Raw genomic sequence first — 230,686 nt, 5'->3', positions numbered from 1 at the left:
TGATTTTTATACCCTGTTGATTGGAGCGGAAGGCACGAAGACTCCTGTGGGAGTGCGGGTCAGGGGAGCCCCGCAGGCGCAAGCGACGAGGAGGCTCGCCGAAACGCCCACGAACCGCTCGTGCCTAGAGCACAAATCAACAGACAAGTTTAACAAAGCCTAATTTATAAAAATGGGAGTGGACTATGGAAAATAACGTGTTTGAAGAGTTGGCAAAAAGATATGATACGGAAGAAAGAATGGAATTAGCGAAAGTGATCGTGAAGGAAGTAAGACCTGAATTACAAAATAGCAAATCAAAATCTTTAATTGACTATGGGAGTGGAACGGGTCTAGTTAGCTTAGAATTAACCGATTTAGTGGATTCCGTTTTGTTGGTGGATTCATCCAAACAAATGTTGGAGGTTGCGGAAGCTAAAATTTCTCATGGAGAATTAACCAACGCAAAAGTGCTTTATTCTGATTTTACCCAAGGAACGCCTGAACTGAAGACAGACATTGTGTTAATGTCGCTTGTCCTTCTTCACATTCCGGATACCGGGAAAATTTTACAAGAGTTGTTCAATATTCTAAATCATGGTGGCAAGCTACTTATTATTGATTTTGACAAAAATGAAAGTATTAACCACCCAAAAGTGCATAACGGTTTTTCACATGAAGAACTGAAAGAGAGATTATCCGAAGTAGGATTTCAATCCATTGAAATGAAGACATTCTATCATGGCCATAGTATCTTCATGAAACAAGACGCCTCCATGTTTATATCCAGTAGTATAAAGTGATAACAAGGGGTAACTTCTGCTACCCCTTGTTTCTCTTCACCAGGAAACTAACTCCCCACCTTCTCGCCTATGGAACAAGACCCAAATAGCGTTTTGACATGGCGAATTAGTTACCCATCCTTATTAATGTTTATGGCCCCCTGGTTTATGTTTTCCACCATTATGCTTAGGTTTGGGGCCTCCTGGTTTAGGCTTCGCACCACCACCAGGTTTAGGTTTCATTTTCTCATGACCTCCAGGAGGGTTACCTTTATTGTCGTTTTTTGGTAGCGGTGGTGGAATATCGCTAGATCCTTTAATATAAAGCTCATTATTAACTTGATAAACGTTACTTGGTTGCTGGAATTTGGATGGGTCTGTGGCGAATGTTTGCATCATCGCTTTAAACATAAGTTGGGAAATTTTCGTATCATTGCCCAGCATATAGTTCCCAGAACCATTTTTCGAATAACCAGTCCAAACAGCCATTGAATATTGTGGGGTATACCCAACCATCCAACTATCATTCGTAGCCTTGGACGGGTATCCGAACTGTGCAATCGTCTTATCGTCAAAATTTGTTGTGCCCGTTTTTCCTGCAACATCAATCCCAGGGACATTTGCTGTCGTTCCTGTTCCAGAGTTTACAACAGTCCGCAGCATATCTGTCACCATGTATGCTGTGTAATCATGCATAACTTGTTTTGGTTTCGGGGTAAAATTAACGACTTTTCCATCCGGAAAGACTACTTTTTGAACAAAATGCGGTTTATTATATACTCCATTATTTCCAAAGGCACTGTAGGCTCCTGCCATCTCTAACGGATTAACTGTATTACTTCCGATTGCATAGGATTCATATACTTGTTCATGGTCAAATGTAAGACCAAGTCCTTCAGCAAAGGTCTTCGCATCTCCCATTCCGACTTCCCTTAGTGTGAGAAGGGCGGGAATATTGTAGGACCATTGGAGAGCCGTTCTGATGGTCAGCTTTCCATGATATTGATGATCCCAGTTTGAAATGGGCTGCCCATTTGAATAGGTGGTTTCCTTATCGTCAATTTGATGCGCAGTAGACCATTTTAACTTTTCAATAGCCGGGCCATAATCAAGAATCGGCTTAAACGAGGACCCGGGCTGGCGCTTTAAATTAATCGCAAAGTTGTTCCCTAGAAATGACGCTTTATAGTCGTTTCTTCCACTTCCAATGGCACGAACTTCCCCCGTTTTTGTATCTAAAAAAACGAAAGCCCCCTGAAAATTTTCATTGGGATAAGAAATAATCGTATTGGTGTTCATGATTTTATCCGCATATTCCTGTGCTTTCGGATCTAGGGTGGTATAAATAGACACACCATCCGTGTGGATGTCTACGTTCTTAAGCTTTCCTTTCACTTCTTTTACAGCAGCATCCAAGAACGCTTCATATGGCATACCTTGTTGATTACTTTTCGCCACAAGTCCTTCTGTAACTGGAACTTTCATGGCATCCTTCATTTCTTTCTTAGAAATGTACCCTTGTTTGTACATAGCGCCTAGAACAATATTACGGCGTTTCGTCGCAGCTTCTTTGTGCTCAGGTTTAGTTGGATCATAATTACTTGGGCTTTGTGGGAGACCGGCCAGCATTGCCATTTCCGGAAGTGTCAATTCCTTTAAGTGATTGGCATCGATTCCATAGTAGGTTTTCGCGGCTGTTGCCACTCCATATGCCCCGGCTCCAAGGTAAATCTTATTTAAATACATCATGAAAATATCTTGCTTTGAATATTTTTGTTCCAGCTGATAGGCCAAGTCCCATTCCTGCACTTTTCGCTTTATTGTTTTCTGAGGGGTCAAAAATGAGTTTTTGATTACCTGCTGTGTAATTGTACTTCCACCCTGTGAACCAAAATTCCCGGTAACATTTTCAAAAATGGCTCTAAGTGTTCCTTTAATATCGACACCGCTGTGTTGATAAAAACGTGCGTCTTCCGTCGCAATGAATGCGTGCTCTAACATTTTGGGAACTTGAGCATACGTGATTTTTGTCCTCTTCTCTTTCCCGTATTCATAGAGAAATTGGCCATTTTTATCATAAAATTTTGTAGAAAGTGGATCGGCTAATTTCGAAGGATCTAATTTAGGCGTATCCTTAATCATTCCCCCGATTGCCACTGTGACTATTCCTATTGAAACAACAGCGAGTATCAAGCAACTAATTAGCACTTTTTTTAACAATGATCCTTTTTTAGGAGACTTTTTGTTTCTTAGTTGACTCTCCCTTGTTTTTTCAGCTTGTTTTCGCTCCTGACGATAACGATACGTTTCCTCTGACATTCATCTACTCTCCCGCGTATTAATTCAAACCTTTTTATTACATTCATATGTAATACCCGTATATATAACAGATTAAAGACTCTTTTGACGATAATATTTCTTATCTTTATTCCACAATAATATTACTTCGTAAGAAATCTTATATATATGGGGGGGATAGTGATTTCAACAGGGGGAAACCAGGGGGACGGTTCTGGTGGCTTTTCTTGATAAGGCCGACTGAAACCTTACCGTTACCTTCTAGGATTAGGGATCAAATTTTATGGTCAAGTTCCATCTGGATGGTGTGACTTGATTTGTTTTAAGCGATGATTTCGACAATAAGAACCATATCTATCGTCACGGTTTGTCAATTCCCTCTATATGCTATACTATTCAAACGTTTAATTAAAAACTTCAAGAATGGCTTAAACAAGCCTTATTCAGGCAAAATACTATAAGAAGATTGTCGAAAACTCAGTAACATGTTTCCGCTTTTTTCATCAAAATTATAGTATCTTCTCCTCAAAGGACAGTCTTCAACAAATTATCATGTTATTCGATACTAATCGGACGTTTAATTAACAGCGTGCTGAGCCTAGATACATAAAGGACTTCCGCTAATAAAACACGCAGAAGATTGTCGAGAGTTGGCTACGTTCCCATAGCAAAGTGCCACCAGAACCGTCCCCCCGGCACCTTAATCCATTCCTATTAGCTCATTTAGGTTGATAGCATTAGGAATATAATATTTTTGAGTGACTATATCTCCAGAATCGCTAAAGACCCCTACTTCAAAAACCGAATTCTTCCCTTCAAAAATAATTCTTCCATCTGCCCCGCGTTCAAACGTGATTTTAGAGATATCTCTTCTTGGCGACGTATTAATCTGACGGATGGTTCGATCAATAATCTTCTTATCTTTAATTACATACGGCCCTTCTTGCTCCTCGTTCGTATAAATGGTCATTTTTGTTATATCATTGCCTTTAATAATTTTATCTTGGAAAAGATTGGACTCGCATCCACATAATATTGTTATGGCCAGAATGATGGTTCCAACTAATAAGATAGACCGTTGATTCATTCGCATTCCTCCACCGTTAAAGCAAAAGTTATTTCTTACGGGATATTATAGTTGCTAAAACGCCTAACATGACCGCAAAAATATGACTGATTAAAAAGGTATACACATTAAAAAACAGGCTATTGGTGTATTGATTAAACCAACCAAAGCGGTAAATCCTTGAATCCGGGTTAGTTGGATCTCCTCCTAGAGCGGTAATCAGGTCGTTTGTGAAGTTAATTATGGCCGCTATTAAAATGGCACACAGGATGAGTGATAAAGTTAATATACGTGTATTTATTTTTCGATTGTTTAGTGTAATTAATTTTTCTCTTACACGCTTAAACGTTAGGGTGTAACTAGCTAGAAACACGGGTGAGAAAAGGAATATTACCACGATACCTAGATTGCCATTGCCCGAAATAGTATGAGGATTAATTGTAAAGGCATGTTCTATAATCATAAAACCGAGGAGAGAGAGCAGGAGACTGGTCATCCAATAAATATTTTTTCTTTTCAATGTTAGACCTCCTTTTCGAAAAATGGCATGTACTTTACACACCTAATTACTTCCACAAACAGGAAACGTTCTCCTGCAAAAAAATGATTTGGGGACAGTCCCCCGCTGCTTTAAAGCAGCGGGGGACTGTCCCTCTTTATATATGTATACTTCTTCCTAAATACCATAAAATAACCACAGAGTAGTAAAAAACAGAAGATGTTTTAAAATTTGGGGGTTATCCTTTTGGGGATTTTTAATAAAAAGTCAAAGCCTAATACGTTAACGGTCTCTGAAGTATCTGCTCTATGGCTTCAATATATGGGCGATAGTATGGCCATCTGTATGTACAAATACTTTCTCAAAATTGTAGAACAAAAAGATATAAAAGAAATCATTGAAATATCCTTAAAATTATCTGAAACCCACATCTCGAAGATTACTGAATTCTTGAAAGATGCCCATTTTCAAGTGCCAATCGGCTTTACTGAGGCGGACGTAAATCTGAATGCCCCGCGTCTGTTTTCGGATCAATTTATCCTCTTCTACTCTTACATAATGAGCTTACATGGGTTACCAGCGTATAGTTTAGCCATTACCACCCTAGAGCGGCAAGACCTGCAAAATTACTTTTTTGAGTGTACTAGACAAACGAACGAGTTATTTCAAAAAATCGCGCAACTGGCAAAGGATCAACCCAAATTTTCAAGTGTCCCCTCCATTCCTTCCCCACATGGGCCGGAGTTTGTGGAATCAACAGGAATCATTGATAATTTAATCGGAGATAAACGGCCGCTGAATAGTTCTGAAATCAGCACTCTTTTTTTTAATTCAAAGAAAACTGGATTTATCCGTTCGTTAAGTTTGGGGTTCAGTCAGGTGGCAAAATCGGAAGATGTTCGGAATTTTATGCTAAAAAATGTGAAATTAGCGGGGAAAGATGCGGATAGCTTTGATGCCATTTTAATGCAAGATCATTTACCCATACCTGAGAAGTGGGATGTGGAGATTACGGAATCGACAATAAGTCCATTTTCGGACAAATTGATGATGTATCACGCAGCGTTTCTAGTCAATACGGCCCTATCCTACTATGGTGCAGCACTAGGGGCCAGCTTGCGGTCAGACATCATGTTAAACTACTACAAAGTTTTCACCCACGCCATGGAAGCCGGGACCTTTTGCTACACCATCCTGGTGAAACACGGGTGGCTAGAAAAACAGCCGGAAACCATTGATAGGGAATCGTTGGCGAAGAATAAAGGGGACAGTCCCCCGGCGCGCTAAAGCGCTGGGGGACTGTCCCCAAATTTGTTAGGTTTGAAATTCCTGGTAGATAGCCATAATTGTGGATAGGATCAACTTTCTTTAAGGAGAGCTCAACTTACTTTTAAAGTGGTGGTTCTTATTAAGTTATCTATCTTACTAAGAGGTGATTGTATGGCATTACAACGCACATTTATCATGGTGAAGCCTGATGGAGTAAAACGAGGATTAATCGGAGAAGTCATTAGTCGGTTTGAACAAAAAGGGTTTACCCTATTGAATGCAGAGCTAATGAACGTGGACCGCTCAAAAGCTGAAGATCATTATATGGAACATCAAGAAAAACCATTTTTTGGCGAACTAGTAGATTTCATTACATCCGGTCCTGTCTTTGCCATGGTCTGGGAAGGCGAAAATGTCATCGAGGTATCTCGTCTCATGATCGGAAAGACTAATCCAACTGAAGCAGCACCAGGTACAATCCGCGGCGACTTCGCGTTTAAGAAAGAAGAGAATGTCATTCATGGCTCTGATTCTCTCCTAAGTGCAGAACGCGAAATCGAAAATTTCTTTGGACTACTGAAAAGAAACATCAAAAGAGATGATTTTCCATTCGACGAACGGAAATCAGTGTAAATTTCAAAAACGGGGACAGTCCCCCGGCGCGCTAAAGCGCTGGGGGACTGTCCCCGTTTTCAATTTAGGTAAATTGTCATAAAATGGACAATGGTTTTACTATATTTTTACTTTTACAATAATAACTAGATAATAATTTTTCTCTTAGACATACATGCGCATGTGAAGGGGTACAATAATGAGCTTTTTTCATGAGGTAATGGATACTTCTCTTATTACAGTGGCAGCATTATTTATTACACTTTTTATTAAAAATAAATTTCTGGATAGATTTTTTCCGAATTATAGGCAGCGGAATGAATTAGAAAGAAATTATCTAGATACCCTAAAAGACCTTCAAGATTTGAAATTTGCCTTAGACGAGGCGAATCTTGTTCAAGTAGTGGATAAAACCGCGAATATTTTATATGCGAATGAAAAATTCTGCCGACTTTCCGAGTATTCTTTTGAAGAAATCAAGGGGAAAAATATGCGCATTTTGAATAGCAGCTATCATTCAAAAGAGTTTTTCAAAAAGCTTTGGGATACTGTTTCTCAAGGAAAAGTGTGGAGTGGAGAAATTCGCAACAAAACGAAGAGTGGTACATACTATTGGACTTTTACCACCATTGTCCCGTTTTTAGACAAGCAGAAAAAGCCGTTTCGATATATTGTCATTCGAAATGATATTACCAAAAGCAAAAAGTTAGAGAAAAAGTTGGAATACCTCTCTAACGTGGATGGATTGACCTCTTTGTTTAATCGAAGGTATTTTGATAAAATGCTAGATTCCTATTGGCAAGCTCTCGGCGCCAGTCAAGACCCTCTTTCCGTAATTTTGTTCGATGTCGATTATTTTAAATGTTACAACGATCACTACGGTCATTTACTCGGCGACCAATGTTTAATTGATATCTCTAATCGGGTCAAGGACATCTTGAACCCATATGAGGCCACTTACGCAAGGTTTGGGGGCGAGGAATTTGCGATTATCCTGCCAAAGAAAGATGTACATGAGTCGCGCTTCCTTGCTGAAAGGATCCGCCTGGAGATTGAGAAGTTACATATCCCACATGAGTGGTCGAAGCAACACGGCAGGGTCACCTTGAGTTTTGGAGTGGCCTCCCTGGTTCCTGCCCAAGACAGGAATCCCATGGGTTTACTTGATTTAGCTGATAAGGCCTTATACCAGGCGAAAAACAACGGGCGGAATACAGTCGCTTAATAAAATTGGGGACAGTCCCCCGGCGCTTAAGCGCAACGGGGGACTGTCCCCAAAACTTTCTATTAACACCTTACATATCTACGTTTAAAACCCAGCCTACCCTTATCTACTTCCTTTTGAATATTTTCAGAAGCGTTCAGGATGCTGCTTTTCTTTTTGTCCCGTTTGATTTCGACAGGGCCTACTGCCTTTGCGGTTTCAACCGCCTTTTCATGAAGCGGCACATAAGAAATCGCCACGGTATAGATAAAATTATTCATAGCAGATTTCGTTCGCTCCGGAGCATCATGAATGGTTTTTTCTACCTGATCCAGCATACCCGCAAGCTTGCTTGCACTAAACTCCTCATCCTTACGATTACCTAAAAGCCAGCAGTAACAGCTCCAGCCTGCCGACATTTTCAGCTCTTCCCCGCTTGCGATCCATTTATCGGCAACCGCTTGGGCAATATCTGCTTCAGCCAGCGTGACGGCAACTACATAATCAGACAGCATATAAAAATATGCCCCCTCAATCCAACGGTCGAAATCCTCCTCCGTCATGGCCTTGGGGTCTGCAATGACGCCGGCAAAATACATCGCATCATAGTTCCCAGTGGCATATAGTTGCTCGGCCAATGGCTGGTTTTTCTTGATTTTCTTTGCCATCGGCTTCATCGCTCCAGTAGCCACACCAAAAACCGGTTCATGCGCTCCATTACTTATGTACATTTTTTTACTTCGCTCCTTACCGAGCGCTTCCAACTCCTGCATTACCGTTTCAAAATCCATTATCCGCACACATCCTTCATACAAGAAAAATACCAGTTTAACGAGTTCTTATGGCTACCATTATAACACCTTGAAAAAGAAATAAACCATAAAGAGGGACAGTCCCCCGGCGCTTTAGCGCAACGGGGGACTGTCCCCACAAAAACTAAATGTAAACTTTTTTTGACATGGTGCATATAATACTTTACCTGATGTAAAAGGGAGCATACAGGAGGTGTTAATCATGACGTATCAAGAAAAGAAAAGTATTGTATCATTGATTACCGTTCTTCTCATTTTCGTGTCTTTTGGTTTGTATATGTACCCGCAGCATCCCGAGGGCGGGCTGGAGTCGCCTGATGTCTTTCGCTATTGGGGCTTCTACGTCCTTCAATTGACTTTGGTTTCAATCGTCGTTCACATCGTGATCAGTATTATTTTTAACATCATCTTTAGAATGACGACTAAGGAAAAGGAACCCACATTTGCAGATGAACTCGATCAGCTAATTGCCTTGAAAGCAAACCGCAATTCTTTTGTGGTGTTTATCATCGGCTTCCTACTTTCAATGTGCTCGCTAGTATTCTATCATCCGTCACAGGCGATGTTCATCATTCTGATTTTCTCAGGATTTCTTGCAGATGTGACCGGCTCCATAACGAAAATCTATCACTATAGGAAAGGAGTCTAATATGGGCAAACATCTTGTCGGCAATCACATTCGAAAATTACGTTTTAACCATGATGAAATGACACAGCAGCAACTGGCTGACAAGGTTGGCGTGACTAGACAAACTATCGTCGCACTCGAAAAGGGGAAATACTCCCCATCCCTAGAACTGGCCTTTCGCATTGCTCACGCCTTTAACTTACCTTTGGAAGACGTATTCTTTTATCAAGGCAACACAAAGCGATAAGTAAATTTAGAGAGGGCGATGGAAAAATGAATGCAAAAAGAGCAGCAAAAATTGTAGGCGTACTGTTTATCCTTGCAGCCGTTACGGCGGTAATAGGTCTACTTTTATACGATCCGATCCTAAGCGGCCCGGATTACTTGATTAAAGGTTCCGAACACGCAGGCCAAGTCACGCTTGGAGCGTTTATGGAGTTATTGCTGGTTATTTCAGCCGTTGGAACCGCAACAACCCTATTCCCCATCTTAAAAAAGTATAATGAAACGATTGCTCTTTGGCATGTATGCTTCAGGTTTCTCGAAGCCATTATCATCACGGTCGGTGTCATCAGTATGCTCTCACTGTTGACGTTAAGTCAGGAATTTGTAGCAGCAGGTGCCCCGGATACCGCAGCTTTCCAAACTTCAGGCATTGTTTTAAAAGCCATTCATGCCTGGACTTTTATGCTTGGTCCCCTTTTCATGCTGGGAATCAATACCATGATGTACAGTTATATCTTTTATAAAACCAAGCTTGTCCCCCGATTTATCGCTAAATTGGGAATGACAGGGGCAACTCTAGTGTTTATTTATGGATTGTTAGTTATGTTCGGAGTCGCTCAACAAATTTCTGTCTGGGCTCTTATGTCCCTGCCAGTAGCAGCTAATGAAATGATTCTAGCCGTTTGGTTGATCGCAAAAGGATTTAATGAATCTGCACTAGTTTCCCTGAATGCAAAAAAGAAATGAGGGACAGTCCCCCGCTGCGTTAAAGCAGCGGGGGACTGTCCCTCAATTTTATATAAGTCTCACCACTTCTTCTTTGGTTGGCAACGCGGAAATTGCTCCTTTTTTCGTGGTGGTTAAGGCTCCGCTTGCGTTACCAAATCGGAGGATAGCATATGCATTCTCTCTTAGTAGTTCTTCCACATTGCCAGGGATTGCTCGCAGTTCTAGCAATTGGTATAATAACCCACCAATGAAAGCATCACCTGCTCCAGTCGTGTCCACCGGTTCAACCGTGTATCCGCTCGATGAAAACTTTTCATCCTTTAAGTACAAATCCGCTCCAGCCGCTCCTTTTGTATAAACGATAGCCTTCACGTTTCCAACGAATAATGATTGAATTGCAGCCGACTCCTCCTGGATTCCAGTAATAAATGCAAGCTCTTCATCCGACACCTTGACGATATCCGCCGCAGGTAAAAATTCGAGAATCGCCTTGCGACAGTCTTCTGGATTGCTCCAAAGCGGAAGCCGCACATTGGGGTCAAAGCTGACCAAGCCCCCAGCAGTTGAAACCGCCGCGATTGCTTTCTTATGTGCCTGCTTCATTGGGCTTTCCACTAAATCAACCGAGCAAAAGTGGAGAATATCCCCCGCTTGGAACCATGCCTGCTCGATTTCTTCCTCACTCAACAGCAAATCCGCAGAAGGCTTCCGATAAAAAGAGAAATCACGTTCGCCGTCTTCTTTTAACGAAACAAACGCCAAACCCGTATTCGCTTCCCCCGTCCGGTACACTTTGTCCGTCTCCACGCCAGCCTCGATAAGCTTCTCGACTAAAAAGTCACCAAACGCATCCTTCCCTACTTTCGAAATCATCGCCGCTTTTTGGCCATATTTGGCAACGGCCGCCGCCACATTGGCCGGTGCACCCCCTGGCGCTCTTTCAAACGCAACGACATCCTTTAAGGCTGCTCCTTTTTGAAGAGGAATGAAATCAATTAACACTTCACCAATTGAAAAAAGCTTTCCCATTCTGTCACCTCTGCCCATCTTTGATCTCCCATTTAACCGCAGTCACATTCGTTTGGCCACCACGGGCAAATACGCGGATTCCATTGCTATTTTTTCCAGGAAAAATCCTCCCCGTAAACACTTCCTCACCGTCATTTACAAACACCTCAACAGAGGAAACATCCACAAAAATTCGGAACGAAATCTTCTCCGTTTCAGCATCTAATCCACATTTACGAACGGTACCAAACTCCTCAGCAAACGGTTCGCCCGAACGAGCCCGATCAAACACAACCTTTTTCTCGACCGCATCATACTTGATCACCGTTTTCTCCTCAGCACCGACCCGAAGCTCCAAACCAAACTCCTCAGCCGTGCTCGCAGAGAATTCAGCAAAAAGCTCATACACGTCTCCATCAAAACCAGTCAAATCAACCGTTTCATTCTCAATCGTGCAACTCACTTCCACCTTATCTCCACGAAGCAATGCAAGCTCTGACACCGGCCGCTGGATTAGCTTTCCGCCACGAACCGAAAGCTCCCGCGGGAGGGTTAAACAGTGTGCCCAGCCATTTTTATCAGTAGGATAGTCAATCTCCGGCAAGCCCATCCAACCTACTAAAATCCGGCGTCCCTCGGGGTCCACCGTCGTTTGCGGTGCATAAAAATCGAACCCGCGGTCCAATTCATGAAAGGCGCCATGCTTCAGTTCCCTTTTTTCTAAATCAATGGGACTTCCCACTACATACCCTGACTGATAGATATTTTGATAATGGTCACCTTCCGCATGTAACCCTTGTGGGGAGAATAACAACACGCCTTGGCCGTCCAGCTCAAAATAATCCGGACATTCCCACATGTAACCGAAGTCTTCACCTAAGCCAGTCTTCACTTCACCCGCAAACTGCCAATTTTTCAAATCCGGAGAGCGATATAAAACGACACCTCCCGTTTCATTTTCCCTCTGCGCACCAATCACCGCATAGAAGGAATCCCCCTGCTTCCACACCTTCGGATCGCGAAAATGATCCGTATAGCCATTTGGAACCACACTAATCACCGGGGCATCCATTTTTACAATGCTTCCATCCGGATTCATCACTGCCAGACATTGATATGGATATCGAATCCACTGGTCGTCGCGCGTGTTGCCCGTGTACAGTAAATATAATTTTCCCTCGTGCTCAATCCCGCTTCCGGAATAGGCTCCATGACGATCAAACTCATTCGATGGCGCAATGCCCATTCCCACCTCTTCCCAATGAACCAAATCCTTAGACTTTGTGTGATACCAATGCTTCAACCCATGAACTGGACCGAGTGGAAACCATTGATAGAATAAATGATATTCCCCGTTAAAATAACTAAAGCCATTCGGGTCGTTTAGCAACCCTGTCACCGGCTGAATATGAAAAGCCTGCCGCCATGGGCATTGATTCACGAGCTTCGCTAACCCTTGGATTTCCTCTTCGGTCACGTCGTCCATGCTTCTGTATCGTTGCTCTTTTGTCCATTCCATGCTGATTTCACTCCTAATACAGAAAGGAGAATCACGGGATTCTCCTCTTTTTATTATGCTGCTCTTTGATCAGATGATAGTTTCACAGCCTTTTTTTCGTCTCTTTTTGCTAAAACAAGTGTGACGATGAAGGCAACAACAAACGCGATGGCCATACCGATGATATAAGAAACAATCGTATCTGGGCGAATGGAGATCACGCCTGGAATTCCAGCTGCGCCTAACGCCGTTGCTTTCACTTTAAACATCGTCACAAAGCCAGACCCAACCGCAGAACCCGTAATCGCCCCGATAAATGGATAGCGTAGTTTCAAGTTCACACCAAACATGGCAGGCTCCGTAATTCCTAACAACGCAGAGATTCCCGCTGCAGAAGCTGTTCCTTTGATTTTCGCATTTTTCGTCGTCTTAAGCACGGCAAGTGTCGCAGCACCTTGTGCAATGTTTGACATCGCCGCAATGACGAAAATGAACGATCCACCCGTTTTTGCTACATCCGCAAGCAATTGCGTTTCTACTGCTATGAAACTATGGTGCATACCAGTAATTACGATAGGTGCATACAGTAGACCGAAGATGATTCCGCCAACCACACCTGTTGAGTCATACAACCAAACAATTCCATCTGTTAATAGATTACCAGCTGAGCGTGTAAGTGGTCCCACTAATGTGAACGTTAAAATCCCGGTAATAAAGATCGAGAATAACGGTGTTAATAGATTGTCTAAAGCAGATGGGACAACCTTCCGCAGGTAGGTTTCAATTTTTGCTAAAATAAAAGATGCCGCAAGAACCGGAAGTACTGTTCCCTGATAGCCTACTTTTTCAATCTCCAATCCAAAAATATTCCAAACGGGAACTTCATGTTTCAGTAACGCGGCACCGTATCCGTACCCATTTAACAAGTCCGGGTGAACCATCAGCATGCCAAGTGTCGCACCAAGGAACGGATTCCCGCCAAACCGCTTCGTTGCTGAAAATCCAATTAATATCGGTAAAAAGACAAAGGCTGCATTGGCAAAAGTATTAATAAGTGCCGCTAAATCCGCCATTTCCGGATTGGCGTCCACTAATGATTTTCCTTCTATAAACAAGTCTGGGGCTGTTAAGATATTGTTGATCCCCATGAGCAGACCGCCGGCAACAATCGCTGGGATAATCGGAACGAAAATGTCGGACAGCATTTTGACGAATCGCTGAATCGGATTTAGTTTCTTTGATGCCGCGTCTTTCACATCACTTGTGGACATTTCGGTTTGACCAGACATCGCTGCCAAGTGCTTATAAACCTCGTTCACCGTTCCCGAACCTAAGATAATTTGAAACTGACCACCTGTTGAAAAGGTCCCTTTCACTGCGTCCATTTGATCCAACGCTGCTTGATTCACGGCTGATTCATCTTGTAAAACTAAACGTAGTCGTGTGGCACAATGGGCTGCAGCTGCTAAGTTTTCCTGACCACCAATGGCATCGAGTACTTCCCGTGCAATTTTCTTATGATCCATCTTAATCCCTCTCTTTTTGTTTGGATTTGGTTTTCGGAACCGGTTCCACTTTAGAGTAAAAATAAAAGGTTCTTGCTTTTGGAACCGGTTCCACTTTTAATTAAAAAAATATAAAATGAACGGAGAAACCGAATCCGCTTGTGACCAAGTGATACGGCTCTCTCGTTTGGAACCGGTTTCGTTATTTTTATTATAGGGTACGCTTCAAGAGATTGTCAACGCTTTCTCGTTCGATAATTTCAAATGTAGAAACGGTTACTTTTTCCACTGGGCGTTCATTGATCAACTCAACCATCTGTCTCGCCGCCGTTTCTCCTGCTTCTTTGTAAAAAAACTTCGCTGTGGTTAAGGTCGGATGGATGATTTCGGTCACGTCATAACCCCCAAACCCTGTTACCGCTAGATCGTTCGGAATTGTCAGTCCCTCTGCATACGCGGCCTTCAGCACCCCAAGGGCAATATTATCGGTTGCACAAACAAAGATAGAAGGCTGAAATTCATGGATGATTTCCATTGCACTCGCTTGCGCAGAGGGAATCTTAAACAAGGTCTCATAGAAGCGAACCTCGCAATCCGCTGCTTCTTGAATTGCCTTTGTAAAGCCCTGCTTGCGCTTCACCCCTACGGCAATATCTCGTTCGGTTACACCCAGGTAAGCAATTTTTCGATATCCTTTTTCTAGGACATACCGTCCCATCTCATAACCAGCATGAAAATCATCATGAATGAGACTATGAAAGTCCTCGTGTTCTTGTCCAATTAACAAGACAGGAACGTTGACCGATTCAAATGCTTCGATATGCTGAGCCGTGATCTCAGTCGCAAGCAAAATAATCCCCGCCATCTTTTGATTGGCGAAGCTATAAATGCTTTCAATCTCTCTCTCCAGACTTTGACTGGTATTGGAGATCAGCATCTGATAATTGAGTTGCTTTAATTGTTCATCGATGCCAATTAACGTCTGCGAAGCAGCATAGGAATCCAACCTCGGAACAATCGTGCCAATAATATTCGTTTTCTTCGCCTTTAAGCTCTGCGCAAAGGGATTCGGCGAATATCCCGTCTCCTGGATCGCCTGTTCAATTTTCTTCTTCGTCGCTTCCCCAACAGAACCGCCATTCAAATACCGCGACACCGTACTCTTCGCCACACCCGCAAGCTTGGCAATATCCATAATTGTACTCATGATCCTCAACCTCATCACATATCAAAATCGTTATCATTATAGTACCACAAAATGGGGACAGTCCCCCACTGCTTTACAGCAGTGGGGGACTGTCCCTCAAAAAATTATTTCACCCAGAACATCGATAGTGCCGGGAAGTAGGTGATGATGAGTAGGTCGACGATCATGACGACGATGAATGGTGCGACCGATCGCACCAGTTTGTCATAGGAGACTTCCGCGATGCCTTTTACGACAAAGAGGTCTAATCCTACTGGCGGTGTGATGAGTCCGATGGACAGGTTTACAACCATAATGAGTCCAAAGAACACCGGATCAATTCCTGCTGCAAGAGCAATCGGCAGCAATAATGGTGTTAAGATCGTGATCGCTGCAGATGCGTTCAAGAAGCAGCCTGCGATAAAGAAAATGACCGTGAACATAAGCAGGACTAGATAACGATTATCAGAGAATCCCGCTACTAGATTCACAAGAAGCTGAGGGATTTGTTCGGCGGTTAACAGCCAGCCAAACAGGTTCGCGGCTGCAATAATAAAGACCACCATCCCCGTCATTTTTCCCGCCTTAATGAATGCCTCCGGAACATCCTTCCAATCCATATCTTTATAGACAAATTTATTAATAATAAAAGCATAGGCGGCAGCGATCGCACCAGCCTCCGTCGGAGTAAAAATCCCTCCCCTGATTCCAAAGATGATAATTAACGGAAGAATCAAGGCCAATATTCCTTCAATAAAAGTCTTTTTAAAAGAAGTGAATTCAAACTTCGTATTCTCTTGAGAATAGTTATTCTTTTTTGTCAGCCAATAGTTGAGCATCATAATCGACAACCCAATGAGAATCCCAGGGACAATCCCTGCCGTAAACAGATCCCCAATTGAAACGCCTGCGGTTACCCCGTATACAATCATGGGAATCGATGGTGGAATAACAACGGCGATGGTTCCAGCACTCGCTACTGTCGCAGCCGCAAATCCCTTATCATACCCTTTTTTCTCCATCATCGGAATCATCATTTTACCAACAGCCGCTGTATCGGCTGCACCTGAACCAGAAATACCAGCGAAGAACATACTGGTTAACGTCGAAACCTGTGCCAAACCGGCACGAAGCCAGCCGACCGAGGCAAAAGCAAAACCGGCAATCCTTTGCCCCATACTGCCAGACATCATAAATTCACCTGTCAGCATAAAAAAGGGAATGGCGAGAAGCGGAAACGAATCTACAGAGGTGATTAATCTTTGAGGAACAACTTCTAACGGAACATAGTAGATACTAGTTAAAAAGCCGGAAATGGATGCTAATATTAAAGACATTGCAATGGGAACACCCAGAAACATTAGTACAAACAGTACAACCAGGACGACAACTGCTACTGTCATTCATCTTCCTCCTTCTTTATCCTATATGGGGATTCTCTTTTGCCACATCCACCTGAACCATCTCAGCCACTTTCTCTTTCCCCACTGCCAAATCAAGGATGGCAACAAAAGAATGAAGAAGACAGATGAGTGAACAGACGAGGACGGAGCCATAAATCAAGGTCATATTTAGTCCCATAGAAGGGGATATTTGTTGACTGGTAAATTTTAAGATGCTCCAGCCATACACAATTAAAAATAGAAAGACGGCGGAATTGATAACTTCAACAAGGATTTGCAGTTTACCCTTCCATTTTTCAGGCAAATAATGAGCTAGAATTTCCACTTGCGCATGTTCCTTGCTCTTATAAACAATGCCGATACCTAAGAAAACAATCCAAACAAATAGATAACGAATGAGTTCTTCCGCCCAGCTTAGATTAAATACGGAAAAGTCCACCATGGGAAGCAGCTTTTGCACAAAAGAACTTTGTAAAACGAACCGGGAGAATACTTGATACACAGTCGCCACGAAGGCAATCACGAAAAAGAAGATTAAGAGATTTTGACTGCCTTTATTCACTTTATTGCTCAGCTCCGTCATAAATCCTTTCATTGAAAACACCTCCACATGTTTATTTTAGGCTTTCTATTTTTTCCAGCAGGTCTTTTCCAATGGAGTCTTCAAACTCTTTGTATACTGGTTTTACCGCTTCTCTAAAAGAATCTAAATCAGGGTGTTCTTCAATTTGAATATCTGTTTTTCTGAGGTCCTCGAGAAGCTTTTGCTCATCCTCTAAAGCTACCTTTCTTTCATATTGAATTGCTTCCTTGGACGCTTCGGTGATCACCTTTTGCAAATCTTTTGGCAGTGTATCATAGGTGGTCTTACTCATAATAAAAACAGCGGCATCATAGTTGTGAGCAGTTAACGTCAAATACTTTTGCACTTCATTGAATTTGTTCAAGTAAATCTGTGCCAGCGGGTTTTCCTGGCCATCCACCACATGCTGTTCAAGCGCTGTATACAGCTCCCCAAACGGTACAGGAACAGGCGTCGATTTCAGTGCCTTCACAAATGAAATATAAGGCGGTGATTCCTGAACCCTAATTTTCATACTTGCCGCATCTTGAGCGGTTTTGATTGGCTTCACATTATTGGTCATATGTCTCCAGCCATTTTCCATAAATCCTAAATTCATTAACCCGCGATTGGCCAAATCAGCTCCGAGCTCCTTACCGATTTCTCCATCGAGAACCCGAAAGGCATGCTCACGGCTTTCAAATAAATAGGGTAGATTAAGTACATTAAACTTCGGGGCAAAATTGGTCACGGGCGCAACAGAACCGATGTGGAAGTGAATCGATCCGATTTGGGCTCCCTCAATCTGATCCCTCCCGTTTCCTAACTGGCTGCTAGGAAAAATATCAATGCGAATTCTCCCTTTCGATTCTTTCTCAACAAGCTCTTTAAACTTTAAGGCTCCCTTATGATAGGGATGTGTCTCTGTCTGCAAATGTCCGAGCCTTAATACATACTCTGCATCTTTGCCTTTACTTGTTGCGGTACTGGTACTGGTACTGGTACTGGAACTGGCACAGCCGGTAATCATGAATAAACAAGTTAACACTATGAGAACGAAGACAGAAGTTTTTTTCATTTCCTAACCTCCCCACCAAATTGTAAGCCCTTTCAAATTATCGAAAAATTATGTACTCCTCCCTTCCATGTTTGGTTCAGTCACCCAACCACTAAATTAATTATATTTCAATTTTCTAAAAAATCAAATATTTTTTTACTCTCTAAAATATTAATTGAATCCTATCAATAAAAATGGTTTAATAAACATATACTGGTTGGGTCACCGGACCAATAAAACCAATTTACAAGTGAATCCCTCAGTGTTTAAATAAAGTTAGAGACAATTAGGATAAATCTACTATTTTTTCAAAAAGAAAGAGTAGCACTTCGATTATAACGAAGGAGGTCTGAAATCAAATGGAATTTAGTAGAAAAGGAATTTCTGAACAGGTAGCAGACAGTATTAAGAAAAAAATCCAGGCGGGAGAGTATCAAGTAGGGGAACGAATCCCAGGAGAACGAGAGATGGGGATTGAACTTTCTGTCAGCCGGAATACGGTGAGGGAAGCCTATAAAATTCTCGAAGCGTACGGATACTTACAAGTGAAGCACGGTACAGGGGTATTTGTGGCCTCACCAGAACATCAAATTCAAAAAGTGACCGAAGCACTTTTTGTCTCAACTGAACAAATCAAGGACTTTTTCTCTGTTCGCAAAATCCTCGAAGACTGGACCGTCAAGTGGGCCATTGAAAACTCGAGTGATGACCAAATCGCTGAGTTAGAGAAAATTGTCACTGAAGCTAATGAAATCGTTAAAGAATCGATCGATTATAAGAGACTAGCAGCATTAGATCATAAATTTCATATAACCATCGCCAATAACTCAAAAAATACCGTTTTAACGGGGATTATGAATTATCTCATTGATTTATTGTCGGAGTCACGAAATAAAACCATGCAGATTCCAGGCCGTGCCTTACAATCCGTGCAAGAACATGCGGAAATTATCAAAGCCATGAAACAAAGAAATTCCGAGCTAGCGCAGCAATGTATGAAGGAACACCTCGAAAGCGTGGAACGTTCCATTACGGAGAATACAGTGACTAAATCATAAGATGTGAATAAACGAATGACGTATGCACTAGCATACGTCATTTTTTCACCCAGGCTGGGCTGCGCTTTCTCTGATGATTAGTGTTGTATTGATGTATACTTTTTTACTGACGTTTCTTTTTGTGTTGATTTTTTCGAGGAGGAGGTCAACGGCTGTTTCGCCCATGATTTCGGTGAATAACTTCACCGTTGTTAGCGGCGGCACCATATACTGAGCAGATGAAATATCGTTGAAGCCTACAATACTTAAATCTTCCGGGATCGATACACCGAGTTCATGGGCTGCCTTATAGCAGCCTATTGCAATCGTGTCATTTGCGACAAATATGGCTGTCGGACGATTATGGACATCGCTGATCATTTCCTTTAAAAGGACATAGCCCTCCTTAGGGTCATAGCCGCCAATTTTCACCAACCCCTCATTATAGATTCCTTTTTCCTTTAAATATCTTTCAAATACATCCTGACGCAAATCCTTGAAACGGTTGCCATACATATCGGTCTCAATTCCGCCGATAAACCCGATTTGTTTATGGCCTAACTCCATTAAATAATCAAGCGCTTTTTTGGTAGCGGAGTTAAAATCGATGACAACGGAATCAAAATGGGAGTCATCAGGATTGGAATCCACAAAGACACAAGGTTTATTATAGCTTTTGATCCGCTCTATATCGTCTTTTTTAAAAGTACCTAAACAAATGATCCCATTCATCTTTTCGACGATCTTTTTATTGTCATCACGGAGCATCCGCTGGATTTCGACACCTTTTTCTTTTAGTTTTTTCTCTAAGGCTACCCTTATGGAAAGGTAGTAGGTGTCCACCAATTCCTCTTCCAAAGAATAAGAATAGTATAATCCTACTTTCATCTTTGTTTTTGATCTTTTCTTTGGTGCAATAATATATTCCAATTCTTCAGCGGCTTCAAAAATCCTTTGTCTTGTTTCCGGGGCCACATTCAATGTTTCATCGTAATTTAATACTCTTGATACAGTTGTGATCGAGACATTCGCCAGCTCTGCAATTTCCTTAATTGTTGCCATTCTTTCTACCTACTTACTCATTTTTATTTTCTATCGCTTTCATTCTTTCACTTTCGTCATGAAGGTCCCTGAAGGCTTTTTTATAAAAAAAGTGAATTTAGTTTCTGAAGAGATGATTGCCATGAGAATCAGAACTGCTCCGCTGATCATTTTAATGGTCAACATTTCATCCAAAATGATAATGGAGAACACCATTCCCCATAAGGCTTCTGTTGAAAGAAGAATCGCAGCATTTGTTTCAGTCGTAAATTTTTGCGCTACAGTCTGCAATAAGAAGGCGATCGTTGTGGAGAAAACCCCTAAATAAAGGAGCGATTGAATTCCTTCATGTTGCATGGAAAAATGTACTTCTCCTTTAAATAATACCACAATAAATCCCAGCACTGCCGCCGTCACCATCTGTATTAACGTTAAAAGGACCGGATCTTCTCCCTTTACAAATTTCGCAGTGTAGAAAATATGAAAGGCAAAAGCCACTGCACACAATAAAGTAAGAAGATCACCCATATTGATGTGTCCGGAAATTTTCAGTGATATGACTCCCACACCTGTGATCGCTAAGATTGCCCCAAGCAATTCAAAACGGTCAATCTTTCTCTTGTAGATAAAAAATGCAATAAATGGAACTATGACGACATTTACTGCTGTTAAAAAAGCATTTTTGGAAGGTGTCGTATATACAAGACCCACAGTCTGCAAAACGAAAGCACAATAAAGGAATAATCCAAGGATAATCCCTTTCGTGAGGACACCTTTATTTATCTGTTTTAGTTTTTTATAAAAGATGCTGCTTAAAATGAGCACACCGATTAAAAATCGGACAGCAAGAATTTGATAGGGGGTGTAATGCTCCAAGGAAATGGCGCTTGCTACGAAACCACTCCCCCAAATAATTGCCGTAAGACTCAACCCTAATTCACCAATATATTTCTTCATTACTCCTCTAACCTCTGATCATGATAGAGTAACAGGAATACACTTGAAGTCCATGTGAAAGAGGTGTCGACCAAGCCTTTTCCTGTTAACGGATCAAAGTTTTCCGCCATCCCGCCCACTATAGTCAAGTCCAGAAATTTATCTCGCAGCCTATCCGCGAACTCTTTGTGTCCATATCTGCGCAATGAATCAATAAACAAGTACGTAACTGGCGCCCAAATCGGGCCAAGCCAATAGCCATTCTCTTTATAGTACGGGCTGTTTAAGCTTTCTGTTGCTAAACCAAATTCCGTCTCAAATTCCTTTTCCAAATCAGCAACAAGCTGTTCCCTTACCCATGGAGTTAAGCGATAGGCGATGACCACTGGCAATCTTAAAATCAAACTCGTTCTAATGGATATTTTTTCGGCCTTCTTCCCGACACGGCCAAAAAATCCATCTTCATCATAAAGACGCTCCATCAGTAAATCAAAAAGTGAATTTGCTTTCGCTTCAAAGGTAATCGCTTCTTCACTTTCACCCAAAATTTTAGCAAACTGACAAAGAATGTCGTAGGAGCGAATGATAAAGCTCGCAAGGTCTGGTGACTCTACAGGCATGCCTGCATGAAACAAAGAGGCATTATCCCAGCCAGAATCATTTCCATGCTTATGATGTGGCAGCCGGTTCGGATAGCTCCGGTAGTTCTCGTAATACTCCATGACTTTCTTCGTAGATTCGTAGACTCTCCTGAGCCGGTCTGGGTCTTGAAAGTAATCATTCATGCCCATGAGTTTTTCATAAACTAGAGCAAAAATTGGCGGCTTGATACAATTAAAGGATACAAATTTATCATTCACAAAATCAGGGTAGCAGCCGGACTCATCCTGCATTTCAAAGAAAATCTCGAGCTGCGCATAGGCAAGTTCAGGGTAGTGTTTTCCCAAGTTCAAGGCGTTAAAGCAATTGTCCCATGACCAAATATTGTACATCCACAGTTTGGACATATACATAGCATAATGTTTTAATATCCCATGCGGATGGACGACACTAGACCAGGTAATATAGGCAGCCCTCTCGATGGATGGCAGGTATTTTACATTACCTGTATCAATTTTCGAAAACCATTCGTGATATATCCGTTCCATTTGTTTTTTACCTTCGCTGAATGAAGAATAATTCTTTTTCTTATAAACGGTCCGATAGCTTTCGATGACATAATGACCGTCCTTCATACGGATATCGATAAAATCATTTCCGATGACATTCCACGGTGCATGGACAGACATATCCCCTTCAAGCTTTATAATCATAAGCTTTAATTCTTTCGGATAGATGTGATACTCATACATTCCATCCGCTAATTCCATGATAGAATCATATTTCACCTTTTTATCCGTTAATCTTAGCTCGATTCCATTTACCTTAATATGGAGTTCATCTTCCTCTGGGATAATAAACTCGGCAAAGCAGTCAGGATCTTCTTTTAGTCGAAACGCCAATGCCACTTCCGAAGCGTCAATGTCCACCTCCTGCTGCATACCATCTTTAATAAACTCGACTTTAAAAAGCCTCGATGGTGCTTCATCCCCGCCGTTAACATTCCGTATATAAATATCATTGGAGTCTTTTTCCATCGAAAGACAGAAATACGAACCGAAGCGTGAAAAAGGAATTTCTCTTATATCCAATTTCATAACCTTTTCTCCTTCATATAGAACTGAATCAAAAAGCAGGGATCCCCCTGCCTTTAGATTATCTTGCTCTAAAAAATTTACTTTCTTTTACTAGGTCGTTTTTACTTATCTTTCTGATTTCAAATTCTATGTCAAAATCTTCGACCGTCACTCGGTATTCCGGAAGCTGTTCTTCACCACAGCTATTGCTGCCGACTCCACTCTGACGATAATCGATGGTCAGGACATGGAATGGTGATTTTTCAATGTGGCCCCGATGCTTAGCTTCCTCAAGGGCACTAGTTTCATAGTCATGGATGGTAAAATCACGATTTTCTTTAAAATTAATTAAGAAGGCATTCTCACCTTTTGAGACTGCCAAGAAAGAGCTGTCACATCTTGAACCATTCTCTTGTGGATAGACATAGTCTGTATGCATATCTTCTACGGTCCTTTGGTAAAGCCCCTTCAACTGGCTTAGTTTACTATCTTGATAGCTTTCAGATGGGCCTCGGCCATACCAAGTTACATTCTTATATTCTTTGTTCATGTGCAACGTAACGCCGATTCTTGGCAGCATCTGTGGTATCTCTTTTCCTCTGACTACTTTTTTGCCGTTTAAGTTAAGGTGTAAGACGCCCTCTTTTGTCACTCGATAATTGTACCGGAGATGGAACCCCCAACCCTGATTGACGGTTGAGAAATATTTTTCAATCGTAAGATCAACGTACCCCTTATGGACTTGATAATCAAAGGACATCAACTGCTCTTTGCCATTTTTCAAGAAATATTTATTTATCCATTCCTCTGTCTTGTACATATCGTTATCAATAGAGGCTCTCCATAGCGTAAGTTCCGGCCCTTTATGAATAATTTCTTCTCCTAGCACCTGATGGGAAACCAGGCGGCCTTGAACCTTTGAGAACACGGTTTTGAACAAGTGATTTTCAAGAATCAGTTGCATGTTTTCCTCATGAATAGCGATTTCCGCCGCGTCGTTGGAAAACTGGACGGCCACTTGCTTCTCCAGCTTTGTCGCTTCAAGAAGAAATCCCTCTTTTGTAATTTCATGACCTTCTGAAGCGTAGCGAGTATCCTCCCGCTCCAAGTAACTTACATACAGATAAACATCTTGGTAATTAAGTACCTTCTCGAGATCAACTGGTAAACTCATTTCTACTTCTCCATGTGCCTCGATAGTAGGAAGGGTAATATTTTTTTCTTCTATTAAACTATCAAACGAAACAAGCTTGATATTTAAAATAATTCCTTCTAGGTTTCTAAAATCATAACGGTTTGTAATTTTCACCCTCATTTCCTGCGGGTCAATCAATTCCGTTACAATCGGCTCGATGACTTTCTTGTATTCCAGCAGTCCAGGTGACGGCATCCGATCCGGGTAGACAAGCCCGTCAATACAGAAGTTCCCGTTGGTCGGAAAGTCTCCATAATCACCGCCGTATAAGTAATGAACATTTCCATCTTCATCTACGTTCTCAATGCCATGATCACACCATTCCCAAATAAACCCGCCATGCAGTCTTGTATATTTCCTCATGATATCCTGGTATTCAGCCAGTCCCCCTGGCCCATTTCCCATAGCATGGCCGTATTCACAAAGAATGTGCGGCTTTTTCCCCTCGTGGTCCTTGCCAATTTCCTCGAGTGCTTTTAATCTCGTATACATCGTAGTGTACACATCACTGTAGGATGCATGGCGGTCCCCTTCATAATGCACCAGTCTCGTATCATCGAGCTCCTTTATCGCTTTGTACATAGCAGCAAAATTCCGACCCGTACCGGATTCATTCCCCAATGACCACATGATCACACTCGGATGATTGCGGTCCCTTTTCACCAGCCGCACCGCTCTGTCGACATACTGCTTTTCCCATAGTTCATTATCGCTGATCCAGTTGTAATTGCCCGTGTTCTCAAAACCATGACACTCAAGGTCCGCTTCATCAATCACATATAGACCATATTCATCACATAGATCATAAAAAACATCATTGTTCGGATAATGTGCCGTTCTTACTGCGTTGATATTATGCTGTTTCATCAGTAGAACATCCTGCAACATATCCTCATAGGTCACCGTACGTCCCGTTTTCGGATGAGAATCATGTCGGTTCACACCGTTAAAAAATATTCTTTTACCATTTAATCGTATTTCATTATTGATTATTTCAATAGCCCTAAAGCCGAAACGTAATGGAATGATTTCTTTCTCTCCACTGGAAAGTTCATATTGAAGGGTTAATATATAAAGATTCGGCTCCTCCGCACTCCACAGGAATGGATTTTCCATTGTCCTCGCACAATGGAATTTCCCATTTGCTACATCTATTGTAAAGTCATCCACTTCTTTTCCTTGATAATAAAGTTTCACGTTGATTTCAGTTGTATGATTGCTGAAAAAATTCCCTGTAATGTTCAAGTCGAAATTTTTATAGTTTTCGTCTGGCAATGTTTCAATAAAAACATCTTCAAGGGAATCCTTTTTTATTTTGTATAGCTCAACCGACCGGAAAATACCCGATAGCCACCACATATCCTGGTCTTCTAAGTACGTTCCGTCGGAAAATTGATATACTCTTACGGTGAGGCGGTTACTTCCAGAATCCACATATTCGGTAATATCAAACTCAGACGGCAATCTTGAGACCTTACTAAAGCCCGCGTGTTGTCCATTCACAAATAAATCGAAGGCTGAATCTACCCCATTAAATTTAATAATGAGCTTTTCATCACTCGGAATATCTTCTAATTGGACATCTTTAAAATAGATCCCCGTCGGATTCTCATCCGGAACAAACGGAGGATTAATCGGGAAAGGATAGAGAACATCCGTATAATGCATCTTTCCGTATCCATTCAATTGCCAGCAAGATGGGACTTCAATCGTATCCAATTCGCTGATATTAAAATCTTTCCGTTCAAAATGCAGCGGAGAATATTCCGGTGCTTCAAGGAATAGGAACTTCCACGCACCATCGAGACTGCGGTATCCGTTACTATTTTTTTTATTGTAAGTAAAGGCTGTTTCCAGATCTCTGAATCGATAGAAATCGGTATGGGCATTCAGCCGGTTTATTCCTGTCAGATGGATATCTTCCCATCTTTTCATTTCTCGTAGCATATCTATGTCCTCCACAAATCTATTTACTTAATCGAACCACTAATACCTTCCACAATATATTTCTGTGCCAGGCTAAAGACGATAATTGGCGGAATAATCATGATTAAAGTGATGGACATAATTGGCAATATTTGCAGATCATGCACCCCTTTAAAGGCAGCTAATCCTAATGCCAGCGTATATTTTGATTGGTCCTGTAAATAAATCAATGGTCCAAGGTAGTCGTTCCACACGATTAAAATATTTAATACAGCAATTAAGATAAGCGGCGCCTTCATGATGGGCAAAAAGATTTTATAATAAATTTGAAACTCATTTGCGCCATCAATTCTCGCGGCATCCTCCAAATCTTTAGGAATAGACATTAAAAATTGTCTCAGCAAAAAGATAAAATAAGCAGAACCAAAAAACGCCGGAACGATTAATGGCTTTAAAGTATTAATCCAGCCAAACAAATTAAATTGCATATAAAGTGGAATCATCGTTACATCCCACGGAATCATCATCGTTGACAATAGCAGGATAAAGAGAAGATTCTTAAATTTAAACTCAAATCTAGCAAAACCGTATGCAATCAGCGAGCAGGATACCACTTGACCGATTGTTGTCATAACCGTGACAATCACGGAATTTTTAAAGAAAAGGCCAAACGGCTGCTTCGTCCATGCATCAATAAAATTATGAAACTGAGGACTACTTGGGAATATCTTTGGCGGAAACGTGAACACTTCGGATTCATTTTTCAGCGCTGTTAAGATCACCCACGCAAACGGAAATAAGAAGTAAAGAGAAAATAAGCCAAGAAACGTATAAACTACAATCTTATGTGTCTTTGAGATTCTCATTTTTTCTTCCCTTCTTTCTTCACTTCATTTTCATAAAAGACCCACGCAGAGGATGATTTGAAGATGAATAACGTTAATAATAAGATGATAATGAACATAAACCAGGCATTGGCACTTGCGTAACCAAGCTTGTGATGTTTAAATGCGTTATTATACACAAATAACCCATAGAAATAGGTCGATTTTAATGGACCTCCGCCTGTTAACAAAAGCACCAGCGTTAATTGCTGCAACGCGCCAATAACCGAGGTGATCAGGTTAAAAAGAATCGTCGGTGTAATGCTCGGGATGGTGATGTTAAAAAACTGTCTGATCGGCCCGGCACCGTCAATGGCTGCAGCTTCATATATATCCTTCGGTATACTCTTAATGTCCGTATAGAAAATCAGCATCATCGTACCGACTCCCCACGCACTAGCGATGACAATCGTCACAATAGCCCACTTGGGGTCAATCAGCCATTTCGGTCCTTCAATCCCTAAAAACGACAATAAGTAATTTAAAATTCCATATTCAGAATTAAACACCCAACCCCAAATGATGGAAATTGCTACCCCTGATACAACCGTTGGAAGATAAAATATCGTTCTAAATATTTTGATTCCCTTAATGGATTGAGTAATTAGGAGGGCAAGTATCAGCGCAATGATCAGGTTAAGAGGCACAAAGATAATAGCAAACTTAAAGGTAATCATTAGCGACTTATAAAACTGCGGGTCATCTGTAAACATTTTTATATAGTTATCAAATCCTACGAAGGTTGGCGCACTAGTGACTGGCCAATTATATAGGCTCATGATTAAGGAAAAAATAAGCGGTCCTAACGTGAATACCAAAAATCCAATAATCCACGGAAGGATAAACAGATAAGGTACCTTTTTATTGACTAAACTATATTTTTTGGGACGGGTTGTTTTATCATTCATAAAATGACCTCACGAACATCAGATTCACTACTTAGTAGAGGAAAAAGCATCTATTTGGAACAGTCGATGCTTTTTCCATGCAGTAATGTCTTTTTTAAATCTTCTTATTGAGCCGCTTCATTCAGTGCTTTTTTCGGATCCATTAACGTACTTGGGTTAAAAATTTGTTCAAAAACAAGATTTAAATTTTCAGATACCGTTGACCAGTCTTCTACGATAAAAGAGGCTGGTGTATAGCCGTTACTCTTTTCTAGCATGGAGTAGAAGACACTCTTAACAGGGTCTTCCCCAATCTTTTCTTTTTCTACTACGCTCTTAAGAACAGGAAGTTCATATTCGATTCTAGCTTTATTGGCTTCTTCTCCTGTCCAATATTTCATAAACTCAAAGGCAGCCTTTTTATGCTTGGAATCCTTTGACATCGCGATACCCGAAGAGCTGACGATACTTACATTTTTGCCGCCTTTGAATTTCGGAAGCTCGACAATTCCATAGTCGATTCCCGCCTCTTTCAGCGTACCTAATGACCATGCACCGTTTACAAACATAGCCACTTTTCCGGACTTCATTTCAGTAGAACCGGAACCTTCTGTCGTAATCGCACTACCTTCTTTTAACATGTTCTGAAACATATGAAATACTTCGATGGATTTCTTAGAGTTAACATGTCCCTCCAGATTTCCTTTCTTATCTACATAGGATGCACCGTTGCTCCATAAGTACATTTCAAAGTCATATGGGTCCGGCTTCCCGGAGAAAGCAAAACCTGTTATTTTCTTTTCTTTGTCTGTCAGTTTTTTAGCTGTTTCTTGCAGATCATTCCAGGTCCAGCCAGCCTTAGGGTATTCGACACCCTTTTCATCAAACAGCTTTTTATTGTAGTAAACGACATGTGTTGTGTAGCCTACAGGTAGACCCAGCACCTTGCCGTCAGCTTTATTGTAGTTCCAAAGGGCGTCATAGAAGTTATCCTTGTAATCAGCGCCTTCTTTTTTAATATAGGAATCGAGTGGCTCCAACGCATCTTTATAAGAAGGATAATTCCACATGTACATTACATCTGGTGCGTCCTTCGCCCCCATGCCCGCTGCAATTTTCGTATCGAAGTCAGCACCATACGCTTCAAGCACTACTTTAACCTTGTCATTTTTCGCGTTATATTCTTCTACCATTTTCTTCTGTAAATCTAGTGTTTCCTCAGAATCCCAAGTGGCAAAACGGATGGTCACTTTGCCATCTTTACTTTCATTTTGATCCTTCGTGTCAGATACACTTGAACTGCACCCGGATAAAACTAATGCTACGGATAAAACAAAAAATAAAATGAACTTTAATCTGGTAATCTTCATCATATCCCCCCCTATCAAGTTATCTAAATTTTATTACCATTTTTACTAAATGTAAACGTTTTTTTGTTTGTTTTTACTAAAATAATTATTTGTTTATTTGAAAAATAGATTGTATTTTACATATATTTTAAAAAATCTAAAGATAAAAATAGTAAAGTTATAGATATTTTCAAATTATTTTACTAAAAATAAACATGAATATGCCTATGCGAAAAAACACAAAAATGGTCAACCAGATAAAACTGGCTGACCATTTTTATATTTTTTCTAATGAAAGAGTCTCTGGAAACGCGATGTGATATTCTTGCGCAAGCCCTTTTAGCTCCTCTTCCACACTGGACGAAAGTTCAATCCCTATGAGTTGGCGCTGCTCCCGGTCCCTCTTTCTTCTTTCCCCTGGGTACCTGATTTCATTGGTTCCCGGCGCTTTCGGAACCTCCTTCATCTCTGTTAACAGCTGTTCCAGCGAATCAAAAAAGGTGGATAGGTGCATAAACTTTTCGATATCCAACAACAAGAAGAAATGCCCTACGTTGGCGTTCCCCGCTTCCGCTTCATCATAAATATTTTTCACATAAGGGCCAAATGCAGCACCGGTAAGAATCCCCGTCAAAATTTCTACGGCCAAAGCTAACGCGGAGCCCTTCGCTCCACCTAATGGTAGTACCGATCCCCTTAAAGCGGCTTCCGCATCATTCGTCGGCAGACCGTCCTCATCAATCGCCCACCCATCAGGGATGGAATGTCCCTGTTTCGCTGCTAAAATAATTTTTCCTCTGGCGACAATGCTCGTTGATAAGTCAATGATCACGGGCTGATCATTCCCCGTTGGAAACCCAAACGCAATGGGATTCGTTCCAAAAAAGGCATTCTTCCCTCCCCACGGAGCAATCCCTGGCGGCGAATTGGTGAAGCCGATACAGGCGAGACTTTGCTCACAGGCCAGCTGGCAAAAATAAGACGCCGTACCAAAATGATTGCTATTTTTTATCGCGATAGCCGTAATTCCACTTTGTTTCGCCATTTCTGCTCCTTTTAAGATCGCCTGATAGCTCACCACATGGCCAAGGCCATTATCACCATCCACTAGTAAAACAGATGGCGTCTGCTCGGTCATTTTCACATTGGGATTCACATTAATCCGCTGATCGTTAAACCGTTTGACATAGATGGGAAGCCGGCTGATGCCGTGGCTGTCCACCCCTTCAAGGTTCGCTTTTACCAGGGAATCAGCAGCCACAGTGGCATTCTCTTGGTTCATTCCCACGCTTTCTAACAGGTCTTCACAAAAACGTTTAAGATCCAATTCACGATAGGTTCCCATTCTACACTCCTCAACGTTATTTTAGGTTTTGTTACACATGTTTGTTGAGATCCGCTCCAGTCAACTTGTGATTAGTTCATCAATGTAACAAAGTCGATTTATATAAATTGCTATTTTCGTAATTTAGTTGCTTTTACCTTTATAAAACGCAATTCGAGGTGTAATATTACACTTTTTCAGTGGGTCTTGAGAGATAATCAGCGATTTTTGGCATTTATCAGCGATTCTTATGAGTTTATCAGCGAGTCTCATGAGTTTATCAGCGAATCTATTGCCGTTATCAGCGATTCTCATGAATTTATCAGCGAATCACAATTTGCAATAATTTTTTCGAAAAAAAAGCTTAATACTCCCAAAAAGTGAACTCCCTACGCATCACGATGTGTAGGGAGAATAGAATCAAGCACTGCGATATAGTTTTGTCATGACAAATTCACGATGGCCTAATGCCTCTGCACAAGTCAGACGGCCATTGACGGTACGGCAAATCATTTCCATTAACTGATCCCCTGCTTGTTCAAGCGAGATGTTACGGGCTAGCAAGCCTTGCACGTCCACGTCGATATGTTCACTCATAGTCGCAGCCGTAATTGGATTAGCCGTAATCTTCACGACTGGTTCAATTGGATTTCCAATGATATTTCCTTGGCCAGTTGGGAATAGGTGAAGCACCGCTCCCCCTGCCGCCATTAAAGTGATACATTCTGCCGCTGCAGAAGAGGTATCCATGAAGTAAAGCCCAGGACCGTTTTCCGGCTTGTCGGCAGGATCTAGGACACCTACCACTTCCTTCGTACCTGTTTTAGCAATATTCCCTAATGCCTTTTCTTCAATAGTAGATAAGCCGCCGGCGATATTTCCTTGCGTTGGCTGTGATCCTAATAAATCCACACCTTTAGAGGCAATTTCACCTACATAATCATCGTAGATGGCCATGAATCGCTCTTCCAGTTCTGGTGTGGCCATCCGCTCGCGGATTAAATGTTCACCGCCCGTTAATTCAGAAGTTTCGCCGAAGAACACGGTCGCACCCGCATCCACTAAACGATCCACTGCCTGAGAAACGGTTGGACATGAGCCCATGCCAGTCGTCGTATCCGATTCCCCACATTTAATGCTGATAGTTAAGTCTTTTAACTCAATAGGTTCTCTTTGAAGTTCCGTCGCCCATTGAACATATTCCTTGGCCTTCCAGGAAGCCGCGCGAATCGTTTCGAAATCCCCATTTCCTTCGATAGAAAAATAGGATACTGGTTTACCAGTTTCAGCAATCCCGTCAGCGATTTTCTTCGTCCAGTTTTGCTCAATTCCGATAACGATTACAGCCGCTACGTTCGGGTTGGATCCCGTACCAATCATCGTTCTGAAATGCAAATCCAAGTCTGGACCATACTGAAGTCGGCCATACGCATGCGGTAGAGCTAGCGTACCTTGAACTTGTCTTGCAACAGCTTCACAAGCTGCATTAGAAATATCATCCACTGGTAAAATAATCACGTGATTCCGAATGCCAACCTTACCATTTTCTCTGCGATATCCAAAAAGCTGTTGACCCATCTCCTACCACCTCGCCGTTTTAATATTGTGGGTATGAACGTAATCGCCAATTTCCCACTTTTCTGTTGTTAAACCAATTTGAACGCCATACTTTAAAACTGGTTCGCCTGCTTCTAAATTAACTAAAGAGATTTTGTGGCCTAAAGGAATGTCCCCTTTGGCTACAACTGCTACGTCGGAATTGTCATCCATATACACTCCGATGACTTTTTCTCCTTTTTGAATGGGAGTAGTGGCAACCCCTACATGATCGCCGCGATGATGGATTAAAAATTTGTGAGTGCTTACATTTCCGGCCGTCTCTTGCTGCTGTTCCGTGAGAGTATTTCCTTGACTGCTGTTGATACTCATTTGAAAGCCTCCTTTGTGGTTGTGTTGGTGGTTGTTTCGTTGTTGATTGTGTGGTTGTGTTTGTGGTTGAGTGACCCAACCAATTTCTATATCCTTATTAAAACACCTAATAACTGGATAGTCAACAATAATATTTTAATTTTCTAAATATTTTGTTTAGACGGTACATAAGGAGCGTTCCCCATTGACTACTTTAATTACTTCCTTTGCAACTAATAACGAAGTTCTGATCTGAGATTCATCGGTGAGTCCTGCAATGTGAGGTGTGATCGTAGCAGTTTCGCAGGATAAGAGTTGATTAGATGGTGAGATAGGTTCTACTTCCAGGACATCCAAAAAGGCCCCGGCAATGGTTTCGCTTTTTAAAGCGGCCGCCAGTGCAGGTTCATGAATGATGCCGCCTCTAGAGGTATTGATGATATACGCCGTCGGCTTCATCTTCCTCAATTCGATTTCGGAGATTAAATAATGCGTCTGAGGTGTTAACGGAACATGTAAGGAGATAAAATCGGACATGGTTAATACGTCATCTAATGTGTTTTTTAACTGGATTCCGGTTTCGGAAACGATGTGGTCATACTCAGTGACAAATGGGTCATAGCCAATGACCTTCATGCCAAAAGCAAGTGCCCGCTTCGCTACACGATGCGAGATTTCGCCGAGTCCAACTAGTCCGAGTGTTTTATTCGCGATTTCGCCACCGGTGAACCTTTTTCGGTTCCAGCGTCCTGCTCGAACATCCGCATCTGCTAGATAAAGCGGTCGGTTCGCACTTAACATAGCTGACAGGACATATTCCGCAACAGAAGTGGCATTGGCATGACGGCCATACACAACTTGAATGCCTCTTTGTTTCGCCGCCGGGATATCAATGTTATCCATTCCCACGCCCAGACGACCGACCACCTTCAAGCGGGTTCCGGCATTTAGCAGCTCCTGATCCACCTTGGTTTGATTCCTAACAATAATTGCATCGTACTCGGCGACCAGTTTGAGCAGCTGCACGCGATTATTCCAAAGACTCTCATCATAATGCACTTGGAATCCATGTCTGGTCAGTTCCTCAATTCCTTCATTCCAAATTAATTCCGTTATCAAGGCCTTCATAAAAAAATCCCCTCCTATGGTTATATGGCTCAGTGACCCAACCACTTTATCTATATTAAAGCACCCTTGGATTGTTTGGTCAATAAATTCTTCAAGATGGGTGGGGGGGACAGTCCCCCACCGCTGTAAAGCAGCGGGGGACTGTCCCCAAAAATTTTAATCGCCCAAGTACACCCGCAATGTCTCTATAAATTGCTGTAAGGCTTTCGTTTGGTAAGGAGAATGCGTTAGGATGGAGAAATTCCGTTTAAACGGCAATCCTTCGACGTCGACGACTTCTAAATAGCCATACATCAGCTCTTTTTTAATGGTCCATTGGGATAGCAAGCTGATCCCTAAACCGGCTTCCACTGATTCCTTGATGACCTGGGTACTTCCGAATTCCATCACTTTCTTAGGGGTAAAGTTCAGCTCTTGAAAAAGATGCTCGGCCGCTTCTCTCGTGCCCGATCCTTTTTCTCGTAAAATCCAACACTCCTCCCCCCACTCCGCTATGTTTCTCTTCTCTTTTAGCAAAGGATGTTGCGGTGAAGCGACGATGACCATCTTATCTTCAGCAACCACCTCCACATTTGGTACCTTTTCGTTGATATGCCCTTCTACGATACCGATGTCTAATTGATGACTTTGAACAAGGTCGATGATTTCTTTAGTATTATGAATCTGAATGGTCGGTGTAATAAGCGGGTATTGCGCCTGCAGCCTGGCAATAATATGCGGCAAGATGTATTCGCCAAAGGTATAGCTTGCACCAATCGCGATCGGGCCGCTCGCTTTATTGGTGAGGTCATCGATTAAATACTGCATATTCGAATAGAGAGCAAGAATCTCTTTTGCATGATGAAAGACAATTTCCCCCGCCTTATTTAAGCGTACGAACTTATTATTCCGTTCCAAGAGCCGCGCTCCCACCGATTCCTCCAGGACTTTGATGTATTGACTGACCGCCGGCTGCGTCATGTGAAGATCTTCCGCCGCTTTTGAAAAGTTCCCCTTTTCCACAACCTTTACAAACACTTCTAAATAGTTGTCCATGACACCCTCCATTCCATGTATATGAATTTACTTATGATTACTATTATATATCATTATTTTCCTTATCTACAGAACAGGAGTAGGATGAAAGTATAAATAAGTGATGAGGTGATTGGATGAGTAATCAATCAGCGAGAGCTTTATCTTCACACGAAATTGAGGGCATGCAACAGCCGCAACAAAAGCCGGAGCCCAAATCCAAAGCTGTCTTATGGTTAGGAGGCATCGCGTTTACCATTGTCATTGCGGCCGCTGGTTTCGCGCTTTCGGCCCTACCTGGCTTTAACAGAGTCGGACCGATGGCCTGTGCGATCATCCTGGCGATCATTTACCGACAATTCTTTGGCTATCCTGAAAAAATAAGAGCAGGGATCCAATTCTCAGCAAGATACTTCCTACGTTTTGCCATTGTTTTGTATGGATTAAAACTAAATGTTGATGTAATTCTGAACCAGGGCTTGGGATTGGTTGTCCGTGATGCCGGCGTCATCGTCTTTGCCATTCTGGCAACCATTTGGTTGGGGAAGCGACTGAAGGCAGATTCCTCTTTGTCGCTTCTTCTCGGAGTTGGAACGGGTGTATGCGGGGCAGCAGCGATTGCAGCGGTCGCACCTATCATCAAAGCCAAAGAGGAAGACACGGCGATTGGGGTCGGAATCATTGCTTTAGTCGGCACTATTTTTTCCATTATCTATACGATCATCCGCCCGTTGCTACCTATATCCGCTGTGGACTACGGGGTTTGGAGCGGAAGCAGTCTTCACGAAATTGCCCATGTGGCATTGGCCGGTGCGCCTGCGGGACCAGATGGGTTAGCCATGGCACTCTTAGCCAAGTTAGGACGCGTTCTTTTGCTAGTCCCATTATGTTTCATTTTGATGTATTGGATGAAGCGGAAAAATGCAGATGCAGCAGGAGAAACAAAAGTTGATTTCCCGTGGTTTTTGGTGGGATTCATTCTCATGAGTTTGTTCGGTAGCTATGCGGTAGGCACTTGGGTTCCTGTACCAGCACCAGTCCTAGACGGCATCTCAACAGCAACCACCTTTATCCTCACATCCGCCATGGTCGGACTAGGCCTAAACGTAAGCCTTCGCGACCTCCGAACCAAAGCACTAAGACCACTAATAGCCATGCTCATCACATCGGTTTTACTATCGGTTATTACCTACTTTATTCTATAAAGAGAGGGACAGTCCCCCGCTGCTTTAAAGCGCCGGGGGACTGTCCCTCTTTTTCTGTTATTCGTTAATCCTTTCAATCGAAGACTGGTTTAGCCAGTAACCTTTTTCTAGTGCCGCCACTAAAGAAAGCAGGTTAATAGAATCCTAAATAGAATAAGTTATAGAAGTGATAGGAGGTAGATTTTGCTGTGAATGATCAATATTATGTTAGCTGGGGTACCTTAGCGCTAATCAATGCCGGGATAGCCCAAGGCAAGAACAGAAGTGGACTAAATTGGTTTTTGTTATCCCTACTATTAGGTCCGTTAGCCACGTTGATATTAGTGGTTTATGATAAAAAATAAGGTAGACCGGTCTTCTGACAATGTCGCTAGCTTTTTTCAGAGATAGTCGATGTAGATGGCTTCTACTTCTACTTTTTTATTAAATGAAAGCATGAATGTCGATGTGGACGGCTTCTACTTCTACTTATTTATTAAATGAAAGCATGAATGTCGATGTAGACGCCTCCTACTTCTACTTTTTTATTAAATGAAAGCGAGAAGGTCGATGTAGAGGCCTCCTACTTCTACTTTTTTATTAAATGAAAGCAAGAATGTCGATGTAGACGCCTCCTACTTCTACTTTTTTATTAAAAGAAAGCGAGAAGGTCGATGTAGACGGCTTCTACTTCTACTTTTTTATTAAATGAAAGCAAGAATGTCGATGTAGACGCCTCCTACTTCTACTTTTTTATTAAAAGAAAGCATGAATGTCGATGTAGACGGCTTCTACTTCTACTTTTCCTTTGACTCTGTCAGAAGTTGACCAGTCTTCTGACAATGTTTACACCTTCTCAAAAGGACACTCAAATCCAGAACAGAAAAAGGGCAGGGTCCAAACCAGAACCCTCCCCTAAGGCCACACCACATCACACTATTCAACCTTCTCGGTATCCACGGTCAAAGACGACCCCGCCGGCCTCTGCCCATCTTGCAAGTCCGCAACGCTCAAGCCAAAATCCATTTGTAAATGAGGGTAATCCTTAAATTGAGCCCAATCGCCGCCCCATTCAAACCCTAGTGCCTTGGCCATCTGAACCACCTCACCCCAATCAGCCTTCCCGTTTCCATTCCCATCATAGTTCATATCCCAGATCACATTTCCAGCCGCGTCCTTTAGGGCAAAATCAACAGCCAACCCAAAATTATGATAGGACTCTCCACCTTTAGCATAGGTAACAATCTCCCCTTCAGTACTTCGGCCCTTCTCATACAAGCGGTCCTGATCCTCCGCACTACGGAACTCATCCGTAATCACCATCCGAATACCTTTTTTGGCGGCCTGTTGAGTCAATTGATCACTCCGCTCCTTCACAACCGGATGGAGTTCTGTTGGATAGGAAGCCGAATGATTCGTATTTTTGTCAGATGAAGAATTGGCATCTATAAAGAAAAGGATAATAACCAGCGCGAAAGAAATGATAAACAACAAACTTCCTATTCGTTTCAGCTTCAAAACTACATTCCTCTCGTAAATAAAAATGTCTTTATAAGTAAGACGTATAAAAAGCTTCGTTGTTTCATGTTTATTTTTTCCAAAGTCACATGCAGAAACGCCACAGGGACGGTTCTTGTGGCACATTAATGCCTCTTGATGAGGAAAAAAAGCCAGCAGAACCGTCCCCTTGGCTCACCCTTTAAAAACAAAAATCTCATCCACTGCCCGGCGATACCCACCCGATTTCCGGAAAGATTCCCCCATTTTTGCAGCGCGCCTCTGAAAAGTTGGGTCCTTTAACACATGTTCCACAGCATCACGCAGTTGTTCGGCACTCAACCCCTGCATCTGCAATGTGATACCGGCACCGATATTGGCAACTTGTCTAGCAATTATCGGCTGATCTGCGCTTTGCGGGAGAACAACTAAAGGTACCCCGTAATAGAGACCCTCATGAACACTGTTCATACCACCATGTGTGATAAATACCTTAGTGTGTTTCAACACTTCCGTTTGTGGAACATAATTTTTCACAAAGAAGTTGGGCGGAATCTCGCCCAATTCAGCTAGTGGAGTTTTTTCCCCAATCGACATGACAACCGTATGATCACTGTTCCCAAATGCCTCAAAACAAATCTTATAAAAATCAATCGCTTGGTTAAAAACCGTACCTAGTGATATGTAAAGGAGGTTTTTCCCCTTGATTGCAGTGAACTCAAAGTTCTCTTGCGTTGACCGCAAAGAAATGGAGGGGCCGACAAATTTGTAAGTTGGATCAAATGTATCTCCAAAGGGCTGAAACTCCCTGGTTGTATAAACGATGGTAAGTGGGGCTGGGTTACAAAACACTTCGTAAGGAGAACGGATCTCCACACCGTATTTCTCCTTCACCATTGCAGTTAGGTTTTGAAATTCATCAACCACATCTGCAGGGATGTTTTCAGAAATCATATCATCGAATGCTTCCTTTGTCTGTGCAAACGAAGTACATGAACTAATAGCCGGGAGGTGAAGAATTTGGGCAAGTAACCGGCCACATCCAAACATGGAATCGTGGATGATATAATCAAAATGCTCTCCCTCGATTTGCTCCAAGACACTAGGGATTATGATATCTGCTGTCCGCAACAATCCATTGATTCTTTCGAGCAAATACGTTCTACCACCAGAAATAAAGGCTCGGATAAATTGATCACCATCAAATGTCCGAACCGTAGCTCCCGTTTTCTCTATACGTTCCCGGAAAACCTCAATCGTAAAGTACACAACCTCTTCACCACGCAAAATCAGCTCCTGCACCACTCCAATCGTAGGATTGACATGCCCTTCCGACCCACCATTAACAAACAAAACACGAGCCATGAATGAAACCTCCTTAGAGGGGGACAGTCCCCCGCTGCTGTAAAGCGCCGGGGGACTGTCCCCCAAATTTCTAATCCTTTATAATAATTGTATCAAACAAAAATTAGATATTTAAGGGTGGTCGCTACCTTGAAAACAAAAACTAAATACCGAACTTGGATTCGCGTTTACAAATTGTTTATCTTTTTATTTATTTCACTCATTCTACTATTGGTAACATTATTACCTGTTAATTTCTATCTTCGAGTCCTAGCTGGGATTCTAGCGTTGCCTTTTATTTATATAGCATTTATTCTCTCATACTCTGTTTACCAATTCGCTGCCTTCGGGGGGAATTATCAGTCAAAAATACATGATTTACTTGTTGCCAAAGTAAACGGGGTTGGAAAAGAAAAAATACTAGATATAGGAACAGGCAGTGGTTCATTGATCATTAAATTGGCAAAGGCATTTCCTAATTCCTTATTAACTGGTATTGATTATTGGGGCGGGAATTGGGAGTATTCGAAAGTCCAGTGCCAACAAAACGTTGAAATAGAAGGGGTCTCCGATCGGATTGAATTTCTAAAAGCAAGTGCTGCAGAGCTCCCTTTTCATGAGGATGAATTCGATATCATTGTAAGTTGTCTAACATTTCATGAAGTGAAAGATAGACAAAATAAAACGGAAGTAATCAAAGAGGCATTAAGAGTATTAAAACCGGGTGGTCAATTTGTTTTCTTAGATTTGTTTATGGATAAAAAAATCTTTGGGGATCAAAAGGAACTCTTATATGACTTAAAAAAAGATGGTGTATCTGAATTAACTACCTACAAACTTGCCAACGTAATGGAGCTGCCCAAGTTCTTACTAAACAAAAAAGTATTAGGCAATGCAATGATTATGATAGGAAAGAAATAAGCAAATTTAAAGGGAAGTCCCCCGGTGCGCTAAAGCGCCGGGGGACTGTCCCCAAAAACAGCAAAATATTACATTTGTCATCTAATAGTTGTGACATTTCTTACTAAATTATTTTTTACTAAAAAAGTACGATGGAATAGAGAAGATTATGGAATCTTTGGTTGGTTATGGTGCGTATTTATGACGCTGGCAAACCGAAATTACTCACGAAAATCAATGAAATTAAATTTACAACTCAAATAAGGAGATGAACAAATGGCATTACTCGTATTCATCATCGGTCTTGGATTAATTGGTATGTTACTAGCAGTAAAAAACAATTTAATGAAAAACGTTTCTTTTCATGAAGTGCAAGAAAAAAAGCGGTTAGATCGGATATTAAGGTTTGTTAGAATCGCCCCTTTTCTTGCCGTTATAGTGATCGGGATAATCACCATAACTTACTTAAAGACAAAGTATGATATCCGACTATCACACGCCTGGTTAACCGTGCAATTTTGGATGTTTAGCGCAATTTATTATTATTTTTTTATGCTAACAAAAAGAAAATCAAAATTATCGATGATCGGATTGGTTTTCTCTTTTGCAGTAGCCATTTATCTAACCCCTATTGGACACTATGAAACTGTTATTAGCCATATGAATTTGTGGATTCCGAATATTTTTGCCCTGTTCATGCTATTTATTTCCCATTTTAATTCCAGAGTTTTTTTAAAGCACAAGGCATAGCTTAAAAGCCAGGCATTTAGCCTGGTTCAAGGAGCTTTCTTTCAAGAGGTTCTTGATGAAAATCTTCCCCCCTCCAACTTTAATGAGGACGCATGACGGAAGAACATGGACCTTAACCAACAATATTATTTTTCTTTAATAATCGAAGTGCCGTTTGAATATCCGATACATTCAGGATGATAGAATTCACTCCCGTATACGTAGCGAACACTTCGACACGATGGGACAAAATTTGAAGAACATTGCTTAAGATGCCCGGCGTTCCAGGGTTCCCGATCAACTGGATGACTTTCTCCTGATCGAACTGTACGCCTAATGAGCGAAGAGCATCCTGTGCAACCAGGTTAGCTTGGGAACTATTTGAACTGTCCGGTCCGACAACTAATCGGGCAAAGTTCACGTTCCTCATGTTAATCTTTGTTATCGTAAAAGCGGCTATTGTTACGCCTCCAGCGGCGATATTTTGTAGTATGGTCTTGAGGACTTCATCGTTGGCATAAAAAGAAAACTCCTGTCTTAACATCACAGTTAACCTTTTGGACTTGCTGTCCACAAACTTCACTCCCTTTCTACTAGACTACAATAGTCTATTCGTAGAACCTGTAGTGGGAATACGTGAATTTGTCCAAAAATGCCACAGGAACGGTTCTCCTGGCACATTAAAACTTCTCAATGAGAGAAAAAGCCACCGTCCCCCTGATCCTTCCCCTGGTCCTTGTCCTTCTCAAAAAAACCTTTGACTTCATTTAGAATCGAGTGTAAATTCATTACATAGTATATTCAAATAATCAGATATACTAAAATTATAAATAGGCAAGTGTTTCTGTGCAACAAAAGGTACATAATGCAACAATTTAAACCGGAGTTTTTCAAAGCACTTGCTCATCCCTTGAGAATCAGAATACTTGAGTTAGATACATTTAACGCTGAAAATGATCATTCTGACCAGAATGAATTAAAGTTTTGCTAAAAATGAATAAAGTCAGGTGAATAAAATGGTAATGGGTTTTATTATTATTGGGGTTTTGATTGTTTTAATTGTATTATTCTTAAGCGTTGTAACAACTTCCAAAGCTTATACCTATAAACATACGGTGGATCCTTTAGAAAACAATCCAAATGTAAATGAAGAAAAAAGGATTGCCCATAGTGAAAAAAAGGATTAGATGAAATGAACGGAGGAAAATGTAATTATGTCAAATTTGCCAAATTGCCCAAAATGTAATTCCACATATACGTATGAAGATGGAAGTCTATATATTTGCCCTGAATGTGCTTATGAGTGGACTCTAGATTCTGAAACAGAGAACAGTGACGATAACAAGATTTTCAAGGATGCAAATGGAAATGTCTTAACCGATGGTGATACTGTAACAATCATCAAAGACCTTAAAGTAAAAGGGAGCTCTTCAGTCTTAAAAGTAGGTACCAAAGTTAAAAACATCCGTTTAGTTGACGGGGATCATGATATTGATTGTAAGATTGATGGTTTTGGAGCTATGAAATTAAAATCTGAATTTGTTAAAAAGTTATAACTGGGCGCTAATAGTAGTAACAAAATTTAGTACTAACAACAGATCTGAGGTTCTTATCTACTCGCCTTCATGAATCTCCATAACAATATGCTATAATATGGAGGCTAAATGAGAGATGGAGGTGACCATTCTTGGCCATACATGTTGTACTATATCAACCAGAAATTCCGGCTAATACGGCCAATATCGCACTGACTTGTGCCGGAACCGATACAGCCTTGCATTTAATCCGACCACTCGGCTTTTCAACAGACGCTGAAATGATCAAACGATCAGGGTTAGACTTTTGGGAGTCTGTAAACATCACGTATTATGACTCATTAGATGACTTTTTTTCGAAAAATAAAGGTGAGTTTTACTATATTGAGACGTTCGGTGAAAAAGCACATTCTGCCTTTGATTTTAGTGACACCACAAAGGACCATTATTTTATGTTCGGAAAAGAGACAACAGGTCTACCAAAGGATTTACTAAAAAATAATCAAGACCACTTCTTGAGAATACCAATGAACCAACATATACGTTCATTAAACCTTTCAAATACAGCTGCCATATTAGTCTATGAGGCCCTACGCCAGCAGGGATTTCCTAACTTAAAATAAAAAAAATCTTCCGTGATGGAAGATTTTTTTTATACCAAAGGAAAAACCACAGGGACGGTTCTTCTGGCTCCTCAAACCCCTCAATGAAAAAAACCACCAGAACCGTCCCCCTGGCACCTGAAAAAAAGCTTACTCTCATAGAGTAAGCTTACCCACTATAAACCGTATTACAGGTTCCAGGCTTTGGTTCATAAAAACAATGTTCTTTAAATTGACCCGTACGAGGTTGATCGTACCAGGTTGGTGGGCATGGAGGATGTGGATTAAAATACCAAAGGGCATATTTCACTGGGTGCTGCCCTCATCATCCTTGCCATTAAGTCAACGTCTGACCTTCGGTAGTTTGCTCTTGGCATTTTTTCACCCCAAAAATATAGTATGAAAAAAATCTCCAACAAATCCATAACGTAATTGGTTCTTAGAAAAGCCGATTGTTGCTGGAATACAAGGGAATGGCCGAGTTTTGTCATCCATCTTTGCAGAAAAATTTTCTAGTGCCGTTCATTCCCAATCGTTCAGCTGTTCTCGATGTGAGGGGGCATCCATATATAATTCTCTCACGTTGTTCACCTCTCGTTATTTCATCAATAAATTCAAAAGCCTAAGCAAAGGAGAGATGTCCGTGGACAAATAGGCATCTATCCCAGAATAGGAAAAATCCCCTTGACCATACTGTAGAGGAAAACATAGATATTTAAGGGGGTTTTAAAATTGAATAGAATATCTACCACTGTTGTGAACGATTCAAAGATTACTCTTCCTATCAGTGCAAGGCCAGTCATTAATCCTGATGATGTGTGGGTGCCCAAGGGTTACCGAGTGGAGGTTGTAGCTGCTGGACTCTCCTTTCCTACCGGCATGGGGTTTGCGGATGACGGTACCTTATACATTTTGGAAGGTGGAAGCACGTGGCCAACACGTCCGGCTTTACCACCAAGAATCCTGCGCCTGCTTCCTTCTGGAGAACTTGAAGTCTTCGCGGTTGAATCACTCGGTGGTCCTAGAGGGGTTAGTTATCGTGATGGCTATATTTATGTAAGTTGTAAAGGGGGCTACCTCGCAAGGATTGTTCGTTATAACGTGAAAACAGGAGAACGGGAAGTGTTAATAGAAAAAATCCCAAGCGGTGGTTGGCATGAACCTGGCGGGCCCGTGTTTAGCCCACATGATGGGCTTATGTATTTTGCCAATGGTTCTGTTTCGCAAAACGGGGTTGTCCTGCCTTCTGGTTTTACGGTCGATATTGCTAAGCATCCAGAAGCCCATGATATCCCAGGTGAGGATATTGTTTTGACTGGAAATAACGTCACAACTAGAAATCCGCTGATGCCTTTTCCGTTTTTAACAGAAACAGGACCATTCAAACCGTTTGGAACCCCTGCGAAAAAGGGAGAAGTAATCAAAGGAGAATTATGGTGTTCAAGTGGGCTTTGGCGATCTAAGCCAGATGGCAGCGATGTGGAGCTTCTTGCTTGGGGATTACGCAACCCGTATGGTCTTGCTTTTAACGAAGAGGGCGAGCTTTATGTTTCGGATAACTGTTTGGAAGAAAAAGGGGAACGAGCGGTTGCCGGAGATCCAGACCGAGTTTGGCATATCCGCAACGTGAAAATGCCGCATGGAAGTGTGAAGAAACCAGATTGGTATGGGTTCCCGGAAATGAGGGCAGATGGAGTTCCAGTTTGGGATGAGCGCTGTAAACCTGCAAAAGGGAAAGCAGCGGAGCAGTTGTTTGAAACGTTGCCAGCCTGGGCAGGCCCGCCTGCTTATTTAGAAAAGCCTCATTCCGCCATGACGCAGCTTGACTTTTGCCGGTCTGACTTTTTCGGGCATCGCGGAGAGCTTTTTGTCACGGAGTTTGGTACGTATGCCCCGCTGAATTCTCCTCATAAAAAGGATATAAATAATGGATATCAAGTCGTAAGGGTGAATGTAGATAAAGGTACCTCAGAGGTGTTTATGAGAAATAAACAACAACGTGATTCTTCTACTCAACAAGCCGCCGGCATTGAAAGACCGGTCGATTGTAAATTCCATCCAGATGGAAAAAGCTTATATGTCTTAGATTTTGGATACTCTCCGGTAACAAAGGGATTAGTACAAGCCTACGGACATACAGGGGTCTTATGGAAAGTAACAAAGGAATAAGGGGGAGAACTTATGAATAAGACGATTTTAATCGAATTAGATGAACAGTATCTGGCGGGACAGATTTCGGAAGTGGCGAAATGGTTTAACCATGTCTTGACGATTCAAACTGCCCTTGAACACGTGGTAGCAAATGCAATTCCGACCATTATGGAGCCGCATATTAGGGAAGCCATCGAAAAAATGAAGAGGGCAAATAAACATCATACAGAATGTGCTAAAGAACTCTTTCGGGTAATTGATAAGAGTCCTAACACTGTTAGTGATCAACTTACGGGACAAACGGTAGCAAACATGGAAACAGCCCTCTTCTCCCTTCAAGATGTAATGGGGGGCGCCGCAGGCTCATGGAAACAGCTGCATAGTCTGCTCCATATCAATCAACAAGCGATGGGCGCCTTTGCTGTGGCAGAACAATTAGGATTATCACTGGGCATGAAAGAAATCGTTGCCCTTGCCTTCCCGATTGTCCATGAAAAAACTATGCATCAATTGCTCCTGCAAGAATACATGTTAGAGATGGCACCAATCTCAATCCTTTACAAACAAAACACCTAACCAGGTGTTTTCGAGGGAGTATGTATGTGGGAGGGGAGTATGTTGAAATTGATACAAAGGGGAGTACATTTTTTTCTAAAAGCTCATGATGTATCAGTTGTGGATTATCCCAAAAATACAAGGATGATCCTGGGGAGTCTTTTAGGAGCCATTGCGGCCATTTTACAGTCTGCCGGATTAATTGGTGGGATCGGCTATGCCTTTAGCATGATGGCTACCGGGCCGATTGTGCTAGCTACGATCATCTCTGCTCAGTTTGGCCTGCTTACTTATGTAGTCACCGCCATCTTACTACTGATCATCCAGCCCTCCGAAGTTTTGGTCTTTCTATTTACTACCGGTCTATTAGGGGTTGCATTAGGGCTGGGATTTAGATGGGCCAAACGAAAAGTTTCTGTTACCCTGGCGGGAGGGTTAGCATTAACAGTCGGAATCCTGTTGCTGCTCTTTATGTTCCACTTTCCAATCCTAGGTCCTTCCCTTTCAAGTGATAGGAACGTTATAACCATCCTCGCCATAGCAGGTTTCAGCCTATTGTATAGCTGGATATGGATGAGACTAAGCCTAGCAGGCATAAGGCAATTAAACAAGAGAGTAATAAGAATTCACAAGGACAGTTCAGGTGGCTTTTCATAAAAGGAAACCACAGGGACGGTTCTATTCGGTATTTTATCTTAATTGGGTCTTCAAGCGAAAAAATCCTCCTTTTTTGGTTATGTCCATTATACCAATTTTGGAGGATTTTTTATTTTTATGGCTCTGGTATAACCTTATAAATATAGGTAGTTTTTCCGCTTATATGATCGAAATCATTGGATTTTGTCTTATTTTTGAGCAGTTTAAGGGAATTTCTCCCTTTATGAACTCTTCTACCTACACGGAAAACAACAATGAATGATCCCAAAACCATTTTTATAGATATTTACCAGTTTTTTAGGTTGTGTTTTTCAGTGGCTCCTTGACATGCAATTTTTGAAACAATTCTTATGGTATATTCGTCTAAGCAATACGTTATAAAAAGGAGCAAAACTATGTTAGCAGATGATTTTGAAGGAAGGCATTTTTCCAGTAAGGATACTATTTTAATATATTTAATGAACGAATACGGCACGATGGTGAAGAGATTAGCGTTTTCCTATGTAAAAGATACAAGTTTAGCTGAAGATATCGCACAAGAGGTCTTTATTGCAGCTTATAAAAACCTCGATGCCTTTAAAGGGGAATCGAGCTACAAAACCTGGATTTACCGCATAGCCATTAATCGCTCGAAAGATATGGTAAAAAGCAAGGCATTTCAAATGGTTTCTCTTAGTACGATTATCAATCCCTTTAAAAAAAGCAGTACCTCAACAGAAGTAGAAGTGATCCGAAGAGAAAATAGCAACAAGGTATTGGAATGTATATTATCGCTCCCAATTAAATACAGAGAGATCATCTATTTATTTTATTATGAGGAATTAAAGATTCACGAAATCCACCAGATCACCCAAATAAATACCGAAACAATCAAAAGCAGATTAAGGCGCGGAAAACAGCTGTTGAAAAATAAGTTATCTGCGGAGGATTTACAAATATGAATTTACATAATATGAAACAAAAAATGGACCAAGGAAGTTTTGGTGACATACATTTTACGGAGAATGAAAAGGCTAAAGTGTTGAATCAAATCTATAACAAAAAAGTGAGTAAAACAAGGAAACCATTGATAAATTTTATATCAGTAGCTGCATCTTCCATTCTAGTAATAGGACTGGGTTATCTTTCTTTCGGTAATCAAATAAAGAATGATACACAAAAGATCAGAAGTACAGAAGCAGCGCCAACGAAGGCCGTTACACCTGCTCACGAAGTTCCTAAAGTGAGTCAAGCTGAAGTCGATCGGGCAGCAAGCAACTTCAATCAAATGAAGAACTTTGAAACAAATGATGACTTCTTCTACTACTCAATGATTACAATGGCTCTCCAAAAGCTTGAGTTCAAGGGAGAGGAAAATTACCGTATTCCAGCGACAAGTGAAAATATCAAGAGGATCCAAATTAACCGGGCAAACCTACAATATTTGAAAAATAAAGCAGTTGAATTACACGCATCGGAACCCTATCAGGAAATCTTGGAAAAGTGGTTAAACGGAGACTTTTCGGCCATCGAAAATGACTATCTGTCCATTCGGAACATAAAAGGTGACCCCACACAGCAAAGCGAAAGTCCAGTATTAAAAGTAAGAACGGCGGAAGAGGAGAAGAAATACATTGAGCACTTTTTTGGGAGTGAGGGGTTGCAAGTTGATAATAGAGATTGGCAATAGGCCTTTAACACTTTAAGATTCTTGTTTCTAATCGATTAAGCGACAAAAAAGTGAAATAAGGGGCGATTTTTCCGCTTATTCAGAAAAAAATCCCCCCTTTTCACATTTTTTGAATCAATAAGCGGAAATTCTCCCTCTATCTTAGTTAGTCCTTTACGTAAAGTAAAGGTATCAATTCGCAATTATATAGATGTACGATTCACCAACCATTGAAAAAATTTATAATGCAAAACGAGAAAATAGATAAGAAATGGATAACACAACGCTGAATACCAAATACTCCAATTATAATATTTGATAAATCCAAATAGAAAAGAAATATACTCAAATACAACAGTAAGCAAAGTGAAACATAGGATGTAAACTATTTTCCATTTTTTCGACTTATCAAAAGGATATAGGTTTAATAAGATGATGCTGGTTGTAGAGTATAAAACAACTTGGCCAATCAATGGGGGGATTTGTATTCCAGGCTTATCAAGTACATAAAGTTTATATTTTACTGCTATAACTGTATCAACCAAAAGACCAAATAATGTTGCGAACAATGCCGTTGAATAAATTTCATACGGTTTCATTTTTTTAGGAATTATATAAGCTACTAAGGCAAAAATAAAGCTTGCTATAAATACAAAAATCGTTTGTGGTTGCACTTTCACCCTCCCCTTAAATCCCACTTATTCCATGTTATTATGTAAAATTTTTTCTCTAGCTATTCTGCAACGTCGAGATTCATTACTTCCCATCTATTTATTTAGAAGTAGCATAACTGTGATGGTTTTAGACCATACTGTAAAAAATTCCTTTTTCGGAGGAAAACCCTTTGAACATCATGTTTATTTTCCTTATTCTGTATAATATGTTTGCGATTTTTATGAAAAAAAGGATTTCTTACTTTGAAATATACATAACTTCTTTTTTCGCTATAGCATTTGGGAGAACCGTGGATGCTATATTTGATGTAATGTATAAATTATATTGGTTTTTAGATAAAGAACCCGACTGGCCGGGCCTATTTGCACAATTCTTAATTTACCCTTCAACAAACGCAATTTTCTTGAATTTTTTTCCCTTTAAAAAACGTATGACAAGTAAATTTCTTTATATTTTTGCCTGGACTGTTTTTTCGTTACTCATTGAGCTTTTGTCACTAAAAACAGGTTTCTTCACCTATAATGGTTGGAAGATGTGGTATTCAGCAGCGTTTTATCCCCTAACCTTTCTAGTTTTATTTTTGAATCTAAAAATTACGAGAAAACTTTTTAAAACAGAACAATTATTTAGTAAAAATAAAGACTAACCCTTTTTGTGAAATTCATTAATTTTTTCAAAAACCAGTACAACTAATGACATAAAACCATTCGTTTATTTACGAATGGTTTTTTCTTCAAAGAATTTCTTTAATCCTTTGTCCTTTCGTATCTTCTTTTGTATATACCATTAAATCTCTGTTCTACTGGAATTGTGCATTTTCTCTGCTAATGGTACGGTTCACCAGACTACCACACTGTCACAATCGTATAAAAGCTGTATTTTTGGGTAAAATCACCTTATATTATCTAAGGGGTTTTTATATGCATTTCATTTTCAATCTTCTATTCTTGGGAGCTGCTATTAAATGGGGCGACTGGAAGAATTGGCGTACTTATTATCCAACCTGGCTTTTCTTTATTGGTGGTGATCTATTTAAAAATGCGTTATTGCATGATTACCGATTCTGGTCTTATAAGGAATCCATATTCGGAAGTAGAATTTTGTTCGGACATCTAATCATTGACTTTCTAATTATGACATGCGCATATTCATCAACCTTACTTATTTATTTAGGAAAATTCCCCACACAGCGAATGAAACAGATAGGTTGGATATTGTTTTGGATTTCACTTTATAGCCTTATTGAATTGATCAACCTGAAATATTTAAACTTGATTGAACACCATAACGGATGGAATATGTATTGGTCCGTATTATTTAATATAGTAATGTTTACCGTATTAAAAATTCATGTAGAAAAGCCCCTGATAGCTTGGATACTATCTATAGTATTCCTATCCTTTTTGTTACACAAATTCGATGTACCTGCATGGGTGTTTAAATAGATATGGTAATAAATCTATTAAATGGAGTGCCTGCCTCGGTGAAGAAAAAAAGCCGTTCCTGTTTATCACAGGAACGCTTAGTTAAATAGCTTAAATTAATTTCTTTTAAAGAATATAGTCGGTTTTATGGTCCTTTTTGAAAAAAACTATAGTTCAACTTAATAATTCTACAAAAGTTAGGTGGAATTCTACAAAATTTTCATTTATTCTACAAATTAAAGGTGGAATTCTACAATAGTTGGAATTAAAATTCCAATACAACCAAAACACCTAGTTTGCGTTTGTGAAACAATAAGGATGCCACAGCAACCCTTTCCTGATTAAACTTATGCACCCCTTCACCATACAATCACGAACTTATGAGGTTTTTCCATTTGTGTCACCAAGGTTATCAGCCTTTGTTTCATACCAAAATGACTAGCTTCCTAAGTATCCATATCCCCTTCCTCTAATATCCTTCTGTCACTCCACCCACTGCTTTTTCGTTTGTTTGGGAGGGCGTTTGAGTATGAATATCTACATTCCTAGCCAGGTCAAAACATACTTCAACAGGTGCTTTTATAAATTCTTTATGCTCAATAACAGGCATATCCTATTCTCTCTTTTAAACCATTATCTAACACCATACTACCATTCTTGAAATGAATCTTAACTTTATTTGATAGCGTAGAACCTCTTTTTATGCAGGGCATAAGTTTATCTCAAAATACCAGGAGTACCTAAATTTGATTAGATGGGAAAAAGCCAGCAATCACAAAACCAACCTCACCCTCCATCCACCCTTCCTTTAACTAAAGGCTGTGTTAAAGAACAATGTTGATTATTACACCCTGTTGATTGGAGCGGAAGACGCGAAGACTCCTGTGGGAGTATGGTTCAGGGGAGAACCCGCAGACGCTTGCGTCGAGGAGGCTCGCCGAAACACCCACGAACCGCTCGCGCCTGGAGCGGAAATCAACAGGCAAGTTTAACAGAGCCTAACTAAAAAAAGCTTACTCAAAGAGTAAGCTTAACCACTATAAACAGCATCACATAAGCCAGGTTTTGGTTCATAGAAACAATGTTCTTTAAATTGACCAGTACGAGGTTGACCGTACCATGTTGCAGGGCATGGAGCATGTGGATTAAAATACCAAAGGGCATATTTTGCTGGGTGCTGACGCCAATAATCCAAATTCTGTTTGGCTAATCTTTTTTCAGAAGTTCTTGCTCTTTGATAAAAGACATTCCCTTTTTGAACAGCTTCAAAGGAAAAGTTTCCACCTTGGACTTGGTAAATGACTTGGTTAATTGATCTTAAACCTTTAAAGTCTGAACAATTGGCTACAAGACGATTCACAATGACATTCCCAACATATAGCATTCCCTGTTTTCCTTCACCTTCGGCTTCTGCCCTCATCATCCTTGCCATTAAGTCAACGTCTGAACTTCGGTAGTTTGCTCTTGGCATTTTTCCACCCCCAAAATATAGTATGAAAAAAAAAACACATTCATGTCATTGCTTATATAATAAGACCAACCCTCGACAGGGGAAAAGCCGCCGGAACCGTCCCCCTGGTTTTCCCTGGTTTTAACTAGCGCGAGCACTCGGATTCAACTTATCTCTCAGTCTATGTAAAGCTCGATGCAGTGTGACTTTGACCTTTCCCTCCTCCCAACCTAAAATATTGGCGGTCTCGGAGGTTGAATATCCTTTAATCTTCCGTAAAATAACGATCTCCCGGTAGGGAAACGTTAACTCCATGATCGCTCTGTGCAACAATTGTGTATCTTCCTTAAGATCTAACAATACCTCCGGACCCAGCTGGTTCAGATCCGGCAACGGTATATCTGTCAAACAATCCGTTTTCCGCTGTTTCCGATATTGATCAATAATCACATTCCGAGCAATGGTATACAACCAGGTCTTATACGACGACTCCCCCCGATAATGGGCTAAGCCGCGGTAAGCCTTAATAAACACCTCCTGTGTCAAATCCTCCGCTTCCTCTTTGCATTTCGTCACAAAGTAAATATAGCGGTAAATAATAGGGCTGTATTGATGAAATAATTCCTCCAATAAAGATTCTTCCCACCCCATTTTGATGTCCTCCCTTACCTATCAAGCTATTATTCTTTTTGAAAAAACTGCTTAATCATCGCCTGAACCTGCTCTGGTTTTTCAACCACTGACCAATGCCCGCAATTTTGAATTCCCCTTATTTCTATATGGGGGATATAGCTAAGTAAGACTTGTTCCAGGACTTCAGGCGAAAGGATGTCATGGTCCCCTTGTGCAACGAGCATTGGGATCTGACCCAACTTGTTCGCATCCTTTGACACATCATAATTTTCCGCAATGTCTTTACCTATTAGCTCATTGACCCTGGCATTGGACTGCGTTTTCGTCTTTTTCGTCAAACTTTCAGGCGAGTACACGTAATAAGGATCGATCATTTTAAAAATCTCAGCAACGTCGACCTCACCTGCGTCCACTTTAGGAGATACCTCCTCCAGCCATTTCCGTTCCTCTATCGATAATCGATTCAGCAGTTCTTTTTCAAAACGGAAAAATCCATCCATGGTCGCACCAACCGCAGCCGTCATAAAGATTTTGTTCACATGATTAGGATATTTGGCGGCATATAAAAGGGCTAACATGGACCCCCAAGATTCACCGACGAGATTGAGTTTCTCTATCTTGTAAAATTGACGAAGGGCCTCTAACGTTTCAACCTCTCCATCCATCGTGTAATCCTCATTAGTCGCTTTTTCAGACTGCCCGCACCCTCTTTGGTCGTAAAAAATCAGAGTAAAGTGTTGAGATAAATCCTGTAAGTGTGGTAGAAAAAAGCGATGTTCCCCGCCTGGTCCACCATGTAAAAAAACCAAAGGTTCCCCTGTTCCCATAACCTTAGTGAAGATCATTTCATTTCCAAGCCTGATATGCCTCTCTTCTCCCAAAAGAATCCCACCTTCCACTCGAAATAAACCGACTGTATAGTTTATTTAAATTGATTATATCCAATTTTTTCAAAAAAATCAATCCTTAGGGACAGTCCCCCGTTGCGCTAAAGCGCCGGGGGACTGTCCCTAAACAAACCACAGGGACTCTTTATTAACAAGGCTCTTTTAAAACTCAATGTTGATTCACTGAGGTTGAAAATAAACGGAAAAATTCCGCTTAGATTGGGAAATACCCGCATTTTAAAAATAAGGGGAGTTTTTCCGCTATAGTATTCAAATCTTTGGATTTTGTCTTATTATAGAGCAGATAAACGGAATTTTTCCGCTTCTTTTTATACATTAGCCGGAAATTCTCCACTTATGGATTCCCATACCAACACGAAAATCCATAATAACAAAAAAGCGAGCCATATTATCCCGCCAATTATCTTTGTATTTACCCTTTGTTTATTATACAGTTTTCGATTTTGACATCAGTTGAATACTCAGAACAACTTCTATCCTCGGAATCTATTTTTTCTTGATTCTTGGCACGGTACATGGCCACATCTGCATTTTTCATAAGTGCCTCAACCATATCTCCATCCTCTTTGGAAAATGCCACACCTATACTTGGCGTAATGCAAATGGTATTCCCTTCAATAATCATAGGTTTAGAGATAAAATCCTTAATCCGCTCAAGTAATGAAGTTAATTCAGACTTGCTTCCTAGTCTCGATTGAAAAACAGTGAACTCATCTCCACCCCAACGAGCCACAAAACCTTTGTCTCCAACTGCCAGTGTCAACCGGTTTGCCACTTCAATAAGAACCAAATCTCCAATGTCGTGCCCAAACGTATCATTAACGTGTTTAAATCCATCTAAATCAAGCAACATCAGCCCGTGAAGTTCCTCTTTAAACTCTTCTAAAAATAAACTGACATTTTTCTCAAACATACGCCGGTTTGGAAGATTAGTTAAGCTGTCGTGATAAGCCAGGTGGGCAATGGTCTCCTCTACTTCTTTCCGCTCTGTAATATCTCGCCCAACGGCAATGGTTTGAATGATCTCCCCAGATTCGTCACGAATATACTGGGCGGTCGTCTCATACCAACGATATTCCCCGTCTTTATGTCGAACACGGCCCGTAAATAGAACCGTGTCTTGATCACTATCCAACCTATTGCGATGCTCAAGGAATTTTTTATTGGTATCAGGATGATTGAAAGAAGCTGCGGGTTTCCCGATCACTTCTTCTGGAGTATAGCCAAGCAATGCTTGTACATTAGGAGAAATATATGTAAAAACTCCATCAACTGAGATTGAAGAGAAAAGATTTTGAGATTTCTCTGATATTAACAAAAACATTTCTTGAATATCCGATATTTCACGCATTTTATCTCTACTCCGAAAAAAAATTTTGATTCTATCATTATATTCCATTTTAGCAATGAAAAAAAAGGTTTATTTTCCCAAAATAGTCATAATTTTTTTATAGGGAAACGAAAGTACATATGCGATTAAATTTTTCTATCCTCTTAATAAAAATAATCAACTAAGACACATTAAGTTCAGGATATGTTTACATAAGCACAACTTAGCCAGCTTTTGTAAAAGTCCCACAGTATTTTATGTAAGTAAATTACTGTGGGCACAATTTGCCCCAGGCACGGTGCTACCACCAATTCCCATCAACCGATCCACAAATTATTTTACTTGTCAGATTAGATAACTTACTAGTCTATATGCCTCATTTACTCGCCAAATCGTAACTTTACTCGTAATAATTCCCATCATACTCTCCAAACACGCGAGCGTAGCCTTGTTCATTGTACCCGTCATTCTCAACAGTCTCAAAAAGTCACTTCATATATTTAGCAACCAACTCATAGCACCTCTCCCGTGTAAGCGTTGCTTGTGTAGCTACATATTCTAACGCTTCCGTCGTACCACCTTTATATTTTAGTGATGCTTCTTTCGCCGCTTCATCCCTGTGTTTAATCCATTTCCGTTGCTCTTCTTTTAGTTGATCCATCTGTTCTGTGTCAAGTTGCTCTTTCAGCACCCCATAAATTTCGTTTAAGGCCACATCCCATTTTTTATATCTTTCCGACTCTTGTTCTTCCATTTCTACCATGGTTGACTTAGCTTCTTCGTTTTTGTCCGCTTCTTCCATTTCATTTAGTTTCTTAAGATATTGATCCTTTTGGCTTACAGTATTTTCATCATTACTGGACTCCTGAGACTCTCCATCATTCGAATCCGTAGTTGTAGATGTAGATTTATGATTAGAAGAATCTTCTTGAACGGTTGCCTGTTCGTTCGATTTAGCATTTGACTCCACCGAAGACTTTCCACAAGCACCCAAAATTACTAATACAATGGTAAACATTGCTGTTAGAACTAACCGATAGCCCTTCATTCCTCAACCCCCTTTATCCATATTATAACAAAAGGGACAGTCCCCCGTTGCGCTAAAGCGCCGGGGGACTGTCCCTAAAATTATTCTCTCTTTCATCATTTTTTTATCAATTCCCGTATATGCTATACTAATTAATCGTTTAGTTAAAACGAACACAAAACCCATAATATCGCCGTTTCATCTCATAAAAGGCATAAAAAAATTGTCGCTCAATTCCCAGCGAACTTCCCTCTTTTCCCACAATATAGTCTATATTTCTCACTCATCGACTTCTTTCCTTCTTCTTCCCCCAAATTCGATTTTAATCAAACATTTGGTTAAAAGAAGGGCAAGTACTTGCTATCAGTGGATTAATGTATCAAATTCATTAAATAAATTGTCGAGAATTGCGAGGCTTGAGGAAACCACGTGGACGGTTCTCGTGGCTCTTTAATAACACCCTTGATGAAAAAAACCACCAGAACCGTCCCCCTGGCACACCCTTGGCCCCCACAACCCCCTTGAATAAATTTAAAATGTGTGCAAAAATATTAATCAATTGCATAAGAGAAATGTTTTCTAGGGTTCCGCAGTTTTAACGCTGGCCTGGTCCGAGAGAAAACTCACAGCTTTTGCTGTGTCACGGAAGGATAAAAGCCTGGGAGATGACTGTTAAAACAGTTTATCCCAAGCTTTTTTGTGTTTTATGTACTGAAAAATGGGAGGCATTTAAAATGAACACAAACTGGTTTAAAGTATTTATTGCTGCTTTTTTTGAAGTATTTTGGGTTACTGGATTGAAACACGCTGAAGGATTTTGGACTTGGACTGGAACGGTCCTATCCATCATCATCAGCTTCCTTGGAATCATCATGGCAGCACGAAAACTTCCCGTTGGAACCGTATACGCAGTTTTTGTTGGCTTGGGCACAGCAGGTACGGTAATTACTGAAATGATATTCTTTGGAGAACCTTTCAAAATGACCAAAATTCTTCTTTATTTTACTGTTACTTGCAGGTGTCATCGGTTTGAAATTAGTTACAAAGGAAAATGTTCAGGAAGGGGCTGATTCCTAATGGCATGGATCTCTTTAGTATTGGCAGGTTTATGTGAAATGTTTGGTGTTGTGATGATCAATAAACTTAACAAGAGCCGAAATTGGAAATCTCTAGCTCTATTAATTCTCGGATTTGGAGCAAGCTTTCTATTCCTGTCTTATTCCATGGAAACACTCCCTATGGGGACAGCCTATGCGATATGGACAGGAATTGGTGCGTCAGGGGGCTCAATATTAGGAATGTTTTTATATGGTGAATCAAAGGATTGGAAAAGGTTAATCTTCATAGCTATGGTTTTAGGGGCAGCGATAGGATTAAAACTAGTTTCATAGAAACCAGGAAACCACAGGGACGGTTCTCATAGCACTAAACATGTAAAAGCCAGCAGAACCGTCCCCTTGGCACCCTTTTAAACCTTAAGCTGTTCCTCAATGATTTCTTCTCGAATACCAATATATTTAACACTTTTCTCAGGTATGTATACACGATAGGTTTCAATTCCTGCCTCAGCAATCTCTTTTAAGAAATCTAAAAAGGGTAAAGAGATGTTCGCAATTGCCTTGAGTACCTTATCTTTATTAAATTTATTTGAGATAACCAGGCTTACTTGGGAATCTGTTTTAAACTCCGAATGGACTCCTTTATATGTGGCTTGACCTGTCGCAACGTCTATTTCATATTCATTAATGCCTCTTTGGAACAACTCTTCTAAGAATTGAGGAAAGCTTATTTCGCCGTTACTTCTTCTACGGATAATCTCTTGAAACTCACTTTCTGTTATTTTGTCATTCACACATTTACCCTCCGAACTAGAAATTCTTAAATATCCATTCTTCACCATTCTAACCTCGGAGAGATTTCTTATTCTTGTAAAAATAAATAGCCCTTCTCAATCGAGAGGGGCTTTATTATGATCAACTATTGGGAACCACCTGTTAAATGCGCGTCGAACATATCAATGATTTCTAAGAACCTATCAGCCTCCCGGAAAACATGATCAGCTAATAGAGGATGTATAATGCTCTTTATTTTACATTGCTCAATTAAATCACGGGCTGTTTTCTTGAAGTCCCTTAGAGACGCGACCGACACCCGATTTTGATCAAGGAATTGATCCAAAAGAGGGACAGTTTGAGATTGTGGCTTCATAGACTCTAAGTCCCTTGCTTGAAACAGCAATTGATCAAAATCATTGCTGAAATTCCGTGCTAAATCAACCAGTTTCCTTTCTGACGGATCAAGGAGATGACCAATAAATTTGGCGTGGTCCGCCATAATCCTTAAGAAGAAGACATTTTCTTTAATAATGGCGTCAGGAAGCGCTTGTAATTTTCCCTCATTTAATTCAATTAATCTTTTTCTAAAATAGTTTGCTTCCCTACTCGTATGGTCAACTAAAAGTGGAAAATTATTTGCCCCCGGCAATTTGCATGTGAGAATTAGTTCTAATAATTTTCGTTTAAATACAAAAATATTAGCTGCAGCTTGTTGTACTTCAGTATTAAATCTTCTTATTTGTTCAGGGTCTGTTTGGTTATTAAAGGAATGCGCAGTTTGTTCGATGTGTTCAAATAAGCGGTAAAATTGATTAGCCTCTTGAATTAGTTGAGTATCTTCTGCTCTAAAACCCAATCGAAGAAATAAAGAATGTTCTTTCATGATCCTAGCCCAAAAACGAATTTCATTTAAAGAGCGCTCAACAAACAATACAGATGTAACACCAGTATCCGCATGCAAAGATGTATGATCCCCGTTCATTCAATAACCTCCCAGAAAAACTCCTATTGTTCTATTAATAATATTTACAGAGTCAATTGAATATGACTTTATGTTTATGTCACGTTTTTCTAGTGGAAGTTATCGAGCAATCTATGGATAAAAAAGGATAGAATGGTCTATCAGTCTTTAACGTCACCCTCCGTATTGATCAAGACCGTCTCCCCTTTTTCATCAAATGCATGCTTAAAATCAAATGCAAATGGAGTGGGGCCATGCTGAATATAATGGTTGTATCTCCTGAATGCCTCTTCCCATGAGACATCCCTCACCATTTCTGTCCACCAAACTACATATGACAGGTGCTTCTCTGGATACGGCTCAATCCATTTACTTCTATCTCGTAACGCTTGCCGATGCTTTCCTGCATAAGTAAAGCGATATAAGGATTCAAGGCTTCTCCAAACTGTTAGCGTAAGTATCGGAGAACCCTTTCCTTTCACAGTTTCCTCAGCGAAAGGGACTCCTTCAGGAGAAAACAGCTCTATAAGTCCTGATTTAGTTGCTTGACGATATACATCATTTCCCACTTGAAAAAAATCACGTGAGGCGGGGTGGTCATAGGGGTGCTTTAGCCTACCAACCGTATAGATCGACACTAATGCCATAAATCGCCCTCCATCTAACATCTTTTCCTAAGATATATTCAGATAAAAATATGAACATTCCTCAAAAACAACGGGGACAGTCCCCCGTCGCTTTAAAGCGATGGGGGACTGTCCCCGCTCTATATCGCCGCTCATGCATCTTGCTTACAACTAATAGAATAAATTTATATTAATCTTCTGTTCCTAATATATCTGTATTTGGGGGCTCATACCCCATCTGACGGAGCATAGCTACTATTTGCCCCTTATGATGAAACTCATGAGTAATGGTGTGCATAAGCAATTTACCAGGAGTAATAGATACTAGATCTGGCGCTTCTCTCCACGGGATTTCCCTCTCAATTAGCAGGTTTAAATTATGTCCATGTAGTTCTAATAATTCATTTACTATTGAATCCACTTGTTCAAATCGTGCTTTTATTTGCTCTAAACTGAGATTATGTAATTCTTCCTTTGGAGTAAGTGGTTTTTTTGTCTTCAATAAAACAAAGGAGCCAAGCCATGCAACATAGCAATCTGCTATATGAACCAATGTGTCTCTTACACTTTGCCAACCAAACCCATTTGTATGTGTAAAATGATTAGGATCTATTTTCCCACAGAAATCTAACAGCGTCCCTCTAGTTTGTCGAACCCATCCATATTCATGTTGAAGCATCAAAACACCGCCTTTACAAATATAACTACTTATTCAATACGTATATAGAAAAAACCTTTCTTTACTGACAAAAAAAGGATTGCCACAGCAATCCCATCTTTCAATCAATTAATATCTCTTCATAAAGCTAACCATTTTATGAAAAGCTTCTTGTGCAGATTTTGCATTAAAATGAAGCGAATAGGGATCACTAAATCCGTGTTTCCCATTCAATTTATGTATTTCTATATTTCTTTTTTCTAGAATGGAAATTAACTCATCAACTACGAAGGACTGTTCTTCTTGTGGAAAGAATAGAATGGTAGGGATTAACGGGACTACTTCTAAGTAATTTCGAATTCTCGAACCATAATATCCAACGATCCCATTGAGATAATCTTCTTCACTACATAACCAAGCAACCGTTGCCCCCACACTAAATCCAATAATATAGATCTTTTGGTATTCATTTTTAAAAGTTGATAAAATATCTTTTATTTTTTGTACCGCATGCGAGAAACCCACATTCTCCATAAAATTTTGATAGGCAACTTTCTCTTCTGCATAATCATAGGGTTGTTCACGTTCTAGTAAATTAGGACAAATAACATCAAAGCCCTGTAGTGATAATTTTTCACATATACTCACCATATGTTGATTAATGCCGTAAATTTCGTGAATGACAATGACCAAGCTATCTGTCTTATTCAGTATCTGAATCATATTGTTCCCCTTTGGAATGCTGCCCCGTTTTTTTAATATGGAATTCAACAAAAAAGGTGGTTAATCCTTCCTGGATCAACGCACCCGATGGTTTTGAAGAAGAGACCCGCAGCAGCTAGTTATTTACAATCTTAATGTCTTTTATTGGATAATAGACAACATTTGTTGTCCCTACTACCTTTTCCATTGGTACCGCTCCAATTTCACGGCTGTCTTTGCTACGCCTTCTGTTATCTCCCATTACAAACAAACTATCTTTAGGGACAGTATCACTACCTACAGCCGTCTCCTTTAAAGTGAAAGAGCCGGTTAACGTTCCACCATTAAGTCTTTTCTTATATTTTTCTAAATAAGGTTCGTTGTATGCCTTCCCATTTATATATAAAACATCCTTCTTATACTCAATCCTGTCACCTGGGAGTCCAATTACACGCTTTATGTAATCCCTACCGTCTGGGGCATGAAACACAACAATATCAAATCTTTTCGGTTCCCCAACTTTGGTTACAACCATACGGTCCTTGTCCTGGAGAGTAGGGTTCATCGATTCACCGTCAACAACAATGGGAGTAAAGAAAAAAGCGCGAATAATAAATGCTATAGCAAGCGCACCCAATAGTGATTTAATCCATCCATACGTTTCCTTTTTCTTCTTTGTCATTACTCATCCTCCCTCTAAAAATATGATGATCTTACGACTTGGTTGTTTTAACTTTAATTAATAGCTCAGAAACAGCAATGGCTATACTTGCATTTAGCTTTGCAAATAGAGAACTATAAAAAATAGCTGCCTCACGATCATTGTTAAAGAAAAACGTTACAAAGAGATAGAAGCAATACAAAAATACTATTACTCCAAAAATAAATTAACATTTTCTCATTGCTACACCATCCGTTTCTATACAACTTCTATTTACTAGAAACTCATCCTTTTAAGGGACTCTTTTTAATCCTAATTCTTAAATATATTGTTACGCTAAAATAAATTATTGCACCAATAATCAAAAATATAATTTTATGAAGAAGCAACCCGAATGCTAAAGATAGAAAAAGAATAATAAATCTAATTAACTTTTCAGCTATTTGATTGTCCATGAATTTAGTCCCCGTTCTTACTTGATACTACGTATTAGCCATTCCTTGCAATATAGTATTTTCCATAATATTCTATCTGTATTATTCAACAAAAAATCCTTACTTCCTGCTTTGAAGTAAGGATTTCATACAAACGAATGTATACTAAACTGCATCGTCATTTGAAAACATATTTCATCTGGCTGTTCTTTTTTCAAACTTCTGTACCTTTTTATAATATTCTCGTGTTTTTTCCACATCCAACTCTAGTAAAACAAGGAAAAAGAGCTGCAACTACACGAATAACAGGAATGTATTTCAAGTGTGCCAAGCCCGCTCCTTCTCTTTCGCTTCCAACACCTGTTTATTACCTAAAAAACGACTAATATCGCAATACCTACAATTACCCCAGACAAAAGAAATCTTCTAAAAAGCTCCACTTACATATTTTGATTATAGTATTAAACTCACTACAAGAAGACTACAAACCCTCTATAGGATAGAAAGGGAATTATTTCTCTTGATGAAAAATTAGTCTTAGCCGATTTACTTATGTATAAATTGGAAACGCAAACAATGTAGGTTCCATGGAGGAATATGTAAAAAAAGGAATTTCCTCCGAAGTGAAGCAATTATACCAATTAGGGTTAGAACAGGATATCGACTTTTTAAATTTAGAGCACCGGCTCTACAGAAAATACCATTCCGATTGGAAAAAGCTAAAAAACAAGATACCATACTACGTGAAGTATAAATTTGAACAAATTGTGTCTTTTCGCAAAAAAGGTTGTCCGTACCTCTAATTACTGTTATATTTTTCAAGTGGACATTTGTAAATAGGAGACATTTTTATGTTACCAATACCAATTACTGATAAAAAAAGCAGCTTATTATTAAAAATCAAATCCTTACGAAATGAAATGATTCAAGCTGGGTTAAAAGAGGGACTAGCAAGTGAAAAAACAATAGCCATTAGTCAACAGCTTGATAAGTATATTGCACAATATCAAGTGATCTAGTTACTATGACTTCGTCTTTTTCTTCAAAACCTCATTGTTTAAAACTTGCATCTAAAAGGGGAACAGGTATCTTTCATTTCTTCTTTAATAAATGGAGCGCTACCACATCAACTAATACCTAGAAGTATTACACCATCTTATCGTTACTCCATATGGTTCTTGTAAGTAAGAATTACATCATTCATTTTAATGCTTCCTCTATACCCTATATAATTCGGTATTCATCCCAAATTGCAAACTATTATCAGGATTTTCTGCTTGGAATATTTCAGTTTGTTTCCTTAATGCTAGGTTATCCCCTATGAATGAGTAAACAATAAGATTATTCAAATTCCCCACCCCCACCTATCCCTTTTTTTGAAGAAAGAAGATTTATACCTTTAACCCTGAATGGGCAAGTAAATCTGTACCTCTTCTTCCCCTTCTGCCATAGGGTGATAAGAATCAAGATCTCTTTCATAACCTTTTTGTTTTGCCCTTTTTAACAATAAATTTACATTATATTCCACACTTATCTTTCAGACTATCACGAAAAACGGGCGTAATACCTGATTCGGAAATTGCGCCCGTTAATGGAATAACTATAATTTAAATCAGCTTATGTCACAAAAATATTTATAATTTAGGTCAAATACCCAAGACCTTTCTTCTGGGAATGAATATGCTCTAATGTAAAATAAATGAGGAGGATAATAGTGATTCCATATAAAAATGAATATTATATTGCTTATCCAACAGATGAAAGGATTTATCCAGGTATTGGATTAGGTGGACCAGGCTCAGGTTATGGTTTTTATCCTGGTCTGGGGTTTGGTGAACCTGGACTAGGCTTATGGTTTTATCCAGGCATTGGGTTAGGTGGACCAGGCTCAGGTTATGGTTATTTTCCTGGTCTTGGGTTTGGAGCATCTGGCATTCAACATCCATACCCACCATACCCAGTACATCTTCCAGCTTATCCGCAGCCGCCACAAGGAGTACATCTTCCAGCTCATCCGCAGCCGCCACAAGGAGTGCAACTTCCAGTTTATCCGCAGCCACCACAAGGAGTACATCTTCCAGCTCATCCGCAGCCGCCACAAGGAGTACATCTTCCAGCTCATCCGCAGCCGCCACAGGGAGTGCAACTTCCAGCTTATCCGCAGCCGCCACAGGGAGTGCAACTTCCAGCTTATCCGCAGCCGCCACAGGGAGTACAACTTCCAGCTTATCCGCAGCCGCCACAGGGAGTGCAACTTCCAGCTTATCCGCAGCCGCCACAAGGAGTACTTTATTAATTACAATCAAGCCAATCTCCATAGCCTCCCCTTACACATACATCTTGATGATGAATATTTCAGACATACAAAAAGCCCCCTTAAGGGCTTTTTTGTATTTTTAATTAGTACCAGACCGTTGTTCCTACGATAATCAGCAAGATAAACAAAACACGATCAAAATGAAACCGCAACCGTATCCCTGTTCGATTATCCAGTAATCTATACAGAAACTATCAAAAGGATAATCATGTTGAAGATACTATCAAGTTTTTAAATCTTAAAAATTACGAGTGTCTAATCAATTGTCATTTTAAACAGTATCCTTCAGCAATAAATCAAAAACTTTCTCCATCCCCAACAAGAAACAGGCGTTTCCGCTATTGCAGAAACACGCCTGTTTAACAGAAATTTCTGTTCCCTTTTATTTTAACGGTAAATTCTTTAGCAAATTTTAATAAGGGTAGTGGTGGTGGTGGTACGGATAGTGGTGATGATAGTACGGATAGTGGTGATGATAATACGGGTAGTGATGATGGTAGTACGGGTAGTGTTGGTGTGGATAGCCTGGAGCTCCAAATCCAAGTCCTGGTGCAACACCAAAACCTGAGCCTGGTCCACCTAAACCAACTCTCTCATTATAGGCATTAATCATACAAGCATTCATCCTCCTCATTTAATTTACATTATGCATATGCATATTTGGGATAAATTCCTGGGTATTCGTCCTGATTCTAAAATATTATATGACAAATGGAGAAGGGGAATTATTTAAGCTAACCTGGGGCTACTAGGCATACATCCAATCCAAGGTTTGACCTGGGAGCATAAACTGGTTATATGTCTAATTTCAATAAGGAGTGAACCTCGAATTATGGTAAAAATACGACAAATGCCACTCTATTCCCTGAGTCCCTGGGGTCTTGAAAATTGTATCTTTCGTTTACATATTTGTGGCTTAGAAACGGAGATAATTTCTGGTTTTATTTGACGGCTATCGGGCATCAAAGAGCTTATGGCTATAGGTTTTTCGGCGGAAGATGGAATCAATATTCTGTTGCTTTAAGAGATATTGTTAACTTTCATTGTTCTCCTCCAACTCCAACTCTATATTAAACAATGCGTCTAACCTTCGTAATCGTATCGTCCAGTCTTACTGAAGAAGGTCTGGAAATACTGTTATTACTAGATATTCGCCATTAAGGGATCCCTTGCATCAAGTTTAGAACGTTAATCATTTCGGTTAGCGTTCTTTATACTGAAATTAGACTAGATTTCAAAACGAAATATGTTTAATCTTGATGCTGCTTTTTAGAATGCACTTTAGTTGAATAAGGTCAGACGAATTTGCACCATGCTATATCAGGTAAACTATTTTACAATTATCTTAACCAATTTAAACACTATCACATGTTCCTGGTTTTGGTTCATAAAACAATGGGCTTTAAATTGACCAGATTGAGGTTGACCGTACCAAGTTGAAGGACATGGAGCATGTGGATTAAAATACCATAGTGCATATTTCGCTGGGTGAGCTCTCCAATATTGCAGATTTTTTTTCAGATGTTCTTGCTCTTTGATAAAAAACATTTCCTTTTTGAACAGCTTCAAAAGAATAATTCCCGCCTTGAACTTGAAATATAACATCATGGTTTGTATTAACGTCTATAAAGTCTAAACATGTTGCTACCGCACGATTCACTATCACATTTCCGACATATAACATTCCCTGTTTTCCTTCACCTTCAGCTTCTGCTCTCATCATCCTTGGCATTTTATCACCCCAAAATAAATTATGAAAAAAGCCTATATTTATGTCATTGTATATGGATGTGATTTTGTAAAGGTCCAATGGAACTGTTCTGAAAAGAAACAATTATTGAGGTATAAAACACCTCGTTATTCACACCATATAATCAGATGATTTTAGAGGGGGTAACGACGTGCATAAGTTCAGTATTAATATATCTCTAATTATTTTTTTAATATTTGGTCTGATTGGTTGTAATAACGATAAAAATCTTAAAGATTCAACATATCAAAATATAAACAGTGAAAAGGAAAATCCACCAGTTAAAAAGATGGCACCAGCAAATAAAACTGATAATAAAAATCCCCAAAAAATATTTAGTAATACATCTACTAAAAAAATCACTAAAAAGAATTCGACCAGTTCAAGCAAAACAAAGTTGACACCTTATCCTGAATCGATAGCTGTAGTTGTAAATAAAAGATATTATATGCCTGCTAACTATGTACCTAAGGGGTTAATTTATCCTAATGTTCCTTTTATATTTAAAGAAAAAGTAGAAAAACGTAAAATGCGACGGGAAGCAGCAGTAGCCTTAGAAAAAATGTTTGCTGCTGCCAAAAAAGATAAAATATATTTAAGTGGAGTTTCTGCCTATCGCTCTTATAAAACACAACAAGCCTTATTCAACAGATATGTAAAACGAGATGGTTATGAAAAAGCTCAAACATATAGTGCAGTTCCAGGGTCAAGTGAACATCAAACAGGTTTAGCCATTGATGTCAGCGGGAGTTCAGGAAAATGTGCTGCTGCTTCTTGTTTTGCTAATACAAAAGAAGCTGCTTGGTTGAAGAAGAATAGTCAAAAGTATGGGTTTATCATACGGTATCCAAAAGGAAAAGAATCAATAACAGGTTATAAATATGAACCTTGGCACCTACGTTATGTTGGAAATATTTCAAGTAATATACAAAGTCGTGGAATTACGCTAGAAGAGTACTTACGGATTTCAGGTCTATAAATAGAAGAGCTAATTGATTTAGATAGAATCGATTAGCTCTTCGTTTGTTTAAAAACAAAACATTCTTTTTATTGGTATCAAAAGGTGAAATGGATGCTCTTAAACCATGTATTAGGTAATTGGTCAATAGATGCAGTTCCCTCAAAACTTCCATTGAGTACGGAATATGCTAAGAAATTACGGGTAAAATAGGGTAAACTTTCCGTTTTGGAGAAAAGAGGAACACTATTGAAAGCCGACCAATCTCTAGACATAAACGAAAAGGGGTTGCTAGAAATACTTTGCAATAGCTCCGACTTTAAATCGAGCAATTTTACAGCAGGTTACCGACATTATCGGCTTTTCTATTTATCTACAATGATTGAGTTAGCCGTGGTGCAGGAACATATTATCCGCCCTTTGCTTCACAATATAGACGATAGCATTCCTGAAGCAGTTTCCATTTTGGAATATGAAGAAACAGACCTTCTATCGGTTGCTGCAAATGCTCTGATTGAAGGAAAGACAGTGGTTCAAATTGACGGTGAGCCCCGTCTCTATTTACTCGATAGCGATCTTAAAAAAGAAAGATCGGTAAACATTCCAGTGAATGAAAGAGTGCTTCGCGGTTCACACGAAGCATTAATAGAAAATTTAAATACGAATTTAAATTTAATGAGGAAAAAGATCGCAACCACTGATCTAGTTGTAAAATATCATCAACTTGGTCAAAGATCTAATACTAGGGTCGCCATCCTTTATATACGTTCGCTTGCAAACGAAGATGTCTTAAATGAGTTCGAACGGAGAATTAATAGCATTGATATTGATTATGTTGAAGCACCTGGTTTTCTTCAAGAATTGATTCAAGATAAGAAATTCTCACTGTTTCCGAAAATGCTTGTAACAGAAAGACCAGACAGGGTAAAATCTTACCTTATGGATGGAAAAATCGGAATTTTGACAGACGGTTCACCTGATTGCCTAATCATTCCGGTATCGTTCTGGGCGTTCTTTCAAAGCCCAGATGATTACCAAAACGGATGGCTGTTTGGCAGTGCCATACGGTTTCTTCGAATCATGTGCTTTATTTTAGGAATAAGCCTTCCCGGCGCTTACGTGGCACTCGTCACTTTCGACCCCCGTATTATTCCGTTCGATATTTCACTGACGCTGCAAAGCTCTATGAAATTTGTTGCGCTTCCTCCCGTACTCGAAGCACTCACAATGTTGATTATACTCGAAATATTGCGGGAAGCGACCATCCGTCTTCCAAGCCCTGTAGGTCAGACGATTGGTGTTGTCGGTGGTATTGTTATCGGGACGGTTGTTGTTCAGTCCAATCTGATTTCCAATATGATGGTTATCGTAGTAGCTCTCACAGGTATTGCTTCATTTATTAATCCATCCTATGAGATGAGCAGTGCTGGGAGATTATTAACATACCCAATCATAGTCATGGCATCTGTCTTCGGGCTAATCGGTTTGGAGATTTCATACCTCTTGGCGCTAACCCATTTGGCCCGTATGAACACAATGGGCATTCCCTACTTTTACTCAGGGCTCAGCGCCAATACAATTAAGGATACGCTTTTCAGAGGACCAATCAGGAGCCTGAAAAATCGCCCAAAAGAAAGTATGGTGCAAGATAAGACAAGAATAGGAGATTTAAAGGGGAAGAACGAATGATACACTTACAAAAGATTTCTATTAACCAGCTTTTTTGCCTCGTGATTCTTACACAAGTAGGGGCTCATGTTATTTCAATCCCTTACCCTGAATCCCGCCATTCGGGCCATGATTCTTGGATGTCTATATTGATTGGTGGAGTAATCGCTCAGGTAGTTATTTTATTCATTTATCTCCTTGGTAAAAGATATGCTTTTCGGCCGTTGCCCCAGTACATTTCTACAATCACCGGAAAGTGGATAGGCTCGGTTCTGAACTTCTTATTTGCTGCTTACTGCGCAGAATCTAGCCTTATGGTTGTGGTCTCATACTCGGATGTTCTCGACCGGTGGGTGTTATTTAATACCCCATGGTTCGTGATTATTGGAATATCGATTGCAGTTGCCGCCTATATCGCTACATCTACACTACGCTCAATAGCTACTATCACTCAGTCCATTGTAATTATGTATTTGATTAGCTTTGTAATCATAGTTATTAGTGGACTAGGAAAAGGGGACTGGCGGCATCTTCTGCCAATCGGTTCTCACCGCTTCCAGAATATTTTACAGGATTCTCTTCCTGCATTTTGGGCGTATGCCGGATATGAGCTTCTCCTGTACGTTTTTCCATTCATAAAATGCAGTAAGAAGAAGGATATCATCATTGCAATGTCGGTCGCTAATGGATTTACGACCTTTTTTTACGTGTTGATGTCGGTGATTGTGACGTATAATTTTGGTGAAAACCTATTGAACTCCATTCCTGAGCCGATGGTGTTCATTCTCCGTAAATTCAGATGGCCGATAGTTCAAAGCCTTGATATTCTATTTATGACGATTTGGTTGTCTGTGACAACGGTAACAGTTTATGTTTATTTGTTTCTGTCTGCTCGTTATCTGGCATTCGTCGGAAACAAAGAAATCCGTAACCATACTCTTTTGGTATGGATTTTGGCCATTATTTGCTTCGTAATAGGATTATGGGGACACAACCGGCAATGGTTGTTTCGATTTTCCAACTATCATAATACAGCTACTGCTATTATGGTTGCGATAGTGCCCACAATTCTTTTTCTAATTTCTTTAGCACGAGGAAAGGTTGCGAGTAGATGAAAAAAGCAGCAATTGGAATTTTATTGTTGCTTCTCTTGACTGGCTGTTGGGATCGGATGCCACTGAAAACTCTTCGGTTAATAAATATGGCAGGCTTTGATGTGGATGAAAAGAGTGGTGATGTCGTCCTACAGTATATTATCACGGAACTTAAACATGCCGGTCAAGGAGGCGGAGAGCAAAAATCAGAGATAACAGAGCTTAAAGGACATAGTCTGGTCGAAGCGGTCGGACAAGGAAATTTTTCCGACCAGGGTCCTTTCATAGCTATCAACACAGGAGTCTATTTTTTAAGCAAGAGATTTGCAACGCATGATCCTGTTCAAGAGCTTGCTTTTTTACTAAAAGCACCCTATACTTCCATCAATACTCCTGTAGTTGTATTAGATGAAGGGAACATGTCACAGCTCTTTAAAAATAATCTAAGCACTAATAAGGATTTTTCAAAAGTTGTATACCAATTTGTTTCATCATTAGAAAAGAACGGAATTGCAGAAGACGTTACCATGATGCAATTAATCCTATCACGAAATGATCCTTTTGGAGATATTGCTTTGCCTTTATTAAAACAAACCAAACCGGGGATGATATTATGCGGCGCACTATTATTTCGTCAAGGTAAAAACACTGGTAAGGAGCTTGATAAAGACCAAGTCCGATTGTTGATGTTGTTGAAAGGAAGGAACGTAGGTAGGCAACCATTTACAGGAAATTTTCCTGAAAAAAATAACGATAAAGGCATGGAATACGGATTTTCCGTCAAAAAATCGGATTCGAAGATCTCCATCCACCCTCAATTAGGGAAATTGCCAAAAATCAAAATCAGTGTTGAGTTGCAAATTAATGTATTCGAACTTGGCAAGACCATTCAAAACCTTAACACTAATTACGTAAATCGAATGGAAAAAAAACTGGGGGACCATATGGAAGTAAGGGCAATGGAAACGATTGAGACTTTACAAAAGGCAAATTGTGATGTTCTTGGTGTCGGAAAGCAATTAAAGACATTTTATCCGGACATATGGAAGTCTTTGAATTGGAGTAAGGATTATCCTAGATTATTAATTGAACCAAATATCCACGTGCAGATTCTTAATCCAGAAGTGGATTAATTAATGATGTGAACCTTAATAGAGTAGCAAGCACAGTATAATTATTTTTAGGAACATTATACACATTAATGATAAGAAAAGGCCCAAACTTTTATACTAAGAATTTGGGCCTCATTTAATGAATCTCCGATGAAGCTGAATCCCCGACCTCAGCCATGTCAAGTTAGCATCCTCTCAGACAGAAGAAGAATATACCTTTTTAATTTTGACCACGTTTTATAGAGTGGATTATCTAAATGAATATATTATGCTCATACCTCGAAACAAAGCATGTTCGGATTGTAAGGGCGCTTTCCCTTATGCACGAAAGAATAAGGGGTTTCCAACAAAATCAATTAGAAAGCCCAATTCCCTTTACGGAAGATTGGTTCACGTGTACCATCAGGTAATTCACCATCAATATCCATATCCGCACAACCAATCATGAAATCAACATGAGTGATGCTCGAATTAAGTTCTACTTCCTCACGCTGCTCCTTCGTCATTTTCTCTCCACCTTCAATACAGTTAGGGAAACCGAATCCTAAGGCTAAATGGTTTGCAGCATTTTCATCAAATAATGTATTTAGGAACAGTACGTTTGTGTTAGAAATAGGAGAATCATGTGGAACCAGGGCTATTTCACCAAGATAATGGGAGCCTTCATCTGTTTCTACTAGGTTCTTTAATACTTCTTCACCCTTCTTAGCTGTCATTTCAACAATCCGACCATTTTCAAAAGTTAATTTGAACTCATCAATTAAATTACCTGCATAGCTAAGTGGTTTTTTACTCGAAACGAAACCATTCACACCTGAACGTAAGGGCGAAGTGAATACTTCCTCAGTTGGCATATTGGCAACGAATGGAACACCATGTCGATTTTGGCTACCACCACTTTTCCATAGATGTAGGGGATGAAGCTCAACCGTTAGATCTGTGCCTTCAGCTTTGTAATGTAACTTCTTATATTTCTTTTCATTCAGATAGGTAGACTTTTGGAGCAAGTTTTCAATATGATCTTTCCATGCTTGTACAGGTTCCACTTCCCCTATACGTACTGAACTGAAGATTGCCTCCCAAAGTTTGTCCAAGCTATTTGTTTCTCCTGGAAAAACCTTATTTGCCCAGCCTTGACTTGGAGCGGCACAGATGACCCAACTAACATCATCATGCTGCTCCCGCCATTTTACCATGGCTTCTCCGCTTACTTTTTGGTAATTCGCAATACGATTAGGATCAGCTTTGGACAATAAATCCGGATTGTCGGAAACGATAAATAAAAAGGCCGCATCCTTATCAATCAACTTCTCACGTTGAATTCGCTCCCATTCAGGAAACTCTGTAAAAACATCATCTGATGCTCTCAAATAGCGTGAGAGTGTGATTTCAGGATCACTATAGTCCACATACACATTTTTTGCACCTGCATTGTAAGCCTCGCGAGCGACAGCTCTAGCAAACGGAATCGTATCCACACTAGCTCGTACATAAAGGATTTGGTTCGGTTGAACGTTTAATCCCACTTTTACAACCAATTCTGCATAGCTTTTTAATTTTTCCTCAAACGTTTTCAAAAATATCCCCTCCATTTATTGTTATTTTATCATGAATTTTTTGAAAACTAATCATGAACTTTTGGGTGATTTTTTAGCGGGAGTAGTATATCAATTGTGGTCCCTTGCCGATCTATACTCTGGACATTGATTTGTCCCATGTGGTGTTCTTCTATTATACTTTTACTAATAGTAAACCCTAGTACACATCACATTTCTGAAATTCTTTGCAATTAATTTGCTGAACATAATAACTTCTCCGAACTAAACTTTTTCCTTTAAAAGTGCATTTAATGTATATTCTTGTTCTTTGAAAAGAGTCCTATGATCTTTCCTTCAACAAAGCTACTCCGTTAGCACCACAAAAAAATGATCGCCGCAGCGATCATTGATTAAATCCCATCTCGTTATTTGAGATGGGATCATTCATAATTCAATACCTTAGAAAGGTCTACTAAAAAAGGCGCTCCATAATCGCATGGCAATGATAACCCCATTTATTCACCTACTAAGCCATCACCATCTCGATCATCCATATATTTATAAAGCCATGAATCGCGGGTAATTGGCATTTTAAAGCCAGCAGCCTTGGCTTCAGCGATCGTAACTTTTCCATTATGATTGGTATCCACCTTACTAATATCTTCATTACTACTTACCGTTTCGTTTGCTGGAACATTGTCTGTTTTCGGCGGCGTACTGCTCGTCCCTGTCGTTTTTCCTAAATTCTTGTTCACTTCATCTGGGTTTACATTGTCAAATTCATCTGTAATGGATCTGCCTTGAATTTTGTATGTGAATTTATAATGGTTAGGAATTTGAGTCTGAGTATTTGGATATTGAATCACTGCTACGAAATCAGTACAACCTCCTGCATCTCGAATCACTTTTTCCATATAAGCTTGATCCCCGTGCCTATTGAGAATGCTGTCCTGAGGTGTAATGTTATAAGCGTTTGACACTCCCCCAAGTGAGTCAGCAATCACATGCCCTTGATCTAATTCTGGACTCTCTGTACCTGGAACCCTTGCTTCATCAGCATAGTATCTCCCAGACGATAAAACATGTTCTGTATCCGGATTTTGGAGTGTTATATTCTTCGCCTCGACACGGATTAACTGACCGTATTCATTTGTATACGCCCAATATTCCCGATCGCCAAATCCGACATCTACTTTGACATTCGGCTTTCTATATCCTGACATATCCCCGCCGTTTACTACAATTAGGGTATATTTGCTGTAATCAAATCCGTCCGTTGTACCTGTTGCCTTTGTAGTGCTAGATGCAGGAACACTTTTGTTGGATTCACTTTCACTCGTTGGTTTATCTGTGTCAATGGCAGATGCACTCTTATTGGCGTCAACTGTCTTAGAAGCCGTACTCGCTTCGGATTGCACATTTTTTGGCGAAGTATGTTCAGTGATTTTTCCGCAACCCACAAATACAAATATTAAAAGCACAGTAAATAATATCAAAAATATTCTTTTATTCACCCTTCTGCACACCTTTCTTATGTTTCTACCATAGACACTCATATTATAAAAATAACACAGTTCGATCTTTTGTTGGAATATATCAATCTTTGGTATTGAATCCTTATTCAACTAAACTGCCGTTAATTTAACAAGAAAAAAATGACCGCCGCAGCGATCATCATCCTTAACAAAAGCCCTTATTAGTTCAACATGGATTTAATCATAAAAATTTAGTATTCAAACAAATACGGAACTACTATATAATACTGTTTAAGAATTCTGACCATTATTATAATTGGAAAGGAGCTGTTAATTTGATAAACTTTTACGCGTTTGTTATGTTGTGTGTTTTTTTAATTATTTTACCTGGTCCCGATACTGCTATTGTTACAAGTAATACTATTTCAGATGGTAAAATCGGTGGGTTTAAAACAGCTTTAGGTACTTGTTGTGCTCTTTGTATCCATACCACCGCGGCTGTATTAGGACTTTCAGCAGTCATTATGAAATCAGCATTAGTGTTTTCTATCTTTAAATACATAGGTGCTGTTTACTTACTTTATCTGGGTGTTAAAGCATTATGGTCTTTGAAGAAAAAGAATGAAACAGGAGAAAATGTTGAAGTGGAGACAAAAAAACAGCTAAAGAGCACATCTTGTTTTAAACAAGGGTTCCTTACAGATATACTTAATCCCAAAGTTGCTATCTTATTCTTAACCTTTTTCCCTCAATTCGTTAACTCTGAAAGCAGTACCTTTTTACCGTTTATTATAATGGGTGTCACTTATACTGTATTGACTGCCGTGTGGTTTTTACTTTATGTCGCCTTAATTAACCGTATTAGTGCTTTTATGAAAAGACCTAAAACGAAAAAGGTTATTGAAGGAATCACAGGTACGATACTTATAGGTTTTGGTGTAAAACTAGCCCTAGAAAAAGTTCATAACTAGGATTTATGGTTAAGACCCTTGATTTTACTAATTCTCAAGGGTCTTCTTTTGGCCGATATTTCATTATCCTTGTTAAATTAACCTGTTTCGTAAGCACAAAAAGAAAATGAGCTGCTTCTGCACCTCATTGTTAAACTCTTACCCCCCTTTAGCTTACCGAGGGTTCCAGTATTAAAAACCTATTCAATCCCTTCTCCTTTATCTATTAATAACGAAATCACTTCCTGATTTTTTTTCAAAAGGCAAACAGAGAAATCCTCAACAGATAGAAATAAGGTTCCATTTTTAAATAACTTGAAACACCACAGTTCGGGTTTAAGCCCCTCAAAAGAAGGTTCCTCTAATTTGTAAAATATCCTCCTTGAAAGACTGGTTAGCTCTCCAAAAATACTTATACTGTTTTCCATTCCATCCCAGGGTTTAACAAAAGTCCCTTCTAACTTTTCAAACTCGAACTTTCCACCCATTAAGGGATTTTCTATATCAAATTCTCCATCGGGGAATACAACTTCAAACTGGTCGCAATGGTTAAGAATCGAACTGAAAATATGTTTCCATTCAGGTGTACAACATATATTCAAAAAGACAAAATCATTTTCCATACTGTTCACCAACTTTTTTCATATAATCATTTTTTGTTATTCTTTTCTGCTAATCTCTAAAATATTTAAACCCTCAGATGTGTCTGGTGCTTCAAAAAATTTAGTAACATGAATAAACACTGCTTCCGTGTCAAAAGCTTCTCTTTCAGGTTGTTCGATACGCCTTTGTGCAATTTGACGTAAGCATTGCTCGTTAGTTAGATTAAGGAAAATGAGTTGATGGCTTGCATTGACCTCTGACGCCAAATCCACAAACCACTTTCGCAGTTTTTTAGTGTTACCTGGAAAATCCATCACTACATCTGTACCCACACTTAATATGTTTTGGACATGCTTTTTCACCAACGGTTTGAGCTGCGCTGAGAATTTTAGATAGTCCTCAAATGATGCAATTTGATTGGGATAAAGAGATGAAAGCCATTCATCCTCAGATAACAGTACCGCATGTTTATCAATAGCCCATTGTTTGGATTTAGTTGATTTTCCAGCTCCCATTTTTCCACAAAAAAAGTATAGCGTCCCCAATTGTTTCATATTTTTACCCCCCGCGCTTATTTTTGTTAAAACCTTTTACTTCGTTAGTTCCCATAGACATTCTCCACTTGTTAATATCTAGACGTTAAGATTTATACTAAATTCACTTATTCTACCAATTTCATTTATATTCCTTTTTTTAACAGAGCTGCTAAAAAACATTGTGGTAAAATAAGAATAAAACCCGTTGACGGAGGATGGCTATGATTTGGCTTTTGTTGCTAGTTTTTATTTTCGCTTTAGTAATGGGATTTTTCCAGGTTCCGATTTGGATTATGTATGGCGTATTGGTGGTTATGATTGTTTTCTTTTTCATCCGAAACCCGCTTGTATTTGGAAAGGATCCCGAAAAGATGGTGGCGTACCTAAAAAAATCAAAAGCGCCGCAAATGCAATTCCTGTACCATTTTCTTCAAGGGGACCTGTCGGCGGCAGAACAAGGAATTGGCAAAATCCGCTCAAAAAAAGCGAAACAACACTCCGAATTGATGCTCTTAAGGGAAAGAAAAGAGTACGGAAAAGCAAAAGATCTCCTTGCGAAAATGAGTGTACATAAGACCAAGTGGTACATGATGGCGGATATCGCTATTCAGGAAGAGGACGCCGATTCTATCAAACAATATAAAGAGAAGATAAATGACGCGTTCCTATTAAACATGCTGGAAGTAGATCAGGCCGTTTATGATGGGAAAAAGGATGAGGCGGTTGCACTGCTCGAAAAAATGATACCAAAGTTAAGAGGTTATAAATTACTGACGGCCGTCCAACTCCGGAAGCAAATACATGAAGGAAAAGTCTGAAAGTCCGAAAGCATTGGCTTTTGGACTTTTATTTAATCAGAACTTTAATTGTCCTTGTTAACTGTACATTTTCATGCGTAAGAGCGACTATTCTTCTTTCCTGAAGCCTTAACAACCTTTTAAATAAACCTCTATATGAATGTTGTTATGCAAAGACCTACTATTATTCCAGGTAATACTCCATAATAGATTTTCAATTGCCTTATTCACATTCTTCTATCCCCTTATAATTTATCACCTCCTAACTTGGAAGCTTATTGATAAAATCCTCTTCTATCAATCGGTTGTGGGGGCTGTTCCAACCAACCTCGTTTAATCATAAGTTTAAGACCTTCGTCGCCGTATTTCATTACTTCCATAAAGAAGAGAGTAAAAGTTGCTGCTATATCCTTTCTCAACGACACTGACAAAGCATCTCCAAGTGTAGAAATAGCGATTGAGTTTGCAGAACTAACGAAAAACATTATTAGTTTTTCAGAAAACGGCGAGATTGTTGAATTTGTAACCTCTAATGGTACTGGAGTTCCAATGAAATTATCATTTTCATCCAGCAACTTATTAAATGTTTTTATTTGATTTTCAGCTAGGTTTTTCCCTTTTAATAAATACTCTTTTATTTCCTTATTTTTTGATACCTGTATTAATCCCTTTAAAAGAACTAAACCAGTAGCATTTCTTTCAATATCTTGAAAAAGCTCAGCCATTTCCATACAGTTTATTGGTCTTTTCTCTCCAAACCATGAGTTTATTAAGGTAGGTTCATGCTGAACAAACTCAATAGTTTTTGGATATTCCATCTTCGGAGGTGCATCATATAAGCCTTTTGACAACATAAGAGCAAATGCTTTTTTGTGTAATTCAGTCTCCCCGTATAGACATTCTTTCAAAAACTCAAAAATGTCTAACCTAGATACCTTTGAGAGAGTATTAGTAAAATGTGGCATTTTTACTTGTCCACCACGATACACGAAACTTAGTGCAAATAAGTCTGTGAATAGGGCGGGTGCGTATAAATCAACATCTTTATCTGAAAAACCCTTTGGTATGGGGAAGTTTTCCTTTTCAAGAATTCCTTCAATTTTACCGATTATAGTATCAACCAGAGCCTTGGCTTCTTCAACAATTGATTTTATTTCCTCATCTTGAAGGTATTGTAAAAAATGTTGAAGAAAACATCTTTCGGCTGTACCTTGAATATGCGTTTTCCAAAGTGCAGCAATATCTGTGCTAGTAAGCTTAATATAATCCATTATCAAAGCCCCTTCGTTTTTCTAATAGTTTTTATGTAAATGTAATATTTATGCATTTACACGAGGCAGTTATAATGTTTTCAAAAAAACAGCATTAGCTAGAAGTTTCTTTTATTAACTTTTTTTGTTACTCCACGTGATATATGTCACCATTAATATAGATTTTTTACCTTGTGAATTATTTCACTTAAACTATGCTGCCCAGTTAGCACAAAAGAAAAGCTGACTACAATGGCAGTTGGCATTCAACTCTTGTACCGTTCTTTTAATAAGAAATCTAAAATAATCGTTTGTTCAATTGCCCCATAACTCCCCAATAAACTTCCATATCTGATACCTCTAAGTTACTTATTTCATCTTCACCACCTAAGAATAAAGGCAGCTTGTACCCAACACAATTGCTACGATCTAAGGACTTGCTGTTCTCCTTTTTCCAATCATTAAAGAAATCAATAGCTAAAGCTGCATCTGGATATTCAACCAATTCCTCTTCGTGAAAAGTTGGAAAAGTTGAAGGAATTTCAAGTGCTTCACCAGTACCAGGCTCAAGCATCAATATCATCGGTTCGCCTTCACTCATTCTTGTAAAATCTAATGCAAAGTGTCTCCCTAGCCAATCATAAGAAAAGCAGAAAACCTTATTTGTATAGACTGGAAATGCTTCATATACAATGTGATTCCATTTATCTAGTTCACTTGCTATATGTACTCTATACAAACCATCTTTAAAGGTTTGACCCTGAAACTCCTTCATAAATGTCACTGCACCAGACGACCGTTCCAATATAGCTAGGTGGTTCCCGTGTAGCTCTGTTTCATAATTTTTGAATTTTACATCAAATGTTTTGCAAAATCTATCGAACATTTAAAGCCTCCAAAAGAGATATAATTCCTTTTATTGTATTATTTCTTGTTCTGCCAAACTGCTTCGTTTGCTTAATAAGGAATTCAATAAAAAGGCGGTTAATCCTTCCTGGATCAACGCCCCCGTTTGTTTAAGCGTATTTATTCACAAATTTATTATGTAAGGAGTTTGCCAGTAGCAAAAAAATACACTAGTATTACAAAAAGAGTGACTACTGAAAATATAAATCCTGCACTTTTTGAAACTGTTCCATATAAAAATTCAAAACCAAAAAAACATACGGCAAATAAAGCCGATCCCCATAACAAAGGTAAATCTGTTATTAAAAATATTGCTGAAACTGCTAATAATATCCTTGAAGTTCTGTACACCTTCAAAGAACTTGCTGTATCTTTACTATTTTTCATTCAGACACTTCTCCCTGTTTTCAATCCTATATTTATGAGTATATGTATTATTCGACTATGTTTATTTATCTTCCTTCTTCAATTAACATGCCCCGTTTGTTCAATAAGACGACAATGCTTCTTGGTTATCGCATCCGTTACTTTAAGAATAATAATTCACAAACTAATTCAGAAAAAATGTAACATTATGTTCAATTTCTTTTCGCTAACATAATCATTAAAATTCCACTGTTATCAAGCTGTTTGTCCATTCATCCCCTCTTTTTATGAATAGAAAGGATTGCCGCAGTCATGCTGACCTTTTAGTATATCTTTCGTAATCAGGTTCATAATTATTAATTGGTAACATTTTTCATACACATATATATACTCCAAGATTCAACATACAAACCTTTCCCTTTAGTTCAAGAAAAAAAGCCGCTTAAAAAGCAGCTAAACTGAAGGAAAAGAGCTTATTTACTGGAATTATTTAATAAGCTACCGAGGCTATGAGCAATTAAAAACTGAGCCGTGTAATAAGTAGACATAATAAGTAAACTCGATTGTGGAACATTAGATACAAACATATTCCATGATAATATAGAATCAGATAGGACAAATAAAATACTTCCCCCAATTGCCCATTTATTACCTGTCATAATGGCCGACCAGGCCATTAAAGAAATAACTATAACATAAGCAATAACAGGAATGACGAGTTTGCTGTTTCCATTTTCCGCTATAGCATTGACCAGTTCATTACTTATTAAGAAAGAGTATCCCAAAATCAGAATGAACATTGCAAATCGTGGTTTAGAAAACTTCCATACTCTAATGAATCCAAATAGGTAAAATAAATGCCCTACTAAAAATGCAGCTAATCCAAAGATAAAAGAACCTGCAATTAAGCCATCTCCCAACATACAAATAAACAATCCACTTAGAATGATCCATTGTGTGGGTTTAGCTTTAGTATTGCAAAATTGGAATGCATATATAATGATTAAAACCATAGGGATAAGCTTAAAAGTTACTTTTAGAGGTGTAGGATTTTCGGGTATACAAAAGATATAAAGTCCACTCATAAATAAGATTAGAAGAGGTAGTACAAATTTTTTCATCTATATTTCACTTCCTAATAATTGTTAATTTATTGTATGTTTTTTTTAGAATAATAGGACTTCTTTACATTTAAAAAAAAGAAGCGAACTAACCTTCTCCGTTAAAAAAATATTTACCTAAACTTTTTATTTAGCTAACTTGCGTTGTTAATAGAATAAGAATAAAAAACGTCGAGCGAACCCGTACTTTTACTCTGCCATCCGTTAAAGAAATAACCATTAATATACTAATCAATAATCCTCACATACCAATGATACATTTGAGATAACACCTTATTAAATTTTACAATTCCATTCCGCTCATCTTCGCCTTGGAAGATCAATACTCTTTCTTCTGGTTTCAAAGAAAGTGCCTTGAATTCCTCTATTGATAATGCAGGCTTATTTGGTCCTAAATAATAACCTTTTCATACGAGTTTCTGCCCCCCAGAATATAGGCCTCATTGCTAATTAAGGTGAATCCCCAATCGCCAGTTAGTTAAAAATAAATAAAGAGTGACTCACCTGTCACTCTTATTAACTATTTTTTGATCTTTGTTTATTTTGTTTGTAAATATAGTCAATCCTGTTCATTGTCCTATATCCTAAAATCCCAAGGATTATTGTATATATTGTTGTTAAAATTAATCCAAGTATAGCAATCCAAAATAATGATGTTATCTTCTCTTTTTTGTTAAGCACACCAATAACCTCCACCAATTAATTGTTATTATCATGCACTTAATAATGGGGATTATTCCAAATTTCCAAGCCTCGGTTTGGAGCACCTGGCATTCCACACATACACACCATACCGAGTGCATCTTCCAGCTCAACCGCACTCACCACAGGCAGCACTATATTAAATATAATTAAGCTAAACCATAGTCTCCCTTTAAACATACATCTTGCTGTTAAATGTTTCAGACACACAAAAGACCGCCGCAGCGATCCCCATCTTTAACTCTTGCACCTGTTACTTCCATAAAATTCTTTTTATCTTTTCTCTTTGAATGCTAAGAAGCTAAGAACTAATGCAATTAAGACCAATAAGTTAACTGGTGTCATCCAAATTAGATAAATAGATTCAGAACTATTTTTTATTATTCCCGTATCAATTGCAATGGCATTCCACTGGAGACTAACCGGATTATCAGCTTCGATTGAAAGTTTGGGAAGGTATAATGTGCTATGTGTAACCCGAACTATTACATAAATTAGGCTAAACAATAATAATACATTCGCAACTAATAATTTCTTCATTAACAAACCTCCTTCGGTATAAACATATGCTACCGATAGGACAAAGAGTATTTCTTCTTCAACTATCATGCTCCGATACTACAATAAGAAAAGCCGCCGAAATGGCAGCTCGGATCTTAAGCTCTTGAACCCTTTATTTACATAACCTATTAAAATAGAACATTCTCAAAGTGTTCAACTATTGGGAACGGGTCATAGAAATGGTGTAATTGCTTTTTCCATTCTTGATACTCTTTCGATTGTCTAAATCCAACTGTATGGTCATCTAATGTCTCCCACTTCACCAACAATAAATATTTCCCCTTAACTTCCATACATCGTTGTAATTCGTGAGATATGTAGCCGCTCATTGATGAAATGATTTTTGATGCCTCTCGAAATGCTACCTCATATTCCCCTTCCATGCCCTGCTTAACTTGTAACATTACAGCTTCTAAAATCATTTATTTTCCCCCTTTAGCAGGAAACCACGGGGACGGCTTTGAAAAAAACCACCAGAACCGTCCCCATGGTTTTTTTTTTACATTTTACTAGATATTTCTTCCTTCATATTTAGAAACTTAAGAGAGAATAGGATAACTCCCATCAGACCTAGCCCAAATATAATACCTCCTGCTACTAAAAAGTTATTTATATAGCCTTTAAGGATGATCTGATAAATAGTTGTATCTGCCCCACCATTATTCATTAGCCAAGACTCGGCAGAAGATGTTCCAAAACTAACACTAGAAAAGATCATGACAAGCCCACATATAACTAATAGAAAACCCACAATAATTAAACTGATTATTTTTTCCTTTGACATTATACCCCTCCCTACTATAATACAAATTTACCATAAAATACTAATTATAATATACAACTAATTATTTTTGCTAAGGCTCTGTTAAGACTAAATGCTGATTCACTATGTTTGAAAAATAAACGGAATAATTCCGGTTTAAATTGGGAAATACTCAATTTCCCATTAAAATAAGGGAAGTTTTTCAGCTTATATTATCTAAACCTATTGGATTTCGTCTTATTTTGAGCAGTTAACCGGAATTTTTCCGCCTATGTATCCGCAAACCTACACGAAAATCATCAATGAATACTATCAGCCCCCAAGCATTTCTGAAAACTTAAGCACAATAAAAAAGCACTGCAAACAGGTTCATTTATAAGCCTGTTCGCAGTGTTTTTTCACTTAAATTCTGCATCAACATTTCATTAAGACCAATCAACGCCGCTCCAAGAGGATTGCAACTTTCTGAGCAGAACAATTTGGCCGACATGATATGTATCGTGCATCATGATATTGCTAAGTAAACGCTCAATAGAGTAACGGTTAGGTGCATACGGAGCTGTTAACTTTTCATCGTCAAGGTCCGCAATGACCGTTTTTAAATTATTCATGACTTCCTGAAGGTGCTGCACTGTTTGGGCCCAGCCAATTTCGTCTTCAGGATCCCCTGAATTTCCAAAGGTTTCTTCATTGCTTTCTGCTTTATGCGGATTCTCTGTGCCCATAATTCGATGGATCACGTCTTCATTCCAAAATATCAAGTGATTGACAATCTGCCAAATTGAATTGCTGTTACCCGAACTTGTCCATGCTGCCTCAGCTGCGGTGACTCCCTGAAGCGCTTGATCCATGGACGCAAACCACTCATTCTCATAGCAATGCATGTCGAGTTGTTCTAAAAACATTTTGGCTACAACTTGCATAAAACCACTCTCCTCACTGTTAATCTTTCAAAGTAAAAACAATGGACAACCAATATGTAATTACTACTTTATTCTATGATTACTTATTGAAATGATAGAACACTAGTTTTTAAAAGATAACCCTCTTTCCTTCAAAGCAACCCTAAGTTTTGGTAAAGAGGCTGGACCCATTCCGTGAAATTTCAAAATCTCTTTTTCACTATAGGAAGATAACTCCTTTAAAGAAGTGACACCATTGTTCTCCAAGGCTCGTCTTGCTGGTGCCGAAAGCAATGAAAGAAATCCATTCTCAGGCTTGCGTTCCTGCTCACAAATAGGACAGGTTGGACATCCGCTACTTTTATAATATTTATGCCCTTTGTTACAAGTCCTTAAATTTTTATTGGAAGTTGTCATTTAAAACGCCTCCTTGCTTTATTGGGAAAAACACCCGACAGTTTCATAAAAATCATTATAACTTCAGCTTTAACCCTTCATGCGTAGCTTTAAAACCTAACTTTTCATAAAAACGTAAAGCATCTGGTCTTTTTTTATCCGTTGTTAGTTGTACTAAATGACACCCACGTTCTTCCGCCCGTTGAATGGCCCATTGTATGAGTTTAGTTCCCACACCCTTACCTCTTACAGAAGTGGATGTTCTCACTCCTTCAATAGTAGCTCTCCACCCACCTTGATGTGTTAAATAAGGAGTAAAAGTAATTTGTTGTACCCCAATCACTTCCTGGCCGTCACAAGCCACTATTAACTCGTTATTAGGGTCAGCGGTAATAGCCTCGAATGCTTTTATGTAACTAGTAGGAAGTGGAAGTTCATACCGCTCGCGTTTACTCCCTAAAACATCATCAGCAAGCATGGCAACAATCGCATCTAAATCTTTTTCAGTAGCCATCCTAAACCTTATTTCTGTCTCCATTAAAATACCCCCTATAATTAGTGAACCTCTAATTATTTTCTATGCTAACTGAATTCCCACTATAAATGAATAACTTGCCCCGCTTTAAGTACAGTTCTTCACAAAATAACTCGTTTAACGACCCTTCTCGAATATTTCTTTTTTGTTCTCCATTATTCTAGAAAGTTTCATTTTGACACGAGGAACATCATCCTTTTGAAAATAGTCATTTAATACTTGATCAACCTCACTTTTGTCTGTTTCAAGTATCTTAGGAGAAAACTGCTCAACATAAATGTCACCATAACCTTTAACACAGTTCGCCATTGTATCCAGGGCAATTAAACTTAAAGGTCTTCCTTTGTTTAGCCAAGATTTCATCCTTTCCCAAGTTGGAAAGCATACGGCTGCCAACCTTCCCCAATTATCGTTAAAAATTGTGCAAGTTGACTCAATCCAATCAAGTATTTTGCCCGACCGGAAACGGTATAGGCAGGTAAAAGCCGTTATTGGCAATTCCTTTTCACTAACCAATTTTAATTTCCCAAATATATTATTTAATCCTTCTTCGACTGGCAAACTACTAGCTGTTGCCCAAGAAATTGGGTATAGCAAATCCTCGTCATAATTCTTCCAAAGTTCTCTTACCCATTCCGAAGCTGAGCTGCCTAAAACATCAGCTACAATTTCCAACAGTCTTGATTTAATTTCGTAGTTTTCTGTTTCATAGAATCTGGTTCTTACCGAACTTAAAGTCATTAGGTTATCGTGTTTACTGAGGACTTTTATCACATCATCTTCAAGAAACCACCTGGTTAAAGAAAAGTCCAATAAAGATTCCAAATCATTTCGAACATTTTTTAAAGTTGGTGCTTTGTCTTTTTTAGTTACAATAACATCTTCTTCTGGTTGACATGCCTCTCCGTCTTCATCGTAAAAATCATCGTGTAATAAAAATTTTTTAGGAGAATGGACAACTGCCAGATTGTACCATTCGATAGGCCGTAATGAATATTTTAATAGCCTTTCGTAACATTGACTGCATACTTTATAAGGCTGATCGGGGTCCTCGGACGGTTCTACCACATTTATTTCATTTATTTTACAGGCTTCACACAAATCAGTAATTTTCATTAAAAATCACACCTCATATTTTTAGATCCTAAACTATCGCTTAATATTAATCTTATCAATTTCATTAACCTGCTTCGTGAGCTTAAGTACATTTCTTCACATTATGACCCAAGCATGCAATAAGATGCAGTTTTTTGATACAATTCCATACTTGTCCATTTCATGAAAAAACAATCAAACATAGCATGTACTACCTCTAATAAAAGGTGGTGATTCATTATGAGTAATTATGGTGGCGGTAGTTCTTTTGTATTAATCGTTGTCCTATTCATCCTATTAATAATTGTCGGTGCATCATTTATGGGTGGAGGATACTAACTTCTCCTCTCTAAAAATAATCTAAAGGAGTGATACAAAAATGAAACATGATAAACATCATAAACATGGAAAAAATAAAAAACACAATAAGCACCAAAGTAAAAGTTGTATGGAGGATAGCAATAAATCAAATCGATGCAATGGGTGCGCTTGTGATCAACTAAGAAGATTACAAACAGGTACAGAAGTAGATGTGTTCCTTTCAGGTGGAACTGTACTTGAAGATGTAGTTTTTGTAAGCTTTGATAATAATAATTGTTGTGCGTTCTTTAATGATAATGAGACTGAACCAGGATCAGTTCTTATAGTAGATTGCCAGTCCATCCAGACAATTAGAATCGAAGCTTGTTAACAGATATGGAGAGGGATTTTAGATTGTTTAAAACCCTCTCTTTTACTTTTAGTTTGAATGTGTCGCTATTTAAATCAAAAGATCCATTTGAAGAATGTGTAAACTCCAATTAATGTAAAGATAATTATTAATACTATTATTGATAAACAACCATATGAAACTAATTTATCTACCAATGAATCCTCGGGTTCTTCTGTTAATTTTTCTTTCACTTTTTTTTGTATAGAGGTAATCGCATGGTCTAATTCTAATCTTTTTATGATATCTATATTACCTTTATACTTTAATGCCCTGACTATTCTATTCGGATCATTTCCCATAGATTTTTCAAAATCATTACACGCTTTTACCATTTCTGGTGTTTTGTTTTCTTCTAGATACCAGAATCGACCAGCCATAGAAGGATATTTTAATTCAAAATAAATGTCTCCTAATCTTTTACGGAGTTCTAATTCATCAGGATAGGTTGATATTAACCCGTGTAGTCTATCCCTCGCTTTCCCTAAATCGTTATTTTTAATGTCTTCTTCTATCTTTATTAGCGTCTTTACAGGCAACTTTTCTATAAAAACACCTCATTTCACTTTATTCTTCTGCATCTTTATTTCTCGATAGTTCAAATTTATTCCTTCTTTCACTAATCTGCCCCTATAGCTCAATAACAAAAAAAGGATTGCCGCAGCAACCCTCGTTCTCCACCATTGCACCCGGTAGTTGAATAAGGAATTATTTTATTCTTTGACTTACCTTTCTATCTTTTGGGTTAATTTATTAAAACATAGGATTAGGATAACAGCCAACTTTGGCTGTTTTTTTATTTTTTTATGAATAGTAAATATTTTTTCTACATTTTGTCCCCGGTTTACTTTGTTTTTACTTTTCATGTTTATGATGTTGGTAAGAACAGGAGGGAACAAAATGGCATTACAAATAAAAAATATTTCAAAACAATTCTCAAATAAAATTGCAGTCAGAGATTTAACAATTGATCTATCTCCAGGAATTTATGGCCTTTTAGGTCCAAACGGGGCTGGTAAATCTACTTTTTTTAAAATGCTATCAACCATCGAAAGACCTTCAAAAGGAGAAATATTTTGGAAAGGTAAAAATATTGTGAAAAACCCTGACACACTTAGAAAAGAACTTGGCTATTTACCGCAAGATTTTGGTGTGTATCCGAATATGAATGCACTTGAATTTTTAGACTATATGGCTGCTTTAAAAAGACTTCCTAAAAATTTGGCTCGAAAAAGAATTGACGAACTCTTAGAGGCTTTACATCTTTCCCCATATAGAAAGCGTTTATTAGGAACGTATTCAGGAGGGATGAAACAACGAGTAGGTATTGCGCAAGCGCTATTAAATGATCCTGAACTACTTATTGTAGATGAACCAACTGTAGGTCTAGACCCTGAGGAAAGAATGAGATTTCAAAATCTATTATCTACGCTCTCTTCAAAGTCAGTTATTATTCTATCTACTCATATTGTTAGTGATGTAGAAGCCATTGCTTCTAACATTCTCATAATGAATCATGGCGAATTACTTATTCAAGCTAATCCACAAAAGTTAATTACAGCAGTTAACGGTAAAACTTGGGAAGTTATTCTTTCATCTCCAGAAGAAATTCTACAGCTAAAGGAAAAGTTTTTAATAAGTCGTATTTTCCATCAACAAAATGGCATTCATGTCAGAATTATTTGCGATACATCACCCCATCAAAAAGCACAACCAAAATCTGCCTCTTTAGAAGATGCTTATTTATATAAAATTCATTCTAAAGGAGTGTAACAAATGGCTAATTATATTCAAATTATACGACTGAATGTAACAAGGCATATACGTAGTTCATCTTTCTTGCTTGTGATTGCTTTATCTATTTTTTTTAGTTATTTATGCGTTCCATCTGCTAAAGCAGGATATGAGGTATTTTATATTGGAGGCGTAAGAGGTATTTATAATTCTGCGTGGCTTGGTGGAATGGTCGCCATGCTGTCAGTCCTACTTCTATGGTTATTTGGTTTTTTTATGCTTAGAAACAAATTTTCGGAAGATAAACAAATAAAAGTTACTCATTTGATTCATACTACACAATTTAAAAAGTTAAAATATTTATTTAGCCATTTCGTTGCTAATTTTTTCGTATTAAATATAATTGCGATTACCCTAATCATTAGTTTTATTATTATGCAAGAAGTTAGGGGTGAAGATCGGTTCATCCATTTAGCAGACTATATAGTACCTTATCTATTAGTCGTACTGCCATCAATTAGTTTCTTATCCTCTCTAACTATTCTTTTTGACGTAGTCGCTTTCTTAAAAGGTACGTTTGGTAATATTATGTATTTCTTCATTTGGATTTTGTTAAGTGTAATAACTGTGTCAAATCCAAACCATTTATGGGATTTTTTTGGCATGCATCTAATTATGAATGATATGGCAACAGTAGCGGCATCAAAATATCATTTTATTGAAGTTTCTAAGGCAGGTAGTTTTGGTTATTATCCGATTGAAGCAGCTATCCAAACTTTTAATTGGCCTGGTATAACAATTGAAGAAAACATAGTTATTACGAGAGTAATCTGGATTATTCTCTCACTTATAATTATATTCGCATCTTCAAGCATTTTCAGGCCATTTTCAAAATCAAGAAAAACAATTGTCCCTAATGAGCCTATTAAGGAGAACATACCTCAAACGAAATTGTTTGATAAAAGTGTTGTTTTAACACCCTTATCCTCTAAAAGACGTGGACAACTGTTTAAGTTAATAAAAGCTGAACTACTAATTATGCTTAAAGGATTTTCGGCTTGGTGGTATTTAATCTTAATAGCTGGGGCTTTAGTTCCTATCTTAACTTCATTTGAACTTACTAAGATATGGTTGCCATTGTTAATGATTTTACCACTTCCGATTTGGTCTCAAATGGAGACTAGAGAAAAAGAATATTCTATTGATGCATTTATAAAATCAAGTTGTTCACAGTTAACAAAATGGTTTTCAGTATGGATAGCAGCATTTATTGTTTCATCAATCATTTCAAGTGGAGCACTTATTACATTTATGCGATTTGGTCAAATTAAATTATTAATCTATTGGATCATTGGCTTAGCATTCATGTGCTCGTTAGGCCTTACGCTCGGTAATTTCAGTAAAACAAGGAGACTGTTTGAAATCATCTATCTAATTCTTTGGTATCTAGGTCCTATTAATTCCATTCCATATTTTGATTTCTTAGGATTGTCTAATGGGTATCCTCTATTTTATTTAGGGTGTTCGATCGTTCTATTGATACTACTTTTCATACGAAATAAGCGTTCAATAATATAATACAGGGGAGTTAAAAAATATGAGAAAACTAAACATGGCGATTGCCTTATTATTTACTTTAGTTGGGTGTTCTTCTATTAATAATAATAATAATAATAATAAAGAGGAAGTAAAAAAGTTTTTACCTAATGAAATTAAAAATGTAGCCATCCATTCAAGTGGAGATAATATACAAGTAAAGGGAACAAATGAATCAGAAATTAAAGTAGAAATAAATAAAAAAAATAAATTAGAAACAAAAAAGAAGGGTAAAACACTTACCATTTCTGTAAAAGAAGGCTCTTATATCAACTTTAAAACTGCTACACTTACTGTCTATATTCCTGAGGAAAAACTGGAACATTTAGCTATTCATTCCCAATCAGGAAAAATATCTGGTAATATCTCTAATGCAGAAAACGTAACCATAGATAGTGACTCCAGTGATATTTCATTAAAATCATTCGGAGGAGACAATTTAAGAAAAAGCTCGATTAAAACATTGTCTGGATCTATAAACGTTCAATTAGCTAAATCTGAAAATGGGTATGATATAGATGCTAATACAACTTCCGGAAAGATTACAACAAATATAAATATGTACGAAACAGAAAAATCATCTAAAAACTTACATGGCTATACAGGAGCTGACGGCGGAGATAAGTCATTTATAAAACTCGAATCGGCAAGCGGAGAAATTGAACTAACTGAATAATACTTAAAGAGGCTATATCACCTGAATAGCCTCTTTATTATTAAAAGGAAGCACTACACGTACTATTGTCCCTTCATCAATTTGAGATTTTACAGAAATTGTACCTTGATGGGCTGTTAATAATTTTTGAGCAATTGTCATGCCCAAACCTGTGCCAATTGGTGAAGCAGTTGTTGCTGTTCCGCGAAAATATTTTTGAAACAAATTCTGTACAGTATACTCGTCCATCCCTTTACCTTTATCACAAATATCAATCTCTATCGAATCTCTAACTTGCAATAGAATAATAATTTCACACGGGGGGTTATGGATAACAGCATTCATAATTAAATTTAAAAGTGCTCGGCGTAATAACTTTTCGTCAAAACTTGCCAAGACTAACTCCATTTCAGAAATAAATTTAATTTGATAATTTTGAGATGAAGGATCATTCGCAATATCTAAAACTAGTGTTCGAAGAAATAAAACTAAATCATGTTCTTTTTTCACTAAAGGAATATCTTGATTACTTAATTTAAAGGATAGATTTAAATCCTCTATAAGCTCTTTCATATGATGTCCCTTTTCTTGTATTTCTTTAACAAATTGGTTTTTTTCTTCCTCACTCCACTCATAGTCGGAAGCAAGAAGCATAGTAGAATATCCTGTAATATAAGTTAGTGGTGTCTTAAAATCATGAGATATACCTGCCAGCCATTCTTTCTTAAATTCATCTAACTCTCTTCGTTCTCTTTCTGTAACTTGTAGATTTTCCGCTAGAGTATCCAAATGAATGATCACATCACTAAATAATCGATAAATCCCTTTTATTTCCCCAGTCTCACCAATAAAACGTTTTGGTTTTTGAAAAGCTTGAAAGTCACCTTCTGAAAGCAGTTTTAAAGATTTAATAATGTAGAAAATTGGTTGACCGACATACCACCCATAAAGACCGCTACCAATTATTAAATTACCAATAATCATAAATAGTGCGATAACATCTGAATATTTACTATTCTCTTTTATACTTAATAGTGGAATGATGTATTCAAAGGTAAACATAAAAATGAAACCCATAACAACTAACCATAAAAGAATACTTAAAATAAAAAAGATAGCTAGCCGAGTATATATTTTCATTTAGTTTCACTTAGATAATGTGGAACAAATATATATCCAAGTCCTCTAATATTTAGTACATACTTTGGATTTTTATAATCTTTTTCAATTTTTTTTCGTAGCTTTGATACATACATCACAACGGTTTTTACATCACCATAAACCTCTTCACCCCATACTTTTTCATACAATTGTTCTGCTGTAAAAATTTGATTTTTATTTTTACAAAAAAAGAGAAGTAATTCAAACTCTTTTGCAGTAAATGATAGAGAATTCCCATTTACCTCTATTCGCCCTTCTTTTTCAAAAAGCGTAAAAGTTTGAAATTTCCAAATCCCATCTGTTTTTGAATCATTTTGAGTTTTACTTAATAATTTTTGGCGTCTTAAATGGGCGTTGATTCTTGCTACAACTTCTAACGGGTTGAATGGTTTTGTAATATAATCGTCTCCCCCAATGCCTAACCCAGTTAAAATATCTAAGTCACTGGATCTTGCTGTTAAAAAGACGATAGGAGCGTTTGTATAATTACGAATTTCTCTACATAATTCATACCCATCTCGATCGGGAAGCATTACATCTAGAAGTATTAAATCAAATTTTATTTCTTTTACTAGTTCAATACTTTCTTTGCCTGTCATTGCCTTGTGAAGTTGATGAAACTGCTCTTTCTTCAATACCAATTCGAGCATATTTAAAATACCAACTTCGTCATCTACTAAGAGTATTTTCTCCGTTCTCATTATAAGTCTCCTTCAACCGTTGCTATTCTTATCAATCCCACTTTAAATTTTACTATAATTATCCATATTAGTGTTTTCTAATGTACAAAACTTGCAAATATAAAAATAGGAGCAAAATTAATTGCTCCCGAGAGTTATTGAACTAACGCACCCTTTAGTTCAAGAGTAATTCTTCAGATCCGGCTTTTTCGTTTTGGAGTTTTACCATTTCCGATTACAATACCACACAATATTAAAATAACACCTAACCATTGGAATATGCTTATATGTTCACCTAAGATAAATGCAGACATGATAACTGCAACTGGAAGCTCTGATGAAGTTAAGATTGTACCAAGTCCTGGTCCGATAAACGGCATTCCAATTGAAAATAATAGAGGTGGTAACACTACCCCAAACAAACCAAGAAAAAATCCATATGGCGCAATCCCAATTAAAACAGGTAGATTAGTTATATAAAATGGTGGAAAGATGACCATGACAACTAATAAACCACCAGTCGAAAGAAGCGCGCTTTTTAATATTGGTGGCGTACCTTTTTCGACTGAACTACTTAAAAAAATAAAAACAGTATAAGACAAAGCTGAAATTATCCCCCAGCTAGCTCCTTGCCATGATGGAAGTTTTCCTCCTTTTAAAACAACACCAGCTGCAAGAAAGGAGCCTATAATTAAAATCAATAGGGAAACAATCTTATCTTTACTAGGCTTGTTCTTATAAAGAATCCACTCCAAAAATGTGCCCATCCAAACAAATTGAAACAATAAAACAATTGCCAGTGATGCCTGGAGAGTTTTCAGAGAATAATAATAAAAAACACCTGTTAAACCTAGCGGTATCCCTGATAAAAGTAACTTAAAAGTTTTAATTATCGTTAACTTTTGCTTCTTTGTTAGTAATACTACAAACCAGATTAGTATGGTTCCAAATAAAAATTGTACTCCTGTAACTTCTGCCGCAGTGAAGCCGACTGAATAAGCAAGCTTCACAAAAGTAGACAATACCCCATAACAGCATCCACCTAAAAATACAAAAAGAACATATTGCCAAGATTTCATCTTTTAGGGCTCCCTTCAGTAAAAATAAAAAAACCACACAATTATCTCTCGACAATTGTGTGGCGAAAATAGACTAATCTCTAGAAAAATCCACTACATAAGAATTTTAGTATTCAAATTTACATTTAAACTAAAATAAATATTAAAATTTGTCAACCCGAACCGTTACTTGAAAAAGTAAATAGCATAATCGCTTTGTTGAACTATCCTGCATCGTTTGTTTAAGTAGAATTCTTCACAAACTCACAAATCGTTAGGTTAATAAGAAAATGGCATTACCTCATTGCTGAAGTAATGCCGCAATCAACCGAATGGTCTTTACTTGTATTCGTTATTAAATTGAGTTAGCAATATCAACTAATATTTCAGGTGTAACTTTATTTGATACCTTTTTGTCAATTCCGAGCATATATTGCCAATTATCCTTTTCGAAAACAAGGAAATTCATAAGTGGAGCATCATCCATATAAATGGCTTTTTGGCCATTTTCAAGTGTATATACTTTTTGATTGCCTCTATCCTTAAAAGTTATTTTATTTTTTAAAGGTCGAATATCAACTTTATAATTATTTTCTCGTGACTTTTCATTCACAAAATGGATTGATAGAAAATCATTTGTGTCATAGTCCTTATCTTCATAAAATCTTCCGAATTGATGGGTGAAAGGAATAGAAGGCTTGATTTTTGGCAATTTTACATCTTGTTCAAAGTGTTTTTCAAATTCCTTAACGGCTTCTTCAGCAGATTTATATCCAACTTGAGTGAACATTTCCTCAAAGGAAGGAGAAGTATCATTTGGACTTGCAAAGGCTATCTCATTAGTTGGTACAAAATAAGCAATACAGAGTATTAAACAAATAAATTTAATTCTTTTATTCAATGTTCTACGCACCCTCTTTATCCTTTTAATAAGTATTCTTCTCCATTTATGAAAGATTATTTATCGTGACTTATGTAAAACCTGCCCCGTTACTTCAACAAAAAAAAATAACCGCCGCAGCGATCAAAATACTTGAGCTCAAGCCCCCGTTAGCTTAATAAAGATAGCCTAAAAAATCTAGATCTCCTTCGCGCCAACCATACTTACCAACTTCTTTAATCATTAATCCCTCAATTACTTCATAACCTACACCCCTTGTAATTTGGCTTTCATGGTCAATTTTTAACCATTTACATTTGTTCGTAACTGACCTGTAACCATTTTTTAAATATAACGTTTCGTTGTCAGCAAATAACAATAAAAAATCAATATTTCTATTGCAACAAAACTGTTCAATTTCTAAAAGTAACATCGAACCTATCCCCTGTGAGCGAGTGTTTTGGGTGACACATAAATCAATTAGACCAAGCACTCTTATAGGATTTCCATTAAGATTCATCACTCTGTAATCTATTCCTACCTGACCTACAAGTTGATTTTTTTGGTTAAAAGCTACAAATCTAAAATGAGGTAATTGTTTAAAATAAATTCTGTTTTTTGGAAAGTCTTCTTGAAAACATTCGCTTAGCAATTCTTGTATATTTGAAGCTAAATCATTACCAATCTCATAATCAAATACCATATCTATTTTCACATTATCTATTCCAATTATCTTCATTAGGGCAGCTCCTGTCTTCTTGAACTAAAGCACCTCGTTGGTTGAGTAAAAGTGTTTAATACTCTGGTCTTTATTGGATACTACTTAAAATTTTCAGACAGATAAATAGCTTTCTCTCCTGGAGGCTGAAAAACAAGCACTTCTCTATTATTTTTTTTCAAATACTTTTAATTCTCCTGCGTGATCATTTTCTTTCCACCCATTTACTCGCAATGTTAACCAATAAAGAAAACCACTAGAAGAGTATTTCAAATCTTTTGGATTATCATCATTTATGTAATTCGCAAAAAACGGAACGGGAAAATCCGGAATCTTTGATTCTTTTCCGAAACTAACATAAAGACAAGTTCCTAATACAAGCGTAAAAAGAAATAGATATATGAATAATCTTATTCTATTCATTGAATTTCTCTCCATATTAATTTTTATCCCCCTTTCAATTCTTTATATAGATTTTTACATACCTAATTTTAACATTTTTTGAAGATTTAGTAGATAAATTTCCCTACTTCTTATTCAGCTATCCTGCCCCATTCGCTCAACAAGAAAAAAGACCGCCGTAGCGATCTTCATCTTTAACTCATGCCCTGTTTGTTTAATAAAAAAACATTATTTTTTTACAATCGGTATATAAATATTAAAATGCGGATCATTCGGATCACGATCAACTGGACAATGTTCATGTTTAATCGGCATATAAGGGTCATAGTAATCTACACCAGCTTCTCTAAATGCGGTATAGTCACTATCAAATAACCATTGATGTAAATCCGTATAAGTCTTTTGAATATCTTCTCCTTTATTATGTGTCGTCTTCACATACGTCCATTCAGGAACCCATATTTCAATCATCCCATCAGGAATTTCCTGCTCCTCACTCACTTCATACACCGCGTAATGTGCGAATCCATTCTCAATTACATGATAAGATAGACCTAATTGAACATTAGGATTCACCTTATTCACTAACTCATCGGCCCGGTCTTCAACTTGTTGAATGACGTTTTTTAAATACGGTACAATTTCAGAGAATGTTCCCTCCCATTTTAATCCCACTGCCCGATAGGCCGGTAACGTTATGATTTCATAACTCAAATTATTCCCTCCATTTCTCCTAAAGCGTCATTAATTCCTTTTTTAACAGTTTTCGCTATCTATGGGGAAATTACCTTCTTCTACTAAACTACTCTGTTCGCACAACAAAAAAAACCCGCCTAATATAGCAGCCTTTCTCCATTTTTGTGTTATAAGTGTATATAGCCTTGTTTACTCACCTACTAGTCCATCACCATCTCGATCGTCCATATATTTATAAAGCCAGTGATCACTCGTTATCGGCATGCTATAACCTGCTGTTTTGGCTTCTTTAATCGTCACTTGTCCATTACCATCTGTATCAACACTAGAAATATCTTCAGTGCCATTCGACTTATTAGAATTAGTTGACTTATTTGAGTTAGTTGATTTACTTTCAGTTAAGCCTAGAGATTTATTTATCTCATCAGGGTTGCCATTATCAAACTCATCTACAATCTTATTCCCTTTTAAAGTGTAAGTGTACTTATAATGAGAAGGAATCTGCGTTTCCGTATTAGGATAGGTGATAATTGCTTCAAAATTAGTAGCCCCACCAGCTTTACGAATGCCATCTTCCATATATGCTTGATCACCATGTCGGTTAAGTGTACTGTCTTGTGGAGTAATATTGTAAGCATTAGATACCCCTCCGAGAGAATCTGCAATGATATGTCCTTCATCTAAATCTGCTCTATCAACACCAGGAACTTTTGCTTCATCTTCATAGTATCTGCCAGATGATGTTACATGTTCGGTCCGATCATCTTGTAGAACGATTTCTTCAGCAATAACACGGACAACTTGCCCGTGTTCATTCGTAAAGGACCAATACTCTCGGTCCCCAAAACCAATGTCAACGACGACGTTAGGTTCTCGATGTCCAGACAAATCTCCACCATCAATTTCAATTAGTTTGTAACCTTTAAACAATTGATCTTTGGATTCAGTTGATGTTTCCTTTACAGTCGTAGTTTTTTCTTTTTCACTATTTTTTGTAGTTACTTCTTGTGAATCAGCTTTCCCATCCGTATTCGATACATCTTCTACGTTAGTACAACCAACGAGTAAGATGGCAGTTAATAGTAAGATAAAATAGTTAATTTTCTTTTTCATTTTAGGACTCCTTATAGTATTTTTTACTGGATAGTCTAGAGATTTATGATTAAAACATAAATTAACATTGTAAACCTATTTATAGTAGTATATTACAATATTAACTTTATTACAGTAGATACTTAGTTCGAAGTATGTAGTGTTACATTCCAATAAAGATTAGTAGAGTCCATTGCAATGAAAAAAGGCACAATTCCCATTCAAGAATTGCGCCCGATTGTTGAAGATTGTTATCGTGAAACCACGGGTACGGTTCTCCCGGCTTATAAATAACAACCTTGATAAAAAACCAGCAGAACCGTCCCCACGGCTCTTCCTCATTCGATCTTATTACTTAGATATTCCCCGAAGGAGATTTTCCCCATTTTTCGAAAAGAATTTGTATTTTTCCCCTCGGAGATAGATTTGTACAGTTTTCCTGGAAAAGAAATACTTAAAACTTTATTTGATTCATTATTTTTTTTGATTTTCAATTCAGCCATTTCTTTTAATGTCATAATATCTGGTCCACCAAAATCTTCCGCTCTTCCTTGTGGATCTTTTTCCACTAAACCTATTAGATGACTGGCAAATTCACTAACATCAACACTTTGAAATTTAAAGTTTCCAGGGACAATATATCTTTTAAAGAGTGGTTTTGATAGAAATAAGTTTTCGACAAAATTGTGGAACTGAGTGGCACGTACAATTGTGTGAGGGATAGAACAATTTTTTAATAACTCTTCTGCTTCATACTTGTGTTTATAATAATTAAATGGTATTTCATCTATCCCAACAATGGACGGATAAATAAAATGTTTTATGTGTTTCATTTTACCTAAAAACTCCTTAAAACCTAAAACCTCGACCGTTTTTGAGTGTTTAATCGGACTTGTTGCTGCGTGTATAACTACATCTACATCTTCTATCGCTGCTTCTAATCCTTCACCAGACGATAAATCGCTATAAACCCAATCGAAATGCTCAAATCCTTCAGGTTTTCTTCTAGAAGTTATTTTAACTTTATAATCAGAATCTTTTAGTTGCTTAAGTAAAGTTGACCCTAGTTGTCCTGTTGAACCAGTAACCAATATCCTCAAAGTAAACACTCCCACTCTAATGAATTTCTCTTTATTGTCATATTCAGAAATTGGGTTATTAATTCAATTAAACTCCTTTTGTTCAATAAGACTTTTACAAAAAAAGGGCGACAATCCTTCTTGGATCATCGCACCCGATAGTTTAAGTACATTTCTTCACAAAGTGTTAAAATGCTCTATTATTTTACTGGTTCTACAAAATTAGGAAAAATTATCTTTAAAGCTTCTCTATTCAATCCATTTTTACCAGTCCACCAACAAACTGGATATGCCCAATCATTTTTATAATAATTGGGCTCTTCCCTTTCAACATATGGAATAAACTTATTAATAAAACCTGGATATTCTTTATTTGATAATATTGAACAATAACCTAATATCTGTAGTAATACTTCCCTTTCTTCTTTATTAGATTTTATAATTTTAGAGAGTGCTTTTTCCAAATCTCTTATTTTTCCTTCTGGAGAGAGCTCATTTACTGCAACTAATATCTTATTCAAGATTACATAATCCTCTGAGGTAGGTACCAGTTTTTCTGAATTTGAGTATTGATTCAAATCAAAGGCTATATATAAAGGGTCTAGGTGACGTATTCCACCCCATTTAAACCTTTCAAAGTTAAGTATATTTAAATCTTGTCTTTCTTTGTTTTTACTATATGAGCCACAATAAATACAATGATTTTCCGTCCCTGTAAATGTGTGTTCTAATAGATGCTTGCCGACTATGTAAGACCCTAAAGCGGAGCGTAGGTCAAGTCTTCTTGTAGATAAACTCGCAATAAATTGTTCAATAATTTCCTTCAAATCTAATATATTCACTAATTCATTAACATTATGGATAATTTCATCGTGGGATAGTTCTATTGGTTCGAACATAATCTTCGCTTCTTTGGCGTATTCTAATTCTGCTTTACTAAGGTGGGTATTTGTCCATCCAGCGGAGGACCAATAACGCTTAAAGAGTATTTTACAGGCTTTCTTATCAACCATATTTAAACCCCTATCTTGTTTGATTAATTAAGTGGACTGTTAGCATTAAAAGACGGTGAAGTTAATTATATCTGTATCAGTATCTATAAACAAAATATAGCTTAAACAAATTGTCTTAAGGTGTATGAAATTGCTTATAAATATAATATTTCAATGCATATTGTTAGGAATCCTTCTTGCACTAAACTGCATCGTTAGTCCAATATGAAAAGCTGCCAATGGGTGGCAGCCAGTTAAAAATAAAGTATTAGTTAGTGTAATAAATTTAAGATAATCAATAACAAGACCGATATTGATAAGAATCCAGCCATAAAAAACCCCAAATATTTTAATGGTTTTGGCAACTTTTTCACGGCATCTTTGCTAACATTGGCAGCATTTCCTTCTATCTTGTTAATGTGGTCTATTACATCATTAAATGGCTTATTTTCTTCAATCATACTACCACCTCTTTACCACATTTTAACATATATGTTTATTATATAATTGTATTAAATGTATATGCTCTATTAGTAAAATGGTAGTAGAAAGTTGTTTATATCCTATAAATGGAACTTATCGGTTATTAAGAACGTATATGTATTAACAGGTAATTTCTAAGAAAGGAGGAACTTGCATTGCCTACTTGTCAAAAATGTAGAAAAAATTGGACTTGGTTTGATTCGATAAAGAAATTATTAATATTTCGTAAAAGTATGAAATGTAATCATTGCGGAGAAATTCAGTATCAAAGCTCTTCTTCGAGAAATAAAACATCTTTATTTGTTCTACTTCCAATTATCACTATACCATTTTCTGTAATTTTTGATTTGTCATTAAATACTGTACTACTCTTGGAACTTATCTTGATAGTGGTGGTTCTGTTTGCAATGCCACTATTTTTGAAATTAACTGATAAAGAAGAACCATTATGGTGAGGAAAGGAGACTGTAAACTTGACAGTCTCCTTTTCTATTATCCCTTATCAACATTATTGATTAACATAGCCTTTTTATTAAATCTATTAGGTAGTAAATAAGTGAAATCAGAAATGCGATAAGTATAACGATTATTGTTCCAAAGGTATAAACTGCTGTTTCTTCATAGTAAGCTCCCCCTTTTCAATTTCTCTCTCCAAATCTTTTTATTATATAATTCTTTTACTTGCTTAAATATCCTCTACCCTTATTAAATTAACCTGCTTCATTAACACAAGAAAAGCCGCCTACGATGGCAACTTGGATCTTCAACTCTTGCACCCGTTACTTCAATAAGCCATTTTTTTTCAATTCGGCCAAAAATTCAGGGTCAACCCATACTTCTTCTACTTCATAGTCTTCCAAATCTTCGTCAGTAACAGATTTCATCATTTGAAGGAGGTTCTCGAAATTATTAGCTAGGGGTAAGAGTTTCTTATTTTCAATATCATCATTTTGAAATTCATTTTCGTGGTCCCAAAAAAATAAATGCCCATTGTCGCCAGCTAAACAGACGATATTACCACCTTCTGTTCTAGCTATTGGTATGTAGCCTTTAGGAATTCTATCTTTGTAAACCTTGAAATTTGCGACTAAATCATTGATTTTCATTACATCTATTCCAAAAAAATCAGTAATAGCAACCGAAGAAATCTCCCCATTTAGCAGTTCAATTATATTCTCATCGGGGTCGCCACCATTGTATTCCCTTAAAAAATCAATATACTTTTGTGGCAATTTATATCCAATCATATCTTGATAATCAGCTAACTTTTTATTATCAAGTTTTTTATTATTAGGTCTTATCGGTATCAAATTGTCCCCTCCTATTTAATGGATATTATAATTATAAACCGATTTCCTTATTAAGCTAACCTGCCCCGTTAGCTCAATAAGAAAATGGGATCGCCGCAGCCATCCCATTCTTAAACCCTTGCACCCATTTGTTTAATAAGAGTCTCTACAAAAAGCATTAATGCCTTCCTCTACACAAGCATATATTAAATTGAATTATCTTGTTGTACCTTATCTTTATTTGGTAAAACTGAAGAGATTTTTTTATGTATATCCTGTAATAAGTACAGTCCCCTAAAAATGCAGCCTACAATAATAGCGAAAGCAATAACACCAGCGATTTGTGGAGGGTTTATCATTAGTAAACACAAACCTAATATACCACTAAAAAAAATACATAAAAATAACTTCAAAACTATCATCTACTTCCTAATTAATTAGCTTACAATTGAATATTCCTCTTGAACTACCCAAAATCCTTCTTTCACTAACCTGCCCTTTAGCACAAGAAGAAAAAGCGTATCCACATTATTGTAGAAACGCACCCTTTAGTTGAATAAGAAAAAGGGACTGCAGTTGCAATCCTTCTTAACCTCAAGCATTCGTAAATTACATAAGGAAACACTCTTTATTCTTCTTTTATGAAGGTATTCACCAAAAGAAACATCCCACCAGATGATAGAATAAATCCGAATAATAAAACAGCCATTGACTTAATATAAACTTGCCAATCTTGTAATGATTCACTTTTAACCCTATACTGTTCTAATATCTGATTCGGATAATTGATATTAAAACTTACCAACATAATCAAAAATCCCACGAAAAGAAATCCGATTCCTATCCATAACGCTCCTTTATTTTTCAATATCTCGCCTCCACCAATAAGCTAATCTCACACTATTTAAATATATTGATTTATATTCGCTATTATTAACACCATACCTGCTTTCTTTAACTAACCTTCTTCTATTGTTTAATAACAAAAGGCTGGTTATTTTATCGCTGTATTGTCAGAGAAAATATGGAATGCTTTTTCGTTGATGTCTTATGGGTAGATGAATCATTACGTGGACAGGGCAAAGGGCAAGAATTAATTCAAATAGCCGAAACGTTTGCTCGTGAAAAAGGTTGTACGTTAATGCGACTAGAAACCTTTAGTTTTCAGGCTCCTGAATTTTACAAAAAGCTTGGATTTAAGGAGATCGGAAAACTGGACAATTTTCCAAAAGGATTCACACACTAGTTGATGTACAAAGAGTTAATTTAATAACGCTACGATCATATTAACTTTACAGTATCAATTGGATAACAAATCATGGTGCCTTACTATACAAACAAGGATAGTAAGGTTTTATATTTTTCCTTTGTCAACCATTATCCTCGAAGAGAAATAAGCCAACTGAACCGTCCCTTTCGTCATCAATTTTTTAATTGTTCATGATTTATACTAACTATCTGAAAAAATTGGTCGATAACTATAATGAATTCTTAAACATGAAGGGGAGTTCAACAGTGGATAGAAATTACATCAATGTCATGGAAGAATTTGTAGAATCTCTTGTTACCTTTTTATTACTTAGTCCGGATTTTCAGCTTTTCTGCAAATGTCAAAAGTGCAGGACTGACATTATAGCCTACAGCCTCAATAATCTGCCACACCATTATGTAACAACTGAGGATGGAAGAAAGACAATATTTGAACAGCTAAATAATGATTTAAATAGGAAATGGATCAACAAGAAAATTATCAGTGCCATTTATTTAGTAGGGCAATACCCTAAACATTAGTAGTAGGAAAACCATGGGGACGGTTCTAGTGGTTTTTTACTAGTTTAGAAGTGACGAATTCTTAGAGCGAAAACACTTAAAGAGAAAAAAAGCCGGCAGAACCGTCCCCCTGGCCCCTTATTTTTTTAAAACTGGAATCCAAATTTCGCACGTCACAGTTGGTGATGTTAAATCTTTGGTTTTGATCGACAAGATTTCGGGTCCTTCGGTCACCTGATAATTGGCAGACGGAAGCCACTCTGAATAAATCCTTCCCCAAGTTTCTTGTAGCGTACTAGGAAAAGGTCCTGTTGATTCAAATATCGCCCATGTTAAGGCAGGAACTTCCAGTTTCGAAAAGTTTTCAGGGCATTCTTGTGTTGTTGCTACTCCTATATACTGATCAAGCTCGCCTTTTTCTTCCATGCGGCCTTCAGAAAAGTTGATAGATACTTGAATCATTCCTTTAGGCTCAACATTAGAGAGTTTTTTTAATTGATCTATTTTTTCCATAGTCAAGGATTTCCACATGGCTGTAATTTCCGGGTTTTCTCCTTCAAAAATAATGGGAACTCTTTTCATGATACCAACTATGTTAAATGCCTCTTTTTGTTCCATTCGATAATTCATTTCATATCCTCCTCTAATGGATAATTGAAAGGTCATTAGTGGATAGGCTTTTAGTTGCTGTCCATTGTCTCTTGCCTCTGATGGCGTTACCCCATGCAAATTTTGAAAAGCTCTAGTAAACGAGTCCGGTGAACTGTATCCATATTTAATCGCTACATCAATTATTTTTACATGACTATTTATAAGCTCCAATGCGGCCAAGCTAAGTCGTCTACGACGGATGTACTCTGATAATGTAATCCCTGCAAGAAACGAAAACATTCTTTTAAAGTGGTATTCAGAACAATGAGCGATTCGTGCCACCACTTTGAAGTCTATTTCATTAGTAAGGTTATCCTCAATATACCTCATTGCATCATTCATACTCTTAAGCGAATCCATTATATGACCTCCTTTCATCCATAGAATAACAGGATTTGAATGTGACCAACCGACATTATGTGCACCATTTTGTCGGTATAATCCTTGCTTTAACTGTTAACACAAGCATAAATCCTTTGCCAACAGCTTCTTCATTTGGATAAGAGGAAGCGGTGTCGGTCTGCTTCTTAACGGATATACTTGTTTCCAACTAATTCCTTAGCAAGAATATCAGTTGGTATTTTCAAATTCCACAATACCCATATAACCGGGAGCCACATCATATTTGTTAAAGGAGATCACTAATTTGTTATTTTTGTTGATATAAAAGTTTTGACTCTCTGATATTTGTTCAAATGGATCAATTGGATTCTTCAAACCCGCATTTCGAATCCAATAGACTTTGGTTTTATCTTCCTTCATCTTCTGTTTCATCTGTTCTTTTATATTTTCGCTTATAATTGTTATATATTTTTTATCTTTAAATAAAATGGGCAAAGTTAATAATACTTGATTTTTCTTATCGATTGTATCGTATTGAAAGGTAGTAGAAGAGGAACCTACAGTATTAACTACATATCTTCCAATTGATAAAATATTTTCATTATCAGTCTTTATGACATAACCACTTTCTACCCCAGTATGGCCGTCTCCATTTTCCTTTAATTGAACCATTTCTTTTTTAAATTCTTGATAAAGCTGCTGATTTTCTTTTAGATATTTTTCATTCAGACTTTTCTCAAGCTGTTTATTTTTCAAACCGGATATAGCTGGTACTTTTATTTTAGCATGATGCTTTTCCTCATCAACGTTATACTCGACAAATGTAAATACCTTAATCAACTCTTTAACTACTGGAACCTTTGATAACGTATTTGCTAAAGTTGGACTTGCATTTATAGATACTACAAAAATCACCATTGCTGCTGCCAACCCTACAAGAATGTCCGTTCGAATCCTTCTCTTTCTCGTTTTCCTTCTGACATTATCAATCAAAGAATCCAATTCTTTTGGGATTGGGACGCTCAAATATTCCGCTTTTAATTTTTCTAGCTTTTTATCCATTTTCTTGTTTACCTCCCAAAATAATATTAATTTTCTTCTGTTTCTTCCATTTGAATTCGCAGCATCGATAATGCCCGATGTATTCGAGTTTTTATTGTATTTTGATTTTCCTCCAAAATTTCTGCTATCTCATCAATTTTTAAATCCTCAAAATATCGTAATACAATAACTGTTCGATAAATGGGAGGCAGCAGATCTATTGAATTTCCCAAATCAATATCTTGGTAACGGTCACTTTTTCCATGTGCGTAAGATTCCAATTTGGTATCCTCCACAACAATTATTTTTTTTCGCCGTCTTAAGAAATCCAAAGAGGTATTAACAACAATTCGGTAAAACCAGCTTTTGAGTTTTTGACCGTCTCTCAATTCTCCTATTTTTAAAAGAGCTTTTTGTATTGAGTCCTGCACAATATCTAAAGCATCTTCTGAATTTTTTACGTAACTATAGGAAAGACGATAAAAATTCTCTCTATTTTCTGATATCAATTCAATAAGTGCTTCTTCTTTCTTCCTTTTTTTCATTCGCTTAAAGCTCCTTTTGATATTCTGGCATGCTGTATGAAAAAGACGTCTGGCCGGAACAAAAAGTTTGTTTCCTAAAAAGTAAAATTTCAAAAGGATAATATATGTTACTTTATACAGAATTCCCCAATTTACACATATTTGATGTTAACAATGGAAGTTTAAAAATGAAGGCAAGGACACATGGTAAAAATTTTTAAATTGGTCAAACTTTTTTCGTCTCAAAAACATCTATCTAGTAGAGAAACAAAAGGTGGGCCAACAAATGAGGAAAAAGTGAGCAGAAAGTTTACTATGGGTAGCTTCTTCGTTTGTCTCATCATGGTCACAGTAGGAATTAATCAATCAGAGGGAAATCAAGGAGGTATGTATGTTCAAAAGTGGTATAAGTGTATTAATGATGATTTTAATCATAATTGATATAACTAGTTGTATGAGAAATTCAAATCATTTATCTACATCCAAAGCAAAGGAAGTAAATTTAACGAAAACCACAAATAATTCTATTGAAATTGAAAAGATTAGTAAACAAAAGGCAAGCGAAACTACTTTGGCTCCCTATCCAACATCGATAACAGTCGTTGTTAACACCCATTATTACATGCCTGAAAACTATGAACCGAAAGATCTAGTTTATCCAGACGTTCCTTTTTTATTTAAAGAAAAAATAGAAAAGCGAAAAATGAGAAGGGAAGCAGCCATAGCTTTAGAAAAAATGTTTGCTGCGGCAAAAAAAGATGGAATTTATTTAAGCGGTGTATCCGCCTACCGTTCCTATAATACACAAAAAGCTTTATTTAACGATTATGTTCAAACAGATGGTTTTGAAAAGGCCAAAAGCTATAGTGCTATTCCAGGAGCAAGTGAACATCAGACTGGTTTAGCGATTGATGTAAGCGGAAGTTCGGGTAAATGTGCGGCACAGTCCTGTTTCGCCAAAACGAAAGAAGCTGCTTGGTTAAAAAAAAATAGTGCAAAATACGGTTATATTATCCGCTATCCGAAAGGAAAAGAATTCATAACAGGTTATCAATATGAACCTTGGCATATTCGATATGTTGGTAAGATTTCAAAGGCAATTAAAAGTCAGGGGATTACTTTAGAGGAATATTCACATGTGTATCCTGTTACGAAAAATAAATAGCGAATTATGCTAATGTGAATCTTTTTAATGTAATATTTAACTACATTCACAATGTAATTCATAAAATGAATGGATATGTGCTGCCCGTTACTTTATAAGAGAAACCCCTAGGAAATGGGCTGGCTTGATTTACTTAAACACACCCCGTTACCTTTAGTGTAATGTTTCAGAATCTTCTTTAGCCCCCTCCATCTTTATTACGGTGTTTCAACCAACCGATCCTATTCTCCTTGGTAATCCAATTTAATTAATAACATCTACCGAAGAAAGCACTTTACTCCAAGTGCTTTCTTTTATTTTAGTGATTGTACCCTTACTATTTACCGAGTTAAAACAGTAACTCCTATCCAGCCAACTAGTAAAAAATTAGGAGCTACCAACAACACAGTTAACCATATAAACTTCTTAGACAGGGAAACCGCTGACCCAACAAAAAAAAGTGGAAATACTAACCCCCATATGAAAAAACGGGGTGTAGCGGCAAGATAAAGTGATAAAGGTAATATAAGTATTGATGCTATTAAAAGAAAATTAGGTTTTCTTAATCTAATAGCTAAAATTGAGACCAAAAGAGAAGCAATCATAAAAGGCCAAAATAATAGTTGCATATAGTTCCTCTACTTTCCCAAACGGAATATTAATCTTACTTCCAATTATATTCCAGTCCCATTCAATATTTATCCGATTTTCTCCGCCAACTCTAAAATAATTCCTTCTGGGCCCCGAACGTAGCATAATTTATAACTTTCTTCATATTGCTCTATCTCACTAAAGATTTCCGTGCCCCTCTTTTTCAATTTTGCAACAATAGCTTCAAGATCTTCAACAGCAAAGCAAATATGTCGGATACCCAGCGTATTTGCAAAAGGTGGCTGAATACCTTCTTCATCTGACGGCGTATAAAATTTAACTAGCTCTATCCATGCCTGACCATCTGGCATCCCCATTCCTACACATGCCGTTCTAACACCCTTAAGCCCAACTATTCTGTCCAACTGCTCTCCATCCAATTCCCATTCCGCTTTCACTTCAAGTCCTAAATCAACAAAGAACGCCTTAGCCTCTGAAAGATCATTTACGTTAATACTCACATGATCTATTCTATTGATCTTCATATCTCATACCTCCTATATTCCTGCTATTTTCAATACCTGTATTTAGTGTAAGGTTTGTTTGAAATTCTAATTCGCTTAAAACAGAAAATATCCTTATTCAACAAACCAATTGGGATCTATGAAATAATTACTTCCTGAGTAATGAAAATAGATAGTAAGTAAAATAAATTGGCAGATTGACAACAAACAAAGAGGCAATTAAGGATAACAGATTGATTGATATGGGATTTTCCCAGGGAGAAGACATTGACATAACATAAGGGAATGGTGGGTCAAAGCTAGATAGGTCTTGATTTACAAAAGGAAACGGCAAACCAAATGCAGCATGTTTCAGTTCTTCAGAATTGCTTACAGAACTTTTGCTGAAAAATGGTGACAGTAGAACTAGAAGGGTAGCTATTAAACATAAATAGAACAAGAACAAGAACTTCCTCTTAATCATTCCACCTCACCCACTTTTCATAATTTTATAAACGAATTATACCATATATACAAAGAAATTCTATGTAACAATTTAGTTTTGTTCAATGCCACTCGCCACAATACTTTATGTATAGAAGAAATCAATCAGGCAGATTGAGGATCCACCAACAGAGTTAATAGAATAGTGCAATACCATTTATCATTCCATTATTTATTTGGATATCCACTCATATTGAATATCAGGTAGATTTTCTTCATTTTCGTATCCTCTACCAATAATTTTAAATCCATTCTTTTCATAAAATCGTTGTGCGTTTTCATTTATTTCAAATGTATATAATGTTAATCTCCCACTTGATTTTTCTTTTGCATTGTCAAGTAATGTTTGCCCTATACCAAATCTTTGATAATCAATATGAATATAAAGTTGGCTTATCTCCTTTTCATTATAGGCAATCATCCCAACGACTTTGTCATCAATTAAAGCTAAATCTATTTGATACTGCTCAGTTAATATATGATTTAAAAAATAAATATGATTTTCAAAGCTATGGATTTCTTTCTGACCAATAGCCCGTTCCTTACTATCTCGCCACATTTCCACTGTCTGTTCAGCATATGTAGAATGATACTGAGCTATTATAACTTTGTGTTGGTTCATTACAATACCTCCTTAAAGATTTATGAGTTGTTTCCTATTTTTAATGGATGAATAGCACACGTTGCGAGTACTTTATATATATTTCTATCTTCTTTTATTATCATCCTGCCAGACAATACCCTGTCAAAAATGAAAACTTCTCTAGTTAGAGAATTCGCAAAAATTTTCCTGAAAACCATCGAGCAAAAACATTAAATTTACATTGCAATCCTCATTCCCGATCCAAAAAACATTCTTGCAAAAAAACCGACTTTATGTCGGTTCTTTCAAGTAAATTTTATTTTGTTTTTGAAATTTCATTAACAATTTGATTGAGTGCTTCATTAATTGGAGTAACTGGACGACCAAGAACTTTCTCAAAATCACTGCTTTCAACTTCAAGTGAACCGTTGCGAATGCTTTCTTGAATTCCTACTACAATCGGAATCACAAAATCAGGCAAACCTAAACCTTTCATGATTTCTGCATATTTTTCGTCACTAACTTGTTGTACAGGTATTTCTTTACCCAATATATTACCTAGAGTAGATGCTAATTCTTCTTGAGTTAAAAGAGGACCAGAAAGTTCATAAACTGTATTTTCGTGACCGTTTCCAACAAGTACTGCTGCTGCAGCATCTGCGTAATCTTGTTGCAGTGCCCAACCTACTTTACCTTCTCCAGCAGAAGTCACCCATGGAGCTCCTGAAATAGCGCCTTGAATACTTCCAATTTCGTTTTCCAAATACCAATTGTTACGTAAGAAAGAATAAGGGATACCCGTTTTAATGATGGCTGCTTCTGTCGCAAAATGAGGTGGAGACATTAAATTTTTGCTTTCGGTTGCATTGGCTAAACTTGTGTAAGCAATAAATTTTACCCCTGCACGTTCAGCTGCTTTGACAGCATTAGCATGTTGTTTGATTCTTGTTTCATTGTCACCATCGGCAGAAATAATTAATAATCGGTCAATCCCTTTCAAAGCATTATCTAATGTTTCTGGACGGTCAAAATCACCTTGACGAACTTCCACTCCACGATTACGAAGTCCTTCTGCTTTCTCTGGATTTCGGACACTCACCACCAAATTACTTGCAGGTACTGATTTCAATAATGAATCTACAACCTTGGAACCTAATTTTCCAGTTGCTCCAGTTACTAAAATTTTCATTAAAATTCCCCCAGTCAAATTTGTTCTGTAACAATATGAATTACATGTATTCATTTTAGTTACATGTAATCAATTTGTCAACAGGTGAAAGAATTTATATTATTTTTTTCGTATTTTGGTATAATAAGCTTGTAATCAAAACAATTACATGATGAGGGAATAAAATAATATAAGGATTAGTTTATAGGGGTGGTGACTGAACATGTCCATCAGCAGCCGATTTGCAGTAGGAATTCATATATTGACTCTAATTGAATTAAATAATGAGGGAGTAACATCTTCTGAATTTTTAGCTACGAGTGTTAACACGAACCCAGCGGTTATAAGAAAACTAATGGGAATGCTAAAAAAAGCTGGTTTGATAGAGGTACATCCAGGAATTGCAGGTGCTAAACTCGCAAAGGAATTATCTTGTATCACTCTCTTTGACGTATACAAGGCAGTGAATGTTGTCCAGGAGAAAGAGTTGTTTAGCATACATGAAAGTCCACATCCTGATTGTCCCGTAGGTAGGAACATCCAAAATACAATTGAACCATTATTCACAGCAGCACAATTAGCAATGGAGAAAGTCTTAAGAAATGTTACTTTAGAAGATGTCGTGAGAGACATTACTATGAAAGAAAATATCTGTTAGTAAGGGCATTCCAAAGGAATGTCTTTTTTCTCTTTCTACTTCAACTTACCTGCCCCTTAAGGACATTTCTTCACAATATCATCGAAATGCGAAATAATTATCTTCTTTATTTAATAACTAATAAACCCAATATATTAGGTTATTCTAACTATATAATTGGCTTACATTTGGGAGGAAGTTTAATGGAACGCTTAGATGAATTTGACAAGATTCTATACGGTAGAAAAGAGAATACCGATTCTTTAATTAATTATTGGGCAGACTATTCTAACCCTTCTACGTGGCAGTTTTGGGTTTTAATCGCTATTCTTTTAGTCCCATTGGTTATTCTTTATCTTAAAATTGACCGAAGTAAAGTATTTCTAATTGGTTTCTATGGATATAACGTTCATGTTTTTTTTACATTTATTGATCTATACGGTATAAATCGAGGGTATTGGCATTACCCTTATCAGGTTATCCCTGCACTGCCAAGCATCTCATTGGACACTTCCATGGTCCCTGTGGCTTTCATGCTCATTTACCAATGGACATTAAATAATCATAAAAATTATTACCTATACGCTATAATAACTGCTGCTATATTTGCATTTATTTTAAAGCCTATTTTAGTAAGTACTGGTCTTTTTAGAATGTACGGTGAAATTAATTATTTTCACTTATTTTTTGGATACGTATTTGTACTTTTAATAGCAAAGTTTATAACTTGGTTATTTCATAAATTACATAAACCTACATTCTCAGCTCAGAATAGACAATAGTAAAGTACTCATAAAATATGGGTGCTTTTTCCACATTTATCAGTCCGATTAAGGTCTTTCTAATAACCGAACTCAAGAAAGCATAGTTTGAAGTACAGAAAGTCACTATTAACATACTTTTCTTTATTATTTTTCAAAAGCTTCTAAGCTACTCCATTTTCCGAAACAAGTTTCAAACACTCTTCTATCATCAATCTATGGACTATAAGTTCAACAAAAAAAGCGTTAATCCTTGAACATTTTCATAGTTACAAGAAAAAAGACATCCAACAATCATCCTCATCCATCACAATAAATGAATCCCCTTCAATTTATGAATGTTCCGAACATTATGGATAATTATCTATCTTAAAAAACATTAAAGAATGTTTACTCCGATTTTTGGAACAATACAATTGATTCCATTAACGAATAAGGAGGGTAATTAAAAATGGATAATCAGAAATTAGCCGATCATGAGTCATTGGATCTACATGAAGTTATTAACTTTAAAACCCTTTGCTTAGCGAAATCAAAACTAATGCAAGGACTGGTATTTGATGATGATTTGAGAGCATTAATGCAAAAAGATGTCGAACAATCCATGCAAGCGCTTGGAGAATTACAGGCAATTTATCAACGTGCACCTTTTGAAGCGCCTGTTCCTCAAAACCGGCCAACACCAATAGTAAACTGAAAAGGAGGCAAATTCATTGAACAATGACTATTTAGACCCTATAAACTCGCTTCACGTACCAGAGCTAGCAGATACCACATTTGCAATGGATTTACTCCTTCGTGCAAAAGAAGGTGTTCGCAATATTGCTGTAGCATTAACGGAATCCGCATCCCCTGATGTTAGAACCGTCTTACGTAACCAATTATTACAAGGGATTGCCATGCACCAAGAAATTACTGAACTAATGATTAATAAAAAATGGTTCCATCCATATGAACTAAGTGAACAGTATAAACTAGATCAACTCTCTGCCAACAATACATTGATGATTGGCAAAATGAATCTATTCCCTGTTGAGACCAATCGAAAAGGTATGTTTGACCGGACACCTGATGAACACTAACACTGGAGGCTGTAACCAATGAAGGCAGTAACGTATCAAGGAATTAAAAATGTTGTAGTCAAAGAAGTTCCAGATCCAAAGATTGAAAAACCAGATGACATGATTATTAAAGTAACGAGTACAGCGATATGTGGGTCTGATTTACATTTAATTCATGGCATGATTCCTAACTTGCAAGAAAACTATGTTATTGGCCATGAACCAATGGGAATCGTCGAAGAAGTTGGTCCAGGTGTGACTAAGCTAAAAAAGGGGGATCGAGTAATTATCCCCTTTAATATAGCATGCGGTGAATGCCAATACTGTAAAAACCATTTGGAAAGCCAATGTGATAATTCAAATGATAATGGTGATATGGGTGCCTATTTCGGATATTCTGGTACGACAGGTGGCTATCCAGGTGGGCAAGCTGAATATTTAAGAGTGCCATTTGCCAACTTTACTCATTTCAAAATTCCAGAGACTTGTGAAGAACCAGATGAAAAGTTAGCGGTTATTGCCGATGCGATGACTACTGGTTTTTGGAGCGTTGACAATGCAGGTGTAAAGGATGGAGATACGGTTATTGTTCTTGGCTGTGGCCCGGTTGGTCTTTTTGCTCAAAAATTCTGTTGGTTAAAAGGGGCAAAGCGAGTCATTGCCGTTGATTATGTTAATTATCGCCTGCAGCACGCAAAGCGCACCAACAAAGTAGAAATTGTTAACTTTGAGGACCATGAGAATGTAGGAAGTTACCTGAAGGAAATCACCAAAGGCGGCGCTGATGTAGTCATTGATGCAGTTGGTATGGACGGTAAAATGACTGATCTGGAGTTCCTTGCGAGTGGAATGAAGCTTCAAGGCGGAGCATTAAGTGCATTTATCATGGCTTCACAAGCAGTGCGTAAAGGCGGGACAATTCAAGTTACTGGCGTTTACGGCGGCAGATATAATGGTTTCCCTCTTGGAGATATTATGAACCGCAACGTCAATATCCGCTCCGGTCAAGCACCTGTCATCCACTATATGCCATATATGTTTGAATTAGTTACGACCGGAAAAATTGATCCAGGAGATGTCGTAAGTCATGTGCTTCCACTTAGTGAAGCAAAGCGTGGCTATGAGATTTTTGACACAAAAATGGATAATTGTATAAAAGTCGTTTTGAAACCTTGAGGAAGGAGGTATAAAAAATGAACTACGCCCTACATGAAGTTCTTGAGGTCCATGAGATGGCTGCTTTTAAGACCACTTGTTTAACTAAATCCAAAACGATGAAAGCGTTAGTTACAGATCCGCTATTAAAAGATATTATGTTGCAAGACATTGATGTATCTACAAGACAATTACAAGAATATGCTTCTATCCTTTCCAACGCTAAGCAGTAAATTAGGAGATGAATGAACATGAATCCAATCATTGAAACTTTAACTGGCATGGACGGACTATCGGATCAAGTCGTTGCAATGGATCTACTCATTTCAGCTAAAAGTGGAGTTAGAAATTATGCCATGGCAGTAACAGAATCAGGAACACCGGAAATTAAAGAAATACTCACTCGTCATTTAGTGGAAGCACTTGATATGCATGAACAAATATCCGCATACATGGTAGAAAAAGGATGGTACCATGCTTGGGATACAAACGAACAGATCAGTTTGGATTTAAATAATATCAATACAGCATTGAACTTACCGATATTATAAAAATTTCCAGGAACAGTTTTAACAAACTGTTCCTATTAAACCATTATGAGTTTATTTGGCAGAAGTAAATAACCTTATTGCTAACTCGTGTTTGTTTTACACAATATATTATGAAAAGGTCGGAGCAGGAAATTCATCAATTTTGATACGAAGTAAACTATAAGGTTTCTGTCGTAAGTCTTTTCCATAATGAAATCTAGGCTGTCGATGTAATTGGTTCACGATGACATACAAATATTGATCCGGACCAATTGAAAAAGTATCCGGCCACAAAATTCTCGGATCATGTGCGATAGTATCCATTATGCCAGTTGGCAATATCTTACGGATACTGTTGTTTTCATAATCTCCAGCATAAACTGTTCCCTTTGCATCGGTGATCATTCCATCAGACGCACCTTTTTCTCCCCAATACTCCACATGATAAGGTAAATCCATGTCCGGTATTGTTCTGTCTCTCAGGGCTTCTGTTGAGATCGAGAACAAGTGACGACTGGTTAGTGGAGCAAAATATAATATCTTTCCATCGGGAGAAATCGCAAGACTATCAGACGCCAATCTAAATGGAGAAGTTGAACCATCTTTGTTTCGATTCATTAAAATTTGACCTTCTACTTTCGGTAAAAAATAGGGATCGGGTGAAGTTGAATTTGCCCCATTTAACCGTCTAAACGCGTTTCCATTTGATAAATCTACGACGATAATAGCTCCTGGTCCTTTGGAAGAAGAATCCGTAATATAGGCATAACCTGCTTTTCCAACACGAAAATCAAAACGGACATCATTCAGATAAGTTGTGGGCAGGACAACATCTTCTGTAAAGGTATATACTTTTCTTATTGTATTGGTTTCTAAATCAACAGCGACTAATTTTGCACCCCCTTTAATAGGTTCAGAAAAATTGGGTGCCGCTGTATCTAATATCCAAAGCGTTCCCCTTCCATCAGCAACTACACTTTGGACACTGATGAAAGTCATTGTGACATTCTCGGGGTTAACCAAATTGGTTTGTAAATTAGGATAAGGCTGCAATTTATCCTCAACAATTTCCGCCACCGTAAATTTAACATCGTCTCCCCATTTTGGAAAGCAAATGAAAATACGACCGGTTTCTGAAACAGTAACACCTGTAGGCATAGCCCCATAAAATGCATAAACTAGTTCTAAATTACCGAAATATTTTTCACTAGGTAACATAGGTTTCATAATATCCTCCTCAAGCATTCAAACGGGATATAACCTATATATGATATATATTTTTTCTAGTGCATATTTCTTAATAAGTTTTTCTATACGAAAAGATGATTGAACTGATGGTAATAAATATCCTTTCTCTCACTAACTCATTAATTGATATGATTCTTTTAAAAGAACAAAAAACTCTTGATTTAGTTCGTCTTCACTATAAAATCTAAAGTTATTGTGAAATCTGTTTTTTGAAACTTGTTCAATTTTAGTAATTTTCCCGTGTTCAATTTGATGGTATGTTACTAAATTAAAATCTAACCATTTCTTTTTTGGATGAACTCCTCCGAAGGAAGATTTATTCAAAAGATGTATTGAAGTCTTTTTAAACTCAATTTCAAAAGGTCCTATTTCTTTCAATAAATCGAGTATTTTTGAATACATCTCATAAACATTAGATGCCTTATTTGAGAATAATTCATCTTCTGACATATCACCATCTCCTACTTTCACTTTAACATATTAAACTTTATTTCCTTTATTTTTGCCTCTTTTTACATCACTTTACCATTTCTTTATTCACTAACCGCTACATTACTTAAAGAAGAAACTGCGCTTTTATTACACCTTTTCATCGTAATACGCAACATATGTTTTGGGAATATACATGAAAAAAATACAAATAATACTTCTATTACTTAAAGAGGGGATTAGAAATCCCAATATGCTAAATATATTGAAAGTAGGTATTGAGCTTGAAACCAACACCAGGAATGCACAAAACCTTTTGGGAATATCATAAAGCATTTGACCATCGAATGATTGCCTGGAAACATGAAGTGTTATTTACATGGCAATGGTGGTTAGGCATCACTTTTACAATAATCCCTTGGGCTGTTTGGTTAATTATTAGGAATAGAAATAGCACTGGTCGATTACTTTTTGCGGGTAGCTTTGTCGCACTTATCTCACTTACATTTGACAGCGTTGGTGTGCAACTTTCACTTTGGAATTATACTCGTCCAGTTACACCTGCAATACCCTCTTATGTCCCATATGATTTTTCACTAATGCCTATAAGTATCATGTTTTTAATTCAATTCCTTCATAAAAGAAATCCTTGGATAGTGGGACTGATTTATGGGTTAGTTACTTCTTTTATAGGTGAACTATTTTTTCAGTTTATTGATGTATATCATCCTGTACATTGGGGGCCTTGGTACTCATTCCCTATCTATGTAATTATTTACGTTATTGCCCATAAAATAGCTCTAAGCGATAAATTTAGACAATTTTAGGCGTAGTATTACACGCCTTTTTAATTCGTCTTTTCATTCAAGGGTGACTTAAAGCTGTCATCGCAGTTTTGAAATATCCTGCACAATAAGAAGACAGGATCGCCGTAGCATCCCGTTTTCTACTTAAGCTCCCGTCATTTCAATATCCGATAGTAATAAAACCTTGCATCACTAAAAGCACTATCTAGTTCCGTTAAAGCAACAAATATCTGACCAATAGCAATAACAGCCAATAAAAAAATAATTGCCCCTCCATCTTTAAACCTTAGTTTATTTTTCATATGAAGTAATACTTCGAATACTATGAAAATGAAAAAGATTATTATAAATACACATACTTTTATGGATTGATTCTTAATATCAATAATTGCTTGCTTAAAATTATTTAATTCTTTTCTATTTTCTTCAGTCTCTTCAAATACTGATTTATTCCCTTTGTGCTCTAAAGTCCAAGTGTACTCATTACCTTCTTTTGTAATTAGATATTTATATCCCCCTGCTTTTCCTTCACTTATAACAGATGATGAACCTGCAAGAACATTTGGAACAACTAATAAAAGAATTAAAACAGCAAGAAATAGCCAAATGAATCTTTTTGCCATCAGAATCCTCCTTCCTATAACTACTTTACTACGGTTATTGGAAAATAAGGACATATATCTTGTTGCACTATCCTCCCCCGGGAGTTTAAGTACATTTTTTCACATTCTTTTATAAAAATTAAGAACTGAAATTCCAGCTATTGTCCAATTAAGTTATAACGCCAATTATTGCACCGCATAAAGCTTCCTGGAGGATATTCAAATTCGCATTCAGAGATAAACTGAAAATCAAGCTTCCGACAAATTGTATTAGAAGCAGGATTATCAATCGATGGGAATGCGTGGATGTATTTATATTTGTTCTCACTAGATGCTTCTTCAATTGCCAACTTTACCGCTTTTGTAGCTATTCCCCTCCCTTGATAAAAGGGTAGAACGCTCCATCCAGTTTCATATACACTCTCATTATTCCAAGTAGTTTGCCAATAGCCCACTGAACCTACTGGTTCTAATTCTGGTAACAATTTAATGCTGAACATACGACCTCTATTACCCAGTTCAAGATATCGTTTATGTCGCTTCAAAATCTGCTCTTTACTCTCTGGACCTCCAAGATGCTGCATCATTTCTGGAGCGTTTATAAGAAAAAGTAAATCAAGGTCATTATCCTCCCAAGGCTTTATCTGAATGATCTGGTTACTTGCTTCCAAATTTTCTTCATCCTCTCACCATTTATTATTTACTCTTTCTTTACGAAAGCTAACAATCCTCTTTTTAATGATATTGTTGTTTAACTAACCTGCTCCGTTTTGCTTTAATTTTATATTCATAAGGATAACCGCACCTGTGCCAAATGTTTTTTGAAAAAGGCTCTGTTAAACTTGCCTGTTGATTTCCGCTCCAGACGCTTCGCTTTCCGTGGGTGTTTCGGCGAGCCTCCTCGACGCAAGCGTCTGCGGGGTCTCTCCTGAACCATACTCCCACAGGAGTCTTCGCGTCTTCCGCTCCAATCAACAGGGTGCAATAATCAACATTGTTCTTTAACACAGCCTTGAAAAAAACAAATAAAAAGCTTGTGAAGAATAAACAGTACCTTTCTCCACAAGCCAAGTATTCATTATCTCTCATTTTTTTGGCATAGCTAACTTCTTCCGATCTTCCGCCAAAGGGGGTTGTTCAATCCATTCATTTTTTATCATTATGTCCATCCACATTTTCCCTATTTTAGCATCATCCGCAATAGCTTCCAGATACTTAGGATGAAGATCCCTTCTAGGAGAAGATGCCCATCCTGTACCATAATAAATCATAGCAGTAGTAAATAAAAAGCCTACATGAAACATGATTAGCTTTTCTGAAAACGGAGAAGTAGTAGAATCTGTTATATCTGCGTCAAAAGTAGGGGGTGCAGGTAAGTGTTCTTGATTCAATACTTCATAAAATACGTTTATGTGTTTATCCTTCGTTTTCACTGCTTCTAACATAAACTTACGGATATTTTTATCTTTCACAACTTGGCTAAAGGCCATCGTGACAGCTTTTGCCATTATACTCTTCTTTAAATTAAAATAAATATCTGTAATCTCGATGCAGGATAGTGGTCTTACCTCACCAAACCATCCTGCTAGAAAGTGGTCATCCTTAACATAATCTGCTCTATCCGACGGGAGTATAGCTGGCGGTCGAGCATATATTCCTTTTTCTAGCATTAAATCCTTGGACCAGTTACATAAATCCACTGCTGATGATATACAATGTGTAAAATATTCACGAATGTCTTTACGCGCACATGTCGTAAGCGCCCCACTATATCCATGGCAGCCATGAATAGACATGATATTAATATAAAATAAACTTAAATTATCAGAAAATAGAGCAGGAGTGTCCGGTACCAAATCATTTTCTGTAAAACCAATGGGAATTGGGTAATCTTCTGCGGTCATAAATTCTTTAATTTTCTCAATATGTTGCTCACTAAGAGAGATTGATTGCTGAAAAATGTTTGAGATTTCTTTGTCTTTTATGTTCTGTAACATATGTTTATTAATACAAAGAGCTGCAGTATCATTCTGATACTGTGACCAAAGTGCCGCTATCTCGCTTGATACCATTTTGGGTTTATGCTCCAATTTCCTACACCTCTTTTTATGTAAAAAAGTATCTTTACTAAAGAGTTTTCTCCAAACAGGCTTTTATTAATCTAACGAATTCAGTTCTGGCCCCCTAATGGTGGTGGAAGTATTATTTGCCAAACTAAAAAGGATCGCCGCGGCGATTCCTTGTATTATTCGATTATAGATTAGTGGACGAGTTAAATAATTATTACACAACGCACTGAACGTAAGGGTTACATAGGTAGAGTAACCTCGATAGTGGTCTCTTTATTTTCTACACTTGAGATTAAGAGCGTACCGTTATGATTTTCAATGATTTTTACTTGAATGCGGGAGTAGACCCTCTCGTAAATGAATTGGTCTTCGATCACTAGTATGTGATTTCCCTTTTCAATTACCACTATATGTAGGAAACTGCATATCCATATGCTAAAGAATGTAAAAACAGCCCCCATTTTTTCTCCCCCTAATGAGTCAGTTTTATTTATCTATATTTTTCCATATTGTTGAATTATACTGCTCCGTTACAATAATTAAAAAAAGATCGCTACAGCGATCTTCATCTTTAACTCACCCCTTAGTTCATTAAGAACTATTTAATTAGTTGCTCATTATACACACTAATTGGGTGTATTTTCTCTTGTAATAAGTTATTAAATATTTGCTTTATTACACTGGGTTCTCGTAAGTCTTTATTTTCAAATGTTACAAGTTCATTTACTTTTATCCACTTGCTGTCAGAAATTACATCTTCTTCGAGAGTTAGAGAACCTCCTGTAACCTCACCAACAAAATGGAATAAAATAACTTGATTGTTTGTACTACTAACAAAATTATATACACCAGTAGTACCAATCAGTTTTACATCCAAACCTGTTTCCTCCTTAACTTCCCTCTGAGCTGTATAGAGAATGTCTTCACCTTTTTCGATATGACCACCTGGAAAGTTCCACTTATTAATAGCAGTAGGTTTATTCTCTTTTATAATCAAGACTTTATCGTCATTAAAGATTGACACATTTGCTACTAAAACAATTCCATCTTGCGACATTTGATTCTCCTCAAATCCCTTTTAAATTTACATTTATCTCTATTATTCCTATTTACCTTTCTTTCACTAACCTGTCCCGTTCGTTCAACAAGGAATAGCCACCGCCGAACCCAAATGGCCGCTGAAACTTAAACTCTCTGCATCCGTTAGTTTATCTAAGAGGCTCGCTTCTTTCCTACTTGCTTTTTTCTACCAACCCAAATAGCGACTAAGAAAAGAATCCATCCAATGATATCCATAATTACATTCCCTTTGTCTCCTATGCCATCAATTGTTAACCCGATCAATAAAGACCCTATAAGAATAAGTGGGATAGCAAATAGAAACCTCAAATTAGATAACCTCCCTTATTTCCATTATTTCTGTACTGTTCGTAGATTCCAAACTTTATATATAAGTTTAAGGACCCAATAAAAGAAGAAATAGTTAAATAGGAGTCCTAAAGAAGCAAAACTTAAGTGCCCTCCGCTATGATACACAAAGCCATTAGCTGGAAAACCAAAGTAATAAGCACCAGAATCTTTTGCAACCCGATAGCCTATTGTTGGGATGATTGTGAAAACAACAGTTAAAAACAAGCTCAATATGGATAAGCGTTTTTTTATGCCAATGATCTTACCCTTGAGACTTAATAAAGCGAATATCAATAATGCATTCAACCCAAGTCCCAGAATAAAAGGAATTACATTTAGCACCTGCTCCATCCAAAAACCCCTCGTTTCAAAAACGGATTATTATCCATATTTTAACACAAAAGGAAGCCGCAGGGACGGTTCCCACTGAATAAAAGTTCACGGAAAGGGTATTATACATCTTAAAGCATTTATGAGGTGATGGAGATGGCTAACATGTTGAAACAAGAGGAAATGGAAACGTTAAGGGAGTTAATTAAGGACATAGACACGGCTATGCTGACTACGGTCAGTGAAGACGGGCTTGTTTCTCGTCCTATGAAAACACAAGAAGTGGAGTTTGATGGTGACTTATGGTTCTTCACTAAAAAAGAGACTGATAAATATGAAGAAATTTTACATGATCATGATGTCAATGTGGCATATGCAGGTAAATCCTATGTTTCCGTCCGTGGCAGAGCAGAAATCGTTGCGGATATGGGTAAGAAAAAGGAACTGTGGAGCAAAGCATATGAGAAGATCATGCAAACGTCTTATGATGACCCTAACGTGGTCTTAATAAAGGTAAATGCAGAAGCAGCCGAATATTGGGATACCGGTAATTTTACTAAGAAAGTCGCCTTTCTCTACAAACGCATGACCGGGCAAAGTGCTCAATCGACAGATGTGAATGAAACGATTGAAATGAATAAATAAAGAAAATCATTTTGAATATGCAAAAAAGGATAATACCCTCAATTAGGTATTGTCCTTTTTTTCTTGGATGGCAGTAGCCACCGCGATATTTTCAAATTGTATAGATTAGGCTTGTATATTTTGAAAAAGCACTGACAACTTTTGGATTTTAACATATTTTGTATGGAATAGTTGTAAAGGAGGTTTTCAAATGGATGGTGTAGGAGCTGGTGGAGGTTTCGCATTAATAGTTGTATTATTTATCCTTCTAATTATTATCGGAGCATCCTTTATGGGCGGAGGATATGGCGGAGGATTTTATTAATTAAATAATACTAATTGAAAGGGGGGATAAAAATGTACGGTTATGCTGGATTCGGCGGCGGCTTTGGCGGTTGTGGCTGTGGTGGCTACGGTTACGGTGGCGGCTTTGGTTATGGCGGAGGTTTTGCCTTAATCGTTGTCTTGTTTATCTTATTAATTATCATTGGAGCAACTTGCTTTTATTAATTAAAAGCATCCAACCTAAATTGTTCAAATAAAAAAGCCCTGTTTAGGGCTTTTTTACTTGGCTTTCATGCACCGAACGCATAAAAAGCCCTGAGGAAGTAAAATATATGGCGTTTTGTCTGATGGTCACTTCTAGCTTATGCATCAATCTAAATAACGTATCGGCAGATTAAGCCCTTATTTAAGCCACAGGGACGATTCTCCTGGTTTTTCCACCAAAAGAAACGTCTTTTTCACCACGTTTTGACTGTTTTCCCTATAAGCTATACTAATTAATCGTTTAGTTAATACGAGCATAAACTCATCGATAGGGCTATTCCTATCAAAAATATCATAAAAAGAATGTCGGCCAACTCTCCGCAAGTTTCCCTCATATTCCTCAAAAAAGTCCTTATTTCTCTCAAATCGACTTCTTTCCCTGTTCTTCCCTTTAATTCGAAAGTAATCAAACGTTTGGTTAAAAGAAGGGTGATTACTTGATATCAGTGGATTCTTACACCAACTCCAATAAAAAGATTGTCGATAGATGCTCTAGAACCATTTCAATTTATATGTATATCACAACCTGATACTTTTCTAAATGAAATACGTCTTATTAGTAAAGGGGGCGATGAATCTTGAAAAAACTCAACTATTTGATTGTTTTTATCGGAATCATTTCATTATTTGCAGCAGGCTGTAATGGCGTAACGAAGAATGAAGAGCAATATATCAAAGTGGAAAAGCGTGTGGAGAATGAAGATAAATATGAAGACTTCAAAAAAATCACTGCCAATACCAAGGTTCAAAAGGTGAAAGATATAATAGAAAATAGTGATTGGGAAAATGCAAAAGTATCGATGGTACGCCCACCTGATTACCGATTTGTATTTCAATTTAAAAATCCGGAAATAAAAGCAAAAGCGGTGTTATACGAACTTTGGATCAGTCCAAAAAAGGACCAAGTTGAACTAGTAATTGACGCCCAAAGTAAATACATTCAATTGGACAAAAAGAAATCTGCATCACTAATCAAAATACTCACCAGCGAAAAATAATTTGGAATTAGCACAGGATATACACATTTAAAATGCGCATAACCCCAGCGATAGAGTATTTTCATCTCAGATAGCTAAAAAGATTGTCGGTCAAGGATCCACGCGGTCTTACTTTTAAATGGGAATGTTTTTGTTTATAATAGACATATAATAAAAAGAGAGAAGTGTTCTAGCACCTCTCTCCCGCAACCTCGACCGTCAGGGTGGTGGTTGTCAAAGTATTTTATTTATGAGAGCCACCCTTTTGCTTCCTACGGCGCGGGTGGTATTCTTGTTTTCTAGAACGTTTTTCCGAAAGAAATACGCACTAATTTCACGTATAACCCCTTTCAGAACTTCACGTAGGACTTCAAGAAATGTTTCCATGATTATCACCTCCCTCCCGAAACGGAAAGAAGCGCAACAACCCACCACCCCAACAATATTCAGTTGCAACTACATTCTATCACTATTAATCCACATAAAGGCCTATCATTCTTCGACAAAATTCGGGCGGTGACAGGCGCGGTAATCATTCTAAAAGACCCTACTTACAAATTGTAAAAAGGCCAGACTAGCTCATACCCGCTAGTTTGGCCTTTTTACGCGCAAAACTTCCGATTGTCCCCTTTGAGAACCGTCCCTATGGCACCCTTATTACCAGGCAGCAGAATAAGCTGCTGATTGGATTAGGTTTGTATCAACATTACACTGTTTTCCATCAAGTCCGTACTGCCAAATGGATGCATTAATGGAATCTGGTGTCTTCGGATTGTATTTAGGTGCTTTATCTTTTGCAGTTGTCCCTGTTTCTGGATTACTAGTCCAAACGAAAATCTTATTTTTGAACTCTTTATTTTTGGCAATGGCCTCGTTATACGCATTGGTTAATTCTTTACCATCAAGAAAAACACCATATATCCCTGGTTTGTAAGCAGAAGAAGATATGGTTTCAACCCATCCCCGAATGAATTCCGCATCCACTGGATACTTAGGTTCAATATCTGCGTAAATCACTACTCCTTCAGGAATTCCCAGTTCCTTAGCAAGAGCAATGGCACCTTTTGCTTCCTCTACTCCGTTTTGATAGGTGGTAGCATCGGTAAAGTGGTTATAGATCGGTAGGATTTTTATCCCTTGTTTTTTAAGAAAAGCAACTTCTTCTGAAGTCAATCCTGTCGAGACATCTTGCTTATCTCCGATATATCTTCCAACCACATCCGGTTTTCCGTAATTTTGCTCGACACATTGATAAAAGGCTTGGTCGATTTTACTTGCAGTATCCACACCCCAATAAATCTTGGAAGTGTCTGGCTTATTCTCTTCGGGCTTTTGAGGTTTCTCTTCTGACTGGCTAGGGGGCTTCTGTGGTTGTTCATTTTTAGGTGGTTGGTTAGAAGGTTGTTGTTGGGTCTGTTGTTGATCTTGAGGTGGTTCGGCAGCTGTGTTTTTGGAATTGTGATCTTTGTAGATGGGAATTAAAATTAGAAAAGCTAATGCAAAGACTGAAAAGATACCTAAAAAGATTCTTGAATTTTTGATTGTCCCTCTCTCCCTTCGCTGTTCCTGTTGAAAGTATATTCAGCGAGAGAAAAACGGGATTGGGCAAAAATAGGCATTAAGCACTGTTTTACATGCATGAAAAAAGACTTAATTTTTTTAACTTCTTTCTTTTTCTCCCTCTCAGGATTATAGATAATTAGGCACGAAAGACGGATTCCTGAAGTCATTTACACCAGAAATAGAAACAGAAGAACGTCCCCAATCTCCTCCCCTTCACCTTCACCTTTGATGGCAGTCCCATGGGTGTCTTAGAATGGAAACATAAAATCGGGTTCTATTGAAGGCTTTGAACAATATTCACGGTTTGAGAGTTTCCAAGAGTTTTATCATCATATCGAGCAGTGGATTCTAAAAAACGAAACATACATTTTCAAAGGGGAACTAGTTGGATTGAAAAACCAAAGGGACGGTTCTCATGGTTTTTTCCTAACCATCGAACCGTCCCATTCGTCATTGTTATATTAACATTTCAACCTACACTTTAAATGGATAACTTCCCCCCATGATAACAATAGAAAGTATCCGCATCTAGATTTTTAATCTTCTCCAAGGATGCTTCAGCTTTCTCCCTATTCAAGCAAAAATGTGGGTTAGCAATCTCCAAATGACCCTTCTCATTCACAGCTGCGTCACCCGTTATAACAGCCTTCAAACTTGGAAAGAACAATGAAATATGACCGGATGTATGTCCTGGAGTTGCTACAATTGTACATTTTCCATCTAAAATCTTGCTGCCATCTCGGACTGTTTCATCTACGGACACATGCTTTAAATTCTTAAGTTGCTGAACAAACCATTGGCCAAACTCCAATTCTTCTTTTGGCAATTGGTCTAGCAGCTCTTCCGCTTGAACTAATCTCTCCGCTTTTAACACACCACTAATGTATTTGGATTCAATCTCACTAGCAATGATATGAACCCAAGGAAATTTTGCCTTAAAATCATATAAGGACCCAATATGATCATCATCATAATGCGTGATAACAATATTCTTCAAATTCTTAATGTCATATCCACTTTTTTTGATTTCTTTCTCAATTAGAGGTAAGAAGCCTGTGTACCCAGTATCTACTACCGTTAAATCATGATTATCAATGATTAAGCTCGGATAAATACTATTTTTTTGTCCATTAAATTCAAATTCGATAGGCAGTTCTAAAATCTCCATGTTACTCCTCCTTAGGGACAGTCCCCCGGCGCGTTAACGCGCTGGGGGACTGTCCCCACTCTACTACTTATTTACAACAGGAAGGCTGACTACAAAAACGCTTCCTTCCCCTACTGCACTTTTAATTTTTATGGTGCCTTTTAGCTCGCGAATAATGCTAAATGAGACCATAAGTCCAAGACCTGTTCCTTTTTTTCCTTTTGTAGAAAAATAGGGCTCCCCTAATCTATTAATCTGTTCCCGTGTCATACCGATGCCAGAATCAGTAATCTTAATTTTCACTTCGTTCGTTAACAATTCAGTCTCAATACATAACCTTCCGCCATGTGGCATAGCCTCTATACAATTCTTCAATATATTGAGGAAGCATTGACGAAACCGATTCCTATCACCGAGGATGAAACAAGGATGAATGATCTCAAAGTTCAGCTCAACGGAATTCATATTTGCCATGGGCTGTAAGGATTTCATAATCTTTCCCAGTTCTTCAATAGGATCATACCTCTCAATGGTCTGCAAAGAGGGTTGTCCAACGGTTAAATAATCCTTAATCACTTGTTCAGCAGCATGAAGTTCTGTCAAAGCGATATGAATATACCCCCTTGTAGTGTCTTCCATTTTCAAATCTTCTAAAGCAAGCTGTAAAAAACCATTCACTGCTGTTAGTGGATTCCGAACCTCATGAGAGATCGCTGCACTCATGTGACTGACCAATTCAATTTTTTGTGACTTCACCATTTGCTCGGTAAGAAACTTATTTTGTTTCATTTCCTCAATTAAGTAGGAAATCATACAGGTTCCAATACACACTATGACAGTGGTTATCGCAACATCCTTAAGTCCTTTAGCCGAATGCCCAGTAATCAATAGACCAATATAGATTAGTAAATTCATGATCACTGCAGTAGTAAGCACGACGCAAAGCCTCTTTTTTGCGTTTTGCTTAAGGAACCACGGGCGCGCATACTTTAAATAAATGGCTAAAAGGATATAGAGCGGTAGAACGGACCAAAAAGCACTGTCAAATCCAAAAAACACTCCTCTAAAAAGGAGCGAAAAGAAAGTTAGTAGTGGCCCAAATCCAAAATAAAACCCGCCTATGAGGATAGGAATTTGCCTTAAATCTACCATGACTCCATAATGTCTTGTTGAAAAGATTAGACATATCATGACCGATAATAACAAACCTATAATACTTAAAACCTTTGGAAGGGAATTCTTGTAGTACCGTTCAACCCAAAGATTAAAAATAAACAATAGAAGCATGATGATTGTAAGATTGAATGACAGGTCCCTAACCAGTTCCACATAGCCACCGCCTAAAAACGTTATTATCCCTTTATTTTAAGACTTTCCTATTATTTCAACAATTAAAAACAGTAAGAATATTGATGGAATTTTTAATATAGTATTCTGTTACTCTTCATTGTTGATTTAAGAGAGTTCATTGGCGGAGAATTTCCGGCTATTTTATATGGAGGAAGCTTAAGAAACAGAAATAAGCGGAGAAATTCCGCTTTACTGCTCTAAATAAGGCAAAATACCAACGATTTTGAAACATAAGCGTAAAAACTCCGCCTATTTTTAAGGAAATATGGGTATTTCCCAACTTAAGCGGAATTTCTTCCCTTATTTTTCAAACACATTGAAATCAACTGATCCTAATATAAAAAATCCCACTGGGCAGCTACACACAGACCCCAAGAAGAAAACAGGATATTCATTTTCTGAATTAGGGAGTTCACAGAGACCTGCTACCTAAAATTTTCAGATTTACGATGGAGTGTCGGGCGTTCAACCTCTAGGCATTTTGCTCTTATCCATATATAACAGGTTCCACCTATGACCGTCCGGATCAGCAAAACCGCAGCCGTACATCCACCCGCCATTTTCGCCTGGTTTGCTAAATACAGTTCCACCGGCACGCTCGGCCTTCAAGGCAAGCTCATCAACTTCCTCCCTGGAGTTCGCACCCAGAGAGAATAACACTTCCGTACCATGCCGCAAATCCGCAACCGTATTGCCAGCGAATCTGCGGAATATGGACTCCGGGAAGAGCATCAAAACAACTTGATTGTCACCGACGATCATGCTGAAAGAGCCATCTTGACTCACATACTGCTCATTCAATCGAAAACCGAGCTGCGTATAAAATGCCTTTGCCCGTTCTGGTTCTCGCACCGGGAGATTCAACCATAATTCTCTCGACATACCTAACAACCTCCTAATATAAAGTTAAAATCATCACTTACCACTTAAAAATTCAATACTTATTAAAGCCTTTCCTTCTTGTTTGGATAGTAAACGCCACCGGAACGGTTCTCCTGGCTTTAACCAAGTCCAGAAGAACAAGCTCCTTTCGACATTATCACACCATTTTCCCTATCTGCTATACTAATCAATTGTTTGTTTAAAAAGAGCTCAAACCCTGCTATCATGCAATTTCTATCCAAAAAGACATAAAAAGAATGTCGACACCCTATCCGCAACTTTCTTCGCTTATTCCATAAAATTCTCGTCCCTTCTCCTTAAACGACAGTCTTCTCTGTTCTTCTCCCTCATTCGAAACTAAACAAACGTTTGGTTAATAGTTGATCCAACCCTTGACCGCACTGATTTCCTTCTTCAAAAGCAGACAAAAAATGGTCGAAAAAGAATAGAGAAAAGCCACAAGAACCGTCCCTGTGGTATCTAGAAAAATAAAAAAGAGAAGTGTTCTAGCACTTCTCGCAGAATAATTTTTTATCTCTTATTCACTGTTGCAATTAACTTTTCTTTAAATAAGTTTAGAAAAGTTTTTTGTCTTACTCCTTTAGCATGATCTTGGAAATAAATAAGCACGGCAAAGGCTAAAGGCAACTTTAACTTAGAGTCAATAGTTATTGGATTGGAATAATCAACTTTAAATTCTTTTGTCGTTTCATGTATCCATACTGGATACATATCCTTAGCATCCACACCAGGGCTATCACTAGCGAATATTTCTGGAATAAAATATACTTCTTCCTGATCAAGGACCATAATAACGTCTTTCATTGTAACGTTTAAACCAAACAGATCTGGAGAAATTTCTCCTACTTCATAAATCGAAAAAAACTCTTTAGTAATCTCTCTGATGGAATTTAAATCGTACATTGTTTCACCTCAAGATATTTAATAGTTAGTAAAAATAAACTATTTCCAATATACTATATATTAGATAAAAAAGGGGATAAAATGGATTTTATAAGAAAATTACTTAAGCTTGGAATATATCTTTCTACCTATTTTTTTGTAAAATCTACTAGTCGAAGAATAATAAAGGAGGTTCGTATGGGATTATTTGATTTTTTCACGAAAAGAACACTAAGTAAAGCTGAGATAAACAGCATCCTTGAAAGAGAATGGCACTTACAGAAACCTCTTATTGATCAAATTGTAATAACAGAATGTGAAAAATTGGTTAATAAAGAAGATTTAATTATTATCTTAGAATCAGGGTTACATAAAGAATTTGTGTCCAAAATTCTATTAGATCTATTCATTGATAATTTTGGTTACCAACTTGGTGCCATCCATGGATTGCGTGCTGATGTAGTAGATGTGCCTATGAATCGTAATACCACAATAATAAATTCTTTTAAAAACAAGATAAACGCCTTAAACCAAAACTATCCTTTTAAAGACAGTGAAATGCTTAAAAATTGTTACGAACAAATTGCCATGAAAGTTTGTACCATTGGACAAGAACGTGGAAAAGAAAATTACTACCTATTTAAAGATACGATTATTCGCAAATAAGCAAAGCGGATTTAGCAAGGTTAGTATTTATATCATTCTATAATCCCTTTGGTAAAGTTATATTATGGTATAATATTACCAGTATTTATAACATAGTTTCACTTGAAAAACCATTCATACATATCGAAAGTAGGGATCATAATGGCAACAGGGACACATACAGTAGAAATTCCAGTGGATGTACAGGCAGTTTGGGATTATGTTAGTGATCTGGAGAAATGGGCAACATCAGTACCAGCCTATAAGGAACATGAAATCATAAATGACAAGCAATCCATTTGGACATTTGAAGGTAGTGTGAAAGGGTTGAAAAAAACCATCCAAGCGCAGGTAGATATCTCCGAATGGAATGAACCTTCCAATATTAAGTTTGAACTAAAAGGCTTATCCGATAATTTTACAGGAAGCGGTCACTTTACTGCAGAAGATGGTAATGGGAAAACAACCATGACATGTACAGTTGACGTCCGTGCAGGAGGATTATCGGGTGCAGTGTTAACCCCCATAATTAAATGGGCGGTTCCAAAAGTTGCCTCTCGTTTAACAGAATCGATCGCACGAAAAATTGCAGTATTTGCCTAGTTTTTTTGGAGAACCACCCTTTTGCTTGACATGGCGTAGGGTGGTTTTCTTGTTTTCTAGACCGTACTTCAGAAATATTTTCAGGCAAAATTCTGGAGGTGCCAGACACCTGAACAACAACCTCGATGTGATGAAAAACCCACCAGAATGGCCCCCACTTTTTTATTCTTTATTAAGTGGGACAAGTTGGTAACCATTTTGTCTGATGGCAAACTCCACACCTTGCTGCAAACTAGAAAATGTCTTTACATCATTTAGCAAGATCTGCGAGGTGGAAATGTCCATACTCAGTTTTGGTGAAATTCCCACTATACAACATTCGCTTCCAAGCAAGCGAATAGCAGCGATTAATTTTTGAATATGATGGATTGTCAATTCATCAGCGTTTGAAAGTCCTGTCACATCAATTAACAGATAATTCGCCCGTTGTCTTGAAACCTCATATAAGGCACTTTCCATTATGTCACTAAGTCGTTCTTCATTGTATTTCCCTATCATTGGAATGACTAGAATGCCGCTTAGGACAGGAATAATCGGAGATGATAATTCCTTTATTAATTCAGATAATTCCCTTGTCCGTTCATTTACCTTTTCTTCCAATTCCAAAATGCTCTGCTGCTCTTTCCTTCGAGCTAAATCATGAATATTTTGAGATGGAGTAAAACTGGACTGGAAATATTCAATTTCATCATAATCGAATCCATCTGATTGTCTTTTGGTAATCCTATACCACATATTCACTTTGAAAAGTCCCGCCAATACACCCGCCCAGTGACTTGGTAAAATGACCGATGCGTCCATTTTATCTTTATCTTTAAATATCCTGTGTTCCCAGCTATTGATCAATCGGATGGTGGCTGTCTTTTCTTCAAAAGAAAAATCAACAATGTCATATTTTCCCCAACCAGCATTTCTATATATCCCCGTAGTCTGCTAATAGTTGTTCATAATCCTCTCTTCCTTCGTAGTAGGAAGTGACAAGGTGCCCCATTTGGTAGCCGGTTGACTCGAACACAGTCCTGCTTGCTTCTTTACCAGACACTTCTTCTATAGTCTCAAGAAATAATTTGATTGCAGAATCCCAGAATAAAAGAGCGGGAGCACCATCAAATAAAAATAACCCTGCCTTTTTGTCCCAAACAAATTCATTTTTATTTACGTTAATTTTCGCCTCATGTTTCGTCATTTTATCCTCAGTCCCCCCTTGTAGTTTCTATATGTAAGTTTTCTTGGCTCCGTGTACTTAACCAAATTAAGGTAAACTCTATCAAACTGTATTATAAAGAATTTAATTAGAGTTTCCAAGTTCCATCCAACTTCCCACAATAATCATTCTATCAACTTTCTATACAATCCTAGTGGTGACTGGAACGAAAATCCAGTAAAATTCACTTAGAAGGATTGAGCAGAAGGGGGTTAGTACATGATTTTGGTGAGTTCCTGCTTAGCAGGGTTAGATGTGAGATATAACGGGACAAATTGTTTAAATGACAAAATTAGTAAATTGGTAGAAGAAAATAAAGCTATAACAATATGCCCAGAACTACTTGGTGGGTTTTCAACGCCTAGAGAACCAGCAGAGATTATTGGTGGAAACGGCGAAGATGTACTGGATGGAAACGCTAAAGTTGTTGATCAATCAGGTAAAGATGTGACCCAACAATACATAAAAGGAGCCTATTCAACTCTAGAAAAAGCGATAGAATTACAAGCGACATTGGTAGTTTTAAAGGAAAATAGCCCATCTTGCGGCAGCTCAACCATATATAACGGTGAGTTTACCGGGAAAAAAATGACGGGAATGGGAGTCACTACTGCTTTACTAAAAAGAAATGGGTTAAAAGTAATTTCAGAAGAACAATTGGCAGAGATCCTTTAAAAGTTCGGGTGGTGCCTGGCACGAGAACTCCACAAATCATAGCGGAGATTTTCCGGCAATTGGATGTAGAGGAAGCTTAAAAGGCAGAAATAGGCGGAAAAATTCCGTCTATTGTATATGAGGAAGCTTAAGAACAATTAAGCGGAGAAATTCCGCTTAACTGCTCTAAATAAGCCAATATACCAATGATTTTAATCATATAAGCGGAAATTTTCCGTTATTTTTCCATCCACAGTGAAATCAACATTTAGTTGTATCAGAGCCTAATATAAAAAGACCGGGTCGGTAGCTACATGCCTGCTCTATATAGGTAAGCCCCTACTAGCAACATCCCCAACTAAATTCCAGCCAAAATGAATAGCTACAAGCTAGGCAAATCCCCCATTAACCAACAGAATTCTTCAATTTTCCCTATCTGCTATACTAATTAAACGATTAATTAAAAGTCCCACGAACCGCTCCATTTACATATTCCTGACCAAAATCGCATAAAAAGAATGTCGATAATCCTTTCCCTATATTCCCCTACCATTCCACAAAACCCTAGCCTTTTCTCTTTAGCTGACTCAAATCTATCTCTTTCGCCCTTTTCCGATACTAATCAAACGATTGGTTAAAATAAGTGGTTCCCTAATAAACATTGGATTCTTGCCTGAAAACTATCAAAAAGAATGTCGACAACTGACTTCTATCTTTTAAACCTTTCTTTTATAAAAATGAACTCAAATTGGTGACTATGAAGATTCTTAAGCAGCGACCACGAATGCTCACAGTCGCTCTATTTACTCTTAGGTGCCATAGATAATACTTTCCTACTCATTCCGAAATTTCGCAAGCTCTCTATTTAGGTGTAAAGTATGTTGGTAAACCGTCCGATATATATTATAGAGTTCTTCATATATAAATACTTGTTCTTGGTTGGGATAAAAGGATTTCCCTTTATGCACAAATGCCTGAGTACATTGCTCAAGCGTCTCAAACCAATTACAGCCGACTGCTGCAATGATGGCTGCTCCCAGTGCAGGTCCTTGTTGACTCTCAAGTTGGACAATCTCTGCCTGAAATACATCGGCTTGAATTTGAAGCCAGGTTTCATTTTTGGCACCGCCGCCAATGGAAACAATGGTTTGAATGGATTTTCCTGCATTTTTCAGGATCTCCAGCGACTCTCTTAAAGAAAACGTTATGCCTTCTATAACTGCACGGGTAAAATGAGCCAGAGTATGTGCACTGTCTATTCCAATGAAACTCCCACGGATTATTGAATCCGCATGTGGGGTACGCTCTCCTGTTAAATAGGGGGTAAATAGAAGACCCGCTGAACCAGCTGGGATTCTATCAATAGGCTCCAATAATTCTTGAAATGGTCGGTCATTTGCAAAGGTGTCTTTAAACCATGTGAGACTATAACCGGCTGCAAGTGTGACACCCATACCATAGAAAGCGTTTGGTTTGCAGTGATTAAAAAAGTGTAATTTGCCATTATAGTCAGTGTCCCGACTTTCTTCATGGGAAAGAATGACTCCAGAAGTTCCGATACTGCACAATGTGTCACCTTGTGATAGAATTCCTGCTCCAATGGCGCCGCAGGCATTGTCTGCACCTCCTGCAAAAACTTTAACAGCAGGTGACAAACCACATTTCTCCGCAATTTCAGGCAAAAGATTACCTGCAAATCCCGTTGATTCTACCAAAGCAGGGCAAAGATTTTTCGGAATGCTAAAGGCTTTTAAAATTTCTGGACTCCACTCTTTGTTGATGACATCTAATAGAAGGGTGCCAGCTGCATCTGAATAATCCATTGCAATCTGACCAGTAAAACGGTAGCGTACATAGTCCTTTGGAAGAAGGAACACGTTCGCTTGTTTGAAAATTTCTGGTTCATTTTCCTTCACCCATAACAATTTCGGTAAAGTAAATCCCTCCAAGGCAGGATTTTTAGCTATTGTTTCTAGCTTATCTCCTAGTTTCTTAGTAATCTTCCTGCACTGCGCAGTTGTACGAGTGTCATTCCATAATATTGCGTTCCTAAGAATCCGCTGATCTTCATCCAACAAAACAAGTCCGTGCATTTGACCGGAAAAACTAATTCCTTCCACACTACTGCCCTGAATCCCGCTATTATGCAGCAATTTCTGAATAGCTGATATTGTTTGGATGACCCATTGCTCAGGGTTTTGTTCACTATACCCTGATTTTTCATGAATAAGCGGATAGGAGGCAGAGCTTTCTCCGCAAATCTTTCCTTTTTCATTTACCAGGATTGCTTTCACGCTTCCAGTACCTAAATCAATTCCGATTACATAGTTCATTTGTTGCCACCTCCATTAGAAAGGGGAAAGTGATTAAAATTAATTGCCATTAGCCCGCGGATAATGAGTAGTTCAAAGTTGAGAACCAATTTTATTTAAGTGATTAAAAAAATGAGCGTCAATGAATTGAGCCGTTTTCTTTTTTCCACCAATCGTGACAAGAGAATGAGTTTTATGTGTATGACTGTCTATTTTCTGCACTCCCTTTAAAAGGGGACCGTCCGTAATTCCAGTAGCAACAAAAAAGCAATCATCCGTCTTCACAATCTCATCCAGGGTCAGCGGTTGGTGAGGATCGGCTATCCCCATCTTCACGCAACGTTTCCACTCCTCATCATCATTCGGTACAAGCTGCCCTTGAAAGTCTCCGCCCAAGCATTTTAATGCCGCCGCAGCTATCACACCTTCTGGAGCACCTCCAATACCTACCAAAAGATCAACATGAATATGGTCAAAAGCTGTTGCAATCGCACCAGTAATATCAACATCGGAAAACAATTTTACCCTTGCCCCTGCGCAAATGACCTCTTTGATTAGCTCCTCGTGGCGCGGTCGATCCTGAATCATCACCGTCAACTCATTTACTTTTTTCCCAAGCGCTTTTGCCACCGCGTTCATGTTCTCGGTTAATGATACCCTTATATCAATCACGCCCTTTGCCTTTGGCCCCACTGCCAGTTTCTTCATATACATATCAGGCGCATGCAATAAACTGCCTCTTTTAGCAACCGCGAGAACCGCCAAAGAGTTTTCTTGTCCTTTCGCCATTAGCGTCGTTCCCTCGACCGGGTCAACCGCAATATCGACTAGGGGACCATTTCCTGTCCCTAATTCTTCATTAATGTATAGCATCGGAGCTTCATCCATTTCTCCTTCTCCAATCACCACCACTCCACACATATCAATTTCATTCATTCGCTCGCGCATGGCCTCCGTGCCAGCACCATCCGCTTCATCTTTATTACCTCTGCCAATCCATGGAAATGAATCAATGGCTGCCTGCTGTGAGACAGCGAGAAATTCCATCACAAACCCTTGGCTGCATATGTTCCGTTCCATATACATTCTCCCCTCTTATAAAAAAAGACTGTCAAACATGTTCAACAGTCTTTTTCCACCACTTTTAGTTTGTTATTTTCAAATTCGAAACTACTGATTTTGCTTGATTGATCACATTTTCAACCGTAAAACCAAACTGTTTCATAAGCAATTCTCCAGGTCCAGAAGCACCAAATGAATCAATTCCGATGATTTTTCCGTCCCGGCCAACATATCTCTGCCACCCAAAGGAAGAGCCCATTTCACATGATACTCGGCGCTGATTACCGGAGGGAAGAACAGATTCTTTATATTCCTCAGACTGCTTCTCGAACAACTCCCAGCTCGGCATACTTACAATGGCCGCATCAATTCCTTCTTCTGCCAATACCCTTCGTGCTTCAACTAGCAGTGACACTTCTGAACCCGTTCCGATTAGGATGACATCCGCCTGCTCACCTTCTGCTTCTAACAAGACATAGCCGCCACGCGTTATTCCATCTCGTGCCTTCACATTGCTTCCTGGCAAAATCGGCAAGCTTTGCCGACTAAGAACGAGCATGATGGGCCCGACCTTATTCGAAAAAGCATATCGGTATGCTTCTGCCGTTTCATTGGCATCAGCCGGACGAATTGTTGTTAGACCCGGCATTGAACGAAATGAAGCGAGCTGCTCAACAGGTTCATGTGTTGGTCCATCTTCCCCAACCGCTATCGAGTCATGCGTCATAACATATGTTACCGGAATTCCCATTAATGCTGCCGAACGAACGGCAGACCGTAAGTAGTCTGAGAAAACAAAGAACGTTCCGCCAAACGGCTGTACTCCGCCATGCAAAGCCATACCGTTCAACATGCTACCCATTGCAAATTCACGGACACCGAACCAAATATTTTTTCCTTCATAGTTCCCTGCCTTAAAATCCCCTGCATTTTTCAACATGGTTTTATTCGATGACGCTAAGTCTGCCGAACCGCCGAAGATGGTTGGGAGCATTTTCGCAATCTGATTTAACGCATTACCTGATGCTTCACGGGTAGCTATCGCCTTTTGGGACTCATCGTAAAGCTGTAGTGCCCCGTCCCAATCAATCGGCAAGCTTCCGTCAATCAGTCTGAGAACCTCTGAAGCATGCTCCGGATATTCCTGACAATAAGCATCAACTAAATTAAGCCATTCCTGTTCGATTGCCTTACCCTGATTTTGGTAAAAACCCTTTAATGATTCCACCTCTTCTGGAAGTTCAAATGGAGGTAGTGTCCAGTTGTAATTTGCCTTCGCGAGAGCCGCTTCGTCTGCTCCAAGCGGCGCGCCGTGTGACGCTGATTTCCCAGCTTTATTCGGACTGCCATAACCAATCACTGTTTTTACTTCAATGATGGTTGGTTTCGTCATTTCGGCCTTGGCCTGATCAAGCGCTTCATTCATCGCATCCAAATCATTTCCGTCCTCAACCACAAGTGTCTGCCAGCCACAAGATTGGAAGCGTGTTGTAATGTCCTCGGAAAAAGCTTGATCTAAGTCTCCATCCAGGGAAATCTTGTTAGAATCATAGAGTAAGATGAGCTTTCCTAATTGCAGGTGTCCTGCGAGTGAGGCAGCTTCATAGGAGATTCCCTCCATTAAGCAGCCGTCTCCTGATAATACATACGTATAATGGTCCACTACTGGATAATTGGGACGGTTGTACATAGCCGCTAAATGAGCCTCTGTCATCGCCATCCCAACTCCCATGGCAATTCCTTGCCCTAATGGCCCGGTTGTCGCATCGACCCCAACTGTATGTTTATATTCTGGATGCCCCGGTGTTAAGCTGCCAAGCTGGCGAAATTGTTGCAACTCCGAAACCGATAAATCATAGCCAAAAACATGAAGCAAGCTATATAACAAAGCTGACCCGTGACCAGCTGATAGAATAAATCGATCACGGTTAAACCACTCAGGGTTGGTTGGATTAAACTTCAAATGGTTTTTCCATAAAGCCGTAACCGCAGGCGCTGCTCCCATCGCCAAGCCTGGATGCCCTGAATTGGCTTTTTCAATCATATCAATAGAAAGAACACGGAGAGACTGGACGACTTGATTATCTAATGTTTGCATACTGATCATCCTCTAATGATTTTTTGAAAGAATCCCAGTCCTTTAAGAAGCTTTCGATTCCTTTGTCTGTTAACGGATGGCCCCATAACTTTGGAAAAAGTGATCCCGGAATCGTTGCGATATGCGAGCCTGCTTCAGCTGCTGCTTCCATGTGACCAATGTGACGAACGCTCGCAGAGATGATTTCTGATTTTAAACCGTACGTTTCTAGAACTACCTTCAAGCGTTTGATCAGGTCAACCCCATCGATACCAATATCGTCAAGACGACCAAGGAACGGGCTAATAAAAGTGGCTCCGGCTTTTGCTGCCATTAATCCTTGTGCAACGGAGAAAATTAAGGTCACATTTGTTTGGATATTTTCTTTCGATAATACATTAACGGCTTTTAGTCCTTCTTCAGTCATTGGAATTTTGACGACCACATTCGGAGCCCACTCTGCAATGACACGTGCTTCTTCAATCATTTTATCCGCTGTAAGTCCGATGACTTCCGCGCTGACAGGTCCATCTACGATACTACAAATCTCTTTAATGACTTCTTCAAAGGGACGTCCTTCTTTTGCTACAATGGTTGGATTTGTTGTGACTCCATCAACTAATCCTAGTTGATTAATCCTTTTTATCTCTTCAACATTTGCCGTATCTAAGAAAAATTTCATTTTATTTCTCCTCCTTTTAATAGATATATGAAAAGCTTACCGAAACCCCCTTTTCAGTTACTTTCATTTGATTTCATTTTATAATAATTAAGAAAATATAGTCAATAATTATTTTTGTTTTTTATCATTTACTTTCGAAATGAAATCATTCGAAAAAAATAAAAAAGCGCCCCTTTATAGGAGCACTACTCAAGATTTCTATGATTTTCTTCCATTTCTTCCTTTGTTATCGTGACCCGTTCTCTTAAGTCCATTACGATTAAATCAAATATAATCAGCAATGACTGTTCGAATAGGTTGCCCATTGGCTGAATGGATGGAACGACATCAGCAGTGCCAAGATAAACAGAAGCAGGCACAAACAACAATACATCAGCGACTTTTGATGTTTTCTTATGAGGATCGCCTGTAATAACGGCAGTTGTTGCCCCGTTCTTTTTGGCTTTCTCTACAACATAATGAATATGCCCGATTTCTCCACATCCACTGGTGGCAATCAGTAAATCCCCCTTCCCGATGGAAGGTGTGGTTTCATCCCAAATCCAGTGGACATTCAACCCAAGGTGCATCAGCCTCATAGTAAAAGCTTTTGTCGATAAGCCTTCTCTGCCTACACCGATTAAGACGATTTTCTTCGCCTTTAAAATTTCAGCAATTAATCTTTCTACTTCATGTGTGGAAACACGCTTAAAAACCTGGCCCAGCTCTTCTAAAATCACGTTTACCTTTTCATCATACAAATTGGCCACCTACTTTACTCTTCGAAAATTCCAGTTAGTATTTTCATGGTTTCCTTCATATTATGGTAGACCTCATCATCAAAAGCTTCGAATGGTGTGACGACCTCTAAGTACTGAATAATATCCTCTGCATCACATTCTTTTGTGACTTTTTTAATCAATTCCGGTGTAATAATTCCTTCACTTGTGAAATCCCAATGGCGGTCCAAAAGACCGTCTGTTTGTTGAAGATGGATCGCATCCACATACGGGGAGCATTCCTTCAACCACAGAGCCATATCCGCTACATCTTTCAATAGTGGTTTAAATAACGCATGTCCCCAGTCAATCAGAAGCCGAACTGGAACTGCAGTTGTTCCCTCTAAGTCTTTCATCAATTTTACAGATGCTTCTGGACTATGTGGGAACTCTGTATCTAAAGGAGTTGCCTCAATTAATATTTTCTTTAACCCTCGTTCTTTTCCATATGCTGCAATCTCACGAATGGATTCTAAAGCAAACCCGTAAAGTTCTTCACGTTTTTCTGGATTGATTGCATCCTCATGCGACATACCCCCAATTGGCGTTCCAATTGTATCTGTCCCCATGGTAATGGTTAAATCTATCGCTCTTTTGAAAAATTCAACTGCAATTTCTCGCTGCTCAGAGCTAGGTGCTAATAAATGAGCATAGGTGTAAGAGGCGAGCCCGCCAAACGTTCCCTTAAGCTCCAATCCCTCATTTTTAAAGGCTTCGCTCCATTGCTTCGCCAGTACATCCCTTTTTTCAACTGGCCACCAGGGATCAATTAAATCCCAGGTAAATTGGATATATTTGACGTTAAAGTCGTTCTTAATCATTTTCGCTAAGATTTCAGGCCGAAGCCAGCGCTTGGTTGCAAAAGAAAGATTTAATCCAAGCTTCATACCGCCTCACTCCTGATTTGCGTTGTCTTAGTTTTGCGTTTTTTCCTAGCAGATAGCATGGTCGTGATGGAATTAAAGGAAATTGCCAATACCACGATGACTCCACTAACTGCGGTTTGCCAATACGGAGATACCCCAAATAGAACAATAATATTTTGAATCACACTAATAATGGCTGCCCCTAGAATTGCTCCAAACGGATTCCCCATTCCACCTGTTAAGGCAATTCCACCAATAACGGAAGCGGCGATTGAATTCAGCGCCCACGTTTCACCAATACTCGGCTGAGCGGTTCCTAACCTTGCCACCATTAACATCCCAGCTAACGCAGAGAGGAATCCGACTAAAACAAACACCATGGTTCGAATCCTCTGTACTTTAATCCCTAGAATTTTCGCTGCCTCTGGACTGTTTCCTATTGCATACATATATCGTCCAAATTGGGTATATTTTGTTAGAAATAGAACCGCTACTAGAACGATTACCATAATTACAAATGGCATTGGGATTCCCATCAATGACCCTTGACCCAAGAAGTAAATACTTTCAGGGATGTTCATAATTGCTTTTCCTTTTGTTAATACAAGGTTTATGCCTCCATAGACACCGGTCATCCCAATAGTCACAACTATGGAATTTAATTTAAGGCTTGTGACAATGGTTCCGTTAACGGCGCCCAATACTCCCCCCAAGATCAGACAAAGAACGAAAGCTACATACGGATTCATAGAACCCGTTACCATTAGCATGCCGCCAAGTACCCCGCAAAGCGAAGCAATCTTTCCTACTGAAAGGTCGATTTCACCGATAATCATTAAACACGCTTGTCCGAGAGCAATAATACTAATAAAGGCCAAATCTCTAATTAATGATTGTAGGTTGTATGCATCTAAGAAATAAGGAGAAAATGTGGAGGCAATAATAATTAACAAAATAAGTACGAGAGTAATACTGACCAAACCACTTTTTCTTATTCCTGCCGTTAAATTTTTTAGTGTAGAGGGTTGTTGTTCCATTGCGATTTCACTCCTTTATTATGCTAATCTTTTTTTGACACCCATAATGGAATTGATAATTGAAGAATTTTCGGCCTGATTAGTTTCAAATTCATCCACTTTTTCGCCTTCATATATTGTAATAATTCGATTCGAACATTTCTTGATTTCTTCAATCTCAGAAGATATTAAAATAATCCCCATTCCGTCTTCCGCTAGTTGTTTCATAATTTTATAGATTTCCGCTTTGGCCCCTACGTCAATTCCTTTTGTAGGCTCATCAAAGATCAAAATTTTCGGCTTTAAATACATGGAACGGCCAATAATAATTTTTTGTTGATTTCCTCCACTTAAGAATTTAATCTCTTTATTCATGGAAGCTGTTTTCACTTGATAGGCATTAATAATTTCGTTCGCCACTGCTTTTTCTTTTTTACCTGAAATCATCATGAAATTCTTCAGTCTTTTTAACAGTGGAACCGAAATATTTTCCTTTACACTTAATGAAGGAAGAATTCCTTGCTGCTTTCTTTCTTCTGGAATATAGACCATTCCATTATTTACGGAATGATGTGTATCACCCAATTTCCATGGTTTTCCCTCTAACTTTACCGCGCCGGCCCATGCTGGCAGATATCCAAATATGGTCTGCATGATTTCTGTTCTTCCGGCACCGACTAATCCAGAAAATCCAAGTATTTCGCCCTTCCTCAATTGAAAGCTAATATTGGAAAACTTTTCTCCAGTTAGGTTGTCAACATCAAGGATCACTTCATCTGTCACTTTCTCTGACTGGTATCTAGTATTTTCATCGATTTCCCGACCTGTCATTTGTTTAATGACCCATGGTATATCTACCTTATTTAGCTCGGAGTGTGCTACTTTTCTTCCATTTCGAAGAACGGTAATCTCGTCTCCAATGGCAAATATTTCTTCTAATTTATGAGATATAAAGACAATCGCTTTATTTTCTTTCTTTAATTGGAATAGAACTTCAAATAGTCGTTCAGTATCCGCATTAGTTAAGCTCGTTGTCGGCTCATCAAGGAGGATTATCTCAGCAAATTGATCCACTGTACCATGTGCAATTTGTAGTAGCTGTTGTTCCGATACTGAAATTTCAAAGACATGATCATCAGGTCTTGCAGTGATTTGGAACTTCTTTAAGTACGGATCTGCCTGTTTATATAATTCTTTCTTGTTTACAAAGACACTATTAAATCCCGTTTTCGAAAAAGGCATAAATAGATTTTCAGCAACCGTCATATTTTTAAATAAATCAAGTTCCTGTGGAACGTAGGCAACTTTATCAAACATCTGTTTATTAGCGCGTACATCTTGATTAGCAATCTGAATCTCACCTTCGTCAGGAGTATATACACCCGTTAATATCTTTACCAATGTACTTTTTCCTGCTCCATTTTCCCCGATGATGCAATGGATTTTGCCTGGTTCAAAAGCTATATCCACACTATCTAGAGCCACAACTCCAGGGAATCTTTTCGTTATGTTATTTGCTTCAAGTATCTTCACCTATACTCCTCCTTTCTGTATATCAAGACGGGGCTGGTGCCTAACGACATCAGCCCCATACATCTTAGTTTTGCTTAGATAAAAAATCACCTACATTATCTTTTGTAATAACGTCGATACCCGTATCAATGGTTTTCGGAATATCTACACCGATGGAAGCTTGCCATAGCATTAATACAGCCATGGAACCTTGCATTCTGGGAATTGTTGCAGAAGAGCCCTCAAGTGCGCCATCTTTAACTGCTTGCAGAATTGGTTTTAAGCTATCCATACCAACAGCAATGACTTTCCCTTCTTTTCCAGCCTCTTTAATCGCCGCTGGAATTCCGATTGGACCTGAAGCATCACACATTAAGTAACCTTTTAAATCTGGATTTGATGCTAGAACAGCAGCAGCTTGCTGTTGAGCTGTTTGAATATCGTCGTTATCGATTCCACCATCAACGATTGTTATACCAGGATATTTTTTCAATGTATCTACTTGTGCTTTGTAACGCTCTTGGTGGTTTGGAGCCGTTGGGAACCCCTGCATTATAGCAACTTTCCCCTTGTAATCTAGTATTTTTGCCAAGCGTTCTGCTGCAATGACCCCTTGCTCATAGAAGTCATTTCCTACACTAGAAATACCTGAACCCTCTGGTGAAGGTGAATCAAACACAATAACCTTTATACCTTGTTTTCTAATTTCATCTAGAACTTGCTTATTACCCTTTGCATCTAATGGGTCAACTGCAATTCCATCCGGATGGGTTGATGCTGCCTGTTCAAGAATTTTATTTTGTTCCGTTACATCTGCAGTGGTTGGAGCAATATAATCAATTTTCACGTTTACACCTAACTGTTGCTCCAAAACTTTTGCCTCAGCTTTTGCGCCCTTATTTACTTCATCAAACCAAGGGTGAACTACCTTAGGAACAATGACAAATCTAAGATCCTTTTTTTCTACTTTTCCGCCATCAGATGAACTCTTTTCAGAACTACAACCAGCTAACACACCTATGAAAACTATAAGACAAGCAAATAATATACCGACTTTTCTTTTCATCTTATTACCCCCATTTAGTTTCCACTCATAAACGTATAGTTTCTGAATGGCTATAGTTTTAGGACTAACATTCGTCAACTGCACTTCATAACATTCAGAATACGCTTTCAAAAAGTTTTAAAAAAACATCTCTTAGATCTAATGATTTTATTTTGTTGAATTTTTCGAATATTGTCAATATAATTTGTTCTTTTTTTTATTTATTATCTTTTTCTTTTATTTATTTGGTATTGATTGAAATTTGGTATTGTTTTACAAAACATTTGATTAGCTAGATTTACTAAAAAATTCATTCTCTTTATCAATAATCTTCTGAACTTTTCTTCCGGATCTTTCTTCGTTAAATGAGGATTTAAGAAAGGCCTCTGCTAATTTCTTACCAAGTTCAGGTCCAATGACTTGTGCTCCCATGGTCATGATTTGTGCATTATTGCTTTTTTGAGCACGTTCTGCAGAATAAACATCATGACAGGTTGCAGCACGAATACCAGGATATTTATTAGCAGCAATCGCTACCCCTAAACCAGTGCCGCAAATTAAAATCCCACGCTCAATCTTCCCTCCAATAATATCCTTTGAAACTTCAAATGCTACATCTGGATAGTCAACAGAGGAACAAGAATGACATCCGTAATCTATGATTTCTACTCCTTCCCCCTGAAGGTAATCTTTAATTGCTTCTTTGAAATCGAAGCCATTATGATCACACCCAATTCCAATTTTCATTTTCCCATCACCTCGTAAGTTTTATTGACTTAATTATATTATACGTTTTCACTTAGTCAACAATTATTTTTATTTACTTTCATTTACCTTCGTTTATAGCACTATTTTTATATTTTGTATTTTTCGATTTCTTTTTTTATGCTATATTTAAAATAAACTAAGATGATAAATTGTGTGTCCTTAAGGGTTTTGTTGTAAAATGGATGTAAGAAATTTGTCGAATTATAAAGAGGGTGGATTCATTTTGTCAAAAATGTTTACAAATGAAAGAAGAGAAAAAATATTAGAAATCCTACGTGAAAAAAAGCGTGTAACCGTTAAGGAGCTAGCTGAAAAGCTAGAGGTTTCAGAAGCGACATTACGTTCCGATCTAAACGCTATGGAAAAAGATAAACAGCTAACGCGAACACATGGCGGGGCTACCATTGAACAAAAGAAAGTGAAAACAGAAAATACTTTTTCCGAGCGCAAAAGAAAAAATCAAGAAGAAAAACGCAAAATTGGCTTAAAAGCCTATGAAATTATTGAATCAGGCCAATGTATTATCCTAGATGCTAGTTCCACCGCCTTAGAATTAGCGCGTATTTTAAAAGAATCATCTATGAGGCTGACTGTTATCACCAACGGAATTGCATCAGCAATGGAATTGAAGGAAAACCCTAATTTAACGGTTATCCTCTTAGGCGGTTTATTACGGGTTGGATCAATTGGGGTGGAAGGTGTTATGGGAGCATCCCTTCTTAAGCAAATCAACGTTGATATTATGTTTACTTCAGCGAAAGGCTTTACCATAGACGATGGACTTACAGATTTCAATGTATATGAAGTAGAATTGAAAAAGCTTATGAAAAATGCTTCTAAGCAAGTAGTAGCCCTGCTAGATTATTCAAAAATGGGGAACGTCTCCATATCACCATTTGCAAGTACCGAAGAAGTTGATACCATCATCACTGATTCCCAAGCATCAAAAGAAATTTTAGAGCAACTAAAGAAAACTCCAATTAACGTTATAACTTGTTAAAAATCAATTTGACAGAAAACTATAAACAAATTACAATGAAAAACAAAAGTAAATGAAAGTATTCAAAAGAGAGTTGGTGTGATATGAAAAAGGTCATTAACAATGTTGAAAACGTTATTCCCGAAATGCTTGAAGGTGTGATTGAGGCCTATGGTGATTTTTATAAAAAAACAGAAACAACCAACGGCATTGTATTAAAAGAGAAGAAAGACAAAGTGGGAGTGTTAATCGGCGGAGGCAGCGGTCATGAACCATTATTCTTTGGGTTCGTTGGCAACGGTTTAGCTGATGGGGCTGCAATTGGAAACGTTTTCGCTGCACCAACTCCAGACACCATTCTAGAAGTAACTCAAGCCATCGATGCTGGAAAAGGTGTGTTGTATCTCTATGGTAACTATTCAGGAGATGTCTTAAATTTTGATATGGCTGCAGAGCTTGCTGATTTTGAGGGAATTGCAACAAAAACTGTTGCTATTTCTGATGATGTAGCTTCGGCTCCAAAAGATAAAAAGCGTGAACGAAGAGGAATTGCCGGAGACGTGATGGTATTTAAGGTTGCAGGAGCAGCCGCAGATTCTGGATTATCATTAGAGGAAGTCGCGCTAGTGGCGGCTAAAGCTAATGATCATACCGGTTCTATCGGTGTCGCTTTATCTCCTGGAACGATTCCGGGTGAAACAAATGCTTCTTTTTCCATTGGTGAAGATGAAATTGAATTTGGAATGGGTCTTCACGGTGAGCCAGGAGTTAAGCGCTCTCAAATGTTGCCTGCTAATCAATTAACGTCCGAGATGATGGACCTGTTATTTGCAGATATGGATTTAGCTGCTAACGACGAAGTATGCGTGCTTGTTAATGGCTTAGGTTCTACCACTCTATTAGAATTGTTTATTGTGAACAAAGAAGTTTCGAAGATTCTTAAGGAAAAAGATATTAAGGTTTTTGATACACATGTAAACAGCTATTGTACCACACAAGAAATGGGCGGCTTTTCCATTACTTTACTAAAGCTGGATGATGAATTGAAGAAATATTATGCAGCCCCTGCCTATTCTCCGTTCTATGTTCAAAAATAAGGAGTGAATATCCAATGACAGATACAAAAAAACGACTTGAATTAACAGTTGAACAAACAAAGGAAATGTTTCAATTTGTTGGGGAAAAAGTAATTGCGAGCAAGCCGCGTTTAACAGAAATTGACAGTGCTATTGGTGATGGTGATCATGGTATCGGGATGTCTGTTGGTTTTAAAAAAGCGATTGAAAATTTAAATCAAAAAGAGCTTCCTACCATTAACGAAGTGTTTAAAACAATTGGGATGTCGATGATTAGCTCCATGGGTGGAGCATCCGGCATTATCTTTGGAACCATGTTTGTTGGCGGCGTGAAAGGTCTTGAGGAACATAAGACCCTTAATTTACAAACATTGGCAACCATTTTTGAAAAAATCACTAGAAGCGATTAAAACACGCGGAAAAGCGGATTTGGGCGATAAAACTATGATTGATGCCTTCCAGCCGGCTGTTTTGTCCCTAAATAATTCTAATTATTCCGACTTATCAGAGGCATTGCAGGAGGCAGCGGCTCAGGCCAATGCCGGTGTTGAACGGACAAAGGAATTCATAGCGAAGTTCGGCCGCGCCAAAACGCTTGGAGAGCGCGCCATTGGTCATCAGGATGCTGGGGCTACGACAGTTGCAATTATTTTTGAAGCGATGGCAGAATGGGTTGTAGGAAATGTAGAATGAAAGATAAAGAGATTTGGATTGGAACCAACTGGAAGATGACAAAAACACTCGCAGGGGGTTTGGAGTACTGCAAAGAGTTGAAAGAATTAGCTAGTAGTTTGAACGGTTCAATCAAATTGTTTATTATCCCTCCCTATACTTCCTTATCTAGAATACGAGAAGAATTAAGCGGTCATGATATTTTGCTTGGTGCACAGAATATGCATTGGGAGGATAAGGGTGCCTACACTGGTGAAATCAGTCCTCTGATGTTAAAGGAGATAGGAATTGATCTTGTGGAGCTTGGTCATTCCGAAAGAAGACAATACTATAATGAGAATGATCACGATTTAAATAAAAAGATTAAAGCTGCTCTTAATCATGGGATGAGGCCACTGGTGTGTATTGGGGAGAATAAAGAGCAGAAGGATTTTGGGGTGTCGTACGAGGTGCTTGCTCAACAGTTGAAGGTTTCTTTGTTTGGTATCACTGTTGAACAACTATCCAATATATTGATTGCTTATGAACCGGTTTGGGCGATTGGTGAGGGTGGGACACCGGCTGATGCGGATTATGTAGCGGAAATTCATAATTATTTACGCTGTGTGTTAGTTGATCTGTATGGTGAGGATGCTGCGAAGGATGTTCCGCTTCTGTTTGGCGGGAGCGTTAATACCGATAATTTCAAGGGCTATCTCTCGTGTAAGAACGTGGACGGATTGTTTATTGGCCGAGCGGCGTGGAATATGGTTACTTTTGAAGAAATTTTACGACATATTGATTCTAATTTACCTATATATAGTTAGAGTAATCGACCCATCCCTTTTTTGGATGGGCCTTTTAGTTTGATAAATTTATGCAATTCTAGCAAGGTGAGAACCACCCTTTTGCTTGCTACGGCGCGGGGTAGTTTTCTTGTTTTCTAGAACGTTTTTCCGAAAGAAATATGCGCTCAATTCACGCATAACCCCCTTCAGAACTTCTCATAGAATTTCAAGAAATGTTTCCATGATTTTCACCGTCTCCCCTTAATTTTCCATAACCTTTAAACTATATCACCATAGAATGCCATAGGGACGGTTCTCATGGTTTTTTCCTACCCATCGGAACCGTCCCTTTTCTGCATTTTCACCTATTTTTCCTATATGCTAAACTAATTAATCCTTTAGTTAAAACGAGCATAACCCCAATACAAAAGACTTGGAGCTATAAGGTGCTTCACCTACGTAAACACACGATTTTTTCTGCTCACTTTATCTTCGTACATTTTTTTATCTGCCTGAGAAAATAATCCTTCCATTTGCTCTATTGAACTGAATGCATAGCTATATCCGATAGACATTTTAATCGTATATTCGAATGAATGAGCATTATACTTTTCTATATCTTTACGAATATCAGATATAAGTTGTTGAACTTGACTTTCTGTCTGATAAATCGTAATAATAACAAATTCATCCCCACCAATTCGTGAAACGGATATCTCTTCTGTGGAGTATTGATTGATAAGTGCTGCAACCCCTTTGATTAATTCATCTCCCGCCCTGTGGCCAAAATGGTCATTTACATATTTAAGACCATCTACATCACAAACGATTAAGGCAACAGGGACATTTATATAGGTATTAAGCTCTTCAAATTTCTTCTCAAAGTATTCCCGATTATAAATATCCGTTAGAGGATCGTGATATATTCGATATTCTAATGCCTGTTGTAGTTTTACCTTCTCATCAATATTCCTCATAATTCCTTGTATGACCACTAATTGCCCATTTTCATAGATAGGGCTCGCGTATTCCTCAAACCACCTATAATGTCCACTATTGTCTCTCCAACGCTGAATGAAGATTTCAGAATAATCCATATTGCCGCTTACTTTACGCATGAGCGTTTCATAATCATCAGGATGAACCCTTTCAAAAGGGGCGTAAAGATTTAATTCAGCTTCTTCAATTACCCCTTTGCCTAAAAAGGTTTCAATAGAAGGACTTATATAGGTAAACTTCATCTTCGGTACCTCATAGTAATAGACAACGTCCTTTGAACTTTCTACTAACTGGGAGATGGTTTGAAATTTTCTTTTCCACTTAAGCATTCCGTAAAGAATCCATACCAGAAGACCAACAAATACTACTAATAAAAGGATGACCGTTACCTTCATGTCGTTTTCTCCAATCTCCCTGATAAAAGCTTACTTATTTTTCTCAATAAAAATAGACCAACCCAACATAGATTAGTCCATTGATTTGGAAAATTCCTATTGGTAACTGGCTAACATTGTCTCGCGACTTTAGTCCCTATAGTTTTGCGTCTTCATCTTTCAATGAATTTGCCCTTCACACATATGTATATAATCAAACATGTATAATAATATATCTAAATTATAATTGTAAAATATAACCAGGTCAATATACCTAAAGGGTCGGTTCTACCAATTTTTTTAGTCATCACGAAAAAGAAAAAAACCACCAGAACCGTCCCCTTGGATTCCCTAAAATAAAAAAATTACAAACTAATCCTTTTTTTCTAAATTAAGTATTATAATCTAGTTAAAAAGCTCTATTATTTTAATAAGAATAGTGCATTTTTCACCAAAGGGAGAGATAGGAATGGCAAAAAAGGTATTGTATAAAAATATGGAAGCTTTAGAACCTATTAAAAAAATTCTTAACGAGGCTGGAGCAGCCGTACAGGACCGAACAAGGACAATTGAAACAAGTGACATCCCTGAGGTACTCGGTGCTGTTGCTGGGATTGGAGTAGGTGGAGCTGCAGGCTTAGGACTCTTATCCATCCTTGGCGTGTCTGGATTAAGTGCGGCAGGAATTACTTCAGGTTTAGCTGCAGCTGGTTCCATCGTAGGTGGCGGAATGGTTGCCGGAATCGGTGTACTAGCTGCACCAGCAGTGATTCTCGGTGTTGGCGGGTATGCCCTTCTTTCTGCTTCTAAAAAGAAAAAACTGGTACAAACAAAGGAAGCATTATTACAGGAAGCTATTAAAAAACACGATGCAATCATTAGAGAATTAAAAAACGACTTAAACCAAACACAGAAACGGGCCGAATATTTAAACTCCTTAAATATCCTTCTTTCAGGGGTTATTAAAGACCTAAAAGCGGATATTGCCGCATGAGTAAAGCAGGTCCATCCGATAAATACATAACAAGTAAAGCAGACCTAGAAAAGCTAAAAATTCTAAAGCACCAATCAGATAACTTAAAAGAAATGGGTAACCAACTAGATCACATCAAAAAAACGATGGATTCATCTATTCAAGAATCAGAAGACCTTTTACGCAGTTTGGGGATTAGCCTAGAAAACATGAACATGAACCAAAAAACAAGTGAGCGAAAACCTAGAAAACTGGCACTTCGGTCATGGGATGATCTATTGGCAGATGCTGAAACTTCATCTAATGATTCCGTTAGTTTTGCTGATATTCTAACCGCTGAAGAAATCCAAGGGGTTGAAAATCGCATTGAATTGTTAAGAGGGGATTTCAAATCCATCCATAGGCTAGATAAGATAGATTGGTCCATTTGCGGAGTTGCAGGTGTATTAGCTTCTATCATTGACATCTTTTTAGTCCAAATGCCTAAACATCCTGGCATGTTAGGGAGCAAGGGACACGATGGGGGACCATTATCCAATCTGATTAAAGAAAAGATACAAGGTGCCCTCACCCCTGCAGAAATACATGAACTTGAAAGAAGAAATTGGGTTCCCTATGATCCTTCTACCTCCAGAGGCTTAAATCAAACGGTTGAGGGGTTAGGCGCGAGAACGCACCGGTTTCAATCATTAGGCCATGACCCCTTACTTGGCTTCATTTTTGGAACACTTGATATATTAAAAGGCAGGTTTACTGCCATCGATAAGCACGGGAAACTGATTATACAAAATGTTGATATTGCTGGCAGAGATATTGCTGGCATGAATATCTTTGAAGCCCTTGCTAGGGTGTTTGGTCATATGAAATCGGATATTTCCACCTCTGCCGGCCTTCCAGCTCCACTCATGCCTTTATTACAATTCTTGCAGGTAGGGAGTATTGGACGAGGCAATTACACAATCGGAGAAGTTTCTCGGATGATGTATCGGCAGGGATATGACTTCTCTCACTTTTTGGCTATGTCTATTCCAACCTTGCTAATCGAGGTCATTGTTAGAGTCTCCTATTTTGCTAAAAGAATGATCGAGGGAAATGATATCAAAGATTCATTACCATTTGATACACCAGGAAACAAGAAACCAAAGCTCCAAACCATGTTATTCTCTGCTCATATGATTGCAACTGCAGCAAATGCAGGTAAGGTGGCTATCACAAAGAACCCGCTCTCCATCAGTTACCCTCAATGGATTGCTTTCTTTAAATATGGATTTCAACAATTAAAATGGGGCATGTATGAAAAGGAAAATCAGATGTTTGATTTTGTCCAAAAAGATATTAATAACGATTGGGACAATATTGATAAACTGCTAGATGAAACTTGGTCCATGTTTAATGGCGAGGATATAAAATTTACATAAGAGTTTTCAAAAGGCCCTTATTGAAAAAATCAATAAGAAAAAGCGGGGACAGTCCCCCGGCGCTTTAGCGCAACGGGGGACTGTCCCCTTTTTTTATCTCTTCTTATTCCGGCACCCACTCCGTATCAAACCCCTGATCATCCTTATACACCTTAAAATCACCCGAATTCACAAATAGCCTGAAATCGCCCGAGCCATCGTCTCGTGTACAGTAAAAAGCATAATAGGTTTGCCCGTTGGTATCTAAATCCCCATCATACGCAACAATGCTTGCCATCCCTTCAATCTTCTCATTGACAATCGCCATGGCCTGATTGAGAGCTGCATTCTTCGCATCTTCATCCGTCATGGTCTGCTCCGTCGAAACCGGTTCCGTCACAGCAGGCTGCTCTTCCTCCACCACCTCATCCACAGCGGGTGCCTCTACTTGAAGATTCGCTTTTATATCAAGCGCCGAAACAAAATCAGATACATACTGTTGGAAATTAGAATTCCGATCAAAATCCAAGATATCCGGGTGATCCCCGACCAATTCAGCCACCACCGCCAGCATCGCTAAACGAGTCGCAATCTCCTCTTCCCTCCAAGATCGATCATCCTTTTCCCCATCCTCATACTTCTCTCGATACCAGTTAATCTCATCAATAATGGTACAAATCTGCCCATGAAAATAGAGGTCCTTACCTGAATTAGGAATAACAGACCGAAATTCATTTAACTCATCTTCCAGTTTATCCATCGCCGTAATCGGATGCTGTTTCACTGTCGTAATCGAATTATATCGTTTCTCAAAGTTCTTATATAACTTAAGATAGCCCTTATGTGACACTTCCTTCTCCCCATGTCTAAGGCTATATATCAGGTTGTGACTGGAGATAATCTTCGGTTTTTCCTTGGCCAAATAGGGTTTGGTATCATAAGTTGGATCGATGTCATTCACCATCTCAATCACATCCTCCGGAAAGGCATCGTCCAGATCCTCATAGACACTCCATGTCCGCAAAGCTTCCATAATATCCGTATTGACCCTGACCATATCATCCTGCCTGGTACAACCCACTGCTAAGCTGAAAAGCAAACCAGTGATACTGCACCCCATTACAAACTTCCTCACCTGCTATTCCCCCCGTGTTGTCAACATTTCTCTCTCTAGTAAACTTACTTTAATGTAATCGAATCAAACGGAGCACTAGCAACCGCCCCCTCACTCCTCTTAACAAATAACGTGTGTTCGCCAACTGTATAATAGAGCGTGTAGGAAGAGTCTGTTTCACTCATTCCCTCTTCCTCCGGTTTCCCTAAAGCTTCAATCACATCATCATACGATAACTGAATAGGCAGCTGGAGTGTATACACCGGTGTATCTGGATAATCCGCGTAATCATAATCTACACCTAACCCACAATGGCAACTTTTATAGAGTAGCACACGTCCTCCTTCTGCATCCCCCATCCCATCAGGAGCACCCATAACATTCTCCAGCGCCGGCCCAATCGGTTCACCTATGGAAACGTCCACTCCTTTGATTTGCCCTTGACCAGCAAGGGTCAAAAAGTCAGATGCCAACACCTTTTTATTATTGGCTTTCCAATCCCCCTTACCAAAATCAACCGTCTGGCCATCATCCGTTCCCTGAGAAGAAGTCTCCCCCTCAGCCCCAGACCCATTCTCTAGAAAACTATAAATAGCTGCATTATGAAACTCGTAAGAATCATCCAAAAGATATTTCCACTTACCATCCTCTAAATGGAAAAACCACTCAAACTTGAACTCTTCCGGCTCATCCATTCCCTCATAGTTTTCCTTATAATAACTACCCTTCACTCGAATCAGTCCATCCACCATTTCCGGCGTAAGAACCTGATCCTCTTCATCTATATGTAAGTCATCCGTAATCTCTTTAATCGTATAGGAGACCATATTCCCTTCCGATTGGCTAAGCTCGTCACGGATATCATCCAGTGTTTCTCCCTGCTGTTTAAAAAAGCTAGAATAGATGCCGGAAATTGCCTCCGCGTCCTGATTCTTTAAGGCTTGTACATAGGTAAGAGCCGCCTCATAGGCATCCGGCTTCCACGTGACCCCGTCTTGATCATCCTTACCGTAGAACATCCATGCCCCTTTTTCCCAATGAAACCAAAGCTTCTCACCCGTCCAATTGACGCCTGACTCTTCATAAGGAGCATACTCCTCCCGTGTGTCCCCTTTGGAATCAAAGAACAATGACACGAGGTAAAATTTCTCCGTCTTATTCGTTTTCGAAGTTTCTCTAGGCAACCGGTCTCTCACACCTATAACACTGATCTTATAACCTTCGAGAGCAGAAGTGGCTGGCTCGATGTCCGTTGTAAAATCGTCCAGAGTAACACCCGCCTCTTTATAGACGTGAGATACCATCCCAAACGCCTTTTGATAGTCTTTTCTTTGGATAGCCTTCACATAGGAAACCGCCTGACTCGCTACCTCTTTTTCCGTTGAAGATAGATTCGGATTCATATCATCCCCGACTGCTTTCTGAGAGGAATGAGCACATGCGGTTAACGTCCATAATAGAATCACTGCCCCCAGCCATCTATGTAATCTCACAACCAAAATCCCCCTAAACTAGTAAAACTTTCTATCTCTATATTATTTCGGAAAAATTTACTAATTGTTTAGAAACTGCCGCCCTCAAAGAGGCAACCATCAACAGCTACAAAACGCATACTCATTTTTTCCTATTTCGACAAAAACTGCAGACATTCGACATAATTATTATGGTATAAAAAGTAATAAATAGTTATTTTGTCGGATTTAACATAGGGGGAATCATCAAAATGTTCATCATCATTTTAGTCATTATTGGTTTATGGTTAATTGGTTCCGCTAGTTCCGGTTCATCTAGTTCTAGTAGCAACCAAAGCAGCTATACTCACACCACATCATCAAATTCGAACTCAAATTTTATTCCGATCTATGGGGAGTTCGAAAGCGGCTCCTACTTGGAAAAAGTCAACGTGTATGTAAAAGGACCCGTGTATAGTTATCCAATAGGAGAAAGCTTTTTCTGGGGATATGGCGGCGGTCGTCTTTTAATACAAAACTCCAGTGGACAGTTATCCATTAATCTAGTAAAGTCACCCGATAATCGAATCGTCCCTTCTTCCTTTACCATTAATAATGAAAAATTCTCTGTTATTGAAAAGAACGGTCAATTCTATAGTCAACAATCCTACCGTGACATCAGCCTCGCCAGAACCATCAACTATATCTTAGACGAGCAGGCACGATTAAATATGGATCAAAAAAGTCAGGAAACGACCTTTGAATTTTTGATCGGCCTTTTAGTCTTTAATATGCTGCTTAAGAGAAAAGTCATCTTCCGTCATGGAAAAGAGGCCATTGAGGTGGCTGGGGGGACAAATTTACAAGCAGAGTCGGATAAATTATGGTCCGTGGCTGTCGATTTGGTAAATAAATATGCAAATGATTATTTGGCGGAAAGAACGACTAACAAAATTCAAGAATTACTTTCCATACTCGAATTACCCTCAACCGAAAGAGATCTAAACGTCATTAAAAAGCAATACAAAGTACTGGCGAAAAAATACCACCCAGACGTGTATTTAAAATCGGATCAAAAATTTAAACAGATTAATAGTGCCTACGAAGAACTGTGTACCTATTTACAGGCATCATAAAAACCAGGGGGACGGTTCTACTGGCTCATAAGCCACCAGAACCGCCCCCCTGGTTTCCACCACAAAAAAAAGAGCACCAGGCTCCATTTTAATTGTAACTATTACTACTTGTCTTTCCACATCTGATACATTTGCTGGTGTAATAACTGTACTTATGACGTCTACGTAAGAAACATAAGATGGATTTAATCTTCAAATAGATCGACTCCTTTGAATGAATAAACCCGGCAGCCCAGCCATCATAGTTATCCTTAGACCTGTGACTTTGCGTCCCTACTTTTCAGTAGGTTTGCCTTTATCAGATTAATCTTAATAATATAACTAATTATAGTGTTTTTAATAAAATTTGGAAATACAAATAGTTCGACTCGTATCGACAGTCCGTTCCACACAAGCACCGATCACAAAAGAAGGTCTTTGAACGTCTTCGCTTGAGAATCAAGTTGTAGCGCAGCCGTTCCAATTCCACTAAACTCTTCCATCGCTTGTTCAACCAGTTTCTGACTATTAGATATGCCTTCTTTTGAGCGTAGCGTCACAGAATTAATTCGATTAATTTCTTTTGAAATCCCTTCGATATGAGATTTCACCTCATGGATGGAATCCTCCACCCGGTCTGCCAACTTTTGAATCTCCTTTGCTACCACATTGAACCCACGCCCGTGCTCACCTGCATGTGCCGCTTGAATCGTCGCATTTAAGGCTAATAGATTGGTTTGTGAAGCAATACCACGAATGGTTTTAATAATATCGGTGATAGAGGTTGCTTGTTCTTTCAAGGATTCAAGAATCTCTAAATTCTCAATAGACTCATGAACAAGTTTTTCTGACGCCGAGGCTACTTCTTCGCTTCGTTTAATCCCCGACTCCGCTCGGTTCAGTAATTCCGCAGCCATCTGCTGTAATTTAGTGGCCACTTCCAAGGTGTTATTCTCTCGTTTCGTAATATCCGTGGCAATCTTTACAACACCTCTGACTTCTCCACTCTCATCAACTACTGGGCAATAGGTGGCCTCTAACCAAATCAGTCTTCCATATTTCGTAACCCTTTGAATTTTCTCCTGAAAACTCTTCCCACTTCTTAAGTTGCTCCAAAACTGTTCATATTCCTTACTGCGTGCAAATTCCTCCGTACAAAACTGCTTATGTAGAAGGCCAGGCATTTCTGTAACATGGTAACCCATCGTAGCAGCAAAATTCTGGTTTGCCCATAACACCTTTCCGTGTGTATCAAATTCTATCATCGCAAGTGACCGTTCAATGGCCTCTAAAACAGAACGATCTTCTAAAACCTGGGAACTACTCGTTAGTTGGATACTCGACATCTATTTTCCCTCTTTCAAAAAATTACATAAATTATAATCTTTCTCATTTTATTCTAAATAAGCCTTTTTTACTATTTATTTCTATTTTATTTTAAAAGGAATTCCGGATAGTAAAACCAAAGCTCTATATTGACCTCCTAAAAACGAAAAAGAACCCTGTGCTGACAGAGCTCCTTCTAATTAATTAGTAACCTTTCAGCTATGATCTTGTTAGTCTCTTTCTCGGGTTCTTCCCCACTTTGATCCAGAAACTATGATCATTGCTATCAATAAAAAAGCGAATGCGAAAAAACCTCAAAGGTGTCCAAACCTCACGAAAAGAATAATACGGCATGGTGATCGCCTACCCTTTAAGAATGACAACAGAAATCATGAAAAAGATGAACGAGAACTGGCAGCTTCTTTTAGGAAAAGGAACTTAATAAAGTGACTGAACCTGTCCCCCCTAAGTTAAAGTACTACACCATTACAATATGTTTATAAAAGAGAATCAGGAGATAGTATCCTTCAAACAACTCCCTGCTAAATTGGGTGCCCTTTCATTGTAATATAGGGATTAAGTCCTAAAAACACATAATGACAAGCTGTGCAAAATTTGACACTTTTTATGTCACAATTTAGCTAATTATTCAGTGCCGTGCCTGACACCTAATTTCACAAAAAACTCTTCGGGCTAAAACCACCGGGACGGTTCTCCTGGTTTTTCCAACCAGGAGAACCGTCCCTTTCGTCATTTTTCAAGCATTTTCCCTATAAACTATACTAATTAATCGTTTAATTAAAACGAGTATAAACTCGATGATAGGGCTATTTTCAGCACATAAAGCGCAAAAAAATTGTCGACTATCCTACCTCGGGTTTCCTTCTTATTCAACAACATAGTAGTTATTTCTCACTAGTCGACTTTTTCCCCTTCGCTTCCCCTTAATCCGATAGTAAACAAACGTTTGGTTAGTAGATGCTTGAGTACTTGCTATCATTGGCTTCCTTCGAAAAATACAGCAAAAAAATTGTCGGGAATTGCCAGCACCTACAGAGATAACAACTCATAGATGTTATACATCCCTCAAAGAGTTAAAGCCACCAGAACCGCCCCCCGGTTTTCTTGAGAGGTAGCAGGAACCACACCAAATTAACTAACAACCTTCACCCCAACAACACTATCAAAAGCTATACGCTCAAATTCACCAGACTTTGCTTCTATGCGCAGCTCCTTGGTTAATGGATCTACGTAATGCACCCTGCCAGTTACCTCATGAGTAAATCCGTCATGCCAAATCGCAACCTTCACTGCATGGCCGTATTCCATGGCATAAGCTATTCGCAAGTCAAACTCTTCCGCTTCATGCTCGTCTATGATTGGCTTCCTAGTCCGTTCCGTATCACGCCAAAAATTCCGCTGAGTCTTCGCTAGTTCCGGCAATTGAAAAGCTGCCTGCCATTTTACTATTCCTCGATCACGTATCGCCATCATCATCACCTCAATAATATTATATACAAACATATGTTCTGTATGCATCTAAAATTACTGAAAAAAGCCACAGGAAGGTCCAAATCCCACAGCTTGAAGCACAAAATAAGAAGCCCTTCCCCTCCTCCATATCCCATCATCCAACAAATCTTTTCAATTTTCATGATCTGCGATACCATCTAAACGATTAATTAAAAGTTCAACAAACGGCCCCCTATACATATTCCTAAGCACAATCCCCTAAAAACAATGTCGATAATCGATCAGCAAAATTCCCCTACACTTCCCCTAAATCCCTGTCTTTTCTCCTCAACCGACATAATCCTGTATCATCCACCCATATTCGATACTAAACAAACGATTGATTAATAGAAGAGAGAGCCTTAGCAAACACTGTTTTCTCGCCTTGAAATCCTTAAAAAGAATGTCGACTATTGGCGATTATTTAAATTCTTCCTTTTATAAACTTCTCGTAGAATTTCAAGAAATGTTTCCATGATTATCACCTCCTTTCCCCATACAAACGGAAAGAAGCACAACAATCCACCACCCAACAATATTCAGTCGGTGCTTTGAACACCATAAACATCTTATATACAGCATCGAGTTGTATACTCCCTTTGGGTTTATTCTAAACCCACAAGTGTAAAGTGCCACCAGAATCGTCTTAGGGACAGTCCCCCGTCGCTGTAAAGCGACGGGGGACTGTCCCTAAACTTGTTTCTACCCTAAAATCGCTATTAATCCCTACATAAATGACAAAAGCGCACTTTTAAATCACTTTAGAAGCCAAAATAGGCACATAAACGACGAAAATGGCTTCTAACTTGAAATAGCGGCATTCGAATCTTCTTTCCAAAGCCTTTATTGTAGGACTTGCCAACAGGCTTACAATAGACCAGCGAAAGGTTGTCACGGGATGAAGAATCTAAAATCTACCTCTATGGATCAGTACGAACAGTATTCACAGTTTGAAAGTCTTAAGGAATTTAATCATCATATTGAGATGTGGCTCTTAGATACAAAACAGAAATTTTCAAGAGGGGAACTAATCGGTTTAAAAAGGCTGATCCGTTTTTCTGCGAAAATACCTGGCGTCTCTCATGCGAAAATTGGGACCGTCTTAAAAGCAATCCATGAGGAATACCACAATCACGGAATCTCCCGATCTACCTTTAAACGCATGATTCAAAGAGCCATTCAGTTAGGCATTATTACCGTCTATGAAACCGAGCGAAAAAATGGCTCGCAATCCAGCAACCTTTACGTATTTAATCGTTATCCTTCAAATGAACCACCAAAACCGCAACACATGAACCACCATAAAGAAACTATTAATCTTTCTGAAACTAATAAAGAGATAAAAGAACGTAAATGTGATCAACAACCATCATTGGATCATACATTCACCATTGACAGTGTACCAAAGCCATTTACGCAGCTGGTTCAATATTTCTTTCCAGAAGCTAAAGTCATCGAGGAGTACTGGAAGATGACCTCTATTTGTGCCTATCGATTGTATTCGAAAACAGACCATGAAAAGGTCCTTCACACAGCCATTCATGCCTTTAAGCAGATGATCAGGAAGCTCAAAACCACAAAATCGCTGAAAAACCCGATCGCTTACTATTACGGAATCTTAAAGAATAAATTCTTCGAGGATTTTAATGATTTAACGCCTCAACACTCACCTGAAAAACATTGGTCACTAATTGAATTGGAAAATTACATGAAAAGCTAAGCAAGTTAGCACACCAACCTATAAAAGTAAAAAATTCACAATTTTGTCAATAAAGGTTGAAAAAAAGCTATTTTTAATTACTATTGTCCGTTTTATATTTTTCTAAAATAGTGTTCAATAGAGTGGAGAGGATTGATTCTCAACTTTCACTTTAACGGACGAAATGATAGGACGACAAGCTAGCTTTAGAGAAAGGAGACTTACTGTCTACATTAAGGTGACTTAAAGAGTAATACCTCCGAAAAAACGTAATAAGGGGAGACATGAATGACATTTCAAACGTTTTATCTTATTGATCGGAATATTATTATGATGGTAGGAGAATATGACGCAAACGGCAGACTTTGTTCCCGCGTAATGATCGGCCGCGAGTCTCTATTAGTAGAAAGAACACCCATCCAACTAATGGACGATACATTAAAATACATAAGTTATAACCTAAACGGTGCCTATATAGGGGCCAAAGACATTCTTGGTGACATCCGATTATGCCCAGTAATCGTGAATCCTTATCAAGATGTATGTTTGTTCCCAATTAGCTCCACGCAAAAAGATGATTGTATCTGGTTTAACCCTCAGCATATTGTTAAAACGAAAAGGATTGGCTACAAGACGGAAGTAGAACTAAGTAATGGTATTTCTATCATTGTTGATTTAAGATTACATTCCTTTAATAGCAGAATGCAGACCGCCCTACAACTATGGAAGCTATCAAAAGATAGAGGCAACACCCATAACCCCATGACCTTTCACCACGAACCGAAAAAACCACATCAATTAACCAAACTGAAAAATGGCAAATACAACTTTGACACTTGGCATAAAAAGCAAGGCTAACACACCAACTACCAACTTATACCATATTGAGTTTTTACTATCCTGATATAACAATCGTAAAGATGGATTAAATATAATAAAGAGCAAGATATTTTAATGGGGGCAATAAAAATGAAGCATAGAAGAAAATATTTTGGAAAATTACTAAAAAAGTATCGAAAGGCAATGGCCATCACTCAGCAAGACTTTGCTTCAGATTGTTCGCTCAGCATTTCCTATGTGAGTAAACTAGAAAGAAACATCCAAGAACCAAGCCTTGGAACCATCTTCATCATTGCCTCACAGCTAGGAATCAAAGCATCTGAACTCATCGCACAACTGGAAAATTCAGACGTATAAAGGGAGGGACAGTCCCCCGCTGCGCTAAAGCGCCGGGGGACTGTCCCCATTTATTTATGTTTTGTAGGCTATAGCCCGTGGAGTAAATATAGCACTAATTATGTAATGGTCTTAAAAAGGAGATTTTCCTTTGAAAGATGATAAGATCATTTATATTGGTGAAGCGTTAAAAACGATTAGAAAAGAACGTGGGCTATCCCAAGAGGAAGTGGCACTTGGAAGTGAACTGGATCGTTCCTACATAAGTGAAATGGAAAGAAACTTAAAAAGTCCCTCCCTCACAACCATTGTTAAGCTATCCATTGTCCTAGAAGTAACACCAGAGTACCTAGTCAAAAAAGCAACCGAGAATATCGATTTCGATACCTTCTTAGACAGCGAAGACGAAACAGAATAAACTACCATAGGGACGGTTCTTCTGGTTTTCCCCAACCAGGAGAACCGCCCCTTTCGTCAATATTCACACATTTTCCCTATTAACTATACTAATTAATCGATTAATTAAAACGAGCACAAACTCCATGATAGGGCAATTTTCAGCACATCAAGCGCAAAAAAAAATTGTCGAACATCCTACCGCGGGTTTCCTTCTTATTCAACAACATAGTAGTTATTTCTCACTAGTCGACTTCTTTCCCTTTCCTTCCCCCTAATCCGATAGTAAACAAACGTTTAGTTAGTAGATGTATGAGTACTTGCTATCATTTGCTTCTTACGGAAAAACAGCAAAAAAATTGTCGAGAGTTGCCAGTATCTACAGAGAAAGCAACCCATGGATTTGGTATAACATCTCTCAAAGAGTAAAAGCCACCAGAACCGTCCCCCTGGTCTCCTCCACAAATCCATATAAAATCTGCCCAAAATAGCAAAAAGCAGCTTGAAATTTGTTTTTTGATGCCAAAAATGACTCTTTTCCTCCCCTTTTCCGTTTCAAAAATGAAGAAGCTTCATTCGATTAAATCCTTTATTCTCGATATCTTTAAGCTACCTAGGAATAAACCGGTAGCATGCTGTCCCGAAAGGATCCAGCAATGGATAGCTTTAATCAATTAGTCGAGCAGTATAACCCTATGATTCATAAAATCATGCACTCTCTTCATCTTTACCGCAACCTGGAGGAATTCTATCAAACAGCATTAATTGGCCTTTGGGAGGCAGACAAGCGCTTTAACCCAGAAAAGGGAAGCTTCACCAACTATGCATACACCTATATAAAAGGGAAACTCCTAATGGAACTGAACCAAAAGAATAAGGATGAGACCATGCTCACTTATCCAAAAGAAGAGTATTGGGAAACCGTACAGGACCACAATCCGGACACCCCTTTTGATGCTGAGATCCTGCTTTCTTATTGCCATGGACTGACAGAAAAAGAAACCAAATGGGTGATGGGTGTCATCCTTCATGATCAAACCACAAAGGATTTGGCGGTTCAAGAAAACGTGTCTGTTTCAGCCGTGAAGCAATGGAAGATAGGGGCATTACAGAAATTAAGAAAAGCCTCTGAACTAAACCATGCTTTCTAAGGGAAACAATCGATAATGGTCTTAAAAAGGAGAAATTACATTGGGAAATTAATCGTAAGGTTACGTATGGAGAAACAGAAAACACAAGATGAAACTAGCGAGGATCCTAGAAGTTCCTCCTTCTACCTTTACAGATATACTAGGAAAAATGTTGGACAACGATACAAAGATTAGGGCGGTGACAGGCACGGGAATCCTTGCCGCGAAATCTGCCAAAAGATTGTCGAGAAAATTCGGGTGGCGACAGAATCGTGACCAGGCACTGATATCACTGTATTTCTTCCTACCCGTATAAAATAAGCATATAGTATTGTATAATTAATAAAAATAGACAGTTAGGGGAAAATCATGAGCAAATTAATTAAATCTATAGCTTTCTTTATATTAGTAGTAGGGGTTGTTGGTCTTATCGTGGCATTTAATACATACAACGACACTACTGCAATTGCAAGCTTATTCACCGCATTAAGTAGCCTAATAAGCGGGTTTTTATTCTTAGCATTAGCAAAACTAATCGAACAGAACGAAGAACGTATTGAACAGAATGAGCAATTAAACAAGCTACTAACTGAAGAATTGAGACGGGTAATTGTAAAATTAACGAACATAGAATATAAATTATGGAGTTTAATAAAGTCGCTAAACTTCTCTATCAGATTTACACTTATCAAACCATACATGACCAATAGGTTTAACTAAATATTACATTGATTACTAAGAAACCATAGGGGCGGTCTATGGCTTATAGATATTCCTTACAAAGTTACCAGAACCCTCCCCTCACTCATTTGAGAATCACATTTTTCCCTGACGGTTCGGATTATCCCTTTCTCCCTAAACGGATGATACGCAACAACCATTCAGCACCCCAAAAATATTCAGTTACAACTTCATTCAATCACTAAAAATCCACATTAAGGTATATCATTCTCGACATAATCGGGTGGTGACAGGCACTGGAGTTAAAAAAGGCACCAAATGATGGTCTAAAACCATTCATCCTGTGTTATCCAGAGAACTGGCAGAACTCAGCTATTTTCTTTTTCAAAAATAATTGTTTCAATTATACCTTTGAAAAGCTCCAATTTACGTTTTTCCCTTGTGAATTCACTAATTGAAAAGATTAATAATGAGGTTATAAAAATAAAACCATTAAAAATATTAATAACAATTTGGAAATTTTCAACTGGCTTATGCTTCTTTGTATTTAGTAAGATATCTGAAATAAAGGTAATACCTTCACTTGATGTCATTAGTTTTGAAAGGCCAGTTGTTAATAATGCAACAATTAATCCAAAAATAATAGTATAATACTTTTCTAATAGACTATTTTTCTCCTTAGCCTCTATATAATTTTTCAACAAATAATAATCACTTTTATTTGATCCTATTTTGTTTTTTATTTTCGTTTTTATTAATTTTAAATTGGTAAATGCATCATGTTGTGCATCATCCTTTAACATTTCATAGAAGAAAGAATATTCAAAACCATCACTGCCAGACCACATATACAATGATTTTATTTCTCTAGTTGCTAATTCTTTTTTTAACCTGCTAATCTCAGTCTTATCATTCCACCAAGTAAATACAGGTAATATTTTTAAAATAAAATATGATGTAAATATTAAAGAAGAAATACTCATTATTATTTCATGAATTTCATCAAATATAGAGGATAAAACTCCACCAGTTACAGAACATAATAAATATACACCTGATATCTTCAACAACTCTTTCAATATCTTAAAAATCTTCGCCTTCATCATTTCACCCTTTTTACTTTGTCCTGATGCGTAACAATTTTAGTTTCACCATGTTTAGGCAACTCAGAGAGCCTTGCCCTTCCATTACAAACCACTATTGCAAATCTTCCTATTTGTTCCATTATATCAATTTCTAGTTTAGTAGTATGATTAATTTCTATCTCTTTTAATCTCAAAAGGATCGCCCATATGGCTTGAGTGGTGTTACAGGCACCCGGTCAAGTTAACTGTTAACTACCAACCTTCACCTCGACAACACTATCGAAAGCTACACGTTCAAATTCGCCAGACTTTGCTTCGATGGGCAACTCCTTTGTTAATTCGGGTGGGGGCTGGCACCAAAACCCATTAATCCACATAAAGGCCTATCATTCTTCGACAAAATTCGAGTGGTGACAGGCACCATATCCAGCCTGTGACAATATCTACAAAACTAGAAAAGCACCCCTTGGCCGTCTTCATTTACCAAAATATTTCGAGCGGTGACAGCACTTTATAGAAAGCTTTGATCTTGCTATGAATCGATAAAAATACTGTACAAATGGCGAACATTAGTCCTATTTACGTATTGTTTAAATTGGATATTCCCTCCCATTGCTTTTGTAAGCGTTTTCTCTTATAGTTATCTAAACACAATTGAAAAACATAAGAATTGGCTATATCTACTAATAGGGGTGGATGATATGGATAAGCAGGGGAATCTTTTAGTTGGTTTATTTTGGGGTACATCTCTCAGTGTTCCGTTGTGGCTGGCGTTTTTCGGTTGGGTGAAATTAATCATGAGTTTACTAGTTTAGATATACATGAAAAATTGGAAAAGGAGAGCTCAAGCGGCTCTCCTTTAGCTATTATATCAATCTTTAGTATGCTTTCTCTTGATAGTATGCTTCTATTTGTTGGTCTCCCCTTTTGGCTGCCACCATTAAACTCATAATGAATAGCATAGTAAAAGAACCCATTAGTAAGCCTCCAACGAAAATTAACATAAATAGCCCTCCTATTATTGAGTTCATAATTCGCAGGAAGGTGATCATATTCGGTAACTGGCTGACGTAGTCATTATGACCTTAGCCCCTGTAGTTTTGCGCCACCATCTTTCAATGGCTTTGCCCTTTCGTACGAACTATGTCTATCTACTCACATTATACCAACATTTTCTAATTATTAATAGTAAAAAAACACTATACAAGTAAAAAATCATTACTTATGATATTGGGAAAAATTAATCAACTAATACATCTAAAATTCGTTGTAACAGGATACCTTCCTACACTATATATTTTTTCCTTTTTAATAACATTTTCCTATTTTTCCTGAAACATTATTTAATAGAATTCGTCATATTTATAATGAATTTATTGAAGATACTATCCAAAAATATTAAGATATGTCCATACCGTTACAACTATGGAGGAACAGATGGATAAAAAGAAAAAGAAAAGTCGAAAGTGGAAAATCTTCGGTTATTGTATATTAGGGATTTTTGTAATTGGGCTGGTTGCCTTTGGATATGAATACTACCAATTACAGCCTAAAAACCATTTCACATCAGTACCTATAGTTTCAACAGGAAAAACAAATGATAAAGATTCTACGATGAATGTTGATAAAATAAAAGAACCTATATTTAATATACTACTTATTGGTTCTGATGAAAGAAAAGGTGAAAATATTGGCCATTCCGACTCCATGGTCCTTGTTCACGTTGATCTAAACAAGCACAAGTACAATGCCATTAGTATTCCACGGGATACCCGTGTCCATTTAGATGGATATGGATATACAAAAATAACAAGCGTTCAGTATATTATGCAAGCAACAAAGGGAGCACAGAAAGGCGTAGAAGCAGCAGTTAAAGCTATAGGAGAATTAACGGGTGTTCCCATTAACTATTATGTAGAAACGAATTACAGCGGTTTCCAAGCGATGGTAGATGCAGTGGGTGGCATTGATATGAATGTTCCATTCGAAGTAAAGTTAACACATCCTTGGTATGGTGAAAATACCGGAAAAATCATTAGTGCAGGTGCACATTCTTTTGATGGGAAGATGGTTACAGAAGTAGTCCATGAACGTTACTCCCTTAAAAACGGAGAATATGGCCGTCAGCAACTACAAGAGGAAGCGTTAAAAGGAATCGCCAAAAAAGCTTTGGATCCTAGTAACATTACTAAATTGCCTTCTTTAGTAAAGTCTATTCCTAACTTTATCATTGCTACTAATATGTCAACATCAGATATGCTGAGTCTTGGATTTGCCGCTAAAGATTTCGATCCTAATACACAACTAACGTACCACCAAATACCCGGTGAAGGTAAAAAACTATATGATGATATCTTAAAAGCACATAACTATCAGTTAGTGATTGATCAGAAAAAAATTGATGAGATTATATCTTCCAATTTTCAATAAAAGAACAATAGGTTCCTAGTTAGTAGGCGCTGGTTCTAAAAAGTCATTTATTCTAGCTTTTTAGAACCAGCGTTTTTATTTTTGATTTCCGAGAAATATTATTAACTTAAATAAACTGAATAATGTGGTGTGATTTCTTAATTTAATGAGGAGAGACATTCCTGTTCCTTCAGCTTTTTAGATACTTATCAAACAGAAGGGTGCGCCCTAGTAACCAGTGGAATCTTCTTTTAAAGTCCTCAATAAATTGGTGGTTGTTTTAATTCTTCATTTTATTAAAAAGAACTTTGTCATTTATTCTAATTCATTAAATATTAATTCTTAAAAATTCCTCTAACCATACCCCACCCAATGGTCAACAGCTTTTGATTTATCTTAGACTTAAGTAATAATAATAATAATATATAAATGCTAAATCCCACAATAACTTGTATAATAGTCGTAATTAATCCTGCATTTAATAGTCGGCCAATAATTCGTAAAAAACAATACATTGTTAAACTTGAAATTAAATATTTCCAGGTGGAGTTAAATAATTTATGGATTTCAATATCTCTCCGTATCCAAAATAATTGCACTGCAGTAACTGCAAACTCTGCAACTACAGTTGCAATTGCCGTACCCAAAGATGTATAATTCTTAATTAATATTAAGTTTAAAATAAAATTAATTACTGCACCTGCACATACCGAAATAGTGTACCCTTTTACTTTGCCTACAGGCATTAAATACTGTAGTCCTAATACATTACTCCAAGCAATAAAAACGATAATTGGACTAATAACACCAATTATTATACCCGTTTTGCTAAAACCAGGGCCAAAAAACCAGGGTGTAAATTCATTTGCTATCCCAGCTAAACCAAACATCATTGGAAAAGATAGATATGATGCAAATTCAAAGGTTTGATAGAGGTAGTCTTTTACCTTTTTCATATCTCCTTTAGCAAAGGTATTGGAAATCCTCGGTAACATCACAACTCCCATAGCAGTAACAACTGCTAAAGCCATCTTTGTAATTTTTTCAGAATTATCAAAGTAACCAACTTCGGTTGTGTTTGATATGCTACCCAGCATTGTTTTATTTAAGACTACATAAACTTGAACTGCTATTTGAGGTACAAATAAATATAAAGATGGCATAAAATGCTTTTTTACATCGTTCCATCTCACTTTAATTCTATTTACAGTTTGGGGTAAATAAAGCCACATTGTTAATTGCCCTATTAGTTGGGCTAAAGCTAGAATAAGAATGTACTTCCATAAATCTGAGGCGCTCTTAACAAAAGTAAATACACAAATAACCCCTAAAACCTTTAATAATAAATTTCGGACAACTGTCTTTTTAAAATCTTCTAGACCCATAAATAGCCATGAAATATCTAGAGTTGCAGAAATTAAATACAGTGACTGAAGAAGGAATATATTCTGATATTCCTTCGAAAAGTATAAAAATATTAGAAAGATTAATAATGCAAAAAAAGTTGTTATACATTTTAAATAGAATATTCCCCAAAACGTTCTGCTCAATTCCATCTTATTATCCCTTACATAAGCAATTACACGATTACCATATAGGGAAATTCCAATTGTTCCAAATAATATAAAGTATTGGATAATGGAATAAGTATAAGCATTAATACCCACTCCATTACTTCCTAATACCCTAGAAATATACGGAACAGTTATTAGTGGCATTATAAGAGTGAAAATCTGGTAAATCATATTATAAATATAATTCTTGGCGAGACTCATTTAATTACCCTTTTCTACTTTATATTAAACTCATGATTTACTACAGATAATGCAGCAGCAATCACTTGATGCATATCGTAATATTTATACATTCCAAGTCTTCCACCGAAGATTATATTGGGTGTTGTTTCTGCTAATTCACGGTACTTATTGTAAATTTCATTATTTTTTTTATCGTTCATTGGGTAATAAGGTTCATCACCTTTTTGCCAGGCACATGGGTACTCTTTGGTGATAATTGTTTTAGGCTGATTACCAAACTCAAAATGTTTATGTTCAATTATACGAGTATATGGTGTTTCAGCATCAGTATAATTTACTACTGCATTTCCTTGATAATTTCCTTGATCCAGTATACTACTCTCGAAATGTAAACTTCTATATTCCAAAGTACCAAATTTATATTCATAAAACTGATCAATCATTCCTGTATATATGACTTTTGGAAAAACCCTTAGATACTCCTCTTTATTTTCAAAAAAGTCTTTTTCCAACTCAACATCAATTAATGAACTTTCCAACATTTTTTCTACAATCTGAGTATATCCTCCAATAGGAATTCCTTGATATCGATCATTAAAGTAGTTGTTATCGTAAGTAAAACGAACTGGAAGCCTCTTAATAATAAAAGCAGGCAACTCAGTCGCCTTCCTTCCCCATTGTTTTTCCGTATAACCTTTTACTAATTTTTCGTATATATCTGTTCCAACTAATGAAATAGCCTGTTCTTCTAAGTTTTTTGGCTTATCAATTCCCGCTGCAACTTTTTGTTTTTCAATTCTAATTTTCGCCTCTTCTGGTGTAACGACGCCCCATAATTTATTAAAAGTGTTCATATTAAAGGGCATATTATAAATTTCATCATTATAATTAGCTATAGGACTATTTGTATAGCGATTGAATTCTGCAAATTGATTTACATAATCCCAGATTTCCTTATCATTTGTATGAAAAATATGCGCTCCATATTTATGGACATTAATACCCTCAATTTGTTCTGTATATATGTTTCCAGCTATATGGTCACGCTTATCAATTACTTTTACCTTTTTCCCCCGTTTTGATGCTTCATATGCAAATACACTTCCAAATAACCCCGCACCAACAACAAGATAATCATAATTCATTTGCTTCCCTCCATTCTTCAGTTATTGCAATATAGATTTAGAGCTTCTAAAGTAATTTGAAGCATTGGGGTATGACCCCAATGCTACTCCAAATAAATCATCACAACATTTATTATTAGTTAAACAAATTTGCGTTCAAGTTACCACGTGAATTGTGGTTACTAATTTTGTGAGCAGGCACGCCTCCCCAAGTAGTTCCAGATTCCGATATATCTTTAACCACCACTGCGTTAGCACCCACAGCAACATCCGAGGCAATACTGATTCCGCCAATGATCTTTGCTCCACTAGCCAAAAAGACATTATCTCCTATCTCAGCAGCTTGAGCCATACCATTAGTAGCCCCTATTGTTACACCTTCATGAATACGACAGTTTCTCCCGACATGTGCTGCAGGATGCACTACAATAGTACCATAATGCGCAATACTTAGACCTTTATCGAATACATTCAGAGGAATAGTAAAACCCAACTTTACTGAAAGTCTCTTATATTGGAATGCATAAAATACACTAAAGGGGTTTTTTATTCCTGTATTTCTATAGTATTCACACTTACGCAACGCAATTTGGAATTTGTAGATATAGTCGCCAACTAGCTTAGGCGCCTTCCCTTTGCCTAACGCAATTCGGTCCCAGTACAGGTAATCTCTCAAATCCTGCTTATTTTTAATCATACGCCCCTCCGGATTTTGCCTTTCTGTAGCCAAGCAAACGGATAGAACAGAATTGCATTTTGGAAAACCATTTTTGCAGCCTTATACGTTATGCACTTTGCAGCTTTCGGTGCTACTAGGCGTACATATTTCCCATATTCGAAAACTCTACGATAATTTGTAATGCTAAAAGGCAATAACAACAATGCCTCATAGTGCCAAGCAATGTTATCTGCAATAACTTTATCAAAATATATATTTTTGTTTGGGGTCATTTTACCGTACCACTTGCTATAGAATTCGAGCACCTGCTTATTGACAAACTCATGCTGATCAATTCTCTTTGCCACTACACCAACATTCACAGATTGATCAGCAAGGCCAAGACGATAACAGTAAACGACCGTATCAAAGTAAATAATTGTCTCGGTATAAGGGAACGGATACCACAAGATCTCATTATCAACATAGAAATGATGCTCATCAATATGAATATCCTGTTGCTTCAGGATTGAAGTCTTAACAAAAACGCTATGGAACAGCAATCTCCCCATTTCAGTACAAACATCCTCAATCAGGAAAACTTGTCCACTTGTAATACCTTCAAGGCGATCTACATGTTCTTTTCCGCTGTTTTCGTATACACGTTTACGATTTGTCACCACTAAATCACAGTCTAAATGCCTCATATCAGTAATGACTTGCATTAACCCTTTAGAATCCATCCAATCATCGCCGTCAAGTACCTTGAAATACTTTCCGGTTGCCAATTCTATACCTTTGTTTATGGTAGAGCCATGCCCCCCATTTTCTTTTTCTACGTATTGTATAGATTCAGGGTACATCGCTTCAAAGCGCTTAGCGATATCAGCAGTATCATCCTTCGAACCATCATCAATAATAAGTACCTCAACGTCATCCAAACAGCCACTTCGAATGACAGAGTCGCAAAGCTTTTCGAGATACTTGCCTACGTTATACGCAGCAACAGAAATCGTCAATATCTTATCCATTTTATCCTCCATGTAGTATTATTCTTCTCTAAGTTGTGCGAACACTTTGCTATCAGCTAACAGAGTTAAAAGAACAAAGGACCAACAATAGTTGGTAATTACCTCTGGAATCATCATTATCATACAAGCAAAAAGCACAATTGTTGATAGCTTCTTAATGAAATAGTCTTGACCGCGGTTAATTTCTTTACCAATTACTATCAGAATCAACAAGAAGCACACAAGTGCGACAATACCTCCATCAATTAGTAACTGCAGTGACTGTGTATGAACATAGTTATATGATACCCCCCACCACTCAGGCATCTCAATATAAATCCCATAAACTCCATATCCTAGCCATGGAGACTCAGCAACAGCCCTCAGAGTGAGTTTCCAAATAATACCACGACCGTTTAAATCCGTAGACTCACCCAAGAAGGAGGTAATAAAGCCGGAAAAGATATTTGACGTACTGGAAAACACAAATCCATAATTCAAAAAAATACCTAAAGGTATGAGCTTTGTATTATCACAGAAATTCAGAAGCCTTTCAAACCATCTGAACCTAATCATGACCAACAACGCAAACAGAAGAAGCAACGCAACAATTCCCGTAGAGACCCATGCAAGAAAGATACTTAATATAGAAGCAACAATTGCAATGTATGCCTTATATTTTGTACCCCCAATCTTCAAATATCTACACAACAATGCTACATAGATAGTCAAAAAACCAACGATGGGGAAATCGGTTCGAATACCTAACAAGAACTGGTCATTTTCAAAAATTTTAACATTCCAAAACAGCAAGTTGAATATTTGCTCAAAAAAGAAAACATCAAGCATTGTCTTCAACAGCAACTTCGGATTTTTCCTGCACCATAAATCACATAACAAGACTGCACAAGGAAAAAGAAATAATTTCTTTAAACCCGCTGGAATATCTCCATTAATATATAACGTTATAATCAGGAGAAAAAAATGAAAAACTATGATTAATGCAGGGTATAGCCTAACAACGAAACCACGAAAAAAATAGAGGTAAACAACGCAAACCATTGATACCAGACCCCAAATAATAAAGAGGATCTTGAAAACTGGAATGGCATCCAATCCTATCGGATATATATATGGAAATAACAGGAAGAATAGTAATGCTCTGCTCCTGTATATTTTAATGTTATACATTTCTTCCTCCTTCACATGACCGTCGCGTTATATACCATAAGTACATTACGGTGTTTCGTACAGTTGCTCAAGCAATTTGGTCGTATTAACAATATCAAAACCAGCATCGCCAATCATTTTACCCGTCTCAATGCGCTTTGATTGTTTAGTTAATTCCAATATTGTTTCAGCCCATGCCTTTGGCGAGTCCTTCAACGACAATGTATGCCAACACGGAGTAACAGCTACATCAGGTGTAATCGTATCCGAAGCAAAAACAGGAACACCCGATGCCTGAGCCTCAATTCCAACAACAGGAAGTCCTTCGAAGAGTGACGGAAACACAAAAGCATCAATAGCACTCAATACGGCAGGGATTTCATTAGTCACACCATAGAAGATTACACTGTCTTTCAATCCAAATGTTTCTGCCTGAGCACGCAGTTCATTTTCCAATTCTCCTATACCGCACAGAATCAATTTGGCGTCAGGATTTATCCTATGAATTTCATAAAAGACCTGCAACAAAAAATGATGGTTCTTTTGAACATTCATACGTCCAATATGTCCAATGAGTAGTTCATCCTTTAGCTCGAGCTTTTTTCTGAAGTTTGCGCGTTTAGACTGATCAAACCTATACTCACTGCTATGAACACCATTGTTAATTTGTATAACCGACTTGTTGTTGATCGCCTTCTTAGAATAGGACCACTTGGCAGCCAAATTGGAACATGTCAGTAAATGATTCGCCAACAGCGGGGACATTTTTCTAAAAATCCCCTGCAGCGCGTACCTAATACGATAGAACTTTGCAGACCCAAATAGCAGACTATTGTGCGAATGAACGAGGATGTTCTTTATACCACACAATTTTGCTGACATTAATTCGGGCAGCGAGTGTACGTCACCCGAATTAATGTGTACTACATCATAGTTGCCATTCTTTATAGTGCGAAAAATATCCATTTCATAAGTAAAATACTTAATAATCTTATTACTTCTGCAGTTTCCTACAGGAATAATACGCCCACCCATTCTCAAAATCTCTTTATCATAGAATTGTTCCTTTTCTGGTACTTTCATAACAAGGAAGTCAACTTCGAAACGCTCCTTGTTTAAATTCTTGAAAATATTCACTCCTAATGTCTCAATACCCCCAGCATTAAGCGTATATATAATGTAAAGAACTCTCTTTTTCATGCACTGACTCCTTTTTCACCCTTGTTGACACACACGCATGTAACAAAAACAGTGGATAATCTCCCTTTTCCCTCAATAGCTGACTTCTCCACAATTTCAGTTCTCTACGTCGACATGATATTTTAGTCTTCTCAAAAGCATTAGTACAGGAATCAGTCTTGGGCAGATCATCATAATCATAGCCCTCATTCTTTCTCTCATTGAAGTTGGAACTTTAAGTGAGTATAGAGCCTGTGTTCTAGTTACACGCAGGCACTTTTTATACATATCAGGATATTTTTTCTCTACCGAAGCGAGAACCATGAGGTCATAAACATCGGAGTGCGTGCGCCAATTGGCAAACTTCCATGCACTGTCCAGTTTCTGAGATTTGATAATAAAATCATTCTTGATTACGTCTATTGCCATCAATCCATTGATCCATTTATCAATGGAAAACTTTGTCGTTGCACTGGTCGGATTGTCCTTGCGATAGAAATAGATTCTTCTATGACCCACGACCACCCTATTTGCCCGCTGAAAAGCGGCTGTGTTAAAGTTAAAGCCTTCTCCGATATATAGATTTGGTAAAAATCTAATCTTATCACCAAGAAAAATTCTCTTAAAAATTTTACAATACACACCTATTGGGATATTGTAGCAGAGAATTCCAGCAGTTGCGTCTTCACCCGAGTAAATCCGGATTTTGTCATTTTTTTACTTGATTCAGCTGATAATTACTAAACATATCTGTCGTCAACGAAATATCTGCATCGTTTCGAACTGCCAAGTCCATTAAATATTCAACATAATCAGGCATAAGGTAATCGTCACCATCAGCAAAGCATACATAGTCGCCTGTGGCAGCGTTAATTCCTGCATTTCTAGCAGAACTGACTCCAGAATTCTTCTGATGGATCACCTTGATTCGCTTGTCCTTTGCAGCATATTCATCACAAATTTCACCAGAGCGATCCGGGGAGCCGTCATCTACCAAAATAATCTCAAGATTTTTATATGATTGATTGATAATAGTTTCGATGCACTTACTTAAAAACTTCTCTACATTGTATATAGGAACAATCACAGACACCTTAATTTCGCTTTTCCCCATTTGCAAATCCTTTCTGTTATATACCATTTCCTCAAATAAAGACATTCAGTTCACCTCGACAGCTTCAATGTCAAACATGGCGCAAAAGATAAAAATAACGAAGCCAACTCGATAATAGGGATTGAGCATTCATCTTTACCAGGAAGCCTTACTTCAGTTGTTCTGCGACCTAAAGCAAAATCCACATAATGTCAATTTTTCCTTAAACCAAGTAATGAGATATATTTCTGCTCAAGTTTTAGGGCACAGTCTGTTATTCCATAATTCTCAATTTGTACTCGAAAATCACTGTAAAACTGCTCTCTATCTTGCGGCTTTAAAGAATTAATCTCATTAGCCCAATGGGCTGCGTTCTTATTCAAAGAAAGACTCTTTACACGATCTCCCAGAATCGCTTCTTGCGTGATAACATCTGATATTACACAAGGAAGTCCCCCAATTTGTGCTTCAAGCAAGGTTACAGGTAACCCTTCAAACTTTGATGGAAAAACAAACACATCCATCGCCATATACATCCGTTCTGGTGTTGGTGATTCACCGTATACAATAATTCTTTCTTTATATGGATGCTGTGCGATAATTCCTTTGATTGCTTCAAAATCCGGACCTTTTCCTATCAGAAGAAGGACAGAATCCTCTCTCTTCTTAGCAACACTCTCAAAAACTTTTAGCAAAAATCGGTGATTCTTCTGATCATTAAAGCGACCGATGTGACCTAAAACATACTTACCCGCCAAACCTAATTCCCTGCGCATTTCATTTCGAACACTGCTATTGAAGCTAAACTTCTCAGTGTAAAATCCATTAGGCACCACATTAAACTTTCTTTTGCCAAAAAGCCATAGGCCTGCCTCTTCACCACAAGCAAATCCGTTCGTATATAAACAATTGAATAGCGGTAGCATCAACTTGTGCACTTTCATGTTTGTACAAGTTGTGTTGTGACTATGAGCGATTCGCACCTTTATGCCGTTAATCCAAGCCAGAAATAACTCCACTGCAATCGCAGCATGACTACCATGCACATGAGCGATGTCATAGCGTTTCTTTTTTAATTCACTGTTCAACTCCCTATAGAAAGCAAGTGTATTTGTTTTACGGTGCGGAAGCTCTACTACTTCTATCCCCAACTCCTCACACTTTTTCCTATTTATCTCGGTAACAGCCGCACCTACAAGGATGGTAATCATGAATTTACCCAAATTGAGATGACTGCAATAATTAATTATTACAGAACTGATTCCATTTACTTCTAGGTTGTTCGCAATCATCGCAACAGATATTTTTTTCTGTTCCATATCTATCTTATCCTCTTATCAATTCATCTGAACAATTTTCAGTTACTTGAGTTCATTTGTGGCACATTTTCTCGAAGGGACAGTCTGAACATCCGTGGTGAGGTCACCTTTACACCTTCGTACTTATTCAACTCTTCAATGATATTCTGGCAGATCATCAATTCAGCGTACATGCCTCAATTTCCTTACGCAGATAATCGTACGTGCGCTTTCGCTCACCAGTAATGAATGAATCCACAGGGTCATAATCTATCGGCGCTTTGAGCATCGTTCCCAGGTTCGTCATACTTGTGAGAATCCTGTCGTTCAACCCAAGTCGTTGCAACAGATCAGGCAACTTTTCCGCATTGCCATAACCAGAGGAACGAACAATGGTAGCAAACTGTCGATGAGTAATCACTGAGAAAATTGTTCCGTGGAATGTGTCTGTTACCACTGCCTTAGCATTTTTGAAGTATGCCAACACCTCAAATGGAGAACAGTCAATGAATCTGTCACAACAATCCTGCACGCCACCAATGCAGAATACCTTTAGGTCATGTGCATCAGCATAGGCGCGCACTGCTTCACATTCATCTCTGCTGAAACGCCCGGAATAGCCGTACAGGATCATATAGTTCGACTCAGGGACAGTAGCCGGTATTTGCTTACAACTGCCCATGTAATCGTATGCCAGCGCAGGATCAAGGTGATAGAGAGGCGATCTGCTCGTCAAACCTTCTACCACTGAACCAGAATTGGCATCGCGAACGGATACCGCATCCAGCGCGTTTAGCCATTTTCCTACCTCCTCGCTGACACCATACTTTTCTAGCTTGGCAAGGGTAGTATTTCCAAAGGATGCCGCATAGCTGATGGCACGCTTTGCCTGATTGCCTACCCCAAACAATTCCGGCGAGAAGCCTACGTTAGGGTTGTTCTGCACACAGTTGAACACCTCATCGCTACCGATGACCAGAAGATCAACAGCAGAAGTATAGTTCAACGTATCGCCAATTCCTAAATGCGAAAAATAATTCGCAGCGTAATTCTTTTTATACTTAATGAAGCGAAGTTTCTCTTTCAGCGGCGCACGGTATTTGAATACCTCCAGCCCTTTGCTAACCTTTCGCGATAGCCCCTGTCCACCTTCCATCGAAATCAGGCACTTACCAGGATGATAATCCACAAATTCGACGCTGCAACCCAGTTCTCCAAGGATTGACTTAAGCCCATATGCCTGCAAGAACGATCCGTAATTGAATATACGTTGCATCGACATGATTCCTACTTTCATCATCTCACTTTTTCCTTTCCTTAAAGAGTTCATCCACCAGCACGCTGAACTCCATATTGAACTTTTCGTTGTTACTCTTCAATCCAGCAGGCATAGCCTGGACAATAGCATCATAATTAAGGATTGAAAGCTCCAATTGCTCCATTTCCTCAGCAACGATGATGTTTCCCTGCCGCTCAGCCACCGCCTTCGAGAAGTCAACCTGATGGTTGTTTACATGCTCGTGATACTTTTTCTGGCGCGGAACGACTATCGGCACTTTCCCCGCCTGCAGAGGCATGATAAAGCTTGACGGGCCACCGTGGGTAATAACAATTCGTGCTTCGCTCACATGTTTCACCATTTCCTGATACGGATATAGTTTTCCCCACTGACAATACTTAGGCTCATAGGCGCTAAAGCCAGTCTGCATAATAACATCTTCTTGAATGGCCCCCCGTGCCTTCAACTGATCAATAAACTCAACCAACCGGTTAAACGGCTGCTCATGAGTTCCAACTGTTACGAATATCATAAAAACACACTCCTACCCACTCTTAGAAGATACTCCCGAGGTTGACAGCTTTGGGATAGACCATTTTCATTTCTTCCCACTCAACAACAAACTTGTCCACAATGGGATAGACCATCTTTCCGGTCACGGTGGCTTTATCAATTCGGTCGAACACCTCAACATATATCAACTTTGCCCCCAACAGCTTGCCAAGGTAAAAGAAAGGAACTGCAACAGCTGCCCCCGATGAGATAATCAAATCCGGTTTTTCCTTCAATATCACTTTTATGGCCAGGCAAGTGTTGATAATTAGCGCCTTCAGGCTACGGTTTGTAGGGTAATAGCAAGAATACATTTTTTCACCTTTCAATAAGCTTCTGGCATCTTCCTTATCAAAGGTCACCCAGAACCGCTCTTTTTCCTGCCAGAAAGGTTTGAGCATATACAAATGCGTCAGATGTCCCCCAGATGAACCTACCAAGCAAACTTTCATAATTTCCTCCTTTTCCGTACTTACTATATCTTTACTTCACATTCAATACTTAGCTCTTAAGTGCTTCCTCAGATAACATGCTCCATGTCACAGGAATTAATTATACAGACCAAGCCCACCAGAAAACGACCTAATTTTCTGTTTCCGTCAAATCCCTATACTTTGGCAAAACCGCAATATTCTTCACTTCATTCATATGGGAAAAAGTTTGGTTCATCCAATCACAGGCGTTAACTGCGGATTATTTGTGATCTTTAACAGCAGCCCACTCATCTCATTAAGATGAGTGGGCTAGCTTCTAGACTTTTTCACATTTTAAACAGACTTTTTCTTGGACAAAAAGAACCTTTTCACAGTTGTTTCAATACTATGGTCATTTCTAGAATGCATCTCTAGAACCAAATAATACCAAGAGCGTTTTTAAAATAATTTTCAAATCAAAATATAATGAGCATTTGCGGATATATTCAAGATCAAGTTCTACCATATCCTCAAATCCAACACTATTTCTTCCGCTCACTTGCCAAAGCCCTGTACAGCCTGGCGTCACCATCAAACGCTGCTTATCGTAATCAGAGTATAAAGCAACTTCTCTTGGAAGCGGCGGACGCGGGCCAACTAAACTCATTTCACCCTTTAATACATTAAAAAGCTGTGGCAGTTCATCAATACTTGTCTTTCTGATAAACTTCCCTACTTTAGTTATCCTCGGATCAGCCTTCATTTTAAACATCGCACCAGATATCTCATTATGCTTTAATAGTTCAGAGAGTTTTTCTTCTGCATTCGATACCATCGACCGGAATTTATACATTTTAAATTCCTTGCCATTAAACCCTACTCGCTTTTGTGAGAAGAAAACTTTTCCTTTGGGGTCTTCGATCTTGATTAAAATGCCGATAACTACAAAAAGAAAACTTAACAAGATAATTCCGCATGAAGCACCCATGATATCAACTAATCTTTTTGTGAATAGGTATGGCTTTCGATTGTTTACATGTACATTAGTTTTTTGTTTATCTAAATAAGCAACATCTTGATTTGCTAGATTGGACAACCTTGACCCCTACCTTCTCTCTATAACATTACCTTTTCTGTAACTAATGAGGAAACTAAGCTTCTCAAGTAATCTATCATATCATCATGGAGGTCTTCATGCTGTAGTGCAAATTCAATTGTTGTCTTTACAAATCCAAACTTTTCACCAACGTCAAATCTTTTGCCTTCAAAATCATAAGCAAACACTCTTTGTATCTCATTTAGTTTTTGAATCGCATCTGTTAATTGAATCTCCCCACCCGCACCTTTTTCCTGACGGTCAAGAAACATAAAAATCTCTGGTGTTAAAATGTAACGGCCCATTATAGCTAGATTTGAAGGCGCTGTTCCAGGTTTTGGTTTCTCTACGAAGTTGTTAACCTGATAGAGTCTCCCCTCTTGAGAAGATGGGTCAATAATCCCATAGCGATGTGTTTCATTTTCTGATACTGTTTGAACACCAATAACAGAAGAGAAAGTTTCTTCATAGTGGTTTATTAATTGTTTTAAACATGGAGTGTTACTTTGTACAATATCATCACCTAAAAGAACAGCAAATGGCTCATTTCCAATAAAGTTACGTGCACACCAAACAGCATGTCCAAGTCCTTTAGGCTCTTTCTGACGGATGTAATGAATATCTGCTAGGTTAGTAGAGTACTGAACCTTATCTAAAATATCATACTTTTCTTTTTCTATTAAGTTTCTTTCAAGTTCAGATGCTGCATCAAAATGGTCTTCAATCGCACGTTTCCCTTTACCCGTTACAATAATGATATCTTCAATACCTGCTGCCACCGCTTCTTCCACTATGTATTGGATTGTGGGTTTGTCCACTATTGGAAGCATTTCTTTAGGCATCGCTTTTGTTGCCGGTAAAAATCTTGTACCTAAACCAGCTGCTGGAATAATTGCTTTTCTAACCTTTTTCATCTTTAATTTCCTCCACTCTATATATTAGCTAATTCTAGAACTTCTTTAATTTACTAAAGGTATTTGAGCAAAAAAATAAATATCTAATGGAATTGCAAGTGTCTTTACACTTATTCTTTCATTAGATATTTATTGTTTTTTTATTGAAACGGGCATCTAACCCGTCCTCACACCAAGCTTTTGACGACCTGCGTCTAAGGATAGGAAGGTCAAGCTTCCTCCCACAGCATGATCGAGTGCTCCCACAGATAACGGACAGGGTAGCCTCACCGTTCAGGCGATGCCGCCTGAATTAGATGTATAATACAACCATTTTGTTCTCATCGGCTTAATCATTTATATAGTAGCTCTAAGAAGCTCCATTCAAAAGAAAACTAAAAAAGACCCAAAAACCTTTTCCTAGTAATTCGTTCCGGTGTCTCTTTATACACATGACTACCTTCCACTAACAGCTCCGCATTTTCCTCAAACAAGTAAACTAGTTCATTTCCATACTTCGCTTGGATGAGGTCATATGCTTCTCGCATTTTGAACGTCCGACTTCTAGTATTATGTGCATCAGAAGCAATAAAGTGGGTTAGGTTGGCTTCAACTAGTTGGAAGGAAAATTTCTGAATCTTTTTCCCAAAGTTCCCTATTAAACTACCAGCTGTCACCTGTGATAAAGCACCCTTTTGCACCAAGTTATACAGAATCTCTGGATTCTCGATAATCTCTTGGTTTCTTTCAGGATGAACAATCACTGGGATGAGGCCTTTATTTTGTAAGTCATAAAATAACGTCTCCGTGTATCTCGGCACATGACTGGATGAGAATTCAACTAGTACATACTGTGTATGATTGACCGGAAGGATTTCTCCCAAGTCGTACCCTTCAGCTAATTCACCGTAGATCCTCACTTCTTGGCCAGGAAGAACGTTTATATCTATCTTCTCATCTCGCAATACTCGGTTTAATTCTTCTACTCTAGTAAGAATACTTTGCTTGTCATTCTCATAGCGATTATTCTTATGATGTGGGGTAGCCACAATGGTACGAATTCCTTGCTGTGCAGCAACCTTCGCCATTTCGATGCTTTCCGACAAATTCTGTGCCCCGTCATCTACACCAGGCAATATATGACAATGAAAATCTACCATTTTTCTCACACCCTAACCGGTATATTAGGACCATTACAATAGTACCACTTTTTGTAAAATACAGAAAGGGTGGTATTTTGTCGAATACTGTCGTATCCAAGAGAATAGGGTGGTAATTTTTACCACCCTGTTCTCTTTTTACTTCGTTCCGTAGTAATAGTAATAGTCGCTATTTTTTAATTCCTTATGATTTAACACTACTCCAAGAAGTTTTCCTTTGGCATTTTCAAGAAGTTCTTTACTCTTCTTTGCTGCTTCCATTTCCGTTCTTTCACTGTAAACCACAAGAATGGAACCATCACATTGATTCGCTAAGATTTGTGGATCGGCAACTGCTAGTAATGGCGGCGTGTCGAAGATCACATAGTCGAATTGCGCTTTCACTTCTTCGACAAAATGCTCCATCGATTTTGAGCTTAATAGCTCGGCTGGATTCGGCGGAATGGGTCCGCTTGTTAAGACGAATAAATCCTTTTCTTCTGTTTCCACTACCGCTTTCTCAAGTGAAGCTTGCTTTGTTAATACATTAGTGAAACCAACCTGATTGCCCAAAGAAAACGTATGATGTACGGTTGGCTTACGAAGGTCCGCATCCACTAGTAGTACTTTTTTACCAAGTTGTGCAAATGTAACGGCTAAGTTCGCCGCTGTGGTAGATTTCCCTTCTCCAGGACCAGAGGAAGTCACCATCATCACTCTCATGTCTCCGTCAATAGAGGAGAACTGGATATTGGTACGAACCGTACGATATTGCTCAGAGATTGGGGACTTTGGAGCAATCGAAGTGATTAGCTTACGTCCAGCACTTAGGCTTGGTAGATTGATTTTCTTCTTAAGAGCCAATGGTCTCACCTCTTACTGCAGTATTTCTTGTTGCTTTTCTATTCTTTAATTCTTCTAGCTTTTGGTCTTCGATGGTTGCAATAACACCTAAGATCGGAAGTCCTAGTATTTTTTCGATATCTTGTTCATTCTTAATCGTGTTATTGAAGTACTCTAGTAAGAAAGCAAGTCCGACACCGGCCATTAATCCCACCACAATCGCAATCGCGATATTTACTAATGGTCTTGGTTTAATTGGAGATGGATTTTCGGAGACATCTGCTTTTGCTAAAATACTGACGTTATCTACTTTCATGATTTTTGAGATTTCGCTTTGGAATACCTCTGCCGTTTTGTTTGCAATTTGTGCCGCTACTTTCGCATCTGGATCCTGAACAGACAGGTTCACTACCTGGGAATCCTTTTCACTACCGACAGTAATTTTTTCTTTTAATTGAGAAGCCGTCAGATCCAAATCCAATTCTTTTGAAACGATATCTAGGATGGCTGGGCTTGTAATAATGACATTATAGGTATTGATTAATTGAAGATTGGTTTGAACTTCACCAGGATTGTACATGCTCTGGTCGCCTTTAGCTTGGTTCACGAGAATCTGTGTAGAAGCTTGGTATATCGGGGTTAATACGTAAAAACTTACTATTCCACTGACTAATCCTGCAATGACTGTTATAGAAACGATTAGGAGCAATCGCTTTTTCAACGTCTCAAGTAACTCTTTTAAACTAATAGTCTCTTCCATTTCGTCCTCCTAAATATCCTGATACAAAACATTGAATATTATATCACACATTCTGACAGCATTTACTGTTTTTTGACAGAAATATTTCAAATTTGTTTCACCGCTTTATTTCACTACTCTATTAAACACCTATTTGTAAGAAATTTGAAGAGGGTTTAGTGAATTGGCATATATTTTCATAAGAACTGTAGAAAATCCACGAAAAAAGAGGCTCTTCACTAAGCCCCCTACTTCGCCATGAAGCGATGCACCATATTTATTTTCAGCTTGGAAATGTAGGCTCTCTTTTCTGATTGCGAAAAGGTGGCCACATAGGTTTCACCCAATGACTCGATCTTCGCGACCTGATTTAAGTTCACTACATACGATCGATGTGTTTTGAAGAAAGTGTCTGGTAATCGCTCCTCCATGTCTAGAAGGGACTCCATCGTTTCAAATTGATCCGCTTCCGTATGGATCACTGACTTTCGACCTTCTTTTTCAATATAAAGAATTTCGTCTGCTGCAAGGTAGACAAAGGACTGGTTTGATTTAAAGGCTAGTTTATTGACTCTTTTTTTCTTACTCTTCTTTGCTTCAATGCTTTTCATCATCTCAATTGACTTTCTTGCCTTCTCCAACGCCATAAATAACCGGACCCGCTCAATGGGTTTGATGAGATAATCGACCGCGGAAAGGGCAAAGGCATCGACCGCGTATTCATCATAACCGGTGATGAAAATGACTTGCAGTGTGGGATGCAGTTTTTTACACATCCGTACCGTCTCTATGCCATTGACATCAGGTAACCCAATGTCGACTAAAGCAAGATCTGGTTTCTCTTTTTTGATGAACTCCATACATTCCTTACTAGATGCAGCTTCGCCAATCACATGGTAGGCAGGAACGAGCTGAATAAAATGTGATAAAAGAGTTCTAGAAGAAGAATCATCGTCGACAATGATTACCTTGACCTCTCCCATATCCGTCCCCCTCTTCTCATAGGCTTGCTGTTACATAGAATATTATGCAGTATAGTCAGGAATCACGCTCTCTGTTGGGCATTTCTTCGGCCTACCCAATAAATACCCTTGCGCAACAGGTACTTGCAGCTTCTGTGCTGCTTCAAGATCCCATTCATGTTCGATCCCTTCTAGAATAAGTCCCATTTTCCCCTTGGAATATTGGACAAAAAGGGAGATCATTTCCTGTTTCTCCTTGTTCTTTGCCAGATCTATTGAAAAATAGCGATCTAATTTAATATAATCCGGGGCTAGCTCAATGATCTTTTGTAATTCCGCCGCGCCTTTTCCAATATCATCTAAGGCTATATAAAAGCCCTTTTCTTTTAGGAGCTGCACTTTTTCCTTTAGTTCTTTGATTTCCCAACTATCCTCTTCGGATTGTGTCTCATTTAATTCAAACACTACTTTTCCAGCCGCTTGCGGATAGATCAGGAGAAATTGATCGATAAATTTCTCGAATTGCGGATGGAGCAAGGTGGACGGATAGATATTGATAAACAACCGCTCCTTATCCAGTTGGTACAGCGGAAAGCTATCTGCCGCACCCGTAATCGACCGGGTATCGAGATCGTAAAGTACCCCTGCTTCTCTTGCCCATTCAAAGCATGCCTCAATGCCCTCATCCGCAAAGCCCTCTGGAAACCTCAGCAACGCTTCATATCCAAAGAGAGTCTTATCCTTACTATTCCACATAGGCTGGTATACATGTTCCATTTTCACCAGTTGTAGCTTTTTCACATCGTACCTGCTCATCCTACCTCGCTCCTTTCCCGCTAAATCCATCCATACTTAGGGTTAACTGTAATATGTATTCCGGTATGTGTCTATTCATGAATCGACACGAGAGGTACGGTTTTATCCCCTATTTGAATAAAGAGGGACAGGAAGCGACATAATTAGGACATTTCACGACATTTTTTCACAAAAATTTGAACTTAGGGAATTCTCTATACCCTTCTGAGAGGACTACCAAATATTGAATTTTTTGTATATCTCCACCTTACCCCTGCATCCGTTCACGAACTTCATTGATCCTTAGTTTTGACAGGCTCGCTTGTTTATCGTAGTTCTCAAAGAGGACCACATAGGTTTCATTCTGCGGCATAATCTGCGTGATTTTACTAAGGTTAATGATATTGGACCGGTGGGCCTGATAAAAGGTATCATCGAGCCGGTTGATAATCTTGTTCATCGGTTCGCTTGTTTCATATATTTCGTTAGTTGTATAGACCAGGCACTTCTTGCCTGCTTTTTCAATAAAGTAGATGTCTGACAGGGGGATGTACTGCGTAGAGTTTTGTTCCTTTAAATGAAGCATATGTATGCAATGGTCCTCCGCTGCCAGTTGGCCTTTTTCAAACTGGAGAATCGTTTTTGCTTTTTCCAATGCCCACTGCAAGCGTTCTTTTTCAATGGGCTTCACTAAATAATCGACCGCTGAGATTTCAAAGGCTTCAATGGCAAATTGATCAAAGCCCGTTAGAAAAATCAACTTAAGGGCTGGATGAAAGAAGAGACATTCCTTTACAGCCTGCATTCCGTTCTTCTTCGGCATGTTAATGTCAGTTAGGACAAGGTCAGGCTTCAATCGCATGACCAGATCGACTAAGTCGTCTCCATTGGTGCAGGTGCCGATTAGCTGGAAATCCGGCATTTCGTTTATGAAATACTTGATTATTTCCATTGAATCTTCATGGTCCTCTGCCAGTACCCATCGAATCGGCTGCATTTGTCTCTCCCCTTCTGTTATGGTTGATTAGGAAGTGTGATCCAAAATCGGCTCCCTTTTCCCGGTTCACTCTCTACGCCCACTTCGCCTTTTAGTTCCGTTACAAACTTTCTCACAATCGATAAGCCAATTCCGGCTCCTTCTATATTATGGTCCTTGTGATAAATCCGATGGAACGGCTCGAAGATTTTTTCCTGCTCTTCTGTCGGAATCCCCAACCCCGTATCGCTCACTGTGATTCTGATGTTGGTATTCTCCTGCTGGCAAGTGACAATCACCAGCCCATCGTCAGGTGTGTATTTGATTGCATTCGATAAAAGGTTTAATAGTATTTGGGTTACCCGCTTTTCGTCGGTGTAGACCGTGCCGATCGGGTCGCTATCTATCCGACTTGTCATTGTAATGTTCTTTTTATCCGCGAGTGCACGAATCATTTTTACACATTTGGAAATCGTGGATGGAATGTCCACTTGATAAATGTGTAATGGCTGTTTGCCAGAATTGAGGCGGGAAATTTCAATAATGTCATTTATTAATATCGACAAATGTCGGCTAGAATTTAGTAGTTTTTGAACTTTTTCTCGTTGACCTGGCGTAAGCGGGTCGTTTGGGTCCGCTTCTAAAATTTGAGCAAAACCCATAATAGAGTTCAACGGTGTCCGTAATTCATGGCTAATGATCGACAAGAATTCAGTCTTCGCCTGATTGGCCTTTTCCGCTTCTTCCTTTTTCTCTGTCAGTTCTGTGATGAGACAGGTCCGTTCAAGGGTTGCCGCTAGGTGCTGGCAAATCCTATCGATAAGGTCGATTTCCATTTCTGTAAAAGATGATCGTTTCCTTGAGCCGAATGAGAGGGTCCCGATCAGTCTTCCATAATATAGTAATGGAAGACAAGCATATGCCTTGATCCCCAGGCCTTTAATCAGCTGCACTCTTGCGTCATCGGATGTATCCACATTTTCTATACTGATTCTCTTTTGGTCCTGCGCTACACAGCCGCACACGGCCTCCCCTAGTTCAAGCCATTCCAATTGTTTTGCCACGGATTCGTTAATCCCGCCATAGTTCGTGAGCTTAAGGTTTTTGTTATAAGAGTCATAGACGTAATTGAAATAGACATCTAAGTCCAGGTGCTCAGCCAGGTCATGAAACAAGGCGTCAAACAGCTCTTTTGGTTCATTTTTATATAATAAGTGGGTCGTCGCTTCGGTTAAAAGTTGCAGTTTTTCATTTTGCTCCTGCAGGGTGTCTACGTTCCTGTTTTTCGAGTCCGTGCTTGTGTTTGTATTTGATTCGTGAATGAGAATGGTGACCCCGTCGGACGATGGATAGACATGAATGGCTAGGTTTTTATCTTGCAGCTCCATTTGAAATGGGGTCGTTCGTTCTTGGTCTAGTAGAGCTTGCGCGAGTGTGCTGTGGACGAGCTGGTTCAGCGGTTGCCCGACTGGGTTGCTCTCATTTATTTTTAGTAATTTCACGGCTGGTTGATTGATATAAATAATTTGTCCGTTTACATCCAAGCTGATGATCCCATCTGTTATCCGTTCAAATGTGGACAGGGCTGGATGATTATAGTTAGTTGGTTGTGGCATATTATCACCTATATAGATGGATTTTCCTGCTTTTTTCCTAATTTAATGGTAAACCATCAGGACGTATATTTTAACATGTAAAAGTTAGTAAATTTTAAGGAAGATTGGTGAATCTTGTAGGACTATGTACCCTATTAGCTTTTGGTGGAAGCGCATCCAAGTTGACTTATATTAATGTAGAAACTCGGTAATGGAAGACAAAAAAAGATCCAGCTCCATATAGAGAAGCTGGACGCGCAATACAAATATTTTAAAAAGGGGGTCTAGAAAAGTATGAATATGCTTTTCCTTTGCATGTACTTACTATACCCCGGTTTTATGAACAAATTATGAATAAACCTTTAAAGATTCTAAAATGTTTTTGCAGCGCGAACGCTTTTTCTAAATTACGCTTGTTTTGGGAAAAAGGAGGTCCGGATGATGGTACCTCCCACTAGGGCACGCAGGGTTAGAGCCGTGTTGAGACGGTGTACTGCGTTCTTTTTTCCATGAAAGAATTTGACTATTGTTCTTTATTAGTTTGGACGGCCTTGATGAGGGCGTCGAGTTTGTCGTTGCGCTCTCGGTCTAGTTTTGTTTTTTCATTCATGAAGGTGACCATTCGAACGATGACGAAGATACTAAGGCCGAGAATGACCAGGTATATGAGTACCGGGATAAATGCAAATAAGCCAAATCCTACATCCATTGAGATTTCATCCTTTCTAGGTGTTTCTACCTATAGGATTCGACAAATTTAGTCGATTTCCTTTTTCATTCCTTTGAAAAACCAGACGCAGAATGTGCGCGTCATGAGGAAGGTGAGGAAAAGGGTGATCCATGTCCAGTACCAAGACCAGTGGATGTATTTGATTAACTCTGTATATTTTTCAAGAAAGATTTCCGGCACGGTCAGGATGGTGCAATAGGCACAGTAATAGAGAAACTGGACGAGTTTGCTGCGCTTGTGCGGGTAATACGCGTTGAAGATGGCGCAGACCGCGGGATAGACATAAAATTCGTAGGTGAAGCTGGACCGGTTGACGTCGGCGAGGAGCCGGACCGGGTAAGTTAGGAGCCCGTATTGGACGACGACTAGGCCAAAGATCCAGGTTATGGCCTGTTTGAATAGGAAGGCCGTTAGTGCTAGACGGCGTTTCTTTTTCGGAATGAAAAAGAGGAGCCCCGTGGTGAGGAGCCAGACGGCGAGTAAAATCCAGTATTCTAGTCTCATTTGGCGACCTCCCTCTCTTCTTTGATGTGCGCTTTGTCCTGAAAGAACCATTGATAGATGAGGTTCGTGACGGCAAAGATGCAGAAGAAATCAATCCAGGTGAAGTACCAGGCGTAATGGACGTACTCGATTAGGTTTGTATATTTTTCTAGTAGGTGGTCGATTAGGACCAGGCCGGTTATCCAGATGGAGAGGTAGACGGCGCGCTTGGATAGTGAGCGATTGTGTTTTGGCTCAAAGACGATATAGAACCCGGATAGCAACGGGTAAAAGAAATATTCGGTTGTGACCAGGACGTCGGTGGCTTTCGGAAATTCCCGGACTGGGAAGGCCAGCAGATGGAATTTGACGTGCATGAGTGAGCTAAGCCATACGAATGCCTGGCATAGGAGTAAGGCGAATAGGACTTTTCGGTAGTGATGTTTGGGGGTTAGGAAGATGTAGGCTAGGATTCCTATTACCCACATAAGAATCATGACTATGTAATCGATCGACATGTGAGATGACCTCTTTTATTTGACGGGTATGTGAAAGTATTGGACTAGAAACAAAATTATGATGGCCGAAATGCCATAGGTAAGCAGCGGCTTGGTGTGATGCAGGCGCAGCATGGTGTACATGCTCGTGTAAAAGATGGGCTCCATCCAGAAATGGTAGCCGTGCTGCAGTTGGATTCGACCCATTTGATAAAAAGGGTATTCGACGACGAGTGAGCCGAGGATCCACCAGAGTATGTACCGTACTTGTTTCCCGTTGGATGTTTTGAATGGGAAGTGAGTGAGATAGATTAAGGTCACCGCCGGGAGATTAATAAAGGTGTAGATGAGATCTATGATGGCATGGGATTTAGGCAAGATATCCGGGATCTGTTTCCACAGCAGATGGTCTCTGCAGAGGAAGTTGTAGAGCAGGTTACAGATAACTATGTATAAAAGGGTGAGATGATATTTTCGCCAGTGTCGCCAATCCCCCTTCCAGAATGCCGCTAGGAGAAGGATCGCGGTTAGGATTGTGTGCATGGTGTGGGTTACCTCCGCTGGATCTTAGGGTTTGCTTTAAATAAGGCTTATGACGTTCGATAGGTTTGGCTGGGTCGTCCGGGTTGCTGGTTTTTGCGATTCGCCGATAGAACTGGGCGGACTGCTTACAATGGGTGTTTTTAAGTTACCTTTTTTTAGATTCGCTCATATAAAGGGCGAATTCGCTGATAGGGTGCGGGAATTCGCTCATTAATTTTAGGATTCGCTCATAAAACGATTGATCGCCGAGCGAATTGTTGAGTTTCCGGTTGTGGCTGTGGATTCGCGAATAAAGTGTGTACATTCGCGAATAAGACATATAGATTCGCGAATAAAAGTTGGATATCCGCGAATAACTATCTACAATTCGCGAATAAAACTTCATTTAGGGTTCTATATTGGCTAGAAATTATTTAAAAAGGTCAATTTTAAACATCTTGATGTGCACTCTGTTGATGTTGAGGTTATTTCTCTGCGAACTTAATTTTATTTTTCCCATGGGAGTGTAATTTAACCAATTTTTCAATAGAAAAAGGCTGCGGAGGGTTTCCTCGCACAGCCTTATGTATCAAATATATATTTAGCAGACTACTAGTTGTTTCAGATCCGCTTTTAGTTCTTCCATTAGTTTTTCAAGGGTGATTTCGTTTTCGTTTAAGCCTTTGTCATATGCCTTCTTTACGATTGCTGTAAAATCGACGGTGTTCGCGCTTTGTACCGCTTTCCTATCCACGTTCTAATATTCCCTCCTTTCTACTAATTTTCAATTTTACTCGTATAACCATTAATTGTAAATATATTACCCTCTTAAACTTGTGAATAAACATGAAATTTGTCGGAATTTTGAACGGGTTATTTTTCAAGCGGAAGGAATTTCCAGTGTTTATATCCGATAAAAATGGTAGGCTTTTGCCATTTCTCGACATAAATATGATACTATTAAACTATTCGTGAATTTTTTTAAAGAAAGAGAGTGAAATACAGTTGAAGCGAGTCATATCCCTATTTATGGCGGTGTTATTGATCATTAGTACCGTGCCCATCAGCAATGTGTGGGCGGCGGCTGATGTAACGAAGCCTGTTTTTGAAAGTCTTAGTGTGGATAAAAAAGAAGCAGGTCCTGGTGATACGGTAAATGTAAGTGCTAAAGTCACTGATGATGTTGGAATTAAATCCGTCTCTCTTTACTATAAGGTGCCTGGCACTGATCGGACGATTAAGGTTCCTGGTAACTATAATCCTGAAACCAGTACCTTTGAAGGGTGGATTTCGATCCCTTCTGATTTTGCTGCAGGAGTTTATCAAGTATCCTACATTGATATTTGGGATACTTCCAATAACCAAACGGCTATTTTTCAATCCGACAAATTTGATAATGCCTCCTTTACGGTTTCTGGTACAAGTGGCGCAGATATAACCAAGCCTGTTTTTGAAAGTCTCAGTGTGGATAAAAAAGAAGCAGGCCCTGGTGATACGGTAAATGTAAGTGCTAAAGTCACTGATGATGTTGGAATTAAATCTGTCTCTCTTTATTACAAGGTGCCTGGTACTGATCGGACGATTAAGGTGCCTGGTAACTATAATCCTGAAACCAGTACCTTTGAAGGGTGGGTTTCGATTCCTTCTGATTTTGCTGCAGGTGTTTACCAAGTATCCTACATTGATATTTGGGATACATCCAATAACCAAACGGCCATTTTTCAATCTAGCAAATTTGATAATGCATCCTTTACGGTTTCCGGTACAAGTGGCGCGGATATAACGAAACCAATATTTGAAAGCCTGACAGTCGATAAGACAAATGCCACATTTGGTGATCAAGTAAATGTACGTGCTAAAGTCACAGATGATGTTGGAATTAAGTCCGTCTCTCTTTACTACAAGGTTCCTGGCACGAGTCGGACGTTTAAAGTTCCTGGTAACTACAATCCTGAAACAGGGAACTTTGAAGGGTGGATTTCGATTCCTTCTGATTTTGCTGCAGGAGTTTACCAAGTATCTTACATTGATATTTGGGATACATCCAATAATCAAACGGCTATTTTTCAATCTAGCAAATTTGATAATGGTGTTTTTAGCGTATTTACTGAATCGAATCCTCCTTCGTTCTCTTCCCTTTCTATAGATAAGAAAGTGGCAGAGGCAGGGGATACTGTCCATTTTACGGTAGATGCAGATGATGATACGAACCTGCAGGGGGCGAAGGTTAACCTTGTTTCACCTGTGAGTCAGTCCATTGTTTCAGTCCCATTAGCGTATGATGGCACGCGTTTTAGTGGTAATTTTTCGATAGATGGAAATACGGAAGTTGGAGACTGGAAGGTTTCTTCTGTTGAAGTGAAAGATACCAATTCGAATACGACAGTGGTAGACGCGGCTGTCACCGATTTAAGTGCTGGTAAGTTCACCGTTATTAAAGGTGTTGAGCCATTGAATAGTTATGTTGTTACATCGAACGAGACATGGTCGAACAAGACGGTGAATACAGATGTGTATATCGTTCCTGGTGCGCGGTTAACGATTAATGGGAATGTGACGATTACTGGTAATGTCTATATTCTTGGCGGCTTGCGTGTGTATGGCGGCCTTCGTTCAACTGGTAGCTTGATTGGTAGCAGCTTTACGTTTGGATATTACACTCCTGTTAATGGACAAGGGGTGATTTCCGGAACGAATTCCATTTCAAGTTTGGTCGCAACGAATCGCGTGATATCTACTGTACCTTTTGAAATGTATAATCAACCTCTTGTCAGCTCGGGCGGCCGAGTAAGCCTTTCGGGGGCAACGCTGCCGTTTGTGGCGATGGAGGTTAATGGCCAGAGTGTTCCGTTGAAGGCGAATGGAACGTTTCGTTTGAATGATTTTTACATTGGAGATAGCCCTTCTGTTTCGGTAAAATTAACCGATTTGGCTGGGTATAGCTACTATCATTCTTATGATGTGGCGGATCTTTATGTAGATGAGTTTACGAAGGATTCGACAGCCCTAACTGGTAAGACGCTTGCGAATGCGGTTGTGAAGGTTTTTGAAGATGGTGAGCTGCTCGCTAGCGGGAATACGGATGCGGATGGTTATTTTTCTATTCCTGTTAATGGTTTAGTAGAAAATACGACTTTGACGTTTGAGATTTGGAATGCAGCGAATGAGCGGACGACCTCCAAAGAGATTTTTGTAAAAGATTTGACTGCTCCTGGGAAGGCGGTCGTGAATGAGGTAACGGACAGTGATACAACGGTTACGGGTCATGCTGAGGCTAAGGCTGTGGTTGAGGTGCGTCGCGGTGATGCGGTGATTGGCACTGATACAGTTGCTGCAGATGGAACGTTCTCTGTGGTGATTCCGAAACAATTCGGCGGAGCTGAGTTGACTGTGAATGTTAAAGACGCAGCTGGCAATGTGAGTGAAGCGACAACAGTTGTGGTGAAGGATGTGAGTGCTCCAGAGAAACCAATTGTATCTGCTTTGACGGATGCGGATCGTTCTGTGAAGGGGCAAGCGGAACCGGAATCTACTGTTAAGGTGAGCGTGAATGGTTCGGTGATTGGTTCTGGTACTGCTGACGCGGATGGATCGTTCGATGTGGCGATTTCTAAGTTAGTGGCGGGCACGGAGGTTGTGGTGACGGCTACGGACAAGGTTGGAAATGTCAGTGAAGCGGCGTCTGTGGTCGTGAAGGATGGCACGGCACCTGTGAAGCCTCTTGTTGGCGATGCGGTAACGGATCAGGATACTGCAGTTGATGGGACGACTGAGGCCGGTGCGAAAGTAGAGGTTAAGGCTGGCGGAACGGTGATTGGTTATGGTGACGCGGATGACAAGGGATCTTTTTCTATAAAGATTCCTGTGCAAAAGGCTGGGACGTCGTTGACGGTTACTGCAACAGATGTGACTGGGAATGTGAGTGAGGCTGCGGTTGTTGTGGTGAAGGATGTGACGAAGCCTGGAAAGCCTGTGGTACATGAAGTGACGGACAAGGATACGGTTGTTTCCGGGTTGGCCGAAGTCGGGGCTACGGTTGCTGTGACTGTTGGTGGTTCGGAAATTGGCAGTGGTACGGTTGTTGAGGATGGTTCGTTTACTGTAGCTATTCCTGTGCAGATGGCCAGGGTGGAATTGAAGGTTACGGTAACGGACGCGGCTGGGAATGTGAGTGAAGCTACGGTTGTTGTGGTTAGAGATGTGACTGTTCCTGAGAAACCGATTGTGGACCAGGTGCTGGATAAGGATGAGGTAGTCACTGGTAAGTCTGAGCCTGGGGCGAAGATGGTCGTGTCGAAGAGCGATGGTACTGAGGTTGGTTCTGCGGTTGCTGGCAGCGAAGGTTATTTTTCCATTCAAATTCCTAAGCAAAAAGCGGGCACGGAATTGACGATTACTGCTACCGATAAGGGCGGTAATGTGAGTGAGTTCGTTGTGGTGACGGTCAAGGATGGCACGGCACCTGCTACGCCGGTTATTGATGGTGGGCAAATGACGGATCAAACGACGCTGGTGAAGGGTAAGACGGAAGCTGGGGCTATAGTAGAAGTATATGCTGATGATCACTTGATTGGCTCAGGGGTTGCCGGCAGTGACGGACGTTTTGCTGTGACGATTCCTAAACAAAAAGGCGGGGTTGATGTTTTTGTAACGGCAACGGATGCTGTTGGGAATGTCAGCAATAGTGCGGTAATGACGGTCATCGATGTGACGGCTCCTGTGAAGCCGGTTGTTAATGAAGTGAATGACCGCGCGGCTGTGATGACGGGTCAGGCGGAAGCTGGTTCGTTTGTTGAAGTGAGTTTGAATAATTTTAATGTGATTGGTAACGGGTTCGTTGGTGAGGATGGAAAGTTCTCGGTGAAGATTGCGACGCAGCCTGTGGGAACGGAAATTAATGTAACGGTTAGCGATGCTTATGGTAATATGAGCCCGATGGCGAAGGTCGTTGTGGTGAAGGCGAAGTCGGGCTGGGTGAAGGTTGGTACGGCTTGGTACTATTACGACACGGCGACTTTTGTGAAGAAGGTTGGCTGGTTTAAGGTCGGTTCGAGCTGGTATTATGCTGATGGCACGGGCGCGATGAAGACTGGTTGGGTGAAGGATGGCTCGAGCTGGTATTTCATGAATAGTAGCGGTGCGATGGTGACAGGCTGGTTGAAGGTTGGTACGACTTGGTACTTCTTTAATGGCAGCGGGGCGATGGCTACTGGTTGGATGAAGGCTGGTTCGGTGTGGTATTTCTTCACGGATAGTGGTGCGATGAAGACGGGCTGGATGAAGAGCGGTTCGACGTGGTATTACTTTGCGAGCAGCGGAGCGATGCAAGTCGGATGGTTGAAGGTCGGCACGGTGTGGTACTACTTCACTAGCGGCGGCGCCATGGTAACAGGCAATGTAACCATCGGTGGCAAACCTTATGTCTTTAATGAGAATGGGGTTTGGGTTAGGTAAGGATGGGGGGACAGTCCCCCGGCGCGGTTGTGCGTTACCTCAGTGGGGGACTGTCCCCCGAAAAGTGGAAATGAATAATGAGTTGAACCAGTCCCCAAAGTGCGGGGACTGGTTTTTTTTGTTTGGGTTGGGGTGGATTTTAGGGGAGTGGACGATATCGGGGGGAAAGTGGTTGATATGTGGCGAAAAGCGGTCGATAAATCTTAGGAAGTGGACGATATCCTAGTTCAAGTGGTCGATAACTTCCCAAAAGCGGACGATATGTGGGGTTTTCTATAATAGGTAATTGTAAGCACTGGGCCAGGATGCGGGGACGATGCGGGGACAGTCCCCCGGCGCGGTAATGCGTTACTTTAGCGGGGGACTGTCCCCCGAAAAAGACAAAAAAAATGTCCGGCAAAAGTTTTGCCGGACCACAACATAAATATATTTTTAAGGGGTCAGAAAAAGGTGCTTATGCCTTTCGCTGCATGTGTTTATAATAGCCTAGATTTATGAACAAAGTATGAATAAAGGTGAAATTATTTTAGAATTTTGGGCGTGAGTATGACAAACAGCCACAATTGGATATTTCCACACATTAAAACAAATGATACCTTTATTAGTCTCATTTTTTAATAAAGGTGAGTTGCCTGTGGTTATTATATTTCTATTGTTACTGATTATCTCAGGATTGGCATTACTTAGTTTGCGGTTTCTAAAGAAGCGGTTTGATCCGTTCGAGGTCTTTATTCTGTTTATGTTTTCTTCCTATTGGTGTCAAAACTTTTTCTATTTGCTCTCGTCCCCTTACCAGAGATTGCGGGTGGTCGAAGAGCATCTGCCTTTTTGGTCGACTAGACTACAATATGGGGTTATATTCCCCATCCTGATTTTGTGGGTCCTATACGTCTTGCGTGGGCCCTCTCACCTGTCTTTTAAGGTTCTTACTTGTTTCGCTTGGGTGGCAGGTGGTGTTTTTATCGAGAAAATCTTGCTGTTAGTTGGGGTCTTGGTTTCGAAAAGCGAGAGTTGGTATCCTTCGATCGATTTTGTTCTTGCGATGATTGTGCTGTTTTCTTGCGTTTACTTCATGGAAAAGCTACCGCCGATCCTGCGAAGGGAAATGGTGTTACGATATGATGGAGATATATGAAAGGGCTATTAAGCCCATTCTCCCGAAGCACTTTGATGAGAATGAGTGGTTCATTCTCGCCATATCATTAATCGTGGGAGTGGCGGTCTATTATATTACCTTCAAACGGCGGAAGCTGACGTGGTCCGAAATTATTTGTATTTCACTCTTAAATTTACAGATGACCACGATTGGGGATTATTTTCTGGCGATGCCGCCCTATGATTTTTACGATACGATTGATAACGGCAGTGGGGAACTCATGGATATCTTCCTTCAAAACTTGGTGTACCCTGGGACTTTGCTCTTTTTTATGCATGTTTATAAGAGTAAAAGGCCGCAGAAATGGGTTTTTATCCTTCTTTGTACAGCCATTTTAGGGATGTTGGAATGGATTTCCCTTCAATTTCACTTGTTTTCCTATAAAACCTGGAAAATTTCCTATTCGGTGCTGTTTTATTGCTTTGTCATGATTGTGAATGTGGTTTTTTATGAGAAGTTGAGAAAGTACCTAGTTCAAAGACGTAGGGACAGTCCCCCGGTGCGCTAAAGCGCCGGGGGACTGTCCCCAAAATCAATGTAAATTATAGAGTCCTTGCCCCGAGAATTCCATGACACGAATTATGCTTACAAGATGGTTATTGATAAAAATCTCTACAGTTTTAGATGTTTTGTCAGGAATCATTCTATTTATACTCCATATTTTACCTAATCCCTGTATACAGTTCATATTTTCCAGTCCTTGGTTTTCTTACCTCTCTAAGAAAAATTCGAGCAGACCCCATTCCGGTACCCGGATGATATCCAATTTCCTCTAATACATCACATGGTGTGGGCAATTGACCAATCAGCATTAGCGTAATAAAACCCTCTGTTCTAAATGCATCTGCCTCAGTAAGCATAGAATTTTCTCCCTCGTATCATATAATAAATTCACTTATTATATGTATTCACCCCTGGCACGGTGCTAAGTTTACAAATTTGGGGACAGTCCCCCGGTGCGCTAAAGCGCCGGGGGACTGTCCCCTTTAGTTTTTGTGAAATGTTACTTTGTTTTTGCCTGTTCGCTTGGAGACGTAGAGGGCTTCGTCGGCGCAGCGGATGATTTCGATTGGGGCGGTTGTTTCGTCTTCCCAGACCGCAGCTCCGATTGAGCAGCCTACGTGAAGTTGTTCATTGACCAAATCAAATGGTTGGTTTAGGCTCTCGATTACTTTTTCTGCTACATAGGTAGCTGCCTGATTTGGCGCTTCTGCTGGGGTGAACAGTACCAGCATAAATTCGTCTCCACCGATGCGAAAGACGCCCTCTTCACTGCGGACACATCCTTGAAGTCTCTTTGCTGCTTCTTGCAATAGCAGGTCTCCGACTTGGTGACCATATGTATCATTTACTTTTTTAAAGCCGTCTAAATCTAGGTATAAGAAGGTCAGCCTCTCCTCTAGAGAATTGGCCCTCTCCAAGGCTGTCTTTATATATGAATCGAAGGCTATTCGATTCATGAGCCCGGTCAATTTATCGTGGTGCGCCAAGGTCTCCATTTTTCCAAGGTCTGACACGGTCCGCACCAGTGAATCCAAGAGCTCTCGTAACGATAAGGAAAGAATCTCGATTTCCTTGATACCTCGGTATGAAGGAATTTCTACTTTTTCCCCCGCACGCAAACGATTGGCGGCATTTGTGATTCGCTGCAGCGGCTTGGTGATATATCTGGCAATGAACCAGCCTAGAATCGCAAACACGAGGGCCAATAAGGCGCCCGTTTTTAGGATTGTTTTCTTCAGGTCACTTACTGTAGCAAAGGCTGTATCCTCTGGAATGCGAACGAGTACGGACCAGCCTAACCCCGGGTAGTCTTGATAGCCGTCACCTAAGGCGTAACCCGTTAAATATTTTTTTCCATCGGGCCACGTTTCGATTTGATAGCTGTTTTGGCCTTTTTGCGCCTGCTTGATACTATCTAGCGGGAGGCGTTTGCCGATCATTGGCTTTGGCCCTAACAAGACGACTTGATCATTTTTGCTGATGACGAAGACTTCTGCAGCATTCATCTTGTCCTTGAGTGGTTTCAATATTTCCTGCTGGACTTGCCGTGACCAATCCCAGCTTAAGTGGGCAGCGAGAACGCCCACTTGTTTTCCATCCTCCCCTACCACGGGGCGGCTAATGTCTACGAATTGAAGGGGCTCGCCACTAGGGTTCGGAAGGAGCTTGGCTAAGAGCACCGCTTCATGGACGTCACCGACAAATCGGCCTTTGCTTCCTTCTAGGAAAACAGGCCGTTTGGAAATGTCCACGTTTTCTAAAATCCCTTTGGTAGATGCCACGACTTTCCCTTTGTCATCCGTTAGTCCTACCCATGAAAAGACAGGAAAGCTGATCTGGAGCTGGTCCAATAATTGGTGGACCTTTTCTTTGTCTGTTGGTTCTTGGATGTCCTTTAGTTGACTGACGATGTCAATTTCACCTGCTCGTGACCACATAAAGAAGTCTAGCTTATCCGCCATTTGGTACGCAGTGGTCGACAGGGTGTTTCCGATTTCTTTTTCTATTTTATCGCTGGCTTGGTGGCCGATTGTGTAGCTTAAGATGGCCGCCAGCGCGATGATTCCGATGGCAAACATGAGCGCCATATAGGTGCGAAGTTTTATATTCAAGTTCATGTGCTCCTCAATTATAAATGGGAGTTTGTTCGTTCCCTGAACCTATCATAACAAAATTCGACATTTTGATATAGAGAAAATTAGTAATGTGGGGGGTCAGTCCCCCAGAGCTCAAAATGGGGTCAGTCCCCCGGGGTGGTAATGCGGTAAAGGGTTGTGGTGCAAAACGGGGTCAGTCCCCCCGATTGGTAATGCGGTGAAGTACCGGGGGACTGTCCCCTGTTGTTTTAACGCGGCAAAGTGCCGGGGGACTGTCCCCAAATTAATGAGGGGTGATCTTCCATTTATGTTTGCGGTAGACTTTATTTTCCAAGGTGTGACCCAAAAGACCCAAGAATAAGCCGAGGATGATGCCGTTGAAGACGGGGTAGTCCCAGATTTTTGCGGCGGAAAAGTGCGTGAAGATGTGCGCGTCGTGCCAGAAGAGGCCGAAGTCCATTCCCACTACCATTCCTAGGAAGAAGCCGGAAAAATAGGTGCGTCTCTCTCCTTCTCCCCCGGCCAACCGGTTGTTGTTGGCTACCGCAGAGTTAAAGGCCTGCCACAAGGCAAAGCAGTAGATTGACGGATAAAATAATCCCCACTGGTAATTGATGATGTCATGTGCTCCCTGCGCGTCACTGTGAAAGGTGTTTAAGAGTGCGATGTTCAAGTGCGAGTTCACATTCACCAGGATCTCCCACACCATTAGCACGAAGCCGATTACATAATCTTTATTGTATAATTGCCCGAAGCCTGGTAAAACCAATGACCACAACATGGCCGCATATGGTGAACGGTATTGACGACTTTGCCTCATGGTGGTTCCTCCTGAATGAAATATACTAATATAATTTCACCGAAAATGTAAAAAATCCTCCTTATTTTACAATTTTTAGGAAAATAGTCATGAGGAATTTTTCACAAGTGCCCACCTTCCTATGAAGACTGTACATTTTGTGAACATTTTTCTCGTTCGTTTTTCATAAAAAAAATCTTTTGCCAAGCGATTCATAACTCTTCTCAATATAGTTAATAATATCCAAGAGGTGATGATTTTGGATAAGAATCAAATTAGGTTGACTTCTTCCGAAATTGGGTCGTTGTGGGGCGAGTATATAAACGGAACGATGACTGATATGATGAATCGATATATGGTAACGATTGTGGAGGATACTTCTATTAAGGCGATTCTTGAGGATGCGATTCAGACCTTTGCGAAGCAGAAGCAGCAAATTGTTACGTTTTTGGAGAATGAAGGATTTCCCATCCCTGTTGGATTTACGGAAGGCGCGGATATCAATCAAGGGGCAGGGCGGCTTTTTACTGATTTATTTTGCTTAAATTACCTACATGTTATGACGTTGCATGGGTTGCTCGGGCACACGACCGCGTTAGGTGTGAGTGTTCGCAAGGATTTACGGGAGTTTTTCGATGCTTGTGATAGCGATGCGAAGAGGATGTACCATCAAACGATTGAGCTTTTGCTTGAAAAAGGCAGTTTTCAGCGGGATCCGCTGTTTTATCCTCAGTCGAAGGTTGAATTTATTTCGAGTAAAGATTTCACGGATGGATTTTTCGGTAAGGGGCGTAGGTTAGCTGCTACGGAAGTCATTAGTATTTCTTTTAACTTGAAAAAGGGAATTATGGCTAAAACGCTGGCGATTGCCTTCGGTCAGGTGGCTCAATCGAAATTAGTACGGGAGTTTTTTACAGATACGGAGGAAACTTCTGATGATCAGATCAAATCCTTCTCGAAGATTATGCAATCTGATAATTTGCCGGCGCCAAAGTCGTGGGAGACGGAAGTGACGACGTCCACTCATTCCCCTTTTTCCGATCGATTGATGATGTATCATATGGGGTTCCTCTTCCAGGCAGCCCAAGCGTATCACGGGACGGGCTTGGCTGGAGCGATGCGTGTCGATCTGGTGGCTGCGTATGAAGGCGCCATTTTGAAAAATTTACTGGTCACGAAGAAATGGTTCAACATTATGGTGAAGTACAATTGGTTAGAACAGCCTCCACTTGCTCCGAACCGGGAGGAAATGGCGAAGGAAAGATGATTTTTCTTAATTTGTATCTTGCGAAGGAAGTCGGCTCAACACGTTTGGGGAGCAGGCTTTTTTGTGTTTCCCTCCTCTTGTTTGCTAAAATCTATCATTTTTCAACTAATTCCTATCAATATTTGTAAATTTGTATCCGAAAGACTAGCAAACTATGGTAAAATAAATGGAAAAATGAAACATTATGAGGTGATTTATTTAGATGAAGAAAACCATCGTACGTACTCTATCAACAGCCGCACTTTTTTCGACATTGTTTGCTGGTACTGCCCTTGCCGATACATACAAAGTTCAATCAGGTGATAGCCTCTCAAAAATCGCCTCCAAATATCATACAACAGTTACGGATTTAAAGACTTTGAACGGTTTGAAGTCTGATATGATTTACGTGAATCAAGTGCTTCAGGTGAATAATGTGCCGGTCACTGTTGCGGCCCCAAAGACGACTCTGTACACGGTTGTGCCGGGTGATGCGCTGATTAAGATCGCTAACCGCTACAATGTGACGGTGGGTGAGCTGAAGCAATGGAATAATTTAACTAGCACGATTATTTATGTGGGACAAGTGTTGAAGGTGTCTGCGCCGCAGTCGGGTAGCGGCACGGGGACTGTGTCTGTTCCGGCTCCGGCTCCTTCTACGTCTCCAACGCCAGCGCCGGCTCCGGTTTCGCAGGGTGCGACGAGCGAATATACGGTGAAGAGCGGCGACAGTCTGAGCAAGATTGGTGTCCAGTTCGGGATGACGGTTCAGCAGTTAAAGACATTGAATAACTTGAAATCCGATATGATTTATGTGGGACAGAAGCTAAAGGTGAACGGGGCGGTTGCGGCTCCAAATCCATCGCCTGTGGTGACGCAGCCATCTGCTACTACGAGTGAGTATGTGGTCAAAAGCGGCGATACGCTTGGTAAAATTTCGATTCAATTTGGGATGTCCGTTGAGGATTTGAAGTCTCTGAACGGTTTGAAGTCTGACATGATTTATGTGGGGCAAACCTTGAAGGTGAAAGGCGGCCAGGTGACGAGTGCGCCGGCGTCATCTACGGCGGATTTTGCCACGAAGATGGTCAATACGGCAAAAAGCTTAATCGGCATTCCGTACGTTTGGGGCGGCAGCAGCCTTTCCGGGTTCGACTGCAGCGGGTTCATTTATTATGTGGCGAATCAAGCTGGCAAGCAGATCGGCCGATTCTCGGCGGAAGGCTATCATGCGCGTGCCTATTATGTCGACCAGCCTAAGGCGGGCGACCTCGTATTCTTCGAGGGTACGTATAAAAAGGGAATCTCCCACGTGGGCATCTACCTCGGCGGTGACCAGTTCATCCACGCCGATGAAGCGCACGGAATCATGATTTCTACGTTGAAGAGTGCCTATTATACTGCACATTTTGAAGGGTTTAAGCGTTTCTATTAATATGGTAATTAAGGCTGGCTCGGGGTTCCTGGGCTGGTCTTTTTTTGTTGGTGTGGTGGTGGATGGATGGTGGCCGCTAGGTGTCGCGGGCAGTTGCCGCTGATTGCGGGACGCTATCCGCCAGTTGGGGCGGCGATCTGATCGTTAGCCGGCTATGCGACTGTAATTTGCTCTTATCCGACAGTAAACTAAGCTGATACGACAGTTAAAACTCTATGCGACAGTAAACTAAGCTCATCCGACAGTTAGTGCAATCTATGCGACAGTTACTCACACTCATCCGACAGTTAACGAAGCCCATCCGACAGTAACTCCTCCCCCCTTACCCGTGCAGCCCCCCACCAGTGAGAAAAATTTTAAAAAAATCTCATTTTGCTTGTTTAAGAGGCTGATAGTTTGGCGAGAATGAGGATAACAAAGAGATTCGAGGGGGACGAAACGATGAATGAGAACAAATTGTTATTGTCGGAGTTTGCTAGTGAGGATGGGTTCGAGTTAAGTAGCTATATTAATCAGCTGTTTGAGTACTTCTCTAGTCTATCAAAAAATCAAAATACAAATACCGAGCCAACCCCTTAAGGTTTTTGTGGGTTGGCTTTTTTTGTGCGCTTCATTTCGCTGTGTAAAAAAATTGTGCAAAGTTGGCTTTTTTATGTTTGAACCTCCCAATAATGCGCTATATAAAAATTAATAAATACATATTGCATGGATTGGGTCTTTTTTCATAGGAAATAGCTGATTTTGCAAGATTGTAGGGAAATTCTTGCGGAATTTGGCTAAAAGTATTGGGAGGAAATCTGGGGGCCTAGCCCAAATATTTAGGTAAGACAAAGTAATCAAGGGGAGGGTGGTTCATTTGCTTAAAATGAAGAGGTTCATGGTTGTGTTGCTTGGGGCGGTGCTCCTTTATTTGGTTCCTGGTGTGGTGGCTGCGGAGGGGAATGGGACTCCGGCGGCGGGATGGGTGCTGCAGGATGGAAAGTGGCATTTTTATGATAAGGCTGGTGTGCTGAAGACGGGGTGGCTGCTTGATCAAGGGGCTTGGTATTATTTGGCGCCTAGGAACGGGGATATGCAGACTGGCTGGGTGAGAGATGCGGGCAAGTGGTACTACCTTGATGGACACGGGGCGATGAAGACCGGTTGGGTGAAGGATGCGGGCTCTTGGTATTATTTAAATAAGAACGGAGCAATGGTAACGGGGTGGCTCGATCTTGGTGACCGGAAGTATTATTTGGATCCGCGCGGTTCGATGGCGACAGGCTGGCGTTTGGTTGGGACAAGCTGGTACTATTTTGATGCATCCGGGGCAAGGGCGACGGGCTGGCGATATGTCTCTGGGGCTTGGTATTATTTGAGTCCTCGGGATGGAGCGATGGTTAAGGAGAATTTTGTAAGCGGTTATTATTTGATGAGTGATGGGCGGATGACGAATGCCGGGAGTTCGGCGGTGGTGTCTGTGGTAGATGACTTGAAGAGTTGGGTGGATGTCGGTGTGACGCAGGAGGGACTGAAGTCGAAGCTGGGGTCAGACTATCATGATCTAACGGGAATTGAGGGCGAGAATTACTGGTTATATACGATTAAGGTGACGGATACGAAGACGTTCAAGGTAGTTAAGTTGGATGAAGATGATGTAGGTGCCAATGAGTTGGCTACGGGCAAGCAGGATATCAATTTGCTGGTGTTCTGGGATGGCGCGAAGAAGGCGTTCCAGGTGGCGATGGACTATTTTGATGGAGCGCATAAATTTCACACGTATCGGTCGTTGAAATATGATTATGTGTATAACTGAGTTTGTTGGGTGGGGACAGTCCCCCGGTGCGCTAAAGCGCCGGGGGACTGTCCCCACTTTTTTATAGTAGACTCCCCAGACGGATCCCTAGAAACGCGAGTAGGATCCCGCAGCTGTAGCTGATGGCCAGGTACAAGATGGCAGTTTTTAGGTTTCTTTTTTCATGGAGCTGGATATTCTCTAATTTAAAAGTGGAGAACGTGGTAAATGCCCCCATGAAGCCGGTGCCGAGCAGCAATCGGAAGGTGCTGTTCGTATTCGCCCCCATAATGAGTCCCAGTAAAAACGAACCAAGCAGATTCACGAACAAGGTAAAGAATGGGAAGGCGGAAGGGTATTTTTTTTTAAAGAATAAGCTCACGCTGTAGCGGGCAATCGCGCCGAAGAAGCCGCCCAATGCGATCCATAGGATATTGGTGATCATGACCGTTCACCTCGATTTATAGCAACTTCTTGTTTTTCCGCACCACGACTCCCTAAGCGGTAGCCGAGCCACGAGAACAACAGCCCGCCCCATAGGCTTAGAAGCACGTAGAGAATGGCCGTGCCCCACTTTCCTGCTTCAATTAAGTGGACAGTTTCCACGCTGAAGGTCGAGAAGGTCGTGAATGAACCGATCAGCCCTGTCCCCATGGCCGTGATGACATAGGGGTGCAGCGTTTTGAACCGCGGCAGGAAGTGCGTGAACCATCCTAAGATAAAGCACCCCGCCATGTTGGTGACAAAGGTGGCCAGCGGAAAGTCGCCCATCCACCACTGACTAAAGTACACGCCCAATAAGTAACGAAGGACGGCGCCGATGATTCCGGCCACCCCCACTAATAAAAAGTTCACTGTGACTCACCTCTCCCCTATTTTTTCCAAAAATAAATAGACTCCTACCAGGAAGTTGTCTGTCTGGTAGGAGTCATTAGCTCGTCGGCGTTTATGGCGAACTCCATCGCCTTTGCAATTTTTATATACCTATAGTACCAAACAGGGGTTTTCTTTTTCAAGAATCATCATGAAGTCCATTAGATTCTAACTAACCCCAAGGTGTGGTGCTGCTTTAGGATTTGTTCGACCATTTCCACTTGGTCCGCTTCACAATTCACAATTAACAGCACGTCCGCGATATTTTTTCTCAGCGTCTTTCTCCGGACCGACTTTTTCCATATGTAGTCAAGGATGAGGCCTGCTCCAGAGCCGGCAATTAATCCGATCAGGCCCCAAAGGATAGGGCCCAAATAAAGCACAAATCCATAGATGGTCCCGAGCAACATCATGGACATTCCAATTCCTGCTACTAAAAATAGGTTGAGTCCATCCGAGTTGTACGGGTCAAGGTACTTTTTTTCGACAACATTCTTATTGACTGGGGCCGCCAGGATTCGTTCTTTTTCGATATGATGTCTTTCTAGTTCACTGATGGCGAGTTCTAGTTTTAAGGAGTGTTCGAAGATCGAGATAACAGGCATTAGATTGTCTCCAATTGCTTGATAAAATTTTGTTTGTTTTTTTGACCAAAGTATTTCTTTTTCAAGTATTGGGCTTGTTCCCTCTTAAATAGCTCATTGATTTCGACTGCGTGGTAGTAGCTGTCACAGGCAGCAAAACAAAATACAGATGGTAAATATATGGTCCATTGAATATTCATCACGGCGGAAGCTTGAGCAAAATCTCCATAAACACAATGGTAGATTCCTTCCAGTATTTTCGATTGATAAATCGTGATGATATACCACACAATCAGATACACGCCCGAAATGACATTTCTGACGATTAAATGCCCTAGTCCAGGCGTAACGATCGACCAGAATACAGGAAGCCAGACATTTATTCTTTGTAGATAATTGATTTCCAACATGCTGATATTAAAGGCTTGGATCCGTGGTTCCTCTCTCGCTGCCAGCATCGAAAACTGGTTGATATCCGTTGTTAACCGGTACGCATCCCAGGCGTTAAAAATATAAACACCGATATAGATGAAAAACCATCTGGTATCTAGGCAGGCTTTAGCTAATTCGAATTTTCCTGTACACGAATAATAGATCGACAAGTTCAGATGGGCTTGGGTGTTCACGAGAAACTCGAAGACAAAGAGCAAAAAGCCCTTGAACTTCTTCCCAATCATGACATGGCCTGCACCAGGCATTGCCATCGCCCACCACAAAGGCATGAACGGGTTGCATACCCGCACATAGTTTGTATTAAAGGAAGTTAAGTTCACTTTCGGGCGCCTTGGATGCCACTTTTGTACGTAGAGGGCCATGTTTTTTCACCATTTTCTATGATTTTTTGCTAGCAGCCTGATTAATCGCAAGTTTACGAGCAAAATCCAATAAAGGATCGGGTAGCAAATGAAGGAATAACTGAGCTTCCACTCGTTGTGATAGAAAGTTTCAGTAAGTAAGGCGAGGTATTCATATGCTGTGGTAAGGATGGTCCAACTGGCAAAGTAAATTACTTTTTTTGTGCGACTTTTTTTAAACGGATAGAAATTTAAGAAAAGGATGTTTGCTGCCGGATAGACGAAGATGAGAATCGGCAAGTATGCCCAGTCGGCTCCCTTTTTGAAAAAGCCGTAATAGTCCATCTTTACATCTAAAAACACATCTGCATTTGCTGCAAGGAGAGACGCAAAAAGTGAAGTTGTATACATCTCCAATGCTGATAGCCGCTTCGGGATAAAAATGATTCCAAGAATTGAACCGATGACGGTAATAACCAATAAAACCATTTTTAGCCTCCTCTGCTAGTGTACGCGTACTCTTATCTGAGCTTATTATGCTTAATTAGTGGAAAATTTATGAGTATGTGGGGGAGCTTGGGGAGCTTGGGGAGCTTGGGGAGCTTGGGGACAGTCCCCCGTCGCATTAAAGCGTTACCCTGCTGGGGGACAGGCCCCCGATGCGTTAAAGTGTTGGGGGACTGTCCCCACACAAGGCTTGGATCAAGAATATAGGGCATTTTATGAGGAAGTGGTTACGCTATGGAAGCATATTTTTGTGATTAGGGATTGAAGCGAGTCTTTTAATATAAAAGGCGGAGGGTTGTTTACCGATAGGGTTGAACTTAAACCATTTTTAACGGTCCAAACTTAGGTGGCTGGAATTTATCTACACACTTTGAGCATATATCTACACACTTTTGGATTTTTTCTACACAAAATTGGGATTTATCTACACAATTTTGGAATATATCTACACAAAATTAAGGTTTTTAAGTCAAGTCCTAAATATTGTGTAAAATTCCTATACAATGATTTCAACCAATTGAATTGCCTGGGGCCTTCTCCTATTAACATTTTTTTGCGAAACTTCCATGGGTTTAAAACTCCACATCCAGTAAAGGCTGTCAAAGGCTCTTTTCACTTTGACAGCCTTTACTGGATGTGGAAAAATCCATAAATGGAAGTTCAAAAAAACCATTAGCTATAGTGATTTTTTCTTAGCGTATATCGTGTCTTGATAGTGCATTAAAACAGCCCCTACTAGACGGAAAGCTGATTGGGTGTTTGGAAAAATACGTATAACTTTTTCCCTTCTACGTACTTCTTGATTTAATCGCTCAAGAGAGTTAGTACTTCTAATATGAGGACGAATGGATTCTGGATGATTCATGTATTGAATGGTATCTTCGAAACCTTTATCTAATACATCGAGTGCTTTTTCATATTTAGGGTTATCTCCAAACTTACTCATTAGTTCATCCTTAAATGTTCTAATATCGTCTATTGTGACAGCTTCAAACACACGTTTAATCATTAAGCGAATTTCAGCTGAATCCTTTTTAGGGAGTTTTTCAATAATATTACGTTTAAAATGTACATTGCATCTTTGCCAAGTAGTCCCGATAAATTCACGCTGTATAGCTTTTTGTAGACCCTGATGAGCGTCAGATATAACAAGTTTCGGGGATTGAAGGCCCCGTGATTTAAGTTGTTTAAAGAAATTACTCCAACTTTCATAGCTTTCAGCGTGATCTACACTTAATCCCAATATTTCACGCTTGTTTTTTTCAGTAAGAGCTGTGGCAATATAAACTGCTTTAGAGACGACACGTTGATGTTCACGTACTTTTATATACATTGCATCTACAAAAACAAAAGGAAAATAGACTGTGTTTAAAGGTCTTTTAGCCCAATCATTAACAATTGGATCTAACTTTTGAGTGAGTGATGAAACAAACGATTTAGAGATACTTTCACCACAAAGCTGCTCTACAATATGAGTGACCTTTCTTGTAGAGACACCATTAATGACCATCTCGAGCATAGAAAGGACTAAAGCCTGATCACAGCGAGCGTATTTTTCAAAGACCGAAGGTGAGAATTCACCATTACGAGTTCTTGGAACCTTGAGTTTTATCTTCCCAATACTCATTGTCAATTCGCGTTCATAATATCCATTACGGTAGTCATGACGCTCATCAGACCGCTCGTAAGGAGAAGTTTGTAAGTAGTCATCTCTTTCTTTTTCCATAAATTCATTTAAAACCAAAACAATAGCCGATTTAATAACGGTATCAATGTTTGAATTCATAACAGAATCTTTTAAAACTTCCATATCTAGGGTAAACTGTAACTGAGTCATTTTTATTCCTCTTTCATTGTTTATCGTGGTTGTTAAACATTGTAGCCAAGAAGGAATAAAATGACTCTTTTCTTTTTACACAATTATATGGACTTAATCGGTTTTTCTACACAGATTTCGATTATTTCTACAAATCGCCGTTTCGACCAGAGGAATTCTACAAAACCGAAGGTCAATTCTACAAAATCCAGCCTGGATTCTACAAATATCGGAAACCACCTTCCAATTCAGCATCAAACCAAGGGTGCCCCACGCTAAAGGCCCCCTCCACCAATCACAACAACCCCATGCGCTTAGTATAGACCATTGATCATGACTCGGCACACACCCGTTGCCACTCGCTCAAGTGAACCACGCCAAGTTCCGGTTTGGCCTCCCCTTCCAGCAACGCCAAGTATTCAAGCGAGTTGCCGTCCGGGTCCGCGAAATAGTAGGACGCGGCGGGCATCCAGGTGTGGACCACTGGTTCTGAGGCATCTAGCCCGAACGACGGACGGAGCTCGATTCCTCTTTTTTCTAAAAAGGAAGGTATCTTCAGCAACTCGTCGAGCGGCACCGCGAAGGCGAAGTGTGATGGCGTGAATGTTTCAGCGGGCTCCTCCCATACGCCGAGCATCTGCTCTTTTGTGCCGGCTTCCCCGAGCCAGAAAAATGCGACGCGTCGCTCTTCAATGACGTAGGCAAGCTCCAGCCCCAGTGATTGATAGAATGCGATAGATTGTTCTAAATTCCTTGTGTTTACATGCGTTTCATAGATTTTCATTTTGACCAGCCCTATTCCCTATTGATACCTTTATTTTAGTGTTTTTATAAAAAATAGACATTCTGCTTTAGTGTGAAGTTTTCTACGACTATAGTTGTAGACTAAATTATTTTTGGGGCATAGAAAAAAACGACGCCATTTTCGATTCGCTGATAAATTCGTAGATTCGCCGATAAACGCCAAAAATTCGCTGATATATTTCTAGATTCGCTGATAAGTAGTGAAAATTCGCTGATAACCCTCACAAAAGTGTAATTTTACACACAAAAAAGCACACGATCACGCCTCGTGTGCTTTCAACTTCCTATCTTAACGCGCCGCTACTATAAAAATAGTACGATTTGCTGCCGATTTTTACCCAGCCGGTGACCATCGCGCCGCTTCCATTGAAGTAATACCATGTCGTTCCGCTCTTCAGCCAGCCGGTAACCATGGCGCCGCTGCCGTTAAAGTAGTACCACGTCTTACCGAGTTGCAGCCAGCCCGTTTTCATCGCGCCGCTCGAAGTCAGGTAATACCAAGTGGTCCCTAGCTTAATCCAACCCGTCTGCATCACGCCGCTTGAGTTCGCATAGTACCAGGTGGTACCGACCTTGAACCAGCCTGTCTTCAAAGCGAAAGTGGCAGGGTCATAGTAGTACCATTTGCCGGCTTGGTTCACCCAGCCGGACGGCTTCGCTTTTTCCACCGTCACATAGGCAGGCACGCTCTTCGTACCGTAGCTGTCGATGGTGCCTACAGATATTTGGGTGCCCTCTTTTTGAGTTGGAATCTTCACGCTGAACTTTCTGTCGCCTCCAACCACCGCAGATCCGAGCAGTGTATCGCCCGCTTTCACTTCAATCGTGAAGCCTGGTTCGCCTGTCCCGCTGACATAAGTATCTTTATCGGATACCTTGTTAACGGTTGGCTTTGCCACATAGACCTGCAACCTTTGGCCGTTTCTTGGAAAAATGGCATTTCCTGCTTTATCTTCTACTTGAAGATACACGTTAAAGGTGCCCGTCTCAAAGTACGACGGGACATTGATTGTCGTTTCCCACAGCCCTGTGGATGGATTTTTCACAAGAGCGAAACTATAGTAATGAGTTAAATCAATGAATTCGAATCTGACTTCGGCGAACGCGATGCCGGAATTGTCATCGCTGATATCAGCCTGTACCTTTAGTTGTTCGCTGTGCGTCACCACTTCTTTGCTAATCGTTAAGCTTTTAAATGTTGGAGCAACGGTGTCTAGATTGGGATTCGTAAGCTGAAATGCTTTCGTTACCGTCGATACGTTGCTCGCCACGTCTGTAATTGTCAATTCGAGCTCCCAGTCCCCGGGAACCGTGTTGGTATTAAAGGTGTATGGCACCGTCCATTCGTCCTTGCTGCTGTCGTACGTCAACTTCGGACCGAACCATGTTACCCCATCCTTATTAAAATCTGCCTTAACAGACGCTACCCCGGAGTTATCGGAGATTTTCGCTCGAATCTGGAACGGCTCGCCTGCTTTGACCGTTTGCGGATCGAGAGTAATGCTGTTCGCGACCGGTAGTGCCCGGTCCTCGTTCGGGTTGGTCACCGTGATGGATTGGTCCGTTTTCGGCTCTCCCCATCCTCCCTCTTTTGTCTCAATATAGAAGGAGAGGTTCCATTTCCCTTGATGATCATACGGCCTGATTTGGTAGGTGCCGACCCATCTGTCTTCGCCCGCTTTGTAAGCCAAGTCCACTACCTTTTCGGTGGCACCTGATAAGTGTGCCCGAACACCTCGAAGGAAGTCGGCCGAGACATTTAATTTTGCTTTAATCGTAATCGTATCCCCTACGTTCGCTTCAGTTTGTGAAACGGAGGCGCTTTCGAGATAGTCTAGTATTGGTTCTTCTGCAGATGCCGCGGCCGGCGTTGCGCCAACTGTCAGCCCCAAGCCCGGAATGCATAGCATCAAGGCGATGATCGATAGAATAATTCGCTTGCCCAACTGATTTCCCCCTAGTTTTCTATGTCTATTTTTCTATTATATATGGGTGGTTCGCTTGGAAGTAGAAGCACTTTTTGGAAAAATAAAAACCGCTATCGAAGCGGCTTTTTTCAATTATAAGCTCTTCTCTAACGGGTTTGGACCCCATTGGTTCGCTTCTGGTTGGCTTTCTAGTAATGTGAAGATAAGGATAACTAAGTTGCCAAGCGGAACTAAGCTAAGTAAATACCACCAGCCGCTACGGCCAATATCGTGCAGTCTGCGCACAGTGACGGCGATGGATGGAATGATGATTGCTACATAAAAAACAAGAGCGAGGATGATTGTTGCCCATGAATTAGTCGCTTCCATTAATACTGTAAGCACGATTGAAATAATCCCTACGAACAAAACAAAAAACCAATATTCCTTCCGTCTTGCCCGGCCGTTAAACACGGCGTAATTCTGTAACGCCTTCAAAAACCATTGCATAGAAAATGCCCCCTATAAAAATATCTCTCTATTATATGATTACGATTTCTAGTATATCACCTGCGAATATGGTTGGTGAATGAAACCATTCGGCAATTATTGTCATAAGTAAAAAGCCCCTTGATCCTATAATCAAGGGGCTACTAACCGTTATTTCAACACACCATTACTATAAAAGTAGTAAGACTTTCCTGCGATTTTCGCCCAGCCGGTTACCATGGCTCCGCTACTATTGAGGTAATACCACTGGCGGCCGCTTTTTAACCAACCTGTGACCATTGTCCCGCTGCTGTTGAAGTAGTACCACGTTGCGCCGACCTTCGCCCAGCCGGTGGCCATCGCGCCGCTCCCTTTGAAGTAGTACCAGCCTTTACCCCACCATAGCCAGCCCGTTTGCATTGAACCATTGCTGTTCAGATAGTACCAGACCTTTCCAACCTTCAACCAGCCGGTTTGCATCGCCCCACTGTTGTTGAAAAAGAACCAGCCCGTGCCATCTTTGACCCAGCCTGTCTGCATCGCTCCACTGCTATTTAGGTAGTAACGAGTGCCTCTATCCAGGACCCAGCCCGTCACCATTTCCCCATCGTCGCGGAAGTAGTACCAAGTGGCTCCTTCTTTCATCCATCCGACCTGCATAGTGCCCGTTGTTAAGTCAAAGAAATACTTGGACATCCCAACAGTGAACCAGCCTGTCTTTTTCACATGGGTGACGGGATCATAGTAATACATCTTGCCGTTTTCTTCTACCCAGCCCATGAGGACCGGTTTGCTTTTAACAACCGTTACGGTGGCTGCAGGACTCACGTTTCCAAGCCTGTCCGTTGCCGTGATGGTTAGTTCCGTGCCCGCTGGTTGTGAAGGGATGTTCACGGAAAATTGATCGTGATAGGTCATAGTTGACCCTATTACCACACCGTTTACCTTCACTTCCACCGTCGAATAGATCTCTGCCTTGCCGTTGACAACGGTATCCATATCGCTGACTTCATTGACGACCGGCGGCAGTGGCGGTGTGCCGTCGGCTACCCTCACATATTCTATTGGGCTTCGATTTCCGGCTGCATCCCACGCATAAATAGCTAATTGCGTGTCTGCCTCTTGTCGTGGAATGGTCACGGAGAATTTTCCGTCTGTTCCTGTAATTGCTGTTCCAAGCACCGTATTTCCTTCCACGTCTATTCTTGAACCTGCCTCCGCTTCTCCCGTAACGACTGTATCCTGATCGGTTACCTTTTTGACATGCGGTTGTTCAGGCGGGGTTCTGTCTAGTACCGTTTTTTGTGTAACACTGACGTTTCCGGCCAGATCCGTAGCTGTGATTTTTAATATAGTCCCTGCTTTTTGCTGCGGAATTGGTATGCTGAAGGTGACATTTTTTTCACAGGTGGTAGAGCCTAAAAGAACGTCGTCCGCCTTCACCTCTATCGTTGCTACACTGTCAGTCCACCCACTTATTTGCGTATCTTGGTCCGTAACCAGGTATATGTACGGCCCCTTTGGCGGAGTCGCATCCTTCACCACCACCACGGTTGGTTCACTTTCATTTCCTTCTCTATCAAGGGCTGTCACGCTTAGTTCGGTGCCCGCGGGCTGTAAAGGAGTATGATTCACCCACGGGAACACAAACTCGAAGTCACCGTGCCCATCCACAGGTGTGGTGTCAAGCAGTTTACCGGCTATTTTCACTTGGACGGTTCCCCAAGGTTCCGCCTTCCCCGTTAGAACCTCATTTGCGTCGGTGACTTCATTGACGATTGGCTTTGCCGGTGGGGTCTTGTCTTTTACAAAGAGAATCGCAGAATCACTGCTATTTCCTGCATGATCATAGGCGGTTACGAGAATCCTGCTGTGAGCTGGCTGCGCAGGAATCGCGACCGAAAATTGGCCGTCGATTCCTGTTGTCGCCGTTCCAATCGTGGCATTATTCCACACTTTAACAATAGAACCTGGCTCCGCCTGCCCAGTAACGACTGTATCTTTGTCGGTGATTTCATTGACAATCGGCCTGTCAGGTGGCGTTTCATCTGTATATTTGCTTTTTGGGTAAAAGAGGATGCCACTTTGATTGAAATTGCCAGCCCCATCCCGGACCTTAATAAATAAGTATTTTTCATTAAGTGGTGTGTTTTCAGGATAGGTGTAGGTTGCTACCCATTCATCGGTGTTGCTATCGTATGAAAGCGGGATCGTTACTGCACTGTCCCTCTTCCCATCCGATAGTTCTCCCTCCACGGACGCCACTCCCGATTCTTCCTCCTCTATTTTTACACGGATGGTAAAGGGGTCTTCTACTACGACTGGCATGGGATTAAGAGAAATAGACCGGATTATAGGAGGATCCATGTCTCTATGTGCCTGGTTTGATATCACTATGTAGTCCACAAATTCATCACAAGACTTTAATGTGTTGTTTGCAACCGTATCATACATCCTTACATACAAATTCCATGTTCCCACCAGGGCATAACTGTCAATTGGAATATCGACCTGCCATAACCCCGTTTCCTGGTTGAGCGTCATCTCGAATTCTTTTTCCGTGAAATTGTGTAGAATGGCCGTTACCCTACTTACCCCGGATTCATCGGAAACTTTTGCCGTCATGGTAAGCGTGCCACCGATTGCTGGATATTCTGGCAAGACCGTGAAGTTTTCAAGCACAGGAGCATTAGTATCATCTGCAGCATTAGTTTTTACCAGTTGAGTACTATTTAAGGCACCTGCCTGTACAAACCCTCCCCCTTGTAAAACTAGCAGGAAGCACAGAACTGTAATGACTAGCTTTTTGCCCATATCCTTACCTCTCTTATCACTATTAATCTTGTAAAACCAGTTTAACATAAATTGTAAATATTTAGATTTATTCCCAAAAATTAATATAGACTTCACGTAAAGTGAACCGGCTTTGGTTTAAAAATCCACGTTTCTGAGTCTTCCCCTCCTCGAATTGCGAATTTTTGGTTATAATAAAGGAATATGGATTTTTAACGATCTTGTACGGATGGGATTTTTCTTTTTCCAAAAAGGGGGTTGCGGTATGGAGTTGACGCCGGTTAGTGAAAATATTGAACTCTTCTCGGAACAGTTGCGGGAGTTGCTGCACTCGAGTGTGACGGAGGATGCGAAGCTTGTGTCCAAGGGATTGATGTTGTACCGGCAAGGGCTGGTGAAGCAGGTACAAATTTTCCATGATGAAAAGGTAACCTCGACGGTCCAGGACGTCACGCCTTGCTACGTGAAGCTCATCCTGTCGTTTTTATCGGAGAGCTCGTGCTCGTGTCCGGCGGAGGGCTTTTGCCGGCATCAGATGGCGACCTTTTTTGCGGTGTATGCCCAGTTTGGCAGTGTCGCGGATTGGGTGACAGAGTGGCGCGAACCGGCCCGGGAGCAGGCGGCGATTTCCTCATGGGGTATGCAGACGGCGAAGGACCTCGTGAAGGCGAACGGTGTGTTGAAGCCGGAGTACAGTCGTTGGGTGCAGTCGTTCGAGGCGAGCTTTGACACGTTGTTGGCTTCGAAAAAATATACGAGCCCATATGTGGTTCCAGAACTGTTTGGCATCTACGAGCGGCGCGTTCATGCGAGTGCCCCGGTCGAGCAGGAATGGCGCTTGTTATATGAAATGGTTTGGATTGTGGTGTCGTTCCGGAAGCTGGCGGTGCTGAGCGATCAGCTTGAGCATAGTGCAGATGTCGTGAAGCGGGCGTATTTGCATTTATTCCAGAACCTGATGGAGGATGCGCATGAGCTGGCGGTGAAGATTGGTGTGCAGTCGCTGCCGTTTGCCTTTGATGAGTTTATTGAAAAATTGAAGGACGATGCGTTTGACCTGTTGACGTGTACAAGTGGAATTGAGTATGAGCGGATTTATTTGTATCGCTTGTTGTGGGTGCAATTTTTCAAGAAGAAGGAATGGCGTGAGGCGGAGGTTGTAAAGATTCAGGCCCGGTTGAAAGAGCTGCACGATTGGGAGAATCCGGCGCCGTTAATGGTGGCCGGGATTCATATTAACTTGTTGCTCGGGGATGATGAGGCGGCGTTGAAGCAGGTTGGGCTGTTTGACGATGCCGTGATTGTGCCGTATCTGTTGTATTGGATTGATTATTTAAGCGGGTTGAAGGCGTGGCGCCGGGTAGGCACGTTGATTGAGTTGTTTTTGCAAAAAATCAAGGCGTATCTGGAGGAGCTCGGCGGCTATCATAGTTGTGTGTCGTTCGTTCGGGATGCACTTCGGGCGGTGACGCCTTATTGTACGGAGTCGGACCGGGCAGATTTGATTGAGCGTGCGTTGTTGCAGACGTTGCCCTATAGTTTCCGCGAGTATGAATATATGTTGTTCGAGCGCGGGCAGTATGACCGCTGGGGCGAGCTCCAGGCGTTTATCGGCTTGAATTTCTATGATTTGCCGAAGGAACGGTTAAAGTTGATTGAGAAGGAACGGCCCGAGGTGCTGTTGGGGATGCTTCACCAAACGGCACAGAAGGAGATTGACCAGAAGAACCGGAGCAGCTACAAGTTGGCGGTGCGCCATTTGAAGAAGTTACGGACGCTGTACAAGAAACTAAAGCGTGTGGATGATTGGGAGTACTTTATGGAAACCCTACTTGAGCGGACGAAACGGTTGCGGGCGTTCCACGAGGAGTGTAAGCGGAGTAAGCTGATCGAAAGCTAAGGTCGGGGGACAGTCCCCCGGCGCGTTAATGCATTAACGCCCTGGGGGACTGTCCCCAAAACAAAAGGAGTTTTGTACCATGCTTAAAACTAGGTTTATGAAATTGCTGACAACTAAATTAGGTGATGGCCGCTTTCTGCTTAGGGCCCAGGATGAGCACGGCCGCTTTATGAATCCGTTTCGGTGGAAAGACCTCGTTTTTAGCAGTCATGAGGAGAGCTTCTTTGGCACGCTCCTGGAGAACGAGACCTTGGACGACGTCGAAGGAGTGGTCGTCAGCGGCTGGCAGCTTGTTTCCCTTTTTGCTAAAGAATCCTTCAATCGCTATATCGAATGGGATTGGAATGAAGAGTCAGAGACTTGTCTTGCCGCGGCCCACGCCATGTTTGAAGGCATCGTGGAGAAGGACTGGCTGCCGGACTTTTCGGTGTGGGAGCATGGGGATTTCCGCTGGAAGCTGCCGGAACGTGTGAAGGATGAGTTTGATCCTTCTTTTTGGGAGCAGCCCGTAGAAGACGGTCAAGAAACGACCACCAAAACATACATATCCGATTTATTCAACAGCGCGCTGGACGGCTACTTAACGCGCAACGCAGCCATGAAGGAACTCTTTGGGCCGAAGCTTGACCTACTTCGAAAGCAAAACATCTCTGGCGGCGAGCTCGCCCGATATTTTGATGAGGAAAGTTGGCTCGAATGGGTTGGCATCAAGGAGAATGACACACCGTTTACCATCGGCCTCAGACTCGATGAGCCGATCGATGGCGAAGGCGCCTGGACACTCGATGTCTTTTTGCGCGGGAAAAAGAAACCGGATGATATCTATGACATCGAAGGCACCTCCAAGCTTCCTGCGAAATGGCGTCCTTTTTTAGAAAAAGTCGATAGTGAACAAAGCCGCTGGGCCCGACTGATTCCGTGGTTGAGCGAGGATGGTTACTTCAAAACGCATCTCACCGAGGAAGAAGCGTGGATGTTTTTAACAGAGGCAAGTGAAACGATGCTGGCGCTGGACGTCGAAATCCTCCTCCCTTCCTGGTGGCAGGCGATGAAAAATGCCAACCTAAAAGTAAAGGCGTCGTTGAAAGGATCTTCCAGCCACCGGCCGTCGTTTGTTGGGCTACAGGCGATGCTTGACTTTAACTGGCGTTTTTCCATGAACGGTGTCGACCTGTCCGAGGAAGAGTTCGGCAAGCTGGTAGAAGAAAAGCGCAGGCTCGTCTACATTCGCGGCCGTTGGGTGAAGCTCGATCCTCAGTTCATCAGGCAAATTCAGGACTTAATGAAGCGGGCGGAAAAAGAAGGCCTGCACGTACGCGACCTTCTTGAGCAAGAGCTCGTGGATCCGGGAGCCACCGAAGACGAACTGGAGAATCCAAAGGCGTTCGCCAAGATTCAAATCGAGCTCAACCGTCAGTGGAAGCAAATGATCAAGCAGTTGTCCGAAATACACGAAATTCCGCTGACCGATGTGCCATCAGGGCTACTGGGCGAGCTTCGCCCCTACCAGCAGCTTGGCATGAGTTGGCTCTGGTTCCTGCGGCAATATGGCTTTGGTGCAGTACTCGCCGATGACATGGGTCTCGGCAAAACCGTACAGCTCATATCCTACCTGTTGAAGGTAAAAAACGATGCTAGCAAAGAGCTAGTTTCGGTGCCTGACCCCAAAGAGAAGGTGCCAACGAAAGCTGCTTTAATCATCTGCCCTACTTCTGTTCTTGGGAACTGGCAGAAGGAGTTGGAGCGTTTTGCACCGGAGATGAATGTTTACTTGCATTATGGTTCGAATCGTCTCAAGGAGGAGGCTTTTTCGGATAAAGCGAAGGATGCCGATGTGGTGTTGACCTCGTATGGCTTGAGCCACCTTGATTCTGAGGAGTTCGAGTCCTTGATTTGGAGCTCGATTGCCATCGATGAGGCGCAGAACATTAAGAATGCGCAGACGAAACAGTCGAAGGCCGTTCGCAGACTGCGCGGCCGTCATCATATCGCGCTGACAGGAACGCCGATGGAAAACCGCCTCACCGAGCTGTGGTCGATCTTTGATTTTACCAATCACGGGTACCTTGGCAGCTTAGGGCAGTTCCAGAAGAAGTTCGTCATCCCGATCGAAAAGGATGAAAAGAAGGAAAAAGTGCAGCAGCTGCAATCGTTGATTCGTCCCTTCCTGCTGCGCCGCACGAAAAAGGACGAAGAGGTGGCCCTCAACCTGCCGGATAAACTCGAACAGAAAGAATACTGCCCGCTGACCGCAGAGCAGGCGTCACTATACGAGCAACTTATTCACGATACATTTGCAGAAATCGAAAAGCTGTCCGGGTTTGAGCGCAAAGGGTTAATTTTACAAATGCTGACCCGTTTGAAACAGCTGTGCAACCACCCTGCCCTCTATTTAAAAGAGAAAGCGACGGCAGGCCGCGAACTTCTTGACCGCTCGAACAAAATGGAGAAGCTGGTTGAGTTGATCGACGCCGTTCTGGAACAGGGCGAAAGCTGCTTGATTTTTACCCAGTATATCGAAATGGGCGAAATGATTCGGGCGACGCTGAAAAAGAAATTCGGCATCGAGGTCCCATTCTTGAACGGAAGTGTGCCGAAGACACAGCGTGACGACATGATTGAGCGGTTCCAAGCCGGGAAGTTCCCTGTATTCCTGCTGTCATTGAAGGCAGGCGGAACGGGGCTGAACTTGACCGCGGCGAATCACGTCATCCACTACGACCGCTGGTGGAATCCGGCCGTTGAAAATCAGGCCACGGACCGGGCCTACCGGATCGGGCAATCGCGCTTCGTCCACGTGCACAAGCTGATTTGTACCGGAACACTCGAGGAAAAAATCGACGCAATGCTGGAGAAGAAGCAATTCCTCAACGACCAAATCATCCAGAGCGAAAACTGGATTACGGAGCTTTCGACGGATGAGTTGAAGGACCTGGTGTATCTGGGGTAGACATGTAGCTGAAGATTTTTTCTTCAGCTATTTCTTTTTGTGATACCATCTACTTAGAAAAATATTCTAATTAGGGGATACAAAATGAAAAGACGCAAAATCACGCTTATTGTTTCAGCCATCATTCTACTGTTAGGCCTCATCTATTATGTAGGATTTTTAGCACCCTTTAACCTTGCTAGTGCCATCAATCCAGAAGGTTTAGGCGTATTAAACATCAAAAGCTTCAAGGAAATAGATGAACTAGAGAAGTATTTTAAAGATTATAAAGTGGAAAAAGTTAAGTATTTGGGCAGTGATACATACGAGGTGTTTACCAATAAAGGCGAATTTATTATCATCGCCGATTACTCGGACCGAATGTATTGGCGATACAAAATTTTCAAATACGATCAGAAAGCGAAGTATTTCACTAATCCTATGTAACTTTTTTTTAAAAGGCTGTGTTAAAGAACAAGGTTGATTATTACACCCTGTTGATTGGAGCGGAAGACGCGCAGACTCCTGTGGGAGTATGATTCAGGGGAGACCCCGCAGACGCTTGCGTCGAGGAGGCTCGCCGAAACACCCACGAACCGCTCGCGTCTGGAACGGAAATCAACAGGCAAGTTTAACAGAGACTTTTAAAAAAACAATGACTATCTAATTTTGATAGTCATTGTTTTTTCCCCAATCCTTTCAATTTTACGTATCCATTTAAAATAAGTTAGCAATATGAGAAACAAAATAGGGTCGCACACGATTGAATAATACACATTCCACCAGCCATAATGAAAGTAGCCCCAAGGTTGCGGGAGTAGAGCTGCGTATTCATACATCAAAATGAAAATCACCCAACCGACTAAGTAACTTCCCCTTTTTAAAAGAGACTTCTGGAATGGATACCAGTTTAAAAACATCACGTTCACAGGTGGAATAAGCAGCGAATAGGCTAGTATGTTGGTCCAATCGATTCCTCTCCAGAAATACCAATAGCCATTTAATTTTTCATCAACTAATATATCAAACAGCATTTCCAGTAACATCGTAAACGTCCAAATATGAACGATCTGGTTTTTCGTCAGCTGTTTTTTCATTTTAATAACAATCGTATTGAAAAGGATTATCGAAACCGCAAATATGATCATGCTTAATTCACCCTATTTAAAAAGCGTATAGCTTAGTTTCCTCATAAAAAGGGCAAATTATCCACTAAAGAGGGACAGTCCCCCTCCAATTTCCAACACCACGAAAAGACCGTGCCTAGCAGCCACGATCTTCTATTAGTCTTTTTCCAACATGCTCTTAATTCTTTTCAAATCAGCATTATTTGCTTTTTTCATCATGGTTGACATAAATGGAGTGAACAGCTTTGAAAATCCAGTGGGATTTCCTTTGTTTCTCAAGGTCATCCGGGTCGTTTGGTCGTCGATTTTTTCCCAAGTGTAGGTCGTTTCCATGGGAAAAGGGCCGTTCGCCGTGCGCATGACCATTTTTTCGCCTGGCACATATTCAACGATTTCATATACATAGGAGAGTTCTCGCCCTAAAAACTGTGCTATAAATGCGATTCGCGCCCCGATAACTACAGATTTGTTCAATTGCCATTCGGCCTTTTTAATGTTCACATACCATTCTGGCGCGTTTTCTGGATTTGCCGCATATGCTGCAACCTGTTCACGCGGACAATGAATAGTTATATCGGTTAATACGTCGACCATAGTTGTCCCTTTTCTTTCTATTATTTTTTCGAAAGCTCGTTAAAGCTTTCAGCCATTTACTGTAAATAATCCGGATGGTTTTGAGGTCTCAGACTATTAATTTCTTCAAAAATATTCTCGTTTTCCCTTTTTGGAGATGGGTTTTGATTTTGGAAATAGGAATCTAAGATTTTCTTGAACTCTCCCACCGTTAACGGTTTGGCATGGTCCTTCAATTCATAACCGAGCAGTCCGTTAGCCTCAAGGGTTGCCGTTTTCACATCTTCTATTTTAGCTATCCCCTGATTGCGCATTCTCATTTCCAATTGGTCGACGGTTAACCGTAACTTCTTCAGATTCTTCGTATTCAAAACACCATTCTCTATCACTATTTTTGATTTACCCGTTATGAACTTTTCAAAGATGTTAAATTTGATTTCTACATATTCTAGAATGACGATAGAAACCACAAAGATTGCGGCCCCAACAATCGCCTTTAGGACGCTTTTTTCCACAATAGGTTGAACGATAATGGTTCCAATAGAAATCATTACGATTGTTTGAGCAAGGGTCATTTGCGATATGGACTTTCTACCAGCGATTCTTAACAAGAAGATACCAGCTATGATTAAAACAAATGATTTCCATATAAAGGATAATTCCATTTAACTAGCCTCCTAAAAACAACTTTAGCTATTATTTTCCCAAATATGCACAATTTTATTATGAAGTGCGGGGGGGCGTTTCCTCACAACGATATAATCCTTATAATTTTTCCAAACCACCTTCCTGTCCCTGCATATCCTGAAGTAGGACAAGTAAAGGTGGTGAAATGTATGGGAAAAGATAAGGATAAGGACGAGAAAAAGAAACATTTTTCGAATCCATTTAACAATGAGATTCAGCTTTGCTGCGATTGTGGCGGGTGCTGTTTGGTGCATCAGCAGTTCACGATTGAGGAAGATCTGCCGGCATCACAGTTCCCTGGCACGTTGACAGTATTTGAGGCCAACTCCTATGAGCCTTCATGTGTTCCGGGTCAAGTGGGGCCGTGTCTAGGTGCAGCTGAAACGGAACAAACCGAGGTGATTATTACGCAAGTACCACTGCGAACATTGCCGTTTGGTACCGTGATTGCCCGAAACATCGGTAATTTTGCGTTTGACTTTACCTTGGTCGGGACAGATACAGAAGAAGACGTCATCACGAAAACCGTGCCGCCGGGACTCAGGTCGCTCTGTCTGGTGTGGTACGAAGAGTCGATCTTCAAACTCCTGCTGACCCTATTCACGCGTTATTTAACTTTGATATTTTCTTCATTCCGCCGAATCCGGTTTAACTCTACTAAAAAGGCGCCAAAAAACCAGGCAGGGACCCTCTCCTTGACTGGTTTTTGGTGATTTTCACGTCTTCTTACGGAATAGGGGGATTGTAGGGCTTGGAATTCTACACAGAATTAGGTTTTTTCCACATAAGATTCGAGGAATTCTACACAAAATGAAGACAATTCTACACAAATCGAGGTTAATTCTACATAAAATCAAAGGAATTCTACAAAATCGCCAAGGAATTCTACAAAATTTGGAAACTCCCTTCCAATTCCCTATTAATGTCCAACACTGGATATGGCGCATAATATTTCCTATTCTCCACAAAATAAGGAAAAACCAATTGAGGGATACCCATGAAGAACGATCATGAAATCGAAGGGCAAAATGTAGGAGAGCAAAACTGGGTTGAACGCATTTCCAAATCAAACGACTTTGTTCGTGAGCATACCTCTTTAAAAGACAGTGAGCCCTTTTGGCTTTCCTACTTCCGTACCCTCATCTCATCAGACATTTTACATAAAGATGTGCTGCCTTATTTACAGGAGCACCTTTCACTAGAAGAATTAAAAAGCAAGATACCAGTACAAGAGATTTCTTTTACAAGTGACCCCTCAAAAATTGTTCAAAACCTGTTAAATGGATACATTGCTGTTCAAAAGGCTCCCAACGATCAAGAGTGCTTATTAATAAATATTGCGAACAGCAAATTTCGTGATGTCGGAGTACCGACCATGGAATCTTCGGCATTAGGTCCACAGGTTGGTTTTATTGAAGAACTCGACACTAACATCAATCTGATTCGAAAGAGATTACCCGCTGCGGAACTACTAGTAAAAGAACTAACAGTAGGGGAATTATCGAAGACTAGAGTAGCCGTCATTTATATGGAAGGGATTGCTGATCCAGAGAATGTAAACACGGTGATCCAACGAATTCAGGATATTCAATATGATCAAATTTTAGACAGTTCCTATATTGCGGCTATGATAGAGGATAATTCTCACTCCTTGTTTCCTCAGTCCATCTCAACGGAGAGAGTCGATCGAGTTGCCGCAGGACTCCCAGAAGGGAAAATTATCATAGCGGCTGACGGGTCACCGAATTTAGTCATCGCACCTGTTACTTTAATGGAATCGTTAATTGCCATGGAGGACTATAGTTTTTCTTGGATTATTTCTAATTTTTTTCGCCTATTGCGATTCTTTTCTATTTTCATATCAGGTCTAATCAGTCCTTTATACGTCGCCGCTCTGACCTATCATTATGAATTGATCCCTTCGAAATTATTAGAAAACTTGGTTGGTTCAAGAGTATCGGTTCCATTCTCGCCTTTTTTGGAGGCACTATTTTTAGAAATTATGATAGAAATGGTGAAAGAAGCTGGAATTCGTTTACCTACGAAAATTGGACAATCCCTTGGTGTTGTTGGGGGCATTGTCATCGGTCAAGCCGTCGTTGAAGCAGGTTTAACCAGCAATGTGTTGCTAATCTTAGTAGGCCTCGGAACCTTAGCTTCCTATATTGCACCGGTCTATAAATTTAGCAACACCATTCGTTTTTTTAAATTTCCTGTCATTTTTTTAGCCCAATTTCTAGGTTTATTTGGGGTATTTGTTGGATTATTATTTACGGTTTTACATACGCTCAGGTTAACCTCACTTGGGCGTCCCTATTTAAGTATCTATCCATTAAGAAAAACAGCCTTCCAAGACCTATGGTTTAGACTTCCTTTTTCCATGCAAAAAGAGAATCCGCAATCTCTAAGGCCGCAAAAAAAGCGAAAGTCTACTGGAATGGGAAAGAACCCCGAGCCAATGAATGATTTCTATGAATAAAGAAGGGTGATATTTTATATGCAAGTAGATAAGAGGCATCAAATTTCTCCCTATTTAGTCTTTTTTACAATCTATAGTTCACAAGTTGGTGTGGGAATTTTAAGCTTTCAACGACTCATTGCTAAAAAGGCCGGCTATGATGCCTGGATGGGGGTAATACTTGCCGGCTGCTGTGTTCAACTATTTATTTGGATGATGTATAAGCTTTTAGCAAAAGTAGATGGAGATATCGTGGATGTTCATTCAATTGTCTTTGGTAAAAGCATTGGCAAATGTTTAAGCTTGATCATCATGTTGTATTACTGGTTAGCTAGTGTATCTGTTTTAGTTGGCTACATTGAAATCATACAGGTTTGGATGTTTCCTAACTTGTCCTCATGGCTTCTTGCCATCATCATATTGATTCTCGTCTATTATTGTGTATCTGGAGGATTTCGAGTTGTCGTTGGAATTGCATTATTATCGTTTATTTATCCACAAATTTATCTTATCATTCTTTATGTTTTCCCTATAAAAATGGCTCATTTTTCAAATTTATTACCCATTATGAACCATTCCTTTTTGAATTTATTGGATTCTGTTAAAAGCTCCATGTATACCTTAGCTGGAACGGAAACGTTGCTCATGTTTTATCCTTTTATTAGAAATGTAAACTCATCAAAAAAATATGCCCATCTGGGAGCATTATTTACAACCCTGCTCTATACTTTTTCTGCTATCGTTTCTTTTACCTTTTACAGTGAAAAACAATTAGCTACAACCATTTGGCCAGAGCTGTCTTTAACGAAAGTCATGAAGTTTTCTTACTTGGAAAGATTTGAGTACTTATATATCTCTATGTATTTAATCATCGTAACCGCCCTACTCGCACTCCTACTCTGGTGTTCTAGCAGAGGTCTTAAGAAAATTTTTAATAAAAAGCAAAAATACGCCTTAATAGTCCTTAGCATTATTAGTGTCGTCCTATGCCAATTGATTAAAGACCCTTATAAAGATTGGTTTAATCAACTTATTACACAAATGAATTTATGGTTATTTTATGTTTATATTCCTTTACTCCTTCTAGTCCTTACTATATTAAAAAGGGGGTCATAAAAATGGCTAAGCATTCTGTCATTTGGTTTTTGCTACCACTATTTTTAACGGGTTGTTCCCTTATCACTCCCACCATTGTGAATGAAATAAATATGGCACAAGGCGTAGGGTATGATGTGGCACCTGAGAACAAAATAAAAGAGACGATTGTATTTCCTATCTTTAAAAAAGACAAATCTTCTACTACTGAAATCAAGTCAAGTGTGGGGCAATCAAGCAAAGAGATTCGTGGCCTTTTAAATAACGAAACAAGATATCCTTTAGTAAGTGGGCAGCTTCGTTTAGCTCTTTACGGAAAGGAAATGTCCAAAAGAGGGATAAACGATTTTGTTGATACCCTAAACCGTGATCCCTCCATAGGAAACCTTGTTCAACTGGCCATTGTAGATGGTGATGCCTCTGATTTATTATCGACAGCGACATTTAAAACAGAGAATATTTCCTTATTTTCGCAAGAATTACTTGACCAAAACATGGAACACGGGCAGCTTCCACGCTCCAATTTACACAGCTTTCTCTTTCAATTTTCTCAAGTTGGACAGGATCCTTATTTGCCACTAATCAAGAAGGAAAAAGATACAATCAAAATCAATGGGTTGGCCATTTTTAAGGATGATCGATTTGTCACAGCTTTATCGATGGATGACCTGTTCATTTTTAAAGGGCTAGTTGATACATACAACCACGGGCTACATCAATTTAATATAAAAAATGGCGAGAGGATCGTTCTAGATATTCTTCATTCAAAGGCAAAATACAAAGTGAAAATTGTGAAAGGTAAACCTGTCTTTACAATCTACTTACAAATGAAGACACGACTTCAAGAGTTCTCTTCACCTAAGAAAGAGCGGGTTCCTATTGATAAACCAAAACTTCAAAAGGGAGTGGAACAGATTTTAGAAAAGGGTTCCTTAAAAATTATCAATCGATTTAAGGAACAAAAAGTAGACCCGCTAGGCCTTGGAGCAAAATATAAAGAGCATTATCGCCCATTCAATGAGAAAACATGGAAATCCATTTATCCTCAAGTAACGGTTCTTGTACATGCTGACGTAGAGATTAAACAAACTGGAATTGTGGAGTAACAAGATTTATGTTTCACCAACAAAAAAAATGGCTATCAATCATCTGATAGCCATTCCAACTACTATTCTTCGTCTAAATTCCAAGCAATAACAAATATATCTTCATTCGCGATGATGTAAATTCCATCTGTGAAGATCTCACCCTCTTGACGCGCTTGCTCCACTAAATCATTTAGCTCCGCTTCAGTTCCAGGGAAACCTAATTCAAGAGCTACCTTTTTCCATAAATCTTCATAGCCCGGTTCTCCAAAGACAGATCCCTCAAAATTGAAGCCACCTACTGCCTCGTCAGCATTATTATAGAAAAGATATCCTTCAACCTCATCATCGTATTCAACCGATAATCCGTATTGAGTACGTGCCATTCCTTCAATGTTTTTAAATGTCACATCCGTGTTATCGAAAACAACCGCACCGTCTGCTCCAATTTGCTTTCCATCAATCGTCGTATTCGCCGCCATAGCACCACTGTTATAGAAGTAATACTTTTTACCATCGATGTCCTTCCAACCTAGTGCCATTTTTCCAGACGAGCGATCTAGGAAATACCACTTGCCGCCTGTTTGTAACCAGCCTGTTTTCATGGCGCCGCTTGAAGCTAAGAAGTACCAGTCTTGACCGGATTTCACCCAGCCTGTCTTCATCGCGCCTGAAGCGTCAAGGAAGTACCATTGCTTTGAAAGCTGAATCCAACCAGTCTTCATCACACCGTTTGCATCAAAGTAATACCATTTGTTGCTGCTAGATACCCAGCCTGTTTTCATGTATCCATTTGTATCAAAGAAATACCACTTGCTGTTTAATTGTAACCAGCCTTTTTGTAACGCGCCTTTTGCGTTGTAGTATGTCCAGTACGAGCCTTTTTTTACCCATTGGTTGTGGTACTGAACAGCTTTTGTTCCTGCTGCATAAGATGCAACTGGTGCAGAAAGTAGCGAAAGACCTGCTGCGATGGTTACGGCTTTAAGCGTCTTTTTCAAAATCATTTCCCCCATTTTTCTCTCTATTTTTTATACTACTAAAGTAGTTTACTATTTTAATAAAATTTAGTAAATATATACTTTTATTACAAATACTTGCTTTCACCATACAACTAAATGAGTCGTTTTATTGTACAAAAAACATGTAAGCAAAACGCTGATTTTCATGGAATTAGGTTGTTTGTCCAAACCAGATTGGCTCACAACAATATACTTATATAGAGGTGATTTTCCCTCCAATTTTTTCACAGAGGGGGTGAAAGTATGGGCTGGGGTTATTATGGCGGCGGTTACGGCTACGGCGGTGGCTACGGCGGCAGTACATTTGTATTAATCGTTGTATTGTTCATTCTTCTTATTATCGTTGGCGCTTCTTTTTATTAAGAAGCTAGCATCGAATGAGCAAAGGGCAGGCAAAGTTGTCTGCCCTTTGTTTATTGACCTCTCATGTTTTTAAAAGAAGGACTCAGTTCACTCCAAACATCGAACTTATTCCCATCTTCATCATAAAAAACAAAGTTTCTCCCTGCGTGTCCCCTATCTTCAATCTCTCCGACTCTCACATCGTTTTCCTTCAGCTCTGAATGCAACGCGACCAATGCAGCTAATCCATCTACTTCAAATGTTAGCGAAAACCGTTCTTCACCGTAAATATCAAAGAAATTTGCAGTTTGGTTTTCGGCGGACCTGACAAGAAATAGACTTTGATTGGCTAAATTGAGAATCGCTTTGTCCTGGTCCCTGTAGCTTTCGACCGCTCCTAATTTTTCAATATACCAAGCAGAAGAACGTTCCACATTCGTTACAGGAATATACGTGGTACCTACCCTTACTAATTGCGTACTCAATTCCGTCTCCCCTTTCAACCTTTCCCTATACTCATCGATAGACCTGACATTTTAGTCCACTATATAACAAGTAAAAAATGACTATCAAGAATCGTGATAGCCATTCTTCCTGTTAATAAAATTCACTGAATGTTATTCCTCTGGTGACACTGCTTGGTTATGTCCAGCGTGAGTTGCATACACATACCAAAAGCCAATGACCACGAGTGCTAGTAGGGCCAAAATTCCTTTTTTGAGTATAGACCCTCCCCGGTCTCTCCTTTATTCAAAATTCCACATAATGAACAATATTTTATCATTCACCAAAATATTGAGATCGTCCTTCCTAATCTCTCCGGTTTGGCGTGATTGCTCCATTAATTCATTCAGCTCTGCTTCGGTTAGTGGCACATCAAGTGCAAGAGCTATTTTTTTCCACACTCCTTCGTAGGAAGAAAAGGCCACTACTCCCCCATCTACTCGAAAAGCACCTACTTGATCATCATCAAGATATAGATTATATGATTTCGTTTCATCCTGGTACTGCATGGTTAACCCAGAATCTGCTACTATGCCTTCAATCGTTTTCATCATCTCAGCAGAATGATCCTCGTAGACTGCACCATCTGCACCGATTTTTTTGCCGCCAATGGTCTTGTTGGCCATCATGTGTCCATCACTATAGAAATAATACGTTTTTCCATCGATATCTTTCCAATCGACTGTCATTTCACCAGACGTCCGATCAAAGAAGTACCACTTACCTGCATCCTTTAGCCAGCCCGTTTTCATCGCGCCGCTAGCGCTTAAGTAGTACTTTACATTATCAGCTAATTCAATCCATCCTGTTTTCATGGCACCCGAACGATCCAGGTAATACCATTGATTCGATACCTTGGCCCAGCCGGTTTTCATAGCGCCTGAGCTATCTAGAAAGTACCACTGATTCGATACCTTCACCCAGCCCATCTTCATAGATCCTGAGCCATCCAGATAGTACCACTGATTCCCGACCTTGGCCCAGCCTGTCTTCATCGCGCCGCTTGCCTCAAAGAAATACCATTTTCCACTGACAAGCGCCCAACCTGTCTTCATATTCCCATTTGCATCAAGGTAATACCACTTACTGTTTTGCTTCAGCCAACCCTTATGTAACGCGCCATTGGCATTATAATACGTCCAATACGCTCCTTTTTTCACCCACTGATTGTGGTGCTGAACGGCAGTCGTTCCTGCTGCAAACGATGAAACTGGTGCGGCTAGCAGTGCGAGACCCGCTGCGATTGTTACAGCTTTTAGCGTCTTTTTCAACATCATTACCCCCATTTATACTTTTCTATTAAACTACCTATTATTTTACCATATTTTTGTAAAATTTGGTAAAAACTTATTTATTTCCCAACTTCACAAAAAAGGACCACAACACAGTCGCGATCCTTTTTCAAACATATTTCTTCGCTTTTTTTTCTATAAAATCAACAATGACTTTCAACGCAATAAACAAGATGATCGACACGATCAACGAATAAAAGTAGTTCCAATCCTCAAATGTGTACAAGTTAAAATATACACATAAAGGAATCCCGATAAAACTGATGACCGCCGACAAGATCACTTCCGCCACCAAATACGCTTTCCAACGTCTGAAATATTGATAACATAAGGTCATCATCACGGGGATCACCGCAAAATCAACTGCATTGAAGCGATGGGTAAAAACAAGAAACTGATGCGGGTATTCCCAATAATCAAAATAAGTCCCCAGCTCATCCACTAGACCAACGATGATAAAACTAATCACAAAGGCCAGAGAAATTAACAAGATGCGATACCGGTCGATTAATACGAGCAGAAGCACAAAGAACAGGGCATTTATGATAAGAATACTCCACCAATGACCACTCCACAAATCATGATGAAGCCAAATCTGCGTCTCAGCCGTAAGATACTTATTAAATGCCTTTTCCAGTTGACTATACATACTGTTTTCATCCCTCATTTTGAGTTCACTTTAAACAGTAATAATATGGCACTTCTTTTCATTTGTTATACAAACATGGTGGCAATTGGCTGTTTTACAAGAAGTAGGTGAACAACTATGTCCCCACAAGCTCCACTCAGGCTGAGCTTGTGGGGACTAGTTGACCTTTTTTTTCGGACTCTGTCAGAAGTTGCTTCATCTTTGGACAGTAATTTACTTTTTTGAGTAAGAAGATGCAAAAAGTAGAGAAGTAGCCAGGGCCTAGATTTACTTTCTTAAGCAAGAAGAAGTAAAAAGTAGAAGTAGCCGGGCTCTAGTTCTACTTTCTTACGCAAGAAGAAGCAAAAAGTAGAAGTAGCCGGGCTCTAGTTCTACTTTCTTAAGCAAGAAGAAGCAAAAAGTAGAAGTAGCCGGGCTCTAGTTCTACTTCCTTAAGCAAGAAGAAGCAAAAAGTAGAAGTAGCCGGGCTCTAGTTCTACTTTCTGAGCAAGGAGTGGCAAAAAAGTAGAACTAGCCGGGCTCTAGTTCTACTTTCTTAAGCAAGAAGAAACAAAAAGTAGAAGTAGCGTGGCTCTAGTTCTACTTTCTTAAGCAAGAAGAAGCAAAAAGTAGAAGTAGCCGGGCTCTAGTTCTCTTTGGCGCTAACTCTGTTAGAAGTTGCCCCAGTTTCATTTTAGAGCAGAGTCAAAATCCTTATTTCCCCCCATTAGAAAAGGCTTCGCACTTTAAGCAAAGCCCACATAACACTAATTTGTAATTCGTCGAAGCAACTTCCACTTCGTTTGTCGTGAAAGGACCGTTAACCCTTTGAAGAGCGTATACCCAAGTAAGATGCCGGCCACATTCAAAATGATATCGTCAATATCAAATTGCCCGATTTGCAAAAAGAACTGCAGTGATTCTATCGTAAAAATACTAACCACACCGATGGTAAGAATTTTTGTAAATGACCTAGATTTTTTAAATAGGATCGGCAGTAATATGCCTAATGGAACAAATATCAACATATTCCCGACGGTATTATTTAAAATGATATCTACATTATAATGTTCCCGTTCGATAATATAGCGGGAGATTGTCTTGAATGGGATGATGTTCGCATTCAGCTTCCACACTTCCATGCTAAAAAAACTATGCGTGTTTTCCGGGTACCAAAAATAACGGTTAAATGAACCGCGGTCAATGATCCTGCCAATGATTCGTTCAAATAGCAAATTCCAAAGTATGATAAAAGAATAGAGGTAGAACGCAATTTTTACACCATAATTAAACAGTTTATATCCTGGGAACACAGAGGATTGCATGCCCTCTTTTAAGGTATTTTCGTCGCCAAAACTCTTTATCGCTTTTTGAACTGCTTCCTTCTCAGAAAGCCCCTCTTCTATGTACTCGTCCCTTAATAATTCCAGGTGGTGAATCATTTCCTCCGCGATGTCAGCTTTTTCGTTCTTATCGCATGTTAGTTCCTTCACGATCTGGTCAACGTAGGTTTTAATGTTGTGATCCAAGCCATTCCCTCCGAACATGTTTGAATTAGATTGTGTACCTTATTCCATTCCGCTAGCTTTCTTTCTAACTCCTTCTTGCCATCCTCCGTGATGCGATAGTACTTTCTCCTTGACCCGACATCGGAGTTTTCCCAGTAAGAATCAATCCAGAGCTTGTTTTCCAGTCGTTTTAAAGCGGGATACAAGGTGCCCTCACTCATGTTATATAGCTCATTGCTGTTCTCCTTTAATGTCTTCACCATCTCATATCCATACATATCCCTCTTTCTAACAATGGAAAGAAGAAGAATATCGATGCTGCCTTTCATAATTTCCTTATCCAACAAAATCACCTCGCTTTTAAATCGGACTCTTATGACATCGTATCACGTGGTACATCGTGTTACAAGGGTTATGGTTAAAAAATCCAATTTTTAATATGAAATATTCCTTTTTTGAATTACACTAATTGTGTAAGTCTTGGGGCTTCTTCAGTGAATGGGGGTGTTTACTCATGAAAAAAACCGTGTTATTTATAGTATTTTGGTGTGTGGTCCTGTTTTCAATCATTGCCCAGCGATCCGACAATCTGATTTTGTGGTTACAACCTAATGCTGTTTCTCTTTTCGATGAAAGAATGTCATATACGTTGTTGCCCATCATTTTCAACTTTTTTATATTGTTTTTATTATGGAAAATGCGCGTGCGCTCCGCTCTTTTCTGGCTGTCATTCATAGTAAATCTGCTTCTTTTCGTCTATTATTTCTATTATCAGTATTGGGATCTGGGCAGGTGGAGGTTGTTTTAATTGGGTGGGGTATTGTTGAGGTTTAGCTTAGATATGTGGTTATGGTGAGGATTAGATTCGGACTATCTCTTTACTTTTTCTCTAGCCTCTGTCCGAATCTAGCTCTCATTCTGACAATCTCATTGCTTTTTCA

The 230,686-nt window shown here is 39.4% G+C and carries 243 protein-coding genes, 4 pseudogenes and 5 riboswitches; of the genes and pseudogenes, 86 read left to right on the top strand and 161 right to left on the bottom strand.

What is annotated here, in order from left to right:
• The first annotated feature begins 185 nt into the window (after positions 1-185).
• Positions 186-782: a class I SAM-dependent methyltransferase gene (locus QE429_RS04085; RefSeq protein ID WP_307284387.1), complete on the top strand. Its 597-nt coding sequence runs from the start codon at positions 186-188 to the stop codon at positions 780-782.
• A gap of 123 nt (positions 783-905) precedes the next feature.
• Here QE429_RS04085 and QE429_RS04080 read toward each other — a convergent pair whose 3' ends face one another.
• The 3 genes from QE429_RS04080 to QE429_RS04070 all read right to left on the bottom strand — a co-directional run bounded on the left by QE429_RS04080 (position 906) and on the right by QE429_RS04070 (position 4,645).
• Positions 906-3,080: a transglycosylase domain-containing protein gene (locus QE429_RS04080; RefSeq protein WP_307284384.1), complete on the bottom strand. Its 2,175-nt coding sequence runs from the start codon at positions 3,078-3,080 to the stop codon at positions 906-908.
• Positions 3,081-3,759: 679 nt separating this feature from the next.
• Positions 3,760-4,146, bottom strand: a complete 387-nt coding sequence (locus QE429_RS04075) for a hypothetical protein (protein WP_307284383.1) — start codon at positions 4,144-4,146, stop codon at positions 3,760-3,762.
• Between the two features lie 28 nt (positions 4,147-4,174).
• Positions 4,175-4,645: a hypothetical protein gene (locus QE429_RS04070; RefSeq protein ID WP_307284379.1), complete on the bottom strand. Its 471-nt coding sequence runs from the start codon at positions 4,643-4,645 to the stop codon at positions 4,175-4,177.
• 225 nt (positions 4,646-4,870) lie between these two features.
• Between QE429_RS04070 and QE429_RS04065 the strand changes: the two genes are divergently transcribed.
• From QE429_RS04065 to QE429_RS04055, 3 genes are all read left to right on the top strand, one after another.
• Positions 4,871-5,911, top strand: a complete 1,041-nt coding sequence (locus tag QE429_RS04065; protein WP_307284377.1) for a DUF3231 family protein — start codon at positions 4,871-4,873, stop codon at positions 5,909-5,911.
• A gap of 153 nt (positions 5,912-6,064) precedes the next feature.
• Positions 6,065-6,526, top strand: coding sequence for a nucleoside-diphosphate kinase (gene ndk, locus QE429_RS04060; RefSeq protein ID WP_307284374.1), 462 nt, complete (start codon positions 6,065-6,067; stop codon positions 6,524-6,526).
• A gap of 178 nt (positions 6,527-6,704) precedes the next feature.
• A complete protein-coding gene (locus QE429_RS04055; RefSeq protein ID WP_307284372.1) occupies positions 6,705-7,730 on the top strand; it encodes a sensor domain-containing diguanylate cyclase in 1,026 nt (341 codons plus the stop codon).
• 62 nt (positions 7,731-7,792) lie between these two features.
• Here QE429_RS04055 and QE429_RS04050 read toward each other — a convergent pair whose 3' ends face one another.
• Complete coding sequence (locus tag QE429_RS04050) at positions 7,793-8,500, bottom strand: DNA alkylation repair protein (protein WP_307284369.1); 708 nt, start codon at positions 8,498-8,500, stop codon at positions 7,793-7,795.
• 223 nt (positions 8,501-8,723) lie between these two features.
• Between QE429_RS04050 and QE429_RS04045 the strand changes: the two genes are divergently transcribed.
• From QE429_RS04045 to QE429_RS04035, 3 genes are read left to right on the top strand one after another with little or no spacing between them, the layout of a single operon-like run.
• Positions 8,724-9,170, top strand: coding sequence for a hypothetical protein (locus QE429_RS04045; protein ID WP_307284368.1), 447 nt, complete (start codon positions 8,724-8,726; stop codon positions 9,168-9,170).
• Position 9,171: 1 nt separating this feature from the next.
• Entirely contained in the window at positions 9,172-9,396 is a 225-nt protein-coding gene (locus QE429_RS04040) for a helix-turn-helix transcriptional regulator (protein ID WP_307284365.1), read from the top strand.
• 26 nt (positions 9,397-9,422) lie between these two features.
• Positions 9,423-10,121 carry a DUF4386 domain-containing protein gene (locus QE429_RS04035; RefSeq protein WP_307284363.1) on the top strand — a complete coding sequence of 233 codons (699 nt, stop codon included), beginning with the start codon at positions 9,423-9,425 and terminating at the stop codon, positions 10,119-10,121.
• A gap of 48 nt (positions 10,122-10,169) precedes the next feature.
• Here the strand turns inward: QE429_RS04035 and QE429_RS04030 are convergent, their stop codons facing one another.
• The 7 genes from QE429_RS04030 to QE429_RS04000 all read right to left on the bottom strand — a co-directional run bounded on the left by QE429_RS04030 (position 10,170) and on the right by QE429_RS04000 (position 18,343).
• Positions 10,170-11,132: a carbohydrate kinase family protein gene (locus QE429_RS04030; protein WP_307290722.1), complete on the bottom strand. Its 963-nt coding sequence runs from the start codon at positions 11,130-11,132 to the stop codon at positions 10,170-10,172.
• Between the two features lie 4 nt (positions 11,133-11,136).
• Positions 11,137-12,630, bottom strand: a complete 1,494-nt coding sequence (locus QE429_RS04025) for a glycoside hydrolase family 32 protein (RefSeq protein ID WP_307284361.1) — start codon at positions 12,628-12,630, stop codon at positions 11,137-11,139.
• 53 nt (positions 12,631-12,683) lie between these two features.
• Complete coding sequence (locus tag QE429_RS04020; protein ID WP_307284359.1) at positions 12,684-14,135, bottom strand: sucrose-specific PTS transporter subunit IIBC; 1,452 nt, start codon at positions 14,133-14,135, stop codon at positions 12,684-12,686.
• 190 nt (positions 14,136-14,325) lie between these two features.
• Positions 14,326-15,321 carry a LacI family DNA-binding transcriptional regulator gene (locus tag QE429_RS04015; protein ID WP_307284356.1) on the bottom strand — a complete coding sequence of 332 codons (996 nt, stop codon included), beginning with the start codon at positions 15,319-15,321 and terminating at the stop codon, positions 14,326-14,328.
• A 104-nt stretch (positions 15,322-15,425) separates the two neighbouring features.
• Positions 15,426-16,703 (bottom strand): TRAP transporter large permease, encoded by a 1,278-nt coding sequence (locus QE429_RS04010; protein WP_307284355.1) that lies wholly within the window; start codon positions 16,701-16,703, stop codon positions 15,426-15,428.
• Between the two features lie 16 nt (positions 16,704-16,719).
• Positions 16,720-17,298, bottom strand: a complete 579-nt coding sequence (locus QE429_RS04005; protein ID WP_307284352.1) for a TRAP transporter small permease — start codon at positions 17,296-17,298, stop codon at positions 16,720-16,722.
• A gap of 19 nt (positions 17,299-17,317) precedes the next feature.
• Positions 17,318-18,343 (bottom strand): TRAP transporter substrate-binding protein, encoded by a 1,026-nt coding sequence (locus QE429_RS04000; protein ID WP_307284349.1) that lies wholly within the window; start codon positions 18,341-18,343, stop codon positions 17,318-17,320.
• A gap of 338 nt (positions 18,344-18,681) precedes the next feature.
• Here QE429_RS04000 and QE429_RS03995 point away from each other — a divergent pair, with 338 nt between their 5' ends.
• Positions 18,682-19,380, top strand: coding sequence for a FadR/GntR family transcriptional regulator (locus QE429_RS03995; protein WP_307284347.1), 699 nt, complete (start codon positions 18,682-18,684; stop codon positions 19,378-19,380).
• A gap of 45 nt (positions 19,381-19,425) precedes the next feature.
• Here the strand turns inward: QE429_RS03995 and QE429_RS03990 are convergent, their stop codons facing one another.
• The 12 genes from QE429_RS03990 to QE429_RS03935 all read right to left on the bottom strand — a co-directional run bounded on the left by QE429_RS03990 (position 19,426) and on the right by QE429_RS03935 (position 34,648).
• Positions 19,426-20,421, bottom strand: a complete 996-nt coding sequence (locus tag QE429_RS03990) for a LacI family DNA-binding transcriptional regulator (RefSeq protein ID WP_307284345.1) — start codon at positions 20,419-20,421, stop codon at positions 19,426-19,428.
• Positions 20,422-20,460: 39 nt separating this feature from the next.
• Positions 20,461-21,357: a DMT family transporter gene (locus QE429_RS03985; protein ID WP_307284342.1), complete on the bottom strand. Its 897-nt coding sequence runs from the start codon at positions 21,355-21,357 to the stop codon at positions 20,461-20,463.
• The gene (locus tag QE429_RS03980) at positions 21,357-23,033 is read right to left on the bottom strand and encodes an amylo-alpha-1,6-glucosidase (protein ID WP_307284339.1); all 1,677 of its coding nucleotides are present in this window, start codon (positions 23,031-23,033) and stop codon (positions 21,357-21,359) included. Before QE429_RS03980 ends, QE429_RS03985 begins: the two co-directional genes overlap by 1 nt.
• A gap of 58 nt (positions 23,034-23,091) precedes the next feature.
• Positions 23,092-26,154 (bottom strand): glycoside hydrolase family 2 TIM barrel-domain containing protein, encoded by a 3,063-nt coding sequence (locus tag QE429_RS03975; protein ID WP_307284337.1) that lies wholly within the window; start codon positions 26,152-26,154, stop codon positions 23,092-23,094.
• A gap of 23 nt (positions 26,155-26,177) precedes the next feature.
• The gene (locus tag QE429_RS03970; RefSeq protein ID WP_307284335.1) at positions 26,178-26,999 is read right to left on the bottom strand and encodes a carbohydrate ABC transporter permease; all 822 of its coding nucleotides are present in this window, start codon (positions 26,997-26,999) and stop codon (positions 26,178-26,180) included.
• Positions 26,996-27,925 carry a carbohydrate ABC transporter permease gene (locus QE429_RS03965; protein ID WP_307284333.1) on the bottom strand — a complete coding sequence of 310 codons (930 nt, stop codon included), beginning with the start codon at positions 27,923-27,925 and terminating at the stop codon, positions 26,996-26,998. Before QE429_RS03965 ends, QE429_RS03970 begins: the two co-directional genes overlap by 4 nt.
• Before the next feature lie 104 nt (positions 27,926-28,029).
• Positions 28,030-29,277 carry an ABC transporter substrate-binding protein gene (locus QE429_RS03960; RefSeq protein ID WP_307284330.1) on the bottom strand — a complete coding sequence of 416 codons (1,248 nt, stop codon included), beginning with the start codon at positions 29,275-29,277 and terminating at the stop codon, positions 28,030-28,032.
• A 253-nt stretch (positions 29,278-29,530) separates the two neighbouring features.
• Entirely contained in the window at positions 29,531-30,598 is a 1,068-nt protein-coding gene (locus QE429_RS03955; protein WP_307284327.1) for an Ldh family oxidoreductase, read from the bottom strand.
• Positions 30,599-30,997: 399 nt separating this feature from the next.
• On the bottom strand, positions 30,998-32,155 hold the full coding sequence (locus tag QE429_RS03950) for a UxaA family hydrolase (protein ID WP_307284323.1): 1,158 nt from the start codon (positions 32,153-32,155) through the stop codon (positions 30,998-31,000).
• A 3-nt stretch (positions 32,156-32,158) separates the two neighbouring features.
• Complete coding sequence (locus QE429_RS03945; RefSeq protein WP_307284321.1) at positions 32,159-32,506, bottom strand: UxaA family hydrolase; 348 nt, start codon at positions 32,504-32,506, stop codon at positions 32,159-32,161.
• 156 nt (positions 32,507-32,662) lie between these two features.
• Complete coding sequence (locus QE429_RS03940) at positions 32,663-33,613, bottom strand: hydroxyacid dehydrogenase (protein ID WP_307284318.1); 951 nt, start codon at positions 33,611-33,613, stop codon at positions 32,663-32,665.
• A gap of 156 nt (positions 33,614-33,769) precedes the next feature.
• Complete coding sequence (locus QE429_RS03935) at positions 33,770-34,648, bottom strand: LysR family transcriptional regulator (RefSeq protein WP_307284316.1); 879 nt, start codon at positions 34,646-34,648, stop codon at positions 33,770-33,772.
• Positions 34,649-34,764: 116 nt separating this feature from the next.
• On the opposite strand from QE429_RS03935, the gene QE429_RS03930 reads away from it, so the two are divergent.
• Both QE429_RS03930 and QE429_RS03925 read left to right on the top strand, forming a co-directional pair.
• Positions 34,765-35,832 carry a YeiH family protein gene (locus QE429_RS03930; protein ID WP_373463174.1) on the top strand — a complete coding sequence of 356 codons (1,068 nt, stop codon included), beginning with the start codon at positions 34,765-34,767 and terminating at the stop codon, positions 35,830-35,832.
• Positions 35,833-36,020: 188 nt separating this feature from the next.
• Positions 36,021-36,176, top strand: coding sequence for a hypothetical protein (locus tag QE429_RS03925; protein ID WP_307284313.1), 156 nt, complete (start codon positions 36,021-36,023; stop codon positions 36,174-36,176).
• Between the two features lie 571 nt (positions 36,177-36,747).
• On the opposite strand, the gene QE429_RS03920 is transcribed toward QE429_RS03925, so the two are convergent.
• Both QE429_RS03920 and QE429_RS03915 read right to left on the bottom strand, forming a co-directional pair.
• Complete coding sequence (locus QE429_RS03920; protein WP_307284309.1) at positions 36,748-37,329, bottom strand: M15 family metallopeptidase; 582 nt, start codon at positions 37,327-37,329, stop codon at positions 36,748-36,750.
• Between the two features lie 174 nt (positions 37,330-37,503).
• Positions 37,504-38,673: a macrolide family glycosyltransferase gene (locus tag QE429_RS03915; protein ID WP_307284308.1), complete on the bottom strand. Its 1,170-nt coding sequence runs from the start codon at positions 38,671-38,673 to the stop codon at positions 37,504-37,506.
• Between the two features lie 129 nt (positions 38,674-38,802).
• Between QE429_RS03915 and QE429_RS03910 the strand changes: the two genes are divergently transcribed.
• Both QE429_RS03910 and QE429_RS03905 read left to right on the top strand, forming a co-directional pair.
• A complete protein-coding gene (locus QE429_RS03910) occupies positions 38,803-39,573 on the top strand; it encodes a class I SAM-dependent methyltransferase (RefSeq protein ID WP_307284306.1) in 771 nt (256 codons plus the stop codon).
• A gap of 255 nt (positions 39,574-39,828) precedes the next feature.
• The gene (locus QE429_RS03905) at positions 39,829-40,302 is read left to right on the top strand and encodes a hypothetical protein (protein WP_307284304.1); all 474 of its coding nucleotides are present in this window, start codon (positions 39,829-39,831) and stop codon (positions 40,300-40,302) included.
• A 112-nt stretch (positions 40,303-40,414) separates the two neighbouring features.
• On the opposite strand, the gene QE429_RS03900 is transcribed toward QE429_RS03905, so the two are convergent.
• Entirely contained in the window at positions 40,415-40,855 is a 441-nt protein-coding gene (locus tag QE429_RS03900) for a hypothetical protein (RefSeq protein WP_307284303.1), read from the bottom strand.
• 291 nt (positions 40,856-41,146) lie between these two features.
• On the opposite strand from QE429_RS03900, the pseudogene QE429_RS03895 reads away from it, so the two are divergent.
• The 4 genes and pseudogenes from QE429_RS03895 to QE429_RS03880 all read left to right on the top strand — a co-directional run.
• Positions 41,147-41,215 (top strand): annotated as a pseudogene (locus QE429_RS03895) (transcriptional regulator); the annotation flags it as partial.
• 82 nt (positions 41,216-41,297) lie between these two features.
• Positions 41,298-41,468 (top strand): YtzI protein, encoded by a 171-nt coding sequence (gene ytzI / locus QE429_RS03890; RefSeq protein ID WP_307284300.1) that lies wholly within the window; start codon positions 41,298-41,300, stop codon positions 41,466-41,468.
• Positions 41,469-41,495: 27 nt separating this feature from the next.
• On the top strand, positions 41,496-41,837 hold the full coding sequence (locus QE429_RS03885; protein WP_307284297.1) for a zinc ribbon domain-containing protein YjdM: 342 nt from the start codon (positions 41,496-41,498) through the stop codon (positions 41,835-41,837).
• Positions 41,838-41,968: 131 nt separating this feature from the next.
• Entirely contained in the window at positions 41,969-42,439 is a 471-nt protein-coding gene (locus QE429_RS03880) for a tRNA (cytidine(34)-2'-O)-methyltransferase (protein WP_307284296.1), read from the top strand.
• A 148-nt stretch (positions 42,440-42,587) separates the two neighbouring features.
• On the opposite strand, the pseudogene QE429_RS03875 reads toward QE429_RS03880, so the two are convergent.
• Positions 42,588-42,737 (bottom strand): annotated as a pseudogene (locus QE429_RS03875) (cell wall hydrolase); the annotation flags it as partial.
• Between the two features lie 413 nt (positions 42,738-43,150).
• On the opposite strand from QE429_RS03875, the gene QE429_RS03865 reads away from it, so the two are divergent.
• The 5 genes from QE429_RS03865 (at position 43,151) to QE429_RS03845 (ending at position 47,450) form a co-directional block, all read left to right on the top strand.
• On the top strand, positions 43,151-44,587 hold the full coding sequence (locus tag QE429_RS03865; protein WP_307284294.1) for a PQQ-dependent sugar dehydrogenase: 1,437 nt from the start codon (positions 43,151-43,153) through the stop codon (positions 44,585-44,587).
• Positions 44,588-44,599: 12 nt separating this feature from the next.
• Positions 44,600-45,145: a hypothetical protein gene (locus QE429_RS03860; RefSeq protein ID WP_307284292.1), complete on the top strand. Its 546-nt coding sequence runs from the start codon at positions 44,600-44,602 to the stop codon at positions 45,143-45,145.
• Between the two features lie 39 nt (positions 45,146-45,184).
• A complete protein-coding gene (locus QE429_RS03855; protein WP_307284290.1) occupies positions 45,185-45,781 on the top strand; it encodes a hypothetical protein in 597 nt (198 codons plus the stop codon).
• A 395-nt stretch (positions 45,782-46,176) separates the two neighbouring features.
• Positions 46,177-46,722, top strand: coding sequence for a sigma-70 family RNA polymerase sigma factor (locus QE429_RS03850; protein ID WP_307284288.1), 546 nt, complete (start codon positions 46,177-46,179; stop codon positions 46,720-46,722).
• On the top strand, positions 46,719-47,450 hold the full coding sequence (locus tag QE429_RS03845; RefSeq protein ID WP_307284285.1) for a DUF6241 domain-containing protein: 732 nt from the start codon (positions 46,719-46,721) through the stop codon (positions 47,448-47,450). The genes QE429_RS03850 and QE429_RS03845 overlap by 4 nt, the downstream gene beginning before the upstream one ends.
• A 182-nt stretch (positions 47,451-47,632) precedes the next feature.
• On the opposite strand, the gene QE429_RS03840 is transcribed toward QE429_RS03845, so the two are convergent.
• On the bottom strand, positions 47,633-48,103 hold the full coding sequence (locus QE429_RS03840) for a hypothetical protein (protein WP_307284283.1): 471 nt from the start codon (positions 48,101-48,103) through the stop codon (positions 47,633-47,635).
• 179 nt (positions 48,104-48,282) lie between these two features.
• Here QE429_RS03840 and QE429_RS03835 point away from each other — a divergent pair, with 179 nt between their 5' ends.
• The gene (locus tag QE429_RS03835; protein ID WP_307290720.1) at positions 48,283-48,750 is read left to right on the top strand and encodes a CBO0543 family protein; all 468 of its coding nucleotides are present in this window, start codon (positions 48,283-48,285) and stop codon (positions 48,748-48,750) included.
• Positions 48,751-49,024: 274 nt separating this feature from the next.
• Complete coding sequence (locus tag QE429_RS03830; RefSeq protein ID WP_307284281.1) at positions 49,025-49,549, top strand: CBO0543 family protein; 525 nt, start codon at positions 49,025-49,027, stop codon at positions 49,547-49,549.
• A 448-nt stretch (positions 49,550-49,997) separates the two neighbouring features.
• Here the strand turns inward: QE429_RS03830 and QE429_RS03825 are convergent, their stop codons facing one another.
• The 6 genes from QE429_RS03825 to QE429_RS03800 all read right to left on the bottom strand — a co-directional run bounded on the left by QE429_RS03825 (position 49,998) and on the right by QE429_RS03800 (position 54,897).
• On the bottom strand, positions 49,998-50,138 hold the full coding sequence (locus tag QE429_RS03825) for an SRPBCC family protein (RefSeq protein ID WP_307284278.1): 141 nt from the start codon (positions 50,136-50,138) through the stop codon (positions 49,998-50,000).
• A 420-nt stretch (positions 50,139-50,558) separates the two neighbouring features.
• Entirely contained in the window at positions 50,559-50,999 is a 441-nt protein-coding gene (locus QE429_RS03820; protein WP_307284276.1) for a cell wall hydrolase, read from the bottom strand.
• A 120-nt stretch (positions 51,000-51,119) separates the two neighbouring features.
• Entirely contained in the window at positions 51,120-51,629 is a 510-nt protein-coding gene (locus QE429_RS03815; RefSeq protein WP_307284273.1) for an RNA polymerase sigma factor, read from the bottom strand.
• 29 nt (positions 51,630-51,658) lie between these two features.
• A complete protein-coding gene (locus tag QE429_RS03810; protein ID WP_307284271.1) occupies positions 51,659-52,492 on the bottom strand; it encodes an alpha/beta fold hydrolase in 834 nt (277 codons plus the stop codon).
• 439 nt (positions 52,493-52,931) lie between these two features.
• Entirely contained in the window at positions 52,932-53,870 is a 939-nt protein-coding gene (locus QE429_RS03805; protein ID WP_307284267.1) for a sensor domain-containing protein, read from the bottom strand.
• 466 nt (positions 53,871-54,336) lie between these two features.
• Entirely contained in the window at positions 54,337-54,897 is a 561-nt protein-coding gene (locus tag QE429_RS03800) for a lysozyme inhibitor LprI family protein (RefSeq protein ID WP_307284265.1), read from the bottom strand.
• Positions 54,898-55,444: 547 nt separating this feature from the next.
• Positions 55,445-55,543, top strand: a riboswitch (guanidine-I (ykkC/yxkD leader).
• Between the two features lie 67 nt (positions 55,544-55,610).
• Between QE429_RS03800 and QE429_RS03795 the strand changes: the two are divergent.
• Positions 55,611-55,953: pseudogene (locus QE429_RS03795) on the top strand (DMT family transporter).
• A complete protein-coding gene (locus QE429_RS03790; protein ID WP_307284262.1) occupies positions 55,953-56,267 on the top strand; it encodes a DMT family transporter in 315 nt (104 codons plus the stop codon). Before QE429_RS03795 ends, QE429_RS03790 begins: the two are co-directional and overlap by 1 nt.
• A gap of 77 nt (positions 56,268-56,344) precedes the next feature.
• On the opposite strand, the gene QE429_RS03785 is transcribed toward QE429_RS03790, so the two are convergent.
• From QE429_RS03785 to QE429_RS03755, 7 genes are all read right to left on the bottom strand, one after another.
• Entirely contained in the window at positions 56,345-56,728 is a 384-nt protein-coding gene (locus QE429_RS03785) for a DUF1398 family protein (protein ID WP_307284259.1), read from the bottom strand.
• A 125-nt stretch (positions 56,729-56,853) separates the two neighbouring features.
• Positions 56,854-57,693, bottom strand: coding sequence for a DUF2935 domain-containing protein (locus tag QE429_RS03780; RefSeq protein ID WP_307284256.1), 840 nt, complete (start codon positions 57,691-57,693; stop codon positions 56,854-56,856).
• 140 nt (positions 57,694-57,833) lie between these two features.
• Positions 57,834-58,319 carry a DUF3291 domain-containing protein gene (locus QE429_RS03775; protein WP_307284254.1) on the bottom strand — a complete coding sequence of 162 codons (486 nt, stop codon included), beginning with the start codon at positions 58,317-58,319 and terminating at the stop codon, positions 57,834-57,836.
• A 169-nt stretch (positions 58,320-58,488) separates the two neighbouring features.
• Positions 58,489-58,977: a DinB family protein gene (locus QE429_RS03770; RefSeq protein WP_307284252.1), complete on the bottom strand. Its 489-nt coding sequence runs from the start codon at positions 58,975-58,977 to the stop codon at positions 58,489-58,491.
• 108 nt (positions 58,978-59,085) lie between these two features.
• A complete protein-coding gene (locus QE429_RS03765) occupies positions 59,086-59,679 on the bottom strand; it encodes a dienelactone hydrolase family protein (RefSeq protein WP_307284248.1) in 594 nt (197 codons plus the stop codon).
• A 115-nt stretch (positions 59,680-59,794) separates the two neighbouring features.
• The gene (gene lepB / locus QE429_RS03760) at positions 59,795-60,340 is read right to left on the bottom strand and encodes a signal peptidase I (protein ID WP_307284245.1); all 546 of its coding nucleotides are present in this window, start codon (positions 60,338-60,340) and stop codon (positions 59,795-59,797) included.
• A 31-nt stretch (positions 60,341-60,371) separates the two neighbouring features.
• Positions 60,372-60,521: a hypothetical protein gene (locus QE429_RS03755; RefSeq protein ID WP_307284242.1), complete on the bottom strand. Its 150-nt coding sequence runs from the start codon at positions 60,519-60,521 to the stop codon at positions 60,372-60,374.
• A 1,083-nt stretch (positions 60,522-61,604) separates the two neighbouring features.
• On the opposite strand from QE429_RS03755, the gene QE429_RS03750 reads away from it, so the two are divergent.
• Positions 61,605-61,772: an aspartyl-phosphate phosphatase Spo0E family protein gene (locus tag QE429_RS03750; protein ID WP_307284239.1), complete on the top strand. Its 168-nt coding sequence runs from the start codon at positions 61,605-61,607 to the stop codon at positions 61,770-61,772.
• A 695-nt stretch (positions 61,773-62,467) separates the two neighbouring features.
• Complete coding sequence (locus QE429_RS03745) at positions 62,468-63,049, top strand: hypothetical protein (protein ID WP_307284237.1); 582 nt, start codon at positions 62,468-62,470, stop codon at positions 63,047-63,049.
• A gap of 433 nt (positions 63,050-63,482) precedes the next feature.
• On the opposite strand, the gene QE429_RS03740 is transcribed toward QE429_RS03745, so the two are convergent.
• Positions 63,483-63,683, bottom strand: coding sequence for a hypothetical protein (locus tag QE429_RS03740; RefSeq protein WP_307284235.1), 201 nt, complete (start codon positions 63,681-63,683; stop codon positions 63,483-63,485).
• A gap of 741 nt (positions 63,684-64,424) precedes the next feature.
• Positions 64,425-64,802, bottom strand: a pseudogene (locus tag QE429_RS03735) (cell wall hydrolase).
• A 169-nt stretch (positions 64,803-64,971) separates the two neighbouring features.
• On the opposite strand from QE429_RS03735, the gene QE429_RS03730 reads away from it, so the two are divergent.
• The 4 genes from QE429_RS03730 to QE429_RS03715 all read left to right on the top strand — a co-directional run bounded on the left by QE429_RS03730 (position 64,972) and on the right by QE429_RS03715 (position 69,673).
• Positions 64,972-65,799: a M15 family metallopeptidase gene (locus QE429_RS03730; RefSeq protein WP_307284233.1), complete on the top strand. Its 828-nt coding sequence runs from the start codon at positions 64,972-64,974 to the stop codon at positions 65,797-65,799.
• 228 nt (positions 65,800-66,027) lie between these two features.
• Positions 66,028-67,467: a spore germination protein gene (locus QE429_RS03725; protein ID WP_307284229.1), complete on the top strand. Its 1,440-nt coding sequence runs from the start codon at positions 66,028-66,030 to the stop codon at positions 67,465-67,467.
• Positions 67,464-68,561, top strand: a complete 1,098-nt coding sequence (locus tag QE429_RS03720) for a GerAB/ArcD/ProY family transporter (protein WP_307284226.1) — start codon at positions 67,464-67,466, stop codon at positions 68,559-68,561. The genes QE429_RS03725 and QE429_RS03720 overlap by 4 nt, the downstream gene beginning before the upstream one ends.
• A complete protein-coding gene (locus tag QE429_RS03715; RefSeq protein ID WP_307284223.1) occupies positions 68,558-69,673 on the top strand; it encodes a Ger(x)C family spore germination protein in 1,116 nt (371 codons plus the stop codon). The genes QE429_RS03720 and QE429_RS03715 overlap by 4 nt, the downstream gene beginning before the upstream one ends.
• A gap of 335 nt (positions 69,674-70,008) precedes the next feature.
• On the opposite strand, the gene QE429_RS03710 is transcribed toward QE429_RS03715, so the two are convergent.
• Together QE429_RS03710 and QE429_RS03705 are read right to left on the bottom strand one after the other, a co-directional pair.
• Entirely contained in the window at positions 70,009-71,229 is a 1,221-nt protein-coding gene (locus QE429_RS03710; RefSeq protein WP_307284220.1) for an aminopeptidase, read from the bottom strand.
• Positions 71,230-71,705: 476 nt separating this feature from the next.
• A complete protein-coding gene (locus QE429_RS03705) occupies positions 71,706-72,704 on the bottom strand; it encodes a DNA/RNA non-specific endonuclease (protein ID WP_307284218.1) in 999 nt (332 codons plus the stop codon).
• A 296-nt stretch (positions 72,705-73,000) separates the two neighbouring features.
• Here QE429_RS03705 and QE429_RS03700 point away from each other — a divergent pair, with 296 nt between their 5' ends.
• Positions 73,001-73,636: a LysE family translocator gene (locus QE429_RS03700; protein ID WP_307284215.1), complete on the top strand. Its 636-nt coding sequence runs from the start codon at positions 73,001-73,003 to the stop codon at positions 73,634-73,636.
• Between the two features lie 179 nt (positions 73,637-73,815).
• On the opposite strand, the gene QE429_RS03695 is transcribed toward QE429_RS03700, so the two are convergent.
• Entirely contained in the window at positions 73,816-74,238 is a 423-nt protein-coding gene (locus QE429_RS03695) for a hypothetical protein (RefSeq protein ID WP_307284214.1), read from the bottom strand.
• Between the two features lie 36 nt (positions 74,239-74,274).
• Positions 74,275-74,772 carry a P-loop nucleotide/nucleoside kinase family protein gene (locus QE429_RS03690; protein WP_307284211.1) on the bottom strand — a complete coding sequence of 166 codons (498 nt, stop codon included), beginning with the start codon at positions 74,770-74,772 and terminating at the stop codon, positions 74,275-74,277.
• A gap of 203 nt (positions 74,773-74,975) precedes the next feature.
• Between QE429_RS03690 and QE429_RS03685 the strand changes: the two genes are divergently transcribed.
• Entirely contained in the window at positions 74,976-75,572 is a 597-nt protein-coding gene (locus QE429_RS03685; RefSeq protein WP_307284210.1) for a hypothetical protein, read from the top strand.
• Between the two features lie 254 nt (positions 75,573-75,826).
• Here the strand turns inward: QE429_RS03685 and QE429_RS03680 are convergent, their stop codons facing one another.
• The 11 genes from QE429_RS03680 to QE429_RS03630 all read right to left on the bottom strand — a co-directional run bounded on the left by QE429_RS03680 (position 75,827) and on the right by QE429_RS03630 (position 84,169).
• Positions 75,827-76,822 carry a DUF3231 family protein gene (locus QE429_RS03680; protein WP_307284207.1) on the bottom strand — a complete coding sequence of 332 codons (996 nt, stop codon included), beginning with the start codon at positions 76,820-76,822 and terminating at the stop codon, positions 75,827-75,829.
• A 277-nt stretch (positions 76,823-77,099) separates the two neighbouring features.
• The gene (locus tag QE429_RS03675) at positions 77,100-77,687 is read right to left on the bottom strand and encodes a T6SS immunity protein Tdi1 domain-containing protein (RefSeq protein WP_307284205.1); all 588 of its coding nucleotides are present in this window, start codon (positions 77,685-77,687) and stop codon (positions 77,100-77,102) included.
• A 155-nt stretch (positions 77,688-77,842) separates the two neighbouring features.
• Positions 77,843-78,094 (bottom strand): hypothetical protein, encoded by a 252-nt coding sequence (locus tag QE429_RS03670; protein WP_307284203.1) that lies wholly within the window; start codon positions 78,092-78,094, stop codon positions 77,843-77,845.
• Between the two features lie 452 nt (positions 78,095-78,546).
• The gene (locus QE429_RS03665; RefSeq protein WP_307284200.1) at positions 78,547-79,194 is read right to left on the bottom strand and encodes a lysoplasmalogenase; all 648 of its coding nucleotides are present in this window, start codon (positions 79,192-79,194) and stop codon (positions 78,547-78,549) included.
• Positions 79,195-80,169: 975 nt separating this feature from the next.
• Positions 80,170-80,436 carry a hypothetical protein gene (locus QE429_RS03660; protein ID WP_307284198.1) on the bottom strand — a complete coding sequence of 89 codons (267 nt, stop codon included), beginning with the start codon at positions 80,434-80,436 and terminating at the stop codon, positions 80,170-80,172.
• Positions 80,437-80,585: 149 nt separating this feature from the next.
• Entirely contained in the window at positions 80,586-80,879 is a 294-nt protein-coding gene (locus QE429_RS03655) for an antibiotic biosynthesis monooxygenase family protein (protein WP_307284196.1), read from the bottom strand.
• A gap of 77 nt (positions 80,880-80,956) precedes the next feature.
• Positions 80,957-81,241, bottom strand: a complete 285-nt coding sequence (locus tag QE429_RS03650; RefSeq protein WP_307284194.1) for a hypothetical protein — start codon at positions 81,239-81,241, stop codon at positions 80,957-80,959.
• 404 nt (positions 81,242-81,645) lie between these two features.
• Entirely contained in the window at positions 81,646-82,143 is a 498-nt protein-coding gene (locus QE429_RS03645) for a DinB family protein (RefSeq protein WP_307284192.1), read from the bottom strand.
• Positions 82,144-82,245: 102 nt separating this feature from the next.
• Entirely contained in the window at positions 82,246-82,539 is a 294-nt protein-coding gene (locus QE429_RS03640; RefSeq protein WP_307284190.1) for an RNA polymerase alpha subunit C-terminal domain-containing protein, read from the bottom strand.
• 55 nt (positions 82,540-82,594) lie between these two features.
• Positions 82,595-83,056: a GNAT family N-acetyltransferase gene (locus QE429_RS03635; protein ID WP_307284188.1), complete on the bottom strand. Its 462-nt coding sequence runs from the start codon at positions 83,054-83,056 to the stop codon at positions 82,595-82,597.
• 114 nt (positions 83,057-83,170) lie between these two features.
• On the bottom strand, positions 83,171-84,169 hold the full coding sequence (locus QE429_RS03630) for a zinc-binding metallopeptidase family protein (protein ID WP_307284186.1): 999 nt from the start codon (positions 84,167-84,169) through the stop codon (positions 83,171-83,173).
• Between the two features lie 219 nt (positions 84,170-84,388).
• Between QE429_RS03630 and QE429_RS03625 the strand changes: the two genes are divergently transcribed.
• Together QE429_RS03625 and QE429_RS03620 are read left to right on the top strand one after the other, a co-directional pair.
• Positions 84,389-84,487: a YjcZ family sporulation protein gene (locus QE429_RS03625; protein WP_307284183.1), complete on the top strand. Its 99-nt coding sequence runs from the start codon at positions 84,389-84,391 to the stop codon at positions 84,485-84,487.
• Between the two features lie 109 nt (positions 84,488-84,596).
• Positions 84,597-84,839 (top strand): hydrolase, encoded by a 243-nt coding sequence (locus QE429_RS03620; RefSeq protein WP_307290719.1) that lies wholly within the window; start codon positions 84,597-84,599, stop codon positions 84,837-84,839.
• 74 nt (positions 84,840-84,913) lie between these two features.
• On the opposite strand, the gene QE429_RS03615 is transcribed toward QE429_RS03620, so the two are convergent.
• Positions 84,914-85,396 carry a DUF6584 family protein gene (locus QE429_RS03615; protein ID WP_307284180.1) on the bottom strand — a complete coding sequence of 161 codons (483 nt, stop codon included), beginning with the start codon at positions 85,394-85,396 and terminating at the stop codon, positions 84,914-84,916.
• 361 nt (positions 85,397-85,757) lie between these two features.
• On the opposite strand from QE429_RS03615, the gene QE429_RS03610 reads away from it, so the two are divergent.
• From QE429_RS03610 to QE429_RS03600, 3 genes are read left to right on the top strand one after another with little or no spacing between them, the layout of a single operon-like run.
• A complete protein-coding gene (locus QE429_RS03610) occupies positions 85,758-86,630 on the top strand; it encodes an ABC transporter ATP-binding protein (RefSeq protein WP_307284178.1) in 873 nt (290 codons plus the stop codon).
• A 3-nt stretch (positions 86,631-86,633) separates the two neighbouring features.
• The gene (locus tag QE429_RS03605) at positions 86,634-88,169 is read left to right on the top strand and encodes a hypothetical protein (protein ID WP_307284175.1); all 1,536 of its coding nucleotides are present in this window, start codon (positions 86,634-86,636) and stop codon (positions 88,167-88,169) included.
• Between the two features lie 19 nt (positions 88,170-88,188).
• Entirely contained in the window at positions 88,189-88,863 is a 675-nt protein-coding gene (locus QE429_RS03600; protein ID WP_307284172.1) for a DUF4097 family beta strand repeat-containing protein, read from the top strand.
• 12 nt (positions 88,864-88,875) lie between these two features.
• On the opposite strand, the gene QE429_RS03595 is transcribed toward QE429_RS03600, so the two are convergent.
• From QE429_RS03595 to QE429_RS03545, 11 genes are all read right to left on the bottom strand, one after another.
• Positions 88,876-89,982 carry a sensor histidine kinase gene (locus tag QE429_RS03595; RefSeq protein WP_307284170.1) on the bottom strand — a complete coding sequence of 369 codons (1,107 nt, stop codon included), beginning with the start codon at positions 89,980-89,982 and terminating at the stop codon, positions 88,876-88,878.
• A complete protein-coding gene (locus QE429_RS03590; RefSeq protein WP_307284168.1) occupies positions 89,979-90,704 on the bottom strand; it encodes a response regulator transcription factor in 726 nt (241 codons plus the stop codon). Before QE429_RS03590 ends, QE429_RS03595 begins: the two co-directional genes overlap by 4 nt.
• 173 nt (positions 90,705-90,877) lie before the next feature.
• Complete coding sequence (locus QE429_RS03585) at positions 90,878-91,762, bottom strand: EamA family transporter (protein WP_307284165.1); 885 nt, start codon at positions 91,760-91,762, stop codon at positions 90,878-90,880.
• 334 nt (positions 91,763-92,096) lie between these two features.
• The gene (locus QE429_RS03580) at positions 92,097-92,642 is read right to left on the bottom strand and encodes a carbon monoxide dehydrogenase (RefSeq protein ID WP_307284164.1); all 546 of its coding nucleotides are present in this window, start codon (positions 92,640-92,642) and stop codon (positions 92,097-92,099) included.
• A gap of 154 nt (positions 92,643-92,796) precedes the next feature.
• Positions 92,797-93,360, bottom strand: a complete 564-nt coding sequence (locus tag QE429_RS03575; RefSeq protein WP_307284162.1) for a GNAT family N-acetyltransferase — start codon at positions 93,358-93,360, stop codon at positions 92,797-92,799.
• 147 nt (positions 93,361-93,507) lie between these two features.
• Complete coding sequence (locus tag QE429_RS03570; protein ID WP_307284160.1) at positions 93,508-93,762, bottom strand: outer surface protein; 255 nt, start codon at positions 93,760-93,762, stop codon at positions 93,508-93,510.
• 207 nt (positions 93,763-93,969) lie between these two features.
• On the bottom strand, positions 93,970-94,455 hold the full coding sequence (locus tag QE429_RS03565) for a GyrI-like domain-containing protein (RefSeq protein WP_307284158.1): 486 nt from the start codon (positions 94,453-94,455) through the stop codon (positions 93,970-93,972).
• Between the two features lie 171 nt (positions 94,456-94,626).
• The gene (locus tag QE429_RS03560; protein WP_307284155.1) at positions 94,627-95,550 is read right to left on the bottom strand and encodes a DNA/RNA non-specific endonuclease; all 924 of its coding nucleotides are present in this window, start codon (positions 95,548-95,550) and stop codon (positions 94,627-94,629) included.
• 317 nt (positions 95,551-95,867) lie between these two features.
• Positions 95,868-96,638, bottom strand: coding sequence for an SDR family oxidoreductase (locus tag QE429_RS03555; RefSeq protein ID WP_307290718.1), 771 nt, complete (start codon positions 96,636-96,638; stop codon positions 95,868-95,870).
• A 170-nt stretch (positions 96,639-96,808) separates the two neighbouring features.
• A complete protein-coding gene (locus QE429_RS03550; RefSeq protein WP_307284152.1) occupies positions 96,809-97,621 on the bottom strand; it encodes a hypothetical protein in 813 nt (270 codons plus the stop codon).
• A 251-nt stretch (positions 97,622-97,872) separates the two neighbouring features.
• Positions 97,873-98,061 (bottom strand): amino acid transporter, encoded by a 189-nt coding sequence (locus QE429_RS03545; RefSeq protein ID WP_307284150.1) that lies wholly within the window; start codon positions 98,059-98,061, stop codon positions 97,873-97,875.
• Between the two features lie 177 nt (positions 98,062-98,238).
• Here QE429_RS03545 and QE429_RS03540 point away from each other — a divergent pair, with 177 nt between their 5' ends.
• Entirely contained in the window at positions 98,239-98,538 is a 300-nt protein-coding gene (locus QE429_RS03540; RefSeq protein WP_307284147.1) for a TIGR04104 family putative zinc finger protein, read from the top strand.
• Positions 98,539-98,862: 324 nt separating this feature from the next.
• Here QE429_RS03540 and QE429_RS03535 read toward each other — a convergent pair whose 3' ends face one another.
• Positions 98,863-99,393, bottom strand: coding sequence for an SMI1/KNR4 family protein (locus QE429_RS03535; protein WP_307284145.1), 531 nt, complete (start codon positions 99,391-99,393; stop codon positions 98,863-98,865).
• Between the two features lie 607 nt (positions 99,394-100,000).
• A complete protein-coding gene (locus QE429_RS03530; RefSeq protein ID WP_307284142.1) occupies positions 100,001-100,240 on the bottom strand; it encodes a hypothetical protein in 240 nt (79 codons plus the stop codon).
• Between the two features lie 156 nt (positions 100,241-100,396).
• Here QE429_RS03530 and QE429_RS03525 point away from each other — a divergent pair, with 156 nt between their 5' ends.
• Positions 100,397-100,618 carry a GNAT family N-acetyltransferase gene (locus QE429_RS03525; protein WP_307284140.1) on the top strand — a complete coding sequence of 74 codons (222 nt, stop codon included), beginning with the start codon at positions 100,397-100,399 and terminating at the stop codon, positions 100,616-100,618.
• Positions 100,619-100,887: 269 nt separating this feature from the next.
• The gene (locus tag QE429_RS03520; RefSeq protein WP_307284136.1) at positions 100,888-101,163 is read left to right on the top strand and encodes a late competence development ComFB family protein; all 276 of its coding nucleotides are present in this window, start codon (positions 100,888-100,890) and stop codon (positions 101,161-101,163) included.
• 117 nt (positions 101,164-101,280) lie between these two features.
• On the opposite strand, the gene QE429_RS03515 is transcribed toward QE429_RS03520, so the two are convergent.
• The 3 genes from QE429_RS03515 to QE429_RS03505 all read right to left on the bottom strand — a co-directional run bounded on the left by QE429_RS03515 (position 101,281) and on the right by QE429_RS03505 (position 103,721).
• The gene (locus QE429_RS03515) at positions 101,281-102,153 is read right to left on the bottom strand and encodes an AraC family transcriptional regulator (RefSeq protein ID WP_307284134.1); all 873 of its coding nucleotides are present in this window, start codon (positions 102,151-102,153) and stop codon (positions 101,281-101,283) included.
• A gap of 210 nt (positions 102,154-102,363) precedes the next feature.
• A complete protein-coding gene (gene rsiV / locus QE429_RS03510; RefSeq protein WP_307284132.1) occupies positions 102,364-103,197 on the bottom strand; it encodes an anti-sigma-V factor RsiV in 834 nt (277 codons plus the stop codon).
• Between the two features lie 26 nt (positions 103,198-103,223).
• Positions 103,224-103,721: an RNA polymerase sigma factor SigV gene (locus tag QE429_RS03505; protein ID WP_307284130.1), complete on the bottom strand. Its 498-nt coding sequence runs from the start codon at positions 103,719-103,721 to the stop codon at positions 103,224-103,226.
• Between the two features lie 370 nt (positions 103,722-104,091).
• Between QE429_RS03505 and QE429_RS03500 the strand changes: the two genes are divergently transcribed.
• Entirely contained in the window at positions 104,092-104,865 is a 774-nt protein-coding gene (locus tag QE429_RS03500) for a M15 family metallopeptidase (protein ID WP_307284128.1), read from the top strand.
• Between the two features lie 677 nt (positions 104,866-105,542).
• On the opposite strand, the gene QE429_RS03495 is transcribed toward QE429_RS03500, so the two are convergent.
• The 4 genes from QE429_RS03495 to QE429_RS03480 all read right to left on the bottom strand — a co-directional run bounded on the left by QE429_RS03495 (position 105,543) and on the right by QE429_RS03480 (position 108,214).
• Positions 105,543-105,980, bottom strand: a complete 438-nt coding sequence (locus QE429_RS03495; RefSeq protein ID WP_307284125.1) for a VOC family protein — start codon at positions 105,978-105,980, stop codon at positions 105,543-105,545.
• 127 nt (positions 105,981-106,107) lie between these two features.
• Entirely contained in the window at positions 106,108-106,422 is a 315-nt protein-coding gene (locus QE429_RS03490) for a hypothetical protein (protein ID WP_307284123.1), read from the bottom strand.
• A gap of 192 nt (positions 106,423-106,614) precedes the next feature.
• Positions 106,615-107,064 (bottom strand): GNAT family N-acetyltransferase, encoded by a 450-nt coding sequence (locus tag QE429_RS03485; protein WP_307284120.1) that lies wholly within the window; start codon positions 107,062-107,064, stop codon positions 106,615-106,617.
• A gap of 277 nt (positions 107,065-107,341) precedes the next feature.
• Positions 107,342-108,214: an SDR family oxidoreductase gene (locus QE429_RS03480; protein WP_307284118.1), complete on the bottom strand. Its 873-nt coding sequence runs from the start codon at positions 108,212-108,214 to the stop codon at positions 107,342-107,344.
• Between the two features lie 202 nt (positions 108,215-108,416).
• Here QE429_RS03480 and QE429_RS03475 point away from each other — a divergent pair, with 202 nt between their 5' ends.
• From QE429_RS03475 to QE429_RS03445, 7 genes are all read left to right on the top strand, one after another.
• Complete coding sequence (locus QE429_RS03475; RefSeq protein WP_307284115.1) at positions 108,417-108,851, top strand: Rrf2 family transcriptional regulator; 435 nt, start codon at positions 108,417-108,419, stop codon at positions 108,849-108,851.
• Positions 108,852-109,033: 182 nt separating this feature from the next.
• Positions 109,034-109,612, top strand: a complete 579-nt coding sequence (locus tag QE429_RS03470) for a CBO0543 family protein (RefSeq protein ID WP_307284113.1) — start codon at positions 109,034-109,036, stop codon at positions 109,610-109,612.
• A gap of 430 nt (positions 109,613-110,042) precedes the next feature.
• Positions 110,043-110,288, top strand: a complete 246-nt coding sequence (locus QE429_RS03465) for a spore gernimation protein GerQ (RefSeq protein ID WP_307284111.1) — start codon at positions 110,043-110,045, stop codon at positions 110,286-110,288.
• Positions 110,289-110,304: 16 nt separating this feature from the next.
• Complete coding sequence (locus tag QE429_RS03460; protein WP_307284108.1) at positions 110,305-110,673, top strand: spore coat protein; 369 nt, start codon at positions 110,305-110,307, stop codon at positions 110,671-110,673.
• Between the two features lie 18 nt (positions 110,674-110,691).
• Positions 110,692-111,828 (top strand): zinc-dependent alcohol dehydrogenase, encoded by a 1,137-nt coding sequence (locus tag QE429_RS03455; RefSeq protein WP_307284105.1) that lies wholly within the window; start codon positions 110,692-110,694, stop codon positions 111,826-111,828.
• Positions 111,829-111,845: 17 nt separating this feature from the next.
• A complete protein-coding gene (locus QE429_RS03450; protein ID WP_307284103.1) occupies positions 111,846-112,040 on the top strand; it encodes a hypothetical protein in 195 nt (64 codons plus the stop codon).
• Between the two features lie 18 nt (positions 112,041-112,058).
• Positions 112,059-112,358: a spore coat protein gene (locus QE429_RS03445; RefSeq protein ID WP_307284102.1), complete on the top strand. Its 300-nt coding sequence runs from the start codon at positions 112,059-112,061 to the stop codon at positions 112,356-112,358.
• 108 nt (positions 112,359-112,466) lie between these two features.
• Here the strand turns inward: QE429_RS03445 and QE429_RS03440 are convergent, their stop codons facing one another.
• A complete protein-coding gene (locus tag QE429_RS03440) occupies positions 112,467-113,564 on the bottom strand; it encodes an L-dopachrome tautomerase-related protein (RefSeq protein ID WP_307284100.1) in 1,098 nt (365 codons plus the stop codon).
• A gap of 132 nt (positions 113,565-113,696) precedes the next feature.
• A complete protein-coding gene (locus QE429_RS03435) occupies positions 113,697-114,035 on the bottom strand; it encodes a DUF5655 domain-containing protein (protein WP_307284097.1) in 339 nt (112 codons plus the stop codon).
• Positions 114,036-114,298: 263 nt separating this feature from the next.
• Between QE429_RS03435 and QE429_RS03430 the strand changes: the two genes are divergently transcribed.
• Positions 114,299-114,841 carry a CBO0543 family protein gene (locus QE429_RS03430; RefSeq protein ID WP_307284095.1) on the top strand — a complete coding sequence of 181 codons (543 nt, stop codon included), beginning with the start codon at positions 114,299-114,301 and terminating at the stop codon, positions 114,839-114,841.
• A 134-nt stretch (positions 114,842-114,975) separates the two neighbouring features.
• Here the strand turns inward: QE429_RS03430 and QE429_RS03425 are convergent, their stop codons facing one another.
• The 7 genes from QE429_RS03425 to QE429_RS03395 form a co-directional block, all read right to left on the bottom strand.
• On the bottom strand, positions 114,976-115,443 hold the full coding sequence (locus QE429_RS03425; RefSeq protein ID WP_307284093.1) for a hypothetical protein: 468 nt from the start codon (positions 115,441-115,443) through the stop codon (positions 114,976-114,978).
• A 137-nt stretch (positions 115,444-115,580) separates the two neighbouring features.
• A complete protein-coding gene (locus QE429_RS03420) occupies positions 115,581-116,093 on the bottom strand; it encodes a GNAT family N-acetyltransferase (protein ID WP_307284090.1) in 513 nt (170 codons plus the stop codon).
• A gap of 414 nt (positions 116,094-116,507) precedes the next feature.
• Positions 116,508-117,512, bottom strand: coding sequence for a DUF3231 family protein (locus QE429_RS03415; protein ID WP_307284086.1), 1,005 nt, complete (start codon positions 117,510-117,512; stop codon positions 116,508-116,510).
• 218 nt (positions 117,513-117,730) lie between these two features.
• Complete coding sequence (locus QE429_RS03410; protein ID WP_307284084.1) at positions 117,731-117,952, bottom strand: hypothetical protein; 222 nt, start codon at positions 117,950-117,952, stop codon at positions 117,731-117,733.
• A gap of 137 nt (positions 117,953-118,089) precedes the next feature.
• The gene (locus QE429_RS03405) at positions 118,090-118,548 is read right to left on the bottom strand and encodes an NUDIX hydrolase (RefSeq protein ID WP_307284081.1); all 459 of its coding nucleotides are present in this window, start codon (positions 118,546-118,548) and stop codon (positions 118,090-118,092) included.
• Positions 118,549-118,703: 155 nt separating this feature from the next.
• Entirely contained in the window at positions 118,704-118,880 is a 177-nt protein-coding gene (locus tag QE429_RS03400; protein WP_307284078.1) for a hypothetical protein, read from the bottom strand.
• Between the two features lie 24 nt (positions 118,881-118,904).
• Positions 118,905-119,252 carry a hypothetical protein gene (locus tag QE429_RS03395; protein ID WP_307284075.1) on the bottom strand — a complete coding sequence of 116 codons (348 nt, stop codon included), beginning with the start codon at positions 119,250-119,252 and terminating at the stop codon, positions 118,905-118,907.
• 135 nt (positions 119,253-119,387) lie between these two features.
• Between QE429_RS03395 and QE429_RS03390 the strand changes: the two genes are divergently transcribed.
• The 4 genes from QE429_RS03390 to QE429_RS03375 all read left to right on the top strand — a co-directional run bounded on the left by QE429_RS03390 (position 119,388) and on the right by QE429_RS03375 (position 121,402).
• Positions 119,388-119,876, top strand: coding sequence for a pyridoxamine 5'-phosphate oxidase family protein (locus tag QE429_RS03390; protein ID WP_307284072.1), 489 nt, complete (start codon positions 119,388-119,390; stop codon positions 119,874-119,876).
• A 190-nt stretch (positions 119,877-120,066) separates the two neighbouring features.
• The gene (locus QE429_RS03385) at positions 120,067-120,180 is read left to right on the top strand and encodes a YjcZ family sporulation protein (RefSeq protein WP_307284070.1); all 114 of its coding nucleotides are present in this window, start codon (positions 120,067-120,069) and stop codon (positions 120,178-120,180) included.
• A gap of 32 nt (positions 120,181-120,212) precedes the next feature.
• The gene (locus tag QE429_RS03380) at positions 120,213-120,365 is read left to right on the top strand and encodes a YjcZ family sporulation protein (RefSeq protein WP_307284069.1); all 153 of its coding nucleotides are present in this window, start codon (positions 120,213-120,215) and stop codon (positions 120,363-120,365) included.
• Positions 120,366-120,982: 617 nt separating this feature from the next.
• A complete protein-coding gene (locus tag QE429_RS03375; RefSeq protein ID WP_307284067.1) occupies positions 120,983-121,402 on the top strand; it encodes a YhfM domain-containing protein in 420 nt (139 codons plus the stop codon).
• 636 nt (positions 121,403-122,038) lie between these two features.
• Here the strand turns inward: QE429_RS03375 and QE429_RS03370 are convergent.
• The 5 genes from QE429_RS03370 to QE429_RS03350 all read right to left on the bottom strand — a co-directional run bounded on the left by QE429_RS03370 (position 122,039) and on the right by QE429_RS03350 (position 127,247).
• Positions 122,039-122,668 carry a glycoside hydrolase domain-containing protein gene (locus tag QE429_RS03370; RefSeq protein ID WP_307284065.1) on the bottom strand — a complete coding sequence of 210 codons (630 nt, stop codon included), beginning with the start codon at positions 122,666-122,668 and terminating at the stop codon, positions 122,039-122,041.
• 757 nt (positions 122,669-123,425) lie between these two features.
• Positions 123,426-124,112, bottom strand: a complete 687-nt coding sequence (locus tag QE429_RS03365; protein ID WP_307284062.1) for an MBL fold metallo-hydrolase — start codon at positions 124,110-124,112, stop codon at positions 123,426-123,428.
• Between the two features lie 63 nt (positions 124,113-124,175).
• On the bottom strand, positions 124,176-125,420 hold the full coding sequence (locus QE429_RS03360; protein ID WP_307284060.1) for a sensor histidine kinase: 1,245 nt from the start codon (positions 125,418-125,420) through the stop codon (positions 124,176-124,178).
• A gap of 486 nt (positions 125,421-125,906) precedes the next feature.
• Positions 125,907-126,323, bottom strand: a complete 417-nt coding sequence (locus QE429_RS03355; protein ID WP_307284059.1) for a VOC family protein — start codon at positions 126,321-126,323, stop codon at positions 125,907-125,909.
• 531 nt (positions 126,324-126,854) lie between these two features.
• Positions 126,855-127,247, bottom strand: a complete 393-nt coding sequence (locus QE429_RS03350) for a hypothetical protein (protein WP_307284057.1) — start codon at positions 127,245-127,247, stop codon at positions 126,855-126,857.
• A 177-nt stretch (positions 127,248-127,424) separates the two neighbouring features.
• Here QE429_RS03350 and QE429_RS03345 point away from each other — a divergent pair, with 177 nt between their 5' ends.
• Positions 127,425-127,892 carry a hypothetical protein gene (locus tag QE429_RS03345; RefSeq protein WP_307284054.1) on the top strand — a complete coding sequence of 156 codons (468 nt, stop codon included), beginning with the start codon at positions 127,425-127,427 and terminating at the stop codon, positions 127,890-127,892.
• 141 nt (positions 127,893-128,033) lie between these two features.
• Positions 128,034-128,474: an SRPBCC family protein gene (locus tag QE429_RS03340; protein ID WP_307284052.1), complete on the top strand. Its 441-nt coding sequence runs from the start codon at positions 128,034-128,036 to the stop codon at positions 128,472-128,474.
• A gap of 162 nt (positions 128,475-128,636) precedes the next feature.
• Here QE429_RS03340 and QE429_RS03335 read toward each other — a convergent pair whose 3' ends face one another.
• Positions 128,637-129,275, bottom strand: a complete 639-nt coding sequence (locus QE429_RS03335; RefSeq protein WP_307284049.1) for an STAS domain-containing protein — start codon at positions 129,273-129,275, stop codon at positions 128,637-128,639.
• 112 nt (positions 129,276-129,387) lie between these two features.
• Complete coding sequence (locus QE429_RS03330; protein ID WP_307284045.1) at positions 129,388-129,660, bottom strand: hypothetical protein; 273 nt, start codon at positions 129,658-129,660, stop codon at positions 129,388-129,390.
• Positions 129,661-129,897: 237 nt separating this feature from the next.
• Between QE429_RS03330 and QE429_RS03325 the strand changes: the two genes are divergently transcribed.
• Entirely contained in the window at positions 129,898-130,353 is a 456-nt protein-coding gene (locus QE429_RS03325; RefSeq protein WP_307284042.1) for a 2-thiouracil desulfurase family protein, read from the top strand.
• A gap of 812 nt (positions 130,354-131,165) precedes the next feature.
• Here the strand turns inward: QE429_RS03325 and xylB are convergent.
• The 10 genes from xylB to rpiB form a co-directional block, all read right to left on the bottom strand.
• The gene (gene xylB, locus QE429_RS03320; RefSeq protein WP_307284040.1) at positions 131,166-132,665 is read right to left on the bottom strand and encodes a xylulokinase; all 1,500 of its coding nucleotides are present in this window, start codon (positions 132,663-132,665) and stop codon (positions 131,166-131,168) included.
• A 72-nt stretch (positions 132,666-132,737) separates the two neighbouring features.
• Positions 132,738-133,724 carry a class II fructose-bisphosphatase gene (gene glpX, locus QE429_RS03315; RefSeq protein ID WP_307284038.1) on the bottom strand — a complete coding sequence of 329 codons (987 nt, stop codon included), beginning with the start codon at positions 133,722-133,724 and terminating at the stop codon, positions 132,738-132,740.
• A gap of 64 nt (positions 133,725-133,788) precedes the next feature.
• A complete protein-coding gene (gene tkt / locus QE429_RS03310; RefSeq protein ID WP_307284036.1) occupies positions 133,789-135,804 on the bottom strand; it encodes a transketolase in 2,016 nt (671 codons plus the stop codon).
• A complete protein-coding gene (gene fsa / locus QE429_RS03305) occupies positions 135,788-136,465 on the bottom strand; it encodes a fructose-6-phosphate aldolase (RefSeq protein ID WP_307284034.1) in 678 nt (225 codons plus the stop codon). Before fsa ends, tkt begins: the two co-directional genes overlap by 17 nt.
• 185 nt (positions 136,466-136,650) lie before the next feature.
• A complete protein-coding gene (hxlB, locus tag QE429_RS03300; RefSeq protein ID WP_307284032.1) occupies positions 136,651-137,214 on the bottom strand; it encodes a 6-phospho-3-hexuloisomerase in 564 nt (187 codons plus the stop codon).
• 5 nt (positions 137,215-137,219) lie between these two features.
• Positions 137,220-138,110 carry a sugar phosphate isomerase/epimerase family protein gene (locus tag QE429_RS03295; RefSeq protein ID WP_307284030.1) on the bottom strand — a complete coding sequence of 297 codons (891 nt, stop codon included), beginning with the start codon at positions 138,108-138,110 and terminating at the stop codon, positions 137,220-137,222.
• A complete protein-coding gene (locus QE429_RS03290; protein WP_307284026.1) occupies positions 138,107-139,126 on the bottom strand; it encodes an ABC transporter permease in 1,020 nt (339 codons plus the stop codon). The genes QE429_RS03295 and QE429_RS03290 overlap by 4 nt, the downstream gene beginning before the upstream one ends.
• A gap of 18 nt (positions 139,127-139,144) precedes the next feature.
• Entirely contained in the window at positions 139,145-140,638 is a 1,494-nt protein-coding gene (locus QE429_RS03285; RefSeq protein WP_307284023.1) for a sugar ABC transporter ATP-binding protein, read from the bottom strand.
• Between the two features lie 64 nt (positions 140,639-140,702).
• Entirely contained in the window at positions 140,703-141,683 is a 981-nt protein-coding gene (locus QE429_RS03280; protein ID WP_307284020.1) for a substrate-binding domain-containing protein, read from the bottom strand.
• A 267-nt stretch (positions 141,684-141,950) separates the two neighbouring features.
• The gene (gene rpiB / locus QE429_RS03275) at positions 141,951-142,409 is read right to left on the bottom strand and encodes a ribose 5-phosphate isomerase B (protein ID WP_307284018.1); all 459 of its coding nucleotides are present in this window, start codon (positions 142,407-142,409) and stop codon (positions 141,951-141,953) included.
• Between the two features lie 253 nt (positions 142,410-142,662).
• Here rpiB and QE429_RS03270 point away from each other — a divergent pair, with 253 nt between their 5' ends.
• The 5 genes from QE429_RS03270 (at position 142,663) to QE429_RS03250 (ending at position 145,963) form a co-directional block, all read left to right on the top strand.
• Entirely contained in the window at positions 142,663-143,430 is a 768-nt protein-coding gene (locus QE429_RS03270; protein ID WP_307290717.1) for a DeoR/GlpR family DNA-binding transcription regulator, read from the top strand.
• 83 nt (positions 143,431-143,513) lie between these two features.
• Positions 143,514-144,506: a dihydroxyacetone kinase subunit DhaK gene (locus QE429_RS03265; protein WP_307284014.1), complete on the top strand. Its 993-nt coding sequence runs from the start codon at positions 143,514-143,516 to the stop codon at positions 144,504-144,506.
• A gap of 14 nt (positions 144,507-144,520) precedes the next feature.
• The gene (locus QE429_RS03260; RefSeq protein WP_307284012.1) at positions 144,521-144,895 is read left to right on the top strand and encodes a DAK2 domain-containing protein; all 375 of its coding nucleotides are present in this window, start codon (positions 144,521-144,523) and stop codon (positions 144,893-144,895) included.
• Complete coding sequence (locus tag QE429_RS03255; RefSeq protein ID WP_307284009.1) at positions 144,870-145,178, top strand: DAK2 domain-containing protein; 309 nt, start codon at positions 144,870-144,872, stop codon at positions 145,176-145,178. Before QE429_RS03260 ends, QE429_RS03255 begins: the two co-directional genes overlap by 26 nt.
• Entirely contained in the window at positions 145,175-145,963 is a 789-nt protein-coding gene (locus tag QE429_RS03250) for a triose-phosphate isomerase (RefSeq protein WP_307284007.1), read from the top strand. The genes QE429_RS03255 and QE429_RS03250 overlap by 4 nt, the downstream gene beginning before the upstream one ends.
• Positions 145,964-146,379: 416 nt before the next feature.
• Here QE429_RS03250 and QE429_RS03245 read toward each other — a convergent pair whose 3' ends face one another.
• Complete coding sequence (locus QE429_RS03245) at positions 146,380-147,318, bottom strand: sensor domain-containing diguanylate cyclase (protein ID WP_307284005.1); 939 nt, start codon at positions 147,316-147,318, stop codon at positions 146,380-146,382.
• Positions 147,319-147,416: 98 nt separating this feature from the next.
• Positions 147,417-147,501, bottom strand: a riboswitch (cyclic di-GMP riboswitch).
• Positions 147,502-147,766: 265 nt separating this feature from the next.
• On the opposite strand from QE429_RS03245, the gene QE429_RS03240 reads away from it, so the two are divergent.
• Both QE429_RS03240 and QE429_RS03235 read left to right on the top strand, forming a co-directional pair.
• Positions 147,767-148,291: a hypothetical protein gene (locus tag QE429_RS03240; protein ID WP_307284003.1), complete on the top strand. Its 525-nt coding sequence runs from the start codon at positions 147,767-147,769 to the stop codon at positions 148,289-148,291.
• Positions 148,288-149,688 carry a hypothetical protein gene (locus tag QE429_RS03235; protein WP_307284001.1) on the top strand — a complete coding sequence of 467 codons (1,401 nt, stop codon included), beginning with the start codon at positions 148,288-148,290 and terminating at the stop codon, positions 149,686-149,688. Before QE429_RS03240 ends, QE429_RS03235 begins: the two co-directional genes overlap by 4 nt.
• A 103-nt stretch (positions 149,689-149,791) precedes the next feature.
• Here the strand turns inward: QE429_RS03235 and QE429_RS03230 are convergent, their stop codons facing one another.
• On the bottom strand, positions 149,792-150,802 hold the full coding sequence (locus tag QE429_RS03230) for a hypothetical protein (protein WP_307284000.1): 1,011 nt from the start codon (positions 150,800-150,802) through the stop codon (positions 149,792-149,794).
• 44 nt (positions 150,803-150,846) lie between these two features.
• Positions 150,847-152,274 carry a hypothetical protein gene (locus QE429_RS03225; protein ID WP_307283998.1) on the bottom strand — a complete coding sequence of 476 codons (1,428 nt, stop codon included), beginning with the start codon at positions 152,272-152,274 and terminating at the stop codon, positions 150,847-150,849.
• A gap of 230 nt (positions 152,275-152,504) precedes the next feature.
• Here QE429_RS03225 and QE429_RS03220 point away from each other — a divergent pair, with 230 nt between their 5' ends.
• A complete protein-coding gene (locus QE429_RS03220; protein ID WP_307283995.1) occupies positions 152,505-153,368 on the top strand; it encodes a J domain-containing protein in 864 nt (287 codons plus the stop codon).
• Between the two features lie 223 nt (positions 153,369-153,591).
• Positions 153,592-153,672, bottom strand: a riboswitch (cyclic di-GMP riboswitch).
• 97 nt (positions 153,673-153,769) lie between these two features.
• Here the strand turns inward: QE429_RS03220 and QE429_RS03215 are convergent.
• Together QE429_RS03215 and QE429_RS03210 are read right to left on the bottom strand one after the other, a co-directional pair.
• Positions 153,770-154,693 (bottom strand): methyl-accepting chemotaxis protein, encoded by a 924-nt coding sequence (locus tag QE429_RS03215; RefSeq protein ID WP_307283992.1) that lies wholly within the window; start codon positions 154,691-154,693, stop codon positions 153,770-153,772.
• A 1,132-nt stretch (positions 154,694-155,825) separates the two neighbouring features.
• A complete protein-coding gene (locus QE429_RS03210; RefSeq protein ID WP_307283989.1) occupies positions 155,826-156,197 on the bottom strand; it encodes a YolD-like family protein in 372 nt (123 codons plus the stop codon).
• Between the two features lie 886 nt (positions 156,198-157,083).
• Here QE429_RS03210 and QE429_RS03205 point away from each other — a divergent pair.
• The 6 genes from QE429_RS03205 to QE429_RS03180 all read left to right on the top strand — a co-directional run bounded on the left by QE429_RS03205 (position 157,084) and on the right by QE429_RS03180 (position 161,306).
• Positions 157,084-157,905: a hypothetical protein gene (locus QE429_RS03205; RefSeq protein ID WP_307283987.1), complete on the top strand. Its 822-nt coding sequence runs from the start codon at positions 157,084-157,086 to the stop codon at positions 157,903-157,905.
• 267 nt (positions 157,906-158,172) lie between these two features.
• Entirely contained in the window at positions 158,173-158,742 is a 570-nt protein-coding gene (locus QE429_RS03200; protein ID WP_307283985.1) for a competence protein ComK, read from the top strand.
• Positions 158,743-158,853: 111 nt separating this feature from the next.
• Positions 158,854-159,081, top strand: a complete 228-nt coding sequence (locus tag QE429_RS03195; RefSeq protein ID WP_307283983.1) for a helix-turn-helix domain-containing protein — start codon at positions 158,854-158,856, stop codon at positions 159,079-159,081.
• A gap of 130 nt (positions 159,082-159,211) precedes the next feature.
• Complete coding sequence (locus QE429_RS03190) at positions 159,212-159,478, top strand: helix-turn-helix domain-containing protein (RefSeq protein ID WP_307283981.1); 267 nt, start codon at positions 159,212-159,214, stop codon at positions 159,476-159,478.
• A 610-nt stretch (positions 159,479-160,088) separates the two neighbouring features.
• Positions 160,089-160,607: a sigma-70 family RNA polymerase sigma factor gene (locus QE429_RS03185; RefSeq protein WP_307283979.1), complete on the top strand. Its 519-nt coding sequence runs from the start codon at positions 160,089-160,091 to the stop codon at positions 160,605-160,607.
• Positions 160,608-160,955: 348 nt separating this feature from the next.
• Complete coding sequence (locus QE429_RS03180) at positions 160,956-161,306, top strand: hypothetical protein (RefSeq protein WP_307283978.1); 351 nt, start codon at positions 160,956-160,958, stop codon at positions 161,304-161,306.
• Positions 161,307-161,635: 329 nt separating this feature from the next.
• On the opposite strand, the gene QE429_RS03175 is transcribed toward QE429_RS03180, so the two are convergent.
• The 3 genes from QE429_RS03175 to QE429_RS03165 all read right to left on the bottom strand — a co-directional run bounded on the left by QE429_RS03175 (position 161,636) and on the right by QE429_RS03165 (position 163,356).
• Positions 161,636-162,370 (bottom strand): hypothetical protein, encoded by a 735-nt coding sequence (locus QE429_RS03175; RefSeq protein ID WP_307283975.1) that lies wholly within the window; start codon positions 162,368-162,370, stop codon positions 161,636-161,638.
• Positions 162,370-162,492, bottom strand: coding sequence for an XtrA/YqaO family protein (locus QE429_RS24410; protein WP_373463228.1), 123 nt, complete (start codon positions 162,490-162,492; stop codon positions 162,370-162,372). Before QE429_RS24410 ends, QE429_RS03175 begins: the two co-directional genes overlap by 1 nt.
• Positions 162,493-163,230: 738 nt before the next feature.
• On the bottom strand, positions 163,231-163,356 hold the full coding sequence (locus QE429_RS03165; protein WP_307283973.1) for a hypothetical protein: 126 nt from the start codon (positions 163,354-163,356) through the stop codon (positions 163,231-163,233).
• Between the two features lie 49 nt (positions 163,357-163,405).
• A riboswitch (cyclic di-GMP riboswitch) is annotated at positions 163,406-163,491 on the bottom strand.
• Between the two features lie 298 nt (positions 163,492-163,789).
• On the opposite strand from QE429_RS03165, the gene QE429_RS03160 reads away from it, so the two are divergent.
• Positions 163,790-164,782: an LCP family protein gene (locus QE429_RS03160; protein WP_307283970.1), complete on the top strand. Its 993-nt coding sequence runs from the start codon at positions 163,790-163,792 to the stop codon at positions 164,780-164,782.
• A 314-nt stretch (positions 164,783-165,096) separates the two neighbouring features.
• On the opposite strand, the gene QE429_RS03155 is transcribed toward QE429_RS03160, so the two are convergent.
• The 26 genes from QE429_RS03155 to QE429_RS03035 all read right to left on the bottom strand — a co-directional run bounded on the left by QE429_RS03155 (position 165,097) and on the right by QE429_RS03035 (position 188,318).
• Positions 165,097-166,536, bottom strand: coding sequence for a flippase (locus QE429_RS03155; RefSeq protein ID WP_307283968.1), 1,440 nt, complete (start codon positions 166,534-166,536; stop codon positions 165,097-165,099).
• 14 nt (positions 166,537-166,550) lie between these two features.
• A complete protein-coding gene (gene glf, locus QE429_RS03150; RefSeq protein WP_307283965.1) occupies positions 166,551-167,663 on the bottom strand; it encodes a UDP-galactopyranose mutase in 1,113 nt (370 codons plus the stop codon).
• A 115-nt stretch (positions 167,664-167,778) separates the two neighbouring features.
• Complete coding sequence (locus tag QE429_RS03145; RefSeq protein WP_307283963.1) at positions 167,779-168,339, bottom strand: LbetaH domain-containing protein; 561 nt, start codon at positions 168,337-168,339, stop codon at positions 167,779-167,781.
• Positions 168,336-169,331 carry a glycosyltransferase family 2 protein gene (locus QE429_RS03140; protein WP_307283960.1) on the bottom strand — a complete coding sequence of 332 codons (996 nt, stop codon included), beginning with the start codon at positions 169,329-169,331 and terminating at the stop codon, positions 168,336-168,338. Before QE429_RS03140 ends, QE429_RS03145 begins: the two co-directional genes overlap by 4 nt.
• A gap of 18 nt (positions 169,332-169,349) precedes the next feature.
• On the bottom strand, positions 169,350-170,501 hold the full coding sequence (locus QE429_RS03135; protein ID WP_307283957.1) for an O-antigen ligase family protein: 1,152 nt from the start codon (positions 170,499-170,501) through the stop codon (positions 169,350-169,352).
• A 45-nt stretch (positions 170,502-170,546) separates the two neighbouring features.
• Positions 170,547-171,680, bottom strand: a complete 1,134-nt coding sequence (locus QE429_RS03130; protein WP_307283955.1) for a glycosyltransferase family 1 protein — start codon at positions 171,678-171,680, stop codon at positions 170,547-170,549.
• 96 nt (positions 171,681-171,776) lie between these two features.
• Positions 171,777-172,178: a hypothetical protein gene (locus QE429_RS03125; RefSeq protein WP_307283952.1), complete on the bottom strand. Its 402-nt coding sequence runs from the start codon at positions 172,176-172,178 to the stop codon at positions 171,777-171,779.
• Positions 172,179-172,368: 190 nt separating this feature from the next.
• Positions 172,369-172,818, bottom strand: coding sequence for a glycosyltransferase family 2 protein (locus QE429_RS03120; RefSeq protein WP_307283949.1), 450 nt, complete (start codon positions 172,816-172,818; stop codon positions 172,369-172,371).
• A 146-nt stretch (positions 172,819-172,964) separates the two neighbouring features.
• On the bottom strand, positions 172,965-174,071 hold the full coding sequence (locus tag QE429_RS03115; protein ID WP_307283946.1) for a glycosyltransferase family 1 protein: 1,107 nt from the start codon (positions 174,069-174,071) through the stop codon (positions 172,965-172,967).
• Between the two features lie 157 nt (positions 174,072-174,228).
• The gene (locus QE429_RS03110; protein WP_307283942.1) at positions 174,229-175,350 is read right to left on the bottom strand and encodes a polysaccharide pyruvyl transferase family protein; all 1,122 of its coding nucleotides are present in this window, start codon (positions 175,348-175,350) and stop codon (positions 174,229-174,231) included.
• 1 nt (position 175,351) lies between these two features.
• Positions 175,352-175,861, bottom strand: a complete 510-nt coding sequence (locus tag QE429_RS03105) for a glycosyltransferase (protein WP_307283940.1) — start codon at positions 175,859-175,861, stop codon at positions 175,352-175,354.
• 22 nt (positions 175,862-175,883) lie between these two features.
• On the bottom strand, positions 175,884-176,333 hold the full coding sequence (gene pssD / locus QE429_RS03100) for a PssD/Cps14F family polysaccharide biosynthesis glycosyltransferase (RefSeq protein WP_307283938.1): 450 nt from the start codon (positions 176,331-176,333) through the stop codon (positions 175,884-175,886).
• Positions 176,334-176,712: 379 nt separating this feature from the next.
• Positions 176,713-177,390, bottom strand: coding sequence for a sugar transferase (locus tag QE429_RS03095; protein ID WP_307283936.1), 678 nt, complete (start codon positions 177,388-177,390; stop codon positions 176,713-176,715).
• A gap of 20 nt (positions 177,391-177,410) precedes the next feature.
• The gene (gene galU, locus QE429_RS03090; RefSeq protein ID WP_307283931.1) at positions 177,411-178,304 is read right to left on the bottom strand and encodes a UTP--glucose-1-phosphate uridylyltransferase GalU; all 894 of its coding nucleotides are present in this window, start codon (positions 178,302-178,304) and stop codon (positions 177,411-177,413) included.
• Between the two features lie 374 nt (positions 178,305-178,678).
• On the bottom strand, positions 178,679-179,443 hold the full coding sequence (locus QE429_RS03085) for a tyrosine-protein phosphatase (RefSeq protein ID WP_307283928.1): 765 nt from the start codon (positions 179,441-179,443) through the stop codon (positions 178,679-178,681).
• 138 nt (positions 179,444-179,581) lie between these two features.
• A complete protein-coding gene (locus tag QE429_RS03080) occupies positions 179,582-180,286 on the bottom strand; it encodes a CpsD/CapB family tyrosine-protein kinase (protein WP_307283926.1) in 705 nt (234 codons plus the stop codon).
• Positions 180,276-181,025 carry a YveK family protein gene (locus QE429_RS03075; RefSeq protein ID WP_307283923.1) on the bottom strand — a complete coding sequence of 250 codons (750 nt, stop codon included), beginning with the start codon at positions 181,023-181,025 and terminating at the stop codon, positions 180,276-180,278. The genes QE429_RS03080 and QE429_RS03075 overlap by 11 nt, the downstream gene beginning before the upstream one ends.
• Before the next feature lie 227 nt (positions 181,026-181,252).
• Positions 181,253-181,987 carry a LytR/AlgR family response regulator transcription factor gene (locus tag QE429_RS03070; protein ID WP_307283920.1) on the bottom strand — a complete coding sequence of 245 codons (735 nt, stop codon included), beginning with the start codon at positions 181,985-181,987 and terminating at the stop codon, positions 181,253-181,255.
• A 42-nt stretch (positions 181,988-182,029) separates the two neighbouring features.
• Complete coding sequence (locus tag QE429_RS03065; RefSeq protein ID WP_307283917.1) at positions 182,030-182,782, bottom strand: EAL domain-containing protein; 753 nt, start codon at positions 182,780-182,782, stop codon at positions 182,030-182,032.
• A gap of 247 nt (positions 182,783-183,029) precedes the next feature.
• Entirely contained in the window at positions 183,030-183,758 is a 729-nt protein-coding gene (locus QE429_RS03060) for a LytR/AlgR family response regulator transcription factor (RefSeq protein ID WP_307283915.1), read from the bottom strand.
• 17 nt (positions 183,759-183,775) lie between these two features.
• Positions 183,776-185,353: a sensor histidine kinase gene (locus QE429_RS03055; RefSeq protein ID WP_307283912.1), complete on the bottom strand. Its 1,578-nt coding sequence runs from the start codon at positions 185,351-185,353 to the stop codon at positions 183,776-183,778.
• Positions 185,354-185,855: 502 nt separating this feature from the next.
• Positions 185,856-186,041 carry a hypothetical protein gene (locus QE429_RS03050; protein ID WP_307283910.1) on the bottom strand — a complete coding sequence of 62 codons (186 nt, stop codon included), beginning with the start codon at positions 186,039-186,041 and terminating at the stop codon, positions 185,856-185,858.
• Between the two features lie 48 nt (positions 186,042-186,089).
• Positions 186,090-186,566 (bottom strand): CBO0543 family protein, encoded by a 477-nt coding sequence (locus QE429_RS03045; RefSeq protein ID WP_307283908.1) that lies wholly within the window; start codon positions 186,564-186,566, stop codon positions 186,090-186,092.
• Positions 186,563-187,063, bottom strand: coding sequence for a CBO0543 family protein (locus tag QE429_RS03040; RefSeq protein WP_307283905.1), 501 nt, complete (start codon positions 187,061-187,063; stop codon positions 186,563-186,565). The genes QE429_RS03045 and QE429_RS03040 overlap by 4 nt, the downstream gene beginning before the upstream one ends.
• A gap of 15 nt (positions 187,064-187,078) precedes the next feature.
• Positions 187,079-187,585, bottom strand: a complete 507-nt coding sequence (locus QE429_RS24405; protein ID WP_373463173.1) for a CBO0543 family protein — start codon at positions 187,583-187,585, stop codon at positions 187,079-187,081.
• 580 nt (positions 187,586-188,165) lie between these two features.
• A complete protein-coding gene (locus QE429_RS03035) occupies positions 188,166-188,318 on the bottom strand; it encodes a YwzD family small protein (protein WP_307283902.1) in 153 nt (50 codons plus the stop codon).
• Positions 188,319-188,569: 251 nt separating this feature from the next.
• Between QE429_RS03035 and QE429_RS03030 the strand changes: the two genes are divergently transcribed.
• Both QE429_RS03030 and QE429_RS03025 read left to right on the top strand, forming a co-directional pair.
• Positions 188,570-193,018 carry an Ig-like domain-containing protein gene (locus QE429_RS03030; protein WP_307283900.1) on the top strand — a complete coding sequence of 1,483 codons (4,449 nt, stop codon included), beginning with the start codon at positions 188,570-188,572 and terminating at the stop codon, positions 193,016-193,018.
• A 1,118-nt stretch (positions 193,019-194,136) separates the two neighbouring features.
• Positions 194,137-194,682, top strand: a complete 546-nt coding sequence (locus QE429_RS03025) for a hypothetical protein (RefSeq protein ID WP_307283897.1) — start codon at positions 194,137-194,139, stop codon at positions 194,680-194,682.
• 154 nt (positions 194,683-194,836) lie between these two features.
• On the opposite strand, the gene QE429_RS03020 is transcribed toward QE429_RS03025, so the two are convergent.
• The 3 genes from QE429_RS03020 to QE429_RS03010 form a co-directional block, all read right to left on the bottom strand.
• Entirely contained in the window at positions 194,837-195,034 is a 198-nt protein-coding gene (locus QE429_RS03020; protein WP_307283895.1) for a hypothetical protein, read from the bottom strand.
• A gap of 126 nt (positions 195,035-195,160) precedes the next feature.
• Positions 195,161-196,789, bottom strand: coding sequence for a sensor domain-containing diguanylate cyclase (locus QE429_RS03015; RefSeq protein WP_307283893.1), 1,629 nt, complete (start codon positions 196,787-196,789; stop codon positions 195,161-195,163).
• Positions 196,790-197,057: 268 nt separating this feature from the next.
• Positions 197,058-197,594, bottom strand: coding sequence for a DUF5683 domain-containing protein (locus QE429_RS03010; RefSeq protein ID WP_307283890.1), 537 nt, complete (start codon positions 197,592-197,594; stop codon positions 197,058-197,060).
• 238 nt (positions 197,595-197,832) lie between these two features.
• Here QE429_RS03010 and QE429_RS03005 point away from each other — a divergent pair, with 238 nt between their 5' ends.
• From QE429_RS03005 to QE429_RS02990, 4 genes are all read left to right on the top strand, one after another.
• A complete protein-coding gene (locus tag QE429_RS03005; protein WP_307283888.1) occupies positions 197,833-198,840 on the top strand; it encodes a DUF3231 family protein in 1,008 nt (335 codons plus the stop codon).
• A 202-nt stretch (positions 198,841-199,042) separates the two neighbouring features.
• Positions 199,043-200,254: a C40 family peptidase gene (locus tag QE429_RS03000; RefSeq protein ID WP_307283885.1), complete on the top strand. Its 1,212-nt coding sequence runs from the start codon at positions 199,043-199,045 to the stop codon at positions 200,252-200,254.
• Between the two features lie 441 nt (positions 200,255-200,695).
• Positions 200,696-200,833: a hypothetical protein gene (locus QE429_RS02995; protein WP_307283882.1), complete on the top strand. Its 138-nt coding sequence runs from the start codon at positions 200,696-200,698 to the stop codon at positions 200,831-200,833.
• Positions 200,834-201,119: 286 nt separating this feature from the next.
• Positions 201,120-202,049 carry a cell wall-binding repeat-containing protein gene (locus QE429_RS02990; RefSeq protein WP_307290716.1) on the top strand — a complete coding sequence of 310 codons (930 nt, stop codon included), beginning with the start codon at positions 201,120-201,122 and terminating at the stop codon, positions 202,047-202,049.
• A gap of 61 nt (positions 202,050-202,110) precedes the next feature.
• On the opposite strand, the gene crcB (QE429_RS02985) is transcribed toward QE429_RS02990, so the two are convergent.
• The 10 genes from crcB (QE429_RS02985) to QE429_RS02940 all read right to left on the bottom strand — a co-directional run bounded on the left by crcB (QE429_RS02985) (position 202,111) and on the right by QE429_RS02940 (position 212,616).
• Positions 202,111-202,473, bottom strand: coding sequence for a fluoride efflux transporter CrcB (gene crcB, locus QE429_RS02985; protein WP_307283879.1), 363 nt, complete (start codon positions 202,471-202,473; stop codon positions 202,111-202,113).
• Complete coding sequence (crcB, locus tag QE429_RS02980) at positions 202,470-202,883, bottom strand: fluoride efflux transporter CrcB (protein WP_307283876.1); 414 nt, start codon at positions 202,881-202,883, stop codon at positions 202,470-202,472. Before crcB (QE429_RS02980) ends, crcB (QE429_RS02985) begins: the two co-directional genes overlap by 4 nt.
• Positions 202,884-202,943: 60 nt before the next feature.
• Positions 202,944-203,003, bottom strand: a riboswitch (Fluoride riboswitch).
• A 59-nt stretch (positions 203,004-203,062) separates the two neighbouring features.
• Positions 203,063-203,506: a hypothetical protein gene (locus tag QE429_RS02975; RefSeq protein ID WP_307283875.1), complete on the bottom strand. Its 444-nt coding sequence runs from the start codon at positions 203,504-203,506 to the stop codon at positions 203,063-203,065.
• Entirely contained in the window at positions 203,506-204,300 is a 795-nt protein-coding gene (locus QE429_RS02970; RefSeq protein WP_307283872.1) for a hypothetical protein, read from the bottom strand. The genes QE429_RS02975 and QE429_RS02970 overlap by 1 nt, the downstream gene beginning before the upstream one ends.
• A 6-nt stretch (positions 204,301-204,306) precedes the next feature.
• On the bottom strand, positions 204,307-204,768 hold the full coding sequence (locus QE429_RS02965; protein ID WP_307283870.1) for a CBO0543 family protein: 462 nt from the start codon (positions 204,766-204,768) through the stop codon (positions 204,307-204,309).
• A 694-nt stretch (positions 204,769-205,462) separates the two neighbouring features.
• Positions 205,463-206,623, bottom strand: a complete 1,161-nt coding sequence (locus tag QE429_RS02960) for an IS256 family transposase (RefSeq protein WP_307283867.1) — start codon at positions 206,621-206,623, stop codon at positions 205,463-205,465.
• 310 nt (positions 206,624-206,933) lie between these two features.
• A complete protein-coding gene (locus QE429_RS02955; RefSeq protein ID WP_307283864.1) occupies positions 206,934-207,386 on the bottom strand; it encodes a VOC family protein in 453 nt (150 codons plus the stop codon).
• Between the two features lie 304 nt (positions 207,387-207,690).
• Positions 207,691-209,352 (bottom strand): Ig-like domain-containing protein, encoded by a 1,662-nt coding sequence (locus QE429_RS02950; protein ID WP_307283861.1) that lies wholly within the window; start codon positions 209,350-209,352, stop codon positions 207,691-207,693.
• A gap of 114 nt (positions 209,353-209,466) precedes the next feature.
• Entirely contained in the window at positions 209,467-209,823 is a 357-nt protein-coding gene (locus QE429_RS02945; RefSeq protein WP_307283859.1) for a DUF805 domain-containing protein, read from the bottom strand.
• Between the two features lie 150 nt (positions 209,824-209,973).
• Positions 209,974-212,616 carry an Ig-like domain-containing protein gene (locus QE429_RS02940; RefSeq protein ID WP_307283855.1) on the bottom strand — a complete coding sequence of 881 codons (2,643 nt, stop codon included), beginning with the start codon at positions 212,614-212,616 and terminating at the stop codon, positions 209,974-209,976.
• Between the two features lie 244 nt (positions 212,617-212,860).
• Here QE429_RS02940 and QE429_RS02935 point away from each other — a divergent pair, with 244 nt between their 5' ends.
• The 3 genes from QE429_RS02935 to QE429_RS02925 all read left to right on the top strand — a co-directional run bounded on the left by QE429_RS02935 (position 212,861) and on the right by QE429_RS02925 (position 217,871).
• On the top strand, positions 212,861-214,495 hold the full coding sequence (locus QE429_RS02935) for an SWIM zinc finger family protein (protein ID WP_307283852.1): 1,635 nt from the start codon (positions 212,861-212,863) through the stop codon (positions 214,493-214,495).
• A gap of 79 nt (positions 214,496-214,574) precedes the next feature.
• The gene (locus QE429_RS02930) at positions 214,575-217,445 is read left to right on the top strand and encodes a DEAD/DEAH box helicase (protein WP_307283850.1); all 2,871 of its coding nucleotides are present in this window, start codon (positions 214,575-214,577) and stop codon (positions 217,443-217,445) included.
• A gap of 84 nt (positions 217,446-217,529) precedes the next feature.
• Positions 217,530-217,871: a hypothetical protein gene (locus tag QE429_RS02925; RefSeq protein WP_307283847.1), complete on the top strand. Its 342-nt coding sequence runs from the start codon at positions 217,530-217,532 to the stop codon at positions 217,869-217,871.
• Between the two features lie 212 nt (positions 217,872-218,083).
• Here the strand turns inward: QE429_RS02925 and QE429_RS02920 are convergent, their stop codons facing one another.
• The 3 genes from QE429_RS02920 to QE429_RS02910 form a co-directional block, all read right to left on the bottom strand.
• Complete coding sequence (locus QE429_RS02920) at positions 218,084-218,572, bottom strand: hypothetical protein (protein ID WP_307283845.1); 489 nt, start codon at positions 218,570-218,572, stop codon at positions 218,084-218,086.
• A 135-nt stretch (positions 218,573-218,707) separates the two neighbouring features.
• Entirely contained in the window at positions 218,708-219,145 is a 438-nt protein-coding gene (locus QE429_RS02915) for an SRPBCC family protein (RefSeq protein WP_307283843.1), read from the bottom strand.
• 56 nt (positions 219,146-219,201) lie between these two features.
• Positions 219,202-219,789 carry a DUF421 domain-containing protein gene (locus QE429_RS02910; protein WP_307283840.1) on the bottom strand — a complete coding sequence of 196 codons (588 nt, stop codon included), beginning with the start codon at positions 219,787-219,789 and terminating at the stop codon, positions 219,202-219,204.
• Between the two features lie 171 nt (positions 219,790-219,960).
• Here QE429_RS02910 and QE429_RS02905 point away from each other — a divergent pair, with 171 nt between their 5' ends.
• From QE429_RS02905 to QE429_RS02890, 4 genes are all read left to right on the top strand, one after another.
• A complete protein-coding gene (locus QE429_RS02905) occupies positions 219,961-220,524 on the top strand; it encodes a hypothetical protein (RefSeq protein WP_307283837.1) in 564 nt (187 codons plus the stop codon).
• A 284-nt stretch (positions 220,525-220,808) separates the two neighbouring features.
• Positions 220,809-222,290 carry a spore germination protein gene (locus tag QE429_RS02900; RefSeq protein ID WP_307283835.1) on the top strand — a complete coding sequence of 494 codons (1,482 nt, stop codon included), beginning with the start codon at positions 220,809-220,811 and terminating at the stop codon, positions 222,288-222,290.
• A gap of 18 nt (positions 222,291-222,308) precedes the next feature.
• A complete protein-coding gene (locus QE429_RS02895) occupies positions 222,309-223,385 on the top strand; it encodes a GerAB/ArcD/ProY family transporter (protein ID WP_307283832.1) in 1,077 nt (358 codons plus the stop codon).
• Between the two features lie 2 nt (positions 223,386-223,387).
• Positions 223,388-224,470 carry a Ger(x)C family spore germination protein gene (locus tag QE429_RS02890; protein ID WP_307283829.1) on the top strand — a complete coding sequence of 361 codons (1,083 nt, stop codon included), beginning with the start codon at positions 223,388-223,390 and terminating at the stop codon, positions 224,468-224,470.
• Between the two features lie 62 nt (positions 224,471-224,532).
• Here the strand turns inward: QE429_RS02890 and QE429_RS02885 are convergent, their stop codons facing one another.
• Complete coding sequence (locus QE429_RS02885; protein ID WP_307283827.1) at positions 224,533-225,450, bottom strand: PspC-like choline-binding domain-containing protein; 918 nt, start codon at positions 225,448-225,450, stop codon at positions 224,533-224,535.
• 264 nt (positions 225,451-225,714) lie between these two features.
• Between QE429_RS02885 and QE429_RS02880 the strand changes: the two genes are divergently transcribed.
• Complete coding sequence (locus tag QE429_RS02880) at positions 225,715-225,834, top strand: YjcZ family sporulation protein (RefSeq protein WP_307283825.1); 120 nt, start codon at positions 225,715-225,717, stop codon at positions 225,832-225,834.
• Between the two features lie 50 nt (positions 225,835-225,884).
• Here QE429_RS02880 and QE429_RS02875 read toward each other — a convergent pair whose 3' ends face one another.
• The 5 genes from QE429_RS02875 to QE429_RS02855 all read right to left on the bottom strand — a co-directional run bounded on the left by QE429_RS02875 (position 225,885) and on the right by QE429_RS02855 (position 230,089).
• Positions 225,885-226,298 carry a VOC family protein gene (locus QE429_RS02875; RefSeq protein ID WP_307283823.1) on the bottom strand — a complete coding sequence of 138 codons (414 nt, stop codon included), beginning with the start codon at positions 226,296-226,298 and terminating at the stop codon, positions 225,885-225,887.
• 261 nt (positions 226,299-226,559) lie between these two features.
• On the bottom strand, positions 226,560-227,588 hold the full coding sequence (locus QE429_RS02870; RefSeq protein WP_307283821.1) for a PspC-like choline-binding domain-containing protein: 1,029 nt from the start codon (positions 227,586-227,588) through the stop codon (positions 226,560-226,562).
• 130 nt (positions 227,589-227,718) lie between these two features.
• Positions 227,719-228,258, bottom strand: a complete 540-nt coding sequence (locus tag QE429_RS02865) for a CBO0543 family protein (protein WP_307283819.1) — start codon at positions 228,256-228,258, stop codon at positions 227,719-227,721.
• Between the two features lie 746 nt (positions 228,259-229,004).
• Positions 229,005-229,766, bottom strand: coding sequence for a VanZ family protein (locus QE429_RS02860; protein WP_307283816.1), 762 nt, complete (start codon positions 229,764-229,766; stop codon positions 229,005-229,007).
• Positions 229,727-230,089 carry a PadR family transcriptional regulator gene (locus QE429_RS02855; RefSeq protein WP_307283813.1) on the bottom strand — a complete coding sequence of 121 codons (363 nt, stop codon included), beginning with the start codon at positions 230,087-230,089 and terminating at the stop codon, positions 229,727-229,729. Before QE429_RS02855 ends, QE429_RS02860 begins: the two co-directional genes overlap by 40 nt.
• Positions 230,090-230,686: the final 597 nt, after the last annotated feature.

Origin of the sequence: Bacillus sp. SORGH_AS_0510, from assembly GCF_030818775.1 — a bacterium.
Taxonomy (GTDB): Bacteria; Bacillota; Bacilli; order Bacillales; family Cytobacillaceae; genus Neobacillus.
Note: the sequence above shows the minus strand (reverse complement) of the source record. Positions and strands in the feature narration are given on the sequence as shown.

Bases quoted from the DNA above. Each gene is read 5' to 3' on its own strand.
- QE429_RS03085 (WP_307283928.1), bottom strand. From the start codon at position 179,443: ATGGTAGATTTTCATTGTCATATATTGCCTGGTGTAGATGACGGGGCA.
- QE429_RS03765 (WP_307284248.1), bottom strand. From the start codon at position 59,679: ATGATTCAGATACTGAATAAGACAGATAGCTTGGTCATTGTCATTCAC.
- QE429_RS03625 (WP_307284183.1), top strand. From the start codon at position 84,389: ATGAGTAATTATGGTGGCGGTAGTTCTTTTGTATTAATCGTTGTCCTA.
- QE429_RS02995 (WP_307283882.1), top strand. From the start codon at position 200,696: ATGAATGAGAACAAATTGTTATTGTCGGAGTTTGCTAGTGAGGATGGG.
- QE429_RS03435 (WP_307284097.1), bottom strand. From the start codon at position 114,035: ATGTCAGAAGATGAATTATTCTCAAATAAGGCATCTAATGTTTATGAG.
- QE429_RS03240 (WP_307284003.1), top strand. From the start codon at position 147,767: ATGGCAAAAAAGGTATTGTATAAAAATATGGAAGCTTTAGAACCTATT.
- QE429_RS02890 (WP_307283829.1), top strand. From the start codon at position 223,388: ATGGCTAAGCATTCTGTCATTTGGTTTTTGCTACCACTATTTTTAACG.
- glpX (WP_307284038.1), bottom strand. From the start codon at position 133,724: ATGGAACGGAACATATGCAGCCAAGGGTTTGTGATGGAATTTCTCGCT.
- QE429_RS03850 (WP_307284288.1), top strand. From the start codon at position 46,177: ATGTTAGCAGATGATTTTGAAGGAAGGCATTTTTCCAGTAAGGATACT.
- QE429_RS03495 (WP_307284125.1), bottom strand. From the start codon at position 105,980: ATGAAGATCAATAGAATAGATCATGTGAGTATTAACGTAAATGATCTT.
- QE429_RS03295 (WP_307284030.1), bottom strand. From the start codon at position 138,110: ATGAAGCTTGGATTAAATCTTTCTTTTGCAACCAAGCGCTGGCTTCGG.
- QE429_RS03405 (WP_307284081.1), bottom strand. From the start codon at position 118,548: ATGTCGCAAGATGGAATTGTTTTAGTAGCAAATGTGTCAATCTTTAAT.
- QE429_RS02935 (WP_307283852.1), top strand. From the start codon at position 212,861: ATGGAGTTGACGCCGGTTAGTGAAAATATTGAACTCTTCTCGGAACAG.
- QE429_RS03390 (WP_307284072.1), top strand. From the start codon at position 119,388: ATGGCTAACATGTTGAAACAAGAGGAAATGGAAACGTTAAGGGAGTTA.
- QE429_RS03955 (WP_307284327.1), bottom strand. From the start codon at position 30,598: ATGGGAACCTATCGTGAATTGGATCTTAAACGTTTTTGTGAAGACCTG.
- QE429_RS03595 (WP_307284170.1), bottom strand. From the start codon at position 89,982: ATGAAAATATATACTCGGCTAGCTATCTTTTTTATTTTAAGTATTCTT.
- QE429_RS03325 (WP_307284042.1), top strand. From the start codon at position 129,898: ATGATTTTGGTGAGTTCCTGCTTAGCAGGGTTAGATGTGAGATATAAC.
- QE429_RS02880 (WP_307283825.1), top strand. From the start codon at position 225,715: ATGGGCTGGGGTTATTATGGCGGCGGTTACGGCTACGGCGGTGGCTAC.
- QE429_RS02900 (WP_307283835.1), top strand. From the start codon at position 220,809: ATGAAGAACGATCATGAAATCGAAGGGCAAAATGTAGGAGAGCAAAAC.
- QE429_RS03050 (WP_307283910.1), bottom strand. From the start codon at position 186,041: ATGGATGTAGGATTTGGCTTATTTGCATTTATCCCGGTACTCATATAC.
- QE429_RS03065 (WP_307283917.1), bottom strand. From the start codon at position 182,782: ATGAGCAGGTACGATGTGAAAAAGCTACAACTGGTGAAAATGGAACAT.
- QE429_RS03075 (WP_307283923.1), bottom strand. From the start codon at position 181,025: ATGGAAGAGACTATTAGTTTAAAAGAGTTACTTGAGACGTTGAAAAAG.
- QE429_RS03025 (WP_307283897.1), top strand. From the start codon at position 194,137: ATGATGGAGATATATGAAAGGGCTATTAAGCCCATTCTCCCGAAGCAC.
- QE429_RS04005 (WP_307284352.1), bottom strand. From the start codon at position 17,298: ATGAAAGGATTTATGACGGAGCTGAGCAATAAAGTGAATAAAGGCAGT.
- QE429_RS02960 (WP_307283867.1), bottom strand. From the start codon at position 206,623: ATGACTCAGTTACAGTTTACCCTAGATATGGAAGTTTTAAAAGATTCT.
- QE429_RS03965 (WP_307284333.1), bottom strand. From the start codon at position 27,925: ATGAATGATAAAACAACCCGTCCCAAAAAATATAGTTTAGTCAATAAA.
- ytzI (WP_307284300.1), top strand. From the start codon at position 41,298: ATGGTAATGGGTTTTATTATTATTGGGGTTTTGATTGTTTTAATTGTA.
- QE429_RS02975 (WP_307283875.1), bottom strand. From the start codon at position 203,506: ATGCCTGTTATCTCGATCTTCGAACACTCCTTAAAACTAGAACTCGCC.
- QE429_RS04030 (WP_307290722.1), bottom strand. From the start codon at position 11,132: ATGGGAAAGCTTTTTTCAATTGGTGAAGTGTTAATTGATTTCATTCCT.
- QE429_RS02940 (WP_307283855.1), bottom strand. From the start codon at position 212,616: ATGGGCAAAAAGCTAGTCATTACAGTTCTGTGCTTCCTGCTAGTTTTA.
- QE429_RS04085 (WP_307284387.1), top strand. From the start codon at position 186: ATGGAAAATAACGTGTTTGAAGAGTTGGCAAAAAGATATGATACGGAA.
- fsa (WP_307284034.1), bottom strand. From the start codon at position 136,465: ATGAAATTTTTCTTAGATACGGCAAATGTTGAAGAGATAAAAAGGATT.
- QE429_RS03545 (WP_307284150.1), bottom strand. From the start codon at position 98,061: ATGATTGAAGAAAATAAGCCATTTAATGATGTAATAGACCACATTAAC.
- QE429_RS03980 (WP_307284339.1), bottom strand. From the start codon at position 23,033: ATGAAATTGGATATAAGAGAAATTCCTTTTTCACGCTTCGGTTCGTAT.
- crcB (WP_307283879.1), bottom strand. From the start codon at position 202,473: ATGATCACCAATATCCTATGGATCGCATTGGGCGGCTTCTTCGGCGCG.
- QE429_RS03040 (WP_307283905.1), bottom strand. From the start codon at position 187,063: ATGTCGATCGATTACATAGTCATGATTCTTATGTGGGTAATAGGAATC.
- QE429_RS04000 (WP_307284349.1), bottom strand. From the start codon at position 18,343: ATGAAAAAAACTTCTGTCTTCGTTCTCATAGTGTTAACTTGTTTATTC.
- QE429_RS03915 (WP_307284308.1), bottom strand. From the start codon at position 38,673: ATGGCTCGTGTTTTGTTTGTTAATGGTGGGTCGGAAGGGCATGTCAAT.
- QE429_RS03560 (WP_307284155.1), bottom strand. From the start codon at position 95,550: ATGAAAAAGAAAATTAACTATTTTATCTTACTATTAACTGCCATCTTA.
- QE429_RS03175 (WP_307283975.1), bottom strand. From the start codon at position 162,370: ATGAAGGCGAAGATTTTTAAGATATTGAAAGAGTTGTTGAAGATATCA.
- QE429_RS03670 (WP_307284203.1), bottom strand. From the start codon at position 78,094: ATGAAAAATAGTAAAGATACAGCAAGTTCTTTGAAGGTGTACAGAACT.
- QE429_RS03145 (WP_307283963.1), bottom strand. From the start codon at position 168,339: ATGATTAAAAATAAGCAGGATTTGAGAGATTACCTGTACTGGGACCGA.
- QE429_RS03045 (WP_307283908.1), bottom strand. From the start codon at position 186,566: ATGAGACTAGAATACTGGATTTTACTCGCCGTCTGGCTCCTCACCACG.
- QE429_RS03930 (WP_373463174.1), top strand. From the start codon at position 34,765: ATGAGTAATCAATCAGCGAGAGCTTTATCTTCACACGAAATTGAGGGC.
- QE429_RS04075 (WP_307284383.1), bottom strand. From the start codon at position 4,146: ATGAATCAACGGTCTATCTTATTAGTTGGAACCATCATTCTGGCCATA.
- QE429_RS03645 (WP_307284192.1), bottom strand. From the start codon at position 82,143: ATGCAAGTTGTAGCCAAAATGTTTTTAGAACAACTCGACATGCATTGC.
- QE429_RS03195 (WP_307283983.1), top strand. From the start codon at position 158,854: ATGAAGCATAGAAGAAAATATTTTGGAAAATTACTAAAAAAGTATCGA.
- QE429_RS03740 (WP_307284235.1), bottom strand. From the start codon at position 63,683: ATGATTAATGCCTATAATGAGAGAGTTGGTTTAGGTGGACCAGGCTCA.
- QE429_RS04010 (WP_307284355.1), bottom strand. From the start codon at position 16,703: ATGACAGTAGCAGTTGTCGTCCTGGTTGTACTGTTTGTACTAATGTTT.
- pssD (WP_307283938.1), bottom strand. From the start codon at position 176,333: ATGAAAGTTTGCTTGGTAGGTTCATCTGGGGGACATCTGACGCATTTG.
- ndk (WP_307284374.1), top strand. From the start codon at position 6,065: ATGGCATTACAACGCACATTTATCATGGTGAAGCCTGATGGAGTAAAA.
- QE429_RS03935 (WP_307284316.1), bottom strand. From the start codon at position 34,648: ATGGACAACTATTTAGAAGTGTTTGTAAAGGTTGTGGAAAAGGGGAAC.
- QE429_RS03950 (WP_307284323.1), bottom strand. From the start codon at position 32,155: ATGGGTCAACAGCTTTTTGGATATCGCAGAGAAAATGGTAAGGTTGGC.
- QE429_RS03120 (WP_307283949.1), bottom strand. From the start codon at position 172,818: ATGTCTTTATTTGAGGAAATGGTATATAACAGAAAGGATTTGCAAATG.
- QE429_RS03585 (WP_307284165.1), bottom strand. From the start codon at position 91,762: ATGAAATCTTGGCAATATGTTCTTTTTGTATTTTTAGGTGGATGCTGT.
- QE429_RS03345 (WP_307284054.1), top strand. From the start codon at position 127,425: ATGGGATTATTTGATTTTTTCACGAAAAGAACACTAAGTAAAGCTGAG.
- QE429_RS03355 (WP_307284059.1), bottom strand. From the start codon at position 126,323: ATGTCGAGAGAATTATGGTTGAATCTCCCGGTGCGAGAACCAGAACGG.
- QE429_RS03245 (WP_307284005.1), bottom strand. From the start codon at position 147,318: ATGAAGGTAACGGTCATCCTTTTATTAGTAGTATTTGTTGGTCTTCTG.
- QE429_RS03115 (WP_307283946.1), bottom strand. From the start codon at position 174,071: ATGGAACAGAAAAAAATATCTGTTGCGATGATTGCGAACAACCTAGAA.
- QE429_RS03060 (WP_307283915.1), bottom strand. From the start codon at position 183,758: ATGCAGCCGATTCGATGGGTACTGGCAGAGGACCATGAAGATTCAATG.
- QE429_RS03155 (WP_307283968.1), bottom strand. From the start codon at position 166,536: ATGAGTCTCGCCAAGAATTATATTTATAATATGATTTACCAGATTTTC.
- QE429_RS03620 (WP_307290719.1), top strand. From the start codon at position 84,597: ATGGAGGATAGCAATAAATCAAATCGATGCAATGGGTGCGCTTGTGAT.
- QE429_RS03260 (WP_307284012.1), top strand. From the start codon at position 144,521: ATGACAGATACAAAAAAACGACTTGAATTAACAGTTGAACAAACAAAG.
- QE429_RS03805 (WP_307284267.1), bottom strand. From the start codon at position 53,870: ATGCGTGAAATATCGGATATTCAAGAAATGTTTTTGTTAATATCAGAG.
- QE429_RS04045 (WP_307284368.1), top strand. From the start codon at position 8,724: ATGACGTATCAAGAAAAGAAAAGTATTGTATCATTGATTACCGTTCTT.
- QE429_RS03210 (WP_307283989.1), bottom strand. From the start codon at position 156,197: ATGTTTGTATATAATATTATTGAGGTGATGATGATGGCGATACGTGAT.
- QE429_RS03905 (WP_307284304.1), top strand. From the start codon at position 39,829: ATGGCATTACTCGTATTCATCATCGGTCTTGGATTAATTGGTATGTTA.
- QE429_RS03995 (WP_307284347.1), top strand. From the start codon at position 18,682: ATGGAATTTAGTAGAAAAGGAATTTCTGAACAGGTAGCAGACAGTATT.
- QE429_RS03550 (WP_307284152.1), bottom strand. From the start codon at position 97,621: ATGGTTGATAAGAAAGCCTGTAAAATACTCTTTAAGCGTTATTGGTCC.
- QE429_RS03940 (WP_307284318.1), bottom strand. From the start codon at position 33,613: ATGAAGGCCTTGATAACGGAATTAATTTGGAATGAAGGAATTGAGGAA.
- QE429_RS03635 (WP_307284188.1), bottom strand. From the start codon at position 83,056: ATGGAGACAGAAATAAGGTTTAGGATGGCTACTGAAAAAGATTTAGAT.
- QE429_RS03250 (WP_307284007.1), top strand. From the start codon at position 145,175: ATGAAAGATAAAGAGATTTGGATTGGAACCAACTGGAAGATGACAAAA.
- QE429_RS03385 (WP_307284070.1), top strand. From the start codon at position 120,067: ATGGATGGTGTAGGAGCTGGTGGAGGTTTCGCATTAATAGTTGTATTA.
- QE429_RS03590 (WP_307284168.1), bottom strand. From the start codon at position 90,704: ATGAGAACGGAGAAAATACTCTTAGTAGATGACGAAGTTGGTATTTTA.
- QE429_RS04015 (WP_307284356.1), bottom strand. From the start codon at position 15,321: ATGAGTACAATTATGGATATTGCCAAGCTTGCGGGTGTGGCGAAGAGT.
- QE429_RS03655 (WP_307284196.1), bottom strand. From the start codon at position 80,879: ATGATTTTAGAAGCTGTAATGTTACAAGTTAAGCAGGGCATGGAAGGG.
- QE429_RS03630 (WP_307284186.1), bottom strand. From the start codon at position 84,169: ATGAAAATTACTGATTTGTGTGAAGCCTGTAAAATAAATGAAATAAAT.
- QE429_RS24405 (WP_373463173.1), bottom strand. From the start codon at position 187,585: ATGCACACAATCCTAACCGCGATCCTTCTCCTAGCGGCATTCTGGAAG.
- QE429_RS03505 (WP_307284130.1), bottom strand. From the start codon at position 103,721: ATGAAAAAAAGGAAGAAAGAAGAAGCACTTATTGAATTGATATCAGAA.
- QE429_RS03475 (WP_307284115.1), top strand. From the start codon at position 108,417: ATGTCCATCAGCAGCCGATTTGCAGTAGGAATTCATATATTGACTCTA.
- QE429_RS02970 (WP_307283872.1), bottom strand. From the start codon at position 204,300: ATGGCCCTCTACGTACAAAAGTGGCATCCAAGGCGCCCGAAAGTGAAC.
- QE429_RS03815 (WP_307284273.1), bottom strand. From the start codon at position 51,629: ATGGGGTGGGAAGAATCTTTATTGGAGGAATTATTTCATCAATACAGC.
- QE429_RS02925 (WP_307283847.1), top strand. From the start codon at position 217,530: ATGAAAAGACGCAAAATCACGCTTATTGTTTCAGCCATCATTCTACTG.
- QE429_RS03055 (WP_307283912.1), bottom strand. From the start codon at position 185,353: ATGCCACAACCAACTAACTATAATCATCCAGCCCTGTCCACATTTGAA.
- QE429_RS03720 (WP_307284226.1), top strand. From the start codon at position 67,464: ATGATACACTTACAAAAGATTTCTATTAACCAGCTTTTTTGCCTCGTG.
- QE429_RS03750 (WP_307284239.1), top strand. From the start codon at position 61,605: ATGTTACCAATACCAATTACTGATAAAAAAAGCAGCTTATTATTAAAA.
- QE429_RS03845 (WP_307284285.1), top strand. From the start codon at position 46,719: ATGAATTTACATAATATGAAACAAAAAATGGACCAAGGAAGTTTTGGT.
- QE429_RS03280 (WP_307284020.1), bottom strand. From the start codon at position 141,683: ATGAAAAGAAAAGTCGGTATATTATTTGCTTGTCTTATAGTTTTCATA.
- QE429_RS03830 (WP_307284281.1), top strand. From the start codon at position 49,025: ATGCATTTCATTTTCAATCTTCTATTCTTGGGAGCTGCTATTAAATGG.
- QE429_RS04025 (WP_307284361.1), bottom strand. From the start codon at position 12,630: ATGGAATGGACAAAAGAGCAACGATACAGAAGCATGGACGACGTGACC.
- QE429_RS03990 (WP_307284345.1), bottom strand. From the start codon at position 20,421: ATGGCAACAATTAAGGAAATTGCAGAGCTGGCGAATGTCTCGATCACA.
- xylB (WP_307284040.1), bottom strand. From the start codon at position 132,665: ATGAACTATGTAATCGGAATTGATTTAGGTACTGGAAGCGTGAAAGCA.
- QE429_RS03200 (WP_307283985.1), top strand. From the start codon at position 158,173: ATGACATTTCAAACGTTTTATCTTATTGATCGGAATATTATTATGATG.
- QE429_RS04055 (WP_307284372.1), top strand. From the start codon at position 6,705: ATGAGCTTTTTTCATGAGGTAATGGATACTTCTCTTATTACAGTGGCA.
- QE429_RS03790 (WP_307284262.1), top strand. From the start codon at position 55,953: ATGGCATGGATCTCTTTAGTATTGGCAGGTTTATGTGAAATGTTTGGT.
- QE429_RS03105 (WP_307283940.1), bottom strand. From the start codon at position 175,861: ATGATATTCGTAACAGTTGGAACTCATGAGCAGCCGTTTAACCGGTTG.
- QE429_RS03680 (WP_307284207.1), bottom strand. From the start codon at position 76,822: ATGGATTATATTAAGCTTACTAGCACAGATATTGCTGCACTTTGGAAA.
- QE429_RS03675 (WP_307284205.1), bottom strand. From the start codon at position 77,687: ATGTTCGATAGATTTTGCAAAACATTTGATGTAAAATTCAAAAATTAT.
- QE429_RS03945 (WP_307284321.1), bottom strand. From the start codon at position 32,506: ATGAGTATCAACAGCAGTCAAGGAAATACTCTCACGGAACAGCAGCAA.
- QE429_RS03885 (WP_307284297.1), top strand. From the start codon at position 41,496: ATGTCAAATTTGCCAAATTGCCCAAAATGTAATTCCACATATACGTAT.
- QE429_RS03690 (WP_307284211.1), bottom strand. From the start codon at position 74,772: ATGAAACAATTGGGGACGCTATACTTTTTTTGTGGAAAAATGGGAGCT.
- QE429_RS03220 (WP_307283995.1), top strand. From the start codon at position 152,505: ATGTTCATCATCATTTTAGTCATTATTGGTTTATGGTTAATTGGTTCC.
- QE429_RS03450 (WP_307284103.1), top strand. From the start codon at position 111,846: ATGAACTACGCCCTACATGAAGTTCTTGAGGTCCATGAGATGGCTGCT.
- QE429_RS03575 (WP_307284162.1), bottom strand. From the start codon at position 93,360: ATGAAGATAATTGGAATAGATAATGTGAAAATAGATATGGTATTTGAT.
- QE429_RS03330 (WP_307284045.1), bottom strand. From the start codon at position 129,660: ATGACGAAACATGAGGCGAAAATTAACGTAAATAAAAATGAATTTGTT.
- QE429_RS03185 (WP_307283979.1), top strand. From the start codon at position 160,089: ATGCTGTCCCGAAAGGATCCAGCAATGGATAGCTTTAATCAATTAGTC.
- QE429_RS03835 (WP_307290720.1), top strand. From the start codon at position 48,283: ATGTTTATTTTCCTTATTCTGTATAATATGTTTGCGATTTTTATGAAA.
- QE429_RS03340 (WP_307284052.1), top strand. From the start codon at position 128,034: ATGGCAACAGGGACACATACAGTAGAAATTCCAGTGGATGTACAGGCA.
- rsiV (WP_307284132.1), bottom strand. From the start codon at position 103,197: ATGGATAAAAAGCTAGAAAAATTAAAAGCGGAATATTTGAGCGTCCCA.
- glf (WP_307283965.1), bottom strand. From the start codon at position 167,663: ATGAATTATGATTATCTTGTTGTTGGTGCGGGGTTATTTGGAAGTGTA.
- QE429_RS04050 (WP_307284369.1), bottom strand. From the start codon at position 8,500: ATGGATTTTGAAACGGTAATGCAGGAGTTGGAAGCGCTCGGTAAGGAG.
- QE429_RS04035 (WP_307284363.1), top strand. From the start codon at position 9,423: ATGAATGCAAAAAGAGCAGCAAAAATTGTAGGCGTACTGTTTATCCTT.
- QE429_RS03410 (WP_307284084.1), bottom strand. From the start codon at position 117,952: ATGGGGGCTGTTTTTACATTCTTTAGCATATGGATATGCAGTTTCCTA.
- QE429_RS03665 (WP_307284200.1), bottom strand. From the start codon at position 79,194: ATGAAAAAATTTGTACTACCTCTTCTAATCTTATTTATGAGTGGACTT.
- QE429_RS03975 (WP_307284337.1), bottom strand. From the start codon at position 26,154: ATGCTACGAGAAATGAAAAGATGGGAAGATATCCATCTGACAGGAATA.
- QE429_RS03770 (WP_307284252.1), bottom strand. From the start codon at position 58,977: ATGCTTCAACATGAATATGGATGGGTTCGACAAACTAGAGGGACGCTG.
- QE429_RS03445 (WP_307284102.1), top strand. From the start codon at position 112,059: ATGAATCCAATCATTGAAACTTTAACTGGCATGGACGGACTATCGGAT.
- QE429_RS02945 (WP_307283859.1), bottom strand. From the start codon at position 209,823: ATGCAATGGTTTTTGAAGGCGTTACAGAATTACGCCGTGTTTAACGGC.
- QE429_RS02910 (WP_307283840.1), bottom strand. From the start codon at position 219,789: ATGGAATTATCCTTTATATGGAAATCATTTGTTTTAATCATAGCTGGT.
- QE429_RS03485 (WP_307284120.1), bottom strand. From the start codon at position 107,064: ATGAACCAACACAAAGTTATAATAGCTCAGTATCATTCTACATATGCT.
- galU (WP_307283931.1), bottom strand. From the start codon at position 178,304: ATGAAAAAGGTTAGAAAAGCAATTATTCCAGCAGCTGGTTTAGGTACA.
- QE429_RS03425 (WP_307284093.1), bottom strand. From the start codon at position 115,443: ATGGCAAAAAGATTCATTTGGCTATTTCTTGCTGTTTTAATTCTTTTA.
- QE429_RS03465 (WP_307284111.1), top strand. From the start codon at position 110,043: ATGGATAATCAGAAATTAGCCGATCATGAGTCATTGGATCTACATGAA.
- QE429_RS24410 (WP_373463228.1), bottom strand. From the start codon at position 162,492: ATGGAACAAATAGGAAGATTTGCAATAGTGGTTTGTAATGGAAGGGCA.
- QE429_RS03605 (WP_307284175.1), top strand. From the start codon at position 86,634: ATGGCTAATTATATTCAAATTATACGACTGAATGTAACAAGGCATATA.
- QE429_RS02915 (WP_307283843.1), bottom strand. From the start codon at position 219,145: ATGGTCGACGTATTAACCGATATAACTATTCATTGTCCGCGTGAACAG.
- QE429_RS02895 (WP_307283832.1), top strand. From the start codon at position 222,309: ATGCAAGTAGATAAGAGGCATCAAATTTCTCCCTATTTAGTCTTTTTT.
- QE429_RS03365 (WP_307284062.1), bottom strand. From the start codon at position 124,112: ATGGAGATTTTAGAACTGCCTATCGAATTTGAATTTAATGGACAAAAA.
- QE429_RS03140 (WP_307283960.1), bottom strand. From the start codon at position 169,331: ATGGATAAGATATTGACGATTTCTGTTGCTGCGTATAACGTAGGCAAG.
- QE429_RS02955 (WP_307283864.1), bottom strand. From the start codon at position 207,386: ATGAAAATCTATGAAACGCATGTAAACACAAGGAATTTAGAACAATCT.
- QE429_RS03215 (WP_307283992.1), bottom strand. From the start codon at position 154,693: ATGTCGAGTATCCAACTAACGAGTAGTTCCCAGGTTTTAGAAGATCGT.
- QE429_RS03820 (WP_307284276.1), bottom strand. From the start codon at position 50,999: ATGCCAAGAGCAAACTACCGAAGTTCAGACGTTGACTTAATGGCAAGG.
- QE429_RS03380 (WP_307284069.1), top strand. From the start codon at position 120,213: ATGTACGGTTATGCTGGATTCGGCGGCGGCTTTGGCGGTTGTGGCTGT.
- QE429_RS03825 (WP_307284278.1), bottom strand. From the start codon at position 50,138: ATGCCTGTTATTGAGCATAAAGAATTTATAAAAGCACCTGTTGAAGTA.
- QE429_RS03350 (WP_307284057.1), bottom strand. From the start codon at position 127,247: ATGTACGATTTAAATTCCATCAGAGAGATTACTAAAGAGTTTTTTTCG.
- QE429_RS03695 (WP_307284214.1), bottom strand. From the start codon at position 74,238: ATGGAAAATGATTTTGTCTTTTTGAATATATGTTGTACACCTGAATGG.
- QE429_RS03490 (WP_307284123.1), bottom strand. From the start codon at position 106,422: ATGATTAAGAGGAAGTTCTTGTTCTTGTTCTATTTATGTTTAATAGCT.
- QE429_RS04080 (WP_307284384.1), bottom strand. From the start codon at position 3,080: ATGTCAGAGGAAACGTATCGTTATCGTCAGGAGCGAAAACAAGCTGAA.
- QE429_RS03960 (WP_307284330.1), bottom strand. From the start codon at position 29,277: ATGATGAAGATTACCAGATTAAAGTTCATTTTATTTTTTGTTTTATCC.
- QE429_RS03860 (WP_307284292.1), top strand. From the start codon at position 44,600: ATGAATAAGACGATTTTAATCGAATTAGATGAACAGTATCTGGCGGGA.
- QE429_RS04020 (WP_307284359.1), bottom strand. From the start codon at position 14,135: ATGGATCATAAGAAAATTGCACGGGAAGTACTCGATGCCATTGGTGGT.
- QE429_RS03235 (WP_307284001.1), top strand. From the start codon at position 148,288: ATGAGTAAAGCAGGTCCATCCGATAAATACATAACAAGTAAAGCAGAC.
- QE429_RS03440 (WP_307284100.1), bottom strand. From the start codon at position 113,564: ATGAAACCTATGTTACCTAGTGAAAAATATTTCGGTAATTTAGAACTA.
- QE429_RS03640 (WP_307284190.1), bottom strand. From the start codon at position 82,539: ATGACAACTTCCAATAAAAATTTAAGGACTTGTAACAAAGGGCATAAA.
- QE429_RS02990 (WP_307290716.1), top strand. From the start codon at position 201,120: ATGAAGAGGTTCATGGTTGTGTTGCTTGGGGCGGTGCTCCTTTATTTG.
- QE429_RS03780 (WP_307284256.1), bottom strand. From the start codon at position 57,693: ATGAACGGGGATCATACATCTTTGCATGCGGATACTGGTGTTACATCT.
- QE429_RS03650 (WP_307284194.1), bottom strand. From the start codon at position 81,241: ATGTCAAAGGAAAAAATAATCAGTTTAATTATTGTGGGTTTTCTATTA.
- QE429_RS03470 (WP_307284113.1), top strand. From the start codon at position 109,034: ATGGAACGCTTAGATGAATTTGACAAGATTCTATACGGTAGAAAAGAG.
- QE429_RS03515 (WP_307284134.1), bottom strand. From the start codon at position 102,153: ATGGATTCGCTTAAGAGTATGAATGATGCAATGAGGTATATTGAGGAT.
- QE429_RS03855 (WP_307284290.1), top strand. From the start codon at position 45,185: ATGTTGAAATTGATACAAAGGGGAGTACATTTTTTTCTAAAAGCTCAT.
- tkt (WP_307284036.1), bottom strand. From the start codon at position 135,804: ATGCAAACATTAGATAATCAAGTCGTCCAGTCTCTCCGTGTTCTTTCT.
- QE429_RS02865 (WP_307283819.1), bottom strand. From the start codon at position 228,258: ATGTATAGTCAACTGGAAAAGGCATTTAATAAGTATCTTACGGCTGAG.
- lepB (WP_307284245.1), bottom strand. From the start codon at position 60,340: ATGACAAAGAAGAAAAAGGAAACGTATGGATGGATTAAATCACTATTG.
- QE429_RS03395 (WP_307284075.1), bottom strand. From the start codon at position 119,252: ATGGAGCAGGTGCTAAATGTAATTCCTTTTATTCTGGGACTTGGGTTG.
- QE429_RS03775 (WP_307284254.1), bottom strand. From the start codon at position 58,319: ATGGCATTAGTGTCGATCTATACGGTTGGTAGGCTAAAGCACCCCTAT.
- QE429_RS02905 (WP_307283837.1), top strand. From the start codon at position 219,961: ATGGGAAAAGATAAGGATAAGGACGAGAAAAAGAAACATTTTTCGAAT.
- QE429_RS03335 (WP_307284049.1), bottom strand. From the start codon at position 129,275: ATGGACGCATCGGTCATTTTACCAAGTCACTGGGCGGGTGTATTGGCG.
- QE429_RS03165 (WP_307283973.1), bottom strand. From the start codon at position 163,356: ATGTTAATTTTCGTTGGAGGCTTACTAATGGGTTCTTTTACTATGCTA.
- QE429_RS02930 (WP_307283850.1), top strand. From the start codon at position 214,575: ATGCTTAAAACTAGGTTTATGAAATTGCTGACAACTAAATTAGGTGAT.
- QE429_RS03180 (WP_307283978.1), top strand. From the start codon at position 160,956: ATGAGCAAATTAATTAAATCTATAGCTTTCTTTATATTAGTAGTAGGG.
- QE429_RS03570 (WP_307284160.1), bottom strand. From the start codon at position 93,762: ATGAATAGAATAAGATTATTCATATATCTATTTCTTTTTACGCTTGTA.
- QE429_RS03685 (WP_307284210.1), top strand. From the start codon at position 74,976: ATGATTTGGCTTTTGTTGCTAGTTTTTATTTTCGCTTTAGTAATGGGA.
- QE429_RS03130 (WP_307283955.1), bottom strand. From the start codon at position 171,680: ATGAAAAAGAGAGTTCTTTACATTATATATACGCTTAATGCTGGGGGT.
- QE429_RS03010 (WP_307283890.1), bottom strand. From the start codon at position 197,594: ATGAGGCAAAGTCGTCAATACCGTTCACCATATGCGGCCATGTTGTGG.
- QE429_RS03070 (WP_307283920.1), bottom strand. From the start codon at position 181,987: ATGGGAGAGGTCAAGGTAATCATTGTCGACGATGATTCTTCTTCTAGA.
- QE429_RS03610 (WP_307284178.1), top strand. From the start codon at position 85,758: ATGGCATTACAAATAAAAAATATTTCAAAACAATTCTCAAATAAAATT.
- QE429_RS04040 (WP_307284365.1), top strand. From the start codon at position 9,172: ATGGGCAAACATCTTGTCGGCAATCACATTCGAAAATTACGTTTTAAC.
- QE429_RS02920 (WP_307283845.1), bottom strand. From the start codon at position 218,572: ATGATCATATTTGCGGTTTCGATAATCCTTTTCAATACGATTGTTATT.
- QE429_RS03600 (WP_307284172.1), top strand. From the start codon at position 88,189: ATGAGAAAACTAAACATGGCGATTGCCTTATTATTTACTTTAGTTGGG.
- QE429_RS03480 (WP_307284118.1), bottom strand. From the start codon at position 108,214: ATGAAAATTTTAGTAACTGGAGCAACTGGAAAATTAGGTTCCAAGGTT.
- QE429_RS03970 (WP_307284335.1), bottom strand. From the start codon at position 26,999: ATGAGAATCTCAAAGACACATAAGATTGTAGTTTATACGTTTCTTGGC.
- QE429_RS03205 (WP_307283987.1), top strand. From the start codon at position 157,084: ATGAAGAATCTAAAATCTACCTCTATGGATCAGTACGAACAGTATTCA.
- QE429_RS03290 (WP_307284026.1), bottom strand. From the start codon at position 139,126: ATGGAACAACAACCCTCTACACTAAAAAATTTAACGGCAGGAATAAGA.
- QE429_RS03455 (WP_307284105.1), top strand. From the start codon at position 110,692: ATGAAGGCAGTAACGTATCAAGGAATTAAAAATGTTGTAGTCAAAGAA.
- QE429_RS03985 (WP_307284342.1), bottom strand. From the start codon at position 21,357: ATGAAGAAATATATTGGTGAATTAGGGTTGAGTCTTACGGCAATTATT.
- QE429_RS03135 (WP_307283957.1), bottom strand. From the start codon at position 170,501: ATGTATAACATTAAAATATACAGGAGCAGAGCATTACTATTCTTCCTG.
- QE429_RS02965 (WP_307283870.1), bottom strand. From the start codon at position 204,768: ATGGTTTTATTGGTTATTACCGTCATCGGTTCAATTCTTGGAATCATT.
- QE429_RS03000 (WP_307283885.1), top strand. From the start codon at position 199,043: ATGAAGAAAACCATCGTACGTACTCTATCAACAGCCGCACTTTTTTCG.
- QE429_RS03270 (WP_307290717.1), top strand. From the start codon at position 142,663: ATGTTTACAAATGAAAGAAGAGAAAAAATATTAGAAATCCTACGTGAA.
- QE429_RS03800 (WP_307284265.1), bottom strand. From the start codon at position 54,897: ATGAAGGGCTATCGGTTAGTTCTAACAGCAATGTTTACCATTGTATTA.
- QE429_RS03715 (WP_307284223.1), top strand. From the start codon at position 68,558: ATGAAAAAAGCAGCAATTGGAATTTTATTGTTGCTTCTCTTGACTGGC.
- rpiB (WP_307284018.1), bottom strand. From the start codon at position 142,409: ATGAAAATTGGAATTGGGTGTGATCATAATGGCTTCGATTTCAAAGAA.
- QE429_RS03265 (WP_307284014.1), top strand. From the start codon at position 143,514: ATGAAAAAGGTCATTAACAATGTTGAAAACGTTATTCCCGAAATGCTT.
- QE429_RS03500 (WP_307284128.1), top strand. From the start codon at position 104,092: ATGTTCAAAAGTGGTATAAGTGTATTAATGATGATTTTAATCATAATT.
- QE429_RS03525 (WP_307284140.1), top strand. From the start codon at position 100,397: ATGGAATGCTTTTTCGTTGATGTCTTATGGGTAGATGAATCATTACGT.
- QE429_RS03660 (WP_307284198.1), bottom strand. From the start codon at position 80,436: ATGAAGAAATTATTAGTTGCGAATGTATTATTATTGTTTAGCCTAATT.
- QE429_RS03110 (WP_307283942.1), bottom strand. From the start codon at position 175,350: ATGATGAAAGTAGGAATCATGTCGATGCAACGTATATTCAATTACGGA.
- QE429_RS03020 (WP_307283895.1), bottom strand. From the start codon at position 195,034: ATGCTTACTGAGGCAGATGCATTTAGAACAGAGGGTTTTATTACGCTA.
- QE429_RS03160 (WP_307283970.1), top strand. From the start codon at position 163,790: ATGGATAAAAAGAAAAAGAAAAGTCGAAAGTGGAAAATCTTCGGTTAT.